The organism is Rathayibacter sp. VKM Ac-2879 (genome assembly GCF_015351245.1).
Classification (GTDB): Bacteria; Actinomycetota; Actinomycetes; order Actinomycetales; family Microbacteriaceae; genus Rathayibacter.
The window spans coordinates 54,207-280,249 of the sequence record NZ_JADKSO010000004.1 but is presented as its reverse complement, the minus strand read 5'-3'; the positions used below and the strand labels follow the sequence as shown (position 1 = coordinate 280,249).

The window sequence follows — 226,043 nt, the reverse complement described above, 5'->3', positions numbered from 1 at the left end:
GCCGGCTCCTCGCTCAGCCTCCGCCCTCCGATCTTCCTGATCGGGCCGATCTCGATCGGACGGGCGTCGACGGCTCGAAGGATCCCGCGGATGCTCTGCATCCGCCTCTGCCGGTCCGCGTCTCGCGGACACGGCTCGATTGCGCACACCCGGATCCGACTCCCGGACACTCGTCCCGGATCCGACCAGTCCAAGGATTCGTCATGACTCTCCTCCACGCCCGCCCCACCGTCTCCACGATCGAGACCCCCCGCCTCCAGGTCGCCGAGACCGCTCCCGTCCAGCCTCGTCTGCGCGCCGTCCCCCAGGGCACCGAAGCCCGCGGTTTCGCGCTCTACGTCGGAATCGACGAGGCGAAGGCGCGCGCGGCAGGTGTCGATCTCGGCCGCCTCGTCGAAGAGCTCAAGCGCGTCACCGCCCTGCTCGCTCCCGACGCCGAGACCTACGCCTCCGTCGCCCTCGCCCCCCAAGGCGCCGGCGGGCGCGACGTGGACGTCGTCCGCCTCGCCCTCCAGGACCCCGCCGCCGTCGCGCGCCGACGCGCTGAGGTCGAGCCCGACCTCGACCGCGCGCCGGGCGGAGTCGTCATCGATATCTCACGCAAGCGCGTCATCCTCGACGACGAGACGACCGCCCTGACCTACAAGGAGTTCGAGCTGCTGCAGTACCTGGTGCTGCGCGAGGGACGCACGATCGAGCGCGCCGAGCTGATCGCCTCCCTCTGGGGTGCCGCGGACGACGACGCACCGAACGAGCGCACCATCGACGTGCACGTGCGTCGCCTCCGCGCCAAGCTCGGCCGCTACGAGGACATCGTCCGCACCGTTCGCGGCGCCGGCTACCGCTTCGATCGCCACGCCGACGTCGCCATCCGCTACGCCTCGACTCCGAGCCCCGACCTGTTCTGAAGAGACGCATGCGGGGGCGGCCCTCGTCTCGCCGCTCTCAGCCTCTCGGAGTGGTCGAGCGGCCGCGGCCCCGAGCTGGGGGAGCCTCCGAACGGTGCCTGACCGCCGCACACCGGCGGAGAGCCTGGGCGTTGCCGCTCTGCGAGCCTCCATGCTCGCAGCAAGGAGACGCACCGTCGCGGCTCAGAGAGGTCACAGCAAACGAGAGGTTGCGCCGTTACCGGGTCGTTATATAGTTCAAGAGCGTCAACCGTTTGCTGTGGCGGAGAAGCGCGAGAAGTGATTGCAGGACACTCTGGTGCAAGGGAATGAAGGCCGGCCGCTCGCCTCAGCGGCCGGCCTTCTGTCGTTCCCGCCGAGGGCTCCCGACTCTCCCCATCGAGCGCAGCGCGAGGGCTCTCGCTGTGACCCCATATCCTGAGAGGGACGTGAGAAGGAGCAGTCGTGGGTTCGAGACGGGCGGTCGCCGCATGGGAGTCGCTGTTCCGCGCCCAAGTGCACGTGATCCGCGCGCTGAACAGCGAGTTCCCCTCCAAGGAGATCTCGCTCAACGAGTACGACGTGCTCTTCAACCTCACCCGGCAACCTGAACGCCGAGCGCGGCTGCGGGACCTCAACAAGCACGTCCTGCTCACTCAGCCCAGCGTCAGTCGCCTGATCGACCGCCTCGTCGCGCGCGGCCTCGTCACGAAGAACGAGGACCCGTCGGACGCCCGCGGCACCGTCATCGAGATCACCGACGAGGGCTACGCGATGTTCCGCCGAGTGGCGCTCAAGCACGTCGAGACCATCTCGGACAAGGTCGGCTCCGCGCTCGACGACGAGGAGCTGGACCAGCTGACCCTGCTGTGCGACAAGCTGCGCCACGGCGTCGCCTCGGTATGACGCGGCTCCGCTAGCACGGGCGGGCAGCTCCGACCAGCTCTTCGCAGGTGAGGGCGCACCGCGGATCATGGGAGACCATGAGCGACACCTCCCCCACCCTCGTCTGGCTCCGCGACGACCTTCGCCTCGCCGACAACCCCGCCTTGCGCGCGGCGATCGATCGAGGCGGGCCCGTGGCGGTCTGCTATCTGCTCGACGAGGAGTCCGACGGCATCCGCCCACTCGGCGGGGCCGCGCGCTGGTGGCTGCACGGGAGCCTGACGGCGCTGGGAGCCGACCTGGCCGAGCACGGCGTCCCGCTGATCCTCCGCCGCGGGCCGGCCGAAGCCGTCGTGCTCCAGCTCGCCGAGGACATCGGCGCCGGGTCCGTCCACTGGAATCGCCGCTACGGACAGGCCGAGCGCACCGTCGACACCGCCGTGAAGGAGGCGCTGCGCTCCGACGGCCGAGAGGCGACGAGCCACCAGGGCAGCCTCCTCTTCGAGCCGTGGACGGTCCAGACCGGCACCGGCGGACCGTACTCGGTGTACACGCCGTTTGCTCGAGCGTGCCACAGCCGCCCGGCACCGCGAGAGCCGTTGCCGCGCCCCCGCTCCCTCGACAGGCTGCCCGTGCGGGTCGCCTCCGATGATCTCGACGACTGGGGGCTGCTGCCCGCAGAGCCCGACTGGGCCGGAGGGCTGCGCGAACGATGGGAGCCGGGCGAGAAGGCGGCAGTGAAGCGACTGCGCGCGTTCCTCGCGGAGCAACTGGACGACTATGCGGACGGACGCGACCGTCCCGCCGAAGACGCGACGTCGAACCTGTCACCGCACCTGCGCTGGGGCGAGATCAGCCCGTTCCAGGTGTGGCACGCGGTCGAGCAGGCGCGGGCGCGGGGCGAACACCGCGGTGAAGGCAGCGAGCGCTTCATCTCGGAGCTGCTGTGGCGCGAGTTCTGCTACCACCTCCTCTTCCACTGGCCCTCTCTCGCGACGGCGAACTTCGACTCCCGCTTCGACTCCTTCCCCTGGGGGCATCCCGGCTCCGAGCGGATCGAGGCGTGGCACCGCGGCCACACGGGCTTCCCGCTCGTGGACGCGGGGATGCGCGAGCTGTGGCGCACCGGCTACATGCACAATCGCGTCCGCATGGTGACCGCGTCGTTCCTCATCAAGAACCTGCTCGTCGACTGGCGCGTGGGCGAGGAGTGGTTCTGGGACACGCTCGTCGACGCCGACCCGGCAAGCAATGCGGCCAACTGGCAGTGGGTGGCGGGGTCGGGTGCCGACGCCTCCCCCTTCTTCCGCGTGTTCAACCCGGTCACCCAGTCGAAGAAGTTCGATCCCGACGGCGACTACCTCCGAGCGAACGTGCCCGAACTCGCCGATATCGACGGCTCGGCGGTGCACGAGCCGTGGACGCTCGGCGGCACCCTCGACGCGACGGCGGCCGACTATCCGGAGCCGATCCTCGATCTGAAGGAGACGAGAGCCCTCGCGCTCGACGCCTTCGCGACGATCAAGGGCGCGCCCCGCGACATCTCGCGCCACTGACGGGACGACGGCGCCGCGAGGCCGCCTAGATATAGAGGGCCGGGTCGATCAGGAGGCCGGGATCGGCGAGCGCTTGCTCGGCGCTGACCCTGCTCCGCAGGTCACGGGCGGGGATGCCCACGAGGACCGCTCGGTCCGGTGCGTCAGCGACCACCACGGCGTTCGCTCCGACACTGACGTCCGAACCCAGGGTGATCGGTCCGAGGACGACGGCTCCGGCTCCGATGACGACGCGGTCGCCGATGGTCGGATGCCTTCGCTCGCGCCGAGCCGACTTCCCGCCCAGAGTGACCCCGTGATAGAAGAGGCAGTCGTCGCCCACGCGCGCGGTCTCGCCGATGACGACTCCCATGCCGTGATCGATGAAGAGCCGGCGGCCGATCGTGGCGCCGGGATGGATCTCGATCCCCGTCGCCGCGCGCGCCGCCTGGGTCAGGAGCCGTGCCGGAAGACGCAGGCCGCGCCTCCACCAGGCGTGCGCGATCCGATACGCCCACACGGCGTGCAACCCCGGGTAGGCCAAGACGACCTCCGCGGCGGTACGAGCCGCGGGATCGCGCTCGCGCGCCGTGCGGATGTCCTCGCGGAGCCGCGCGAGCAGGCCGGGGCGGGCACCGCGGTCTCGGTCGGACCGGGGCGCCGGAGGCGAACTCGTGCCGCTCAGCTGCGGAGGTCCTCGTAGAGGACGGTCGAGATGTAGCGCTCGCCGAAGTCGCAGACGATCGCGACGATGGTCTTGCCCGCGTTCTCGGGACGCTTGGCCACCTCGAGGGCGGCCCACATGATCGACCCGGAGGAGATGCCTCCGAGGATGCCCTCGCGAGCGGCCATCTCGCGGGCCACACGCACGGAGTCCTCGAGGGTGACGTCGATGATCTCGTCGTAGACGTCTCGGTCGAGGATCGCCGGCACGAAGTTGGCGCCGATGCCCTGGATCTTGTGCGGGCCGGCCGTGCCCTGGGTGAGGAGCGGGGAGTCGATCGGCTCGACGCCGATGACCTGCACGCCGGGCTTGCGCTGCTTCAGCACCTGGCCGACACCGGTGATGGTGCCGCCCGTGCCGATGCCGGCCACGAAGACGTCGACCTCGCCGTCGGTGTCCTCCCAGATCTCCTCCGCGGTCGTGCGGCGGTGCACCTCGGGGTTCGCGGCGTTCTCGAACTGGCGGGCCAGGATCGCGCCGGGCGTCTCGGCGACGATCGCCTGCGCCTTCTCGACCGCGCCGCGCATGCCCTCGCTGCCGGGCGTCAGAACGATCTCGGCGCCGTAGGCGCGCAGCAGCACGCGACGCTCGACCGACATCGTCTCCGGCATCGTCAACACGACCTTGTAGCCGCGCGCCGCGCCGACCATCGCGAGCGCGATGCCGGTGTTGCCGCTCGTGCCCTCGACGATGGTGCCGCCCGGCGGGAGCTCGCCCGAAGCCTCCGCCGCGTCGACGATCGCGACGCCGATACGGTCTTTGACGCTGTTGGCGGGGTTGTAGAACTCGAGCTTCGCGAGGACGCTCGCCTGAGCGGCACCCTCGAGACGGTGGATGCGGACGAGAGGGGTCCTGCCGACGAGCTCGGTCACGTCGTCGTGGATGCGTGCCATGGTGGGATCTTTTCTGCGGGGTGGACCGCCCGGGGCCCCGGGGCGGTGCGTGGAGAGAATGCATGAGGCGCTCCGCGGGAGCGACCCTCCCTAACGATACGGATGCTGGAGGGTCGCGGGTGCCGATCCACGGCGCTCTCTGAGAACCCCCGTGCCCGACCCCGAGCATTCCCCGCCAGCGGGCATCTCCGTCTCGCGACTGACCTCCTTCTCGGGGGCCGGTCACGTACCATCGACGCGGGGGTTCGCGCGAGTGTTCGCGAGGCGCCTCGCCACCGGCCCCCGAACGATCTCCGCGGTCCTGCACCGCGTCGAAAGGACGACCGCTCCATGGCTCTTCCCACCGCATCCCGCCGCCCCGTCCGGCCGCTCGGGATGTCGCTGCGGGCCATCGTGGGGTTCGTCGGGATGAGCGCGGTCGCGGGCGTCCTCATCACCGTGGGGGTGACCCCCGCGCTCGCGCTCACGGGACTCGCGACGACCAACACCATCGGCATGTTCCAGAACCTGCCCGGCTACCTCGACGTCGGCCAGCTCATGCAGCGCACCAACATCTACGCGGGCGACGGCGTGACCCTCCTCGCCTCCGTCTACGACCAGAACCGCGTGGAGGTCGGCTGGGACGACGTCGCGCAGTCGGCGAAGGACGCGGCCGTCGCCGGCGAGGACCCGCGCTTCTATCAGCACGGCGGGATCGATCTGCAGGGAACGTTGCGCGCGCTCGCGGTGACCCTCTCGGGCGGCGACCTCCAGGGCGGCTCCTCGATCACGCAGCAGTACGTCAAGAACGTGCTCGTGCAGAAGGCCGAGTCCATCACCGATGCAGGACAGCGTCAGGCCGCCTACGAGGAGGCCACGTCGCCCACTCCCGAGCGCAAGCTCAAAGAGATGCGCCTCGCGATCGGCCTCGAGAAGGAATACTCCAAGAACGACATCCTCCTCGGATACCTCAACATCGCCCTCTTCGGAGGCACCGTCTACGGCATCGAAGCCGCCGCGAACTACTACTTCGGCATCTCCGCCAGTCAGCTCTCGACCGCGCAGTCCGCCGCCCTGTTGGCGATCGTGAACAACCCCGAGAAGTTCCGCTTCGACACCCCGAACAACGAGGCGAACGGCGCCGCCAACGGTTACGCGCAGACGAAGGAGCGACGCGACTACATCCTCTCGGAAGAGCTCAAGCACGGTCAGATCGACCAGCCGACGTACGACGCGGCCATCGCCGAGGCGATCACGCCGAAGATCACCGAGCCTTCCACGGGATGCTCGACGGCCGGCAATGCCGCCTACTTCTGCGACTACGTGCTCAACGTGCTCCGCAACGACGCCGTGTTCGGGGCGACGGACGACGAGCGCTACCAGCGCATCCGCCAGGGCGGCTTCGACGTCGTGACGACCCTCGACCTCGACGTGCAGAGCACCTCGCAGACGTCGCTGAGCGCCTACGTGCCTGCGGTCGACCCGCGCTTCGAGGTCGGTGCCACCGCCGCAAGCGTGCAGGCCGGCACCGGTCGCGTGCTCTCGATGGTGCAGAACACGAAGTACAGCCAAGACGCCGACTTCCTCGCGGCCAACCCCGGCTACACCGCCGTCAACCTCAACGTCGACCGCAATATGGGAGGCGGCTCCGGTGTCCAGACGGGATCGACGTACAAGGTCTTCACCCTCGCCCGGTGGCTGATGTCGGGACACACCATCAACGAGTCCTTCGCCTCGCCGACCGCGGGCTTCCCCACGTATCCGCAGAAGTGCAACGTCGGAAACGACGGCATCTTCAGCGAGACGCCGCGCTTCGCGCCGCGCAACGACGATCCCTCCGAGGACGCGAGTTCGATGACGGCACTCTCGGCGACGACCGACTCGATCAACACCGGCTTCATGGGCATGGCTCACCAGCTCGATGTCTGCGACATCCGCACGACCGCCGAGTCCTTCGGGGTGCACACGGCCGTCGGCACCGAGCTCCAGAGCGGGCCCGCGAGCGTGCTGGGCACGAACACCATCGCGCCGCTCACCATCGCCGCCGCCTATGCCGGCATCGCGAACGACGGGACGACGTGCTCGCCGATCGTCATCGACAAGATCACCGACAGCTCCGGCAATGCGGTGCAGCCTCCTGCCTCGTCGTGCACGACCTCGGTCAGTGACGATGTCGCCCACGGCATGCAGTACGCGATGCAACGCGTGATGACGTCCGGAACGGCCTACGCATCGAACCCCCGCGACGGCATCGAACACATCGGCAAGACCGGAACGACGGATGACGCCGCCGACGTGTGGACCGCGGGCGCGAGCAAGTCGGTCGCTCTCGCCGTCTGGGTCGGCAGCATCAACGGGTTCGGGGACAACAAGCGCCAGAACCTCCGCACCGTGAGCCTCACCGGCGACTCGGGCACCGTCCTCGCCTCCAACTCCCGCCATGTGATCTTCAAGCCGATCATGACGGCCATCGACAAGAAGTACGGGGGCGACGACTTCACTGCGCCTCCGGCGACGATGCTCGCCTCGTCCCCCCGCCCGGCGACGATGACGACGGTTCCGGACGTCGCCGGCCAGAGCGTCGACGCTGCGACCGCGACCCTGACGGCGGCAGGTTTCAGCGTGGGCATCCAGGAGCAGGCCGACTCGGCGACGATCCCCCAGGGCTCCGTCGTCTCGACGACGCCGAGCGCGGGCAAGGACGTGCTGCGCGGTGCCGTGGTCCCCCTCCAGGTGAGCACGGGCAAGCCGCCGGTCAACATAGGGGACATCAACGACATCAACGGCGACCTGATCGAATAGAGGCGCGGCACGGCCGTGGCGCGCCTCGGCGGGGATGTCGCAGGCCTCGCCTAGTGTGCTGATGCACCGAGAGGATCCATCCTGAAGCGACCGAACGTCCCCGTGTTCCACCCCCGTCGAACCGTCCACGGGGCGATCGGTGCGCTGTTCGGTTTCGTGATCGTGAGTGTGATCGCGGGGCTCGTCACCGCCGTGGTCGTCGCACCCGCCGCCGCGCTCACCGGAGCGGCAACCTCGGGCACGATCTCGGCGTTCCAGTCGCTCCCCAGCTATCTCGAGGTCGGCAGTCTGATGCAGAAGACCGACGTGTACGCGGGCGATCCGGAGAACCCGACGCTGCTCGCCTCCTTCTACGACCAGAACCGCATCGAGGTGACGGCCGATCGCATTGCACACTCGGCGAAGGATGCGCTCGTCGCGAGCGAGGATCCGCGCTTCTACGAGCACGGAGGCATCGATCTGCAGGGAACGCTGCGCGCCATCGCGAGCACCTACCTCCTCGACCGCGACACCCAGGGCGGCTCGTCGATCACGCAGCAATACGTCAAGAACGTACTCGTGCAGAAGGCGGAGTCGATCAGCGACCAGACCGAACGCGACAAGGCCTATGCGGAGGCGACCGCGACGACTCCCGAGCGCAAGCTCAAAGAGATGCGCCTCGCGATCGGCCTCGAGAAGGAGTACTCCAAGGACGACATCCTCCTCGGATACCTCAACATCGCCCTCTTCGGAGGCACCGTCTACGGCATCGAAGCCGCCGCGCAGTACTACTACGGCATCTCGGCAGCCGAGCTCTCGGTCGGGCAATCGGCGGCTCTGCTGGCGATCGTGAACAACCCCGAGAAGTTCCGCTTCGACCGCCCCGACGACGAGGCGAACGGCGCCGCCAACGGCTACGCGCAAACCGCTGAGCGGCGCGACTACATCCTCGACCGCATGCTGGAGTACGGCAAGATCGACGCAGCCACCCACGATGCTGCTGTCGCGGCGCCGATCGCACCGCGGATCACGCCTCCCTCGACCGGCTGCCAGACGGCCGGCAACGCCGCCTACTTCTGCGACTACGTCACCCATGTGCTGCGCGACGATCCGGCGCTCGGAGCGACCGACGACGAGCGCTACGCGGCGATCAAGCGCGGGGGGCTCAAGGTCTACACGACCATCGACCTGGGGCTCCAGGCGCAGGCGCAGCAGCTGATGGACGCACAGGTCCCCTCCTCCGATCCCCGGTTCGATGTCGGCGCGACCGCCGTCGCCGTGCAGGCCGGCACCGGTCGGGTGCTGACGATGGTGCAGAACAAGCGTTACAGCCAAGACCCCGACGTCATCGCGAGCAGCCCCGAGTACTCCGCGATCAATCTCAACGTGGACGCGGACTCCGGCGGCGGCAACGGGTTCCAGACGGGCTCGGCCTACAAGGTGTTCACGCTCGCCGAATGGCTCGACCGCGGCCACACCCTGCTCGAGCAGTTCGACTCGAGACAGCAGAACTGGACAGGCTTCGCCGACAGTTGCAAGGGAACCTGGAACTACGACTCCTACAACCCCAAGAACGCCGGAGACGGCGGCTACACCGACACCCAGACCGCGCTGTACTCGACCGTGTACTCGCTCAACACCGGCTATACCGGCATGTCGCACCTGCTCGATCAGTGCGAGATCCGCAAGCAGGCCGAGGCTTTCGGCGTGCATCGCGCAGACGGCCAGCCGCTCGTGCAGTCGCCGGGCGCGGTGTTAGGGACGAACGAGCTCGCTCCCCTGACGATGGCTACCGCCTACGCCGGCATCGCCGACAACGGCATGACCTGCTCGCCGATCGCGATCACCGCGATCGTCGGAGTCGACGGCCGCGACATCGCGCCCGCGAAGTCCACCTGCACCCGCGCCGTGTCCACGAAGGTCGCGACCGCGATGCAGTACGCGATGTTGAAGGTGACCGCCGAGGGCACGGGAACGCCCGACGATCCGAAGAACGGCATCCAGCACATCACCAAGACCGGCACGACCGACAACTCGACCGACACCTGGGCGATCGGCGCCTCGAGCGCCACCTCGCTCGCGGTCTGGGTCGGCAGCATCTCGGCGAAGGACGACGCCTCGCGCGTCAACCTCGACTCGATCACCTTCGACAGCGGGTGGGCCCCGGATGCCCGCCACCGCATCTGGAAGCCGCTGATGACCGCGATCGACACGCGCTACGGAGGCTCCGACTTCTCTCCCCCCGACCCGGCGATGGTCGCGGCTCCGCAGAGCACCGTGCCCGACGTGACGGGGCGCAGCGCGGATGCGGCGACGCAGGCGCTCGTCGCGGCGGGTCTCTCGGCAGGGTCCGTCTCGCAGGTCGACTCGACCCAGCCCAAGGGGAGCGTGGCCGGCACTTCGCCCGCGGCCGGGTCGAGGGTCGACAAGGGGTCGGCGGTGCAGATTCAGCTGAGCACAGGAAACCAGCCGCCACCCGCTCCACCCTCCGGCTGACCGTTCCTGAGTAGCGCCGCCGAACGGGCGGCCCCGAAACGATAGGGAGGCGTGCCCGCGGGCGAGCGTCGCGCCTGAGCGAATGCGGAGTGCTCTTTCGCGCTCCGCACCCGGGGCCCAGGATAGAAACTGCGGCACCTCGCCGGGGCCGGTCGGAGCGGAGGAGCACAGTGGGCGACGCGGAGCCGTTCGACATCGACGATCGCAGGAGCCGGAACGGGAGCCTTCGTTTCTCGGTGCGCGAGTTCGAGGAGGCGCCACTGGATCGCGAGGCGATCGTCGCCTCCGCCTACCTGCGTGCAGTCGGACTCGCGGCGGTCGCCCGCACGCTGCCGCTGCTCGAAGCGCACCCCGACCAGCGGGTGCAGGAGTTCGCGAGGACGTGGTCCGAGGAGAGGCGGCGGATCGCGGAGGCCCTCGAGGCGGTGCTGGCCGCCTCGCCGCAGATCCGAGGAGTGGACGTCGCTCCGCTCTCACGGGCGCCCGGGCACGTCTGCCTGAGCGCCGCGATCCCCGGACCGATCGCCCTCGCGCTCGCGGTCGACGCACGGGTCGCGGCGCACGCCCACCGGCGCCTGGGCCGCCTCTCCCTGCACCCCGAGCTCGAGAGGCTCACCGAGACCATGTCGGCGCTGCTCGATAAGCACGCCGCGCTCTTCATCGAGCATGCCGCCGGCGGTCTCGGCCGCCCGCTGGGGCGGCGAGTCGTCGCGGCAGGCGTGCTCGCGCTCCTGCGCCTCCCGATCGGCGAGTCGGAGTTGCCCGACGAGTTGGCGAGGGAGGGGCGCGAACTGGTGTTCGGGCGCGATGACGGCGGCCTCGAGGGCATCGATGCAGGCGTGGTCTCGGGCTTCGCGCTCCCCTGCACGGCCGCCCGGCGGCTCGTCCATCCGTATCGGCCTGCCCGCCTTCGCGCCGCGCACCGGCTGGGCCGACTCGCGGCCGACACCGAGGCAGCAGTGCGCGGGCTGCTCGATCACGCGCGCCAGTGAGCGCACCCTCCTGTCGCCCGCCTGCGGTACGGTAACCGCTCGGGCGGGGAGGTGCACGTGGGTCGGAGGCTGCGCCGGGCGCGGCGGATCGCCGTCGGTCTCGTCGGCGCGCTCGTGCTCGCCGCCGCCGCAGGGGCTCCCGTGTACGTCTTCCCTCCCGTCGACCCCCTCCCTCCGCGTGCCGACGCCGTTCTCGTTCTCGGGCCGCCCACGCGGGCGCGCACCGAGCTCGGCCGCGAGCTGATCGCCGAGGGAGTGGCCGACACCCTCCTGATCTCGGTGTGGCCCTCGGCGGCCTCCGCGCCTCCCGGCACGAGCGCCATCGTCGCCTGCGACGAGCCGGGGATGCACGTGGTGTGCTTCTCGGCGGACCCGGAGACGACGCAGGGCGAGGCACGGGCCCTCGCCCGCTACGCGCGGGACAACCACTGGTCGAGCATCGTCGTGATCACCCAGACCCCTCACATCGTGCGGGCACGGGTGATCCTCGAACGCTGCTGGGGCGGACATCTCGCGATGATCTCGTCCGGGGAGCCGACCGCGTTCGGCGACTGGGCGTACGAGTACGCCTACCAGACGGGGGCGTTCGCGAAAGTCCTGGTCGACCAGCAGTGCTGAGGGCTCAGCCGAGCAGCTCGCGGACGTCCTCGGCGGTGATGCCTCCCGTGGCGGTCGCGCCGTCGTCGGACATGACGGCCGCGAACAACGCGGCCTTCGCCTCCTTGAGGGCCATGACCTTCTCTTCGATGGTGTCCTTGGCGACGAGTCGGTAGACGAGCACCGAACGGGTCTGACCGATGCGGTGGGCACGATCGACGGCCTGCGACTCGGTCGCGGGGTTCCACCAGGGGTCGAGCAGGATGCAGTAGTCGGCTTCGGTGAGATTGAGACCAAAACCGCCCGCCTTCAGCGAGATGAGGAACACTCCCGCCTCGCCCGACCGGAAACGCTCGATCACCTCGTCGCGCTTCTTCGTCGCCCCATCGAGATAGGCGTAGTCGACGCCCGCCGCGTCGAGCCGGGAGCGCACCCGCCCGAGGAACCGGGTGAACTGGCTGAAGACCAGGACACGATGCCCCTCCGCGAGCGCATCGCCCAACAGCTCGTCGAGCAGGTCGAGCTTGGTCGAGGGCACGTTCTCGTGCGCCTCGTCGACGAGGGCGGCGTCGAGGGCGACCTGACGCAGCACCGTCAAGGCACGGAAGATCGCGAAGCGGTTCTTGTCGAAGTCGCCGATCAAGCCCAGAACGCGCTGACGCTCACGCGCGAGGTAGGTGTCATACACCTTGCGCTGGCGCGGGCCTAGCTCGACCTCGAGCGTCTGCTCCTGCTTGGACGGCAGCTCGGTCGCCACCAGTTCCTTCGTGCGTCGCAGCATCAGGGGACGGATGCGGCGGCGGAGCTGGACGAGCTTCTCGGCGTCGGCCTCGCGCTCGATCGGCTTCTGGTAGAACTCGATGAAACCCGTGGGCGAGGGGAACAGGCCGGGCGCGACGATCGACAGCAGCGACCACAGCTCCATGACGTTGTTCTCCATCGGGGTTCCCGTGATGGCGAGCTTGAAGGGCACGTCGAGCCGACGCGTGAGCTGGTGGGTCGCCGACTGGCGGTTCTTGACGAACTGCGCCTCGTCGAGCAGCAGGCCCGACCAGCGGATGCCCGCATACGACTCGTAGTCGAGCCGGAAGAGCGCGTACGAGGTGATGACCAGCTCCCCCTCGCCGATCACGCTCGAGAGCGCGCGGCGCTTCTTCTTGGACGTCTCATCGACACCGACCACGCGCAGCCCCGGCGCGAACCGTTTGGCCTCGGCCACCCAGTTGGGCACCACACTCGTCGGCGCGACGACGAGGAAGGGGCGCGGGGAGGTGCCGGCCTCGCGGGCCTCGACGCGTTGCTCCTGCATCACTCGCGCGACGAGGGCGAGCGACTGCACGGTCTTGCCCAGACCCATGTCGTCGGCGAGGACGCCTCCGAGCCCGTTGTCGTAGAGGAACGACAGCCAGTCATAGCCGAGCTGCTGGTAAGGCCGCAGCTCGACCGCGAAGCCGTCGGGCAGTGCGCGCGACGCGAGCGCGCCCGTGGCCGTGAATCCGGAGAGGCCTTCGACCGCGCGACGCCACGCGGCCGCCTGCGCCTCGACGACACCGAGCTCGACCAGCTCATCCCAGAGCGACGACTGGAAGCGGCTGATCCGCAGGGTCTCTCCCGCGTCGTCCGAGAGCTCGCGGGCCTCGGCGATCAGCTCGCGGAGGCGCCCGAAACGCTGGTCGTCGAGCGCGAAGTAGACGCCGCTGGGGAGCACCATGTATTCGTCGCCGCGGGCGAGGGCGAGGAAGATCTCGGCGAGCGGGACCGCCTCGTCGTTGACGGTGACGGAGATCTCGAGGTTGAACCAGTCGCGGCTGTCCGGCTGGGCGACAGTCTGCACGGCGACGACGGGAGCGGTCACGGCCTCGCGGTAGTCGACCCGCTCGCCGAGCTCCTCGATCTCGACGGTGCCGAGCTCGCGGAGGCGCTCGAGCTCGCCCGAGAGGAAGGCGACGGTCTGCATGCCGCGCAGGTCGAACGTCGGTCGCAGGCGTCTGCTCGAGGGAGAGAGGAGGGCCGGCGTCGACTCCGCGTCGATGCCGGCTCCGCCGAGCGACTCGAGAAGACGCTGCTCGGCCTCGGGATCGCGGTAGCCGGCGTCCTCGCCCATCCGCAGCGGAAGGCGCTCGGCCTCGACGCCTCGGGCGCCCGGCACTGCATAGCGCCACCACCACGAGCCGCGAAGGCCTGCGCCGTCGGTGTGCTCGAGGGTGAGGCCGAGATGCGGCTCGGGCAGGGGCGGCGACTCGAACGAGCCGTCGAGCGAGACGATGTCGAAGAGGCGATGCAGCCGCTGGTAGTGCTCGGTGAGGAAGGCCGACTCCTCTTGCGCCGGGATGCGGATGGCCTCGCGGCTCCACAGGAAGGTGCGCGCGGAGGAGAGCAGCGGGGCCGCGAACGGGATCAGAGTGACCGTGCGGGCGCGGAGCTCGTCGCCTCCCTCCCAGGTGTAGAGGCCGACGGCCGGGTCGCCGATGAAGCCGAAATCCTCCGGCGCCGGGTGGTCGCCGATGGCGACGAGCGAGCGCAGCTCGAGACCCTCGGTGGTGCGGGCGACGTCGATGGAGGCGGTGGCCGTGGTATCGAGGATCTTGAGCGGGCTCTGCTCGCGATCGCCCATGACGAGACTCAGGCCCGCACGGACGGCTCCGTGCAGGGCGGCCCAGATCGCCTCACTGCGGCACTGGTCGAGGTAGAGCCAGGTGTCGGGCGAGTAGTAGCTGGAGGCGCTGTGCCCCGACAACAGCCCCTGCAGCTCGCGGATCACGTCGATCTGGCGCTCGTCGTAGTCGTGGCTGTAGTGCAGGTAGCCGAGATCGCGCCAGCTCGTGCCCGTGCGCACCCAGCGGTCTCGGTCTCCCATCCGCACCGGACGCACGCCCAGGCGGGGGCGCGGCTCGGGCGGGGGTCGGTAGCTGTTGTAGCGACCGGGCGGGCGACGCACGGGCTCGCCGGGCAGCAGCTCGAACTGGAGGCCCAGCGGGATGCCTGCGTGGGAGCGATCGGCTCCGGCGAGCAGCGGGGCGAGCGCGCTGCGCCACTCCGGGACCGCATCGACGGCGGCCTCTCCGGGGAAGGGCGCGCTCAGACCGCCTTCGCGCTCGCGGCGCAGGGCCTCGACGAGCACGGCGGCGACATGCTTGCACTCGTGCTTGACCGGGCAGCTGCAGGCGCCGCCGAGGAGGCTCCACCGGTCGCCCTCGTCGCGCAGCTGCACGCTGACGGCATAGGGGGAGCGCCCCGAGCCACGGACCTGGCCGAACAGGCGCGTGCGGCCACCGAACCACTGCAGCTCGCGCGCCCGGCCCTCGTCGGCGTAGGCCGTGCCCTTCTCGAACGCCGCGGACCCCACGAGCGCGCGGACGTCTGCCTCGGAGAAGCTCTCGTGTCCGGCCGCCCCGGGCGCGACGGAGGGGGGCACCTCGTCGACAGGGTTGCGGCGGGCCATGGACCTCACGCTCTCCGCGCTCCGAACGAGCGCATCCGTCTATTCAACCCGATTCCCGGCGCCCGGCGAGCCAGGGGTCGGGATCGGTGGACAACTCCCCCGCCTCGCTACGGTGGAGGGATGCCACGCCTGTCCGTGATCTCGGCGCACACCTCCCCGCTCGAGCAGCCGTCGACAGGCGATGCGGGAGGGATGAACGTCTACCTCGCGGCCGTGTTGCCCGAGCTCGCGGCGCTCGGCTGGGAGATCGAGGTGTTCACACGCGGCGAGGGTGTGCGCCCGCTCGCTCCCGGGGTGCGGGTGGTCGGCGTGCCGGTCGCGGCGGGCGACAAGTACGCGCTGGCCTCGGCGGCCCCGGACTTCGCGCGCGCCGCGGCCGGCGCCGACGTGGTGCACTCCCACTACTGGGTCTCCGGGCTCGCCGGGATGTTGACGGGGGCTCCTCACGTGCACTCGATGCATTCGAGCGCGCTCGCGAAGAACGCGCGGCTGGCGGCGGGCGACTCCCCCGAGCCGCAGGCACGGATCGACGCGGAGCGGGCCGTGCTCGCCGCCGCCGACGCGATCGTCGTGGCGGGCGCCTCCGAACGCGACGACCTCCTCGGCGACTACGGCGCCGAGCCCACACGGGTGAGCGTGGTGCCTCCTGGCGTCGAGGCCCTGTTCCGGCCGGGAGGCGACGCGCGCGCCAACGAGGTCGTGCTGGTCGGACGCCTCCAGCCGCTCAAGGGACAGCTCCTCGCCGTGCGGGCGCTCGCGGCCCTGCCGGCCGGCGCTCGACCGGTACTGCGGCTGGTCGGCGGGGCTGCGCCCGGGCGGGAGGCGTACCTCGACGAGGTGCGCTCCGCAGCGGCTCCCCTCGGAGATCGGGTGCTCCTGGACGGGCCGGCCGAGCGCGCGGTCGTGGCGGAACGCCTCCGGAGCGCGCGCGTGGCGATGGTGCCCTCGGCAGCCGAGACGTTCGGCCTGATCGCCCTGGAGGCGGCCGCCAGCGGCACCCCGGTGCTGGCGCGCCGGACGAGCGGACTGGTCGACGCGGTGCGCGAGGGAGTGAGCGGGACGCTGCTCGACTCCGACGATCCGACGGTGTGGGCGGAGGCGCTGCTCGCGCTGCTCGGCGACGAGGCTCGGCGGGAGCGACTCGGTCGCGGGGGCATCGAGTGGGCAGCGGCGCACAGCTGGGCGGAGGCCGCGCGACGGCTGGACGCGGTGTATCGGCGGGTGATCTCCGACGCCACCGGATAGCGGGCGGCCCCGCCTCAGTCGGCGATCGCCGGGGCTCCGGGATCGAGGTGGGCGCCGTGCGTCGAGCGGTACCAGGGCGCCAGGCGATCGGGCGAGACCGCGACCATCGCGGCTCCGGTGAAGCCCGCATCGTTGCCGAAACGGGCTGGCACGATCTCGGTGCCGATGTCGAGGAAGCGCGAGAACTCGTCGAACACGTCCGCCGCCGCGCCTCCGATCACGAACAGCTGCGGAGAGAGCAGCATCTCGAGGTGGCGGTAGTAGACGCTCAGCCGCCCCGCCCACTCCTCGAGCGTGATGCCCTCTCGACGCACCGCCGAGAAGCCGACGCGCGGCTCGAAGTCGGGTCCGTCGATGTGCACGTGCCCCAGCTCGGAGTTGGGGACGACGACTCCCTCATAGACGAGGGCCGTGCCGATGCCCGTGCCGAGCGTGGTCAGGAGGAGCAGGCCGTCGCGACCGCGCATCGCGCCGAACTCGCGCTCGGCGACTCCCGCCGCGTCGGCATCGTTGACGACGACGACGTCGACGTCGGTCGCCTCGGACAGCAGAGCCTGGGCATCGAGGCCGACCCAGCGCTGGGAGACGTGCGTGGTCTGCCGGACGACGCCGCCACGGACGATGCCGGGGAAGCCGACTCCGACCGGGGTACCCGCGATGGGCGATACATCGCGGACGATTCCGGCGATGGCCGCCGCGAAGTCCTCGGGCTCCTTTCCCCTCGGGTTGGCGACGGCGAGACGCCGCGCAGCACGCTCGCCCGTCGTGACGTCGACCAGGGAGGCCTTGATCGACGTCCCGCCGATGTCCACGCCCACGGCGAAGCGCGGAAGAAGGCCGTCCTGGGGCTGGGTCACGGATGCTCCGTCGGGGAAGTGATGGCGAGGTCGGGCCTCGGGCTCGCGGGAACGCGGTCGGCCCGCCGGATCCGGGATCCTGACGAGCCGACTGCGATTCTACGAGCCGGATAGGCGCGCGGGCGCGGTCAGGGGCGCCAGCACGTACTCGATCACCGGCTCGTAGAGATGGACGGCCACGCCGTCGTCGATCGGGACGACGACCTCGATCGAGCCCTGAGCCTCCGCCACGAACACCGCGGGGTCGTTGCAGTCGGCGAACGCGATCGTCGACAGGCCGCGGCGACCGGCGGCACCCGCCCAGCCGTGGTCGGCGACCACGAGGTCGGGGCGGACACCGAGCTCGTCGAGCCGATCGAGGAGGGCGTCCATCGGCTCCGGCGCATGGGTGTGCATGAGGCTGCCCCCGCGATACAGGCAGGTGACGCCTCCCGTGCACCAGAGGACCTGGTGCGGGTCGGCGAGCGGGATGCGGATGCCGTCGGGGGCGGCGAACGGCAGCGCGTTGAGGTCGAGGACCCGGGCACCCGCCTCCTTAGCCGCCCCGGCGAAGCGCCGGTAGACGTCCATCAGCGTGGCGGGGTGCGCGGTGGCGAAGAGGAGGAGGGCGCCCTCGCCTATCGCGGAGGTGAAGCGGTCGCGGTAGCGGCCAAGTCGCTCGACGGTGAGGCGCGCGTCGATACGGTCTTGACCGCGCTCGAAGGCGGGGTCGGTGCTGATGCCGACGCGGTCGCCCATCAGGGCGAGGAGGCTCTCGAAGGTCCAGTGCTCGGCGATGTCGACCCCGTAGAGGTGGGCCGGCTCGCGTGCGGCGAGACGACGGAGGTTGCCGAGGTTGCTCGCTCGCCCGGTGAGTACGGCGCCCGTGAGCAGGGTGCGGTCGAGGACGGCGGCGAGCTCGGAGTCGGACGGCGGCATGGGGGGCCTTCCTGGGGGCATCTTCTCAGGATAACGAGCGTCAGAGCATTGACGAGCGACAGTTAGCGATATATCTTTACTACATCGCCGACAGATCGCAGACAGTTCGCGACGGGCGACCAAAACGACAGGGATCCTCCCACGACAGAAAGCAGCACACCCATGAACCCCACGACCTTCTTCTCCGACGACCACGACTCCTCCTCCCCGCGCGAGCGCGGCGGACGCGGATATGGACACGATCACCGCCGCGGACCCGGCGGGCACGGCCGCGGCTTCGGCCCCGGTTTCGGCTTCGGCCCCGGCCTCGGCTTCGGTGGCCCCTTCGGCCGCGGGGGTGGACGCGCACGACGGGGCGACGTCCGCGCCGCCCTCCTCTCCCTCCTCGCCGAGACCTCCTCGAACGGCTATGGCCTCATCAAGGCCATCGCCGAGAAGACGAACGGCTCCTGGCGCCCCAGTCCCGGCTCCGTCTACCCCACCCTCCAGCAGCTGGTCGACGAGGGCCTCATCACCGCCGTCGGCGAAGGCCGCGGCACCGAGTACCAGCTGACCGACGCGGGCGGGACCTACGTCCGCGAGCACGCCGACGAGCTGGCGGCAGCGTGGGAGGCGACTCCCGGCGCGAGCGACGCCGACCGCGCGTTCATCGAGAACATCGGCAAGCTGATGGGCGTCGTGCAGCAGTTCCGCGGGGCGAGCGAGGCGCAGCGCGCCGCCGCCTCCGCGAAGCTCGAAGAGACGCGTCGCGCCCTCTACCTCATCCTCGCCGACTGACCGCCCGCCCGCGGGTGCCCCTCTCACGACACCCCGGGAGAGGGGCACCCGTCACGAGCGGCCGAGACGAAGGAGGCCCTCCGCGAGCGAGACGGCGGGCGACCAGCGCAGCTCCGCGCGAGTGCGCCGCTGGTCGAACCAGTGCGAGGTCGAGAGCTGCTCGGCGAGGAACCGCGTCATCGGGGGCTCATCGACTCCGGGGCGCACCGCCCAGACGCGCTCGACGAGAGAGCCGGCGAGCCGGGCCACCGACGCCGGCACCGACCAGCGCGGCGGCTCGACGCCGGAGGCGCGGCAGATGCCCGCGATCAGCTCGGCCACCGGACGCGGTTCGCCGTTCGTGACGACGTACGCGCGACCGTGCACCTCCTCCGCCCGGCCCAGAGCGGCGACGATCGCCGAAGCGGCATTGTCGACGTAGGTCGAGTCGATGAGGGCCTGCCCCTTCCCGAGGAGCGGGAGGCGGCCAGCCCGAGCGCGCTCCACGATGCGCGCGACGAGCTGAGTGTCTCCCGGACCCCACACCAAGTGCGGCCGTACTGCCACGACCGAGAAGCTCGGGGCGTCGGCGCCGAGTGCCAGCACTTCGGCGCGCGCCTTCGTACGCGCGTAGTCTCCGCGCGCCCGCCTCGGATCGGCCGGCTCGGCATCGGCGCCGACCAGGGACGAGCCCACGTGGGCGACAGAGGGCGAGGAGACCTGCACGAACCGGCGTACCCCCGCGCGCTCCGCGGCGGCGAGCAGACGACGCGTACCGTCGACGTTCACCCGGTCGAAGTCGGCGGGATCGCCCGCGAGCGACACCTTGGCGGCCAGGTGCACGACCGCGTCGGAGTCGGCGACCGCCTCCTCCACGGCCCGGGGGTCGGTGAGAGAGCCGCGAGCCTCCTCGACTCCCGTCACCCCCGAGGGGCGGCGTTGGAACGTGCGCACCTCGTGACCCTCGGCGACGAGCCCAGCCGCGACCGCGCCGCCGAGCAGCCCGCTCGCCCCTGTGACCAGCACTCTCACGGCGCGACCATCCGTCCGCCCGCGAGAACGCCCTCGGCCCAGGCGGAGAGGGCGGAGCGGTCGATCTTGGAGTTGTGCCGGATGTCCGTCGGCAGGATCGGCACCACGAGCACGGCGGCGACGGACGCACCCACCGCAGCGCGGACACCCTCGGCCAGCTCCTCGTCGGCGAGCGCCACGCGACGCGCACCCCTGCGCCGCTCGACGATCGCCACGAGCTGCGCGGCCCCGCGCGGTCCGACTCCGACGACGGCGGCACGGGCGACGGAGGCGACCCGCGCCTCGATCCGCTGCTCCGGCCCGACCGGCGTCACGACACCCTCGGCGGTCACGATGACGTGCGGGAGGCGCCCCTCCACCCACAGCCGGCCCTCGGAGTCGAGCCGACCCACGTCTCCCGTCCGATGCCAGCGCTCGCCCGGAGCGGCGCCCCGGCGCGCAGCGCGGTCGGTCAGCCAGAGGCGCTCGTAGTGGTCCTCGACGTGGGCGGCCGAGACGACGATCTCGCCGGTGACGCCGACGGTCTCGAGCGGCTGTTCGGCGGCCACACCGGAGGCGTCGAGCGCGGCGATGCGCACACGCACCCCCGCAGCCGGCACTCCGACGCACACTCCTCCGCGCGGATCGGAGTCGGCCGCGGCCTCGCGGATGCCCTCGAGCGAGGCGTCGGTGAGCAGCAGCGCCTCGGTCATGCCGTAGGGGGTGTGCGCGGAGGAGTGGGGCATCAGCGCCTGGGCCTGCGCGAGCAGGCCCTCCGACACGGGTGCGCCGGCCGAGAGGAAGGTCTCGACGCGGCCGAGTGCCCGGTGGTCGGCGTCGTCGAGTTCGCCGGCCGTGGCCACCACATTGGTGAGTGCCGCGGGCGAGAGGAACAGCACGGTCGCGTCGACCCGCTCGGCCGCCGCGGCGACTGCACGCGCGGTCAGGGTGCGCGGAGCGGTGACGTCCATGTCGGGAGTCGCGGAGCGTGCTCCGAGTGCCGGCCCGAGCAGCGCGAACGGTGCGAAGCCGGCGACGAGCCCCGTGTCAGGGCCGACGCCGTACTGGAGCGCGAGGACGTCGCGCACTCCCGCGAGCTGACGGTGCGTGTACACGACTCCCTTCGCCGGACCGGTCGACCCCGAGGTGAAGAGGATCGCGGCGATCGCCTCGGCTGCAGGAGGCGCACCGAGCGCCTCCGGATCGCGGTCGAGCTCCTCGCGGCCGATCTCGGCGATCTCGGCGATCGAGGCGTCGACCCGGAGAGCCGCGGCGGCGGCCCGCGGGAGGGTCTGGGTCGACAGCCGCTCCCCAGGCCAGCCGAGGGCTCGCGCGACCGTGAGTCCGGGCACGGCGCCGACGACGACATCCGGCCATGCACCGCGGACCGCCCGGGTGAGTCCCCGCAGCCCGAGCCCGGCGTCGGCGACCACCACGACAGCACCGATGCGCAGGCACGCATAGAGCAGCGCGGTCAGGTCGGCGCCGGGAGGGACGAGGAGCGAGACACGGTCGCCCGGGTCGACGCCACACGCGCGGAGCCCCGCTGCGAGCTCGCTGACCCGGCGCGAGAGGAGTCGCCACGACACGGTGCGCGGCGTGCCGCCTCCCGGGGGCGCCATCTCGACCAGGGCGACACCGGGGTCGTCAGCGCGAGCGTCCAGGTACCCCCACAGGGGCTCATAGGGCGACGGCTCGGCGGGCACCACGTGGAGACCCCGATCACGCAACGGCAGCACGCCCTCCGAGAGGTCGCCCAGCCAGGTGAGCACCGCCGCCGCATAGTCGACGTCTTCGGCGAGGAGATGCCCCGCGCCCTCGAAGCGGTGTACCTGCGCGTGCGGGAGGCGGTCGACGAGGTCGTCGAGGTAGCGGTCAGAGAAGATCGGGTCGAGCGGGCCCCAGAGCAGGAGCGCGGGGCAGGCGACGGAGGAGAGGCTGGAGGCGATCCTGTCGAGCTCCTCGTCGCTCGGGTGCCGACGGTCGACGGGGATGTCGGCGACGAAACCGCCCACGCCCCCACGACGCGCCGGCGAGCGGTAGGGCGCGCGATACCCCTCCTTCACCGAAGCGGGCAGCGGCGGGTGGCCGAGCGCGAGCGTGGTCTCGAGGAACGCGGGCGTCCCCACCGTGGAGGCGCCCAGGACTCCCGACGCGAGCGCGAGCCGCAACGGCGCCGGGATCGGGGCGCCGGGAGGCTGGCTGATCGCGGTGTTGAGCAGCATGACCCCGCGCAGCAGCTCGGGGTGGTCGACCGCCCAGCCGAGCGAGACGGCTCCGCCCCAGTCGTGGCCGAGCGTCACGACGTCGTGCAGCCCGAGCACCTCGGTGAGGTTCGAGAGCTCGTCGACGCGGTCGGCGACCGGATGCAGCGCCCCTGTGCGTTCGGAGAAGCCCATCTCGAGCTGATCGACGGCGACCACGCGCCAGGCGGGCTCTCCGCGACGCGCGGCGGCGAGCGTGGCGGAGGCGAGCGAGCGCCAGAGGTACGACCAGGTGGGGTTTCCGTGCACGCAGAGGATCGTGCCGACCGGCTCGACGCCGAGCGCCTCCCCGGTGTCGAGCAGGTGCCACCGGCGCGCCACACCGCGGGCGTCGGGGGCGTCGACCAGCCGCGACCAGGCGGGGTCGAGCCCGTCGAGCCCGGGCGGAGGCACGCGCGCCTCGTCGCGCGCGCCCAGGGCGGCGACGATCCGCTCGGCCGGATGCGGCTCCTGGGCCACGCTCACCAGGCGATCTCGAGCATCGCCGTGTTGATCCCCGAGCCCACTCCCATGAGCAGCACCCGATTGCCGGGCTTCAGGGTCTCGGCCTCCTGGGCCAGGGTGATCGGGATCGACGCGGGACCGACGTTGCCGAGGGTGGGATAGGTCGTGGGGACGCGCGAGCGGTCGAGGCCCACCGCCTTCACGAGCGCGTCCGTGTGCACATCCGACACCTGATGCATGATGTAGCGGTCCATCCCACCCCAGTTCCAGTCGCGGGTGGCCTCCTTCCAGGCCGAGAGCACGAGCTCCATCCCGCCCTTGAGCAGCGCCTTTGCGTCGGTGAACATGCCGTCGACGCTGCCGACGCAGAGCTCATTGAACTGCGTGGCCGCGCGGGTGATGCCTCCGAGGATCCGGTGCCCCTTGGGATGCTCGTCGGCCGGGCCGAGGATCGCGGCGGCGGCGCCGGAGCCGAGCGTGAGGCTCGCGAACTCGCTCATGAAGTCTTTGCGCTTCACCCCGTCGCGGCTAAGCCGCTCGATGGTGTTGGCCTGGATCTCGTCGGCGTCTTCGCCGTCGATGATCATTGCGTAGCGGATCTGACCGGAGTCGATGAGCTGCGCCGCGAGCGTGATCCCGTTGACGAAGCCGAGACAGGCGTTGGCGATGTCGAAGTTGATCGCCGACGACGGCAGTCCCAGCCCGTGGTGCAAGCGCACGGCGACCGAGGGCTCGAGATGCTTGCGGGTGACCGAGGTGTTGATGAGGAGCCCGATCTGGTCGGGCCGGATTCCCGCCTCGGCGAGGGCGCGCTTGCCCGCCTCGATCGCCGCTCCGTCGAAGCCCTGCTCGGCGCCCCAGTTGCGGCGCTCGTGCACCCCGGCGACCCGCTGGAGGAGCCCCGTGGGCAGTCGCAGTCGCTTCAGTGCCGGAGCCAGTCGCGCATCGATCTCGTCCGATGTCGTCACTCGCGGAGCCATCGTGGTGGCGACGGACAGCAATGCGACGTTGCGGTGCGTAGTCGTTGCGTTTCCGTCCAACGGAACTCCCTGTCGAGTTGTGATCCTGGCATGTGCCTCCGCAATTTTACGCTGTCACCCGCGGGTGGCTTCCTCGACACCGTCTGGACGCCTCCGGGACACCCGGTCTGCGCTCGCGGAGGGCCGATTCGTCCGAGATGACGGGGGTCGTGGCCGAGGCGCACAGCGGCGAGGCGGTGTCAACCCGCCGTAGCGGGGCGCCTTCACCCCGCTCGCCTCAGGTCCCCATCGCCCACGGCTCACGGTCCCCGCGGAGGCGGGCGGCGAGCGCCATCGCCTGCTCATCCGTGAGCGTGGCGACGTAATCGACGACTCCGCGCGCTCGCCCCAGCCGCCGGAGCGCAGCAGGGTCGGCGACGGGACGCCCTCGCTCGTCGGCCGGGAGCCAGTCGGGATGGTCGGCGCGCAACCGGAAGTAGCCGTCGGTCGCCAACTCGATGAGGTCGAGCAGCTTCTGGGGGGCGCGGGAGCCGTCGCGCGGATCCTCGAGCCACGCGTCGAGGTGGGTCACGAGCGTCTCGAGCACTTGCGACTGGCCGCGCTGATAGGTCGCGAAGTCGGGCCGGTCGATCACGAAGCGGGTGTGCACGAACTTCAGTACCGCCACGTCGTGCCAGGCATCGGGGAGCAGCGACAGGTGGCCCGAGCGCACGTTCGGGCGGGCGAGCAGCACGACCGAACGCTGCAGGCGGCCGATCCAGGAGGAGACGAACGCCTCGATCGCCCGCTCCGTCCGCGTCGACCCGTCGAAGGGCACGGCGAGCAGGCCCTCCACGAGCTCGGCCGAGACCCGCTCGACCGAGGCGCGGAAGTGCTCGTCGCTCGCTATCCACGGATCGCGGGCGACGAGCCTCCGCCGCAGCATCTCGAGCGAGTGGCCCGGTGCCCTGCCCCACAGCTCGTCGGCGTCGAGCGCGGCCAGCGTGTTCTGCTCGCGGAGGAACGCGCGGAACTCGACCGCGACCGCCGCCTGTTGCAGCACTCCCGCCCGGTAGAAGTCGTCGAGGTCGTGCAGTGAGTAGGCGATGTCGTCGGCGACGTCCATCACCGAGCACTCGAGCGTCTGCTGCCACGGCGCGATCGCCGTCACTCCGGCGCGGGCGTCGAGCAGGTCGTCGAGGTCGAGCGTGTACGCCGAGAACTTGGGCGGCGCGGTCTCCCACTGGCTCGCCGTCGAACCGCGCGGCAGCTCGGTGGGGTCGGCGGAGTCGATCTCGGGCCGGCACACACTGCGACCCCATGGGTACTTGAGCACGGCGGCGCGGGAGGCGGCGGTGAGGTTGAGGCCCACCTCCACGGTCTCGCAGACGTCGAGCTCCGAGAGGATGCGGAACGACTGCGCATTGCCCTCGAAGCCCTCGGCGAGGCCGAGGCGCTCGCGCGCCAGCCGGTCGAGCGCCTGCTCGCCGAGGTGCCCGAACGGAGGGTGCCCGAGGTCGTGTGCACTGGCCGCGGCCTGCACGACCACCGGGTCGCAGCCTCCGAGCCGCTCGACCAGCTCGCGCTGCGCCGGATCGGTGGTGGTGAGCTGCATGGCGATCGCGCGTGCGACGGCGGTGACCTTGATGGAGTGGGTGAGCCGGTTGTGTACGACCTGGCCGACTCCTGAGGGAGAGATGACCTGGGTCACGGCGGAGAGTCGAGCGAAGTAGGGCGAGAAACGGATGCGCTCGAGGTCGACGCGGTACTCGGGGAACTCCTCCCCCGTGGCGAAGCGATCGACGGGCTCGGGGATGCGCCGATCGCGGCGCCGGTCGTGCGGCGGTGTCTCGTGCCGGGGGGACGCCGACGTACCGGGGACTACCGCCTCGCTCATGGCCCCACCCTAATCAGGCCGCACGGACCCGGGACACCGCGGAGGGCACCGAGACACCCCGGCGGGCCCGGTGCTTCGGCGAGAGGCCGGCGTCTCGGGGAGGAGTCGTTCACTCCGTCGGCCGCTCCGCCCGCGGCCCGATCGCGATCAGCACGCCCACCGCGACGAGCGCGCCCAGCACGGAGGACGCGATGTCGAGCCACGAGAAGGTGGTGCCGACGACCAGGCGCAGGGGCGCCCAGAGCTCGACGAGTCGCCCCGCGACCCCGATGGCCTGGAGCTCCTCCATGGCAATCGACCACGCGAGCGCGACCCCCGCTGCCACGACGGGCGGAAGGCGTGGAGAGACGACGACGAGCACAAGGGCGACGAGCACGACGTAGAAGACGCCCCCCGCCACGTCGGCGAGCAGCCCGGTCAGCAGGAACCGCAGAGCGAGCCCGAGCAGCAACGCCGCTACGGCGGCGAGCGCGAAGGGGAGCCGGGCCCTCACCGGGTGTGCTCTCGATGCGCGCGCGCCAGCCGCTCGAGCGCGAGGCGGAAGGTGCGGTCGTCGGCCACACCCCAGCCGAGCGGGCCCGGGGAGGCGACGACGAGGGGCACGAGAACAGTGCGCGGGCTGCGGCGAGCGGCGAGCGCCTCCGCCGATGCTCGGGCGACGGCGGAGACGAGGCCGCCCCTCCGGGCGTGGGGTGGGGCGCCGCGCGGCGCCAGCACGGTGAGCACGACGGCCCGCACCCGACGGGCTCCGGAGGCGGTGGTGCCGACGCCGACCGCGGCGAGGCGCCTCCACTCGGTCACGAGCAGCGCATCGGCGCGCTCGGCCATGAGCTCGAGGCCCTCGCTGCCGACCGCGAGTACGGCGGCGGCGTCGGCGGCAGCGACGGAGGCAGGGGCCGCGATCCGCCGAAGCGCGCGGTCGAACTCCGGAGTGCGCAGGACCGCGAAGCCTCCGCTGATCGACGCGAGCTCGGCCAGGCGACGTCGACGTTCGGGAGCCGACTGGAGCACTCGCGAACGGACGGAGGCGGGGAGAGCGCGTGCGTGCAGCGGCGCGGTGAGGAGCGCAGCCGGCTCGAAGCGTGCCCGCGGGGGCAGGGGCGCCGGAGGGGCCGAGGGACCGCCCCGCGATGGCGTGGAGTCCATGTCCGTCCCCTTTCTCGTGCGCAGACTGCCGGGACCTGCCCGTCCCTTACTATCCTCGGGCCTTGTCGGTGTGCCTTGTCGACGGCGGGTCGGCGGACTAGGGTATGAGTACCCCCGGGGGGTATTATCTCGTCGGGGAACGTCGTCTAAGAGGAGGACCACATGACCACCAGGATCGACCTCGGGCTCACGGCGATCGGGGCGAACGGCTGCGGAGGCACCGGAGCCTGCGCCTGCGGCGGCCACAGCAGCGCGGGCCACAGCGCCGACCACGGGAGCGTCGCCTCCTCGTCGACACAGAGCTTCGGCGTCGCCGGGATGACCTGCGAGCACTGCGTCCGGAGCGTCACCGAAGAGCTCGCGGCCTACCCCGACGTCCACGGCGTCGACGTCTCGCTCGTGCCCGACGGCGTCTCGACCGTCACCGTCGGCTCCTCCCGACCGCTCAGCCGCGAGGAGATCGCCGCAGCCGTCGCCGACGCCGGCTACCGCCTCGCACCCCTCTCCTGAGATGGCCGCCGGCACGCCGCTCGAACTCGCGATCGGAGGCATGACCTGCGCCTCCTGCGTCGCCCGCGTCGAGCGCCGCCTCGACGCCCTCCCCGGCGTCGCCGCGACCGTCAACCTCGCCCTCGAACGAGCGACGCTCACCCTGCCTCCCGGCACGACCGCCGCCGACGCGATCGCCGCGGTCGAGGCGGCCGGCTACACGGCGACCGTGCCCGACGACTCCTCCTCGCCCGACGACTCCTCCGCGTCGGGAGGCACGCCGGAGCCCGGCGCCGACGAGCGCGAGCGCCGCGCCCTCCTCGTACGACTGCGGGCCTCCGCACTCCTGGCAGCCCCCGTCGTCGCACTGTCGATGCTGCCTGCGCTGCAGTTCGCGAACTGGCAGTGGCTGTGCCTGGCCCTCGCGTCTCCCGTCGCCGTCTGGGGTGCCCTCCCCTTCCACCGGAACGCCTGGAGGGCGTTCCGACACGGCTCCACCACCATGGACACCCTCATCAGCCTCGGCGTGAGCGCCGCCTTCCTCTGGTCGCTCTTCGCCCTCTTCCTCGGCGACGCGGGGCGGCCGGGGATGAGCATGCCGTTCGAGCTGCTCGGCACGCGGTCCGGTCATGACGAGATCTACCTCGAGGTCGCCGCCGCCGTGCCGGTGCTCGTGCTCACCGGCCGGTTCCTGGAGGCGCGGTCTAAACGCGACGCCGGTGCCGCGCTGCGTGCCCTGCTTCGGCTCGGTGCGAAGGAGGCGGTCCGGGTCTCCTCCGACGGCAGCGAGGAGCGAGTGCCGGCCGCGACCCTGATGGTCGGCGACCGACTCCGCGTCCGCCCCGGCGAGATCATCGCGGCAGACGGCACCGTGCTTGAGGGCGCGAGCGCGATCGACGCGAGCCTCCTCACGGGCGAGAGCGTTCCCGTCGAGGCACGGCCAGGCTCCACCGTGACGGGCGGGGCCCTCACCCTCGACGGCAGCCTCCTCGTGCGGGTCGACCGTGTCGGCTCGGCGACGACCCTCGCGCGGATGGGACGCCTCGTCTCGGAGGCGCAGGCCGGCAAGGCGCAGGTCCAGCGGCTCGCCGATCGCGTCTCGTCGGTGTTCGTGCCCGTCGTGGTCGCTCTCGCGCTGGCGACGCTCGTCGGCTGGCTGCTCGCGGGGGCCGACCTCGCCTCCGCGATCTCGCCCGCCGTGGCCGTCCTGGTCGTGGCGTGCCCCTGTGCGCTCGGGCTCGCGACTCCAACGGCCGTGCTCGTCGGCACAGGCCGGGGGGCACAGCTCGGCATCCTCATTCGCGGGCCGGAGGTGCTCGAGGCCAGCCGCACGATCGACACGATCGTCTTCGACAAGACCGGCACACTGACCACCGGCGCCTTCAAGGTGAGCGCGGCGAGCGGCGACGAGAGCCTGCGGCTGCTCGCGGCCGTCGAGCGCGAATCCGAGCACCCCCTCGCCGCCGCGATCGTGCGCGAGGCGCGCGAACGCGGGCTCGCGCTGCCCGAGACGAGCGGATTCCGTGCCAGCGCCGGCGACGGCGTGCGCGCCCACGTCGAGGGTCGGCTCGTGATCGCCGGCCGTCTGCGCTGGCTCGAGGAGCAGTGGGGGTTCGCGCCAGGGACCCTCTCCGAGGAGGCCCTGGCCGCCGCGCGCGACGGCGGCACCGTCGTCGGAGTCGGGTGGGACGGCGAGCTGCGCGGCTTCGCGGTACTCCGCGACCAGGTGCGGCCGGAAGCGGCGGACACCGTCGCCCGTCTGCAGCGACGCGGCCTGCGGACGCTGATCCTCACAGGCGACACTCTTCGCGCAGCTCGAGGTGTCGCCTCCGCGGTCGGCATCGACGAGGTCGTCGCCGAGGTGCTCCCGGAGGAGAAACTCGCCCTCGTGCAGCGGTTGCGGTCAGAGGGCCGAAGCGTCGCCCTCGTCGGCGACGGCGTGAACGATGCCGCCGCGCTCGCCGCCGCCGACCTCGGGATCGCGATGGGCGCGGGAGCCGACGCCGCGATCGAGGCGAGCGACATCACGCTCGTGGGAGACGACCTCGCCCGAGTGCCCGACGCTCTGCGTCTCGGCCGCCGGACGCTCGGTGTGATCCGCGGCAACCTGTTCTGGGCCTTCGCCTACAACGTCGCCGCGATCCCGCTGGCGATGGCCGGACTGCTCGGCCCGCTGGTTGCGGGAGCGGCGATGGCATTCTCGAGCGTGTTCGTCGTGCTCAACAGCCTCCGTCTCCGCTCGTTCCGCTGATGCCTCTGCTCCGCCTCGCCGACGACGGAACACCTCCGCGCGTGGAGGGACCCGTCCGCCTCCTCCTGCTCGCCGACACCCATCTGCCGAAGCGGGCGAAGGAGCTGCCCGCCGAGGTGTGGGCGGCGGTGGACGCCGCCGACGTGGTCGTCCATGCCGGCGACTGGGTGGACGAGGCGACACTCGACGCGCTCGAGTCGCGCGCCGCGCTGCTGCTCGGAGTGTGGGGCAACAACGATCCGGCGGGTGTGCGATCCCGCCTCCCCGAGGTCGCCCGCGCCTCGCTCGGCGGCCTCGACGTGCGGGTAGTGCACGAGACCGTGCCGGCGGCGCGACGGGAGGTGCGTGCCGACACCGCCTACCCGGGCGCTGACCTGCTCGTCTTCGGACACAGCCATATCCCGTGGGACACGGTCTCGCCCCGCGGCCTACGCCTCCTCAACCCGGGATCGCCAACCGACCGCCGACGCCAACCCGTCTGCACCGTCATCACCGCCGTCGCTGACCGCGGCGCGCTGCACGACGTGCGGCTCGTGCCGCTGCCGCCGCGGACACGACCCGTTCCGGGCGGGGGCGCAAGGGGGTCACACGATAAGAGCGTCGGCCTAAGCTCTCGGAGATGAGCAGCTCACATGACCACCCCGACTCCGCGCACCTGCGCCCGGAGGGTCTCGACGACGCCACCGTCGCGGCACTGGGCGCTCTCTCGGAGGCGCTCGAGACCATCGAGCACGCACGTGGCCTGCTCTACGGCTTCCATCGGCTGACCGGTGCCGCCGACCTCGCCCTCGGTCGGTCGGTCGGCGCCTTCCGCGAGGCCGGCCATGACGCCCTCGCCGACCGGCTCGAGACGGATCTCGTCGGACGCAACGCGCTCGAGGGCCGCTGGACTTTCCAGATCGTCGAGGAGTACGACGACGGCTACTACCGCGCGTTCCGCGATCACGAACGCGCAGCCCGCGAAGAGCTCGCCTCCGGCCGCCGACACGTGTTCGAGTCCGAGATGAAGGACGACCGCCGCACCCACGGTCGCCGTCACCACGAAGCCCGACCGGAGCCCGGATGAACGCCGTCATCCGGATGCCCGCGTCACCGTTGCGCGTGAAGGCCGTGACCCCCGGGCGGCGCACGACGCCTCCGGACGACGTGGAGACGGTGAAGCGCACGACACTCAGCATCGACGGCCGCCGGTTCCTTCTCGACGTCTCGCTCGATGCGAAGGAGCTCGAGCGACGCTTGGTCGAGGCAGTCCGCAACCGTGGCGACATGGTCAGCTTCATGATCGCCGGAGAACGCGAGGTCTGCGTGCTCGTCTCCCCCGGCGTGGCGGTCATCCTCGAGCACGAGGACGTCCCCGTCGAGGATCCGGAGCTCGAGGACGACCCGCTGCAGTACGACGACGTGGAATACCTCACCTAGGACGACGTGCGCGCCGGCCGGCACCCCTGCCTGGAGCGCCGCGTACGCGCGGTGCGGGCGCCACGGCGAAGAGCCCGTTCGCGAGGTCTGCGCTCAGGGGAGCAGCACCACTTTGCCTCCCGCGCGGCCCGACTCGACCAGGGCGAGCGCGGAGGCCGCCTCCCGCAGGGGGAAGGAGGCGCCGAGCGCCACCTCGAGCTCCCCGCGTCCAGCGCGGTCGAGCAGCGGCGCACGGGCGGCGTCGCGCAGGGCGGTTCCCGGGTCGGCACCGGCGCCGCTACCCAGCAGCAGGATCCCGCCGAGCCGGGTCGCAGAGGCGAAGCCTGCAATGGTCGCGATGCGCGATCGGTCCGTGACGAGCGCGACCGAGGCGTCGAGCGCCTCCGCCGTGCCGGCTGTGTCGAGCGCCGCGGCAACGCCCTCGGGAGCCGCGGATCGCACACGCTCCTCGAGCCCGGACCCGTAGTGCAGCGGCTCGCCGCCGAAGCGGCGGACGACGCCCTCGCCTCGGGTGCTGCACGTCCCGAGCACCCGTGCGCCGCGCGCCCGGGCGAGCTGGACGAGGAGCGAGCCGACGCCTCCGCTTGCCCCGTGCACGAGCACGGTCTCCCCCGCCGTCACCCGCGTCGCCTGGAGGAGGTGCTCGGCGGTCGTGCCGGCGAGCAGCAGCCCGGCCGCTGCCTCCCAGCTCAGGCCTTCGGGCTTGGGCAACACCGCGGAGGCTGGCGCCACGATCTCGGCCGCGTACCCTCCCGCGACGCGGAAGCCGACCACCTCGTCACCGACGTGGAGTACCGGTCGCACCCCGTCTCCGACCGCCGTGACGACGCCTGAGACCTCGCTCCCCGGCCGCACCGGACGTCGACGAAGGAGAAGTTCGCGACGGCGATGACGAGGGCCTCGCTCCCCGGCCGCACCGGACGTCGTCCGCGACCGAAGGCGCCGCGCAGGAGCTTCGCATCGGCCGGGTTCACTCCCGCGGCTCGCACCGCGATCCGCACCTGCCCGGGACCGGGCGCCCCCGGGTCGACGTCGACGGCGCGCAACGCCTCCGGACCGCCGAAGTCATCGGCCTGCATCGTCAGCGCCATTCCCGCCACCTCCGGCTCGTGACCCGCGGGCGTCTTCGATCCGCGGTCTCTGGCGGCGACGCTAGCAGCGCGTGCCGGCGGAAGGACGCGGGCGGGCGGGGCCTCTCCCGAGAACGAACGTTCCCGCAACGCCTAGCATGGAGGGATGACGTCCCGCCTCCTCGACGACCTCGCCGTGCGCACGGCGATCCTCGAGGCGGCCGACGGGCTCTACTACGAGCGGGGCATCCAAGCGGTGGGCATGGACGAGCTGCGCACGGCGGCCGGCGTGTCGCTCAAGCGGCTCTACTCGCAGTTCGCGAGCAAGGAGGCTGTGGTCGTCGCCGTCCTGCAGGGTCGGCACGAGCAGTGGACCCGCGGCGTGAGTGCGCGTGTCGCCGAAGCCTCGGAGGGGCGCGGCAAGCTGCTGGCGATCTACGACTTCCTCTTCGACTGGTTCTCCGAGGATTCGTTCCGCGGCTGCGGCTTCATCAACGCCTTCGGCGAGCTCGGTTCCTCGAATCCGGCGGTCGCGGCTCTGGCCCGCGAGCACAAGGAGTCGTTCCAGCGCTTTCTCGCGCTGCTCGCCGAGCAGGTCGGAGGCGGAGCCGAGCTCGCGGCGCAGCTCGCGCTCCTCGCCGAGGGCGCGCAGACGACTGCGGCCATCGCCGGCAGTCCGGAGGCGGCGCTCCAGGCCCGTCGTGCCGCCGAGATCCTCATCGACGCCGAGTCGCGAGGAGCCGGCGTAGCTCGGTCGCATTCCCCTACGCCGGATCGCCCAGCGGACTAGGTGTTCTGTCCAGGGACGTTGGTTGAGGTGTGACGATTCGCTGTAGTCGTTGAGACGGGGTGAGGATCTCCCGGTTGAGAGTGGAGCTGCTGCCGCTTCGACTCCTACCAGGAGGTCCTCATGTCCCACGCTCACGCCGCTCGCGAGACTGCTGGCGACTCGACGGCGCCCGCGGGCAGTACATCGTCTTAGACCAAGGACGCGAGGCCGTGGTCACCATCACCGCTGATGAGCCCGATCGCGACCACCGCCTTGCTGAGCTCGCCGCGGACGCTCTCCTCGAATAGCGATGACCCGCACAGCGATCCCCCTACGGGACGCGCGACCGCTCCCCCGCAGGAGCGGAAGATGTCAGGTACAGAGAGCTTCGATGCGCGCAGCGACCTCAGTCGGGGTGGGGAGGGCCAGCACGGAGGATCGAAGTTCTACCGCGCGGTCACGCGCCCCCGAGTCGACCCGGAATCCTCTTGCGGCGTCGGCGATGACCCCCGCTGTCGCTGCGTAGTGCACCCCGTGAAGTTGATGCTCGGCACCGACTCACTCTGGCCCGCCGAGGCGTCGCATCTTTCGCGCCCCGAAGGTCGGACCGAGGGAGAGTACTTCGACCTCATCGTCCGAGATCTGCACCTCCTCCTGACCCGGAACCCCGACCTCGAGGACAAGCGCTCGATGCTCGGCCTCCTCTCCGCCTGGGACGTCCCCGGTGCCAGCACGCACCGCGGACCTGCCCGGGTGAAGTAGGCGACTGGTGGGGAACCCGGTCCGCGTCTCCCAATCCGGCCGCCCTGCCGGCCCACGATTCTCTGAGGTGACACCAGCGCTCGGAACTGACCGGATGACCATCGGCTGACGGGACGGTATCGAGCTGAGCTATCGGGCACGGCAGACTGCTCCTGTGGAGATTCAGGACGCGCGTTCGGAACCGGTCGAGTTGCGTTCGGAGCGTTTGAGACTGCGCCCGTCGCGGATTGCCGACGCCGCATTCCACCGCCGGTTGTGGGAGGAGCGCGACGAGCGCGTCCCCGCACAGCGGCGTATCACCGCCGACGGTCACCCCACTGTTGCTGAGATGCAGATGTGGCTTCGCGGATACGAACAGACACCGGCACCGGGCTTGTTCGTCGTGGAGCAGCTGGCCACGGCGGGGCCGGTCGGGTACTGCGGGCTGGTCGAGAACAGTGTCGGCCACCCGGAGGAGCCGGAGCTGGCGTTCGAGTTCCTGCGGGAGTTCCGGGGTCGAGGCTTCGCCACCGAGGCATCGCGAGCATCGCGGCGTTCTCATCGCTGTTGGCGTTCGTCCGGGTATCCCCACCGACCGGATCAACCGACCACCGACTCGATCAGGACATGCGGATTCGTCCGTGCCGAACAAGAGCTGACCTGTCATCTGAGACCGGCGCTGAGCGGGTGGGGAGTTCGCGCCAGTTGTTGGAGACACGGTGCCACCCCTGGCCACCCTTCTTCCCTTCATCGAGCCTGTTGTCGCAGCCCCAGCCAGCCTGGGCGCCGGCTACCTCGCGATCGTGGGCGTTGCGGTCCTCATGGCGATTTTCGCGACCGGACCGCGGAGCGACAAAGCTCTCCGCGTGCTCGAGCTGCTTCTTCGCAGAGACGCTCCCCGGCCGAAGGAGTCCAAGCAACGCGAGCGCGCGAAGAAGTCGTCGCCGTGAACAGCAGAATCCTCGCCAGGATGGGCAGATGACTATTGCTGCATCCGGATGGGTTGTCTTCGGACAGCCCCCGCGGCGCGCAGCTCGGCCTCTTGCGCTGCCGGGGTCTGATCCCGCTTCGACACCCTGGCGTAGCGACGACGTTCGTCATGACTGTGCCTGGTGAGCGGCAGCGTCGCGCTCCCGGGCGGCAGCCATGATCCGCGGAATCCGCAGACTGGCGTACGCCAGGCCCGCAACGACAATCACCGTCGTGATGATCCGACCAGGCAGCCAGCCGGTGCCGTCGACCCAAAGCGAAGCAGTCCAGAAGGCCGCTCCCACTCCCATAATGCCGAGACCCCAAACGATCCGTCGCGCGGCGGCGAGAGTCTTTCCCATTCGGTCGGTCGTGCTGAACAGCACGACCGTGCCGACCACGATGAGCGCGACGGCGATACCGACGAAAACGTTGGGGAGAAGAGCGTCGTACATGGGATCTCTATACCGACACTTGGGCCGCGCCCTGACGTCGACGGTTCTCCGGGTGTCCTGCTGCACGACGACCAGGACAGCGCTACCGCTGAGCCTGGGTGAGTTCCTGATCGGCTTTGCTGAGGGCGCGGGCGACGGTCGACTTCCCGACGCTGAGCACCCCGGCGATGTGGTCGAGACTGCGGTTCTCGGCGCGCATCCGCTGCGCCTGAGTGATCTTCTCCGGCGTCATCTTCGACGGCCGGCCCCCGACCCTCCCCTGCGACTTCGCGTGTGCGAGGCCGCGCATCGTGTTCTCCCGGATCGTGTCGACGCGGAGCTGCGCGAACACGGCGACCATGCCGAACAGGGCGCGGCCCATCGGGGTAGTGGTGTCGATCATCGGTTCCGTCAGGCTCTTGATGTTCACCCCTCGGCGGTCGAGGTCGTGCAGCGTCTCGATGATGATCCGCTCCGACCCTCCGAGCCGGTCGAGGCGACGCACCAGGAGGGTGTCGCCCTCGTTGAGGTAGTCGAGGCAGGCGAGCCACTGAGGGCGGTCTGCGATGCGGCTCGACTCGCCGTGGTCGACGAACACACGCACGGCTCCCGCTGCGCGTAGCTCGGCCTCCTGAGCGGCAGGGTTCTGCTCACGCTTCGACACTCGGGCGTAACCGATGACATTCACTGAGCACTCCCCCGCACGCGCTCAGCCAAAGCATGCGATCGGCGGGTGTACTCTGCATCGTCGATCCGACCGGCGACAAAGTCGGTGAGGTTGGCTGCGTCGGCGCGGTTCGGTTCCCATCCCTCATGCCACGCCGCCGCGAGGGACTGCACGATGGACCAACGCTGCGTCTTGGTCAGGCCATCAAACAACTCCGGCCATCGCTGCTCGATATCGAATCGAGTGGTCATCGGATTAGTCACGCCCGCCCCGTCCTGTATCAGTTCTTCCCCTGTCGGGTCGCTGCGTTGAGGACCGTTCCGCAGCACGTGTGCCCGGCTGGGGTGTCGAACGCACGGCCGACTTCGCGCTCAGGGGGAAGCTGGCGCGCAGAGCCTCGGCTACCCCGTTGTCGCTCATTCGAGACGCCGAAGCGTCACGGCCTAAAGGGGTGATCGCCTTCCCCAAGACCGCGGCGAGCTGGTCATTTCGACCGGTGTCCTGGGAGTGGAACCGCGCCTGCACGAACTCGTCCCGCAACGGCGAGCCGGGAGCAAACTGGGCGGCGTCGATCCGGTAGCCGGCCTGCTCAGCGAGCTGGGAGAAGAACACGAACTGTGTGCGCGTGTTGCCCTCCCTCGCGAAATGGATGACGTTCAGCTCCCCCCAGCTCTCCGCGAGCTCGTCGACAAACTTCGCCTGCGTCAGCCCGCGCAGGTAGTCCTTGCCGGCGAGCTTGGCGTACTCGGCCTCCGCGGCCGCCGTCAGGTGAGGGCCGGCGCCGTAGTAGGCGTGCCCGTCCTTCGTCATGAACTGCCCCGCCGGAGCCACCCGTTCCTGACCGGCCCACTCGTAGACGTCCTGGAACACATACCCGTGGATCGCCTTCATGTGGTCGTAGTCGAACCGTCCGGGTAGCGGGTTCTCGCGCAGCTCCTGGATGCGCGTGTGCGCGAAGGCCTCCTCCAACGTGCGGAGCTTGTTCGGGTCGGGTTCGCCGTGCGGCTTGCCGGGAGCGGTGAACTTGTTCCTCAACACAGAAGTACCTGGGATGAAGTAGTCATCCCAGGTACGAAAAGTGGTGCCGCGCGGCATCAGCCCTGGACGTGGCGACGGATCGCAGCGCGCGCCTCATCCCCCGTCAGCTCATGGCGGGCGGCCTGCTCAACGATGGCGCGTAGCGCCGGGTCGGTGACCTCGTGGCCAGCCAGCGCGAGCGCTGCATCCGCGAACGCCAGACGGTCGGCAGCGGCGGCCTGTGCCGGCGGTGCGGCGATGAGTGTGCGGACCATGGTTGCCCCTCTCGTGACGTGCTTCGATTCTACCATTTATGGGCCGAAAACGGTCGAATTGGGTTTTGGACCATGGGTGGTTTTGGCACAGGGTTTCGGCACGGCGTGTCAACGTCGCCGCGGTGCCGTCGACAGTTGTGCCGGAATCGATCAGTTTCGAGCGATTGCGGAAACCTACAAGATGGGCCGGTGTCGCAGATGGTCGAGCACAGCGTCTATCGCGATTGTCGATTCCGGCATGTCCCGCTGCCGAGCGACGATCCGACGCGATCCGACGTCCGCAAGGTCGACCACTCGAATGCCCTCGTGTGGCATCACGGTCAAAACGAGTTGAGGGACGATGCTCGCAGACAGGCCGGCTGCGGCCAGGGCGATCGCGACGGGGTACTCGGTGCACTCGTGCTCGATGCGTAGCGCGGTTCCCTCTTGCCGTTCGAGGCGTTCGAGCGCGGCCCGTCCGGGTGATCCCGCGGGGTGGCCTGTCCAAGGGCGATCGAGCAAGTCGGTGAAGCTGGCCGGAGTCGTCCAGGCCGTTGGAATCACAACGCGGTAGGGATCATCGAGCACCACGGTTTCCGTGATGCCGTCGGCCGACGGCTGGGGGCCGTCTTGCTTGATGACAACTACGTCGAGGTCGCCGCTGCGTAGCCGGGAATCGAGCGTCGCCGTCTCGTCGCGGGTCTCTATCGCCTGCACATCGAACCCGGACGAACGGAGCGCGGCTGCTGCGGGTATCACGAGTGCTTGAAGGGCGGATGGAAAAGCGCCCACTCGGACCGTTCGCTGCTGCTGATCTGCGAGCTGCGCGATGTCGCGTCGAGCTGATCGGAGCTCGGCGGCAATTGCGTCGGCGCGTTTGGCCAGTCGCCTGCCGGCAGGAGTTAGGCGGACAGGTGCGTTCGCGCCTCGCGCCACGAGAGCCAGGCCGGTTTCCCGTTCGAGTTTGGAGAGCTGTTGCGACACCGCGGAGGAACTGACATGCAGCTCATCTGCTGCGGCGAGCACGCCCCCTGCATCCCGCACGGCACGCAACACCATCAATCGCGGCACATCGACGTCCATAAGCATCCCTTCACCGGTGCTTCACAAGAAGCGGATACCAGATAAGTCCTGATGAATGTCATTCTCCTGGAAACAGAGACACGGAGGACAGCGTGGAATTGCTGATCGGGATCATTGGATGGACGGGTACGATCCTGCTGCTGGCGGCATACGCCCTGCTGACCGCCCGCCGCCTCAGCGTTGGAGGCTGGGTTTACCAGACCATGAACCTCATCGGCGGCCTGGCGTTGATGCTCAACACCGCGTACTACTCAGCGTGGCCGTCGGCCGCGCTCAACCTGGTCTGGTTCGGAATCGGCCTCGTAGGACTCATCCAAAGCCGACGACGCCGCACGGAGTCACAGCCTCGCGCGTGACCTAACGGCCTGCCTCCCAAAACTCCGGTCCGAAACCGATCGTCCCGTAACTGGTTTCGATACGGCACCCCTTTGTGGGCCGCTCTTCCTCTGACCGCCCCGGCATGCCCCAGAAAAGATCGTTTGTGGTTGCTTCCGCGCGTGCGGCGGGCGTTAGGACAACTCTTGGTCGGTGTAGGTGCTAACCGTGAAGGTGCTCGGGGAGTCGATGAAGGCTGTAACGTCGGCAGCGAGGCGGTTGGGTTCTTCGCCGGCGAGCATGTGGCCGGCGTTGGCGTAGATCGTGAAGGTGGCGTCGGGGACGAGGTGCGCAATCTCCTCGCCGGCGGTCGGCGGGTTCAGGCCGTCGGCCCGGCCGGAGATGATCAGTGTTGGTGCCGTGATGGTGGGCAGCTCGGGCCGCAAATCGAAGCCGGCCAAGGACCGCTCAACGGCGGCTTGTTCGCCGGGGGTGAGAACGATCTGATTCGCGGCCGACGCCGACAGGATCTCGTCACGCCGTTCCTGGGACGTCGACGGCGACCACAGCGCGTCGGCCATGAGACTGGGGAGGTCTTCGGGCGCGACCGTACGAAGGTCGATGCCTTGCCGTTCCGCGTATGCGGCCACCGACGAGGTCTTGCCGTGCCCCTTTGGGACGACGAGGACGAGCCGGAAGGTTCGGGCCGGATCGAGGATCGTGGCCTGCGCGGCGACGTAGGACCCCATCGAGATCCCCACGATGGCCGACGACTCGTACCCGAGCGCCGCCGTAAGATCGTTCACCGCGCGTCCCTGATCCGCGAGGGTGAACAGCTCGGTCCGGGACGAACGCCCGTGCCCGATCATGTCGGGCGCGATAACTCGGAACCGTGCCGACAGGGCAGTGGCGAGCGAGGCCACCGACGTCGAATCACTGAACAGTCCGTGGATCAGGACAAGCGGTGGGGCCGCTGCGTCGCCGAACTCCTGGTAGAAGATCGATGAGCTTCCGGACGCGATGGTGGGCATGTGTCGATTCTCCTGGTGGGCAGTGTGCAGTGGTTGTGTAAGTGGGGCTCGGCCCGCGTTGGCGGGTCGAGCTGAATGGCGGTAGGCCGGGTCTCAGTCGACGAGCTCGTGGGCGAGGAGGCTTTCGGCAGTCTCGCGGATGGTGTCCTCGATGGGGCGGGCGTGCCAGCCGAGGAGCCGTTCCGCCTTGGCGCTGGTGGCGTCGAAGTCGCGGCCGAGCTGCGGGCGGAGCGCCTTCATCTGCGGGTTGAACAGGCTGAGGGCTCGGGCCACAGGGAGCGGCAGCTCGCGGGTGGGTGCTTTCGCGGCTCGTTCGCCGAGCTGCTGGTGCAGGATCCGCGCTACCTCGATGATGCGCAGGCTCTTGCCCGCCGAGGCGAGCCAACGCTGACCGGCGGCGGCAGGGTCGGTCATGGCGCGAAGGTGGAGGTCAGCGACGTCGCGGACGTCAACCCAGCTCGACCCGAACGGCGGGCATGCCGGCACGTCGCCATTCAGCATGTTGCGAATGATCCTGAGCGAGGGCGGGTCGTCGGGGCCGAGGACCGGGCCGATGACGGCCACCGGGTGCACGGCTGCGAGCTCGAGCGCGCCACCCTCTTCCTCGATGAACTTCCACGCGGCTCTCTCGGAGAGGGTCTTGGACTTCTGGTACGGGGCGATGTTCGCGTCGACGTTGGTCCAGTCCTCCTCCGTGTACGGCGCGGCCCGGCGGGGATGGCCGTAGCCCACCGCCCCGAATGCACTCGTCAGCACCACACGCTTCACGCCTGCGTCACGCGAGGCACGCAGCACGCGGAGGACGCCGTCGCGGGCGGCGGCGACCATCTCGTCCTCGGTCGCACCCGCGTTCCGCAGCGTCGGTGAGGCGACGTGGAGAACGAAGTCGCACCCGGCAACCGCGTCGGCCCATCCGGTGTCGATCTGCAGGTCGGTCGCGACGACCTCGAGGTGGTCGTCGGGGAAGTTCGTCGCGTCGTGGAGCTGCTTGCGGAGCGCCGGTTCGCGGGCGAGGTTGCGGACGGTGGTGCGGACGGTGTGGCCGGCCTCGAGCAGCTGGAGGACGCACCAGCTCGCGATGAATCCGGACCCGCCGGTGACGAGTACCTGTGCCATGTTGTGTCTCCTGAAATCGTGAAGAGTGCGCCGAAACGGCGAGCTGAAAATTTTCTGGGGTGCGGGCGGCGGGCGGCGATCACGCCGGAGCCAGGGAGAGCGCCGTTCCGGCGCGGGGTGGCCGCGCCGGAACGGATGCGGGGACTCGTTAGAGCTTCATGCCGGGGACACGGGCGCGAATGGCGTTCATCGTGGCCTCGTCGGAGACACCCTGCCAGTCGTAACGGGGCGTGTACGGGGCAGTTAGCGCCGTGACATCGCCGTCGGTGAGCTGCACATCGAGCGACGCGATCGCGTCATCGATCTGCTCCGTGGAACCGGCCCCGACGAGCGGTGCGGTGACGACCGGCTGAGCGTGCAGCCAGGCGAGGGCGATCGAGGCGCGGCTGACGCCGTGGCGCTCGGCCACCTGCCCGACGGCGTCGATGATCTGGTGGTTCGACTCTTCCTCGGCGGGCGAGTAGAGCATGTCGGCGTAGTCGCCGTCCGAGTCGGAGCGGGCCGTCGAGCGGGCGTTGTCCCAGCCGCGGGCCAGACGACCGCGAGCAAGCGGACTCCAAATGATCGTGCCCACACCCTCGTCTAGGGCGAGCGGGATCATCTCGCGCTCCTCCTCGCGGGCGAGGAGGTTGTAGTGGTCCTGCATGGACACGAACCGAGCCCACCCGTTGGTCTTCTGCAGGTGGAGCGCCTTCGCGAACTCCCACGCGAACATCGACGACGCCCCGAGGTAGCGAACCTTGCCGGCCTTCACGAGGTCGCTGAGCGCTTCGAGGGTCTCCTCGAGCGGTGTGGCGTGGTCGTTGCGGTGCACCTGGTACAGGTCGATGTAGTCGGTCCCGAGGCGCTCGAGGGAGTGGTCGACCTCGGTCATGATCGCTTTCCGCGACAGGCCCTTCCCGTTCGGGCCCGGGCGCATTGGGTGGCGCAGCTTCGTCGCGATCACGATGTCGTCGCGGTTCGCGTAGTCCTTGAGGGCCCGGCCGAGGATCTCCTCGCTCGACCCGTTGGAGTACATGTTCGCGGTGTCGAAGAAGTTGATCCCCGCGTCGAGGGCGTGCTTGATCAGCGGACGGGCCTCGTCTTCGTCCTTGGACCAGACGGGGTGGCCGCGGTCGGGCTCGCCGTAGGTCATCGCGCCGATGGCGATCGGTGACACGTCGAGGCCGGTAATGCCGAGTTTGGTGTATTCCATGGTGCTCCTCTGTAGGATGTGGAGAGTTCTCCATTAATCTAGTGGAGAGGTCTCCAGTTAGCAAGATGAGGTTCCCATGGTTCGTTCCGACGCCCGAGAGAATCGGGCACGCATCCTCGCCGCGGCACGCGAGGCGTTCGGTGAGGACGGTGCAACGTCGATGAACCAGGTCGCTCAACGCGCCGGCGTCGGCGCGGGCACCCTCTACCGCAACTATCCGACCCGCGAGGCTCTGGTCCTGGCCGTCTACCAGGACGAGGTGGCGCGGATCGTCGATACAGCGCCGACGCTCTTGGATGAGCTACCTCCGCGGGACGCGCTGCGCGCGTGGACGGTGGGGCTTGTTGAAGCGATGCGGAGAAAGCATGGGCTCGGCAATGCTCTGAGCCCTGGTGCTCATCAGGCGATCAACGAACAGACTTACGGTCCTGTGGTGGCGGCTATTGGGATGCTGCTCGACGCTGGGAAGGAGGCAGGAGCCATCCGCGCCGATGCGGAGCCCGGTGACTTCCTTCAACTCACCGGTGCGCTCTGGCGGGCGGCGCCCGGACCTGGGGATCGATCTTCGCACATGCTCGAGCTCATCCTCGATGGCCTTCGCGCTCAGTAGACCGGAAACGATCGTTTACGGGGTTACTTGGAAGCGGTCAGCGATGGACTGTGAACTGCGGCGCTGCGTGGCGGCCTTTTCGCGCCGTTCGGTGTCTCGACTATCGAGGGGCGGGGCAGTTGGGACGCTTGCAGCGGAGGATAGTAAGGCCCATGCGGGGGCGGTTCCGACCTGGCACCGACTAGGAAGAGTCAGGCTTGCTCGTTCTCGACAAGTGATGCTCTCCACTTCGTGTCGGCGTTGCGGAACTTCTCGTACCCTTTGACGGCCGCGACGATTGCGGGATCGTCATCCTTTTCGAGTGCTCGTACGACGTCATCGGGTAGTCGCATCTTTCCTGCCAGGTGCCAGCGGGCGAGAGACGATCCGGTGCGGGCGACGAGCCGATCGTGCTCGTCGTCCTCCGGCAGCCCATCCGACGGGGTGTCGAGGCGTTCGATCTGGAAGTGGAGGTGGGGTGGCTCCACAATCCTGCCGGGCTGGTAGGCGGGCCTGACGTTCAGTGAGACGCGTGCGGGTCCGCCGTGCCAGGTCACCCAGTCGGCCTCGAGGCCGGACCAGTCGGTCCACCGCGGATCCTCCCGTGCCCAGTCCGGCCAGCCGGGGTCCGCGCCGTGGCGCCGCAACCCTTCTTCGCGATCGAGACGTCGGGCGAGCTCCTGGCCGCAGGCGTAGACCACCTGGACGTCATCGTCAGAGAGGAAGACGGCCAGGCCTGGTGCGTGATCACTGGAGAACAGGGACCAGCCAGGTTGTCCCTCCCGCGACCACTGGCCCCCATTCACATTGCGAACCCACCCGGCCGCAGTGATCCCCGCGGACAGCGAGTCCACGTCCGACAGCAACTCCTCGGTCGCCGCCGCACGCGCCAGGAGCCGGACGGAATCGAGAACCGCGTCGCTTGTCATATCACCAGTCAGACAGCGCGCGACGTCGACGTCAAGAGAGGCTCGAGCGATGGTTAGCGTCATTTGGGAGCGCCCTTCCGCCTCTTGCGCGCGGGGAGTGGTCCAGGGACGATCACGAAGAGCTCCCCCGTCGTGCAGTCGAGGACATCGCAGATGGCGGTGAGCGTCGTGAAGCGGATCGCCTTGGCGTGGTCGTTCTTGAGGATCGAGAGATTTGCGATAGTAACTCCAACCCGCTCGCTGAGCTCGGTGAGGCTCATTCCGCGCTCGTCGAGCAGTTCCGTCAGCCGGCAATGCACATGACGGTCAGGAGCTCCTGCGGATGGCACTAAACGATCCCGTCGGCGTCGCGACGGAGCTTGCGAGCCACGGTGAGCGCGACGGCGACCAAGACGAGAGCCCCACCCGCGAGCAACGGAAGCGCAGCCAGCTCGTGCGCGACGTAGAGAGCCGTGTCGCCGCGACCGATCAGATCGGAAGGCGCTGGTGCCGGCAACGACTGCACGATGCGCTCAATCGCCCGCCCGCGCATTAGTGGCCCCGCGATCCCCGACGCCAGCGTGACCACCGCCGCCACGAACCAGGCGACGATCACTGACACGTCGAACGGACGCGTCCGCAACAGGCTGACGCAGAGGAGAACGAGGGCCGCACCACCGGTCAGAATTGACCCGAGTGACAGCAGCGCCGAACCCGTCAAGAACGCACTCGCATCCGCGGTGTCAGTGACGAACATCGTCACACCCGCGTAGCGTGCCCACTCCACATCAGGCCCGATGCTTCCCGGCGCGATAGTGGAGAGCGCTGGCACGGTGACCACCGCCCGACCGCTCATCGCCTCAACCAGGTGCCCGACGGCGAACACAGTGGCAACCGCAGCGCAGATGATGGTCACGGCTATCGCCGTGACCAGGGCAACACGGCCGGCTACGACATAGCTCTGTTGAACTTTCACGAACTCATCCGATCTGGTCTTTATTGAATATCAATAAAGACCAGACTATGCGTTCGGTAGCACAATCCGTCAAGGCGCTCAGTGCATCGCGTCTCGCATGTCCGCGGAACCCGGCCGCGTCGTGAACACGAAGCAGCGCGACAACCACGACAGTTATCTCCGCGATTCACAGCGATGGACCCGCCGCAAACGTGTGCCGTATCGAAACCTGTTTACGGGACGATCAGTTTCGGGCCAGAGTTTCGGGACGGTGGACGCGAGTCCCTCGGTGGGGGCGCGTGAATCCACGGTCCGCGACTTCAAGCGCGATCCTCGCCGGTCGGGTCATCTGCAAACAAGTCGAGTGCAGTCGCGATGTGTTGGTGGGCATTGGCAAGGGACGGCTCGCCATGGCCGTAACCCGCTGCCTCTGCGCCTGTTGCAGAGAGTGCGCGGAGGGATCGCACAGCCGAGTCGCGATCGGTGTTGAAGATACCCACAATGACATTGCCATTGAGTTCAGCAACGGCGTCACCGGTCAGGATTGCAGATGCTTCGGGCAGATAGACGGCAATGCTTCCTGGGGTATGTCCGGGCACCGCAATGATGCGTGCCCCGCCCGCGAAGTCGAGAACATCCCCATCACTCACGGTTCGGCTGACGTTGCAGGCTGGCCCATGGGGAGGCTCGGCTACCTCGCCTATTAGGGCGATCTCTTTGCTCGTGAGGGCTGCAATCGGGCCCCGCTGTGTTCCCTCGATGAAAGCCACGTCACCACGCCCTGCGATGACTTCAACGTCACCCCAGGCCGCTATCTCAGATGCCGACCCGGTGTGGTCATTATGGAAGTGGGTCAGGATGATTCGTCGCACGTCGCTCCGTGAGCGGACGACGGTGTGGAGTGCGGCTTCGATGTCGCGCGCGCTGGACGCCCACCCAGTGTCGATGAGCGTCACGCCGTCAGGTTCGTCCCAGATGTAGACGTTGAGCAGGTGAGCCGGACCTTCAAGACGCAGGAGGTACAGCGATGGTGCGATTTGTCGGAGATTCGGCGCGCTCATGCGGCAAGTTTATGAGGCCAGTCTGTCGCGGTGACCGGCGCGACGGGCATTCTTACCTGTGGGTGCCGGTTTTGTAGGTTCCCTCAATCGCTCGAAACTGATCGTTATCGGGCGGTCGGCTTGGTCGACGCCTCCGACCCTTTGCGGCGAGCTGCACGACAAACATCCCGACAATCATGGGGACGGCGAACAGGCCGGCCCCGAACGCCAGCCCGCCGATGACGACCCCTGCGTAGGCAGTGAGCCACGCAGCCTGCGCAGACGGCGAAGGTGAGCGGCACGAGCGACGGTCCTCCTAGTCGAGCATCTGACCGGGAATGTCGGCGACGACGAGGATGGCCAGCAGCTTGCGGGGAATGCGGGGGCTGATGCGCTAATCCTAGAGCGACGGTTTTCGACACACGGCGGGGTTCAACCTTCCTAGCCACGGCTAGATTTCACCTAGACACGCCTAGGTACCGGCGGGTAGGTTCACGCTTGAGCGGGATCTCCGCGTCATGGGGGCGGGGTCCGGTCGCGGACCCCCTACTGGGGAAAGAGCAGCGTGTGAAGAAGCATATGAAGGCGACTGTTGCCATTGGGCTGGCGTTGGCGGTAGTGGCGGGAGGTAGCCCGGTCTACGCCGCGTCTGCGAAACCGAATGTCACTGCGTCGAGCAACCCGCAAAAGATTCGGGCCACAAGAGTCACATTGCCTCTCGCGCACGCGGTGAAGCTGAAGGACGCGGTGTCGTTCGCGTCGGGACTGGGGACGCCTGTCGTCGCGTATAGCTTCGACAACGGGGATATCGAGGGCGAGTATTCGCCTTCTCCTGATCAGAGTGCTGACACCTACCTCGCAGGGTTCTCCGAGCGCTTCGGCACCCAGCCCGAGGTCACAGGAGTTGTGATCGAAATGCCCATCGAGCAGGCGCAGCAGCGGGCTCAGGCGCGTACCGCGGCGCTTGATCCTGGTGCGGTCGTATTCGATGCTCCCCTGGCTACTCCGTCTGCCCAGGTGCAGGACGTCGCTACTCCCCCAACCGATGCAGACAACGTCATGATGCGAGCCGCCGCTGGCGACTGGAGACCGAATGACGCAGAGGGCCAGATCACGAACCAGAACGGTCGTGCAGACATTCTGACGAGCTACTGGTGGCACAGCGGCAGCGTGCCGGCGCAGATGCCGAGCGGCTTCGGAGCCGAGTTCCAGATCGACCTCACGGACTCCTCACGCCCGTCCGACACGGCGTCCCGACCGAACTGTGGCACGGGATACAAGGAGAACATGTGGGCGGTGAACTACAACTGGAACTGGGCGCTTTACAAGCCGGACTACTCGGCAGCCAGCCACAGCACGGTCGGCGCGTACGCGGACATCAACGACCTGAGCGACCCCTGCAACCGCAACTCGATGGCGATCGGAATGCGATACCCGCAGAATATCCAGGCCGCTAACGGCAGTTACGGCGTGATCATCTGGCTGTCGGCCCCTCGAGGTACCAGGACGACCAGCATCGCCACCGGCGTCGTACAGGCGGTGTCAGACTCGTTCTGCACGTCAATCGCCGGGTCGGGAATGGCACTGACCGACTGCATGGGGGTCTACGCCGGCTCCTGGCCGATTTCCACCCCAATGACTCGAACGACCCTGAGTGCAAGCCGAAACTGGTCTGTTCCCGCGAAGTGCTGGCAGTCGCAGGGGAAGGGAACAGGCACCTTCACACAGCTGACTCCCTGCTAGATCGGTTTCAGAAAGACGAACGGCGAAGTGCCGGGGCAGGTCTTCACAGACTGCCCCGGCACTTCGCCGTTCGTCGCTGCGACGGATCATCTTCCTGGACAACCACAGGTGCCGGTGGGAGGGTTTGGTCATGTCCAAGCCCCGCACCAAGCTCGCTCGTGCAGCGCTGATTTCGAACGGGGTGGTGTGGTTCGGGCTGTCGCTGATGCTCTTCGCGATCGCGGGCGAGCAGACCTACGGCGCGTTCATGGGTGAATGGTTCAACGTGGTCGGGTGGGCGCTGATACTGGCCGTGGCCGTGAGCTTGGCCGTTGTCGGCGTGATCGAGAACCGCAACATCCGGGCGGGAAAGAAGTACCGGCAAAGGTGGCCGAGAGGATGACGACGCGCGCTCGGATCATCCTCGCGGTCTGGCTCCTGCTCCTGGCGGGTTTGTTCGCCTTGCCAGTAGCGGGTGGCTTGTACGAGGCTCGGACGATGGAAGGGTCCTGCCTGTCGGACATCGCTCAACCGTTGACGAGTCCTGACGACAGCGCGGATTGGGACGTCCGAGCGCGGATCAGCGCCTTCCCGCTCGGCCTTGAGTGCACGTTCACGAACGCGTCCGGCGCAGCGGTGGTGGTGGGCCCGGGCTGGCTTCTGACCATCTTCGCCGGGGTGGCGGGCCTTTTCGGGCTCGCCGCCGTCTCGACGCTGGTTTGGCGGTCGCGACGGCCGGCGGCCGCGGAGAGAAGTCTCGCTGGCGCTCTTCACGACCGCGGCTGAGCAGTTCCGGGGGGGTCGAAGGGGTTCTCCCCCTCGTTCGGACCGGCCCGTTTCGGGTCGGTCCGCACATGCTCTCAGAGCATGTAGAGGTGATGCCATGGAACCTGAGACGAAGTGGTACTGCATCGACGAACGCACCGAAGCCGGCGTTCAGCAGTTCCTCGTCACCGATCCTGACGGCTATCTCATCCGATTCCAAGCGTCAATCGGCCACCGACCGATCGCCCATGAGGAGACACACCCTAGGTGACGCGGACGCCTCAGGCCCGTCCGCCTCCGGGCGGCCCCACTGCGAGCAGCGCCGCGAACACCCCTGCCACGAGCGCGAGTACGAGCGCCCCGGCGAGTGCCGGTCGCGCGAGCGCCCAGCGGAGGAGGCGCTCGAGTGCACGGTCGTCGCGCGGGTCGGCGGTCGCCTCCCGTCGCCATGCGCCCTCGAGCAGGCCCCGGCGTTCGAAGCCGCGCTCGAGCGGGATCGTCGCGTACGGCAGCACGGCACTGACGAGCGCGAGCACCGTCGCCCCCGCCGACCAGCGCTGGTTGACCGCCAGGACCAGGGCTGCCGCGCCATAGGCGAGGAACGCGAAGCCGTGGATCGGTCCGGCGACGCTCACGGGCCCGCCGCCGACGCGGGCGACGTACGTGAGCAGCATGGCCGCGATGAGCAGGGTCCATGTGGCCGTCTCCACGACCGAGAGCAGGAGGAAGAGGCGGCGGGGGCTCACGGGATCGGCTCCGTTCGGGTCCGCGCTGTGCGGAGGGTCGGCGTCGGTCGAGGACAGAACGACTCTAGGGCAGCGTCGTGGGGGGAGCCTGGGACCGAACTGCGCTCCTCGGCGAGCGGGCAGGCGGGAGCGTGCTCAGCCCAGCCAGCCCGTGAGCGACAGCGCGCAGACCGCTCCGACGGCCGCAGCGGCGGTGAGGGCCATCGCGCCGTACAGTCCCGAGCGCGCGGGCTCCACAGAAGGCGCCTGTTCGAGAATGGCCCGCAACCCGCGGGCGACATCCTCTGCGGAGGGTCGTGCCGCGGGGTCGAGATCTGTCGTCGCCGCGAGCAGCTCGCGCCACCGCTCGGGCACCGTCGAGGGGATCACGGGCGCGTGATGCAGGCGTTGGAGCGAGATCTCGAGGGTCGTGCCCGTGTAGGCACGCTGCCCGGAGACCGCCTCGAGCAACACCAGACCGAGGGAGTAGACGTCCGATGCCGGCCCGACGGCTCCCGAGCCCAGGCTCTCAGGGCTGAGGTATGCGGCGGTGCCGACCAGCAGGTCGGAGCGGGTGAGCCGCGCGTCGTCGACCGAGCGGGCGATGCCGAAGTCGCTGAGCTTCGCCTCGTGCAGGAAGGCGCCCGCGGGTGTCGGCCGTGAGCGCACGAGTACGTTCTCGGGCTTGACATCGCGGTGCAGGATGTTCTGGGCGTGGAGGTGCGCGAGGGCGTCGGCGAGCTGGGCGCCGACCTCGGCGATCAGGCTCTCGTCCCCGGAGGAGAACCAGGCGGCGGCCGGATCGGCGCGATCGAAGTACTCCAGAGCGAGGTACGCGAGCTCACCCTCGCCCCAAGGCGGCGAGGATTCGGCGCCGGCACGGTCGATGACTCCCTGGTCGAGGATGTCGACGACGGAGGGGTGGCGGGAGTCGATGAGCAAGCGCACTTCGCGATCTCGTCGCGAACGCTCGTTCGGAGTGTCGGCGGGTGAACGGTAGACCTTGACCGCGACGGCCCGGGCAAGACGGATGTCGCGAGCACGGTAGACGGTGGAGCTGCCTCCTTCTCCTATCCGCTCGAGGAGGAGGTAGCGACCGTCGACGGTGGCGCCGAGGAGGGGGTCGACGCCCCCACTCTCGTTCTCCGGAGACGCTAGCGGTTCGAGCTGCTCGAGCACCGCGACCTCCGATTCGTCGTCCGCTGTGCGGCAGATAGCTAGTTCATCTGACTAGCTACCGTCTTCTTAGCGGTGTCTGGCGATCGGAGGCAAGGGTCTGGAGGGGGTTTGGCATCACTAGATCTTCTTGCTACACGATTGTCTAGACTGTCCGTCATGGACGAGGTCACGCAGAAGCTCTCCGGGGCCTTCTGGTACTCGGGAGAGGCGACCGAGCCGGGAGCCGTCGAAGTCCTCGCCTCGATGCGCGCCTTCCGCACGGCGGAGGCAGCGATGCGTCGCCGCACCCGCGGCTCGATGGGCATGGGCGAGAACGATCTGCTCGCCGTGCAGTTCCTCATGCGCCGTCAGCAGAAGGGCGAGCACGTCAGCCCGAAAGACCTGGCCGCCTACCTCGGCATCTCCTCCGCGTCGACGACCGTCCTCATCGATCGCTTGGTCAAGAGCGGACACGTCGTCCGCGAGCCGCACCCGAGCGATCGGCGTGCGATTCGCATCGTGGCCACTGCCGCCTCGCATCGGGAGGTGCGCGCGACTCTCGACGAGATGCATCGTCGGATGCTGGAGGCCGCCGAGCGCCTCAACCCCTCAGAGGCAGGCACCGTGATCCGCTTCCTCGACACGATGCGCGAGATCGTCGAGTTGCCTGCGGAGTCGAGCGATCCAGCACGCCTGTCCGACGCGGCGAGCGACACGGACTTCGACGCCGAGCGGCCGGACACGGCGCACGAGCGCCGTCGCGCCTGACCGAGACCTCGACGGCTCCGCGCGATCGGTCCTTTGGCGAGGGTCGCAATCGAATGAGCGATGTCTCGAAGTAACTAGCTTCTCTAGTAGAGAGTCAAACTAGCGATACAGTGGTGGCGTACCAGCGCACGCTCGATCGATCGGAGACCACCATGGGAAACATCCTGTACGGCACGCCGCCCGCCGCCATGGAGGTCGAGGATCGAGCCCTCGCCCACCTCCAGATCGTCATCGTCAACAAGTTCCGTCGTGACGAGCGTTTCCTGCTCACACTGGACGCCAGCCCGCAGGCGGGCACCGGCCGTCGCGGCGTCTGGATGCACCCCACGATCCCGATCCAGTTCGAGTTCAAGGGCAGCCGCCAGCCCACGATCAACCCCGAGTGGGTGGAGGCTCTCATGGAGCGCGCCAACAGCGGCGCCGGCCTGCGCATCGTCCCGGAGCCGACCGCAACGCAGGCCGTCCCCCTGCGCCGGGCCGAACCCGCCGCCTGACTCAGAGCGTCGCGTCGAGGGCGTCATGGGATGCGTCAGGCCCGATCCACGCGGCCGATCAGCCACTCCTCTAGATCTCGCCCGCAAGAGGTTGACAATTCGCGCCAGTTCCGGGTGAGTCGTAAGGTGAGCGCCCCTACACTTCGAGAGCGGCTGGGGGTCGTTTCGGCGGGCTCGACCCTCGCGCCGTACGCATGACCGATCGCCGAGGCCGGAGCAACTCCACGCCTCGGCGATCGGGCGCGTGACACTCCATCTCGACACGAGAGGCCCGCCACGCTCCAGGAGCCGGCGCCATGACGATCGAGACAACGAATCCCGCGGCATCCGGCGACCCCGCGCCAGGCCCGCCCAGCTCCCCGCTCGACTCCACGGCAGACTCCGTCCCACCCCTCGCCTCCGGCGATGTCTTCACCGCCGTCGTCGGCGACGCCGCCGAAGAGTGGCGCGTGGTCGCGGTTCTGGGCATCCGCGTGCTGGCCCAGCGCGTCTCGGGAGTAGGCGAACGCCGCAGCTTCACCCTCCGCTTCGTCCTGCACCGCATCGCGCTGGCCGCGGCGCGGGAGGCGGAGGAGCGCTCAGCGTAGTTCCTCGGGAGATGGCGGACGCCTCGTGCAGGAGGGGGACGCCGAGTCCGGCGCGGTCCGGAGGTCTTCACACCCACGTCCCCGGTCGGCACCGTCCCGAGGAACTACAGCCAAGCGCTCGCCAGAGCCCTCACAGGGCCGGCTCGGGTTGCACCGGACGGGCCACTCGCGCGAAGAGACGGTCGAAGACCACGCGGCGATCGAACTGCAGAGCGAAGGCGCGGGCAGCCTCCGAGCGCCGACGACGCTCCTCCTCGTCGAGCTCGAGCACCGCATGGTCGAGCAGCGCGGCGATCGCGTCCGGGTCCTCGACGGGCGTGATGAAAGCGTGCTCACCGATCGCCTCGCCGATGCCTCCCGTCAGCGTCGTGATGATGGGTCCCCCTCCCGCGAGCATCTTCTCTGCGAGCGCGATGCCGAAGGTCTCGACGAACTCGGGCCGGGGCTTGCTGGGCAGCACGAACGCCGAGCACCCCGCCATCAGGGCGGGCTTCTCGGAGTCGCCCACGTCGACGAGGAAACGGATGCGGTGCGCGAGCGGTGAGGCGGCAGCGACGCGGCGCAGCTCCGCCTCCTGAGGGCCCCGGCCCGCGATGATCAGATCGTGCTGCTCGTGGACTCGGCTGCGCTCATAGCCGGCGATGAGGTCCTCGACTCCCTTCGCCTCCGTGAGCCTGGAGAGGAAGAGCACATAGCCGCCAGGGCGCAGCCCGCGAGCACGGAGGATCGCATCGACGGCGGCGGGCTCGAGATCGAGATAGGCGTCGGCGTCGATCGCGGGGTAGGAGATGCCGACCCTCGCGCGCAGCTGGGGCGCGAAGCGGGTGCCATGCGTGGCGTCGACCCGCTCCGCCTCCTCGATGACGAGGGTGCGTGTGTACTCGGAGACGGCAACGCAGTGGTCCTGCGCGAGGTACGAGGAGAAGATGTGCGCGGCAGCACCCAGGCGCCCCTCCTCCACGGCCCGACGCACGACATTGGTGACATCGGAGCCGACCGCCTCGGCGATGGTCGTGACGTCGACAGGGAGGCCCGTGCTCCAGGCGGCACGCAGAGCATCCGTCACCACGAGGGTGTGCGGACTGAGATAGAGGGAGAGGCAGACGGTGGGCACCCCGTCGGTGAACAACTCGACGAGGCGGCCGGTCATGCCGGCCGTCCAGCGTCCGTCGGGCACCTTGTAGTCGCCGACGGGGCCGGGACGCTCGACCACGATGCCGTCGCTGTACGGCAGGACCGCGTCCTGCGGCTTGAGCGGGAGACCGGCTGCCTCCAGGCGGTCGATCGGCCACGTGACGATGCGCACCTCGTCGAAACCGCGCTCGAGAGCGGTCTCGGCGATATTGCGCGCCTCCACCGAGTGGCCGCAGATCACCGGATCGGCGCGGACGACGATCACGAGTCGGTTCTGCACCGTCTGGGCGTGCGTGCTCTGGTCCATGGGCTCCTCCTGATCGGCGAAAGGGGTAGTGGTCAGCGCCGGGGCGCTGGAAACGACGGCGGGCGGTGCTCGGGCCGGGTCGCCCACTCGGACGGCTCCGCGCCGAGGTGGACCGTCAGCTCGCCGCCACGATGCAGGACGGAGAGATCGAGGGAACTCGAGAGAAGCGGGACACCATCGAGCTCGGCCGCCTGCACGTACTGCACAGGGCCGCCGGGGACGGGCTCCACGAAGCCGGTCGTGCGGATCTCGAAGTCGGCCGTGCCCACGGCGACCGAAGCGCGCGCGAAGGCGGGAGCGTTGACGAGCACCACGCCCTGTCCCGCGACCGGGAACAGGCCCAGGCTCGCCCAGACGAACCATGAGCTGAGGCCTCCGGAGTCGTCGTTGCCCGGCAGACCGCCGCGACCCGTGCCGAAGCGCTGGTGCAGGACTCCGTGCACGATCTCCGCCGTGCGATCAGGGCGACCGGCGTAGTGGTACGCCCACGGCGCCTCCATGTCCGGCTCGTTGTTCAGCCCCTCGAAGCGCCCGAGCTCGGCGCCCGCGAGCATCTCGGCACGGTCGGGGCGCAGGCCCGGCTGAGTGACCGCCTCCGCCTCGTAGCCGAAGAAGGTGTCGAGTTGAGCGACGAACCCCTCCTCACCACCGCTCAGAGCGATACGCCCCGCCATGTCGTGCAGCAGGCGGAAGGAGTAGTTGTGTCGGGTGCCCTCGTAGTACGTGGAGTCCTTGAGCAGGCCCGAGCGCAGATCGAAGGCGTTGACCCACTGGGCCGCGCGCTGCTCCAGCTGCTCGGCGAGCTCTCGGTCGCCGACATGGCGGGCGACGACGGCGGTGCACCAGTAGCCGTGCGCCAGGTCGAGGGTATGGCTGATCGGATGCGCCTCGCCTGCCGCAAGGAACTCCTCGCCGTACATCCGCTTGAGATCCTCGGCCATGTGCACGAGCGCCGCGTCCCAGTCGATGCCGGGCAGACCGAGGCGGCAGAGATCGGCGAGGAAGGTGTGCGCGAGGGCGCTCCCCTGACGAGAGAACCGATCGCTTCCCTTCGCCATTCGATAGCCGATCGGGAAGTTGCCCTCCTCCTCGCAGATGGTGAGGAGGGCCGCGGCGATCTCGACGGCGCGCTCCGGTACGAGGGTGCTCAGGAGGGGCAGCTGCGTCCGGTAGATGTCCCACATCGTGCTGATATCGAAGACGAACGGGCCGTCGGAGGGCCAGAAAGGGCTCTCGGAGGGAGCCAGGCACGGCTTGATGAGCGAGTGGTAGAGAGCGGTGGAGAACACGGTCTCGCGCTCAGCGGAGGGGGTATCGACGGCGATCGTGCGCAGGCGTTTGCGCCAGGTCTTGCGGGTGCGGTCGCGTCTCTGGTCGAAGCCGCCCCCGGTCGGCGGGACGTCGCGGTGCAGGTTCTCGCGGGCACGCTCGGGTCCCCTCAGCGAGAAGCCCATTCGCAGCTCGACGGTCTGGCCCGCCACGCTCGGCCCGGCCCACATCAACCCGAACGGGCGGAGGGTCGTCGGACGGATGTGGTCGAAGTCGAGCCGGGTGCCGCCCGGCATCAGCCGGCGGTCGTACCAGAGCATCTGCCGCCACTGCAGCGCGTCGCACTCGAGATGCACCGCGAGCGGCGCACCCTCCATGACGACCTCTCCTGCGGCCACTCCGGGAGAGACCGAGTGCAGCTGCGCGCGGAGCGGGACGGTGGCACCGGATGCGATTGCGAGGCCGCCCATCGACAGATCGACGACGACGCGCGCGCTGCGATGCTCCGGGAACGTATAGCGGTGCACGGCCGAGGCCGGGCCCACCGTCAGCTCGGCACGCACCCCCGAGGAGAGGGTGGCTGCGTAGTAGCCGGGTTCGGCCACCTCGTCCTCAAGCGCCCACGACCGGCCCAGCTCGTCGAGCGGCTCCACCATCGGCGTGACTCGGAGATAGTTGTAGTACTTGCGGATCGCACCGGTGCCGGACTGCTGGAAATGGGTGAACCCGGAGGCGACCAGCCCGTCGTGCAGCGTCGGCGGCACGCCCTCGAGCGCGAGATCGTAGCGGCCGTAGCCCGTGGGGTAGGCGCCAGAGTAGGAACACGCAGAGACCATGCCCAGCGGGTACGTCGCTCCCGGATGCGTGTTGCCGATCTGGGGCTTGGGCGACCACCACGTCGCGGCGAGCCCGGTGGGCTCGGGGAGCGCGGTCGCCTCCGTGCCGAGGAACGGATCGACGTGCTCGATCATCCGCTCACCGCCGCCGCCATGCCGTGACGCTAGGCAGCGTGGGAAGACGCCGGGTGTCGCCCCGATGTCCGGCGGGCGACGGGCGGGCAAAGAGACGAGGAAGCCGGGAGTGCGGAGTAACGCGAGGTCATCGAGACGAGCGGCCTCGGGCAGGCGGGCTAGCGTCGGGGCGATGAGTGCAACGAGCGTCGACTATGAGGAACTGGCAGGGCGGTTCAGGCCGCTGTTCGCCGAGATCGCCGCGGGAGCCGCGGCCCGCGAGAGCGCGCGGGAGCTGCCCGCGGAACAGATCCGAGCGCTGGCCGACGCCGGGTTCGGCGCGGTGCGAGTGCCGGTCGAGGCGGGCGGCGCGGGGGCGAGCCTCCCGCAGCTGTTTCGGCTGCTGACCGAGTTGGCCGCGGCCGACTCGAACATCCCGCAGGCGTTGCGGGGGCACTTCGCGCTCGTCGAGGACCGCCTCCTCGCCACCGACGGCACGCGTGAGCGCTGGCTCCAGCGTTTCACCGCCGGCCAGCTCGGCGGCAACGCCTGGACCGAGGTCGGCGCCGTCGCAATCGGCGACGTGTTGACGAAGGTGACCCCCATCGAAGGCGATCCCTCGCGCTTCCACGTGAACGGCACCAAGTACTACTCGACCGGCAGTATCTTCGCCGACTGGATCGACGCCTTCGCCCAGCGCAGCGACACGGGGCAGAAGGTCATCGCGATCGTCGATGCCCGGCAGAGCGGAGTCGAGCACTCGGACGACTGGGACGGCTTCGGTCAGCGCGGGACCGGCTCGGGCACGAGCACCTTCAGGGACGCGGTGGTCGCCGCGGAGGACGTCATCGACTTCGAGACGCGCTTCCGCTACCAGACCGCGTTCTACCAGGCGGTGCTGCTCGCCGTGCTCGCCGGGTCGATCGCTGCGGGCGAGCGCGAGATCGCGGCCGAGGTGCGCGCTCGCACGCGCATCTTCTCGCACGGCAACGCCGACTCCTTCGCCGCCGACCCGCAGATCCTGCAGATCGTCGGCCAGGTCTCCGCCGCCGCCTACGCGGGCGCCGCGATCGTCGAGCGGGCGGCCCACTCCCTCCAGCGCGCCTACGACGCTGCGCTCGCCGACGATCTCGAGGAGGAGGAGCACCTCAACGATCTCGCGGAGCTCGAGACCGCGCAGGCGCAAATCATCCTGACGCAGCTCGCCACCCGCGCGACCTCCGATCTCTTCGACGCGCTCGGCGCCTCCGGGGTCAGCACGCGCAAGAACCTGGACCGGCACTGGCGTAACGCGCGCACGGCGGCAAGCCACAACCCGTGGGTGTTCAAGGCGCGGATCGTGGGAGATCACGCGGTGTCCGGGGCGCTGCCCCCGCGGGTCTGGGCGATCGGTGCGGGCCCGGCGAAACGGTAGCCACCGGGTCTGAAACGGCGAGAGGTCAACCCCCTCTTCCTGCCCGAATGGCGAGGAGTACGGTCGGCACACTGCACCGGAGACGAGTCGCTACGGGGGAATCGCGAACGTCTCTCTCCGTCTGCGCTCCCCTCGCGACGGAAGGCCGTTCAGTATGTCCCGACACCTCAGCCTTCACTACGGGGCCTCCTCTGGAGAGAAGAGGAGCGAGCCGACCCGACGGCCCCGCGGAGGTGTCGGGACTCGTTCTCGGCGCGTGGGCGTCGCGACGCTGCTGGGGTTCGCCGTCGTCTCCTCCACCCTGTCGGCGGCGCCGGCATCGGCTGCCGTCGACCGGACTGCCCCGAGCGTCACGATCACGGCGCCGGCGTCGGGGAGCCTCCTGTCGGGATCGACGACCCTCGTCGCCAGGGCGACGGACGATGTCGCGGTGACCCAGGTCGACTTCTGGTCGGGCTCGGTCGCGATCGGGACCGCGTCGCATCGAGCCGACGGCAGCTGGGGCCTTGCGGCCGACACCAGGGCATGGCGGGATGCGAGCTACTCGGTCTCGGCACGGGCACGGGACGCGGCGGGCAACATCGGCGCGAGCGCGTCCGTCCGGCTGACGGTGCGCAACGCGGGAGGGACTCCGACGGCAACACCGACACCGACACCGACACCGACACCGACACCGACCGTCACCCCCACCGCGCCGCCCGCGGTACCCGCGCCCCTCGCCGAGTGGGACTTCACCGAGAGCGCAGCCCCCTTCCGCAGCACCGCGGGAGATCTGCCCCTCGCGCAGGCCGGGCGCACCGCCGCGACGCGCACCGCGACCCCCTGGGGAACCGGGCTCGCGCTGACCGGGTCGAGCTACCTCCGCCTCCCCGCGGCCGAGACGGGCCGCCTCGCCATCGGCACCTCGGCGAACACCGTGACGGTGGCCGCATGGGTCTTCGCGACCGACCTCGACACCGGCTTCGTCGCCGGAGCCTGGCGGGAGGACGCCGGCGACCCCCAGCGCTCGTACGGCCTCTTCTACGACCTCGGCACCTACGGCGGCAAGGAGCGCACGAACTTCCACGTCTCGCACACCGGCGGGACGACGCCCGGATACCCCTACTCGCGCGACTACTCCGCCTCGGGCGACACCATCACGCGCGGCGCATGGCAGTTGCAGATCGGCACCTACGACGGAGCGCAGGCGATCTCGTACCTCGACGGCACCGCCACCGCCTACCCGCGGTACACCGACAAGCTCGGCAACAGCTACGCTAAGAACCCCTATCTGTTCTCGGCCGGCCTCAACCCCCGTCCCGGCGACTTCACCGTCGGAGGCGTCCAGCTCACCGACCGCGCCGGCAACTTCGCACGAGGCACTCTCGCGAAAGTGCGCGTGTGGGACCGCGCCCTCACCGTCTCCGAGGTGAAAGCCCTCTACGACTCCGAGAGCGTCATGCTGCACTAGCGTCACGACACCGTCCGGGCTGGGCGGGAGGCGCACGAGCGGGTAGCGTCGTCGGGTGCGATTCCCGAGGCGAGCCGGAACGCGAGGTGAGCGCCTCCCTCGCGATGTCGTGGTGCTGGGGGTCGTCGCCTTCTTCGTGATGCTCGGCTTCGGAGTGGTCGTCCCGGTCCTGCCGACCTACGTCCGCAGCTTCGGCGTCGACTTCACGGCCGTCGGCGCGGTCGTGGCGGCGTTCGCGCTCATGCGGCTGGTCACGAACCCGTTCGTCGGCCCCCTGGTCGACCGTCTCGGCGAGCGCGTCGTGCTCGCGACCGGCATCGGCATCGTCGCCGTCTCGAGCGCACTCGTCGGTGTCGCCAGCGACTACGGGCAGCTCTTGCTGCTGCGCGGGACCGGAGGCATCGGCTCAGCGATGTTCACCGTCTCGGCGATGACGCTCCTCCTGCGCACTGCCCCGGCCGAGCGACGAGGACGCTCGCTCGGCTTCTACCAGGGCGGCTTCCTGCTCGGCGGAATGGCCGGCCCTGCGGTCGGCGGAGTGTTGACCGCGATCTCGCTGACCGCACCGTTCTTCTTCTACGCGGGCACCCTCGCGATCGCCGGCCTCGTCGGGCTCATGCTCCTCGCGAAGCCCGAGCGCGGAGGCACGGCGAGCGCCGCGGCGAACGCGCGCACCCTCCGCGAGGTGGTGCGCGACCGCCGCTACCAGAGCGCGGTGCTCGCCAACTTCGCGCTCGGCTGGTCGGCGATGGGCGTACGTGCGACGCTCGTCCCCGTGCTGGTCGTCGAGGGACTCGGCGGGCAACCGGCGTGGACGGGAGTGGCCTTCGCCATCGCCGCCGTCGTCCAGACGATGGCGCTCGCGCCCGCCGGACGCTTCGTCGACACCGTCGGGCGGCGTCCGGCGCTGATCGGAGGCTTCGCGACCGCCGCGCTCGCGATGCTGGCGATGCCGTTCGTCTCGGAACTCTGGCTGCTCGTGGTGCTGCTGTGCGTGTACGGTGCGGCCGCCGCCTTCATGGGGACGGCCCCGGGCGCGCTCGTGGGCGATGCCTCCGGCGGGCGCGGGGGCACCCCGGTCGCGGTGTTCCAGGCGGCCTCCGACCTGGGCGGCGTCCTCGGGCCGCTGCTCGCGGGCGCTCTCGCCGACGCCGCCTCGCCCTCTGCCGCGTTCGCCTCCGCCTTCGCTCTGCTCGCCCTGACGGCACTCGCCGGTGTACGGCTGCCCCGACGCTGAACCCGGCCGCCGCGGCGTTCCCCTGCGGGGGTACGCCGATTAGGGTGGGTCGACATCCGAGCCCAACGGAAGGCTGCCCGCGTGGATCACGCCGATCGCCCCGCACCATCCCCCCTCGACGACGCAGCGAACGTCTCCGACCGCCGCATCGTCGTCACCCAGAGCGGAGGCGTCGCCGCCGTCGGAGTCGTCGGCGCCGTCATGCGTACCGAGGGCACGATCTACGGCACGGTGCTCGCGCTCACGCTGATCGCGGTCGGCTTCGACAAAGACACCGACCTCGACGTGCTGCTGTTCCTTCTGGGGTCGGTGAGTGTGTTCTGGGTCGCGCACCTGTACGCGGGCACACTCTCGCGCCTCCCCGAGGTCCAGCCCGACGGGAAGACGTTCCTCGCGGCACTGCGCGACACGGCCCGTCACTCGATCGGGATGCTCGCCGCCATGGTCGTGCCAGCGGCGTTCCTCGCCCTCGGGCCCCTCAACGTGCTCGACGAGTGGACGGCCTACTACCTCGCTCTCGCGTCGGGAGTCGTCATCCTCGCGGTGCTCGGCTACCTGATGTCGGCGCGGCGCGGGAGCCCGATCGGGCGACGCCTCCTGGGCACTCTGACGACGACGCTGCTCGGTTTCGTCGTGGTCTGGCTGAGCACGCTCGTGCACTGACTCCACGCGACCCTCCTGCGCGGCGTGGACGGCTCCTGCCAGGGTGGGACCATGACCTCCCAGACCTCCGCGCTCCGACCCTTCGGCCCGTCGGGCGCCGCCGTCACCCGGCTGACCCTCGGCACCTCCTGGCGGCCAGAACGCGTGGGCGGCCTGGACCGGGTGCCCGCCCTCGAGCGGGTGCTCGACTCCACGACCGGCGACCGCCCCGTGTCGGTCATCGACACGTCGAACGAGTACGCCGGGGGAACCAGCGAGCGCCTCATCGGCGATGCGCTGCGGGCACGAGGAGGGGTCCCGGAGGGGATCACGGTGGTCACCAAGCTCGACCGAGACCCGACGACGGGCAGCTACTCGGCCGAGCGGATGCGGCGCAGCCTCGACGAGAGCCGCGAGCGCCTCGGGATGGACGTGCTTCCGCTCCTGTACCTGCACGACCCTGAACGCATCTCGTACGACGAAGCGTTCGAGGAGGACGGCCCCGTCCGCGCGCTCGTGGCGATGAAGGAAGCGGGCGTCGCGCTCTCGATCGGCATCTCCGGCGGCCCCGCGCCGATGCTGCGGCACTACGTCAACACCGGGCTCTTCGATGCGGTGATCACCCACAATCGATTCACCCTGGTCGACCGCTCCTCCGAGGAGCTGATCGATGCGTCCGTCGCGCGCGGCATGGTCGTGGTGAACGCCGCCGTCTATGGCGGCGGCGCCCTCGCGCGCTGGCCGGAGCCGGTGACCTCCTACGCCTACGCGCCGGCAGCGGCAGCGATCGTCGACGCCGTGGCCGCGATGGGAGCGGCGTGCCAGCGCGCCGGAGTGCCGTTGGCCGCCGCGGCGCTGCAGTTCTCGACGCGCGATCCGCGCGTGACGACCACGGTGGTCGGCGCCACCTCGGCCGAGCACTACGACGCCTTCGTCGCCGACGACGCCCTCGAGCTCCCCGACGCGCTCGTCGAGGAGCTCGAGTCGCTCGTGCCGCCGAGCAGCGTCTGGCAGGACGCGCCCGGGACAGGCTGGCCGCGCTGACCCGGGCATAGTCGGGCGCCGCCTCCGGTTGACCTCTGCTGACCGCCCCTCGGCGGGCGACCCCCGCGCGCACCGACGTGTCGTGCGGGCGTGGCGGCCCGCTGAGGCGAACGACAGGAGTGACATGACCACGTCCGCCCTCTTCCAGCCGCTGACCCTCCGCTCGCGCACCGCGCGCAATCGGCTCTGGGCCGCGCCGATGTGCCAGTACTCCGTCGAGCAGCAGGACGGCGTGCCGGCGACGTGGCACCTCGTGCACCTCGGCTCGCTCGCTCGCGGAGGCGTGGGGGTCGTCATCGCGGAGGCGACGGCAGTCGTCCCCGAGGGACGCATCAGCCCGTGGGACACCGGACTGTGGACGGACGAGCAACGCGACGCCTGGGTGCCCATCGTCGACTTCGTGCACGCCCAGGGCGCGTTGGCGGGGGTGCAGCTCGCTCATGCGGGGCGCAAGGCGTCGACGTACCGAGAGTGGAGCGGCCGGGGTTCGGTGCCGCCGAGCGCGGGCGGCTGGGAGGCTGTCGCGCCCTCCGCTGTCGCCTTCGACGGCTATGCGACCCCGCGCGCGCTGGGCGCAGAGGAGCTGCCGAGCGTCGTGGAAGCGTTCCGCGCCTCCGCCCGCCGCGCCGTCGAGGCCGGCTTCGACGTGATCGAGATCCACGCCGCCCACGGCTACCTGCTGCACCAGTTCCTCTCGCCACTCTCGAACCACCGCGACGACGACTTCGGCGGGTCGCTCGAGAACCGCGCCCGCCTGCTCCTCGACGTCGTCCGGGCCGTCCGCGCCGAGATCGCCGATCTCCCCCTCCTCGTGCGCTTCTCGGCGACCGATTGGGCCAAGGGCGGCTGGACGCTCGAGGAGACGATCCAGGTGTCGGAGTGGGCGCGCGCGGAGGGAGTGGACCTCTTCGACGTCTCGACCGGCGGTCTCGTGGGAGGCACGAGCATCCCGGTCGCGCCGCTCTACCAGGTGCCGTTCGCCCGCGACCTCAAGCGCGCAACAGGGGCCCTCGTCGGCGCCGTCGGGCTGATCACCACGGCCGAGCAGGCCGAGGGTGTCGTCTCTGCGGGCGACGCCGACGTGGTGCTGCTCGCCCGCGAGCTGCTGCGCGACCCGAACGCGACAGTGAGGATGGCGCACGAACTCGGCGCTCCTGCCCACCTCGTTCCCCCGCAGTACGCGCGCGCCTGGCACTGACGGGGTAGGTGCCCCGTGAGGAGGCGGGCGGGCGCCCGCTCACGGGGAGCCTCTGCTCACGGGGCGTCCGTCCCCGAAGGATCAGGCCTCGACGTCTCCGCGCCAGGCTCCGTCGGGCGAACCCTGCTTCTCGATGTACTCCTTGAAGTTCTGGAGGTCCTTCTTCACGGCGTGGCTGCCGGCTCCGACTAGCGAGCCGACGGTCTCGAAGAAGCCTTTCGGCTCCCAGTCGAGCTGGACCGTGACGCGGGTCTCGCTGTCCGAGAGCTTGTGGAAGGTGACGACGCCGGCGTGGTCGGTCTCGCCTCCCGTGCTGGTCCAGGCGACGCGCTCGTCGGGGTGCTGCTCGGTGATGTTCGCTTCGAACTCACGCTCGACGGGGCCGACCTTCACCTTCCACACGGTGAGGGTGTCGGTGACCTGCTGGATCGACTCGACCTCGTCCAGGAAGCGCGGGAACTCCTCGAACTGGGTCCACTGGTTGTAGGCGACGGACACGGGGACGGTGACGTCGACGGTCTCGATGATCTGCGGCACGGTGGTGCTCCTTGCTGTCTCGCTCGGTGTGCGGCGGTCCGCTTCTGCGGTCGTCACGCTCGACGCTAGGCGTGCGTCACCGGGGAGCACAGCGGGTTGCGGCCTCCCCTGGACGTGGTACACGCGCGGAGGTGGAGACGTGGCCGCACCGCCGGGACGCTGCCCTCTCGGCCGAGACACCGCCGAGGGGCGGCGTCTCGGCCAGGACTCGCGTCAGCGGTCCTGAGGATCACCGCCGAGCTGGCCGATCGCGGGAAGGGGACCCCCGTCGTCGGCGCCCGTGCGTCGCCAGCGGGCGACCGCGTTGCCGAGGTGGTAGATGAGGAGGGCCGCGCCGGCGCCGAGGACGATGCCGCCGAGCTGGAAGCCTCCCGACACGAAGGAGAAGTTCGCGACGGCGATGACGAGGGCCACCGCGGCCGTGTACTGGTTGACCGGGCGCGAGAAGTCGACGCGGTTGTCGACCCAGATCTTGATGCCGATCACTCCGATGAGGCCGTAGAGCGCCGTCGTCGCGCCTCCGAGGACCCCGGCCGGGATCGAGTTGAACACCGCCCCGACCTTCGGCGAGAGGCTGAGCAGCACCGCGGTGATGCCGGCGACCCAGTAGGCGGCGGTGGAGTAGACGCGCGTCGCGGCCATGACCCCGATGTTCTCGCCATAGGTCGTGGTGCCCGAGCCGCCGAACGCGCCCGAGAGTGTCGTCGCCACGCCGTCGGCAATGAGGGCGCGACCGGTGTGGGCGTTCGCGGAGGCGTCGGTCATCGTCGCGACGCCGCGCACGTGTCCGACGTTCTCGGCCACGAGCACGAGCACGACGGGCAGGAACATCGCGATCCCGGACCACGTCGATCCGGTCGCGAAGTCGGGGAACGTGAACGGCGGCAGCCCCACCCAGGCCGCCTGGGTGACGGCGGTGTAGTCGATCTCGCCGCGCAGCAGCGCCACGACGTAGCCGATGAGGACGCCGAGGACGATCGAGACCCGTCCGAGGAAGCCCCGCAGGAACACGCTCGCGAGGATGACGGCGGCGAGCGTGATCGTCGCCGTGATCGGCGCCTTCTGGAAGCTCAAGTAGGCGGTGGGAGCCAGGTTGAAGCCGATCAGCGCCACGATGGCGCCGGCGACCACGGGAGGCATCAGCCGGTCGATCCACCCCAGACCCACGAGCTGCACCACGAAGCCGACCGCGGCGAGCAGCACGCCGACGGCGACGACTCCGGCGAGCGCCGAGCCCATGCCCCCTACCGCGGTCGCCGCGGTGACCGGTGCGATGAAGGCGAAGCTCGACCCGAGATAGCTGGGCAGCCTGTTGCGGGTGATCAGAAGGAACAGCAGCGTGCCGACACCCGAGAACAGAAGGGTCGTCGCGACCGGGAAACCGGTGAGCACCGGCACCAGGAACGTCGCGCCGAACATCGCGACGACGTGCTGGATGCCGATGGCCACGGTCGCGGGCCAGCTCAGCCGCTCGGAGGGGGCGACGACGACGCCGGGCTCGACGGTCCGGCCGTCGCCGTGCAGGGTCCAGATGGGCATGAGGCTCCTCGGCGGGAAAGGGAGGCTGTGGTCGAGGTTCACAGTAGCGAGCCGAGAGGCCCGCGAGCGCGCGGATCCCGGGCGGCGCATCGAGAGGACGTCCGGCACAGTCCCAGCTCGCCGCGCCGGGTCACGGCGTGCACGGGGGACGCGGAGGGGGGACCATGAGGGTCATGCCTGCACCTCTTGCCGACCCCGATCGGTTCGCCGCGCTCGCGTCCGCCGTCTCCGACCCGATCCGCCGCTACCTGTGGCGGCGCACGGACCCCGTGATCGCCGACGACGTGCTCGCGGCGACCCTCGACGTGCTGCGTCGTCAGGGAGCCCCCGGCCCTGAACCGATCACCGCTTCGCTCGCCGCCGCGCGCGGGCAGTTGCAGGAGGCGCGGAGGATGCAGCGCCGCCAGGTCATGCTCGCCCAGCCGGTCGCGGTCGTCGACCCACCTCGGCTGCCGCTCGCCGAGGACGCGGCGCGCGGGCTCGAGCGGGTGCGTCTGGCGCTCTCGCGCACGCCCGAGCCGGTGGCCGAGCCGCTGCGGCTCTGGGCGTGGGAGGGCTTGGCGCCGGACGGAATCGCCGCCGTGCTCGGGATCAGCGAGGAGGCGGCGGCGACTCGGCTCGAGCGCGGCCAGCGCAGCCTCGCCGAGGAGGCGGGGGCCGGGCTCGGCGGCTCGGGAGCGGACGAGGGTCTCCTGGCCGAGCTGCGCGACCTTCTCCGTGCGATCGATCCGGTCGCGGCGCTGCCCCCGCTCACCGCCGACGAGCTCGCCGCCCTGATCGCGGGCGAGCACGAGCGCGCGACGCTCCCTCGTCGGCGCTCGCCCTGGCTGATCGCGGGTGTCGGCGCGCTGAGCGCCGGCGCCGCCGCCTCCCTCTTGCTGCCCTTCGCCCTGGGAGTGGGGGTGGGCTCGTCGTCGGCGCTGCAACTGCCGGCCGTCGCGGGCGCCGCGTGCTCGCCCGTGTCCGCGTCCGTGCTCGCGCCGGCGCAGCTCGCCTTCCGCGCCGAGGTCCGCTCCATCGATGCCGGCACGGTGACCCTCCAGGTGCTCGACCGTTTCGTGGGCGACGTGGAGGACAGCGTCACGGTGCGGCAGACGCAGCAGCCGGCCGTGGACGGCGCTCCGATCGTGTTCGAGTCGGGCGTCGATTACCTCATTGCGGCGAATGACGACGTGATCGTGACCTGCGGGCTGAGCGGGCAGAGCTCGCCCGAGCTCATGCAGCTGTACCGCGAGGCGTTCGGGCCGCGCTGAGGCTCCGTCTCGCGGAGCGGCGGCCGCTCACTACCTCCGTCGTGCACGCGACCGAGCGGTTGCTCGGCGCGCAGGGCGGGCCACGGGCTGGGGTCTTCGTGGCCACGGTTTTCAGCGGGCGGAGGCGATCCTCGCCCGCGACGGGATGCTCACGATTCCCGCTCCGAGCACCAGCATCGCGATGGTCACCGCGGTGAGCGCCGGCCAGCCGCCTCCTTCGACGACGAGCCCGAGCAGCCAGCCGCCCACGCCCGAACCCGCGTAGAACGCGATCGTGTAGACGGCGCCCGCGTGGCCACGAAGCGCCGGAGCGGCTCGTGCCCCGGTCCAGGCCGCTCCCGTGGCATGCACCGCGAAGAAGCCCCCGGAGAAGACCACCAGCCCGCCGACGACCACGACGACCGAGGCAGCCAGCATGACGAGGAGGCCGACGATCATCGCCGCGACCCCGATGCGCATCACCAGACGCGGGCCGATCACGGGGCCCCACCGTCCGGCGAGCCGCGACGACACCGTGCCGGCGAGGTAGGTGGCGAAGAGGAGGGAGACGAGGGCCGGTGGAAGCGAGAACGGCGCGGCCTCGAGCCGGAACGCCAGGTAGTTGTACACGGCCACGAATCCGCCGACCGCGAGGAAGGTCTGCGCGGCCACCGCTACCAGTACCGGGTCGCGGAGGACGCCGGCGATTTTGACGCGCCATCCTCCCGCCTCCGCCTCGCCCCGTGCGCCGCCCCGTGGGGCGAGGAGCGCGAAGGCCAGGGCCGCGAGAGCGCACACGATCGTGACGACGAGCAGGGCGCCGCGCCAGCCCACGACGGAGGCGAGGGGTCCGGCGAGCAAGCGACCCGCGGCTCCGCCGAGCGTGGTCCCCGAGACGTACGCTGCGGCGGCGGCGGTCGCGGCGGCCCCGCTGACGCGGTCGTGGATGGCGGCGACCGCGAGCGCCGGCACCGCTCCGAGGGCCGCTCCGCTGAGGAACCGCAAGACGAGGAGCACCTCGAACGTGGGGGCCACGCAGGCGAGCAGCGCGAGCACGACGGAGGAGAGCACGGCGATCCGCATCGACTCGAGTCGGCCGATACGCTCGGCGATCGACGCCCAGGGGAGCACCATCAGTGCCAGGCCCAGGGTTGCCGCCGAGACGGTGAGCGCGGTGTCGGAGGGCGCGAGATGCCATTCGCGGGCGAGCTGCGGCAGCACGCTCTGGACGGCGTATAGCTCTGCGAAGGTCGCTAGCCCCGCGGCCAGCAGGGCGATCGTGAGTCGCTGCTGGCTGGGAGCACCCGTGTGCGGTCGGGTACTCATGGTCATGATGTCGACGGTAGGCCTGTCGAGATCGCATGACTAATGTCGAATCTGTGTGGTGATATACATTTTTTGCATGAATGACTTGTCCGCGCTGTTGAAACTGCTGCCCGTCCTCGCGGCGGTCGCCCAGACCGGAGGCGTGACGGCGGCGGCGGCAGAGCTCGGCATTCCGCAGCCGACCGCGAGCCGTTCGCTCGCCAGGCTGTCCGAGCTCGCGGGTGCTCCACTGGTGCGGCGGGAGGGGCGCGGTGTGGTGCTGACGGAGGCCGGTCTCCGCCTGGCCGAGTCTGCGCAGGAGGGTTTGGCCGTCATCACCGCGGGACTCGCGGAGGTGCGCCGAGCAGGCGCGATCGAAGACGGCCGGATCTCGATCGCCTTCCAAACGTTGCTTGGCGAGAGCTTCGTGCCCGACGTGATCCGACGCTTTCGGCAGCGCTGGCCGCGCGTCGGCTTCGGGCTGCGGCATGGTTCGCGTGCGCTCTGCTTGCAGGCGGTGGCCGACGGGGAGGCGGAGCTCGCGATCGTCGCAGATCCGCCGGGACTCACGGGCACCACGACGACTGCCCTCTACACGGAGCCGCTGCTGGCCGTTGTCCATTCCCGTCATCCGCTGGCGGCCCGTCGCTCGGTGAGCCTCGACGAACTGCGCGGCCTCGATCTGATCATGCTCTCGCCCGGCTATGGTCTGCACGAGTCGGCCCGTCGCCTGCTCAGCGTCGACGGGCATGATCCCGTCCCCGCCTTCGAGGTGGGCGACTACAGGGCCGCTCGCGGTCTTGCGGCGGCCGGGCTCGGCGTCACGATCCTCCCGCCGAGCCCGTCGTCGATCGACGACGGGGTGCGCGAGATTCCGATCGATGATCCGAGGGCGACCCGCGAGATCGGTGTGCTTGTCCGACCGACGGGCAACCCTGTGGTGCCGGAGTTCGTGCGCGCGCTGGGCGCCGCAGCCCGCGCACGTCCGGGTCGGTGACGGCGAACGGGTCGCGGGATGTGCTCGGAGCGGCACCAGGCCGTCCCCGCGCTTCGTGACGCGTCCGTCGGGCACACTTCTGTCGGGCACGGGACGTGGGGGCTCTTTGTGCGAGACGCTCGGGAAGGATCCACGAACCGCCGGTGCCACCCGCTCCCCGCCCCTGTCACCGAGGACGGACCCGGTCATGATCCTCCTCCGCGTCCCTTCCCCTCGCTGCTCAGCGAGAGGCGCAGTGGTGCTGGCTTCACCGTTCACGACCGCCCCGGACCGGACTCGACCCAGCGCTCGACGGCCGCCGGCGGAGGGGTGGTCGACAGTTCGCGAGGCCCGACGAGGAGACGAAGCCAACTGGGGCGCCGCGAACGCGCGAGCGCCCGTCGCCACCGCGGGTCCGTTCGGGAGCGCGTCACAGGATCGACCTCACGCAGCTCACCTCCGCAGCTCTCCTCGATGCGCAGGAGTGGGGGGCCCGTGCGATGCAGCCGACGCGCGGGCTCCCGCTCGGGGTGCCCGTGGCCGCGCCGTGTGCGGAGCTGTTGCTCGAACTGCTCGGGGTCGGCTGCCGACCAGGCGCTGACGCCGACCCGGCCGTCGGGCAGAAGGAACCGCTCGGTGATTCGAAGCAGGCGCTCATCGGGTGTGCTCATTGGTGGTGCCTTTCTGGGGAGGGAGGACCCCGGACCGTGGCGGCATGGTCCGGGGTCCGGGGGATCAGTCGGCCGAGGCCGGCGAACGCAGGCGCCTGCGGGCGAGGAAACCGCCGCCCGCGAGCAGCAGGAGTCCGGCTCCGAGCGCGAGGGGACCGACGACCGCTCCGGTCGAAGCGAGCACGGTCGCGACGACTCCGACCGGCGGGACCTCGACAACGGCACAGCTGGCCGTCGCATCATCGGCGCAAGCGTGGGCCACTACGGGCGGCGAGAAGCCGTCGGGCTGGTGATCGAGGCGCGCGCGGTTCGGGATCGCCCAGGCGTCCACTCCGTCCGCGACCTTGCCGGTGACGGTGAACGTCGTCGACTCACCAGGCTCGAGCGCGAGTGCCTCCACCGAGAGATCGCCCGATGCTGGACCGCCGTCGCGCGAGATCGTCACTCCCGACAGGTGCTCGAGCGCGGGCAGATCGGTGAGAGTGACGCCCTCGGCGGGGCGCTCGCCGATGTTCGCGACCACGATCGAGAAGCCGGCGGTGCCTCCGTGCGCGATCGATGCCGAGAGCGCCGTCTTTTCGATGGACAGGCGTCCCTCGATCGGTGGAACGGGGATCTCGGCACACGAGGAGGAGGCATCGTCGACGCACGCGTTCTCGATCGTCGGCGGATCGAAGCCGTCGGGCTGATCGGAGATCAGCGCACGGTTGGGGATCGTGAGCGCGTCATAACCCTCGGCGACCCGACCGCTCACATGGAGAGCCAGCTGCTCCCCCGCCGCGATGCGCAGCCTGGTGACGGGCTTGTCCGCTGGCTGGACGCCCCCTGCACCGTCATCGATCACGGCGTCGCTGAGGTGCTCGAGGCTCGGGATGTCCGTGACCACCACGTCCTCGGCGTCGACCGTCCCGGAATTGCCGACGACGATGTCGAAGCCGGCGGTGCCTCCGTGGACTGCGCTGGACTGCGACGCGGTCTTCTTCAACCAGAGCCGCCCCTCGCCGATGGTGTGGGGAACGGTGGCGCACGGGTTCGAGTCGGTCCCTGCCGTCGAGGCCGCGGGGACGAAGGGCGCCTCGGCGAGGCAGGCGGTGTTGACCAGGGCGCGGTCGCCCTTGCCGTGTACGAGCACGTCGAAGGTCAGTGCAGCTACCGTGCCGACGGGCAGGGTTCCTGCCTGCCAGCGCACGCGCCCCGTTGACGGCTCGACGGACGCGGACCCGTGGGTCGTTCGGATCGACTCGGCGTCGAGGTCGGCGTCGTCGAGCACGCCCTCGTCGAGGTAGTCGACCACCGACACGTCAGTGTCGTCTCCGGAGCCGTCTGAGGTGAGGGTGATGCGATACGGCACTCGCGTACCGGGCAGGAGTGGCGTGTCGGAGTCGACGCTCGACGTCTTCGCGAGGGTCACGTGCGGCGTCAGCGCATCGAGGCGGGCGAAGGCGACAGCCTCGTCCGAACCGAAGATCCAGTCGTCGATCGCCCGCAGATCCCCGTAGGAGCCGTGGACCGAGTCGTTCGTGTTCGGGCTCCTCCCCTGCCCGGAATCGTCGCCCTCCCAGCCGTGGACACCCGCCGCGGAGTCGGCACCGTCCGCTCCCGAGGCCGCCTCCGGGGTGCCGGAGTAACGCTCGGCACTCGAATCGGCGAAGAGGGAGTCGTCCCAGTGGATCGCGGTCGCCGTGCCGCCTGCCAGAGCATCCGTGAGGGCGATGCCACCCGCTGAGACCTCGGCGTCGACGCGCGTCACATGGAACTCGTTGGTCCGACCCAGCGTGGCGCGGAACGCCACGGACCCTTCGGCGATGTCGACTGCTTGGCCGCTCGCGTCACGCCCGTCCCAGTCGACCGAGAAGGGCCCCGCCTCGGCAACGATCGTCGAGAGATGCACGTCGCGAGCCCCGTCGTAGGAGCCGTCTCCCTCGACGTCGACATCGACCAAGACTGTCCCCGGTTGGGTGCCGAGGGTCCCCGTGAGCGTCCCCGCGTCGGAGCCGGTGGCGGCACGCCGGTAGGCCACTCCCTCGATCGTCGGCGCGCGGTACTCGGGCGCAATCGTCGGGGGGAGGTCTGCGGCGGGCGGATCGAGGAAGAGCTTGTAGGTCTGCAGCCCCTCGATATCCGAGCGCCCCGACGGCTGCAGGAACGTTGCGCCCACGCCGCCGCTCTCGCTCGAGGAAGGCATCGGCGCCGAAAGATAGGAGGGGTCCGACGACCCCACTCTCACGTTGCCCTTGTTCGTCGCCTGCAGAGTCGACGCGACACCGTCGTAGTCACGAAGCGCGAGGTCATAGCGGGCGCCTGTCTCGGTGATCGCGTGCAGAGTGAAGGAGGACTGGCGCTCCTCCGACGAGGCATACGACTCCCGGGCACCCGACTGGATGCCATAGGACGTCGACCACACCCTTCCGGAGAGCGCCGCACCCCGCGCATCGGCCACTCCGACGTCCCAGACCAGATTGACGGGTGCCATCACGTCGTCGTCGGTCACCGTGATCCGATGGACGCCCGTCTCACGCGCGATGAATGCGCCTCCCGCCGTGACGCTCGGCGGAGCTCCTCGCGGGAACACCTGGCTATCGAGGACGGCGCCGTCGGGACCGGTGATCGCGGCGGTCCCGCCTCCGCTCTCGCCCTCGCCGAGACCCGTGCCCGCTCGGAGCGGGTGGAGGTCGACGTTCAGCGTCTCTCCCGCACGGACATACGCCGAGATCGTCGTCACTCCCCCGTTGGTCGTCCCGCCGTGGAGCAGCGTGTTCTCGATGGTCGTGTGCACGGGTTCCTGCGCCGCCGCGACGGGCACGGCCGCCATGCCGCCTGCCAGCACCCCGCCCACCAGGCCACAGCCCAGCAGTGCGTGCGCTCGACGCCTCGCCCCCGACCGTTGCGTTCCACTCATCCGATGTCCTCTCGTCAGCCGCTCGGGCTCTCTGCGCCGGCGACGGTTCTCATCAGCCCCCACAGGACGAGAGTATTGCTCACCTCCTTCTGAGGGTGCGCGAGGCGCCGCTCCGGTGGAGAACGCGACGAATCGACGGCTGTGGAGGGAGCTCTACGGGACGATCCCGACGTTCCGTAGGCTCGATCCGTGACGACGCAGCAGATCAACGTACTCGTCGTCGGGGCGGGGCCCGTCGGCACGTTTCTCGGCGCCGTACTCGCGGCTCAGAGCCTCGCCGTCCAGGTCTGGGAGCGACGCACAGACAGCCCCGCCGGCTCCCGTGCCATCGGAATCCACCCGCCGTCCCTCGACGCCCTCGCCATCATCGGAGCGGCGGAGCCGGTCCTCGCCCAGGCCGCCCTCGTGCGCGAGGGAGTAGCACTCAGCCGTGGCCGCAGGCTCGGATCGCTCTCGTTCGCCGCCGCCTCCGCCACCCATCCCTATGTGGCGACCCTCGACCAGCACCGCACCGAGGCGATCCTCCGTGAGCGCCTGGCCGCCGCAGACCCCTGCGCCCTGCACTCGGGGACCTCGCTGATAGGGCTGCAGCCGCGCGATGACGTCGTCGAGGTGACGGGTACGCGACCCGGAGGCGCGCCGACGCAGCTCCGCGCCTCCTTCGTCATCGGAGCGGACGGCCCCCACAGCACCGTGCGCTCCCTCCTGGGCATCGCCAGCACCGGCCGCGACTACCCCGACCGCTACGCGATGGGCGACTTCGCCGATCCCGAGCACTCCAGCCTCCGCGCGAGTGCCCTCGTCGACGTGGGACCGGCCGGCGTCGTCGAAGCGTTCCCCCTTCCCGGTGGCCGTCGGCGCTACGTCGCCATCAGCGGTCGCGAGGGAGCGCTCAGGGCGCCGGGATGGCGGCCGGACGCCGCGATCGACCGCGACGCCGCCTCCGCGCTCGCCGCCGTCATCCGCGAGCGCACGGGCGCCCGCGTCGATCCCGCGAGCTGCACCATGCTGAGCGGTTTCGGCGCCCGACGTCGCGTGGCAGCCCGTAGCGGAGTCGGCCGCGTGGCGCTCATCGGCGACGCCGCACACGAGGTCAGCCCGATCGGCGGCCAGGGGATGAACCTCGGCTGGCTCGATGCCGCCGAACTCGCACCACTGCTCGTGGATGCCGTGCGGACAGGCGCCTCCGTCCCCTGGCGCACCTTCGCCCGTCGGCGCGTTCTCGTCGCCCGACGGGCCGCGCTCCAGGCGGAGGCGAACATGGCACTCGGCCGTCCCCTCGGTAGTCTCGGCCAGCGCGCTCGGGAGGCAGCGCTGTGCACGGCGCTCGCACTCCCCACCTCCGGCCTTCTCGCGCGCGCCTATTCGATGCGCTGGTCCTGACCGATCCTCGTGACGTGCTCGGCTTACGCGATCAGTCGAGCGCCAGCCAGCCCCAGCTCGACCACCAGCACGAGCGACGAGACGATGACGAGCCGGAACAACATCCGCGTCGGAGGTGCGGTCAGCACGAGACCGCCCCCCACCGCCGCGAGCAGCACGACGATCGCCGTGCCCGCGACCGCGAGGACCACCCCGGCACCCCGCACGGGATCGTCGCCGCTCACCTGCCCGAACAGCACGAGCGCCGCCGCGGCGACCAGAAAGCCGAAGGCCACGACTCCCGACACCCTCGGCCCGAGCCGATGGGGCAGCCCTCGTACGCCCGTGGCCGCGTCGTCGACGAGGTCGGGGAGGACATTGCTGAAGTGGATGGCGACGCCGAACACCGCACCGGTCGCGATCGCCCAGGATGCGGGAGTCGCGCCTCCGCCCGCCGAGACAGCGACGACGGGAAGGAGACCGAACGCGACGACGAACGGTGCCACCGACCATGCGGTGCGCTTGAGCCCCGCGTCATAGGCCCAGCCGGCCGCCACGAGGACGAGGTGAGCCACGGCCGACACCGGCCCGAGCAGGAGAGAGAGGACGACGGCGAGGGCAGCCGTGGCGACCGCTGCGTTGCGCACCTCACGCGCACCGATCAGCCCGAGCGCCACCGGTTTGTCGGAGCGGCCCACGGCACGATCGCGGTCCGCGTCGATCCAATCGTTCGCGAGCCCGATGGACAGCTGCCCCGCCAGGACCGCGAGCGCGACCAGGACGATCGCCCAGAGCGGCTTGCTCGCAGCGGTGGCCATGACCGTCGCCAGCACAGTCACCGTCGCCGTCGGGCCAGGGTGCGAGGAGGCGAGCAGGAGGCGCACCCGTGACGTCATCGGGCAAGCCTACGGTCCGAGGAATGGGCGTCCGTGCTGCATGGTTGCAGGGTGTGGCGTCGCGAGGGCGCTGTCGGAGGAGGATCGCGTGGACATCGTGCGCTGGCTGTTCGACGCGCAGATCGTCATCGGCAATCAGACGGTGCTCTGGCGCGAGGTCATCGGCAACGCGTTCGGGCTCGCGAGCGCCCTGGGTGGGATGCGGCGCAAAGTCTGGGCCTGGCCCGTCGGCCTCGTCGGCAATGTGCTGCTCTTCACCGTGTTCATGGGCGCCCTCTTCGACACCCCGAATCCGGTGAACCTCCTCGGTCAAGCGGGGCGGCAGGTGATGTTCATCGTCGTCAGCGTCTACGGCTGGTATCGCTGGACGCACCGCCCCGACGAGGCGACCACCATGATCGAGCCGCGGTGGGCCTCCTGGCGTACGCGTGGCCTGTTGGCGCTCGGCATGGTCGGCGGGACGGCGATCCTCACGCCGGTGTTCCGGGCGCTCGGCTCATACGAGCCGGTCTGGAGCGATGCCTGGATCTTCGTCGGCTCGGTGCTCGCGACGTATGGCATGGCGAAGGGCTGGGTCGAGTTCTGGCTGATCTGGGTCGCTGTCGACCTGGTCGGCGTGCCGCTGTTGTTCTCGGCCGGCTACTACGCCTCCGGTCTGATGTATGTGTTCTACGGAGCCTTCACCCTCGCCGGCTTCTTCGTCTGGCGGCGGGAGGGGCGCCGCCCGTCGAGCGCGGCGGTGACGGTCGGCTGAGCACGGCTGTCCTGGGTGTGCCTCACGGTCCTGGAGTGACGGTCTGCCGTGGACGGGGTCGGCAGCTCGTCAGGCAAGGCCGTGTTGATGGGCGAAGGCGACGAGTTGGAGGCGGGAAGCGAGGCCGAGCTTGCTGAGGATGCTCGAGATGTGGCTCTTGATGGTGGATTCACTGAGGTGGGCCTGCGCGGCGAGCTCCGCGATGCTTCTGCCTTGTGCGGCTGCGGCGAAGATCTCCCGTTCCTTCGCCGAAAGCACCGCGAGCACTTCAGGTGTGGACGTAGCGCTGGTGGAGATGTAGTCGCGCACGGGGGAGCGGTTGCCTGCGCCCGCGATGATGGTGCGGCCGGCGGCGACGGCCCGGATCGTTCCCAGGAGCAGTTCGGTGGAGGCGTCTTTCATCAGGAAGCCGGCGGCTCCGGCGGCGAGTGCTTCGGCGACTGCACTGTCGTGCTGGTGGGTGGTGAGGATGACGACGCGGGTGGTGTTGGTCGGGTTCTGGGTGAGGTGTCGTGTGGCGGATATCCCGTCGAGGACAGGCATCCGCACGTCGAGGAGGAGCACGTCCGGCCGCTCGCGGAGCGCGAGCGCAACCGCCGCCGACCCTTGGTAGGCAGCGCCGGCGAAGTCGAGGTCGGGCTCCGCGTCGATGAGCATCTGCAGGCCGGAGCAGAACAGGAGATGGTCGTCCGCGACTGCCACGCGGATCATGCGGTGACCTCGGTGACCTGCGCAGGCACAGAGGCGGTGACGACGAAGGCCGTGCCGTCCTGGGATTCCTCGGCGGTGAGCCACCCACCGGCGAGCTCCGCGCGTTCCTTCATTCCCGAGATGCCCATGCCCGATCCGATGGACAGGTCGCTGCCGGGGTGGCCCCGGGAGGCGATCTCGAGCAAGAGCGCCTTCGTGTCCCAGAGCAGGCGGACGAAGGCATTGGGCCGGTCACCACTGTGTCTGAGTGCGTTCGTGAGCGCTTCCTGCGTGATGCGGTAGACCGCGAGCTGCTGGCCGGCGGTGAGCGCGAGCCGTTCGCCCTCTTCGACGAAACCGACGGTGAGGCCGGCGGTACCGAAACGCTCGAGAAGCTGAGGAAGATTCTCCATCGTCGGTTGGTCGAGGCGGACGGCACTGGGGCCGATGGACTCGATGAGCATCCGTACCTCCACAAGAGACGAGCGGGCGACATCGGAAATCACTCCGAGCGAGATCTCCGCGCGACCGGGATCCACCTGAACGAGCTTGGCCGCGCCGTCGGCTTGAGCGAGGACGATCGAGAGAGATTGCGCCATGATGTCGTGCACGTCGCGGGCGATGCGGCTGCGTTCGGAGATGAGCGACAGCTCGCGTCCGGCCTCATCGAGGTTCCGCTCAAGAGCACGACGTTCGCGAAGCAGCTGCGTTCTTCCTCTCTTCAAGCGGTAGAGGTGGCCGACGGCCAGCCCAAGGACGACGACACCGCCAAGCGATCCGGCCACGATGGGACCTTCTGCCATCGAGAGGGCAATCGCACTGCTGGTGAGCAGCACAGACAGCACGGCACCGACGAGCGCTGGAGGACGCGTTCCGACGCGGAGGGCGGCATAGACGAGCCCGCTGACGAGAGGCCACGAGCCAGTGGGGTCGGCGTCGGCCAGGAGCAATGCCACCGTGGTCAGAGCGGCGGTGGCTCCGACGGCAATCCACGGCGTCTGAGCACTGGTGGCTATGACGAGGACGACCACGAGGATGACGGCACCTCTGAGCAGGCCCCCGTCACCGCCGATCCGACCGGCCTCGGCTGAGAACCAGAACCCGCCGAATGCCGCTGCGACGAGGACGTCGACCAGCGACAGTCCGGAGCGACGGGGAAACGTGGGCATGCCCTGACGCTAACCGGAACGAGCCCGGATCGACGGCCGACGGAGCGGCTTTCGTCCAAACGGACGAGAGAGCGTGGCTGTTCGGATGAAGCGTCCAAGCGATGACGCGCCTTGACTGATGACGGATCGCAACAAAAAGACATTCATGACCACTTCCCCTCTTCTCCCCGAACTAGGAAAGGTGACCACTATGAGGCACACGTGCTCCTCTGACTCGTCGGCGACCGCCACACACAGAGAGGAAGAGAAATGTTGTGGCGGTTCGGCGACGAGTTCCACTACGATGACCCATGCGAGCGGTCGCGAGATTCTGGGGAGAAGCCTGGACCGCCTCGTCAGCTTGGGGGGCTCCTTCCACGCTGCATTCCTGGGGAAAGCAGAACATCATGAAGAAGATCTTTATCAACGTCACCGCGGGGGCCGCTGCGATCGGACTGGCACTCGTCGGAGCGCAGGCAGCGAATGCCGCGACTCTCTACGACAACCAGAACTACGCGGGGAGCGCGTTCAGCGCGACCACCGCGGCGAACGTCGGCTCGCTGAACGACAAGGCGTCATCGCTGCAGAACGCCGGAACGCGCACCTATTTCGAGGACTCGGGCTACCTCGGGCGCAAGGTGGTGCTGAGCGGCAACTACAACTCGCTGCAGTCGATCTCCTCCAATTTGCACTTCGGGGAGACCTGGAACGACCGCATCAGCAGCTTCAACTAGCAGCCGCACGGGGACCCGGCCGCCCACGGCGCCGGGTCCTCGTCGCGTTGCTCGCGGTCGTTCCGCTGGCGCTGGCGGGGTGCTCTCAGAGTGCCGGCAGTGCACCCCTCACTCGCGATCCTTCCGCACACGCTCTGCTGGATCGGAGCTCAGGAGAGATCGTTCTTCCGCTGAGTGAGTACAGCTTCTTCGATTCCTCTTCGGCTATCGGCTTGGCGAACCATGCCGCTGATATCTCTGTGGCGCAGTGCATGAAAAAAGCGGGATTCGTCTATTCCGCGGCATCTGTCGAGGACACCAGCGTCTCGAAGGTCGGAGATCGCACCTACGGGATCTGGGATGAAGATCAGGCACGCCTCTACGGATACGGAGCAGCGCCTTCCGCGATCGATGCGGCCATCGACGCCGATAAAAAGGCAGGCGGCGCCCCGTGGGACGCCGCCTCTCTCACCTGCACGTCGCAATCAGATCCGGAAGTCGAGTCGCTGACACCTGGTAACGACGAGCTCACCGACTCTCTCGTGCCCCGCCTCCAGACGGAGGCATACAACGCGGCCTCCGCCGATCCCGCCTGGCAGGACGCTCGTGAGTCGTGGTGGCAGTGCCTGCGCGATGCCGGTCTTGAACCACGCACAGGGGCGAACGAATGGAGCTCGCGTCAGGGCAACGACCTCGCTGCCGCGACGGACAGTGCGTCCACGAATAAGGAGGAGGAGATCCGCGTCGCCTACACCGAGGCTCGCTGCAACAACGAGACCGGTCTGACTCAGACGCTGGGAGATCTCGAGGCCTCGTATCAGGCGCCGCTCGTCGCCGCCAACCAGGCAGCGCTGAACGACCTGAAGACGAAGAACCAGGAGCGCCTCGCCGCGCTGCGCGACTACATCGCGTCTCATGGTTGAGGGGAATCTGCGCAGACTCCGTCACCCCTGGCGCGTGGCGGTCTTTGGCGCCGTCCTCCTGATTGCGACGGCCGGCTCCTTCCTCGCGGGCCGGTTCATCCATCCTCCGGAGCGTGCTGCCCTTGCGGCCGCTCAGGAGGACGTGGCGGCCACGACGACAGTCCAGCGCCGCGTGGTCGACTCCCGGTCCTCTTACGCGGGAGAAGTGAAGGAGAGCCCTCTCATCTCCGTCACGGCGCGAGCGCTGCCGGACGTGCCCGTCGTCACCCGACAAGAGCTGACAGCTGGGGAGACCCTGGCCTCGGGCGACCTGGTCGCGGTGATCGCTGGAGCGCCCTACTTCGTGTTCACGGGACCTCTTCCGCTGTACCGCGATCTGCGCGCAGGTGATCGAGGTGACGACGTCGAGGCGCTGCAACACGCGCTGAACACGGCAGGCGCCGACATCGACGTGAGCGGCTGGATCGACTGGTCGACGACGAATGCTCTCGAGACCCTCTTTGAGGACGCCGGCTTCGCACTGCCGGAGGAGGTCGCACCCGACGGGAAGAAGACGACGACCATCCCCGCGGTACAACTGTTGGGGACCGCCACTGCGAGCGGCGCTCTCGTCTCTGCCGCCGAGGTCGGCACCACACTCGCGAGCGACACGCCCTTGATCACCGTCAGGACGGCCCCGAACTCGGTCACGTTCCGCGCCGACGCGGTCGCCTCCGCGCAGCTCACTCCCGACATCACACTCACCGCGCAGGCGGGAACCGCGACGTTCCCTGTCACAGTCACGTCGATCGGGGAGTTCACCGCGGGATCCAACGGACAGCTCCCCGGACGCGACGTCCTCCTGAGCTCCACCGATCCCGCCTTCCTCGCGCTTCCCCCAGGCGCATCGGTCACTGTGCTCTCCGCCGGCGCCGACGAGGAAGCCCTCGCGGTTCCCCTCACCGCGATCCGGCAGGACAACGAGGGCGACTACGTCAGCCGACGAGTCGTCACCGACGGGAAGACCTCCTCCGAGCGGGTCGCGGTCACGGTCGATCGCAGCGGAGGCGGATGGGCGGCGATCGAGGAAGGAGCCCTCGCTGAGGGAGACGTGGTGATGCTCTCATGACCACCAGTACCCCGCCGCTGTTGTCGCTGCGGAACATCACGAGAACGTTCGGTTCCACCTCCACCGGCGGCATCCGTGACATCTCCTTCGATATCTACCCGGGCGAGTTCGTCGCCATCGTCGGCACCTCCGGGGCCGGGAAGAGCACTCTGCTCAACATCCTCGGGCTGCTCGACCGCCCCACCGCTGGCGCTTTCTTCATCGATGGCATCGACACGGCCGGCTTGCCAGAGCGGCGCCGGAACCGTCTGCGGTCACATCGGTTCGGGTTCGTCTTTCAGTCCTCCTTCGTCCTCGGGCACGACAGCGTGATCGACAACGCCGCGCTGGGGCTGCGCATCCAAGGCGTCCCCCTCCGCGATCGCGGCACGGAGGCGAGGCGTGCACTTCAGTTGGTCGGCATCGACCATCGCGCCGCCACGGATGCGAGACTGCTCTCCGGCGGAGAGCGCCAACGACTCGCCATCGCGCGGGCGGTCGCAACCCGTCCAGAGGTGATCTTCGCCGACGAGCCCACCGGCAATCTCGACTCCGTCACCGGAGAGAACGTCCTTCAGCGCCTACTCATCCTCCATGCCACGGGAACCACGGTCATCCTGATCACCCACGATGCCGATCTGGCCGCTCGGGCGCACCGTCAGATCCGCATCACGGACGGCCGCGTCGTCTCTGACACCGGTTCGCGTCCCTCACGACCGACAGAACCAGCCGCACCCACCCGTCGGGTCATGGCGCGGCGGCGGCTCGACGAGAGCCTCGCGGACGACCTCGGCGAGGCCGTGACCTCCCTCTCTGCGCGCTATGTGCGGACAGGGTTGCTCACTGTCGCATTCACGCTAGGAGTCGGTGGCCTCATCGCTGCTCTCGGCGTCAGCGAGAGCGCCTCCGCTCAGGTGTCGCAGCGTCTCACTGCAGCGGCGCTCGACGAGGTGCGGATCACCGTCCCGGGCGGGGCGGACCTCCTCACCGGCGGTACGACACAGCTCGAGGACTGGATCGCCTCCGCTCGTGCCCTCCCCCACGTCGTCGATGTCGGCTACCTCGCGCAAGCTGGCGTCGAAGCCGCGCACATCCGGCATCTGAGCACTACCGAGGAGGAACCCACGGCGTCGCTCCAACTGATCAGCGCCGACCCCACCTACCTCCGGCTCGTCGGCGCGGTGCCTGACGGCCCTGACACTCGCGGGCTGCTCGCCACCTCTCCTGTCACTGGCATCGCCTTGCTCGGCACCGCCGCAGCGCGTGCTCTCGACACGTCCTCTCCAGGTCCGGGCGCTGCGATGTGGATCAACGATCGCCGCGTCTCCGTCGTCGGAACGCTCACGGCAGGGGCACGAGCTCCGGGAATCGACAACACGATCGTCGTGTCCCCCGACGTCCTCGCGAGCTCGCCAAGCGTGTCCGTGTCCCTCTTGGTGCGCACAGAACCCGGATATCCAGCCCCTCTCGCGGAAGCGCTGCCTCTGGCTATGGATCCCGGTAATCCCGGACGCTTCACCGTCGAGACCGTCGCCGACCTCCGGGCGTTGCGCTACGGCGTCTCCACCGATCTCGGCTCTCTCATCGGACTCATCTCAGCCGTCCTCCTCACCCTCGCCACAATCAGCGCCTCCACGACGATGTATCTCTCTGTCCACGCCCGCGCAGCGGAGATCGCGCTGCGCCGTGCGATCGGAGCGAGCCGCAACGACGTCGCACGTCTCTTCCTCTGCGAAGGCCTGATCATCGGCGTGATCGGAGGCATCACCGGCGCCGTCCTCGGCACCGTCACCACCGTCGTCGCCGCCTACGCGCAGGGCTGGACGGCCCTGCTACCCCCGAGCCTCACGCCTGTGAGCATCGCCCTCGGCGCGCTGACCGGAATTGTCAGCGCCATCGTTCCTGCTTGGGCTGCTGGCCGCCAAGAACCCGCGAACGCGATCAAGAACTGACCGGAGACGGCACACGCTTCTCACCCACCGCACCGGTGCGGGAGAAGAAGACGGCACCCGCCGCCGAGGTATCTGGGGAGAAGCCAGCGGCGGGTGCCGGACCATCGACGACGCACGAAGTACGCGGGGACGCCGTGGTCAACGGCGAGTGTTGCACAACCTCTCGCTCTCTGGCACAGGAGTGAAGACGCCAGGCCGTGAAGTCCTTGCCGTGCGCTCATGCGTGGTGGATGCTCCTCGGTCGGACGGCAGCTGGACGAGAGCCGCGGCGCGGTCTGTGACGCCGCGCCGCGGCAGGACCGCGGTTACGCCGCGGTGACGCTGACGCTCCAGGTGACACCGAATCGGTCGGTGAGCATGCCGAAGCCGGCGCTCCAGGCCGATGCGGTCAGCGGCTCGACGATCGTGGCGCCGATCGCAAGCGCATCCCAGTACCCCTGGAGCTCGTCGAGGGTGTCGGAGCCGATCGAGAGGAACAGGGCCTGATCGGTGATCGTGGTGTTGTTCTCTCGACGGGTCGAGCCGCCGCCGACGATGGAGCCTTCGGTGCGCCCGGGGATGTCATACCCCATCACGCGGAAGCCGTTCTCCGCAGCGACGAGACCGAACACGACCTTGTCGGCGCCGGGCATGTCCGCCGGCATGCCGAAGTCCGCGGAGGTGGTGATCACGATGTGGCCACCGAATACCGACTGGTAGAACTCGAGCGCTCGGCGCGCGTCGCCACGGAAGTTGAGGTGGGTGGTCGTCTGAATGGTCATCGCTGCTCCTTGAGGGTGTCTCGGCCGATCGGCTCGATGAGACGACCCTGCCTCCCATAGAGGTCAGTTTCTGTCCTCAATCGGATCTACCGTGAAGACATGACGACGACATCCCGGCTGCTGAACCTGTTGTCGCTCCTGCAAACCCGCCGAGACTGGCCGGGGTCGCTCCTGGCGTCCCGGTTGGACATCAGCGCCCGCACGGTTCGTCGTGACATCGACCGGCTACGGGAGATGGGCTACAGCATCCAGGCCACCAGGGGTCCGGTCGGCGGCTACCGTCTCGACGCCGGCAGCGAACTCCCACCGCTCCTGTTCGACGATGACCAGACCGTCGCGGTGGCCATCGCCCTCCAGGCAGCGCCCGCCTTCGGCGCTGGAGTCGAGGACGCTGCTGTCCGCGCCCTCGGTACGATCCGCCAAGTGATGCCATCCCGACTCCGGCATCGTCTCGACGCGCTCGAGGTGACCGCGGTCCGCCGCCCGGGAGACGCCCCACCGGACGACGTCTCACTCGACGTTCTCGTCACACTCGCACACGCCATCCGCGATCACGAAACCCTGCGCTTCGACTACCGCTCCCGTGACGCCGCAGGGGCCGATGACCAGCAATTCCTTCCGTCCCGCCGCGCGGAGCCGCATCACCTCGTCACGTCCCACGGGCGGTGGTATCTCGTCGCCTGGGATCTCGACCGCGACGACTGGCGCCTCTACGGCGTCGGCCGCGTCCACCCCCGCACGCCTCACGGGCCGCGATTCATCCCGCGCTCCGTGCCGGGCGGCAACGTCGACGAATTCGTCTCCGCCCGCTTCAAAGGCGCTACGACCAACGCGTGGCCCTGCCGCGGCATCGTCCTCCTGCATCTCCCGGCACGCGATGTTCTCCCCTTCGCCGGCGACGGGACGGTCACCAGCATCGACGAGCACACCTGCACCCTTGAATCAGGTTCCTGGTCCTGGGGAGCGCTCGCTGCCTCGTTCGGCAGGTTCGAGGTCGAGATGCAGGTCATCGGTCCACCCGAGCTCGCCTCCGCCTTCGCAACGCTCGCCGCGCGCTACGCGACAACGAGCACGAGCACCCCGCCTTCGGGCACGTAGCCGACGACCAGGCCCCGTCCGGGAGCCTCGCTGTGTTCGTCAGGCGCGGTTCACGACTGGTCGTTGACCATCGCGACCTTCCCCCACCGGGGGCGACGCTCGGCCGCATCGTGTGCTTCTGCGGCTTGCGAGAACGGATACGAGGCACGCACCGGCACGGTGATCGGCGCACTCCGGGTGAGCTCGGCGAGGATCTGCAACCCGTGATACCCGGAAGGCTCTCCGGCGAGGGCGCCGCGAGTGAACCGGACGCCATACTTCGCGGCGTCCCCATCCGCGATCGTGACCACACGGTCCGCACTGCCGGCCGCGGCGATCAGGGCGGGTAGCGCGCCGCCGCCGCGCGCATCGAGGGCAGCATCGACACGATCGACTCCCGCTCTTCGCAGGACACCATGCCAGTCCTCGCCGCTACGGACGGCCGTCACGCCCGGCAACGCCGCGACGACGTGCAAGGACTCTTCTCGTGCGGCGCCGAACACGCGCGCGCCACGTGCGACAGCGAGTTGCGCGGCGATCGAGCCGATGCCGCCCGCCGCGCCCTCCACGACGACGTTCGCGCCGGGGAAGACATCGAGCAGGTCAAGAGCGCGAGTGGCGGTCTCAACTGCCGATCCCGCGGCGCACGCTTCCTCCCACGACCAGGCCGAAGGCTTCTGGCCCCAGTGTGCCAGGACGGCGAACTCCGCCGCCGCACCGCCGAAGCGCGAGAGGGTCACCGTCCCGAAGACCTCGTCCCCGAGTTCCACGCCGGAGACACCTCGTCCTCTCTCGACGACCACACCGGCGGCGTCGATGCCGGTGACGTGCGGCACAGGCAACGATGCGGTGAGCGCTGACGTGCCGGCACGCAGGGACAGGTCAATGGGTGAGACCCCCGCCGCTCGCACCTGCACGAGGATGTCGCCGTCCGACACTGTGGGCATCGGCCGCTCTCCGAGGTGGAGCACGCTGGATGGTCCGGGCCGGTCGAACTGAACGGCGATCATGCGAGCTGCCTTCCCTTGGTGGTTGATGCAGTTACCGTAGGAGCACCTAGGAACATCGACTCCGGATCGAGCGGAAGTGGAACGGTCTCTGACCCAGATGACTCATACGCCGCGTGCCGACAAGGAACGGAACCGCATCCGGCTGACGGACGCTGCGACCCGTGCGCTCCAGCGAGACGGCTTGAACGTGTCGATGCGCGCCATCGCACGCGAGGCGAACGTGGGCATCGCGACCGCCTACCGACACTTCCCGACGAAGACCGACCTTCTCGAAGCAGTGGTCGCCGACGAGGTCGTGCGGTGCGCGTCCGCTGTCCGCGCCGCCGTGAACGAGCCTGACCCGTGGGTTGGTCTCGTTTCGGTCATCCACTGGTTCGCGGGGCGACAGATCGACCACCCGGGCTTGCTCCGCGTCGTGATGGACCTGTCGGGCAGCGACGGACCCTCCGCCCGGGCCCGCCGCGAGCACGCCGCTGCCCTCGATCGCCTCGTCATCGCGTCGCGGGCCAGCGGTGCCCTACGAGCGGACATCACGACCGAAGACATCCGCATAGGGATGATGGCGATGACAGTGTTCGAACGGGGGAGCATTCCTACCGGCAGCGCCGTCCGGGCGCTCGAGAGCATCGTCATCCGCGGCATCGCGACTGTCCCATAGTGGATGCCTCCGCGGGATGAACTGGCGCATCGCTTCGCCGACCTGGAGGCAGCGATCGAGTCCGCCGTGGAAGACGGTGGGCTCGTTCGACTCGATGGACGCGCGATGCGTACAGCGGACGACCTCTGGGAGCATTACGGCCACCATTTCTCCTTTCCGACCCCGGGCGAGAACCGGCCGGCCTTCCACGAGTACATCCGAGACCTGGCATGGTTTCAGGCGTTCTCATACCTCACGGTGATCGAGCACGCCACTTTCGTACTCGCCGGCGAACCGGCGGAACGCGCTACTTTCCGCCGGCTGCTGAGCCGTCACCGGGCAGAGCTGGGAGAACAGCCCGGTGAAGGCATTCCGATTCGACTCGGTGTTCCTTTTCGGTGCGCGCGACAATGCTCTGATCCCCTGACGGCCGTCAGCAGCCGAGCCACGCCCGTCACGTGCGTCGACCAGCGCGACACTATTCCCAGCCCGTTGCCGTCGCATCGAAGAGGAGAAACTTGACTGATACCCTCCTAGAACGAATCTGGCGCGTATGCGTCCAAAATCTGCCGTGCACCCGTCTGGCAGAACTCGGTCCAAAGCAAATCTACAGCGTCTAGTGTGGCGACGCCGGATTTACCAGCTGGGCTCGCATTTTGTCCAGTGACTACTCGCAACGCCTCCTGTACGGCATTTCGAACGTGATACGTTCCGACAATATTCTAAATTCCCCACGGATTCGAAGAGGAATCCGCTTCAGTTGCTTGCTCCCGAAACACCAGACACCGCACTGCCCATATGTCAATAAGGTGGGGAAGTGAGATGTCTCCTCTTCCATACTCCGTGTGACCTGTCGACCATTTTGCATATGGTGACAAATTGCTCAAAAGAATCTACTCCTCTTGTCGACGCAGAAAGATATTGGATGCGCGGGGTCGTCCTCGGTGGTTTTCACTTGAACGACGAATGCTACTGAACCGATACTTGAAACCAAGAATTACCAGGCGCGCGCCCGCGACACCTCATTGCCTTGACCAGATGCCTCACCCCGTCATCCTGGGTAAGCACACAAGGGCACACCAACGCCTCCGACGACCACTTGGGTGCACAGCATTGCGAATCTCGGAGCGCGCCGCCGAGGCACGTCGGACGTTGAACCGGCGTGTGACACCGCCGCCAGGTTGCCGACCGCCAGCGAGAACAGCGCGGCCATCACCATTGTGCACGGGCTCACGACCCGCAGTCGAAGAACGGCCTCTGGTCTCGCCCTTTTCGATCGACTCGCGAACTTTGCGGAAGGAGATCGCACCGACCATGAGTGAGAAACCTCAGAGAGCGATCCGGACAAACGAGAACGGCCCGCCGAAGCGGGCCGTTCTGCTCTGTCTCAACCAGAGTGCGCCCGGAGGGATTCGAACCCCCAACCTTCTGATCCGTAGTCAGATGCTCTATCCATTGAGCTACGGGCGCAGTGCATCGCGTGGCCGGGAGGCGCACGCAACGAGGTACGACTATACATGCCGCGAGTCGCCTCCGCGAATCGGCTGCGACCCTCCTGGAGGGCGCTACGGGACGGGCGAGCAGCCTCCCCGTAGCGTGGGGGCATGGAGGCTGCTGCGATCGAGCTCGTGCGCTTCGTCGTCTCGCCCCTGCACCGCTTCGAAGGGCGCCCGGCCGACGGTCCGATCCCGTTCGAGGGCAATGAGCAACCCGAGCGGATCGAGATCCGGGCGGGGCTCGGGATCGTTGGCGACCGCTATTTCGCGCAGCGCGCACACCGGACAGCTGCGGTCACGCTCTTCGCGCTCGAGTCGCTCGACCATGCGGCACATGAACTGGGTCGTGGTCCCTTCGATCCGGCAGACGTGCGCCGCAACATCGTGGCGCGCGGAGCCGACATCGATGCCCTCGCGGGCCGCACCTTCGCGCTCGAACAAGACGGCGAGCGGATCGAGTTCCAGGGCGGCCGTCCGGCGAACCCTTGCGCATGGATGGACGTCGCCCTCGCACCGGGTGCGTTCCGGGCCCTGCGCCGACGCGGAGGGGTGCGCTGCGCTCCGCTGACCACAGGCGTCCTCCACATCGGGCCGGCCCGCCTGATTCTCCACAGATCGGACGACATGCTGATCTGAGCCGATCCGCGAGTACCTAGGCTGGCACCCATCGATGCCCGCCACCCCCGGCGAGTCCCACGTCCACGCTTGAAGGAGGCCGCATGCTCCGTCCGAGCGACATCCTGCCGACGCTGCGCCGCGGACTCCGAGACATCGTGTCGACTGCGCGTTCCCGCCGACGCGACCCACGACGTCGATACCGCGCTACGGACGTCTCGGTCCAACGCGTGCACCACAACGGTGTCTGGGCGCGGGTCAGCACCGTCGGGCGCGACGGTGAGCGGACCTTCGTGTTGGTGCCGGGCATCGGAGTCGCGGCCACCTACTTCGAGCGGCTCGCTCCCGCGCTCAACGAATTCGGTCCAGTGCACGCCCTCGACCTGCCGGGATTCGGCGGCGTCCCGCACCCTGTCGGGACGCAGAAGATGGGGATCGGCGAGTACGCCGAGCTGGTGGGGGCGGTCATCGATGAGCTCGGCCTCGACGATCCGGTCGTCCTCGGCCACTCCATGGGCACCCAAGTCGTCGCCGAACTCGCTGCGCGGAGGCCCGACCTGACGACCATCGTCCTACTCGGTCCCGTCATGAATCGGCGCGAGCGGAGCGTCCCGGTCGCGGCGCTGCGGTTCGCACAGTCGAGCCTTCGCGAGCCTCCCAAGGTCGCCGTGCTCGCCGCCGCGGCCTACGTGCTCTGCGGCCCACGCTGGTTCTCCCGCGTCCTCCCCGCGATGATGCACTACCCGATCGAGCAGACAGTGCCGCTGATTCGCGCCTCGACGCTCGTGATCCGCGGCGAGTTCGACCGTCTCGTGCCGCGGGAATGGACGGAGGAGATCGCCGACGCGATCCCGCATGCGCGGGCGTGGGAGGTCCCCGGCGCCTCCCACTCCGTGATGCACGCCCACGCGGAGGAGGTCGCGCGCCTCTGCGTCGAGCACGCACGCGCCCCCCGACCTGACCCTGACGAGGCGGCCGTCCGGCGGTATCCCGACGCCGAGGTCGACCGTCCGGACGAGGACGACGCCTCCAGTCCCGATCCGATCGGCGCCCTTCGAGGCCGCCTCACCGAGCTCACCGGAATCCTCGTCGATGACGACTCGCTCATCGCCGAGGGCAAGACCCAGCATGCGGAGGCGAGCGACCCGGTGGCACTACGCGAGCAACCCTCCCTCCTCCACGACGACTCGTCCTAGCGCCGTTCAGGACTCCTCGCCGACGATCTCTTCGCGGATCCGCCGCAGATCCTCGGCGAGGGCCCCGAGCAGGATCCAGTGCTGCGGATGCGGCGTCACGATCACGAGGGGCGCCGTGAGCGCCGGCATCTCGTCGGTGATCGCCTCCGGCTCAGGGATCGCCACCGCCGATTGCACCAGCAGCCTGAGATCGTGCGCCGCGCGATGCAACTGCACCGCGATGTCGGCGATCGTCGGCTCGTCGATGAGCTCGGCGTCGTAGAGATCGTGGACCGTCCGCGTCATCCCGCGCACACGGGTGACGATCCGCCCCAGCCGGGGCATCACGGAGTCCAGGGCGCCGAGACGATCCCGGTGCGCGGAACGGCGCGGGTTCAGCCGCAGCGACTCCGCGCCGGTACCGATCGCCTCCTCGGCCTTGCGTTGCATGGTCTGCAACAGACGCGCATTGATCAACAGCTCGTCCAGGCGACGGCTGGGCACCGGCTCCTGCAGGGCGTCGGCCAGGTCATCGAGGGCCCCGGCGAGCTGCGCAGTGAGGTCGCCTACCGCGCGCTCCGCGGGCGCAAGAGCCACGGGAGGCACGATGAGGCCGTTCACGATCACGCCGATGAGCGCGCCCACCAGTGTCTCGAGGATCCGATCGGCCGCATAGTTGGGCGTCACCGAGCCCACGGAGAGCACGAACATCGCGCTGATCGGGATCTGCACGGCGGAGGCGGGCGTGAGCCGCACCGCCCAGCCCACCACGATCGCGGCCACGATCGCGAGGAGGACGATCGCGCTCTCGCTACCGAAGAGGGTGCCGATGATCGAGCCGACGACCACACCGATGATCACTCCGACGCTGCGCTCCAAGGCCTTCGAGAAAGACTGGTTCACGCTCGGCGCGACCACGAGCAGCGCCGCGATCGCCCCGAAGACCGGCAGCGTCCCGGGGAACACCAGCGCGGCGATGATCCAGGTCGTCACCGTAGCGACAGCCGTCTTCACGAGCTGCAGCAGCGGCGGCCTCGTCGCCACGGTGAAGCTCGAGGTCAGACGCATGGGTCCACGCTAGCGAGCAGCGGAACGCGTCACCGTTCGGCCGCACTCTCGATGCTCGCGAGCACGATCCGCAGCGCCCGGGTCGCCTCCTCGAGCTGACGCCTCGACGCGCCCGCAAGAAGGGCCTGCTCGACCGAGAGGACCTCCGGGAAGGCGCGGTCTATCAGCTCGACCCCGGTACCGCTCAGGCTGATGAGCGCACCGCGTCCGTCGGAGGGATTCGCCGAGCGCACGATCAGGCCCCGTCCCCTGAGGGCGTGCAGGCGCTTGGTGATCGCGGGTGCGGAGGCGAGTGCGACGGTACGCAGGCTTGTAGGCGAGAGCGGCGCCTCCGACCGCCGTAGCGCGGCCAGCACGTCGAACTCGCCGCGGGTGAGACCGTGCTCAAGGAGGCGCTCCTCGGTCGCGCGCACCACAAGGGCGGACGCGCGGATCAGCCGACCGACGACGTCGATGGCCGAGGTGTCGAGGGTGGGTCGCAAGGCCGACCAGCCGTCCCGGATCGCGTCAACGGCATCGCCGGCGAACTGTTTCATGTATACACTATAAGTAGTTTACCCGTGAAATACTTCTCCGGCCGGCGCTGCTCGGAAGCCGACCCGAGGACTCCATGCCCGCCTCTCCCACTCTCCGCTCCGCGCTGCCGCACCTCGATGAGCTCTTCGCCGTCGGCCCGCACGCCGGCGCCCATCGCGTCGCCGTCCGGGCGGGAGTGTCTATTGCCGTGCCTCTGGTGGTGCTCTGGGCGCTCGGCCGCACCGACCCCGCGCTCTACGCCGCCTTCGGCGCCTTCACCTCCCTCTACGGTCGGCAGCACACCCACCGCCCGCGACTGCGCCTCCAGTTCTCGGCAGCCGCTTGCCTCGTCGCGACGGTCACCCTCGGGACGACGGTTGCCCTCTCGCCTCAGCGCGACTGGCTCGTCATCCCGGTCGTCGCGCTCGTCGGCGCCGGCGCGACGTTCCTCAGCGACGCGCTGCACTGGCATCCGCCGGGGCCACTGTTCGCCGTGTTCGCCGTGACGGCATGTGCGTCGGTGCCCGCCGACCTCGGGCGCGTGCCGGTGGCGTTCGCCGTCGCCGCAGCCTCCGCCGGGTTCGCACTGTTGATCGGAGTGAGTGGTCTCGCGGCGCCGGGTGCTCGCCGCCTCCCGCCGACGCCGTGGCGAGCCTCGTTCGGAGCGTCAGCCGCTCGTCCGGCCACACGCGCGGCCATGGTTCGTTTCGCCGTCGTCGTGGTGGTCGCGGGCGCGATCCCGACAGCGACAGGCCTCGGCCATCCCTCCTGGGCCATGGTGTCGGCGGTTGCGGCGGTCTCGGGAGGCGACGCGGCCGCTCGTCTCGTCCGCGCCGGCCACCGGATTCTCGGCACCGTCGCCGGCGTCGCGATCGCGGCCGTCCTCTTGAGCCTGCCGCTCGCGCCGCTCGCCACGATCGCCGTCGTGGTGCTCTTGCAGATGGCCGCCGAACTGACGGTCGGGCGCAACTACGGAATCACGCTGGTGTTCGTGACTCCGCTGGCGATCCTCATGGTCGAGCTGGCGCACCGGACGAACGCGCTTGTGCTGCTGCGAGATCGCGGTCTCGAGACCGCAATCGGCGTGGCTGTCGGAGTCGTCGCAACGCTGACGGCGCACGTCGCGGCGGCGGCGCCTCGCCTCCCAGGACGTCACGGCACGCGATTCGGGGCGACGGCCGACGGCGACACAGCACGGCGGCGATGACCGCTGCCGACGGGCCAGCGATGGGCGGGACGGTCTGATCGCCGTCGCGGTGGCCGATGCGCCAGGACGACCGTGTGCCGGGAGCGACGAAAGGCCCTCTACTTCCGGGGAAGTAGAGGGCCTCACGGTGGCGGTACCGGTGGGATTTGAACCCACGGTGGACGCAAGCCCACACATGTTTTCGAGACATGCTCCTTCGGCCGCTCGGACACGGTACCGGGGTCGAGTGTAGACGACCGTCCGAGGTCGCGCCAATCGGCGGAGGCCACCCCGTCAGCTCGCAGAGAGGAGGAACGAGAGCACGCGGTCCCACTCGGACACGGCGAGCAAGTGCCCGCGGCCGGGCACGACCTCGAGGCGCGAATCGGGGAGCCGCGCCGCATACCACTCGCCGTGGACGCAACCCACGACCGCGTCCTCGGCGCCGTAAAGAAGGAGAGTCGGCGAGGCGACACCCTCCACGGCGAACCCCCATCCCTGCAGCATGTAGCCGACGATGTCGGCCGCCATGCCGACGGTGCCCTGCGCCGCCGCGCGCTGCAGCATGCGCTCGAGGCGCTCGCGGACTCCAGGGGCGTCGAGGACGGGCGCATCCACTTCGGAAGCGCCGAGCATCCCGAGCATCGTGGCCGCGTCAGGAGCCGGACCGAACGCACCCTCGAGGATCAGGGAGAGCGACCGCACGGCGGCATCGAGCGGCTCGGCGCGGAGGCGCTCGAGCATCGCCCTGTTGTCCTCTCCGACCCACGGCACCTCCTCGTCGGGAGCGGGCGTCGCGATCACGGCGACGCGGTCGACAAGGCCGGGGTAGTTGGCCGAGAGGGCGAGGGCGACACGGCCTCCCGCCGACCAGCCCGCGGCCCCGACGGAAGCAACCCCCGCGGTTGCGAGGTACTCGGCGATGTCGGCCGCCGCCTGCTCGGGATTCGCGCCAGCCCCGGCTCCCGCCGGGTCGACGCCGGTGAGGAGTGACGATGCACCGTATCCCGGGCGATCGAACGAGAGAATGCGTACCCCGTGCCGTGCCGTGGCCGCGGGGTCGGGATCGAGATCGGCGGAGCCCGGAGCGGGGTGGCAGAGCACGACGACGCGCTCCGCGCGCTCCGGACCCGACCAGCTCACGCCGAGGGAGCGGCCGGACTTGAGAAGGTGCACTGTCGACGCCATATGCCCAGTGTTCCGCAGAGCACCGACATCGGACGGTCGCCGCTCGGCGCGACGGGAGATCTCCACAGGGGCGGTCTCTCGTGATCTCTCCACAGACCGACGACACGCACCTCGAATGTCGGAGGTCGGCAGTACTGTCGAAGACACGTTCGAATGCTGCACCCGCAGAGCGCAGGATTCGCCCGACCGAGAGGACACCATGGCCGCATCGAAGACGCGCATCGCCGCCTACCGCTGCTCCGAGTGCGGCTGGACGACCGCCAAATGGGTCGGGAGGTGCGGCGAGTGCCAGCAGTGGGGAAGCGTCGTCGAGAACACCGAGCGCACTGGCCTCATGCGTGCCATGACACCTGTCGTGCCGTCGGCAGGCCGGGTCGCCCGACCGATCACGCAGATCCAGACGACGTCCGCCGCGCACCGCCCGACAGGAGTCGGCGAGCTCGACCGGGTGCTCGGAGGGGGCATCGTCGCGGGCGCGGTCGTCCTGCTCTCGGGCGAGCCCGGAGTGGGCAAGTCGACCCTCCTGCTCGAGGTCGCCTCTCGTGCTGCCGCCGAAGGTCAGCGCGTGCTCTACGTCAGTGCCGAAGAGTCGGCCGCCCAGGTGCGGATGCGCGCCGAACGCACGGGGGCGATGCACGACAGCCTCTATCTCGCGGCAGAGACCGATCTGGCCACGGTGCTCGGCCAGATCGACGAAGTCCGCCCCGATCTGTTGATCGTCGACTCCGTACAGACCGTAGCGAGCGACACGGTCGACGGCCTGCCGGGCGGTCCCAGTCAGGTCCGCGAAGTCGCCGCCACCCTGATCCGAGTCTGCAAAGAGCGGGCACTGCCGCTCGTGCTCGTCGGGCACGTGACGAAGGACGGCTCGATCGCCGGTCCGCGACTGCTCGAGCACCTCGTCGACGTGGTCTGCCACTTCGAAGGAGACCGCCAGACGGCTCTGCGCTTCGTGCGCTCGCTCAAGAACCGCTTCGGCCCCACCGACGAGGTCGGCTGCTTCGAGATGACCGCCGAGGGCATCGCCGAGATCCCCGATCCGAGCGGTCTGTTCCTCAGTCGCACGCGCTTCCCCACCCCGGGCATCTGTGTCACGGTCGCGATGGAGGGGCGCCGCGCGCTGCCCGTCGAGATCCAGGCGCTAGTCATCGCCAACGACGGCGAGCATCCCCGCCGCGTCACGAACGGTGTCGACCCCTCTCGGGTGGCCATGATCCTGGCCGTACTCGAACGACAAGCAGGCATCCCCCTACGCCGCTGCGACGTCTACGTCTCGACGGTCGGAGGCGTCAAGCTCTTCGAGCCCGCCGCCGACCTCGCCATCGCGGTCGCCATCGCCTCCGCCCACGCCTACACGCCGCTGCGCCCCGGCATCGCCGCTTTCGGCGAGATCAGTCTCTCGGGAGACATCCGTCCCGCCTCGGGCGCCAAACAACGAGCCGGAGAAGCAACGCGACTCGGCCACGCCTCCCACCTCGATTCCAGCGCATTCACACTGGCGAGCGCGATCACCCACGCGCTGGTTCCGGTTCCCGAGCGGATCCCCGCCGGCTGACGCCGACGCACCCACGAGTCGACCATGCACGCACCTAGGCTGGCGCCGTGACCAGCAGCGAAGGAGGCGCCGTCGAGCGGCGAGGCTTCTCGATACCCGTACTGCTCGACCAGGCGTTCTTCATCCTCGGAGGCGTCGCCGCCGTCCTTCTCGCGGTCGTCCTCGTCGACGACGGCCTCCGATCCGGTTGGGCACAGATCGGCTTCTACGTCGCCGTCTGGGTGCTCGTCGCCTACCTCGCACTCCCCCGACTGCACCGCATCCTCACCCGCCTCTACGTACCCGACTACTTCATCGGACGAGCACGGACGAGCGACGGTCTGCTCGGAGACCCCGTCAACCTCGCCCTGCACGGCAGCGACGCCCAGCTCGTGCACGCCATGACGAGCGCCGGATGGACGAGAGCCGACGAGGTGACGCTCCGCAGCAGCTGGCGCATCGTCGTCTCGACGCTGACCCGCCGCAGCTATCACGAGGCACCCGTCTCGCCGCTGTTCGTGTTCGGAAGACAGCAAGACGTCGCATTCCAGCAGGAAGTCGCCGGCAATCCGGCCAAGCGCCACCACGTCCGCTTCTGGCGATGTCCAGACGGCTGGCTACTGCCCGGCGGGTTCCCCGCCGAATGGGTCGCGGCGGGCACCTTCGACCGCAGCGTCGGGCTCTCGCTGTTCACGCTGCAGGTGACCCACAAGATCTCACCCGACACCGATCGGGAACGCGACCATATCGTCGCCACGCTCGTCGCCCGGCATCCCGAGGCCGTCATCGACGTCATCCGCGACTTCTCCACCGGCTACCACGCCCGCAACGGAGGCGGCGACTCCATCGTCACCGACGGCGACCTCCCAGTCGTCGACCTCCGCGCGGTCCCCATCGCCACCGCCACCGCCACCATCGAACCAGCGGCCTCGACCGAGCTCGCCGGACCAGGCACCCGCTCCACCCGTCCCCGTCGCCCCGCCACCACCCGCGTCGGAGCGCTCATGCTCGTCGCCCGCGCTCTGGCCTACGCCCTACAGACCGCCCTGCTGCTCACCGGCGTCGCCTCCCTCGACGACCTGACAGTGCTCGACGGCGGATCCAGCGACGGCACACCGACCGACGCCGACACGACACGCATCGTCGCCGCCGCCGTCCTCGGTGCGGCAATGCTCGTCTGGCTGGTCCTCGGGGCGCTCGTCCTCCGCGGATCCGCGACGGCACGACTCCTCGCCCTCTCCTCGAGCGTGCTCAGCACCCTCGCGGCATTCACCGCGGTCCTCCAGGGAGGTGCGGCGATCAGCCTGCAAACCAACCTAGGCAGCGTCGCCTTCGACATCCTCGTGCTCCTCGCCCTCTCGAGCCGCAGCTCCCGCGACTTCGCCGCCGCCCGGAGCCGCGACCGCCGATCACGACGGCGAAGAACGGGCCATGCCACCGGCTAGGACCAGGGCCGCGCTCGCTCCGGCCCAGCAGCTACACGCCTCCCCCACCGCCCCCACCGCCCCCACCGCCAGAGCTGCCGCCCCCGCCTGCACCACCACTCGACGAACTCGACGCCGAGCCCACGAAACTCGATGCCGACGACGAGAACGACGACACGCTCCCCACGAACGCGGCAGCACGAAAGCCGCTCGTACCCGAATACCAGAGCGGCGCCTCCCCCTCACGCTCATACACAACCGCCAACGCCTCCGCCCACTGCTTCTCGAGCCCGACCAGCACCGCCCAGGGCAACAGCCGCTCCGTCACCTCGACGACATCGACCGTTCCAGCCGCACGACGCTCCGCACCCCGCGGCGACTGCAACACGGCCAAACGATCGGCCTCCGCGAGCCGGATGTACAGCGTCAGTCCTCGCACGTGGTCGCGCAGCTCCGCGCCCGCCGCGGTCAGGGGCACCTTCGACACCAGGACGATCGACGCCGCGGCCATCGCGACCGCGACCGCGAGCAACACCCCCGGAAGCAGGCCGCCGAGCGACGACGAGACCACCACGACTCCGCCGACGAACGCCGCAGTAAACGCCAGCACAGCCACGACGACGAGCACCACCGACCCGACGACCGTCCCGGCTCGCCTCAGTCCAGCCTCCGTCGTCCTCTCACTCAGTCCATGCACGAAACCCGACACCGCCGCGCCGAACGCCCGATCGCGCCCCGACAGCTCGCGCACCGTTCCGGGCACTCGACCGAACGCCACGTCGAAGAAGCGGCGGTCATCGGAGGGAACGGTCCGCGGCCTGCCCGCACGCCGTGGAGCCGCCGCCGCCGGATCGAGCACGCGCAAGGCGAATGCGGGCTTCCTCCCACCCGCCGTCTCCTCGATCCGCACCAGTCCGCGCACAGCCGCGTCGAGAAACGCCGCCGTCGGCGCCTTCGCCGTCTTCCCCACCAACGCTGCCGAGAGGAACAGCCCCTGAGCCGGCGGCTCGTACTCCGCGATGACCGTCGGCCGACCGGGCGCGTCCCGCAGCACGGTCCTCCGCCGACGCACGGCGAGAACGAGCACGATCAGCAGCCCCGCGAGCCCGCCCAGCTGCACCCACGACCAGCCGGAGGCGAAGTACCGATCATCGCGCGGCGTGAAGGTCCCCGGGGCGAAGCCGATCGCCACCGTGACATTCTCACCACTCGCAAGAGACCCTCCCGAGGCGCTCACTCCCGAGGCATCCCGCCCGATCGAGCACGTGTCGGTCGACCCGGCCCGGCCGCGGTAGCAGCTCAAAGCTCCGGTCATCGCCTCCTCGAGGCCCTGCCCGAGCCTGACCCGAAGATCGAAACGGTCGAAAGGTTGGCTCCACGCCGTGCCGTTCGTGTCCCAAAAGAACTCGTCCTCGCCGCTGGCCGTACCTGCGGCGGGCAACGTCACGTTGTGCTGCGTGTAGGTGAAGACATAGCTCTGGCGGCCGTGCACGAACCCCTCCTCGGCGCTCGTCACGAGGAGGAACCCCCCGTCGGTCTCGGTGTCGACGGCGCGGGGCGTTCCGCCGCCGTCGGTGACGGAAACCAACCGGACATCGGTCGGATAACCCTGGAAATCGAGCGGAATCGCGCGCCGGATCCCGTGGTTCTGATCGCTCTGCGGGAACTCCGCGACGAACGTCTCGGTCGTCGTCAACAGCGACCGACCCTCGGCGTCCCGTTCGAGGACGAAGTCGGCCGAGTACTCGGAGAAGCGGAAGTCGTCCACGCCCACGCGCACGATTCCCGCCGCTCCTGCCGCCGCGGAGGCGCTCGCTCGCTCCAGCGCCGCCGCTTCGGGCGCAACGACGAGCAGCAGCACGAGGGCCATCAGCCCACCGGCAAGCCACCTCCTCGCCCTGCCTGCCACGGGAGGCACAGACAGGACCGAGCCGAGCATCCCCCACATGGGCGTCAGCGTACCGCCGAGCCGCTGCTCGCGCCTCCGCCGGGAGGCCTACTCGAGCAAGAACTGCGTCGTCGACCCCGACTCGATGCCACCGACCGACACCGACAGGTTGTAGGCCGCCCCGCCCGCCGTCACCGCCTCCCGGCCGCCCGAGCAGGTGTCGGGCGAGGAGCGGGTACGGTCCCAGGTGATCGAACTGCCCGTCACCGAACGGCCCGCCTGGAGCAGCACACGAAGGTCGGTCGCGCCCGTCTGGCAGTCGGCGGAGGACCAGATCTGATCGGATCCGCTGGTGATGCGGAACACCTGCTGGCTGGTGCCGGCGTTCATCACGCAGTCAGCGTTCGAGATGTTCGCGAGAGACAGCGACAGCTGCGGGTTGACCCCCGCCCCGTAGCTGGTCGCATCGGTCACGGCGGTCACCGAGACCGAGGCGGCGGTGCAGGGAGGGATCGCGGCGGGCGTCCCCGAGTCGGAGGCGCTCGGGTAGAGCGTCGGCAACGGCGATTCGGTGGGAGTCGGCGCTCCAGCGTCGGGTGTGCCGACGCCGGTCCACGGCCGCAGGACGAGCACGACCACGATCGCGACGACCGCGAGGACGACGAGCAGCAGGACGGCACGGCGGCGGCGGTACACCCCGGCGGGCAGGCGACGGGGAGGCGGGGTCACCGGCACAGGCTACGACGCTCCACCTGTCAGAGCGTCTTGAGCATACGGGTGTTGCCGAGAGTGTTCGGCTTCACGCGCGCGAGGTCGAGGAACTCCGCCACACCTTCGTCGGGGGAACGCAGCAGCTCCGCGTAGACGTCCGGGTCGACGACCTTCTCGCCGATGGGCGAGAAGCCGTGGCGCGCGAAAAAGTCGACCTCGAAGGTGAGGCAGAACAGCCGAGACAGGCCCAGCTCGCGCGCGTCGTTCTCGAGGCGCTCGAGGATGTGATGGCCGACTCCCTTGCCCAGCCACGGCGTCGCGACCGCGAGAGTGCGCACCTCCGCAATGTCGTCCCACATCACGTGCAACGCGCCGCACCCGATGCGGTTGCCCTCGCCGTCCTCAGCGACACGGAACTCCTGCACGGCGCCGTAGAGCACCACGCGGTCCTTGCCGAGCAGGATGCGCTCGTTGACGAGCGGTTCGCTCAGCTCCTGGATGAACGGGACATCGCTCGTGCGCGCCCGGCGCACCGGGTACTTCCAATCAGCCACTCCCCCACCCTATTCCGCGACGGAGGCACAGGGCGCGCCCCTAACGACGGCGTGCCCGCCTCTCCGCAAGGAGGGACGGGCACGTCGAGGAGGCGGAACGCTACGCCATCAGGTCGGGCGTCGCGGGGCCTGTCGTGGCGGCTCCCGCCGTCGCACCGGCGCTGATCGAGATCAGCCGCGGCGTCGTCGTGAAGACGAACGCCCCGCCGACGAAGTCCACATGGATGTGGTCTCCGGCCCCGAGCTCGCCGTGCAGGATCCGCTCGGACAGCTGGTCCTCGATCTCGCGCTGGATCGCGCGACGCAGAGGGCGGGCGCCGAGGGCCGGGTCGAACCCGACCTCGATCAGTCGCTCCTTGGCCGACTGCGTCAATTCGACCGTCATGTCGCGGTCGAGGAGACGATCGCCCAGGCGCGTGATGAACAGGTCGACGATCTGCAGCAGCTCCGGCTTCGACAGCTGCGGGAAGACGATGACGTCGTCCACGCGGTTGAGGAACTCGGGCTTGAAGTGCTTCTTGAGCTCCTCGTTGACTTTGCCGCGCATGCGGTCGTAGCCGGTGGCGTTGTCACCCTCGATCTGGAACCCGACGGGACCACCGGCGATGTCACGGGCACCGAGGTTGGTGGTCATGATGATGACGGTGTTCTTGAAGTCGACGACACGTCCCTGGCCGTCGGTGAGTCGACCCTCCTCCAGGATCTGGAGGAGGGAGTTGAAGATGTCCGGGTGGGCTTTCTCGATCTCGTCGAAGAGGACCACGCTGAACGGCTTGCGCCGCACCTTCTCGGTGAGCTGGCCGCCCTCCTCGAAGCCGACGAACCCGGGAGGGGCGCCGAACAGCCGCGAGACGGTGTGCTTCTCGCCGTACTCCGACATGTCGAGCGAGATCATCGCGTTCTCGTCGTCGAAGAGGAACTCGGCGAGCGCCTTGGCGAGCTCGGTCTTTCCGACGCCGGTGGGGCCGGCGAAGATGAACGAGCCGGAGGGGCGCTTGGGATCCTTGAGGCCGGCGCGGGTGCGGCGGATGGTGCGCGAGAGGGCCGCGATGGCCTCCTCCTGACCGATGACCCGCTGGTGCAGCGCCTTCTCCATGAAGACGAGTCGCGACGACTCCTCCTCGGTCAGCTTGAAGACCGGGATACCCGTCGCCTGCGCGAGCACCTCGGCGATCAGGCCCTCGTCGACCACGCCGGTGGCCTTGACGTCGCCCGACTTCCACTGCTTCTCGAGGCGGAGGCGCTCGCCGAGCAGCTGCTTCTCCTCGTCGCGGAGGGACGCGGCCTTCTCGAAGTCCTGGTCCTCGATAGCGGCCTCCTTCGCCGAGCGCACGACGGCGATGCGGTCGTCGAAGTCGCGCAGCTCCGGCGGCGCCGAGAGGATCGAGAGGCGCAGGCGGGCGCCGGCCTCGTCGATCAGATCGATCGCCTTGTCTGGCAGGAAGCGGTCGCTGATGTAACGGTCGGCGAGGTTAGCGGCCGACACGATCGCGCCGTCCGTGATGGACACCTTGTGGTGCGCCTCGTAGCGGTCGCGCAGACCCTTGAGGATGTTGATCGTGTGGGGCAGCGACGGCTCCGCGACCTGGATCGGCTGGAAGCGACGCTCGAGCGCCGCATCCTTCTCGAAGTGCTTGCGGTACTCGTCGAGCGTGGTCGCGCCGATGGTCTGCAGCTCGCCGCGGGCGAGCAGCGGCTTGAGGATGGAGGCGGCGTCGATCGCGCCCTCTGCGGCCCCTGCGCCGACGAGGGTGTGGATCTCGTCGATGAAGGTGATGATGTCGCCGCGGGTGCGGATCTCCTTCGTGACCTTCTTGAGGCGCTCCTCGAAGTCTCCGCGGTAGCGGGAGCCGGCGATGAGCGAGCCGAGGTCGAGGGTGTAGAGCTGCTTGTCCTTGAGCGTCTCGGGCACGTCGCCGCGCACGATCGCCTGGGCGAGGCCCTCGACGACGGCGGTCTTGCCGACGCCGGGCTCGCCGATGAGGACGGGGTTGTTCTTGGAGCGGCGCGAGAGGATCTGCATCACGCGCTCGATCTCCTTCTCGCGCCCGATGACCGGGTCGAGCTTGTTGTCGCGCGCCGCCTGCGTGAGGTTGCGCCCGAACTGGTCGAGGATCTGCGAGCCTCCCTGAGGCTGCTGCTGCTCACCGCCCACGGCGACCTGCTCCTTGCCCTGGTACCCCGAGAGCAGCTGGATGACCTGCTGGCGCACCCGGTTGAGGTCGGCGCCGAGCTTGACCAGCACCTGCGCCGCGACTCCCTCGCCCTCGCGGATGAGGCCGAGCAGGATGTGCTCGGTCCCGATGTAGTTGTGGCCGAGCTGGAGCGCCTCGCGGAGGGACAGCTCGAGGACCTTCTTCGCCCGAGGCGTGAAGGGGATGTGGCCGGTCGGCTGCTGCTGCCCCTGGCCGATGATGTCCTGCACCTGCTCGCGCACGGCGTCGAGCGAGATGCCGAGCGACTCGAGTGCCTTCGCGGCGACTCCCTCGCCCTCGTGGATCAGGCCGAGCAGGATGTGCTCCGTACCGATGTAGTTGTGATTGAGCATCTTGGCCTCTTCCTGGGCCAGGACGACGACGCGCCGTGCGCGATCGGTGAATCTCTCGAACATGCTGTCACTCCCTACAGAACCCGCAGGGGTGGGCTCCGATACGTCGACTGTAACCAGCGCTCGCCCGAGAGCGGAGGCCTGTTCGCCCTGGGCGTGAGCCTGATCCCGGGGGTGAGGCGACGGCGGCCCGGGCAGCGTTTCCATGCACAGGCATAGACTTTCGGGATGAGCAACCTGGAGGAGCATCCCGCCGAGCTCCCGGTCACCCCGGAGCCCCCTGCCGGTGGCCCCGTCGAGATCCTGGAGGCGCGCCTCGTGCCGCTCGGCGGCCCGCGGGCCATCGAAGTCCGCCGCACCCTCCCCCAGCGCTCGCGTTCGACGATCGGCGCCTGGTGCTTCGCCGATCACTACGGCCCCGTCCAGCTGGGCGAGAGGGCAGGCATGGATGTCCCGCCGCACCCGCACACCGGACTGCAGACCGTCAGCTGGCTGTTCGAGGGCGAGATCGAGCACCGCGACAGCGTGGGGAGCAGCTCGCTCGTCCGCCCCGGCGAGCTGAACCTGATGACCGCCGGGAACGGCATCTCGCACTCGGAGGTCTCGACGGGGGCGGCGCCCGTGCTGCATGGCGTGCAGCTCTGGGTCGCGCTGCCGGAGGAGGCGCGCACGACGGAGCCGTTCTTCGAGCACCACCACAGCGTGCGGGTCGAGCGCCCGGGACTCGTGGTGCACGTGTTCGTGGGCGGGATGCTCGGAGTCGCCGTGCCCGCGAGCGTGTTCACTCCTCTCGTCGCCGCGCAGATCGACCTGGGACCCGACGCGAGCGTCGAGCTGCCCCGCGAGCCGGGATGGGAGTACGGCGTCCTCGTCGACTCCGGGCCGATCGGCGTGCAGGGGGCGTGGGTGGAGCCTCCGCACCTCGCCTACCTCCCCCCGTCGGGCGACGCGCTCGCGCTGACCGCGGGTCCCGAGGGAGGGAGGGTCGTGCTCCTGGGCGGCGAGCCCTTCGGCGAGCAGCTCGTGATGTGGTGGAACTTCGTGGGGCGCAGCCACGACGACATCGCCGCTGCCCGCGAGCGCTGGCAGTCCGACGTGATCGACGGACGGGACTCGGACGGCCCCTTCGGAATCGTGCCGGGGTATCCCGGGAGGCCGTTGCCTGCTCCCGAGCTGCCCTCCGTGCGCCTCAGGCCGCGGGGACGCGTCTGACGCTCGCCACCTCCGTTGCGCCCGCGTACGCTCAGGAGGCCGGATCCGCCGTCGCGGACGCCGCCTCGTCCGCCTTCGTCGCCGCCTCAGCCCGGTCCGTCGCCTCCACCGTCTCGCGGAACGCCCTCCGCGGATCCTGCAGCGCGCCCATCGGTGACAGATCGCGGGGAGCGACCGCGTCGACCAGCCATCCCGTGATGACCCGCCACTTCCGATCGAGGCTGGGCATCGCCGCGCCGTGATAGGCGCGGTGCGCCAACCACGCAGGAAGCCCGCGCAGCGTCACCCCCTTGATCAGTCCGGCGCCCTTGCCCAGTCCGTACTCGGCGACGGTGCCCAGGGAGGCATGGCGATACTCCTCCACGACTCCGCCGGTCACCTCGGCGACGAGGTTGCGCGCGAGCAGCTTGGCCTGCCGCACCGCGTTCTGGGCGTTCGGCGGGTAGTAGGCAGGCTGCTTCACCGACGTGAGGTCGGGCACCTGGGCGCCGTCGCCCGCGGCCCAGGCGCCTCCGACGGGCTCGCCGTCGTCGCCGATGACCCGGAGGCACGCGTCGGCCCTCACATGGCCCTTCGGCCCCCGCGGCGCATCCGTCGCGTCGAGGATCGGATTCGGCTTCACGCCCGCCGTCCACACGATCGTCGCGGAGGGGATGCGCTCGCCGCTCGACAGCTCGACGACGCCGTCCTCGCACGAGGGCATCGTCGTCTTCAGGTGCACATGCACGCCGCGTTCGCGGAGCTGAGCGAGCGTCCAGGCCGAGAGCTCGGGGCCGACCTCGGGCGCGATGCGGTCGAGCGCCTCCACGAGGTGCCAGGTGACGTCGCCGACCGAGAGCGAGGGGTGGGCGGCGAGCGCACGGCGGCTCAGATCGAGCAGCTCGCTCAGCGCCTCCACGCCCGTGTACCCGCCGCCGATGACGACGAAGGTGAGAAGTCGCCGTCGTTCGCTCTGGTCCGTCGTGAGGGAGGCCCGGGCGACGTTCTCGAGAACGCGGTCGCGCAGGTGCGCCGCCTCCTCCACCGTCTTGAAGCCGATGCCGTGCTCGGCGAGGCCCGGGGTCGGGAAGGTGCGGGTGACCGCCCCGAGGGCGAACACGACCTGGTCGAACTCGAGCGTGCGAGACGATCCGTCGATCGCCGCCACGGTCGCGGTGCGCTCGGCCAGGCTGACGCCGGTGACGGCTCCACGGAGCACCCGGGTGTGCTTGAGCGCCGAGACGAGGGGCACGGTGACGTGGCGGGGCTGCACGTGCCCGCCGGCGACCTCGGGGAGGAGCGGCTGGTAGGTCATGAAGGGGTTCGGCTCGACGAGTGTCACGTCGATCGGCGCCTGCCGGCGTCGTCTCTCGAGCCCCCAGGCCGTGTACAGGCCGACGTAGCCGCCGCCGAGGATGAGGATGCGCGTCGTTCCGGATGCCGTCATGTCCAGTCCCTTCTCGAACTCGACACCGGACACGGCGGACCCGCGCGGTGCCGAGAGACGCTCCGACGCTACGCGCGGCGCCGAGAGGGGCACAGGGACTTGCGCGAGGGGCGCCGCCGCCCTCAGCCGGTGGCGCGCCCGTCGCCCCGCCGCCTGCGGCGGTACTCGCTCGGCGAGAGCCCCGTGTGCGCGGCGATCGCGCGCCGTAGCCGCTCGGGGGAGGAGAACCCCGAACGGTCGGCGATGTCGCGCAGCGGCAGCTCGCCTCCGCCCGGCGCGCGCACGAGACGGAGCGCCTCCTCGGTGCGCACGGCGATGATCAGGTCGCGGAGGGTCGTCCCGCGTTCCTCCGCGATCGCGCGTTGAAGTGTGCGCAGCCGCACTCCGCAGCGCAGGGCGACCCCGGGAGGGTCGAGCGCCGGGTCGGCGGCATCGGCGCGCACGACCTCCTCGGCCGCCTCGACCATCTCGCGCACGCCGACCTTCTCGGTAGAGGAGTCGTGGCCGTCGGCCCAGAGCAGGCGCGCGAGGCGCAGCACCATGCCGTGGAGATAGTCGGCCTGGGTGGGGTGCTCGATGTCGAGCTCGGCGAGGACGCCGTGCAGCAGGGCCAGGGCGGCGGCCGTCAACGAGCTCGCGGGCAGCGCGCGGGAGGCGCCGACTCGCACGGGATCCGGATCCGTCGCCTCCAGCCGTCGCGCGCGCTCGCTCGGCGAAGGGCGCGTGCAGAGAACGAGGAAGCGCACCGCCTGCTCGGCCTCCACGACGACGGGCTCGTCGGAGGAGAGCACGAGCCCTCCCCGAGCGACGGTCACGCGCTCGAGACCCGCTCGCATCGTCAGCGAGCCCGCGACCGGCAGCGCGAACGTCGACGCACCGCTCTCGAAGCCGGGCCCCGGCCAGCGCGTCGAGAACGGGGTCGACGAGACGAGCATCACGCGGACCCGCTCGATCGAGGCGATCTGCAGATCCATCCTGAAGCCGTGCACCTGCTCGATCGCGAGGTCGAGCGAGCGACGCACGGCCGAGACCCCTTCCGCGCCGCGGAGCCGGACGGCGCGGACTCCGGCGCCGAGCGGCACGCTGGCGGGATTCGTGAGCGTCGGACGAGGGATCACGGTGGCGGCTCCGATCGTGAACGCGAGCACCCCTCAGCACTCGCGCTCTCAGCCTACAAGAGCCGAGTTTCGCTCGTGGAGCCCCGAAAGGGTGCCGTCGCTGTCCACCCGGGGCGACCGAGTGCCGCGGTCACTGCGGCCGACTGCTCGATCGGGAAGAAGTGGCCGCCCTCGACGACCCGCAGGGCGAAGGAGTCGCTCGTGCAGGCCGACCAGCCCGCGCCCGCGGCCGGCGGGGCGAGGCGGTCGGACGTGCCGTGCCACGCCTCCAGCGGGACGGAAACGGCTGCGCCGTGCACCGGCCGGTGGCCGACGAGCAGCCGCAGATCGGCGCGCAGACCCGGGAGGAAGAGCCGTCGCAGGGGGTTCTCGGGCAGCGACGCGTCGACAGCGCCCATCGCGACCAGTGCGGACAGGAAGGCGTCATCCTCGAGATCGACGACGGGAGCGAAGGAGCGGCCCGTCTCGGAGCAGGGCGGACGGCTCCCCATCACGAGCAAGCGGTCGGGCAGCGGATCTCCCGCGGCCTCGAGGAGGCGGACGGCCTCGAAGGCGACGAGCGCGCCGAGGCTGTGGCCCGCCAGCATCCACCGGCCGCCCCTCGGTGCGGCGAACGCCAGCGCCTGTGCGGCAGTAAGGAGCGTCGCGCCAGGACCACGCGGGCGCGGCGGCATCCGCACGAACGCCCGGCCCTCGAGGTCGACGGACCAACGGCGACGGAACAGCGCAGACCCGCCCGCGGGCGGCGCCAGCAGGACGACAGGCAGGCCGGTCATCGCGCGGTCCGGGGCCCGACAGGCAAGGTGCTCGCGAGCGACCCGGCGAGGAGCGAGCTGCCGACGAGCAGCCCGCGATACCCGGCGCCGAGGAGCCGTTCGACGTCCTCGAGCGACTCGACTCCGCTCGCGCTGACAGGCAGGGGCGTGCCGGTGGCGACGACCCGGTCGACGAGCTCGAGGCTCCGCTCCAGACGGGCGCTCCCGCGTTCCTGGTCGCGGATGTCCTTGTTGTTCACCGCGATCACGCACGCGTGCGTGCAGGGCACCACAGCGACCTCCGCCGCCGAGACCACCTCGACGAAAGGGGTGAGCCCGATCTCGAGCGCGTGCTCGACGAGGGCCTCGAGGCTCTCGCGCCGGAGGAGCTGCGCGGTCACCAGCACCGCCGAGACTCCGGCCGCTGCGGCGCGATCCAGCTGCGCCCGCCTGGTGAAGAAGTCCTTCTGCAGGACGGGGCGGCTCGTGGAGCGCAGAACGTCCTCGAGCATCGCGGGGTCGCCGCCGAACCAGCGCCCGGTGACCACGGAGAGGCACGGCGCGCCGGCGTCCTCGTAGAGCCGGACGAGCTCGGCGGTAGTCCGGCCGGCGGTCAGATCGACTCCGGCGGCGGAGCGACGCTTGATCTCCATGATCAGACGCACCTCCGAGGCGAGGACGGCCGCGACGAACGGCGACACGCTCACGCGGGCACCGCGCGGCGCCCGAGCTGCGGGGCCCACGCGTCGACCAGGGCCGCCACGGCCACCGCATCGAGGGCGCCGTGGACGCCGCGCGCCGAGCCGTCGACGTCGATCCCCTGCCAGTGCTCGCTCGCAGCCAGGTCCGCGACGCGGTCGGCGTCGCGGGCGCCGAGGCCCCCCGCGACGAGGAACGGCCGGTCGAGCCGCTCCACCGCTCGTCGGAGCACACCGGCGTCGGCTCGGACCCCGGTGCTGCCGATCCTGCCGCCCGCGACGGTGTCGACCAGGTAGCCGTCAGCCCCCGCGCGTCCGTACGCGCCGAGGAACGGCGCCTCCAGGAGGACCCCGCCGTCGAGGTGCAGCACCTTCACGACGCGACAGGCGCGGCCGGAGTCGGCGAGCCTCCGACGCAGCTCGTCGACGACGGAGGGCCGCTGGAACGCGTGCAGCTGGATCCAGTCGGCCTCCAGCGCGGCAGCCGCGAGTGCGATCCCGTCGGCGTCGGAGGAGAAGGTGACCAGCGCTCGGCGGATCGGGGACCGGTCGCGCGCGACCGCGGCCAGCTGCGGCACTGAGAGGGAGCGGGGCGAGCCGGGCACCCCCCACCACACACCCGCGTCGGTCGCGCCGGCGGCCGCGAGCAGGCTCAGCTCGGCTGCGGCCACGACTCCGCACACTTTGACCACGCGCGCGCTCCTCAACGCAGGCCGATCATTGCCGCGACCCGGTTGTACTGGATCTCGTTCGTGCCTGAGTAGATGGGTCCGGCCACGGAGTCGCGCAGGTCGCGCTCGATCCCGTGCTCGGTCAGGTAGCCGCGACCGCCGAAGATCTGCAGCGCGTCGAGACTCGACTGCAGAGTGGCGCGGCTGGTCACGAGCTTGGCGATCGAGATCTCGGTGGTCGCCGAGACACCAGCGTCGAGGCGGTCGGCCGCCGCCTGCAGCCACATCCGAGCCGTGTCGGAGGCGATCCGCATGTCGACCACCTTGTGGGAGATCGCCTGGTTCGAGCCGATCGTCCGGCCGTACTGGACCCGTTCGCGGCACCACTGGACGACACGCGCCTCGCGGCGGACCATCTCGCCGACATTGACGGCGAAGGAGAACAGGATCTCGCGCTCCATCACGTGATCGAGCACGAGGAACCCGCCACCGACCCGGCCGACCACGCTCGAGGCCTGCAGCCGGCAACCCTCGAAGGAGAGCTCCGCGAGCGGACTGCCCGAGAGCCCGAGCGTCGGGAGACGGCGTCCGACGGTGAAGCCGGGGGTTCCCGCGGGCACGAGGAAGGCGGTGATGCCCAACGGCCCAGGCACCTCCGACGTCCGGGCGTAGACCACGTAGACGTCCGCGAGGCCGCCGTTCGTGACGAAGGTCTTCGCTCCGTCGAGGACGAATCCGTCGCCGTCGCGCACCGCGCGGGTCGCCATGCCCAGCGCGTCCGAGCCGCTTCCCTCCTCCGTGATGGCGTGCGCAGCCAAGAGCCGCCCGCCGACCACCTCCGGCAAGATGCTCCCGCGGTGCTCGGCCGAGCCGAAGCGTGAGAGGGCGACCGCGGTGCTGGCCATCGTGGTGACGGCCGCGAACGAGAGGCCCGCGTCGTGGTTGAGGCGGCCGAGCGCCTCCAGCAGCGGGAGGGACTCACGGTAGCTCAGGCCGGCCCCGCCGACGACCGGGTCGAAGGGGGCACCGAGGATCCCCGTCGTGCGGAGGCGGTCCCACCCCGCACGGTCGAAGACGGTCTCGTCGGCGGGGCGCGCATGTGAGGGGTCGAAGGCCGCCGCAAGGCGCTCCGCGATGAGGTCGGCGGTCGCGAGGGCTGGGGTGTCGAGGATCGTCATAGGAGCGTCCGCTCAGTACTGGGAGTAGCCGGACGGGTCGAGCCGGTGGCGCTCGGTGCCCGTGATCGGCGGGTTGAAGATCGAGACAAGGTGGAGGTCTTCGTCCTCGGAGGCCCGTAGTTCGTGCGGGTCATGCAGGTCGAGGGCGTAGAGGGTGCCGGGGACGATCTCGTGGACCGTCCCGTCGGCCTCCACGACGGAGCCCGAGCCGGAAAGGCAGTAGCACGCCTCGATGTGCCGGCGGTACTGCAGCCGCGAGCGGGTTCCCGCGGCGACGACGGTGTGGGCGACGGCGAAGCCGAGCCCGTCGGCCTCGTTGACGAGGCGGTCGCTCGTGCCGTTGCCCCATTCGACGGTGGGGACGTCGGTGCGCTTCCTAATCAGCATGGCTGCTTCCTTCCGAGATGCGGTGGGTAGTGCGGGGGTCAGCGGGTGGCCGGCAGGAGGCCGGTGAGGAACGAGCGAAACGCGGCGACGGGGCCGTCGCACCCGGATCGGAGGGCGCGGACGCCGGCCGTGCCGACGATGGCCGCGTCGACGCCGAGCCCGGCCAGCTGCCGGACGTCGTCGGCCGTGGCCACGCCGAACCCGACCGCGATCGGAGCCGAGGTGCTGCGACGCAGCTCGGCGACGGTCCCAGCGAGGGCGGCGAAGGAGTCGTCGGAGGGGGTCCCGCTGCGGCCGTAACGGGCGACGAGGTAGACGTAGGCGGTCGCGTCCCTCCCGGCGGCGGCGATCGTCTCGGGCGACGACGTGCCGTGGTAGCAGGTGGTCACCACCGGCAGCCCCACGCCGCCCGCCGCGGCGAGGTACTCCTGCCGCAGCACGGGCGGCAGGCCGTGCACGAGCACCGCGTCGGCGCCCGACGCCCGGACGTCCCGCAGGCTCGAAGCGAGGTCTCGACCGCGGAGGGAGTGGCTCCAGTCGACGAGGAGGGCGACGCGCAGGCGCTCGGTGCGCTCGCGGATCCGGGTGACCAGCCGCAGAGTGGCGGCGAGGTCGGTTCCGGCGGCGAGGGCCCGCTCGGCGCTCGCGCGGATCACCGGGCCGTCGGTCACCGAGTCGGGGAACGGGACCGCCAACTCGAGGCAGTCGACACCGGCCTCGTCCATCGCGATGGCGAGCTCGACGAGCTCGTCGTCGGCGGGGTCGCCCGCGTTCAGGAACAGTGCGAGACCGGTCGACCTGCTGCGCTCCGAGAAAAACGGACGGGCGGGGAGCAGCGTCCGCTCAGGCATGGAGGGCCGCCCCTTCCCGCGCCTCGGAGCGCAGACGCTCGAGGAGGCCCGCGGCCGCACCCGACTCCAGGCCCGACCGCACGCGGTCGACGGCGGCGGGCAGCTCCGACTCCACTCCGCCGGCGAGCAGGACGACCGCGGCGTTGAGAGTGATCGTCTCGGTGACCGCCGTACCGAGCCGGCCGGACAGAGCCCGCGAGAAGTGCTCGGCCGCCGCCTCCGGAGCGACCGCGCGCAGCTCGGCCATCGATCCGGAGCCGGAGACGAGGGAGCCGGGCTCGATCCGCTCGACCCGACCGTCGGGCCGCACGAGCCGGCTGGGGCTCACGCTGATCAGCTCGTCCGCACCGACCGCACTCGAGCAGATCCAGTGCGACCGCTCCGGTCGGGCACCGGCGAGAGCACGGAGGGTCCGCTCCCCCGCACGGTCCGACCGACCGACGACCACGGCGGAGACCGGGGTGCGGGAGAGGAACGGCCCGATGACGTTGAGGAGACCGCCGAACTCGCGCAGGCCGACCGGGACGATCCGGCGCGCCAGGCGCACCAGCTCGACCGGATGGGCGTGCCGTCCGGGGAAGGCGAGGCCGTCGCGACGGCGGTACCGCTCGCCCTGCTCGGCGTCCGCGTCGGCGCGCAGGCCGAGACGGCCGAGCAGATCGGTGGAGCCGAGCGAGGACGTGTAGGCCCGCGAGCCCGACTTCAGCACGCTGGCCCCAGCGGCGGCGGCGGCGAAGGCGGCGGCCGTCGAGAGGTTCATGGTGGAGGGGCCTCCGCCGATCCCGACGATGTCGACAGCGGGGACGGGAGCCGGCACCGCGGCCGGAGCGAGAGAGCGCACCAACGCGACGAGTGTCTCGTCGCGGGGCAGCGCGCGCGAGGCGGCGGTCAGCACGGCGACGAGCTCTCCGGGATCGCCGGCGCGGTCCTCGACGCGGGTCCAAAACGCGGTCCACTCCTCGAGCGGGACGCACCGCCCCTCGTCGAGGAGGCGGACGAGCCTCGAGGAGGTCATCGCCCGTCGGAGCGCGCGCGGGAGACGAAGCCGGCGATCGCGGTGAGGCTGCGGAAGTTCTCCGGGTCGAGGTCGGTGTCATCGACTCCGACCTCGAAGCGGCTCTCGATCCAGGCGATCAGCTTGAGGAGGCCGAGGCTGTCGATGACTCCGCTGTTCATCAGGTCGAGGTCGGTGCCGACCCGCTCGGGCGCGGTACCCGGGAGGAACTCCTCCACGAGGTAGACCCGCAGAGCCTGGACGACCTCGTCGGGGTCCAGGGCCGCCTCTGCGGCGGAGAGGGTGGGCGTGGTGGTGTCAGTGCTGCTCATGGTCGTCCCTTTCGAGATGGCCGCGCGCCTGGGAGAGCGCACGGGATCGGTCGGTCTTGCCGGTGATGGTCAGAGGGAAGGGGGCGTCGGTGACGTGGAACTCGCTCGGGGCGCTACCGCTCGCGAGACGCATCGCCGCGAAGGAGCGCAGCTCCAGCAGGTCGAGGTCGGACGGGAACGCGCGCTGCACGACCGCGGCCAGCCTGTGGCCGGCGATCGGGTCCGGCTCGGCCACGGCCACGGCGGCGCCGACGAGCGGATGTGTCTCGAGGATCCGCTCGATCTCCGCGAGATCGACAGCGAGGCCACGGATCTTGACGCGCCGGTCCAGGCGCCCGAGCAGCCGCGTCGGCTCGCCGGGCCGGCGGTCGACCAGGTCTCCGGTGCGGACGAAGACCCGCCCGTCACCGCCGTCGAGGGTGACGAAGCGCTCGGCGGACGCCGTCCGGTCGAGGTAGCCCTCCGCCTGGAACGGCGTGCTCACGAGGAGCTCGCCTGTTCCGTGGTCGGAGAGCGTGCCGTCCTCGGCGCGGACGCGGACCGCGACGCCGGGCAGCTCCATCCCGATCGGCAGGGCCCCGGTGCCCTCCTGTGCTCCGACCTCGTGAGCGAAGCTGTCGTTCGTCTCCGTCATGCCGTAGACGTTCAGCATCCGCGCTGCTGGGAAGAGGATGCGGAGCCCGCCGAGCAGGTCCGCGTCGACCCGGTCCCCGGTGAAGACGAGGGTCGAGACCGAGGGGAGGGTGCGCCCGTGCGCGGTGGCGCTCTCGAGCATGAGCCGGTAGAAGGTCGGCACCGCCTGCACGAGGTCGACCGCACCCTGCTCGATCAGGTCGAGCACGTGACCGCCGCGAACGGCGCGCTCCGGCGGCACCAGAACCGCCCGGCCACCCGAGGCGAGGGTCGCCCAGACCTCGAGCAGCGTCAGATCGAAGTTGAGCGGCGCGAGGTTGAGCACGGTGCTCGCAGACGAGAGCGAGAACTCGCTCCTCGCCCACGCACCGAAGCGCTCGACCGCGTCGAGCGGGATCGACACCACCTTGGGGACACCGGTGGTCCCCGACGTGGTGAGCAGGAGCCGGGGCGCGGCGGATCCGTCGCCGTGACGCCGGCCGCTGTGTCGGGGGACGGCGTGCGGCCGGACGGCGACGGGGCCGCCGGGGCGCGGGTCGACCAGGATCCGGATGTCCGCGGCGGCGACGACCGCGGCCGAGCGGTCCTCCGGCATCGTCGGCGCGAGCAGAAGGACGGAGCGGCGGGCGGCGAGGGCGCCGAGCGCGAACGCGACGGTCCGCGCTGTTTTGTGGGCGAGGACTGCGAGCACGTCGTCGTCGGGCAGGCTCGCGGCGAGCTCGTGGGCGAGGGTCGCGAGCTCGGAGTAGCTCAGGGTCTCGTCGCCGCACTGCAGCGCGACGGCGTCCGGACGCGATTCCGCGTGCCCGAGGATCGCCGCGACGAGCGGGGATGCGGCGGAGAGCCGGGTGGGCGCGAACCGCTCGGCGACCAGCCCGCTCACGCCCCGCTCCGCTCAAGCGCGGGCGCGATGCCGATCCAGGCCGCCTTGAGGGCGGGCCCCCCTGGAGTGCGCGCCCGCAGGACGAGCACGGACGGGTCTTCGGCGGGGACCACGTCGACGGCGAGCTCTGAGCCGCAGAGCACGGGCGCCGAGAAGCGGACGCCGACCGACCGGATGCGGGACAGGTCACCGTCCAGCACCGCGTCGGCCGCGACCTCGAGCGCGAGGGCGACGACGCTCATGCCGTGCGCGATCGGTCCGTCGAACCCGGCACCGCGCGCCGCACGGGCGTCGAGGTGGAGGGGGTTGTCGTCGCCCGAGACCCCGGCGTACAGAGCGCTGAACGCCGCCGAGACCGGGACCGTCGCCGACACGACAGGCGCACCGGCCCGAGGGCGGGCGGCAGGGGCGGGCACTCGCTGCCCGGCGCCGTCCAGGTGCGTCCGGAGAGCCTCAGGATCGACTCCGCCGAGGAGCACGGTCGAGACTCCGAAGGCGATCTCGTCGCCGGCCTCGGAGAGCAGGACGCTGTCGACGGTCACCACCGCGCCCCGGGCGTCGGAGCGGACCTCACGCAGACGACAGCGCACCGAGGTCGGCGCATCGCCGTCGAGCAGCTCGGGACGGAGAAGGCGCAGCTCCTGGCCGAGGTGGACGACGACGTCGATGTGGCCGGCGACAGCGCCGAGGTACTCGGTCAGCGCCGGGTGGAGGGCGAGGAACGCCGTGACCGGGTTCAGCGCGTCGGTGCGCGACGGCCTGCCGAGCGCGGAGCGGAGCAGACCGCGGAGCGCGGTAGCGGGCGATGCTGTGGGGATCGTCATCGTGGTCCTTTCGAGGGGTCGGTCGGCGGGGTGTGCTCAGGCCACGACGAGCGCTGCGTTGTGGCCGCCGAAACCGAACGACGTGCTCAGGGCGGGTGCGGGCCGGACCTCGCGGGGTACGCCGGCCACGACATCGAGGGCGATCGCGGGGTCCGTGCGGTCGTGGTTCGCGACCGGCGGCACCAGTCCGCGCCGCGCCGCGAGCATCGCGACCACCGCTTCCAGCGCCCCTGAGGCGCCGAGCAGGTGGCCGGTGACGCCCTTGACGGCCGTGACCGGAGGCACGTACCGGCCGAAGAGCCTCCCGAGCGCCCGCGCCTCGACGGCGTCGTTGAGACGGGTCGAGGTGCCGTGCGCGTTGACGTGGCCGATGTCGGCGGAGTCGATGCCCGCGTCGCGGAGCGCCGCGCTCATCACCCGCAACGCGCCGTCACCCTCGGGGTGCGGCATCGAGAGGTGGTGGGCGTCGGAGCCCGCCGCGTAGCCCAGCACCTCCCCGTGGATCCGGGCGCCGCGGGCCTTGGCGTCGGACTCGCGCTCGAGGACGACGAACGCAGCCCCCTCTCCCATCACGAAGCCATCGCGGTCGGCGTCGAAGGGCCGACTGGCGAGCGCTGGATCGCCCGAGCGGGTCGACAGAGCGCCGAGGCGGGCGAAAGCGGCGAGCGTCACCGGGCTGAGGGTCGCCTCGCACCCGCCGGCGATCACGAGATCGGTGCTGCCGGAGCGGAGCAGGGTGACGCCGGTGCCGATCGCGTCGGCACCGCTCGCGCAAGTCGTCGCCAGGGTCAGCGCGGGACCCGTGGAGCCCAGCGCCATCGAGACGGCGACCGCAGCCGCGTTGGGCATGGTGACGACGGGCATCAGCGGGCTGACCGCCTCCGTGCCGCGGGTCGCGTAGGCGATGCTCTCGGAGTCGCTCGTCGTGCGGCCGCCGACCGCATTGCCGACCACGATCGTCGTGCGCTGCGGATCGACGCGGGGCGCGCCCGCGTCGGCGACCGCATCCAGCGCGGCGGTGAGGCCGTAACGCGCGAACGGGTCGAGTCGACGCAGCTGCTTCTCGGAGGCTCCTTTCGGCGTGCGGCGGGCGTCGACCTGACAGCCGATCGACACGGGGTGCGCCGAGGCGTCGAACCGGTCGAGGGTGCGGGCCATCGACCGGCCGAGGAGCAGGGCGTCCCAGACCGCCTCGACGGTGTCGCCCGCGGGGGTGAGCAGACCGATGCCGGTGATGACGACACTCTCGCGCCCGGTCACGACCCACTCCCGGCGACCACGGTCTCCTGGCGCTCCGCCGCCGCGCGGAAGGCGGCGATGGCCGTGTCGATGTGAGCCGGCGAGTGCGCGGCGGTGATCGCGATGCGGAGGCGGGCGAGCCCGCTCGGCACCGCCGGCGTGACCACCGGCAGTCCCACGACCCCCTCCTCGCGGCAGGCCGTGGCGAAGTCGTAGGCCTGAAGGTCGGTGCCGATGATCAGCGGGACGATGGCGGTCACGCTGTCGCCGACGTTCGCGCCGGAGGCGGTCATCGCCGCACGGAACCGCTTCGACTCCGTCTGGATGCGGGTCACGCGCCACGGCTCCTCGCCCAGAACACGGACCGCCTCGAGGGCGGCCGCCGTCTGCGCCGGAGCCAGCGCCGCCGAGAACAGGAACGGCCGCGCGGCGTAGCGCAGGTGGTAGATCAGCTCGGGCGAGCCGGAGACCCAGCCGCCCATCGAGGGGATGCCCTTCGAGAGCGTGCCGAGCTTGACGTCCACACGCACGGTCCGGTCGAAGTGCTCCTCGATCCCGCGCCCCGTCGCGCCGATCACACCGAGAGCGTGTGCCTCGTCGACCATCAGCAGGGCGCCGTGGCGGTCGCAGACCTCGCGCAGCGCCGGCAGCGGCGCGATGTCGCCGTCCATCGAGTACACGCTGTCGACGACGACCAGGCGGATGCCTCCGGTCGGCGCTGCGAGGAGTCGCGCCTCCAGGTGCTCCGGGTCGTTGTGGCGGAAGCGGGTGACCGTCGCGCCGCTCAGCTGGCAGCCGTCGACGATGCTGGCGTGGTCGAGCTTGTCGACGAAGACGTGGTCGCCGGGGCCGCAGAGGGCGCCGATCGTGCCCACGTTCGCCGCGTAGCCCGAGCTGAACACGAGCGAGGCCTCGCGCTCGGTGAAACGTGCCACCTCGTCTTCGAGCTCCTGGTGCAGCGGAGTGCTGCCGGCGAGGGCGCGCACTCCGTGGGCGCCGGTGCCGTACGTGTCGACGGCCCTCGTGACGGCGGCGGCGAGGCGGGGGTCGCCGGCGAGGCCGAGGTAGCTGTAGCCCGACATCATCAGCAGGCGCTCGCCCTCGACGTCGACGAAGGGCGTCCCCGCGACCGGGACGTACGGCAGGAAGCTGTTGCGGCGGTGCGGGGTGGACTCGAGGGAGCCGACCCGGCGCCGAGTGGCGGCGAGTTTCGCGGCCAGAGCGGTCACCGAGGCGGTCGACAGCGCCGCCTCTGCCCCGTTCCCGACCGCGTCCTCCTGTGCCGGGCTGACGCTCGTGTCCGTCGCGGTGCCTGCAGTCATGGTCCTCGTCCTCCGTGCCGTCGATCAGTGACGAGGACGATGCAACGGGGTGCGCGCAAGACCGGCGCAACCGGGTCGCGAGCGCGAGGAGGCGCGGAGAGCTTGCACCCCCTGCGCGACGGCCGGCTCAGCCGGTGCGGTAGCCCTGCGGGCTCACGCCGTAGTGCTTCTTGAAGGCCGTGCTGAAGCTGAAGGGGCTGCCGTAGCCGACCCGCTCCGAGATGGCCGAGAGGGTCAGCTGCGGGTCGAGCAGCAGATCGGCGGCGAGGGCGAGACGCCACTGCGTGAGGTACGCCATCGGCGGCTGCCCGACGATCGCGTGGAACCGGCGGGCGAGGGAGGCGCGCGAGACGGCGACGCTGCCGGCGAGCGACTCGGTGGTCCAACTCCGCCCCGGGTTCTCGTGCAGCAGCATGAGCGCCTCCTTCACCACGGGATCGCGGTTCCCGCTCAACCAGTCGGGTCGCGCCTCTCGAGCGATCTCGGACCAGGAACGGACGGCCTGGATCAGCACCAGGTCGAGGAGGCGATCGAGGATCGTGCCCTGGGCGATGCCGTCGCGGGCCACCTCCTCGGCGAGCGCCGCCACCATGGGGTTGTCGTCGGCGCGTACCACGAAGGTGGGCGGCAGAGCGCCGAGGAGGATGCGCCCCACCTCCCCGGCGCTGCGGAACGTGCCGACCAGCAGCTGGTCCTCGCCGTCGACGTCGTTGCCCCAGGTGCGCACGCCGGTCGAGAGCTCGGTCGAGAGGTCGCGCCCATCGGGCCCGGAGCACGCCTGCCCCGTGCCGATGTGCACGGTCGGCGGCAACCCGAGCTCGGAGGCGAGCAGGTACGGGGCGTCGCCGCCCACGACGAACACGTCGCCACGGCGCAGCTGCACGGCGGGCGCGCTCTCGGGGACCACCCAGCTGTGTCCGCTGAGGACGGCGACGAGCGTGAGCGGGGCTCCGTCCGAGACGTCAATGGCCCACGGGGAGCTCATGACGACACGGAGGAGGAACGCGTTGCGGGCGCGAGGCCCGTCGAGGAAGTCGGAGAGTGGGTCCACAGCGGAGACGTTCTCGTATGAATCTGAGTGGATGCAGAATTCACGTGCAGGTCTTCGTCGGCTGGTATAGATGCGACCATCCGTTCGATGAGAAGGACTCTCATGCTCACGTCACGCCTGCTCTCCGGTGCCGCCGTCGTCACATCCGGCGTCACCGCCGCCGTATACACGTACTTCTCGGTCTCGGCCATGCCCGCGCTCGCCGCGTCTGCTCCCGCCGAGGGCCTGGCGCGGATGCAGGAGTTCAACCGCGGCGCCGAGCAGGCGCCGTTCATGCTCTGCTTCTTCGGTGCGGCGGCGCTGAGCGTCGCGACGCTCGTGCACCAGGCGCGCGCCCCCCGCGGCGAGCGTTCCGCCATCGCCGTCGCCGGCAGCTGTCTTTACCTTGCCGGGTTCGTGCTGACCGTGGTCTACCACGTGCCCCGCAATACGGCGATCGCGCAGCTCGACGCGTCCTCCGCAACCTCTGCCGCGCCCTGGGCGGCCCTCGCCTCGGAGTGGACCGCCGGCAACACGGTCCGGGCCATGCTCTCGAGCGCCGCGACCGCCTGCTTCGCCGCGGCTCTCCTCGCGCGTCGGGGAGTGCGCCGCTCGCGCCGGGTCCCCGCGGCGCGGTAGTGGCCGCCGAGACGGCCTCCCCCGCGAGCGGCGATACCGACGCAGCCCCTGCTCCGGCTCGCGTGCAGCTCCTCGGCGAGGTCGGCGCCGTCGCGGCCGACGGGACCTCGCGCCGCCTGAACAGCTCGCAGGCCCGCATCGCCGCGGCCAGACTCGTGCTCGAGCGGAGGCGTTCCGGTACCAGTCGTCGCGAGCTCGCCGAGACGATCTGGCCGGAGGCGCTCCCGGACACGTGGGCCTCCGCTCTGCGGAGCGTCGTCACGCGCGTGCGCCGCCTGGTCGAGGACCTCGGCCCCGGCGTGGCTCTCGAGTCGATCGGCGGTCGCTATCTCCTGCGCCTCCCCTCGACCGTGCACATCGATGTCGAGGAGGCGGTCGAGAGCGCCGCGCGCGCGGGGGATGCCCTCGGCGACGGCCGACCGGACGAGGCCAGGACGCTGGCGCGCGCGGCAGTCGAGGTGCTCGACGCCGGGTTCCTCCCGGATCACGACTCGGAGTGGGCCGACGGCGTGCGGCGCTACCTCGGCGACACTCTCGTGGAGGCCTACGACGTGCTCGCCCGCGCCGCCCTCGCGGTCGCGGACCCGCCGACCGCGCTCGTCGCCTCCCGGGCCCTGGTCGAGCGCGCTCCCCTGCGCGAGAGCGGCTACCGGACGCTCATGCAGGCGCAGGCCGACTCCGGCAACCACGGGGAGGCGCTGCTCACCTACGCGCGGCTGCGGACCATGCTCAGCGACGAGCTCGGCATCGACCCGTCCCCCGAGAGCGAGGAGCTCTACCACGGCCTCCTCTCCGCCGGAGACGACAGGCCGCTCCCGGCGTCGGAGCGCGGTGCCGCCTCGTCCCCACCCTCCCCCGCATCGTCGCCTCCCGACTCGGCACCGCCGCGCCGGGCCTTCGTGGGACGCGAGAGCGCGCTCGACGAGCTGCAGTCGGTCCGGGCGGAGGCGGCGCCCGGCCGACCGGCGATGGCCATCGTGACCGGCGAACTCGGCCTGGGGAAGACCAGCACGGTGGACGAGTTCGCCCACCGGGTGGTCGCCTCGGGCGGTCGGGCACTGACCTGCTTCGGACGCGGCGAGGAGGGCCGCTCGGCCGTCGGGCGGGCGCTGGGCGACCGACTGGCGTCGCTCCCGTCTGAGGTCAGGGAGGTCGTCGAGCCCGCGGCGGCAGCGAGGGAGGCCGCCCCGCTCGTCCGCGCGCTGCACGCCTACGCGCAGGGCGAGCCGCTACTGCTTGTCGTCGATGACCTCGATCAGGCCGACCCCGCGACGCTCGACGTCGTGCGGTCGCTGCTCCTCTCGCAGGCGGTCGCGGAGCAGGCACCGACCATCTGCGTCGTCGCCACGGCCGACTCCTCGCGCCTGGACTCCGGGACCCTGCGGATGCTGCACGACCTCGAGCGCGCCGGTACCGCGCGACGCATCGACCTGCCACGCTTCGACGTCGTCGACGCCCACGACTTCGTGTCGACGCTGCCCGCGGCCGCCCAGGAGGATGCCGAGCAGCTGGGCCGGCTTCTGACGGCGTCCGGTGGCAACCCGTACCTGTTGGCCCGACTCGTCGAAGCCGACCCCTCGCGCCCCGACCTCGTCTCGACGCTCGTCGGCGGCCTCCGCGACTACACGCGGATCAGGATGATCGGGCTGTGCCCCGCGGCGACCCGGTTCCTCCGCGCGGCAGCGGTCTCGGGGCCGGTGTTCGACGTGGAGGTCATCGGACGCGCCGTCGGACTCGACGGCGACGAGGCGGCCGCAGCGGTGGAGGAGCTGGTGCGGCACGAGCTGATCAGCCCGGACGAGCCCACCGTCTCCGCGGCGCCCGAGGCGCGCCGCCCGGAAGAGTACCGCTTCGTGCACGGCGCCGTCTGCGACGCCCTCTACGCCGACCTCGCCAAGACCGAGCGCGTCCGGATCCACCGCCGTCTCGCCGACGAGCTGCGGGAACAAGAGGAGCTCGCGGACTCGAGCGCGGGGCAGCGCCTGGTCGCCCTCTCGATCGCGGCTCCGCGCTTCGACAGCGCCTCGATCGAGGCGCTGTGGCGGGCCGCCGACCTGGCAGGAGCATCCGGAGACGTCGGCGAGGCCGTGCGCCTACGAAGCGATGCGCTCGAGCTCGTGCCCTTCGACGACGCCGACCTGCGCACCAGGGCCCTCGCGGCCCTCGGGACCGACGAGCTCCGGGCCGGAGCAGCAGGCGGGCGAGGCCACCTCCTCGAGGCCGCGCTGGTCGGGCTTCGGCGAGGAGACGTGGGCGTCGCCCTCTCGGCCGCCACCCGTTTGATCGAGGATCTCTCCGTCGATCCGGACGGGCGAGAGGACGCCCGGTCCACCGGCGAGCAGCTGCTGGAGCAGCTCGCGGGGATCGACTCGCGAGTCTTCGACGACGAGAACACCGCCCGGCCGCTCGGCCACTTCCTCGTCCGGCATCTCCGGGAGGGCGGCAGCGCGGGCGACCCAGCGCTGCTCGCTCGCGCCATCCGCGCCCACCGGGCGGCGGCCGACGAGCGCTGCCACCCGCTGGAGGGCGAGGAGCGCGTGGAGTTGGCGCGCGGGCTCGCCGTTCTCGCCTCGCGCGCCGGCGACCGCGATGCGGCCCTGCTCGCCGCCCACCACGGTCTCTCGGCGGCGATGATCCGACGCTGCCCTGAGGAGACGGCGGAGTTCGACGAGGCCTGGACGGCAGCGCTCGACGCCCACCCGGAATCCGAGCGGTTCGCTCACCTGACGGTCGAGCGCGGCCTGGTCCGCTCGACCGGGGGCAGGGCTGCCCTCGGGTCCGTGCCGCTCCCTGGGAGCCGCGAGCAGGGAGCTCTCGGCGGCGACCTGACCGGGCGGCAACGCCTCGTCGCCCGCTGGCTCGGCTTCCGCGATCCGGCGTCGTGGTCGGCCAGCGTCGCCGGCCCCAGCGGGGATCCTTCGACCGTCCCGGACGCCGACGCCGCGCTCGCCGACCTCCTCGCCGGGCGGCGCTCGGCCGCACGCTCGCGCTTGCGGATGCTGCTCACCCTCGGAGTGCCGCTGGCGCAAGACGACGCGACCCTGCACGACGCGGCAGCGCTCGCGATCGTGGCGGCCGAGGCCGGCGACCAGGACCTGATCGGCTCGATGCGGGAGCGGCTGCAACCCTTCGCCCTGGTGACGGCCGGGCACGGCTACCGCAGCGACGCGGGCCCGGTGGCCTTCCACCTCGCGCGGCTCGCGTCGGCCGCGGGCGATCTCGACGACGCCGAGCGCCTCTTCCTCTCGGGCCTCACCGCCGTCGCGCGCTCGCGGTCGCGGGTGTGGGTCGCCGCGCACCAGCTCGGCATCGCCGCGGTACTGGAGGCGCGCGGGACCGCGGGCGACCTGGTCGCCGCTGCGGCGTTCCGGCAGGAGGCGCGGCGAGTCGTCGACGTCTCGGTCGTGCGGCTGGACCGGTTCGAGACGGCGGGCGCGGCGCAGCGGCACTGACGGCGGCAGGGTCGGACCCTGCCGCCGTCAGTCAGGCGGTCAGCACGACCTGCTGCACCTCGTGGTCGCCGAGTCGGCGGCGCAGGCGATCGACGAACGCCGGCTCCTCGCCGATCGCGCCCAGCACGAGCCGGACGTCGGGCAACCGGCGGTCGCCGAGCACCCGCTCGATCAGCACGCGACTGAGCGGATCCAGCTCCTTCACCGCGGTGATGATCAAGGCGACGGGCCCGGCGGCGGCCACCGAGCGGAGGAGGCGGTCGAGCAGATCGAGCGTTTCGCGGCCGACCGGGCTCGCCCGGTGCGCCGCGGCGTCCTCGGCCTTCCTCGCCAGCCCGGAGCGGTGCGCGATCTCGGGCAGCGACCGCGAGACGGCGGCCCACTCGTGCGCCGACTCCCCCCTCGCGAGCGACGAGCCGCGATCCTCGGCGTACGCCGCCAGCAGCTCGACCACGGCCGACAGCAGCCGTCCCCCGTCCGCCCGCCCGTTCGAGCGCAGCACGTGGGCGCCGGCGGAGTGGGCGCCCAGGGCTGCCTGCGCGATGGCGACCTCGAGCGTTCCCTCGTCCTCGGCAACGAGCGAGGTGATCCGGGAGGCGGGACGGAGGCGGTCGACGGCGCGGGGACGCGCCGGAGCACCGTGCAGGCGTCGGCGGGCCCAATCGAGCCGCGAGCAGGAGGTGAGGCGACCGGCGACCTCGGTCGGCCGGATCTCGTAGACGATCGCCGCCCCGGCGTCCACTGGTCCGGCCGCGGGCTCGCGCCGCTCCCGACGCCCGCTGTCGACCAGATCGAGGCCGGCGCCCAGCAGGGGACCGGCGAGCAGGGCGACCTCCGCCGTCGCCAGGCACTCTCCCGGGCCGGCCGAGGCCAGCAGGGCGGAGACCCGTCCGGCGAGCATCTCGCCGCCCGTGCCGGGTCCGGCGGAGCCAGAGGCGATCGCGACGCTTCCGCCGCCTCCCGGCCGAGCATCGGAGCAGACCGCACCGACGGCGGTCAACGCATCGAACACGCTCGGGAACGCGCCGGTCAGCACGCTCGCACCTCCGCTGCCGCCCAGTCCGGGGCGGGAGCAGCCGCACTCCTCCCAGCGCACCCGCTGCCGGTCGGCCTCGGTGCGCGTCGGGCAGCTCATCGCGACCAACACGACCGCGGTGGACTGCTCGACGACCCCGAACACCGCGCCGACCGCCTCCTCGATCATCCCCCCTCTCCGTGTCACACCGATACGGGTGCCGGGGTCCAGACACCGGTCGCCGCGGCCTCGCGCGCGTAGTCGCGGAAGTCGCGCGGCTCTCGGCCGAGCGCCCGCTGGACGCCGTCGGTGAGGCTGGCGTTGCGGCCGTCGAGGATGATCGTGAACAGCTCGACGAAGTCCTGCGGCAGACCCTCGCGCTCGAGCATGGCGCCGTACTCCTCCGGCGTCACCGGGGCGTAGACGATCTCGCGACCGGTCGCGCGGCTGAGCTCCTCAGCGACCTCGGTGAAGCTGAGCAGGCGCGGACCGGACAGCTCGTAGACGACGCCGTCGTGGCCGTCCTCGGTCAGCGCAGCGACCACGACGTCGGCGATGTCCTCCGCATCGACGAACGGCTCCACCGCGTCGCCGGCCGGGATGGCGATGACGCCCTCGCGCACGGGCTCGAGGAAGAAGCTCTCGTCGAAGTTCTGGTTGAACCAGTTGCAGCGGACGATGGTCCAGCGTGCTCCCGCCTCCTGGAGGGCCTGCTCGCTCGCGAGCGCCCCCTCCTCGCCGCGCCCCGAGAGCAGCACGAGCCGCTCCACCCCGGCCGCCACGGCCAGGCGCGAGAAGTCGCCGATGAGGTCCGAGACGCCCGGGAACGCGAGGTCGGGGTAGTAGGTGACGTAGACGGCCTTCTGGCCCTCGACCGCGGCGGCCCACGTCGAGCGGTCGTCCCAGTCGAAGGCGGGGGTGCCGGAGCGCGAGCCGACCCGCACCTCGACGCCCTTCTCCGTGAGCCGGTCGACCACGCGTCGACCCGTCTTGCCTGTTCCACCGATGATCAGCATGGGGTTCTCCTTCGTCTGAGTGGCGCCGCGGGTGCGGCGGGGCGGTTCGCCCGGTCGGGACCGACCGGCTCCTTCCGTCCTTCCTCCATGCAAGCGGTCCTCCCCCGGCGGAGGAATGCGCACGCGGCTCAGACCCATACGCTGCCGTCTCCGGCTGCTGCCCGGATGCCCCGCGCACGCCGATGACCCCGAGCACCCGTCCGGGAGGAGCGGGCGCTCGGGGTCATCGGCGAAAGGCGGGTCAGGGAGTCGGCACCGCCGCGGGCCGCGCCGCTCGCCGAACCGCGAGGACCGCCTCCTGCACCGCGTGGGGCGCCTCGACGGGCAGCGCGTGCCCGCGGCCAGGCAGCAGCACCGGCCCCGCGAGCCCGGCTGCGGCCGCCGTGCGCCGGACCAGGGCGGGACTCGTCGTGCGGTCCTCGAGACCCGAAAGCACACCGATCGGGAGTCCGCGCGCCGCGACCGCGGCGAGGTGGCGGCGGCGGTCGATCCCGGAGGAGGCGTCGAAGAAGACCCGCCGGACCCTCGGCCGGGTCGCGGCGAAGGCGTCGGCCACGGCACGCCTCCCCGGGAAGGGGCGCGAGGGCCCCATCGTGCGCGAGAGGACCAGCTCGGCGCCGGCTCCCGTCCGCAGCACGCGGCCCAGGAATGTCCCGCCGACCAGCGCACGCTCGGCTCCGGGAAGCGGGTCAGACCGCACCGCGGTCGAGACGAGCACGAGGCCGGCCGCGACCGAGGGCCGGGCGGCTGCGGCATCGAGGGCGACAAGGCCTCCGCCCGAGTGCCCGGCCAGCACGACCGGTCCTCCGCCCGCAAGAGAGTCGATCACCGCGAGGGCGTCCTCGACGAGCGTGGGCAGGAGCTCCGTCGCCTCGGGGACGGGGAGAGCGGCCGAGCCGCCGTGGCCGCGCAGCTCGGGGCACAGGACGACCGACCCGCGCCGCGCGAGGCCGGCGGCCGTCTCCTCCCAGACGTCCGCCGAGCTCGCCCAGCCGTGCAGTAGGACGATGGGCACGGCGGTCGGCTCGGCGGGCGCGTGCCGCACGACCCGGATCGCCCCGCCTCCGCGCAGCGTGACGGAGTGCACGCCGCGCGAGACCTCTGCCGGCGACTCGTCAGCGAGGTGCGCCGCGAGCTGCTCGAACGCGAGGCCGACGCCGGCGGAGTGCTCCGCCCCCACGTCGACGACCCGGGCAAGAGCGCGCACCCAACCCGCCGCCTCCGCTTCGAACACCACCGCGAGCCGGGTCGCACGCCCCCCATCCAGCGGCGAGAGCTCGAATCGCCAGCCGCCGCGAAAACAGCCGTCGACGAAGTCCATCGCCAGCAGCTCCTCCGCGACCGCGACCCGCGTGACAGCCGTGAATGCGAGCACGGGGCCGCTGCCGTCGCGGCCCTTCGGTCTCACCTCGACCCTCAGGGCCGCACCGAGCATGTCGATCCGCCCGGCGAGCGGCACGAAGGTGTTGTTCGGCAGCCACCACCGGCCGCCGCCGCCGAGCTCGGCGAGGAGCGCGGCCCACACCTCGGCCGGAGCGGCGGGGAGGTCGACCTGGTCGCGGGTCGCCATCGCGGAGCGGCTCATCCGAAGAAACCCTGACCGGGAGTGAGAATGCGCGCTGGATCGTGCAGCGACTTCAGCCGGTTCAGGTTCGCGTAACCCGCAGGACCGAAGTGGCGCCGCCAGTCCGCAACGGTCATCCGCGGCACAGCACCGATGATGTAGCGCTTGCCCCCCAGCTGGACGAGGCGGTCGTAGAGCCGCCGGTTGCGCTCCAGCATCGCATCGATGCCGGTCTCGTCCGGCTCGGGGAACGCGAGCAGGTCGAAGAAGAAGGCGAGCCCGTCGCGCCCCCGCGGCACCGCGAAGAGAGGCGCGGTGATGACCCGCGGGTCCAGTGGCGAGAGCAGGCAGAAGCCGGCGCCCAGGTCGGCGGGGGTCAGGTCGGGGAGGATCTCGCCGACGAACCGCTCCACCTCGTGACTCGGGACGAGCAGGCTCAGCCACGGCTTGCGCTGCTCCCAGTAGCCGCCGTCGAGTAGCCCGGGAATGAGCGGCTCGAGGCGGAACGCCCAGTCGCGGTAGGGGAGCGCGAACTCGTCGCGGTCGGCGGCGACATCGCCGAAGCGGGCCACGAGGTCGTCGAGCGCGGGAGCCTCCTGGGTGGAGTGGTAGGTGCCCAGCTCCATCGCGAAGCGCCATCCGGTCCCGTCCGGGGTGCGGACGATCGAGCCGGACTGATGGTCGACGCGCTTGGCCTGCATCACCAGCGTCTGGTCCGCCAGGAAACGGCTGAGGTCGGTGTAGAAGTAGGTGCGGATGGTGGCCGTGGTCTCGGCGGGGACCAGGTCGAGCTCGACCTTCGTGATCACTCCCACCTGGCCGCCGCCCGCGCGGGCCGCATCGAACAGAGCGGAGTTTCGCCGCCGGGAGGCGGTGACGATCTCGCCCCGACCGGTCACGATCTCGAGCGAGCGGACGATGTCGGCCGAGAGCCCGACGCGCTGCACATTGCCGCCGATGCCGCCGACCGAGATCGTGCCCCCGATCGAGAGCTTGAGGTAGTCGGGGAGGGTGGGGACGGTGCTGCCGATGGCGAGCGCAGCCTCGACGACCTCCGCCCAGGTGGCTCCAGCACCGACGATCGCGCGGCGCGGCTCGATCGTCTCGATGCGGGCGAACGAGCGCAAGTCGATCTGCAGCCCGCCGTCGGTCTGAGCCTGCCCGTAGTTCGAGTGCGACTCGAGCACTCCAGGCTCGCCGCTCTGTCCGTTCACGGCGACCGGGATGCGGTGGCGGCGCGAGTAGTCGATCATCGCCACGACGTCGCGGGTCGAGCCGGCGTGGAGCACCGCCCACGGCCTGCTGGTGACGAAGCCGCCGAAATCGTGGTCGAAGCCGGAGGTCTGCGCGAGCTCCAGCGTGCCGTCCAGCCGCGGGAGGCGGTGACGGTCGCCCGTGCGCTCCTCCGTGGCCGCGGCGCCATCGGCGGTAAGCCAGCCGGAGGCGAGGCTCCAGGCGACGACGGCCGCGCCGGCGCCGAGGACGACGGCGCGCCGGGACGCGCCTGTGGACGGGGAATCGGGAGCGGGGGTGGTGGACTGCACGGTCATCGGTCGGCTTTCTGTGACGGCGTCAGCGCGCGAGCGGAGACGGAGGTGAGGAGGTAGTCGGAGGGTGAGAAGGTGCGGGTGAGGCGCTCGAAGCGGGTGGTGGTCGAGGGCCAGATCGAGGGGTTTCGGCCGGACGCGTCGGCGTACCAGCTCGCGCAGCCGCCGTCCTGCCAGACGGTGCCGTCGAAGCGGCGGCGGATCATCGCGTCGTGACGGTCCTGGACGTCGCGCCGCACCTCGAACGATCGGGCCCCGCGAGCGCGCAGCACCGCGAGGGCCGAGACGAGGTAGGCGAGCTGCGCCTCGATCATCACGGTCTGGGAGGAGTGGCCGAGCGCCGTGTTCGGGCCCATCAACAGGACGAGGTTGGGGAAGCCGGCAACGGTCGACCCGAGGTACGCGGATGCCCCGCCCGCCCAGTGCGACGCGAGAGTGCGCCCTTGCGTGTCGCGGATGAGGTGGGCCACGGGCCTGTCGACGGCCGAGAACCCGGTGGCGAAGATCAGCACGTCGATGTCGCGCTCGTCCTCGCCCGCGATGACCAGCGAGCCCTCGATCCGGCTCACCGCCGACGAGACCAGCTCTGTGTTGCCGCTCGTGAGCGCCGGGTAGTAGTCGTTCGAGAACAGCACGCGCTTGCAGCCGGCGACATAGTCGGGAGTGAGGGCGTCGCGGAGCGGACCGGCCGGCACCGACGCGTGCAGGTGCGCGAGGGCGTTCCCCTGCAGCGTCTTCCGCATCAGCTCGGGCTTCGAGAGCAGCGCCACCACGATCTCGCGGCCGTACTTGTTGAACAGGCGCCGGAAGCGCTGGTAGCCGGGGACACTCGTGCGCAGCCACCGCTGGAGCGCCGAGATCTTCTTGTCCGGCTTCGGCGCGACCCACGCGGGGGTGCGCTGGTAGACGGTCAGCTCGGCCACCTGCGGCTGGATGCTCGGCACGATCTGGATCGCGGAGGCACCGGTACCGACGACGGCGACGCTCTTGCCTGCGAGGTCGATCGAGGGATCCCACTGCGACGAGTGCACCGCTGTGCCCGCGAAGCCGTCCAGACCGGGGAGGGATGGGAGCGACGGCTCGCTGAGGTAGCCGGTGCCCAGCACGAGGACGTCCGCGGTCCAGTCGCCGCGCGAGGTGCGCACGAGCCAGTGCCCCGCCTCCTGGTCCCACTGCGCCTCCTCGAGTCGGTGTCCGAACCGGATGCGGTCGCGGATCCCTGAGCGGTCGGTCGTGCGGATCAGGTAGGCGAGGATCTCGTCGCGCGTGCCGAACGTTCGCTCCCACCCCGAGTACGGGGCGAATGAGTAGGAGTAGAGGAGCGACATGACGTCGCAGGCCGCGCCCGGGTAGGAGTTGTCCCGCCAGGTGCCGCCCACCTCCTCGGCCCGCTCGAAGACGAGGAAGTCGTCCTGGTCCTCCTGCGCGAGGCGGATCGCCGCGCCGAGGCCCGAGAACCCCGCCCCGATGATCGCGACGCGGATGTGCGGTGTGGCGTCCATGCCCTGTTCCTCCCTGCCCCGCCGGGGCGTCCGGCGCGTTCCGGGACGAGCCTGCGCCCGGGCCGCAAGGGCGCGGCAAGCGGAGGCGCCCGCGCGCGCTTGCGGGCCGTTTGCGGGCCTGGTCTGGACTGGCTCCGGCGACGCTCCCGGGCCGGTCGCCTCGAAGACCACCGATCCGTCGACCGCTCCGCTCCGCCGGAGGCGCTCGACCCGCGCAGAAGGACAGAACGATGATCCCCACCCTCGACGACCTGATCGAGCAGATGCAGTCCGTCTCCGGCGCCCCCGAGATCGACGCCGACACCCCGCTCACCGAGCTGTCCGACGTCGACTCGATGGACCTGATGGAGTGGCTGTACGGCTACCAGTCCGCGAACCCCGACTCGGGCGTCGACGCCGACGTCTTCGCGAACGAGGACGGCTCGCTGACCCTCCGGATCGTGCACGAGCGTCTCTCGCAGCGCGTCACCGCCGGCGCGGTCGGCTGATCGTGGCCCAGATCAGCATCTCGGGCTGGGGGATGGCCGTCCCCGAGCGCATCGTCACGAGCGCCGAGCGCGCCGAGACCTTCGGCGTCGACGAGAACTGGATCGTCAGCCGCTGCGGCATCCGATCCCGGCGATGGGTCGAGGACGGGCAGACGACGGCCTCGCTGGCGATCGACGCGGGCCGCGCCGCTCTGGAGCGCTCGGGGCTGACCGGCGCCGACATCGCGCACCTGCTGGTCGCGACGGCGACTCCCGAGCAGCCCTCCCCCGCGACCTCGGCGTTCGTCCACCACGCGCTCGGCATCGCCGGGAGCGCGCACGACGTCAACGCCGAGTGCTCGGGTTTCGTCTATGCCCTGATCACCGCGGCCGGCCTGATGAAGATGGACCCGCGGCCGATCCTCGTGATCGGCAGCGACACCCATTCGCTCACCACCGACCCCGCCGACCGCGACCTGGGCATCCTGGTCGGCGATGGCGCGGGTGCGGTCGTGCTGGTGCCCGGTGACGAGGACTGGATCCTCGGCTGGGATATGGGCGCCGACGGCAGCCGCACGAACAGCCTCAGGGTGCTCGCCGGCGGCAGCCGGATGCCCACGACCGAGCAGACGGTCAGGGACGGGCACCATTACGCCCGGATCAACGGCAACGAGATTTACCTGAACGCGGTGCGCCTCACTGTCGGCACGGTGCGGCGCACGCTCGAGTCGGCTGGAGTCGAGGTCGGCGACATCGACCTGGTCATCCCGCACCAGGCGAACATCCGCATCGTCAACTCCATCGCCCAGCACACGGGCATGGCCGAGGAGCAGCTGTTCACGAATCTTCAGCGCTACGGGAACACGGCGTCGGCGTCGATCCCGATCGCCCTGTTCGAGGCTCTGGAGGAGGGGCGGATCGCCGACGGCGACCTGGTGCTCCTCGCAGGCTTCGGCGCGGGGATGACCTGGGCCTCGCTCCTGCTCCGCTGGGGCGGGAAGGCGGTCGCGGCATGAGCGGCACGCCGTCCCGCGTCCGCGGCGAGCGCCCCGAGAGGCCCGTCGCCCTGGTCACCGGCGCCTCGGGCGGCCTCGGCCGCTCGATCGCGGTGCGCCTGGACGCTCTCGGCTTCCGCGTCGCCGTGCACTACAACTCGTCGGCGGAGGCGGCGGCCGAGACCGCAGCGCTGCTCGCCAACGAGTCCGTCGTCGTCGGCGGCGACGCCTCCTCCTGGAGCGACTCGTTCCGGCTGCACTCGGAGGTGGTGAACGCTCTCGGGCCCGTCGACGTGCTCGTGAACAACGGGGCCGTCCGCCACGACTCCCTCATGGCGATGCAGGATCCGCACCAGTGGCGGTCGGTGATCGACACCAACCTGATCGGCGCGTTCCACCTGGCCCGGCTCTGCCTCCCTCCGATGCTGACGCACCGCTGGGGCAGGATCGTCAACGTCGTCTCTCCGTCGGCCCTCGTGGCCACGCCGGGCCAGACCGCCTACTCCGCCTCGAAGGCGGGACTGATCGGGATGACCAGGACCCTCGCCGCCGAGTGCGCCGCCCGCGGCGTGACGGTGAATGCGCTCTCTCCCGGCTTCATGATCACCAGCATGACGGAGTCGCTCTCGGAGCAGGTGAAGGAGGGTATCCGCACGAAGTGTCCGATGCGCCGGTTCGGCACGACGGAGGAGGTTGCACAGGCGATCGGGTTCTTCATCGATACCGACTACATGACCGGCCAGGTCGTCAGCATCGACGGCGGCGTCTCTATCACCTGACCGATCGGTGCGCGGGGGCCGCGGCTCCCGCGCACCGGCTCCCGCACCCCCTCCCGGAAGGCCCCCGTGCCCCCCTCGCTCACTGTGCCGCTGCTGCTCGCCGCCCTCGTCGCGAACGGGCTGGCCGCCGGCTTCTTCTACGCCTTCTCCTGTGCCGTGATGCCCGGGCTCGCCCGCACCGACGATCGCACCTTCGTCGCGGCGATGACGGCGATCAACGCCGCCGTGCAGAACCCGCTCTTCGCCCTCGCGTTCTTCGGCAGCGGGCTCTCCTCGGCGGCGGCGCTCGTCGCCTCGCTCTCGACCGGAGGGGGCCTGGCCCCCTGGGCGATCGCCGGGTCGCTCGCCCTCGCGGTCCTCCAGTACGCGGTCACCTTCGGCCGGAACATCCCGCTCAATCTCCGGCTCGACCGCGAGGCCCATGGCCCGCTGGTCACCGCGCGCCGCGGCTTCGAGAGACCCTGGGCCGGCTGGAACGTGGTGCGGATGCTCGCGACCAGCGGCTCCCTCCTGCTGCTCGGTCTCGCCCTCCTGGCGCTGTGATCGCCGGACCGTCCCTGCTCGCCGGGCTCCTGCCCGCCGATGCGGTCGGCGTGGGCGGCGCGGCCGGCGGCATCGCCTCCCCGTGGCCCGGCGAGGAGCACCTCGTCGGGCCACGGATCGCCTCGTCCGGCTCCCGACACCAGTCCCTCGAGGCCCGCGCCTTCGCCCGGCGCGCCCTCGTCCTCCTCGGCGAGGAGCCCTGCGCCCTCCCCCGCTCGGCGAGCGGAGCACCGGTATGGCCCGCCGGCGTGGTGGGCGGCCTCACCCACACCGAGGGCTACCGCGCCGCAGTCGTCGCGCGCTCCCGCCTCCATCCGGGAATCGGCGTCGATGCAGAGCGGATGCGGCATCTCTCCGCCGACCTTGTCCGCACCTTCGCGCGCCCCCGTGAGCTCCAGCATCTCGATCGGCTCCGGGAGGCGGGCCACCCGCTCGCCTCCGCGCTGCCGCTCGCTCTCTTCGCGGCGAAGGAGGCGGCGTTCAAGGCGTGGTTCCCCGCCACCGGGATCTGGCTGGGCGTGACCTCGGCCGAGGTCTCCTTCCGCGGGACCTCGGCGTTCGAGGTCGTGCCGCTCGTGGAGGGCGGGCGGCCGGGGTTCCGTATTCGCGGCCGTTGGGCGCTTCGGGCGCGGCTCGTGCTCGCCGTCGCCCGGCTCGAGCGCTCCGCTACTGCAGCGCCGAGGTGAGTCGCGCGAGGTTGTCGAGCAGGGTCGAGCGGAGGGGCTGCTGCCGCCACTCTCGCAGGGTCAGCTCTCGCGAGTGCTCGCGGTAGTCCTGCTGCACCTGGCGCAGGTCCTCCACGAACTCCGATCCGCAGACCATCAGCGAGACCTCGAGATTGAGCGTGAACGAGCGCATGTCCATGTTGCTCGAGCCGATCACGGCGACATCGTCGTCGATCGTGAAGTGCTTCGCATGCAGGATCGTCGGCTTGCGGTACATCCAGATCCGCACGCCCGAGGTGAGGAGCGTCTCGTAGTAGGAGCGCTGCGCATGGTAGACGACGGCCTGGTCGCCGATCTCCGAGACGAAGAGCTCGACGTGCACGCCTCTCCGCGTGGCCGTGGTGATCGCGTACAGCATCGCCTCGTCGGGCACGAAGTAGGGGCTCGTGATGATGATCGACTTCTGCGCCGAGTAGAGCAGCGTCAGGAACAGCCGCAGGTTGTTCTCGCCCTCGAAGCCCGGGCCGCTGGGCACGACCTGGCAGTCGATCGTGTCGCGCTGCTGCAGCGCCTCCATCGGCTCCGACTCGCGCAGGAGCAGCTCATCCGTCTCGCTGTACCAGTCGGTGATGAAGATGGCGTTGATGCCCTGGACAACAGGTCCCTCCAGACGCACCATGAGGTCGTGCCAGTGCAGCCCGCGGCGGATGTTGCCGCGTTTGTTGTAGCTGGAGTCGACGACGTTCTGCGACCCCATGAAGGCGGCGTTGCCGTCGACGATGAGCAGCTTGCGGTGGTTCCGCAGGTCCGGTCGCTGGTACTGCCAGCGCCAGGGGCGCACCGGCAGCATGTACGACCACGACGCCCCGGCGCGCTCCATCCGGCGGAGGCGGCGGTACGTGCCGCTGTAGTAGCCGGGCACGCGGATGGACGCAATGTGGTCGAGCAGGATCCGCACCGTGACCCCTCGGGCGACGGCGCGGTCGAGGGCGTCGAAGAAGGGCGCGGTCGTCCGGTCGGAGGCGAGGATGTAGAACTCGCAGTGCACGTAGCGGCGCGCGCGATCGATCTCGGCGGCCATCGCACGGATCGTCTGCTCGTAGTCGCCCTGGAGGCGCGCGTCGTTCCCTCCGACGAGCGGCATGGCGCCGAGGTTGCGGTTGAGGGTGACGACCGATTCCAGCCAGAGCGGCCAGGGGTGGTCCTGCGCGACACGGTCGACTCCCTCGGTCGACTCGAGGATGAAGCGGTTGATCTCCTGCTGCTTGCGCCGACGCTTGCGCGGCAGACGGTAGCTGCCGATGAAGAGGAAGAGCAGGATGCCGACGTACGGGATCAGGAAGATCGCCATCAGCCAGGCGAGGCCGGTGGTCGGTCGTCGGTTGCGCGGGACGACGATCACGGCGACGACGCGCACGGCGAACTCGACGACGATCGCCGTCACCGCCAGGACCACCGACCAGTCCGGTCCGTTCACCTCGTCACCTCGGCGTTCTCTCGGCGAAGCACGGCGAGCCGCACCGCGGAGTCAGGAGGCGTCACGAGCGTCGGCTGCAGGCCCGCTCAGGAGGCGTCGCGCGGCGGGAGCCCGCGTCGCGCCCGCTCCTGCGCCTCGATGCGCTCGTACGCTCGGCGCTCGTTGCGGTCGGAGCGGAGCAGGGCACGCATGACGAACCAGAAGATGAGACCGACGGTGACGGTCGGCACGAGGGCCCACAGTCCCTGATTCCACAGCGTCCAGTCCATGCGTCGATCCTAGCCGCGGGCGGCGACGGGCCGCCGTGCGCCCGCGGTTACTGGCTCGCGATCGACTGGTTGAGGGCGGCGGCGTCGGAGTTCAGCCCCTGGAGCTCGCTGCGCAGCCCGTCGTAGCTCGCGATGTCGGCGTCGATCGCCTCACGCGCCGCCTCGAGGGCGCCGCTCTCGGCGAGCAGCTCGGCACGCTCCGAGTCGAACGCGCTCGAGGAGGAGAAGTCGCCGCTGTCGGCGCGCTCGTTGAAGTCGTCGATGCGGGCGTTCAAGGCGTCGAAGGCGGCGTTGTTGGCGCTGACGCGAGCGGTGATGTCGTTCCGCATCGCGTCGAGCCGGGCAACCAGATCGTCGATCCGCTTCTCGAGGTCGGTGAAGACCGCTTCGTAGGCGGCGTTCAGGCGGACCACGGCGGAACGGTCGGCGAAGTAGTCGGCGTAGTGCGCCTCCAGGCCCGGAGGCAGATCGGCGATCTCCGTGCCGAGGATCGAGTGCAGCTCGCTGACACGCTCGCCCAGGCCACCGGAGCGGTAGAGCTCGAGCCGCTCGGCGATCGGGGTGTCGGCGGGGAGCTCGGCGTACGCCTCCTCGAGCTGCCGGCCGAGGGCGCGCTGCTCGTCGGCGTCGAGGCGTGCCCACGCGGCGTGCAGCATCTCGTGGGCGGCGGTCACCTCGCGGATGCCGTCGAGATCGGGGTTCTCGACGTCCGAGATGTAGATGTCACGGCCGGTGTAGCAGCCCAGCACGATATCGTCCGAGGCGGCGTAGCCGCAGCGCTCGTTGAAACCCGCGGTCGGCTCGACGGAGGGGCTCGACGCGTAGTAGAGCGCGCGCCCCCTGGTCGACATGGCCGTGCGGTCGGCGAAGCCCGCGATCGTGGCGTCGGGCGCGAACGCCTCCGCCGCCGCACGATCGGCGACGGCGGTGCCGAGCTCGCTCGAGGTGCTGAACACCGACGTGGCGACCGCCGCGCCTGCCCCGAACTGCGCGAGCGTGAGCACGCCCGCGACCACCGTCGCCACGATGCTGGACCTGGTGACCATCACTCCCCCTCGGTTGACGACGACCGTGTCGGCTACTGCTTGACCAACGGGAACAGGATGGTCTCGCGGATCCCGAGGCCTGTGATCGCCATCAGCAGGCGGTCGATACCCATCCCCATCCCGCCGGTGGGCGGCATGCCGTGCTCGAGGGCGCGGAGGAAGTCCTCGTCGAGACGCATCGCCTCGTCGTCGCCCGCCGCCGCCTGGCGCGCCTGCTCGACGAAGCGCTCGCGCTGCACGACCGGGTCGACCAGCTCGGAGTAGCCCGTCGCGAGCTCGAAGCCGCGGACGTAGAGGTCCCACTTCTCGACGACTCCGGGGATGCTGCGGTGTGCGCGCACGAGCGGCGAGGTGTCGACGGGGAAGTCCATGACGAAGGTCGGGCGCGTGAGCGTCGCCTTCACGAAGTGCTCCCACAACTCCTCGACGTACTTGCCGTGCGTGGGCACGTGCACCTCGACGCCCTCGCGCGCCGCGAGCGTCGCGAGCTCGGCGAGCGGGGTCGACGGAGCGATCTCGACGCCTGCCGCGAGCGAGAGGCTCTCGAACATCGAGATCCGGTCCCACTCGCCCCCGAGGTCGAACTCGGTGCCGTCGGCCCACGTCACCACGTGCGAGCCGGCGACGGCCTGCGCCGCGTTCTGGATCAGCTCCTGGGTGAGGTCGGCGATCGAGCGGTAGTCGCCGTACGCCTGGTAGGCCTCGAGCATGGCGAACTCGGGCGAGTGGGTGGAGTCGGCGCCCTCGTTGCGGAAGTTGCGGTTGATCTCGAAGACCCGGTCGATGCCGCCGACCACCGCGCGCTTGAGGTACAGCTCGGGCGCGATGCGCAAGTACAGCTCGGTGTCGAACGCGTTCGAGTGCGTGGCGAAGGGGCGGGCGGAGGCGCCGCCGTGCATCACCTGCAGCATCGGCGTCTCGACCTCGAGGAAGCCGTGTGCCTCGAAGGTGCGGCGGAGCGAGGCGTTGACCGCGGCCCGGGTGACCACGGTCTCGCGGGCCTGCGGGCGCACGATGAGGTCGAGGTAGCGCTGGCGCATCCGGGTCTCGTCGCCGAGCTCGTTGTGCAGGGTCGGCAGCGGGAGGAGCGCCTTGGCGGCGATGGTCCAGGTCGAGACCCAGACGCTCAGCTCGCCGCGCTTGCTCGAGAGCACTTCGCCCTCGACGAAGAGGTGGTCGCCGAGGTCGACGAGCTCCTTCCACGCGGCCAGCGACTCCTCGCCGACCTCGCCGAGCGACACCATCGCCTGGATGCGCTCGCCGTCACCCGCCTGAAGGGTCGCGAAGCAGAGCTTGCCGGTGTTGCGCTGGAAGACGACGCGGCCGGCGAGGCCGACACGCTCGCCCGTGTGGACGTCGGGCTGGATGCCCTCGTGGCGCGCGCGGACCGCGGCGATCGTGTCGGTGACTCCGACGGCGACGGGGTAGGCGCCGGCTCCGAGGTCATCGCCCGCGAGGGCGAGCAGGCGCTCCCGCTTGGCCAGACGCACGGCCTTCTGCTCGGAGGCGTCGCGCTCGACGGCCTCGCGCTCGGCGGAGGCGCGCTGCTGCGCGGCGGCCGCCTGTTCGGTCGGGGGCACAGGGGTCTCGGAGGTGTCGACCATGTCGGCGCGGGTGCTTTCGGTTGGGGGCGGGTCAGGCGAGCGTGATCGGAGCGTTGTCGAGGAGGCGAGTGGAGCCGACGATCGCGGCCACGAGCACGAGGGCCGGGCCGCGGTGGTCGTCGGCGACCGGGAGGAACGTCGATGGGTCCACGACGACGAGGTAGTCCAGCCTAACGAGCGGTTCGCCCTCGGCGACGGCCCGGGCCGCGTCGAGGGCCGCTGCGGCTCCTTGCTCGGCGGCCTCGGTGGCGGCGGCGAGGAGACGCGGCAGCACGAGAGCTGCACGGCGCTGCTCCCCGTCGAGGTACCGGTTGCGGCTCGAGCGGGCGAGCCCGTCCTCCTCCCGCACTGTGCCGACGGCCTCGATCGCGGCGGGCAAGTCGAGGTCGCGGACCATGCGGCGCACGAGGAACAGCTGCTGCGAGTCCTTCTGCCCGAAGAGAGCGACGTCGGGATGCACGATGTTCAGAAGCTTCGCGACGACGGTGAGCATCCCGTCGAAGTGCCCGGGCCGGGCACTGCCCTCGTAGAGGGCGCCGATCTCGCCCGCGACGACGCGCGTGGAGGAGGGCCCGTCGGGGTACATCTCGGCGACTCCCGGCGCGAAGAGGTGGTCGACGCCCGCAGCCTCGAGGAGCGCGGTGTCGCCCGCGAGATCGCGCGGATAGCGGTCGAGGTCTTCGGTGGGGCCGAACTGCAGCGGATTCACGAAGATCGAGACGACGACGACGTCGGCGAGTTCGCGGGCCCGGGCGACGAGGGCGAGGTGACCGGCATGCAACGCTCCCATCGTCGGCACGAGGGCGATGCTCGCCCCGTCCCGGCGCGCCTCCTGAAGCCGCGTGCGGAGGTCGTCGATGCGCTCGATGGTGCTGATCACCCGTCGATGCTACCGGCGGGGGCGTGGCGCCTCCCCGCTGTGCGGCGAGATGCCGGGCCGTGTGCCGCGGCGCCGCGGCCGGCGCAGCGGCACCTCGGCTCAGCCGGCGCGGCGCAGCGCGTCGTCCACGGAGGAGCGCACCAGGCTCGAGAGGAAGAAACCCGGCTTCTCGACGCCGATTCCGGCCAGCAGACCCGCCGCCTGCTCGACGATCGCCGTCGAGAAGGCCGTCGCGGTCGACACAGCCTCGGCGTAGGCGGCGCGGTCGGACTCCGCTACCGTCACCGGCTCCCCGCCCATTTCGACGACGAGGGCCTGCGCGATGGGGAGCACGGGTCCCGGCGCGGACACGGCGAAGTAGGTCTCGGCGAGGCGCGCGAGATCGAGGCTCGTGCCGCTGAAAGCCATCGCCGGATGCACGGCGAGAGGAATGACTCCCGCGGCGAGCGCCGGCGCCAGCACACCGTAGCCGTGCTCGGGAGCGGTGTGCAGCACGAGCTGGCCCGGCTGCCATGCCCCCGTGGCGGCGAGGCCTGCGACGAGTGCGGCGATCTCGCCTCCTGGCACGGCCACGATGACGAGTTCGCTGCGCTCGACGAGGTCGGGGACGGCGAGGATCGGCACTCCGGGGAGGAGCACGTCGGCCCGCTCACGACCGGCCTCGCTCGTGGTCGCGACTCCCACGACGGCGTGCCCGGCGTTCGCGAGCGCGGCCCCGAGCACCGGGCCGACGGGGCCCGCTCCGACGACGCCCACACCCAGACGTCCGTCTCGACGCGACTCCGGCCGACGCGACGACCCCTGCTCAGACATACGGATCTCCTTCCGGCGCCGGCCACGCCTCCCGCGCCCGTCTCCCCCACCGATGGCTTGCGTCGCTCCCCGCCGCCCGCACTCCGGCCCCCGCGAGCCGGTCGAAGAACGCGAGCCCGTCGGTGACGCTCATCACGGGAATCGTCGGCACGACGGGCCCTGCCACGGTGTGCACGCGCGCGGAAGCGAGGCCGAGCATCCGCAGCAGCGGCCCCTGGTGCACCGCGATGCTCTGCATGCGCGCGAGCGGCACGACGACCACCTTCCGCCAGACGGCCCCGCTGCGCAGGACGACGACGTCCTCGGCGAGCCGATAGCCCGTGCGACGCCACGAGAACGGTCTCAACCCGATCGCCGAGAGCGGGGCGGAGGTGAAGCCCGGGGCGTCGCGGCGGCGCAACGCGTCTCCCACGGGCGTCGCCTCGGCACCCTCCCCCGTGCCCGGCAGCAGCAGTCGCAGCACCTTCTCGACGGCCGCGAGGTCGCCGACGGGCAGGAGCATGGTGTTCGGCTCGCCACTGGTGCCGCGAGCGGAGGCGTGGCCGGCTCGGTCGATCCTCACCTGCCACCAGCCGAAGGGCCGCCACAGGAGGGGCTGAGTGATCTCGACCGCGTGGATCCGGCCGGGCGGCAGGGTGTCGCTGCTCGTCGAGAGCACCCCGTAGCCGACCCGCACGCCGTCGGGAGTCGCCACGATCGAGTAGCGGAGTGAGCGCACGAAGTGCCGCACGTAGTAGCCCCCCGAGCCGAGCAGCCCGGGGAGGATGGCGAACAGCACAAAAGGCGAGCCGTAGACCGCGGCGAGGACCACCACGACGCTCGCGACGACCAGGAACAGCGTGAACCCGCTGAACACGAGCGAACCGAGCAACCGCCCTGCCGGGATCGTCACGACCGACTCTGGCGGCTCCACGTCGAGCGGCTCGGCGAGCTCTTCGAGGCGTTGCGCGAGGAACCCGCCCGCCCGCGCCTCTGCGGGCACCGCCTCCCGTTCGCGCACCCCGGAGGCAAGGCGCAGGATGTCGCGGCGCAGGGCGTCGACGAGGCGTGAACCCAGGTAGGAGAGCTGCACGGTGGCGTCCTGCCCCGCCACGCTGACCTCGAGCTTCGCCGCTCCGACCAGGCGCGCGACGAGCGGGCGCTGCACCGCGATGCCCTGGATGCGGTCGAGCCGTGCCCGACGGTTGGTGCGGAACAGCACACCGGAGCGCACCTCGACGAGCTCGTCCGTGACGCGGAAGCTGTGCATCCGCCACGACAGCCAGAAGGCGGCGAGCGCGACGGCGAGCCCGACCGCTACCGCGAGCGCCGCCCAGCCGAGCAGCCCTCGGCGCAGGAGCTCATCGACGGGGTCGCCGCTCTCGAAGCCCTCTGGGCCGGGGAGGAACAGCTCGATCAGTCGTTCGCGGAGGTTCGCCACCACGATCCCGAGGACGACCACCAGGCCGATCCCGCCCTTGAGCAGGGGAGTCGCGGGGTGCAGGCGGTGCCACTGGCCGTCCGCGAGGTCGGTCTCGGTCCCGCGGGCGATGGCCTCGGTCACAGTCCGGCCCGGCGCGACTCGGCGAGCGCGACCAGCCGGTCGCGCAGCTCCTCCGCATCGCCCTCGACGAGGCCCGGGATGCTCACACCCGTGGCCGCCGCCGCGGTCACGAAGCGCAGCTCGGCCAAGCCCAGGGCCCGGGCGAGCGGACCGCGGTTGACGTCGATGAGCTGCATGCGCCCGTAGGGCACCGAGACGAAACGCTGGAACATGATGCCGCGGCGGAACAGCAGGTCGTCTTCCCGCAGCTGGTACCCGTACGCGCGGGCGCGACGCGGCGCGACAATCAGGAGGGTCACCGCGAGCACCGCGGCGAGCACCAGCGCGATCCAGGCCCAGCGCACCCCGACGAGGAGCAGGACGGTCGGCACGGCCAGCAGCACGACGCTCGCGACCACCGCCGAGACGATCTCGACCGCGACGTAGCGCGGCGAGACCCGGCGCCAGTCCCCCGCCACGTCGAGACGGCCCCGTGCGCGTCGGCGTACGGGCGGTCGCGTGGCGTCGACGGGATGCTGCTCGCTCATGCGTGGTTCGCCTCGCCCAGCGCGTGATCGTCGTCGTCGCTCGGCGGGATCGTGCAGAGGTGCTCGGCGACCAGGCCCGCCACCATCAGGAGGAGGGAGCCCACGATCGTCGCGACGTCTTGCCATACGGAGCCGAGAGCAGGGATCGCGCGGCTCAGGAGGTACACCAGGATGCCTCCCGAGGCGCCGAGGAGGAGCGCGCCCACGTGGCTCGACGCCTTGGCGAGGATGACCACGCGCAAGGCGCGGAACGGGTCGATCGGCCGACGGACGGCGCCCGAGGTGGCGCGGTGGATCGGGATCGCGAAGCCGAGCACGAGCGCGGCGACGACGACGAGCGTCACCGGCACCGTCAGCGGAGGGACGAGCACGGGCCGGCCGGCCGCCGCGATGGCCAGGTCGAGGAGGAATCCGGCAGCGGCTCCGGCGAGGCCGAGGCCCAGCAGGGTGCTGAGGCGTGTGCGCTTCACGGGAGGCTGCTCTCGGTGTCGGGACGGTCCGGCGGGGAGTCGGCGTGCCGCCACGCTATCGTCTCGGGTCGGTCGCCGACCCGATCGCTCGCGCGCCGACGCAGGACGGCGATCGGCCCCGCGCCCGGGAGCACCCCGGCAGGCTCGACGTCGAGCCACGGCTCGAGCACGAATGCGCGCTCGGCGGCGCGCGGGTGCGGGAGGGTGAGCTGCGGATCGTCGCGCACGACGCCTCCGACCGCGATCAGGTCGATGTCGAGCGTGCGGTCGCCCCAGCGCTCCTCGCCCTCGCCACGGACGCGACCGCCCGCGAGCTCGATCGCCGCCGTCGCCGCGAGCAGCGCCTCCGGCTCGAGCGTCGTCGAGCCGACGACGACCGCGTTGAAGTAGGCGGGCGCTTCCTCGTCGACGCCGTCGAGCTTCCACGCGGGCGACTCGACGATCTTCGAGACCGCGTCGATGCGCAGGCCCGGGGTCGTCGCGAGCGCGCGGACCGCGTCGTTCAGATGCGCCAGGCGGTCACCCAGATTGCTGCCGAGCGCCAGGACGACGTGGCGCGCCGGACGCAGGCGCTGCTGCCGGGGCCTCACGCGCTGGCCCTCGTGATCTGCACGGCGACGTCCACGAAGGGGAGCGGGATGGGCGCGTCGGGCTTGTGCACGGTGATCCGCACCACGTCGGCAGCGGCGAAGCCGAGGGCCACTGTGGCGAGACGTTCGGCGAGCGTCTCGATGAGGTCGACCGGGTCGCGGGTCACGGCGTCGGCCAGTGCGATGGCGAGTTCGCCGTAGTGCACGGTCTCGGCGAGCGCGTCGCCCGCGGCGGCCGGGGCGGTGTCGAGCCAGACGGTGGCGTCGATCACGAAGTCCTGCCCGTTCTCCCGCTCGAAGTCGAAGACGCCGTGATGCGCGCGCACGCGCAGACCCGTCAGCGTGATCGAGTCGCGCAGGGCGAGAGCGGCGGGGTCCGGCACGGTCACGGGGTCTCCTCCTGGAGTCGGGCGGCGAGCGCGAGGGCCCGCGCGGACGAGCGGACATCGTGCACGCGGACGCCCCACGCGCCGCGCTCCGCGGCGACGAGGCTCAGCATCGCCGAGACCTCATCGCGCTCCGCCGCGGGAGCTCCAGCGGGAGCGAACGGGGCCAGGAATCGCTTGCGCGAGTGTCCGACGAGCAGGGGGAAGCCGAGGGAGGCGAGCGCGTCAAGGCGGGCGAGCAGGGCCCAGTCATGCTCCCCTGCCTTGGCGAAGCCGAGGCCGGGGTCGAGCAGGAGGCGATCGTCGCGGATGCCTGCCGCGCGGGCGGCGTCGACGCGCCGCTCGAGCTCGCTGCGCACCTCCGCGACCACGTCCCGGTAGGAGGCGAGCGCGTTCATGTCGGCGCTGTGGCCCCGCCAGTGCATCGCGATGTAGACGGCCCCGCGCTCGGCGACGAGCGGCAGCATCGCCGGGTCGGCGAGTCCGCCCGACACGTCGTTGACGACGACAGCCCCTGCGTCGAGCGCAGCCTCGGCCGTCGCCGCGCTCATCGTGTCGATGCTGACCCGCACACCCTGGGACGCGAGCGCCCGCACGACGGGCAGCACCCGGCCCTGCTCGGACGCGGTATCGACGCGCGCCGCCCCGGGGCGGGTCGACTCGCCGCCCACGTCGATGAGGTCGGCGCCGAAGGAGGCGGGGCCCTCGCCCACCGCGCGCGTCATCTCGAGGCCGTGCCGCACGGCATCATCGACCGAGAGCCAGCGGCCGCCGTCGCTGAACGAGTCCGGGGTGACGTTGAGGATCCCGAGGAGCGCGGCGCGACCGCTCGGCGTGAGGTCCGCGACGGAGGGGCTCACGTCACTCCCCTCGGATGGCGCCGATCAGCGCGATGATCTCGGCACGGGCGGCGGGCTCGGCCAGGGTGCCGCGGGCGGCGATCGTGACGGTCGAGCTGCCCCGCTGGCGCGGGCCGCGCATCCGGACGCAGCCGTGCTCCGCGTCGACGACGACGAGGACTCCCTCGGGAGCGAGCCCCTCGTCGAGCACGTCCGCGACCTGCTCGGTCAGCCGCTCCTGCAGTTGCGGGCGCGAGGCGACGGCCTCGACGACGCGCGGGAGGCGTCCGAGACCGACCACGCGCTCGCGCGGCCGGTAGGCGATGTGCGCGACGCCGACGAACGGCAGAAGGTGGTGCTCACAGACGGAGCGGAACGCGAGGTCTCGCACGATCACCGTCTGCTCGAGCGGTGCCGAGGCCTCGCCCTCGACGACGGCGAAGGTCTCGGCGAGGAGAGCCGCGGGGTCGACGTCGAAGTCGCCGAAGAACTCGACGTACGACTCCGCGAAACGCCGCGGAGTGTCGGCGAGGCCCTCGCGGCCCGGGTCCTCCCCGATGGCCGCGAGCAGCTCGACGACCGCCGCCTCGATGCGCGCCGTGTCGACAGGCACGAGCGCGCTACGCCGTCGCGGGGCGCGGGTTGATCAGCGGCGGACGCTTCGCCGCGACCTCGTCGACGCCGGCCGAGCTGACGCCTCCGTCGGTCACGCCGGAGTCGATCGGCGCCTTCGCCACCGGCACGGCGATAGGCGGGAGATCGGACAGCGGACGCTTGTCGCTCGAGAGCCACTGCGGACGCTCGTCGATCTTGCGCACGCCCGCGAAGATCTCGGCCAGCTGGTCGTGGTCGAGCGTCTCCTTCTCGAGCAGCTCGGTCGCGAGACGGTCGAGGATGTCGCGGTTGTCGTTGATGACCTGCCAGGCCTCGTCGTGGGCGTGCTCGATGAGCTGGCGGGTCTCGGCATCGACGCGCTCGGCGATCTGCTCGGAGTAGTCGCGCTGGTGCCCCATGTCACGGCCGAGGAACATCTCGCCCGACGACTGACCGAGCTTGACGGCTCCCACGTTGGAGGACATGCCGTAATCGGTGACCATCTTCCGGGCGATCGCCGTCGCCTTCTCGATGTCGTTCGAGGCTCCCGTCGTGGGGTCGTGGAACACGATCTCCTCGGCGACACGTCCGCCCATCGCGTAGGTCAGCTGGTCGAGCAGCTCGTTGCGGGTGGTCGAGTACTTGTCCTCGAGGGGCAGCACCATCGTGTAGCCGAGGGCTCGTCCGCGAGGGAGGATCGTCACCTTCGTCACCGGGTCGGTGTGACGCATCGCCGCCGCCGCGAGAGCATGCCCACCCTCGTGGTACGCGGTGATCAGCTTCTCCTTGTCGCGCATGACGCGCGTACGCCGCTGCGGACCGGCGATGACGCGGTCGATCGCCTCGTCGAGGGCACGGTTGTCGATGAGCTGGGCGTTCGAGCGCGCAGTGAGCAGTGCAGCCTCGTTGAGGACGTTGGCCAGGTCGGCACCGGTGAAGCCCGGGGTCTTGCGGGCGACGACCTCGAGGTCGACGCCTCCGGCGAGCGGTTTGCCGCGGCCGTGCACCTCGAGGATCTTCTTGCGGCCGAGCAGGTCGGGGGCGTCGACGCCGATCTGGCGGTCGAAGCGGCCCGGACGCAGCAGGGCAGGGTCGAGGATGTCGGGGCGGTTTGTCGCCGCGATCAGGATCACGTTGGTCTTGACGTCGAAGCCGTCCATCTCGACCAGGAGCTGGTTGAGGGTCTGCTCGCGCTCGTCGTGCCCGCCGCCCATTCCCGCGCCGCGGTGGCGCCCGACGGCATCGATCTCGTCGACGAAGATGATCGCGGGCGAGTTCTCCTTGGCCTGCTGGAACAGGTCACGTACGCGGCTCGCGCCGACGCCGACGAACATCTCGACGAAGTCCGAGCCGGAGATGGAGTAGAAGGGCACGCCGGCCTCGCCGGCGACGGCGCGGGCGAGGAGAGTCTTGCCCGTGCCGGGAGGGCCGTAGAGCAGGACGCCCTTGGGGATCCGGGCGCCGACCGCCTGGAACTTGGCCGGCTCCTTGAGGAACTCCTTGATCTCGTGCAGCTCCTCGATCGCCTCGTCGGCGCCGGCGACATCGCCGAACGAGACCTTGGGCGTCTCCTTCGAGACCAGCTTCGCCTTCGACTTGCCGAACTGCATGACGCGATTCCCGCCTCCTTGCATGCCCGAGAGCATCAGCCAGAAGAACGCGCCGATGAGGAGGATCGGGAGCAGGAAGCCGAGCGCCGACAAGAACCAGTTGGTCTGCGGGACCTCGTCGGTGTAGCCCTTGCTCGGGTTCGCCGCGTTCACCGCGTCGACGACCTCGGTGCCACGCGGCGACACGTAGTAGAACTGCACCTGCTTGCCGTTGTCGCCGTCGTCCTGCGAGAGCGTCAGGTCGACCCGCTGCTCGCCGTCGACGATCTTCGCCGACTCGACCTTGCCGTCCTTCAGGAGGTTGAGGCCCTCCTGCGTGCTGATCTGGCGGAAGCCGGACATGGTGATCAGCGAGGAGCCGATCCACACCGCGACGATCGCCAGGACGACGTAGAGGATGGGGCCTCGGAAGATGCGCTTGACGTTCATGAATGTTGCGGGTGCGACACCCGGCACCTTTCTGACGAGGAAATGTGAGAGTCAGGCTACCTCTCGCACTCTGGGCACCGGCCACGCGTTCGCCGTGGGCTGAGCCTGCGCCACCTCCGACCGTGCGGCCCTCTGGCGCGTTCCTTGACATCGAGAGGCACGCGCCCGCCGAAAACGGCCGTCACGCGGGGAGCAGCGGCTCCGGGTCGGGGAGGGCCGGGGCCAGGCCGCGGCGACGGCGGCGGCCCGCTGCCAGCACGGTCACCGCGAGAGCGCCGGCCAGCCAGAGCAGCAGCACGAGCACGGCGTGCGCGACGCCGATGCTGCCGCCCGCGATGAGCGAGCGGAACGCCTCCACCGTGCCGGTCAGCGGCAGCACCCCGTGGAGGGCCTGGAAGAAGGCGGGCGCCGTCTCGACCGGGTAGGTGCCCCCGGCCGAGGAAAGCTGCAGCACGATCATGAGCAACGCGAGGAAGCGGCCCGGGGCGTCCAGCAGAGCGATCAGCGCCTGGTTGACGGCCACGAACGTCAGGCTCGTGAGCACCGCGATGCCGATCAGCCCCGGCAGATTCGTCGCCTCGACGCCGACCCCGAAGCGGATCACGAGCGCCGCAAGCACGCCCTGCGCGACGGCCATCAACGCGCCGGGCAGGTAGCTTCGCAGCGCGATCACCCAGGCCGGGCGGCGCCCGGCCAGGAGGCGGGCGTTCAGCGGCGCGCTCATCAGGTAGAAGGCGAGCGCGCCGACCCAGAGCGCGAGCGCCATGAAGTAGGGGGCGAGGCCATAGCCGTACGACGGGACCCGGTTCAGCCTCTCGGCGTCGAGACCGACGGGGGCGGCGGCGACCGCGCTGAGAGCGGAGGCCTGCGCGGAGGTGTAGCTGGGTATCTGCTTCGCCCCGTCGGCGAGCGAGGCGCCCAGGGTCGACGAGCCCGAGCGGAGGGACTCGATCCCGCCGGCGAGGCGCTCCGAGCCGCTCTCGGCGGCGGCCGTCCCGGAGGAGGCGGAGGCTGCTCCGGCGGCGAGTGTGTCGGCGCCCGAGGCGAGGTCGGCCGTTCCGGAGGCGAGACGCGAGGCGCCGGAGTCCGCGTCGGCGATGCCGCCGGAGAGCGGGCCGACCCCGTCGACCAGCGCGTCGACTCCGCTAGAGAGGCCGGCGGCGCCGGCGTCGAGCGAGGAGGCGCCACTCGCCAGCGTCGTCGCGCCGGACGACAGCGCCTGCGCGCCTGTGTCGACCGCCGCCGCGCCGCTCGCGAGAGTGCCGGCTCCGTTCGAGAGCTCGGCGGCTCCGCCGGCCAGCTGCGCCGCGCCCGCGGCGAGCGCCGTGAGGCCGTGGTCGGAGTCGCCGACCAGGGCCTTCGTGCCCGCGTCGAGGGCGTGCGCCCCGTGGTCGGCGTCGGCCGCTCCGGTCGAGACGGCCGCCGCCGCCCTCTCGATCGCCGTCAACTCCGTCCGCCGCTCGGCATCGTTCATCGAGTCGTAGCGGGTCAGGAGGGAGGAGAGAGCGGAGTCGACTGCCGCCGAGCCGGCGGCGAGCGTGGGGGTCGCCGACGCGAGCGAGGCGCCTCCTGAGGCGAGCTGCCGAGCGGCCGTGAGCGCCTCCTCCGCGCCGCCCGACACCGTGCCTGCGCCCTTCGAGACCGCCGCAGCTCCCGTCGCCGCCGTGGTCGCGCCCGTACTGAGCGAGGAGGTTCCCGCGGCCAGGTCGGAGGCGCCCGAGGCGAGCCCCGCGGCACCGGAGTCGAGCTGCTGGGCACCCGCCGCGACTTTCTGCGCACCGCTCGCGAGCTCGTCCGCCTTCGCCGGCAGCTGCGAGGCGCCGTCGTCGAGCTTCTGCAATCCGGACGAGAGCGCCGCCGCGCCGCTCGCGGCCGAGTCGGCGCCCGCGCGCAGCGCATCGGCGCCGTCCGCGAGCCGAGCCGAGCCGTCCTGCAACTGCGTCAGCCCGACGACCAGCTCGGAGGAGCCGTCGGCCGCCCGTCCGGCCCCCTCGGCGAGCTGGCTCGCGCCGTCGGATGCCTGCTCGAGCTTCGCGTGCAGCTCGGTGAAGCCGAGGTAGATCGACGAGAGGTACTTCTCGCCCACCTTCTTCTCGACGGCCTGCGTGACCGAGGTGCCCACGGTGTTCGCGATCGAGCCGACGATGAGGTTGGCTCCGTCGTTCGTCTCGATCGAGAGCTTCGCGGTCGCGGCGGCGGACGGGTCGTCGCCTCCGATCGACGCGACATCGGCCGAGAAGTCAGCGGGCACGGTGAGCACGGCGTAGACCGCGCCGGAGGCGAGTTCGCTCGCCGCCTCGTCGGCCCCGGTCGTGTGCCACGCGAAGTTCGAGCCCGACGTGTTCGAGGTGAGCTCGTCGGCCAGGTCGTGCCCGAGAGCGAGCGCCGAACCGTCGGAAGCGGTCGCGCCGGTGTCCTCGTCGACGAGCGCCGCCGGGACGGTGTCGAGGTGGTGGGTCGGATCGAGGTTCGCCGAGGTCAGGAGGCCCGCGTAGATCAGCGGGATGAGGGCGATCGCCGCGAAGACGACGAGGAGACGGGGGTTCACACGGCGCAGGGCGCGGCGGAGGGGCGAGGTGGTCATGGTCCTTCTCGAGGAGGGGTGGAGGTCAGGAGTGCAAGGCGGCGAGGCGCTCCGAGGCGACTCCCGTGACGAGGAGCTCGGCGATGTCGCCGGCGGCCTCGGCGACCGAACGGCGGGCATCGCCTTCGAGCAGCCAGCCGACGACGAGCCAGGTCGTGCCGGCGGCGAGGAAGGTGGCGAAGCGCTCGACGCGCGCGCGATCGCCTCCGGCCGGCACGCGCGCGGCCAGTGGCGAGAAGGTGAGGAGACGCTGGGCGAGGAACGCGACGACCGCCTCCTGCACCGAGCGGGCGGTGCCTCCGCTGAACACCCGGCGGTAGAAGTCGGCGTGCACGCGGAGGCCCTCGAGCAGTCCGCGGACGACGTCCGGCACCGTTCCCTCCCAGTGCTCGTCCGGCGTGGGCGGGGCGACGGCCGCGAAGAGGGCGTGCATCCGCTCGATCGCGGCGGCTTCGATGAGTGACGGGACGTCGCCGAAATGTTGGTAGAAGGTCGGCCGGCTGACGCCTGCGGCGCCGCAGAGCTCGGTGATCGAGGGCTGCTCGTCGCCGGGGCGGTCGAGCGCGATCGTGATCGCCGCGAGCAGCGCGTCGCGCGAGCGGGCCTGTCGCGGATCGGTCACGTCGTCCTCGTCTCTCGGCGCTCGTCGCACCGCTTTTTTACGTTCGTCAGATAACTTACGTCCGTAAAGAAAGATCCGCAAGCGCTCAGCGGTCGAGAATCGTCGCAATCTCGGTGGTGTCGACCACCAGGGAGTCGGACGGCGTCAGGCCCGGGCTCCGCGGAGTCGGCACCGGAAGCCGCACGAGGAGCGCCCCCGGATCCACGCCGAAGCGTCCCGAGGTGGTCCGACCGATCGGATCCCCGTCGAGCTCGGCGAGCACCGCCTGGTCCAGCTCGAACGAGAACTCGCGGCCCGGCCACTGTCGCAACGAGGCGAGCCCGTTGCGGTTGCCCGTCGCCACGTCGAGCGCGAGCCCGAAGCGACGGCGCAACAGCACGAGCTCCAGGTCGCCGTCGTCGAGCACCGCCCCCGCGGCGAGTTCGATGTTGGCCACGACCGAGCTGCAATTACAGGCGAGCACCATGAGCGCGCGCGTCGGCGCCTCCGCGACCCCGTCGATCCGCAGCGAGACCTCGAAGCCCGACATGAACATCGCCGGAGCCGCGCCGGCAGCGAAGTAGGCGCCCCAGCCGACGCGCTTCTTCAGCTCGTCATCGGTCTTGTCCATGATCTCGGCGTCCAACCCCACGCCGCCCATCACCATGAAGATGCGCTCCTCGCCGTCGTCGAACGTCGCCGTCCCGACGTCGATCGCACGATCCTGGCCGAGCAGAGCGATCTCGACCGCGTCGGCGAGCGAGCCCAATGGCAGTCCGAGGTTGCGTGCCAGCAGGTTGCCCGTCCCGCTGGGCAGCAGGCCGTAGGGGACGGACGTGCCGCGCAGGACAGCGGCGACGGCGCGGACGGTGCCGTCGCCTCCCATCGCGCAGACGAGGTCGGGCTCCGCCTCGAGAGCGGCCCGTGCCGCCTCGACCCCGGAGTCGTGGGGGCTCGTCTCGAACCAGAGCGGCTCGTTCCACCCGTGGCGGCGCGCGAGGCGGGCGACCACGTCCTCCGCCGTCTGCACGTCGTCGAACTTGCTCGGGTTGACGACGACGGCGACGGTGCGTGGTGCGGGCTCGACTCTCACCCCCTCAGTCTGACGTGCTCCGGCACCGCTCCAGCGCCGCGGCCGCCTCGGTCGCCAGCACGGCTCCGAGCTCGGCTGAGAGAGTCGCGGGCAGGCGCGGAGGCGCATCCCAGCGCGGCCCTGCGAGCAGCAGTCCACGCCGCTCGCTCGTGCTCCAGAGCGTGTCGACGCTGCCCGAGACGAAGGCGCGGAGGCGTCCACTCACCTTCGGTTCGGTGTCGGCGTCGAGAGCGAGGTCGACGAGGTGGCGGTAGGCGATGCCTCCGAAGAGCGCACCATCGCCCGCGCCCTGCTCCACGAAGACCCCCTCGGGGGCGAGACGGTCGAGCAGGTCGAGCGCCGTGAGGGAGGCGTGGGCGACGAGACGCGGATCCGGACGGAGCCGGTGCAGCGCCAGTGCGGCGCCGATGTAGACGCCGTGGTTGTAACTGAAGGCCCAGTCGTCCCGCTCCGAGCCTCCCTCGCGGCCGATGCCGTCGGCGACGAAGCCGGAGGCGTCGTCGCGCAGCCGCACGTGCATCCAGTCGAACGCCGTGCGCGCGAGCTCCTCGCGCCCGTCGGGGCGGAGACGCTCGAGCCGCGCCCCGAGGATCGCGAACGGGCCGTTCGCGGGCGCGTTCTTGTAGTCGAGCTGGCGGCGGCGCCAGGCCAGACTCGCGCCGTGACGGACGTTCCAGCCGCGCTCGACGGCGAAGCGCCACAACCGGTCGGCACGATCGAGCCAGCGGCCGTCGCCCGTGGCCTCGCCGAGCCGCGCGAGCGCGCCTCCGAGCCACATCATGTCGTCGAAGTAGCCGTTGACCAGGCGGCCGCCGTTACGGAGGCGGATCGCGCGATGCACGCGCCGCGCCCGCTCGAGGTGCGCCTCGTCTCCCGTGCGCTCGAAGGCGTCCACCGCAGCGTCGATCGCGTGAGCGAGCCACCAGTAGTTGAACTCGAGATCGGCGCGCAGCGACGTCGGGTAGCTCATGTGGTAGCCCAGCACCGGGGCGGCGAAGAAGCGCTCGAGGCTCTCCTGGGCCGCGTCGGCGCGACTACTCGTAGACGTGGGGCGCAAGGATCGCGACATCGCGAAGATTGCGGTAGCGCTCGGCGTAGTCGAGTCCGTAGCCGATGACGAAGTCGTTGGGGATGTCGAAGCCCACGTAGGCGACGTCGACCTCGACCTTCGCCGCGCGGGGCTTGCGGAACAGCGCACAGATCTCGACCGACTCCGCGCCGCGACTGCGCAGGTTGCCCTGCAACCACGAGAGCGTCAGACCCGAGTCGATGATGTCCTCGACGATCAGCACCTTGCGGTCGGTGATGTCAGTGTCGAGGTCTTTCAAGATCCGCACGACGCCGGAGGACTTGGTGCTGCTGCCGTAGGAGGAGACGGCCATCCAGTCCATCACGACGTCGAGCTTGAGCTCGCGCGCGAGGTCGGCCATGACCATGACGGCACCGCGGAGGACGCCCACGATGAGCAGGTTCTCGCCCGCGTAGTCGCGCTCGATGGCGCGCGCCAGGTCGCGGATCCGTTCGTGGATCTGTGACTCGGTGTAGAGGACCTCGGTGATGTCGTCGGCGATGTCGGCTGCTTCCACCCGGCCACTCTACGGGGCATCCCCGCGCGGCCCCCCGCCTCCGCGAGATGCCACTTATGCGGTCCCGCGTCGGCGTGTCGCGCTCATAAGTGGCATCTCGCGGAGGGGGGGGAGGGGGTCAGCGGGACGGGGCGAAGACGAGCGTGCTGCCGGAGCGGGTCGCGACCACGCCGGGCAGGTCGACGCCCTTCTGCCCGTGCCAGTCCGTGACGAGAGCGGCGACCGCGAGGGTCTGGGCGCGCGAGAGGGCGACTCCGAACTCGTTCGAGACGACGAGACGGATGATGCGCTGCCGCAGCGCAGGCGGATCCGCCGCGAGCCCCCGCGCGTCCACCGTCACGTGCCCGTCGTCGTTCTGTCCCACGAGTTCGAGCGCCCACTCCAGCGCGAGCGCGTCGAGCGCGTCGCCGTCCTCGCGCAACTGCTCCGCGGTGCGGGCGAGCGCCTCCGCCACCCCCGGACCCAGCTCGGCCTCGAGCACCGGCAGCACCCGCGAACGCACCCGCACTCGCGAGTAGCGCGGGTCGTCGTTATGCGGGTCGTCCCACGGCTCAAGCCCCGCGTCGGAGCAGGCACGGCGGGTGGTCTCGCGACGCACGCCGAGCAGGGGCCGGCGCAACGGCCCGCTCACCGGCGCCATCCCGTGCAGGGAGGCGGCACCGGCGCCGCGGGCGAGTCCGAGCAGCACCGTCTCGGCCTGGTCGTCGAGGGTGTGGCCCAGGAGGATCGCGGCGGCTCCCGTGGCCGCGAGCGCGTCGTCGAAGGCGCGATAGCGCGCGGTGCGGGCCGCCGCCTCCGGTCCGCCCTCGCCCCGCACCGACACGACCTCCCGCAGGACGGGGGCGAGGCCCAGCGCGTGCGCCTGCTCGGCGGCACGGCGCGCCACCGCGGCCGACGCCTCCTGGAGCCCATGGTCGACGATCACCGCGCCTGCCCGCCGGCCTCCCCTCGGCGCCTCGAAGGCGACGGCGGAGGCGAGCGCGAGCGAGTCCGCTCCCCCGCTCAGCGCGACCAGCACCAGAGCCCCCGGACCGAGCCCGTCGAGGCTCGCGCGCACCGCGCGGCGCAGGTCGGCGAGGGCAGGAGTCAGGCGGGGGCGATCGGGCACATCAAGTAACGTTAGGCCAGCGATCCGGCCCGCGAGCGTGCGCATCCGCGCGCACCCGCGAGGCGGACCACCCCGCCGATGCGCCGCCCACGGCGCCACCGACTCAAGGAGCGAACATGGCCGCATACGACGTCGTCGTCGAGATCCCCAAGGGCAGCCGCAACAAGTACGAGGTCGACCACGAGACCGGACGCGTCTACCTCGACCGCGTGCTGTTCACCTCGTTCGTCTACCCGACCGACTACGGCTACTTCGAGAACACGCTCGGCCTCGACGGCGACCCCGTCGATGCGCTCGTCCTGCTCGAGTACCCGGTGTTCCCGGGCGTGGGAGTCTCGGTCCGCCCCGTCGGCGTGCTCAACATGAGCGACGAGGCCGGCTCGGACGCCAAGGTGATCGTGGTGCCTGCCAAGGATCCGCGCTGGAAGCACATCCAGGACATCGGCGACGTGCCCGAGCAGACGAAGAACGAGATCAAGCACTTCTTCGAGCGCTACAAAGACCTCGAGCCCGCCAAGTGGGTCAAGGTCGAGGCCTGGGGCGACGCGGCCGAGGCGGAGCAGATCGTGCAGGACGGCATCAAGAAGCTGGCCGAAGAGGGCCACTGAGCCACGGGGCGATCGCCCCTCCGCTCACGACAGAACCCGCCCGACCGAGTCGTCCTCGGTGGGCGGGTTCTGTGCGCTCGGGGCTTCAGGCGGACGGGGCTTCAGGCGCTCGGGCGTCCGACCATGCCGGTCGGCGAGCCCCAGACGTTCCACACACGCACGGGCTTGCCGTAGTCGGCAGCCTCCACGATCTGGCCGTTCCCGAGGTAGATCGCCACGTGGTAGTAGTCGCCGCCGCCTCCCCAGAAGATGAGGTCGCCGCGCTGGCGCTGGCTGTACGGGACCAGCTTGCCCTCGGCGGCCATCTGGTTGTACTGGTTCGTGGCGGAGTGCGTGCCGATGTAGATCCCGGCGGAGGCGTAGGACGCCTTGGTCAATCCCGAGCAGTCCCACTGGTCCGGTCCCATGCCGCCGAGAACGTACTCCTCGCCGAGCTGCGCCATCGCGTACGAGATCGCGGTCTCGACGGCGTTGCCCTGCGGCTGGGGATCCGGGTCGGGCTGGGACGTCACGGGCTGCGACGGCGACGGCTGAGACGGCGCCGGCTGCGACGGTGCCGACTCCGAGGGCGGCTGCACCGCCTGCGGAGGCGCGGCGGGCGCCGGCTGCGACGACGACTGGGCCGGCCGGGAGGCCGCCTCGGCCTGCGCGGCGGCGGCAGCAGCAGCTGCGACGTGCTGACGTTCCGCCTCCGCGGCGGCGGCCGCGGCGGCCTCGGCGGCTTGCCGCTTCTGCTCGCCCTCGAGGTAGGCGGTCTCGACCTCGACCGTCGAGTCCTTGAGCAGGGCGAGCTGGGCGATGAGCTCGGTCGACTTCGTCTCCTGCGCCGAGAGCGCGGACTGCGCAGAGGCGGCCGCGGCGTCGGCGTCGGCTCGGGCGGCATCCGCCGCGTCCGAGAGCTTCTGGTGCTCGACGACCGCGATGTCGGCCTGGTGGCCGAGCGATTCGGCGTTCTGCTTGTCGGCCAGCGCCTCGGAGTACACCCGCTGCGACTGCTCGGAGAGCTGTGACATCGCGCCGAGCTGGTAGAGCAGGTCGCCCGCGTCCTGGCCCTGGGCGACGAGGTTCATCGAGAGATCGCTTCCCGCGGCTCGCGAGAGGTGGGCCGCGAGCAGCCCCGCGCGCATCTTCGAGGTCTGCGCCTTCGCCGAGGCGGCGCCCGCCTGCGCCTCGAGGTCGGCGAGCTGCTGCGCGGCCGTGTCGAGCGCCTCCTTGGCCTGGCGCCACGCCTCGGCCTTCTTCATGGCGGTGATGCTCGCGTCGTCGACGGCCGTCTGGAGTCCCGCGATCAGGCTCGCGATCGAGTCGATCTCTGCCTGCTTGGTCGCCTCGTTGTTCTTGGCGTTCTGCACGTCGTCCCACGACGGGTACCGGGGGTCGTCGGCGGAGGCGGGGGCGATGCCGAGAGAGGCGGTCACCGCCGTCACCGCGAAGGCGGCCGAGACCGCGAGGGGGAGGCGGCCCTTCCAGGCGCGCTCGCGAGGGGCGGGGGTGAAGCTCTGGGCGGTCTTCTGCGGGTCAACCAAGAGTCACTCCTCGTGCGGCCATGAACGGTTGGGCGTCGACGGCGGCGCCGTTGACCCGGGTCTCGAAGTGGAGGTGGCAGCCGGTGGACGCCCCCGTGGTGCCGACGGCGGCGATCTGCTGGCCCGCCTCGACCTGCTCGCCCACGCTCACGTAGATGCCTCCGGCGACGATGTGCGCGTAGCCGGTGCTGATGCCCTGGCCGTGGTCGATGAGCACCCAGTTGCCGTAGGTGCCGTTGGGTCCGGCATAGACGACCGTTCCGCTGTGCGCGGCGAAGATCGGGATCCCGCAGCCGCCCGCGAGGTCGGTGCCGCGGTGGTAGGAGTTGGTCGAGCCGCCGCCGGTCGAGATGCTGTCGCGCGGTCCGAAGGTCCCGGTGATGCGTCCGGCGGCCGGGCGGACCCAGCCGGAGTCGCTGACGGCGGTGGAGCCTCCTCCACCCGACGGCGCGCTGGAGCCGCCTCCCGAGCTCGGACGCGCGGTCGCTGCGGCGGCCTGACGCTCGCGCTCGGCCTGGGCGGCGGCGGCGCGGGCTGCCGCCTCCTCGGCGAGCTTGCGCTGCCGCTCGGCCTCGCGGGCGGCCACGCCGGCCTGGTACTCGGTGACCGTCTTCGACTCGGTGTCACGGAGCGCGGCGAGCTGCTGCTCGAGGACGACGCTCTGCGCCTGCTGTTCGGCGAGAGCCGACTCCGATGCCTGCTGCGCCGAGCTCGCCTCGGCAAGCTTCGCCTGGGCGTCGACCCGGAGTCGCTCCCGCTCGCCCTGCGCGACCGTGGCCTGCTCGGCGAGCGAGGCGGCCGTGTTGCGCGCCGTGCTCGCCTGCTCGTAGATCGCGTTCGAGCGCTCCACGAGCTTGCTCATGCTGCCGATCCGCGAGAGCAGCTGATCGGCCTTGCCGTCGGCGCCGTCGAGGAAGATGTTGACCGACAGGTCGGTTCCCGTGCTGCGGTAGAGCTGAGCGGCGAGCAGGCCCGCCTGCTGCGAGGCGGCATCGGCCTTGGCGGCGCTGCCGCTTGCCTCCGTCCCCAGCTCGGTCGCGCGATCGGACGCCTCGTCGAAGGCCTGTTGTGCCGCGAAGTACTCGGCTCCGCGTTGCTGGGCGAGCTGCTGCGCGGCGGCGACCTCGCTCTGCAGGTTCTGGACGAGGGAGGTGATCTTCTCGACCTGATCGGCGGCCGCAGCGGTGTTGCCCTTGGCCGCCTCGACGTCGTCCCACGACGGATAGTCGACGGCGTGGGCCGGGGAGGCGACAAGCAGGCCCGCGAGGAGCGCGACGACGGCCGAGCCCAGGGCGGCACTCCGCAGACGCGCGAGCCGTGGCGCGCCGGAGGACCGGGCGGGACGCGGACGTCGCGGGGAGAGCAGCATGGGACCTCGGAGTGATAGGCGGGCCCTCTCCCGACGGCGCGCGGCAGGACCGTTGCACAGAGGAAGAGCGATTCTGACCCAGACTAGCCAAGCACCCCCCGTTCGCCTAGAGGCGGGTGCCACCCGGAGGGGTGACCCGGCCCGCGGACGCGTCGGTTTTGCATATCCGCGACCGTGTCCCTATGCTTGCGTGTCGGTAGTCATGAGGGGTCGGCCGCAGGTCGCCCCGCGAGCTCCCGGCCCCATCGTTTAGTGGCCTAGGACGCCGCCCTTTCACGGCGGTAGCACGGGTTCGAATCCCGTTGGGGTCACGGACGAGACGACCGAAACGGACCGGGCGGAGACGACCGGGACGGAACAATCGAATAGCCTCGAAGGCAGTATGCTGTTCTTCGCAACGAGGCCCTGTAGCGCAGTTGGTTAGCGTGCCGCCCTGTCACGGCGGAGGTCGCGGGTTCAAGTCCCGTCAGGGTCGCAGAGGGGCCCTTCCGAGAGGAAGGGCCTTCTTCACGAGACGAGCATCGTCTCACGCGACGTCTCGTCGCACGGCTCTGTAGCTCAGTTGGTAGAGCGCACGACTGAAAATCGTGAGGTCACGGGATCGACGCCCGTCGGAGCCACTGGCCCCTTTCTCAGGCTTCTACTGGGATCGGGGCCTTTTCTGTGCCGTCTTGAGTTACTCGTCAGCGTCCTGACCGCCGAGCGTGCCGTCGTCGTTCCACTTCATGACTCGTTCGACCTCGCCGACCACGAATGCGCCGCGCGGGAAGAACGCCTCGAAGTTGACCGGAATCGCTGACCGAAGCACCATGAACTTTTCCTACCTAGTCATCTAGACATGTTGTCCCGTGTCCGTCGGGGTCGACGAACGCCCTCCATCCTGACACTTGTCTAGACAGGCCGTCAAGCCTCAATAGTCTCCATTGAGGTCACAGGCCACGACCCAGCCCGAAATCCCTTGCTGGCGATCAATGGGCGGTCATCCGCATCCAGTCCGATCCGGGTCACGAGCAGATCCATGGGCTCCCCGTCGCGGCGAGAACGGACGGACACTACCCACTGCTTGGCACGCGCGACAGCGCCGGCAGCGCGCGCATGCGCGCCTTGGGCGGGGCCGGGCACGTACAAGGTGCTCTCCTCCCTTAGCAACGGGAAGGGGCGAATGGTGACACCGATAGCCGAAATCACCCCTGATTGGTTGCGGAGAGCGGCGACGGCCCAGGGATCATCGACGACGTCGACTTTGCCGCCGCCCTCGACGAGAACGCCGTAGATATGCTCCCGCCACTCCCCTTCGTTGGATGAGGCGGTCTGCGCCATCTGCACGGGCTTAGGAGTTGGGCCTCCCTCAACGAAGACCCCCCTCCCCTGCTCTGACCGGACAACGCCTTCGGCTTTCAAGACGCGTAGCGCCTCTCTGGCCGTCATCCTCGCCACGCCAAACCGAGCAACGAGCTGAGCCTCAGAAGGAAGCTTGGTTCCAACCTCGAGCTGGCGGACCGTGATGACTCTGCGCAACTCGTCTGCGATCTGCCGGTAAGCAGGAATGATCGCGCCCTTGAGCCGCCGAAGCTCATCGATCGGAAACTTACTCATCTAGACAGGATATGGCCCCGGCGCGACGAGCTGTGAGAACTTTCCCTACTCGTTCAAGGCCGGCCTCCGGCCGGCGGCGGCGCGTGGCCGGCGCAATGCGGTGCGTCCGGTCCTCGCCACGCTGCGGTCCGGACGCTCCTAGCGCGCCGCCCCTCACCAACGAGGCGGCCTCGCGTCACTCAATCGCGTCGTCGATCAACCCAAACGGCGGAACGGCACGATCCCCCGAGAATCGCACGACAATGCTGTTGGCTAGCTCGGGAGGCGGGGAATTGTCCACGAAGACGGCCTGAGCTCCGCTTCCGGCGCCAGAAAGCCACGACGCCACGTGTGCGTAGACGTTGTCTACGAGCTTGGCGTCAGCGAAATCAGCGTCTTCAGGACCCGCTCGGTGTCCGAGGTTCTTTTGCGGGCTATCGACAACCAAGAGTCCTGGGAGCAGGGCCCGCCTTTCCCAACTGATCTCCCAGAGGGCCATGGCCCAGGCAAGACTGATCAGCACAAGCCCACCGCTACTGGCTTTCGTGTAAACCGCGCCGCGGACATACGGTATCAGCTTGTCGTCGAGCCACGCTTCCCCCTTGAGCTTGGGGTAGCCAAAGTCAGTGAGAATGTTGGAGAAGCGCTCCGAAAGCGCTTTCTTCACTTCAGCGCGATCAGGCCTCGTGCTGAGTTCTCTCTGCTCACGTCGGAGACGCGTGACAGTACCCTGCCGCGCATCCCGCTGCCTTTCTGCCTCTTCGACTCGACCCCAAAAACGAACTCCAACCTCAGCACGAGCAACCTCAGATTCCGCTGCGTTGAGATCACGCATGAGTTGATCACGCGCCGCCAAGAACGGGGCCGGGAGTTCGGCTGCTCGGTTGAGCTCGGAGGCAATCTCCTGAACCGCCGCCTGCTCCGATATCGCCTGCGATTCGAACACCCTCAACTCCGACTCGAGCCGACCAAGGTACTCAGTCAATTCGTCGAGTCGCTGGGTAGTCGAACGCAGCTCTCTTCTCGACAGCACGGACCCCAACGCGACGACGGATTGATCCTCGGACCCACATAGGGAACAGTGCCCATGATTGAGGCTCACATCGCGTTCTAGCTTGGCCAGACAAGCTGGGCAAACCTCTATCCGCAAAGGGTCGAACACCTTCTCTGCCTCAGTGAGGAATGTCAGTTTTCGCTTGTCGTCCGCGTACTGCAGCGCAAGCGCGCGTAGGCGGTCGATGAGGCTCTCCCTCGAGCGAACTCGTTCCCAGGCCTCGGACTCGCTCTTCTGTTGACGAGTGAGACGATTGCGAAGATCTGACAAGCCATTCTGAGCAGCTGACTCGATCCGGTCGGTCCGACCGACCTCGGCCTTGAGGGCCTCCCGCACGGTCAAGGCATCTCCCAACACGATCGACGCCCCGGTGGGGCCAAGGGGATATTCCTTATCAACGACCGCGGTCAGCGCTCGGACAGTCGACTCGGCCTCCCGCAGCGCGTCCTCCGCTCGTCGAAGACGCTGGGTAGCCAGTCCGAGCTCTTCATCCGAGACCTGAAAAGCGAAGTCGATGGTTTGCTGGAGCTTGTAAGCGACAACGAGATTCCCGTTCTCTACCAGGAGGTTTTGACTATCCAATCGCGAGTTTTTATAGAAGATCAGCCGCGATAGATCTTTGAAGCTGAACGCATGGGAATCTGCGTTCGGATTGCCGGCGCTTGTGTTGAGTCGAGCGCCGGCTAGTCCAAGAGCATCCATGAGAAAGTATGAGAGCGAGTCTTCTGCACCGGGCTTGTCGAGCTGGTACCGCTCTTCAAGCGCGTCACCGATCAGTTCGATCGGCGCGTTCCATACCGACGCAAACTTGGACGGTGAGCCTACTGTCGTTCTCTGAATCGCGTATATCTCGCCGTTGAGGGAAACCTCGAGAACCGCGCTGGTGACGTTGTCCCGCATCTCTTCGTGGTCCGGGAAGTCGTCTCCTCCCAAGAGATACGCGACGTACTCGACGACACTCGTCTTGCCGGTCTGAGATGCTCCAGCAACGATCCCGATCGGGCGAACAGTGTCGTCCGCCAGGAAGCTGACCTCATAGGTTCGAGGGTTCGAGATGGTCCCGAACAGCCGCAGTCGGCGGATTCGCAGACCGGTGAGACTCTCGTCAATCATGAATCTCCAATTTCGGGACGGACAACGTCCTCGAACAGATCGAGCATCAGCCAATGGGTCCCCGCCCAACGTGCGCTGGCTTCACGCAGTGCTCGGTCTGACAGCTTGTTTAGACGGACAAGGACAATCTCCGCCGCCAACCGATATGCATCCGCGTAGGCCGTTTGAAGCTGCTGAGCGACGCCTTCGCCAGCGTCGGTAATCACGAACGCTTCCTCGCCGATGGCAATGAGTCTGCGGGCCACCAAGAAGGCCAGATCTGCTCGGATTCGCTCGCGACGGCTAACAAAACGATGCCCTAGCGATGCGTAGGAGAGTTGGCCACGCGTATAACCAACGAGCTCGAGCCTCAAAGCATCGCGCTGGTCGCCGACATCGTCTCCGGATAGGACTGCGAACGGATTCGCGGTGAAAAAGTCGTAGGTAGCCACCCGATCGGTCGTGTGCATTTGAACAGACAGCTGTGAGGCAACCGAAAAGCCCAAGAGCAGCTGGGCGGCGCGGAACGACACTTGACCGTCTAAATCATGAGTAGGTATCAGCGGAACTTCAAGACTCTCCACGCCGAATCACCTCCGCGACAATCTCGGGGCCAGAGGGTCCAGCGTGGTCTTTCGCGACTTGCCGCCAATGCAGCACCCAGCCGGCGCGAACATGCTCTACCAATCGGTGCGCTATGCCACGCCTGTGGGCCGGGCGAAGCGCGAGTTTCCCTGTTGGCGGCAGGGCACCGGCAGCTCCTACAACTGCATCGACCAACCCAGCCATCTGCCCACCTTCATTGGCTGATGTGCTGGCGAGATTGAATGCTGACTCCCACTCACCGTGAATGTCAAGTTCGATCTCGTTCAGCGCGCTCACCTCACCGGGAACAGCGCGCGCAGCCACGTCTCTAACCATCGCCTCCGCCGCGAAGAAATACCCCTTCGCCGCGTCGGTTTCGAGATGGCCAGCGAGGTTGAGCTGGCGGACGAACAGCGCTCCTTCCAGTGCACTCAGGTCACTCGCGACCTTCACCTCGATGGGATCCCCCGGCGTGATGATCTTGGGGAAGTACTGTTCGCGAACCCAGGACGCGTCGGGTCGCATAAGTTCCCGCCGCAGGCGCCCACCGTTCTTGAGCTCGATGACAATTCCCTCGTGTTTGCGGCGCTTTCCTGCCGCCCACGTGTCGAACCACTTCTGTTGGTCGGGCGGTAACACCGAGGGGACGCAGAGGGTCCATGCCGCGACGGTGAATGAGTTTTCTGCCGCCTTCTTCATTACTTCGTTGAAGGAAGCTCGAATTTGCCCTCGCTGCGTTTCACCCCAACCGAGAAAGAACTTCGACTGCCAGACGACCATCTGTCCGTTGAGCGCGCCCACATAGGTGTCGATCCCCCAGTCGCTCCCGGACGGCGCAGCGACTTCAGACGCCGCGGGTACCTGAACCGCGACGAGGTCGGTAACCAGCATCTGAAAACGCTCGCGGGCGCCAGCGAAGGTCTTACTGTCATCAAGAAATCGTTGAAAGAGCACGTCGGGCGCAGCCAACTCGTCCAATATGCCCCCGTATCAAGCAATCTGCGGCCGCCCCTGAGCAGCCCGGGCCCCTGTGCCCTTGGGACGAGACTAGCTAGTCGTAGACCCAGAACCCACGAGCGCTGTAACGCGCGCCGGGAACTCAGCCGGCTGCGTCACCGAAGGTCGTACAGAGATGTCGACTGGAGGTGCTCCCAACTCACCCGTCCAGCATCGCACCTCATCGGCACAGGGTTCCGGGCCGATCCCGGGCCGGGAACCCGGCTGAAACCACCGAGAACCAGCCACGACCAACGAGCACAACTTCCCCAGAATCACGCGGCAAACGAACACTCGTGAGCACCCACGGACCCGGCGCATACGACTGAAAATCGTGAGGTCACGGGATCGACGCCCGTCGGAGCCACTGGCCCCTTTCTCAGGCTTCTACTGGGATCGGGGCCTTTTCTGTGCCGTGGCAGAGCCCGGCGTGTCCACGACACCCGAGGGTGCCCCGCCTCTTCCCCCACCACGCCCGGGTCGGATGCGTAGGCTGGGCCGGCCATGCATGCCGCCTTCCCGCCGCCCGATCCCGCGTCGATCGCGCCCGACTCCGCGGCGCACGACCCCGCCGCCTGGCCGCCACCGACAGGCTCGCCCGTCGAGGGGCAGCCCGCGCCCTACTCCTCCCTCCTCTACCGGCCCGACCCGCGCATCAGGTGGGGCCTGCCGACCGCCGCGCTGGCACTCCTGGGGATCGTGCTGCCGCTCGCGATGCTGATCCTGCTTCTGAGCACGGGACTCCTCCCCTTCTCGCCGCCGATCGTGTTCGCCGGGGCGCTCGCGAGCTACCTCGTCGCGCTCGTGGCGCCCGTCGCCGCGTCGCGACTGCGCGGCCTCAGATCCCTGGCCGCCGACTTCGGCCTTCGGTTCCGCTGGATCGACCTCCCCCTCGGGCTGGCCCTCGGCCTCGGAGTCCGCGTGGTGATCTTCGCCGTCCTCACCGCCTTCTCGCCCTTCCTCGGAGGCGCACAGGGCAATCTCACGCTCGACCCCGATCCGCTGTGGTTCGTGCTCAGCTCGGTCGCGATCCCGGTGCTGGTCGCACCGGTGGTCGAGGAGATCCTCTGCCGCGGCGTCGTCATGCGCGCGGTCCGCAACCGGATGCTGCGCGACGCGACACCGCCGAGCCACGCCCGTCGCGTGGCGGCGGTCGTCGTCAGCATCCTCGCGTCGACCGCGGTGTTCGCCCTGCTGCACGGACACCAGATGGTGAACCCGGCCACGGTCATCACTCTCGGCGTGACCACGGTCGTCGCCGGACTCGCGCACGGCTGGATCGCGACCGCGACCGGGCGCCTCGGGGCGGCGATCGTCTCCCACGCGACGATCAACGCCTCCGCGGTGCTGCTCCTGGGCCTGGTGGCGCTGGCGGGCTGACCGAGCGCTCAGGCCTCGGCGGTGCGGGCAGTGTCCTGCCCGCGCACCTGGCGGTGCAGCCGTTCCATGTCGGAGTCGAGCGCGGCGGCGGTGCGGGCGGCGTCGGCGAGCCCGTCGAGCAGCTCCTGCGGCACCTGCCGGTCGTACTTGTAGTAGATCTTGTGCTCCAGACTCGCCCAGAAGTCCATCGCGATGGTGCGGAACTGCACCTCGACGCGCACGTCGACCGAGCCTCCCGAGAGGAACACCGGAATCTCGACGATCGCGTGCAGGCTCTTGTAGCCGTTCTCCTTCGGCTCGGCGATGTAGTCCTTCACCTCGATCACCGTCACGTCGGACTGCGAGGTCAGCAGCTCGAACACCCGGTAGACGTCCGAGACGAAACTGCACGTGATGCGCACGCCCGCGATGTCGGTGATCGCCTCGGCGATGCCCTCGAAGCTGGTGTCGCAGCCCTTGCGCTCGATCTTCGCGATCAGGCTGTCGGCCGACTTGAGCCGGCTCGTCACGTGCTCGATCGGGTTGTACTCCTGGAGCTCGCGGAACTCCTCCTGCAGGATCGACACCTTCGTGACGATCTCGTCCATGCCGAACTTGTACTGGAGCATGAACCGCGCGAAGTCGTCGCGCAGCGCACGGATCTCGGCGACCGTCGTGGCGTCGAGCGCCTCGGCGACAGCCTCCGTGAGCACGGGCGCGACGGGGGTTTCGGGGTCGGAGGGGCGGGCATTCACAGTCGCACACCCTACGCGCGAGCACCACGAGGCTCGATGGGAGTCCGCCGGACAGTGCCCCGGTCAGCCCAGCGCGCGCCGATAGAAGGTGATCCCGTGCAGCGGCACACCGCCGAAGTGCTCGAGCTGCGCCCGGGCGGCCGTGTCGCCGCGCCGTACCGACGGCACCCGGAGGCGGCGATATCCCCGCTGCACCAACCGCGCCTGGAGTTGACGGCCCAGCAGCCCGCCGACTCCGCGACCCTGCTCGGCCGGGTCGGTGCACTGCACCGCGAGGACCGCCTCCTGACGGAACCGCTCACGCGTCACCACCGCGCGCGCCTGATCGAACAGGCCCACCCGACCTCGTGTGCGCTGGAGGAACCGGGTCCAGTCGGGCAGCGCGAGGGCGAAGCCGACGACGCGACCGGTCGCGGTGTCGTGCGCCAGGCGCAGCAGCTCGGCGTCGAGGAACGCCGATGCTCCGATCGGCCCGAGCTCGCCCGCGGTGACCTCCACGGCGTAGGGCGAGGAGGCCCCCGCTCGGTTCAGCACGTCGAGCATCGCCGCCCGCGTCGCCTCGATGCGTGCCGGTGAGAGCCGCGAAGGTCGCAGGCCCGCCGCAGCCCATTCGGAGGCGGCGACCGGCCCGAGCGGATCTCCCGCCTCCCGGGGTAGCGTCTCGACGCTCCAGGTATCGCCCTCCCAGAGGCGCTCGAACCCCGCCGCCTCGTAGATCCCCGGGTAGCTCGCCGGGTTCCAGGCCGAGCCGAGGAAGCCGCGCTGCCCGAAGCCGCTGGTGACGACTCCGCCGCCCTCGCTCGGCAGCAGCGAGACGGGTCCGACGAGCTGCTCATGACCCCGAGACCGCTCCACGATCGCCTCGAACAGCGCTTCCGCCACAGCGTCGTCGGCGAACTCGGTCGCGCCGAAGAGGAGGCTGCGCGCACCGAGACGCGCATCGAGCCGCACATCCGTGTGCACCGTGGTGCGACCGACCACGCGACCGTTGCGGTCGCGCGCCAACAGCAGCTCGATCGGCGCCTGGCGCGAGCGCGTCCCCCGCCACCACGAGTGCAGAACCCGCTCGGGCGTCGGCACGGCCAGCGACCGCGGATGCAGGCGACCGGGCAGCAGCGCGAAATCGTCGAACTGGGCGCGCGAAGTCACTCTCTCGATCTGCACCTGACCCCCGGACACTCGCGCTCGACGCGGGTGGTGGGCGCCGTGGTGCTCAGCCTAGGAGGCGGGCGACACCTCCGGTCACGCGAGACGGCACGCGAGCGGCACCTTCTAGCCTGGACGGATGAGCACCGACGCACGCCCGCTGCGCTACTGCGCCTTCGTGATGAACACCGCCTCGCACATCCAGCACGGACTGTGGCGGCACCCCGCGGCGCGCCAGCACGAGTTCGACGAGGTGCAGCTGTGGATCGACCTGGCCCGCACGCTCGAGCGCGGACGGTTCGACGCCATGTTCTTCGCCGACGTCGCAGGACTCTACGGTCCCGCGGACGGCGACTGGGAGGTGAACGCGCGCGAGGGCCTACAGCTGCCCAGCAACGACCCGATGGTGCTGCTCTCGGCACTCGCGGTCAGCACCGAGCACCTCGGCTTTGCCTTCACGAGCTCGGTGCTCCAGGCGCACCCCTTCGACTTCGCGCGCAAGGTCTCGACCCTCGACCACCTCTCGAAGGGTCGGATCGGCTGGAACATCGTCACGAGTGCGCTCGACGGCGCCGCCCGCAACTTCGGCTACGACCGCCTCGAGGAGCACGACGAGCGCTACGCCTGGGCGCAGGAGTACCTCGACGTCGTCTACAAGCTGTGGGAGGGATCGTGGGACGACGGAGCGCTGCTGCGCGACAAGGACGGCGGGTTCGCCGACCCCGCACGCATCCACCGCATCGATCACGTCGGCACCCGCTACCGCGTGCAGGGACCGCACCTGTCCGCTCCGTCGCCGCAGCGCACGCCGGTGCTGTTCCAGGCCGGCTCCTCGCCCGCGGGCCGACGCTTCGCGGCGCGCAATGCAGAGGCACAGTTCGTGTTCTCGGGCTCGCCCGCGTCGACGCGGGCGCTCATCGACGACACGCGGCTCCTCGCCTCCGCGGCCGGGCGGGAGGAGGGGGCGCCCGCGTTCTTCCTCGGGCTCTCGTTCATCACGGGCGACACCGAGGAGGAGGCGCGCCGAGCCGAGCGCGAGATCGACGAATACCTCTCCTCCGACGCGTTCCTCGTGCACTCCAACCTCGGCTTCGACCCGACGACCGGCGAGAAGCTCGACCCCGACCTGCCGCTGTCGATGCTCGAGACGTCCGCCGGCCAGAGCCATCTGCAGTGGATCCGCGACGCCTCCCCCGACCGCGAGCCGACCGTGCGCGACCTGGCCCGACTCTCGGCGAAGCTGCGCGGGCGGGTGGTCGGCACTCCCGAGCAGATCGCCGACCACCTCGCCGACTGGCGCGACGCGGGGATCGAGGGGATCAACGTCGTCAACTGGATCCTCCCCGGCAGCTACGAGGAGTTCGTCGACCGGGTGATGCCGGTGCTGCGGGAGCGCGGCCTCGCGCAGAGCGAGTACACGGAGGGCACGCTGCGGCGCAAGCTGTTCGGGAGCGACGAACTGCCTCCGACACATCCCGGGCGGGCGTACCGCGGGGCGTTCTGACTGGCGACGGGCCGCAGCGACGAACCTTTGCGGTCGCTCCGTCGTTGCCGAACGTCGCCCTCGCGCGCGCCGGGCAGGACGAGGATGGGCGCATGATCGACATCGAGAGCTGGATCGCCGGCTACGAGAAGGCCTGGGCGACCGACGACGCCGCCGACGTGGCCGCCCTGTTCACCGAAGACGCCGAGTACTTCACCGCGCCCTACCGCGACGCGATCACTCCGCGCGACGCGATCGTCGCCTGGTGGCTCGCCGAGGAGGAGCCCGGCGAGCCCACCTTCGCCTGGGGCCTCGTCGCGCTCAGCGGTGAGACCGCCGTGGTCGAGGCGCGCACCGTCTACCCCGGCGACCGCACCTACCTGAACCTGTGGGTCATCCGCTTCGCTCCGGACGGGCGGGCACGCTCCTTCACGGAGTGGTTCATGGAGGAGCCGGGCGGGGCCAGCGACTAGCGCCGGGCACTCGCCCTCGACGTCAGAGCTGCGACGCCCCGAAGGTGTCGCAGCTCGTCGCGTCGCCCTCGAAACCGGCCGCGAACCAGCGCTGACGCTGCTCCGCCGACCCGTGCGTCCACCCCTCCGGGTCGACCGTGCCCGTCGCCTGCTGCTGGATGCGGTCGTCGCCGACGGCCGCCGCCGCGCTCAGTGCGTCCTGATACTCCCCCGCCGACACCGGCCGCAGGTAGGGCGTGCCCGTCTCGTCGGGCACCGTCGACGCGTCGCCGACCCAGGCCCCCGCGAAGCAGTCGGCCTGCAGCTCGAGACGCACAGAGTCGGAGTCGGGACCCGTCCCCGACCGCTCGGCCGCCTCCATCGCGCCGCTCAGGGTCTGGATGTGGTGACCCCACTCGTGGGCCAGGATGTACATCTGCGCGAGCGAGCCTCCGGAGGTGTCGAAGCGGGTACGCAACTCGTCGAAGAATGCCGTGTCGAGGTAGATCGTCCGGTCCGGCGGGCAGTAGAACGGTCCGACCGCGGCGGTCGCGCCTCCGCAGCCGGTCGACGTCTGCTCAGTGAAGAGAGTGACGCCCGCGGGAGCCGAGTAGCTCGCGCCGAGCGCCGCGGTCGCGGTACTCCAGTAGCGGTCGAGCGACTCCGCGGCACCCTCGAGACGGCAGTCGACCTGGGCATTCGCGTCGGCGCCGCTCTCGCAGGCGACCGCGGTGCTGGTGACCTGGTCGGGCGAGGTGCCGCCGCCTCCGACGAGGCCACCAAGGCTCGACAGGTCGACGCCGAGCAGCTGCGAGAGCAGAGCGAGAACGACGATGCCCACCACGCCTCCGCCGACCGCGACCCCGGTGGTGCGACCACGTCGACGGACTCTGCCGCCACTGAGCTGGGAGTCGTCGTTGAACGTCATGCCGGTCACGCTAGTGCGCGGCCTCCGAGCTCCGCCGGGGGTTGCGCGGCCGGTCCGTTCAGCCCCAGCGCGAATGGCTGGCCGAGCGGATGATCTCGAGAAGCGCCTCCCGCAGCGGACCGTGGTCGAGGGCGCCGGGGAACATGTCGACCTCGAGGCGATGCGCGCGCTGCCACGCCTCACCTCCGGCGGCCGTCAACGAGACGAGCTGCCGGCGGCGGTCGGAGGGGTCGCTGTGCCGCTCGACGTGTCCCTCGCGCTCGAGGCGCTCGATCGTGCGCGACATGGTCTGCACCTCGACGTGGGCGGCGGCGGCCAGCTCTTTCTGGGCGACGGGGCCGCCCTGCAGCAGATGCAGCACGATCAGCCCCGCGTGCGTGAGGCCGATCTCGGCGAGCGCCCCGAACCAGGCGTGCTCGACCATCCGGGACGCCGTCGAGAGCAGGCGGCCCGTGGGCCAGGCCTCCATCCCGGAGGGGTCGTCAGCGCGCATCTGATCAGGGTAGTGCGGGGGCCGGACAGAAGGCCGCGGTCAGCGGCCGCTCAGGAGGCGAAGCGGTCGGTCGCCTCGATCAGCGCGTCGAGGATCCCGGGCTCGTCGAAGGCGTGCCCCGCGTCGGGGATCAGCCGGAAGTCGGCCTCCGGCCACGCCCTATGCAGATCCCACGCGGTGAACGCGGGGGTGCACATGTCGTAACGACCCTGCACGATCACCGCGGGAATGTCGCGCAGCACGGCGGAGTCTCGGATCAGCTGCCCCTCCTCGAACCAGCCGTGGTGCACGAAGAAGTGGTTCTCGATCCGCGCGAAGGCGAGCGCGAACGCCGGGTCCGACCACTGCTCGATGAGGTCCGGCCTGCGCAGGAGCGTGATCGTCGACGCCTCCCACGTCGTCCACGCGACCCCGGCGGGGCCGTGCACCGAGGGGTCCGGGTCGTGCAGAAGACGGTAGTACGCCTCGATGAAGCTGCCCCGCTCCGATGCGGGCACGACGCTCGTGTACTCCTCCCACAGGTCGGGGTAGACCGCCGCCGCGCCGCCCTCGTAGAACCATTCGAGCTCGGCCCGCCGCAACGTGAAGATGCCGCGGAGGACGATCTCGGTGACCCGCTGCGGATGCGTCTCGCAGTAGGCGAGGGCGAGCGCCGAACCCCAGGAGCCGCCCAGGACGAGCCAGCGCTCGATGCCGAGGTGCTCGCGCAGTCTCTCGATGTCGGCGACGAGGTACCAGGTGGTGGTGGTGGAGAGGTCCGCCTCCGGCTCGCTCGCGTGCGGAGTGGAACGGCCGCACATCCGCTGGTCGAAGAGGATGATGCGGTACTTCTCAGGGTCGAAGAGCTGCCGGTGCACGGGCGAGGTTCCGGCGCCCGGTCCGCCATGCAGGAACACGACGGGTTTGCCGTCGGGATTGCCCGAGACCTCCCAGTAGAGCTGGTGGCCGTCGCCGACGTCGAGCATTCCGGAGTCGTACGGCTCGATCTCGGGGTACAGAGTGCGCATAGTCGGCACCCTACTGACCGCGAGCGCGACGGGCCGCGATTTCGCCCGGCCCGCCTCCTTCCGCGAGATGCCACTTATGTGCGCCTCCGTCGGCGTGTCGTGCGCACAAGTGGCATCTCGCGGGAGGGGTCAGCGCCGCTTCTCGGGGGTGGGGAGGGTGCCCGCGGCGCGCGCCGACTCGTACCAGGCGTGCGCCTCCTCCTGCCGCGCCGCCTCGGCGCCGCTCGCGATGGCAGCCCGCAGGTGCTCGGGACGGTAGCCGAACGCGGCAACGAGGTCGGCCGCGTGCGGGCGGAGGCGCGCGAGCAGCCGGTCGATGTACGAGGTCACCGCGAGGGCACGCTGCGCTGAGAGCCGCCCGTGGATCAGATACCAGTCGAGGTGCTTCTCGATCAGCTCGAGCCCGAACAGATCACGGAGCCACGTGAGCACGGTTCGCGTGCCCGCATCCTCGATCTCCGCGAGCGCCTCCGTGAACGCCTCCCACTGCAGCAGCTCGGCGTGCGCCCGCGCCGCCTCGATCAGTTCGCTCTGCTGGGCGTTGAACAGGCGCGCCGCCTCATCCGCTGGCAGCTTCGACGCGGGGCGGAGGCGCGTCGCGACGCCCGCGACCATCCCCTCGACCCGCGCGGTCAACAGCTCACGCTGCTCCTCACGCAGCTGACCCACCGAGCGAGCCGTCGAGCCACGGTCGGCGACCACCTGCGCGAGACGTCGCAGCCCCGAATGGTTGACCGTCGCCTCCGCGACCTGGGACGCCGCATAGCGCGCCAGCTCGCCCGGCTGCGCGTTCTTGAAGCGTCGACCCACATCGGTGAGCAGCCGCTTGGCGACGAGCTGCAGCAGCACCGTGTTGTCGCCTTCGAAGGTCACGTAGATGTCGAGGTCGGCGCGCAGCTGCGTGAGGCGGTTCTCGGCGAGGAAGCCGGCGCCTCCGCACGCCTCGCGAGCCTCCTGAAGAGTGTCGAGGGCATGCCAGGTCGAGAGCGCCTTGAAGGCCGCGGCGAGGGTCTCCAGATCCTGACGGGACTCCTCGGTGTCGTTCGCGCCCGAGAACACGTCGTCGAAGGCATGCAGCAGCTTCTCGTGGGCGAAGCCCGCCGCGTACGTGGTGGCCAGGCGCGGCAGCAGGCGACGCTGGTGGCGCTGGTAGTCGAGCAGCACCTCCTCGCGGTCGCCGCCTCCGGTGAACTGCCGACGCTGGTCGCCGTAGGTGATCGCGACCGTGAGCGCGATCTTCGAGGCGGCGACCGACGCGCCGTCGAGCGAGACGCGGCCCTGAACGAGCGTGCCGAGCATCGTGAAGAAGCGGCGGCCAGGGCTTGCGATCGGGGAGGAGTAGCTGCCGTCAGCCGCGACGTCGCCATAGCGGTTGAGCAGGTTCTCGCGAGGCACGCGCACGTGGTCGAAGTGCAGCCGGCCGTTGTCGATGCCGTTCAGGCCGCCCTTGAGCCCATCGTCCTCGCCTCCGACCCCGGGGAGGAACGCCCCGCCCTCGTCTCGGATCGGCACGTAGAGGGCGTGCACGCCGTGGTTGACGCCGCCCGTGATGAGCTGTGCGAAGACCACGGCGGCGCGACCATCGACCGCCGCGTTGCCGAGGTAGTCCTTCCAGGCGGCGCGGAACGGCGTGTTCAGCACGAAGTCGCCCGTCTCGGGGTCGAACGTGGCCGACGTCGCGATCGAGGCGACGTCGGAGCCGTGTCCGGTCTCGGTCATCGCGAAGGCACCCGGGATCTCGAGGCTCATGATCCCCGGCAGCCACCGCTCGTGGTGCGGGCGCGTACCCAAGTGCAGCACGGCAGCGCCGAAGAGCCCCCACTGCACGCCCGACTTGATCTGCAAGGACGGGTCGGCGGTGACCAGTTCCTCGAAGCCCGCGATGTTGCCGCCATGATCCGCGTCGCCCCCGAGATCGCGGGGGAATGCGCGGTGCACGCCGCCCTCGGCTGCGAGCGTGCGCATCTGCTGCGAGACGCGAGCACGGTGCTCGGCCATCGGGAGGCCGTCGATCCGGTGCAGCTCCGCGCGCGCGGTCAGCTCCCGCGAGGCGAGACGCTGCTCGCGCCAGGACCCGAGGAGCGTCTCTCCGAGCGCCGCGACGTCGACCGCGGGAGAGCCGTCCTCGTCGAGCCGGGCGTCGACCTCGCTGCCAAGGGAGTCCACGGGAGGCGTCGGCGAGATGGCGCCGCTGCGCGAGCGGCGGACGCGAGGGCGTCCCGTCGCTCTGTCCGCGGCATCGGCGGCGGAACGGGGGTGGGGAGCGGTGTCGACCATGGTGTTCCTGTCCCTTCGACCGTCTTCGGTGCGGGCCGCCCGCGGCGGGCCCAGGCCCGGGAGGGACCTGCAGCGGAGTCGGTGTGAGCACGGTACGTCGCCGGGCGCCGGGCCGGAAACGTTCCGTGGCCGGGCCACAAACGGCGGCAGAGAGAGGCGGCGACAGGTTGTCGGAACCGGCCAGGACGGCGCGTGACGACGTAACGTCAGCCAGGAGCGGGTCTCGCGCACGATCGTGGCTGAGAGGTCGTCGTGGCCGACGTTATGTCGCTCGGGACCGGCGGCCCCGCCTCCGCACCCACTCGAGCGCGCCCCACGGCTAGGCTCGCACGATGAGCGAGCCGCCGCTGCCTCCGCCCCCTCCGCCCCGCCGCGAGCCGAGAGGCTCGAACCAGGACGGCATCGCTCCGGACCGCTGGCCGCCGCCGGGCGGCGCGCTCGCCGAGCAGCCTGCGGGGACGCCTGCGCTCCCGTGGACCGCTGCCCGAGCGCGCCGTCCGCTTCGCGTGTGGGACCTGGTCCTCACCATCGTGCTGATCGCGGGCGCATTCGGGGTGACGCTCTTGCTGTCCTACTTCGGGCTCTTCCTCGCGATGGCCAGCGATGCCTGCGGGGGATCGAACCGGTGCAACGGTGCAACAGTGACCTCATCGGCGCCGGGCTGCTGGTCGCCGCGGGCGGCGTCTGGGTCCCTTTCCTGGGGGCGCTGATCGCCTCCATCGTGCTGCTCGTCCAGCGGCGGATCGCGTTCTGGGTTCCGATCGTCGGGCTGCTGCTGTCGGGCGGGTTCACCGTGGCGGGCGCGATGATGGCGTCGGCGGGCGCAGGGAGCTAGAGGCGGGCCGTCTCAAAACGGCGGCTGTGGCGAGAAGACGGCGGCCGGTTCCCGCGGAGAGGGTGCGCTCCTCGACGAGGAACGCTAGCGGAAGCGCCCCCGCCGCGTATGCGAGGTGGAGCACCGGGTCGGGAGCGGCCGGTGAACGCTCAGTAGGTCTCCCAGCCGGGCTCCCAGTCGGGCTCGTCGGGCGGAACCCACCCGTCTTCGACGGGGTCGGCCGCCGAGGGCGGCGCGCTGTCTGCGCCGAAGCTCGGGCGTACGGCGGGAGTGCGCTGCGGAGACGGGCGGGGAGCGGGCGGGCGGCGCGGCGCGGGCGCCTCCTCCCCCGGCTCGGGCGCGACGACCTCGGGAGTCTCGCCCGCGACGACCGCGAGCACGGCCGCGCCGTAGCTGAGGAGCTTCTTCTGGCCGACACCCCCGATGATGCTGAGCGCGTCCATCGTCGCCGGCTCGGCGGTCGCGATCTCGCGCAGGGTCGCATCGTTGAAGACGATGTAGGCGGGAACGGATTGTGCTCGCGCTTGCGCGGCACGCCACTCGCGCAAGCGCTCGAACAGCGGCTGCGCCTCACTCGGAAGCTCGGCGACGGTCGAGCGATTGGAACGGGAGGATCCGCTGGACCGGAGAGGGCGCTCGGGCTCCTTGCGGAGCTCGACGGTGCGTCCGCCGCTCAGCACCGAGGCCGACGCAGGAGTGATGACGAGGGTGCCGAAGCCGTCGTCGTTGACGCCGAGCAACCCCTGCGCGAGGAGCTGGCGGGCCACTCCCCGCCACTGGGTGTCGCTGAGGTCGGCGCCGATGCCCCAGGTGCTGAGCGCGTCGTGCTTGTGCTGCGTCGTGCGCGGAGTGCTCTTGCCGCGGAGGATGTCGATGATGTGGCCGGCACCGAACTGCTGGTTGCGCTCGCGCTTGAGACGCACCACCGTCGAGAGGAACTTCTGCGCAGCGACGGTGCCGTCCCACGAGGCGGGTGGCTCGAGGCAGGTGTCGCAGTTGCCGCAGGCCGTGCTCTGCTGTCCGAAGTACGCGAGCAGGTCGACCCGGCGGCACTGCACCGTCTCGCAGAGGGCGAGCATCGCGTCGAGGTGCGCCGACAGGCGACGGCGATGCGCGAGATCGCCCGGGGACTCGTCGATCATGCGGCGCTGCTGCACCACGTCGTTCAGTCCGTAGGCGAGCCAGGCCGTCGAGGGAAGCCCGTCGCGGCCCGCGCGGCCGGTCTCTTGGTAGTAGCCCTCGACCGACTTCGGCAGATCGATGTGGGCGACGAACCGCACGTCGGGCTTGTCGATGCCCATGCCGAAGGCGATGGTCGCGCAGACGATGACGCCCTCGTCGCGGAGGAAGCGCGACTGCGCGGCGGCGCGAACCCGGGCGTCGAGGCCGGCGTGGTAGGCGACCGCATCGAAACCGGCGGCGCGGAGTGCCTCGGCGGTCGCCTCCACGCTCTTGCGCGAGAGCGCGTAGACGATGCCGGCATCGTGCGCATGCTCGCGGCGCAGGAAGTCGATGAGCTGCTTGCGGGGTTCGACCTTGTCGACGATGCGGTACTGGATGTTGGGGCGGTCGAAGCTCGAGACGAAATGGCGCGCGGAGCCGAGGTGGAGGCGCGTGGTGATCTCGCGGTGCGTCGCCTCGGTCGCGGTCGCGGTGAGGGCGATGCGCGGCACGTCGGGCCAACGCTCGGCCAGCTCGCCGAGCGCGAGATAGTCGGGACGGAAGTCGTGGCCCCACTGGCTCACGCAGTGCGCCTCGTCGATGGCGAACAGCGCAACACGGCCTCGGGCGAGGAACTGCTTGGTGCCCTCGTTGCTGAGGCGCTCGGGGGCGACGTAGAGGAGGTCGAGCTCGCCGTCGAGGTAGGCGCGCTCGACGCGAGTGCGCTCGCCGGCGTCTTGGGTGGAGTTGAGGAACTCGGCACGGACGCCATTGGCACGCAGTGCGTCGACCTGGTCTTGCATGAGGGCGATCAAGGGCGACACGACGATGCCGGTGCCCGGGCGCACGATCGCGGGGATCTGATAGCAGAGAGACTTGCCGCCGCCGGTCGGCATGAGGACGACGGCGTCTCCTCCGTCGATGACCTGCTCGACGATGGCCTGCTGCTCGCCTCGAAACGACGCGTAGCCGAAGACCCTCTCGAGGATCTCTTGCGCTGGCGCCATGCCGGTGCCGACGCCGTTCGACGCAGAGTCGGGGGTGGGGGGCGTAGCCGCGTCGACGGGCCGATCGGTGATCGGAAGGGCGGTCGCGGTGGGGTCTGTCACCCGTGGAACTCTACCGGCCGGCTCCGGCGCGCCTCCCGGCACGAGCGCTTCTGTGGAGGGATCGGCGAGAAGGCGGCTGGGGAGGGAGTTCGGTGGTGACGGTCGCCGAGAAAGCGAGCCGCCCGCACCTGCGCCCTCCGTCACGGCACTGCGGCAGCATCGTCAGAGGCCTGTGACCGTCTTCACGTCGCCGTCCCAGAAAAGCGCACCCGCCAGCCCGGCGCGGAACGGCTCGCCGAGCAGGGCGGCGGCCTCGCCGAGGTGCTCGGCGCGCAGGCGGCGCGCGATGGTCACGTGCGGAGTCCACGCCTCCGGGAGCGACGTGAAGACCGCCCCGGGTACGAGCCGTATCGCGCGCGCGTGCAGCGCATCGAGGTCGGGCGAGCGCACGACTCCCCACGCGAGCACAAAACGGCCGCCGTGCGGGAAGAGCACGAGGGACGAGAGGTCGACGGAGGTGGGCAACGGCCCGAGCGCGCCGGGCGGAGGAGGCGTCAGGTCGCGGCCTGCGAGGAGTGTGAGGTGCGGGCGGTTGCTCTCGGAGCGGTGCAGGGCGAGGCTCGGGATGCCGGCCGCCCCGAGCGCCGCCCACTGCGCGCGGATCCGCGTCTCCGCCTCCGGATCGAAGAGAACGTCGACGCTGCGCATTCGCCATTGTCTCGCGCGTCGGCGCGAACGTCTTCGACAGCCGAGACGCCTCGGCCCCGTCACCCGATCGTCACGAGGGCCGCGAACAGCTCCGGAGCCCGACGGTCCACGATGCGCCCGCCCACCCGGATCCCGATCAGCGCGAACACCGACCCGAGCACGAGCGCCGCCACGAGGGCCAGCACACCCGGCATCGTCTCGCCACCGACGAGCGCCACCACGCCCAGGACGATCGACGGCAGCGAGAGCACCACGGTCGCCCCCATGCTGCCGACCATCACGACGCTCGAGATGATGCCCGAGCCCGGAGGCGTCTTGAGCGGGCTATCCCCCGGCGCCGGCACCGGGTACACCACCAGCGAGGAGGCGACGCTTGAGACGCCGAAGCCGCTCAGCACCAGCGCGAGCGACATCCCGAGAACCGCGGGCAACGCCTCCGGCCGCCCCAGATACAGGCACGTGCCGACAGCCACGACCAGAACGGCCGGGATGCCGATGAGCCCGGCAGCGAACACGCGTCCGGCGCGGTCCGCGGCACCCGTGACTCCCGAGCTGACGTGCGCCGCCCAGGCGGTGCCGTCGTAGGACACGTCGGCGCACAGAGTCACCCCGAAGATCACCCCCACGATGACGGAGGAGTAGAGGACCAGCGCGCCCTCGCCTCCCTGCACCGCGTCGTAGAAGAAAGCCACCGCCACGATCGCCGGGATGACGAGCAGACCGCGGCTGTAACGGGGGTCGCGCCACCAGTAGCCGAGGGCCCGTGCGGCGACCGCGCCGGTGGGGGTGGCGGGAAAGCGACCGAACAGCCCGATGCCGGGCGAACCGGAGGCTGCGCGCGAGGACGACGCGGCCGGCTCGTCCATCGCGTGGCGCAGCGCCCGCGCCCAGGCCCACACGAGCACGGCGAGGGTCGCGAGTCCGATCGCAAGGCGCGCGACGGCGGCGGCCCAGTCACCGGCGACCACGGAGCCTGGCACCGCCCAGATCGCCCCCAGCGGCGACCAGCCCAACGCGGAGGCGACCACCGGCAGCACGTCGAGTCCCTCCCGGATCACCCCCGTGAGGCCGATCGCGAGCGGCCCGAGCAGGATGAGCACGACCAGAACGACTCCGCCGATCACCTCGCGGTAGCGCCGACTCGAGCCGAGTCCGGTGGTCAGTGCGCCGATCAGGCGGGAGGCGACCACGCAGCTCGCCACGCCGATCACCGCCGAGACGAGCGCCGGCAGCACGCCGATCGGGTTGCTCCACCAGGCGGCCGCCGAGGCGAGCGCTCCGAGCAAGGTGACGACCCCGGGGATGCCTGCGACGCCCGCGACGGCCAGCCCGACGAGGAGGGTCCGCAGCGGGATCGGGAACGTCGCGAGGGTGGGCAGGTCGAGGCTCTGATCGGATCCGGACACGAAGATCGGCCCCAACACCCACCCGAGCAGCAGCGCGGAGCCGCCGAGCACGATCACCACGTTCGCGAACGCCGGGTCGGTCGCGCCGAGCACGAGGAGTCCCGTGACGACGAGTCCGAGGACCACGAGCGCGTAGAGCGCGCCGACGATCACGCCGATGAGCTGCCACACATTGCGCGTCAGCGAGTTACGCAGCAGCAGCAGCCGGAGCCTCAGGAGATGCGCAACCATGCCGGTCCCTCCTGATGGGTGCGCCCGCCGACCATCTCGACGAAACGCTCCTCGAGCGTGGAGCCCGCGCGCACCTCGTCGAGGGTTCCGGAGGCGAGCACGCGTCCGTCGGCGATGACAGCCACGCGGTCGCACATCCGCTCGACGAGGTCCATCGAGTGGGACGAGACGATGACCGTGCCGCCCGAGGCGACGAAGCCGACGAGGATGTCGCGGATGTTCGCCGCCGACACGGGGTCGACCGATTCGAAGGGTTCGTCGAGCACCAGGAGGCGCGGCGCGCGCACGAGAGCGCAGGCGAGCGCGATCTTCTTGGTCATGCCAGCGGAGTAGTCGACGACCAGGGTTCGGTCGGCCGGGTCGAGACCCAGGAGCGCGAGGAGGTCGTTGGCGCGTTCGACGACGGTCGGCCGCGGGAGATCGCAGAGCAGGCCGTAGTAGGTGATGAGCTGGAGGCCGGTGAGGCGGTCGAAGAGCTTCACGCCGTCGGCGAGGACTCCGATGAGCCGCTTGGCCTCGAGGGTGTCCTTCCAGACGTCGACGTCGTGGATGGTGACGACTCCGTCGTCGGGGCGCAGGAGCGCGGTCGCCATCGAGAGGGTGGTCGTCTTTCCTGCGCCGTTCGGACCGACGAGACCGAAGAACGAGCCGGCGGGCACATCGAGATCGATGCTCTTGACCGCCTCCTTGTCGCCGAAACGCTTACGCAGCCCGCGGATCCGGAGGGCGATCTCGCCCTGGCGTCCGGTGGCGTCGGGCGCAGCCCAGGCGGGCGCAGCAGCGGGCGGCGCCTGTTCAGAGGCGCCCCGCGGGGAGTCGGTGGGCGTCGTTCCGTCCATGTGTGTCCCTTCCGGGCCGCGGTGGGCGGCCGCTCCTCCCACCCTAAGGAGGGACAGGGGGAGGAGGCATCCCTCGCAGGGCGGAGACGCGCTCCTCGGCGTCGGCGGAGCGGAGTGCCGCCGCCAGGGCCGCGGCCGGGTGAAGCCGCTCAGCCGGGCGATCTCTTCGCGGTCGACCGAGGTGGGGGCGCCCCGAAGTACGGGGACGCCGGGGCGTCGCCGAACCTTCGGTCACCGGCCCGGTCACAGCGCACCCCGCCTACGCTGGCCCCATGCCCACCCTCCTGCTCGTCCGGCACGGCCGCACGACGGCCAACACGGCCGGGATCCTCGCCGGACGTACCGCCGGAGTACACCTCGACGAGGCAGGACGCGCGCAGGCCGCGCGCACCAGCGAGCGACTTGCCGCAGTGGACTTGACCTCCGTGGTATCGAGCCCACTCGAACGATGTCGCCAGACGACCCGCGCGATCCTCGATCGCCAGCCCCACTCCCCCGCCACCACCATCGAACACGGCATCACCGAATGCGACTACGGGCACTGGCAAGGCCGCTCCCTCCGCGAACTCGCGAAAGAACCGCTCTGGACAACAGTGCAAAACCACCCCTCGGCCGCCGTCTTCCCCGGAGGCGAAGGACTGGCAGCCATGCAGGCCCGCGCCGTCGCGGCGATCAGGAAACACGACGCGGCAGTGAGCGAGCAGCATGGGCCGCGCGCGGCGTGGGCCGCAGTCAGCCACGGGGACATCATCAAGGCGATCCTCGCCGACGCCCTCGGCATGCATCTCGACCTGTTCCAGCGGCTGAGCGTCGGGCCGGCGTCGGTGTCGATCATCCGCTACGGAGAGGACCGGCCCGAGGTCATTGCGATGAACACGGACGCGGGCGAGCTCGGCTGGTTGCGCGCGAGCGACACCACAGCCCGCCCGGTGAACGACAGCACGGTCGGAGGCGGTAGGGGCCACGAGTGATCGGGACCCCGGAGACGAGGAGGGACCCGCTCGTGGGGGGACGAGCGGATCCCCGTCTCGGGGGCCGGAGCGGCCGACGCCGTGGCGTCCGTGGAGGAAAGGTCATGGGGCCCGGAGGCGCACCGTCACGTCGGCGCGCCCCCGGGAGCAGGAGAGGCCGTGACGATCGCCGATGCCCGTGGGGAGTGCGGGAAGGGGAGACCGGTCGGCCAGCGCATCGACCACTGTGGAATCAGGCGTGACCTCCTCGTCGAGGTCTCGGACGCCGCCCGGTGGAGCGATTTTGTTCACGGTAACAGTGGTCCCGTGCAAGGTCAACGCTGTCGTGGCCCCCGAACCGCGTTGCCTCCCGACGAGGAGGCGGGCGGTGCCGCATGCCGACGCTCGAGCGCACGGAGTCCTCCGCCTCCCGAGCATCCCCTGCGCCGTACACGATCGCTCTGCCTGCACGCGAGCGACGGCTCGTAGACTGGACGGCATGCCTTCGATCGTCCACGGATTCGACTGGCCCGATCGCGTCGTCGTCGGCACGATCGGCTCACCCGGATCCCGCTCCTTCTATCTGCAGGCCAAAGCAGGCACCCGCGTCGTCAGCGTCGGGCTTGAGAAGCAGCAATCGGCGCTGCTCGCCGAGAAAATCGACGAGATCCTCGACCAGCTGATGACCTCGCAGGGCAATCCGGTGAGCGTGCCGGCGGGAACGCCTCCGGAGCTCGTCGACAACGACCCTCTCGACCAGCCCGTAGAGCCGGAGTTCCGCGTCGGAGGGATCAGCCTCGGCTGGGATCCGACGACCGCGCAGATCGTGATCGAGGCGTTCCCGCTCGACGAGGGCGACTCGGCGGAGGAGCCCGAGCCGGAGCCGACCGAGATGCTCCACGTGCGGATCCCGGTGGGCACCGCCCGCGCCTTCGCCAAGCGCACGCTCGAAGTGGTCGGCGCCGGCCGCCCGCTCTGCCCCCGCTGCGGCGACCCGATGGACCCCGACGGGCACGACTGCCCGCTCGCATGAGCCACGCGGCCGGGCTCGACGGCGAACTGGAGCTGACCGGTCGCATCGCGACCGCCTCGAACGCGACCTTCCTCGCACGCCTCGGCGACACGACGGTCGTCTACAAGCCGATCTCAGGCGAGAAGCCGCTCTGGGACTTTCCCGACGGGGTGTTGGCGGGGCGTGAGGCGGCCGCCTACCTCGCCTCTGAGGCGCTGGCCTGGAACGTCGTGCCGCGCACCTGGCTGCGCGACGGGCCGCTCGGGCCGGGCATGGTGCAACTCTGGCAGGACGTGGACCCCGAGCAGGACGCTGTCGACCTGGTGCTCGCCGGCGCGGTGCCCGAGGGCTGGCGGCACGTGCTCGACGGCAACGACGCCCAGAATCGCGACGTCTCGCTCGTGCACGAGGACTCCGCGGCGCTGCGGCGGATGGCGGTGTTCGACGTGGTGACGAACAACGCCGACCGCAAGGGCGGGCACGTGCTCGCGATGCCCGACGGGCACCGCTACGGCGTCGACCACGGGCTGACGTTCCACGCGGAGCACAAGCTGCGGACCGTGCTCTGGGGCTGGGTCGGCGAGCCGCTCACCGCGGACGAGCTGGCGGGGCTCACCTCCCTCCGTTCGCAGCTCGACGGAGGACTAGGGGCGATGCTCGGTGAGCTCCTCACCGAGGAGGAGGTGGCGGCGTTCGCGCGCCGCTGCGAGCGTCTGCGGGCACGCGGGCGCTTCCCGGGGCCGCTCGGCGACATGCCGGCGGTGCCGTGGCCGCTGTTCTGAGGCAATTCGACGCCGATGCCGTTCACAATCCAGGATGAACGCCTCGGGCGAAACGCAAACATGCGGAACCGCGCGGGCCTTCACGCCTTTCATCCTGAATTGTGAACAGAACCCCGACTCCGGACGGGTCAGAAGCTCCACCCGCGGCCGAACAGCTCCTCGCCGGGCGGCCGTCCCGCGCCTCCGCGGGCACCGAGATAAGACGAGACGACGGCGGCACCGAGCTGGTCCGCCTCCGGGTTCACCACCGAGCCGCCCACCCGGCGGGCGAGGGAGTCGATGAAGCGGGCAAGGCCCGGATCCTCCCCCAGCCGGAAGAACGTCGTATGCGCGCCGAGGCGGACGGAGGCGTCGAGCTCCCGGACCGAGACGGCAACGGTCACCGGATCAGGCGGGTAGTCGAAGAACACGTCGCCGTCCGGCTCGAGATGCGCGGTCGGCTCACCATCGGTGACGATCAGCAGCACCGGCTTCGCGTTCGGGTGCTTGCGGAAGTGGCGGTTGGCCAGCAGCAGCGCGTGATGCAGGTTGGTGCCCTTGTCCCATTCGGCATCGAGGCCGACGAGCTGCTCGACGTCCATCACCTCTGCGCGGCGTCCGAAAGCGATCAGCTGGAGGGCATCGCCACGAAACCGGCTCGAGATCAGGGTGTGCAGGGCGAGTGCGGTGCGCTTCATCGGCACCCACCGGCCGTCCATCGCCATCGAGAAGGAGGTGTCGACCAGCAGCGCGACGCAGGCCTGCGTCCGCGCCTCCGTCTCGTGCACCTCCACGTCGCCCATCTCGAGGCGAACCGGTCCGAGGCCCTCGGCCGCCCTGTGGGTGAGGGCGTTGGTGATGGTGCGGGCGACGTCCCAAGCCTCGGTGTCGCCGAACTCCCACGCACGCGTCGCTCCCGAGCGTTCGCCGGCGGCGCCCGAGCGGCGCACGTCGCGGGCGCCCCGGCGGCTCGACACGCTCTCGGCGATGTCGCGCAGCAGGGCCTTGCCGAGCTGCCTCATGGCCTTGGGGGTGAGGGTCATGCGGCCGTCGGAGCCGCGGCGCAGGGTGCCGGAGTCGCGCAATGCCCGCTCGAGCCGCTTCAGCGTCTGCGCGTCGACGGCGGCGTCGTCGCCGAGGCGGCGGGCGAGAAGATCGAGGTCGAGGTCATCGAGGCTCGAGCGCTCGGAGGGCTGAGCGAGCTGGTCGGCGAGAGCGTCGAGGTCGGCCAGCTCCTGGAACACCCCGGTGCCGTCACCGAGGCCGAGGCCCTGCTCGCCCTCCATCCGCTCGGAGCCGCCCCAGTCCTCTCCCGGACGCAGACCGCGAAGGGTGTCGTCGAGTCGGCCGAGCGAGCGCATCAGCTCGGGCGTGCCGAAGGCCTGCTGGGCGAGGGCGTCGAGCTCGTCGCGCTGCTCCTGCGTCAAGGAGTTGCGCAGCCACTGCGCCGCGGCGGCGCGGGCGGCCAGGGCGTCGACGAGCTCCTCGACCGACTCCGGCGCCTCGGGGAAGTGCTCGCCGTGGCGGCCCATGAAGTCGTCGAACTGCTCGGAGGTGTCCTCGCCTCGGGCATGTGCTTCGAGCAGCTCGTTCAGGTCGCGCAGCATCGCGTCGATCGCGGCGCGGTCGTCGTCGCTCGCGTTCTCGAGCGCCTGCTTCATGCCCTCGAAGCGCTGATCGAGCAGCTCGCGGCCCAGGAGCTCGCGGATCTTCTCGAAGTGGGCACGCGCCTCGGCACTCTGCCAGCGGTAGCCGCCGAGCGCCGAGACCGCGGCGGCCGGCGCGGCGGGGAGGCTGTCGAGCTGGATCTCGGCGAGCGCGCGCTCGCCGTCGTCGAGCTCGGTGTCGCGCGCGAGCTGCTTGCGCTCGGCGAGCACCGCCCAATCGAGCAGCTCACGGATCTCGCGGAGGGTTCCGTCGAGGTTGTTCCTCCGCGTCAGTTCGCGGCGGCGCGCGGCCACCCGCGCGGCGAGCTCGTCGAGTCCCTCGCGGTCACGGGTGCCCCGGCGCAGGAGCTCGCGCAGCGCGCGTTCGGGGAACGTGCCGGCCATGACGTCCTCGCCGATGGCGTCGAGTGCCTCCGACAGGTCGACCGGAGGCGCGAGCGGATCCGGTCCGCCCGCGTACTTCGCGTAGCGCGCGTCGCGTCCGAGCCTCCGATTGCCGCGGCGGGCGTCAGCCATAGACGGCCTCGCCTCCGCCCGTCTCCTTGCTCAGCCGGCGCGAGAGGTAGAGGCCCTCGAGGGCCAGCTCGATCGCTCCGGCGCGACGCCCCGGGGTGTCGGCCTGGAGGCGCTCGGCGAGATCGTCGTAGACCGTCGCCTCGCCCAGGATCGGCAGCCCTGCGAGGAACTCGCGCGCCGTCACCTGCTCGCCGGTCGTGATCATCGCTCCGTCCTCGACGGCCTCGACGAGCGGTCCGAGGTCGATGCCGCGCAGGTGGGCGCGCACCGTCTCGGCGATGGCCTGGCGGAGGAGGTGGTCGAGGATCTCGTCCTCGCGGCCCTCCTCGCCGGACTCGAACTCGACCTTGCCGCCGAGCACCTCGACCGCGGTCTCGAGGTCGATCGGCCGTGCGACGGCCTCCTCCTCTCCTCGCCGGGTCGCCCGGTGGAGGGCCGCCGCGGCGATGGTCTCCGCACCCGCGATGGCGAAGCGGGCGCTGACTCCGCTGCGCTGGTCGACCGCGCTCGACTCGCGCAGAGCCCGGGTGAAGCGGGCGAGGATCTCGATCAGCGCGTCGGGGACCGTCGCGACGAGATCGGCCTCTTGACGGATGACCGCGATCTCGTCCGCGAGCGCCGTCGGGTAGTGGGTGCGGATCTCGGCTCCGAACCGGTCTTTGAGCGGGGTGATGATGCGGCCGCGGTTGGTGTAGTCCTCGGGGTTCGCGCTCGCGACCACGAGGACGTCGAGCGGGAGACGGAGGACGTAGCCGCGGATCTGGATGTCCCGCTCCTCCATCACGTTGAGCATCGCGACCTGGATGCGTTCGGCGAGATCCGGCAGCTCGTTGATCGCGACGATGCCGCGATGGCTGCGCGGGATGAGGCCGAAGTGGATGGTCTCGGGGTCGCCGAGGCTGCGTCCCTCGGCGACCTTCATCGGGTCGACGTCGCCGATGAGGTCGGCGACGCTCGTGTCGGGAGTCGCGAGCTTCTCGACGTAGCGCTCCTCACGCGGGCGCCACGCGACAGGCAGCTCGTCGCCGAGCTCGGCCGCGCGGCGGCGGCTGACCGAGGTGATCGGCTCATACGGGTGCTCGCCCAGTTCCGAGCCCTCGATGACGGGCGTCCACTCGTCGAGCAGCCCCGCGAGGGTGCGGAGGAGGCGGGTCTTGCCCTGCCCGCGCTCGCCCAGCAGCACGATGTCGTGCCCGGCGAGCACGGCACGCTCGACCTGGGGGATGACGGTGTCCTCGAAACCGTGGAGTCCCGGCCAGGGGTCGCGTCCCTCGCGCAGCGCGGCGAGGAGGTTGTCGCGGATCTCGGTGCGGAGGCTTTTCTGCACATGCCCGGAGGCGCGGAGCTGGCCGAGGGTCTGGATCGTGGGGCGCATCACCCCGGCTACGGTACGCCGCGGGTCCGGGGAGTGGCGGCGGTGCGGCGAAGTGGGGAGGCGAGGCGGGCCTTCGTCAGGCCGGCGACGACACCTCGACGAGGAGCACGACGAGCTGCTCGGGATCGAGGACGGGCGCCTGCACGCCGACCGTCGCGAGGACGTGTCCGCTGAGGACGGTTCCGTCGACGGCCCAGCCCAGCGGCGACTGACCGGGTCCGCCCAGGGGCGAGCTGATCGGCGCGAGCCGAACGGAGTAGGCCCGGTGGGGGTCGAGGCCGGGGAACGTCACGCGGCCCGGCGGGTAGCTCTCGCCGGTGCGCAGCTGCGCATAGACGAACAGGGCCGACGAGCGGTCGACGGCGACGACTCCCGAGAGCGAGGCCGCATCGTCGGCGAGGTCGGCGCGCACCACGACTCCGGAGTGCAGCAGCGCGCGATGCTCGCGATGGAACGCGACCCACGCGGCGAGCTCCTCCTCGGCCGCCCGATCGAGGAGGGAGACGTCCCACTCGATGCCGAGGTGGCCGGTGAGCGCCGTGCCGGCGCGGAAGGCGAGCGAGTGCACGCGCTTCGTCGAGTGCGACCACGGGCCTCCGATGTGCTGCCCCATCAGCTCGGGCGGCACGACCACCTGGGTGTACGGCTGGATCGTCTGCCGTTCGAACGGATCGATGCAGTCGCTCGTCCAGATGCGGTCGGTTCGGGCGAGGATCCCTAGATCGACCCGGGCTCCTCCCGAGGCGCACGATTCGATCTCGAGCCCGGGGTGCCGGGCCCGCAGCTCGTCGAGGAGGCGATAGAGGGCTCGCACGTTCTCGTGCACGGCCGCGCGGCCCGTCGCGGGCGAGACGGCCTCGAGAAGGTCGCGGTTGTGGTCCCACTTGAGGTATGAGATCGGGTACTCGACCAGGAGGGCGTCGAGGGCGTCGCGCACGTGGTCGTAGGCGCCCTGCTGGGAGAGATCGAGCACCTGCTGCTGCCGGCCCGGGAGCGGGAGGTGCCCGGCCGGCCCGAGGATCCACTCCGGATGCTCGCGCGCCAGCCGAGAGTCGAGGCTGACCATCTCGGGCTCGACCCAGAGCCCGAACTGCAGGCCGAGACCGGTGACCGCGTCGATGAGCGGCGAGAGCCCCTGCGGCCAGACGGCACGGTCGACCCTCCAGTCGCCGAGGCCTGCAGTGTCGTCGCGCCGACCTTCGAACCAACCGTCGTCGAGCACGAAGCGCTCGACCCCGACGCGAGCCGCTCGCTCAGCCAGGGCGGTGAGGCGGGCGAGGTCGTGGTCGAAGTAGACGGCTTCCCAGGTGTTGAGGGTCACCGGCCGCGGCGTGGTCGGATGCCGCGGGCGGGCGCGGAGCGAGCGATGGAAGCGGCCCTGCAGGGCGGTGAGGCCGTCGCCCCAGGAGCCGTAGGCGACCGGAGTCTCGTATCCCTCGCCGTGTGCGAGCTCGACCTCCGCGGGTCGCAGCAGCTCCCCGGCCGCGACGAACGACACCCCCTCCGGCGTGCGCTGGGCACGGATCTCGGAGTTGCCGCTCCAGCCGAGATGCACCCCGTGGACGAGCCCACGCTCCCAGCCGAAGCCCGGAGTCCCAACGGCGACCAGGAGGGTCGCATCGGCGCCCGGGCGCCCCCGGCGGGTCGAGCGGGTGTGCTCGCCGATGGTGAGCGCGTGCCGTTGCGGGTGGCGCTCGCGGAGGTGGTGCCCGGTGGTGTCGAGGATCTCGCGGGCGGTCGTCGGCAGCGGGAAGCCGAGGTCGAGCCGCGCGAGGCGGAAGGGACGCTCGTCGAGGTTCTCGACCCGGGCGCGTTGGAGGAGGAGACCGGCGGAGTCGACCTCGAGGTCGACGGTGACCCTGAGCCGGGCGCCGGACGCGACGAGGTGCAGGGCGGAGCCGACGAGCTCCGCGGTCTCGACCGTGAAGCGCTCCGAGGCAGCCGTGCGCTCGTGCGTGCCCTCGAGCGTGGGGGCGTGCTGCCAGCCGTCCGCCTCCACTGCGACGAGGCCGAAGGGGGCGGGGGCGTCGAGGCCGCCGGAGACGCGCTGCGGGACGGCCGCGTCGGAGAGCGCCCGGAGTCCGGCGTCGGAGAGCTCGCCGAGGTCGGCGCCCCAGTGCACGATCGCGGGGAAGGTCGCGGGGCGCGCGTCGACGATGACGCTGGTGCCTCCTGCGCGGAGGTGGAAGACCCCGTGGTCGGTGCTGCGCTGCATGCATCCTTTCTACGGCAGGAGCGAGGGGCGCGGCGGCACTCGGACGCTCGGCGCCTTCTGGGGGCAGCGGTCCGCGTCCCGGGGCGTCCAGGATGGACGACGTCTCCTTCTCCCCGCCCCGGCGTCGCCGCCGGACGCACCCTCCCGTGGACTCCGTCATGCCGCTTGCCTCCCCCTCCCTCCCCTCGACCGAGGACACCACCGTCATCAAGCACGTCGTGCCCATCAGCGACGGCACGCAGATCACCCTGACGGTCGTGCCGCCCACCGGCCCCGACACCGGTCGCCACCTCTACGTGCTGCCCGCGATGGGCATCCGCTCCAGCTATTACCGCGCGCTCTCGCACAGGCTCGCGGCCCGCGGCTTCACGGTCGTGCTGACCGATCTCCGCGGCGAGGGCGAGGCCACTCCGCTCGCCAGCAGGCAGACGACCCACGGGTACGTCGAGATCGTCGAGCGCGACATCCCGGAGTCGCTCGCCCACCTCCGCACCGTGCTCGGCGCCCAGCAGATCTGGCTGCTCGGGCACAGCCTGGGCGGCCAGCTCGGGCTCATCGCCGACTCACGGACCCGATCCACGGGCGCGCCCGGGTTCGAGGGAGTCGTCCTGGTCGGCTCCGGCTCGTCGTGGCATCGAGCGCAGAACGGCTGGCGCGCGCCGCGCAACCGGATCGTCCCCGAGCTCTTCGTGCTCGTCTCCCGCCTCGTCGGCCACTTCCCGGGCGACCGGCTGGGCTTCGCGCATCGGCAGTCGACGCGACTGATGATCGACTGCGCACGCCAGAGCCGCACAGGCCGCTTCGCCGCTCCCGGAGCGGCCGAGGACTACGACGCGAGCCTCGCCTCCCTCGAACGTCGGGTGCTGGTCTTCGACATCGACGGCGACCGCCTCACCTCCCGGCGTGCCGTCGACCATCTCTGCGCGGCGATCCCGCGCGCGCGCATCACCCGACGCGACCACCCGATCGTCGGCCGGCCCCTCCGCGACCCGCACGTCGCCTGGGTGCGTCAAAGCCCGCAGCTGCCGGACGAGATCGCCGACTGGATCCTCGAACAGGGCTGACGGCCACACGCCGCTCGACGCACCGGCTTCAGCCGCCCGGCAGTCGCGGTGCCGCGGCGAGCAGCGCCCGCGTGTACTCGTCGCGCGGTGCCGCGAGGAGGGAGGCGGCCGGGCCGCTCTCGACCACGCGGCCGGCGCGCATCACCGCGATACGGTCGCTCAGGTGCGCGATGACGCCGAGGTCGTGCGAGATCACCAGCAGCGCCAGCCCGTGCTCGCGCTGCAAATCGTCGAGAAGGTCGAGGATCTGCGCCTGCACCGAGACGTCGAGCGCCGACACGGGCTCGTCGCAGATCAGCATGTCGGGGCGGGTCGCCAGCGCCCTGGCGATCGACACGCGTTGACGCTGCCCACCCGAGAGCGTCCGCGGCGAGCGCCGCTCCAGCTCGGGCCCGAGACCCACACTCGCGAGCAGCGCGGGCACGGAGGCTGCGCCCGCGTCGCGCAAGAGGCGCCCGACGCTCCAGCGCGGGTCGAACGACGAGAGGCTGTCCTGATAGACCGCGCCGATGCGGGGCCGCAGCGGGCGCCGCCGACGCTCGGACGCCTCCGACCACGGCTCTCCGAAGAGCTCGACGACCCCCTCGTCGGGGCGTCGCAACGCCAACAGGAGACGCGCGACCGTGCTCTTGCCGGAGCCCGACTCGCCCACGAGCCCCAGCGTCTCGCCACACCGCAGCTCCAGACCGACGTCATCGACAGCCGTGCGGGAGCCTCCGCCGGGCAGCGCGAAACGCGTCACGAGCCCGGACGCACGCAGCACCACCTCGCCGGGCTCGGCGGGAGGGCGCGCAGGCGCCGACGGATCCATCAGCCGCGACCCCCTCGGGCGCCCGGCGGGCACCGCGGCGACCAGCGCACGCGCCTGGGCGCTGCGAGGCGCGCGCAGCACCTGGGAGGCGGTCCCCTCCTCGACCACACGCCCGCCATCGAGGACGAGGATGCGATCGGCGAGGCCCGCGACCACCGCGAGATCGTGAGAGACGAGCAGCAGCGCCCGCCCGCGCGCCTTCTGCTCGGCGAAGAGCGCGAGCACCCGCGCCTGCACCGTCACGTCGAGAGCGGTCGTCGGCTCGTCGGCGACGAGCAAGGGAGGATCGAACGCGACCGCGGCGGCCACGAGGGCGCGCTGACGGAGGCCCCCCGACAGCTCCCCCGAGCGCTCACGACTGCGCTCGGCCGGCTCGGGCATGCCGACGCTCGCGAGGACCTCGACGGCGCGGCGAGCTCGCTCGGAAGCGGGCATGCGGCCGTGCAGGCGGAACACATCGCCGATCTCGCGGCCGATCGGGCGCAACGGGTCGAGCGAGAGCAGGGCATCCTGCGGGACGAAGCCGACCGCCGCGCCGCGCAGCCTCCGCAGGGTGCGCCCGCTCGCGCCGACCACGTCGACGTCCCCGACGCGGACACTGCCGGCCACCGTCCCTCCGCTGAGCCCGAGCAGCGCTCGCGCAAGGACGCTCTTGCCCGAGCCCGACTCGCCGACGATCGCCACGCATTCGCCCGGCTCGACGCGGAACGAGACTCCGTGCACGACCTCGACCCCGCCGAAGGCGACGCGGAGCCCCTCGACGACCGCCGCGCTCATCGCACTCCCCGCAGACGACCGCCGAGCACGGTCGTCGCGATCGTCGTGAGCACGATCGCGAGACCGGGGAACACCGTCAGCCACCATGCGCTCGCAAGGTAGGTGCGTCCGGCCGAGAGCATCGCACCCCACTCCGGAGCCGGCGGCTCCGCCCCCAGCCCCAGATAGCTCAGCGCCGACGCCCACACGATCGCCTGCCCGATGCCGAGGGTCGCGAGCACGACGAGCGGCGCGAAGGTGTTGGGCAGGACATGACGGAGCAGGATGCGCGCGGGCGAGTGACCGAGCACGCGCGCGGCCTCGACGTAGCCGGAGTCGCGGATTCCGAGGAGCTGGGTGCGCAGGATCCGTGCATACCCTGGCGCGGTCGACAGGCCGACGGCGACCGTCGCGGGAACGACTCCGGGGCCCGTCACGACGATGACGAGGAGCGCCAGCAGCAGCGCGGGGAAGGCGAAGAGCACCTCGAGCACGCGCGCGACGACACCGTCGACGAGCCGCCCGCCGAACGCAGCGACGACGCCGAGCACCGCGCCCAACAGCAGGCCGATCGCCGTCGCGCTCGCCCCGATCAGGAGGGAGGCGCCGGCACCGGCGATCATGCGGCTCATCACGTCGCGGCCCGACTCGTCCGTGCCGAGCAGGTGGGCTGCCGTGGGAGGCGAGAAGGCCTCGCGCGGCGCGACCGCGAGCGGATCGGCGGGCGCGAGCACGCCGGGCGCGACGGCCGCCACCAGCAGCAGCGCCACGAAGACGAGCGCGAGGACCTCGCCCACGCGCCTCCCACCTCCGCCCGGCGACCGGGCCGCGCGCAGCTCGAGCTCGCTCACGAGATCGCCGCCCGCCGCGGATCGATCAGGCGCGCCACCAGGTCGGTCGCCAAGGTCACGACGAGGTAGGCGAGGGCCGTGACCAGGACGACTCCCGTGACCACCGGGACGTCGCGCACGGTGACCGCGGCGAGCAGAGTCCGGCCGAGCCCCGGGCGGGCGAAGACGGTCTCGACCACCACCGCGCCGCCGATCAGATACCCGAACGCCCATCCCGAGAGCGACACCCCGGGCAGCACCGCATGTCGCAGTGCGTGGCGGAAGCGGACACCCGCCTCGCTCTCGCCGCGCGCCCTCGCAGCCAGCGCGAACGGCGACTCCAGCGCATCCAGGAGGGAGCGACGCATCACCTGCCCGAGGAACCCCGCGAGCGGGATCGCGAGAGTCAGCGTGGGCAGGACGAGCCCCGCAGGAGCGCCGGTGCTCACAGGAGGAAACCAGTGCAGCGCCGTCGCGAAGACAGCGACCAGCACGGTCGCGAGCCAGAAGTGCGGCAGCGCCGCGGCGGTCAGCTCGAGACCGGAGCCGAGCGCGGCGGCGAGCCGGCCGCCGCGGGTCGACCAGAGGGCGGTGGCAAGCGCGAGGATCCACGCGGCGGTGAGGGCGAGCGCCGCGAGGAGGAGGGTGCCGGGCAGCTGCTCCCCGAGCAGGCGAGCCACGGGGACGCGCAACGAGTAGGAGGTGCCGAGGTCGCCCGTCGCAAGGCGCCCGAGCTGCCCGACGTACTGCACCACGAGGGGCTGATCGAGGCCGTACTGCGCGCGGACCGTGGCGAGAGCCTCCGCGGACGCCTGCGAGCCGGGACCGCCGAGGATCGCCTGCGCCGGATCGCCGGGGACGAGGCGGATCAGGAAGAACACCGCGGTCGCGACCGCCCAGAGCACCACGAGGGCGCCTCCGAGGCGCAGCAGCACGCGACGGATCATGCGTCGGCTCCTCTCTCGGCGGACGCCCCGGCGTGAACGGCCGGCCCGCCCCGGCGCTCCGCGACCCAGATCGCGCTACACCCAGGCGTCAGCGAACCAGGGAGTCGACACCGTGTCGAGCGCCACGACCCCCTGCACGGCCGAGCGCAGCAGGTAGTGGTTCTGCTGGTCGTAGAGCGGCAGGATCCAATAGCCCTCGAGCACCGTCTTCTGCGCCTGCTGGTAGAGGGCGGCGCGGGCCGCCTCGTCGGTGGTGGCGCTCGCCTGGGCGAGGAGCGAGTCGAGTGCCGGATCGTTCACCTGCGCATGGTTCGCGAAGTAGCCGCTCGGCGCCGGGACGATCCCCGACGAGGAGTAGAGGATGCGCAACACGTCGGGGCCGACCTTCGTGTAGGGCGCGCTGACCAGTTCGTACTGGTTCGCCGCGAGCGCCGCGTACCAGCTCGACAGGTCGAGGAGGCTGATCTGCACGTCGAAACCGACCGTCTTCGCCGAGGCCTGGATCTGCTCGAACAGCGACTGCTCCGCGGGAATCGACTGATTGGTGCTGACCGGGAAACGGAGGGCGAGGGGAACGCCTCCCTTGTCGCGGACGCCGTCCCCGTCGGTGTCCGTCCAGCCGGCAGCGTCGAGGAGGCTCTCGGCCTTCGCGCGCTCGGCGCTCGACCCCGCATCCTCGAACAGCGACGGCTCGGACGAGGCCGTCGCCTCGCGGCTCGACAGCGGCGAGTAGGAACGCTGGGCCGTGCCGGCGAAGAGTGAGTCGATGGCGTCGTTGACGCCGACGGCGCGCACGAACGCCTCCCGGACCGACTCGTCGACGAAGGGACCCTGGCCGGAGTTGAGCTCGAGGCGGTTGACCGAACCGGGACGCGGGGCGTCGATCGCGACGAGGCCGGAGGCGCCAGCCGCGGCCTTCAGCGTGTCGGGTTGGGCGTTGTCGATCACGTCCACCTCGCCCGCTTGCAGAGCGGCGTACCGGGTGGCGGAATCGGGGAGGAACCGCCAGGTGATGCTCGCGAGGTGTGCGGGGCCCTCGTGGCCGTCGCCGGTCGGACCCGTCGACGCGTCATAGGCGTCGTTGCGGGTGAGGGTCACGTGATCCTGCTTGACCCACTCCGAGACGGTGAACGGGCCGGTGCCGACGGGCGCCTCGCAGTTCGCCTCCTCGCCGCGGGCGATGCCGGCGGGCGACTCGATCGCCGTCCACGGCTGGGCGAGCGACTCGAGCAGCGCGCTGTCGGGGGCGCTGAGGGTGAAGCGGGCGACGGTGGGTGACACGGCGGTGACGGAGACGACCTTCGCGACGGCGAGGTACCCGGTCGACGACTTGGTCGCCGGGTCCTGGAGGTGCGCGATGTTCGCCGCGACCGCCTCCGCGTCCAGAGCAGTGCCGTCGGTGAAAGCGACTCCCTCGCGCAGGGTGAAGTCATAGGTGAGCGCGTCGTCCGAGACCGTCCACGACGTCGCGAGCCACGGCGTGATGGTGCCGGCGGCGTCCCGCGAGACCAGCGACTCGAGCACTTGGGTGGCGAGCAGCGCCTGCGGGTAGTTGCCGCCGACGTGCGGGTCGAGGCAGGTGGGCTCGGCGTCTCCGGAGGCGTAGGTGAGGGTGCCGCCGTCGACGGGCGTGCGGGACGCGTCGGGCGCGGCGGCGGTACAGCCGCTGAGGAGGAGCGCGGCGGCGGCGAGGACGAGGAGGCGGGAGCGCAGCGGCATGACGGCTTTCGTGGAGGGGTCGGGAGGGCCGCGTTTCTTGGACGCGACCCTGAAAACGCTATCAGGATGCCGGACGCGGGCGGCGAGGTCGCGGAGATCCACTCCTCACGCCCTCCCGAATCAGGGCGGGCGGGCGCTTGAGGAGCGGTCTGCGGTTCACAATTCAGGATGAATGCTCGGTGGCGACCCCAACGACGCGGATCGGCGCGCGCCAGACGCACTTCATCCTGAATAGTGAACGGATCCTCGTCCGCCAGGCCCCGGTGCGCACGCCACACCGACGACACAAGTGGCATCTCGCGCAGGAGGCACTGCCGGGGCCGGGCGCTACGGTGACCCCATGCCCGAGAAACAGCCGACGATCCGCGATGTCGCGGAACGGGCGGGCGTCTCGTACCAGACGGTCTCGCGCGTGCTCAACGACAGCCCGCAACTGCGCCCCCGCACCCGGGAGCGAGTCCTCGCAGCGATCGACGCCCTCGGCTTCCGGCCCAGCGCAGCGGCGCGCGCGTTGGCGACCAGCCGCTCCGAGCTGATCGGCATCCTCGCCGCCGAGAGTCACAGCTTCTACGGGACGGCCACCGCGATGGCCGCGATCGAGCAGGCGGCGCGCGACGCCGGCTACCGCGTCCTCATCGTCAACGCAGCCCCCGACGCGGCGTCGCTCGCCGAAGGGCTCACGCATCTGCAGCGCGAGTCGGTGGAGGCCCTCGTCGTCGTGGCCCCGCAAGAACGCGCGCTGGACGCGATCGAGAGCCTCGCGATCGGAGTCCCCTTCGTGACGCTCGGGGCCGCGGGGCGCGGCGCCGATCCGCGGCTGCTGGTCGACCAGGCTGCCGGGGCGCGGCTCGCCGCCGACCACCTCCTCGCGCTCAGCCATACGCAGATCGCGCACCTCGCGGGACCGCAGCACTGGGTGGAGGCGCACGCGCGGCTCGACGGCTTCGCCGCGCGGATGAGCGAGGCCGGCCTCGAGCCGGCGCGCGTGATCGCGGGCGATTGGAGCGCGGAGTCGGGGTATCGGGCGGGGCAGCGTCTCCTCGACGAGGTGCCGGGCCTGACGGCCGTCTTCGCGGGCAACGACCAGATGGCGCTCGGTCTCCTGCACGCGTGCGGGGAGCGCGGGGTGCGGGTGCCGGCCGAGCTGAGCGTCGTCGGCTTCGACGATGTGCCGGAGGCGGCGCACTACTCGCCGCCGCTGACTACCGTGCGCCAGGACTTCGCCGAGGTCGGGCAGCGCACTGTCGGGGTCGTCCTGGCGGAACTGCGAGGGGAGCCGGCTGCGGTCGACAAACCGGTGCCTCCGGTGCTGGTGGAGCGGTGCTCGACGGGGCCGGCGCGGTAGTGGGTCACCCGGGGGGGCGCACCGTCGGGTGCCGGGCGGGGGCGTCGGTTGCTGAGGTCGAGGCGTTTCGCCTACGCTGACCCGGGGCTTTGTGAACGGTCACATCGCCCGAGCGAGGAGCATGATGGACCAGCGACGGCCCGCCCCCGCCGAGGCGATCACGAGCGGCGCGACGGCCCTCGGAATCGAACTCGGCTCCACCCGCATCAAGGCCTGCCTGGTCGACGCGAGCGATCCGTCGATCGTGCTCGCCGTGGGCAGCCACGAGTGGGAGAACCAGTTCGTCGACCGCCGCTGGACCTACTCCCTCGACGCGGTCCACGCCGGCCTGCAGGCCGCCTACGCCGACCTCGTCGCCGACGCGCAGACGCGTCACGGCGTCCACCTCACCTCCGTGGGCGCGATCGGAGTCTCGGCGATGATGCACGGCTACCTCGCGTTCGACGCGGCGGGCGAGCTGCTCGTGCCGTTCCGCACCTGGCGCAACACCAGCACCGGCCCCGCCTCGGCCGAGCTCACCGAGCTCCTCGGAGCCAACATCCCGCTGCGCTGGTCGCTCGCCCACCTGCACCAGGCGGTCCTCGACTCCGAGCCGCACGTCGAACGCATCGACTTCCTCACCACCCTCGCCGGCTACGTGCACTGGAAGCTCACCGGCGAGAAGGTGCTCGGAGTCGGCGACGCGTCGGGCATGGTCCCGACCGATCCCGCGACCCGCGACTACGACGAGACCGTGCTCGAGCGCTACGACGCCCGCATCGCCGGCACCCTGCCCCCGCTGCGCGAGCTGCTCCCCGCGGTCCTCCCGGCCGGCGCTGACGCCGGCAGCCTGACCGCCGAGGGCGCGCTGCTCCTCGACCCGAGCGGCTCCCTCCGCCCCGGCGCCCCCGCCGCCCCGCCCGAGGGCGACGCCGGCACCGGCATGGTCGCCACGAACTCCGTCGCCCCGCGCACGGGCAACGTCAGCGCCGGCACCAGCATCTTCGCGATGGTCGTGCTCGAGCGCCCCCTCGAGAGCGTGCACCACGAGCTCGACCTCGTGGCGACTCCCGCCGGCGACCTGGTGGCGATGGTGCACTGCAACAACGGGGCGAGCGAGCTGGCCGGGTGGGTCGGGCTCTTCTCGCGGTTCGCCGCCGCCTCGGGTGGCCCGTCGGACAGCGACGCCGTCTACGGCACCCTCTTCACGGAGGCGCTCGCGGGCGAGGCCGACGCGGGCGGCCTCCTCGCCTACAACCACCTCGCGGGCGAGCCGATCGCCGGCCTCGTCGAGGGGCGCCCGCTCGTCGTGCGCACCCCGGACTCTCGCCTGACGCTCGCCAACTTCATGCGCGCGCAGCTCTACGGGGTGTTCGGCACTCTCGCGCTCGGGATGCGTGTCCTCGCCCGCGAGGGCGTCACGATCGACGAGATGTTCGCGCACGGCGGCATGTTCCGCACGGCCGGAGTCGCGCAGCGCTTCCTCGCCGGGGCGCTCGACGCGCCCGTGTCGGTCGCCGAGACCGCCTCCGAGGGAGGCGCGTGGGGCATGGCCGTGCTCGCCGCCTTCCGCCTGCAGAGCGGAGTCGCCCTCGACGAGTACCTCACCGGGCAGGTCTTCGGCGAGAGCACGTTCGAGACGATCGCGCCCGACCCGTCCGACGTCGCCGGATTCTCGGCGTACCTCGAGCGCTACCGCACCGGACTCGCCGTCGAGCAGACGGCCGTCGACACCCTCACCGAGACCCCCCAGGGAGCAACCGCATGACTTTCGACCTCGCCATTGAGGAGGCAATCGCCCGCGTCCGCGAGGACGTCGCGCGCCTGCACTCCGAGCTGGTCCGCTACGGCCTCGTCATCTGGACGGGCGGCAACATCTCGGGCCGCGTGCCCGGTGCCGAGCTGTTCGTGATCAAGCCCAGCGGCGTCTCCTACGACGACCTCTCGCCCGAGAACATGATCCTCTGCGACCTCGACGGCGTCGTCGTCCCCGGAACGCCCGGTAGCGACCGCAGCCCCTCGAGCGACACCGCCGCCCACGCCTACGTGTACCGCGAGATGCCCGAGGTCGGCGGAGTCGTGCACACGCACTCCACCTACGCGACCGCCTGGGCCGCCCGCGCGGAGTCGATCCCCTGCGTCATCACCGCGATGGCCGACGAGTTCGGCGGCGAGATCCCCGTCGGCCCGTTCGCGATCATCGGAGATGACTCCATCGGCCGCGGCATCGTCGCGACCCTCGCCGGGCACCGCTCGCGAGCTGTCCTGATGCAGAACCACGGAGTCTTCACCATCGGCAAGGACGCGAAGGACGCCGTCAAGGCGGCCGTCATGACCGAGGACGTCGCCCGCACCGTGCACATCGCACGTCAGGGTGGCGATCTCGTCCCCCTCCCCCAGGAGTCGATCGACGCACTGTTCGACCGCTATCAGAACGTCTACGGACAGAACCCCACCGGAGCCCTCGCATGAGCGTCACCAGCACCCCTCGAAGCCGCAGCATCGTCCCCGACCTCGCCACCCGCACCGTCTGGTTCCTGACCGGCAGCCAGGACCTGTACGGCGAGGACACCCTCCGCCAGGTCGCGGAGCAGTCGCAGGCCGTCGTCGCGCAGCTCAACGAGTCGAGCTCGATCCCCGTCACCGTCGAGTGGAAGCCGGTGCTGAAGAGCTCCGACGCGATCCGCCGCACCATGATCGACGCGAACTCCGACGACTCCGTCGTGGGCGTCATCACCTGGATGCACACCTTCAGCCCCTCGAAGATGTGGATCCACGGCTTCGATGCGCTCGCGAAGCCGCTGCTGCACTTCCACACCCAGGCGAACGTCGCCCTGCCGTGGCAGGACATCGACTTCGACTTCATGAACCTCAACCAGGCCGCGCACGGCGACCGCGAGCACGGCTACATCCTCAGCCGGATGAGCGTGCCGCGGAAGACCGTCGTCGGGCACGCGAGCGACTCCCGCGTCACCGAGAAGATCGGCACGTGGTCGCGTGCCGCCGCCGGCTGGTCGGCCTCGCAGGGCATGAAGGTCGCGCGCTTCGGCGACAACATGCGCAACGTCGCCGTCACCGAGGGCGACAAGACCGAGGCCGAGATCCGTCTCGGCGTCAGCGTCAACACCTGGGGCGTCAACGAGCTGGTCGAGCGGGTCGACGCGGCGAGCGCCTCCGACATCGACGCGCTCGTCGCGGAGTACGTCGAGAGCTACGACGTGGTGCCGGAGCTGCTTCCCGGCGGCGAGCGCCACGAGTCGCTCCGCTACGGCGCGGCCGTCGAGATCGGTCTGCGCTCGTTCCTGGAGGAGGGCGGATTCGAGGCCTTCACCGACAGCTTCGAGGACCTCGGCGGGCTGCGTCAGCTCCCGGGCCTCGCCGTACAGCGTCTGATGGCCGACGGCTACGGCTTCGGTGGCGAGGGCGACTGGAAGACCGCGGTCCTCATCCGCATCGCCGCGGTGATGGGCGCGGGCCTCCCCGGTGGCACGAGCCTCATGGAGGACTACACGTACGACATGACGCCGGGCGAGGAGCTCATCCTCGGCGCGCACATGCTGGAGGTGTCGCCGTCGCTCTCCTCGAAGCGCGCGTCGCTCGAGATCCACCCGCTGGGCATCGGCGGCCGCGAGGACCCGGTGCGCCTGGTCTTCACTGCCGACGCCGGTCCCGCGGTCGTCGTCGCGTTGAGCGACGTGCGCGAGCGCTTCCGTCTCGTTGCGAATGCGGTGCAGAACGTCGAGCCGCCGCAGACGCTGCCGCATCTTCCGGTCGGCCGCGCCGTGTGGAAGCCCGCCCCGGACTTCACCACCAGTGCCTCCGCGTGGATCACGGCGGGTGCCGCGCACCACACGGTGATGACGAACCAGATCGGCATCGAGGCGTGGGAGGACTTCGCTCGCATCGCCGGCGTCGAGCTGCTCGTCATCGACGAGTCGACGACGCTGCGCGGCTTCGAGGCCGACATCCGCTCGAACGCGGCATACTACCGCCTCTCTCAGGGCCTGTAAGCCCTGCTCCGCGAACGGCCGGTCCCTGTGTGGGGCCGGCCGTTCGCGCTGTCCGGGCGCTCGTCGAGTAGTGCACAACCGACGCTGAGAGCGCCTGTCGCGCCGCACCGGGGCCCGATCCGCGCTCTCAGCGTCGGTTGTGCGGCCGTTCGCGCGGGTTCAGTCGCGCGACGTGGAGAAGGCCGCGTCGAACGCGTCGGCCGGAGGCATGATCGCGTTGAGCCTCCGCACGAACGCCAGGGCCTCGGGCGCGCCGTCGAGCCGGTCCATGCCGGCGTCCTCCCACTCGACGCTCGTCGGGCCGCTGTAGCCGATCGCGTTCAGGGCGCGGAAGACCGGCTCCCAGGGCACGGCGCCGTGGCCCGTCGAGACGAAGGTCCAGCCGCGGCGCGGGTTCGCCCAGGGCAGGTGCGAGCCGAGCACGCCGTTGCGTCCGTCGAGATGGGTCACCGACTCCTTCACATGGACGTGGAAGATGTGCTCGGCGAAGTCGAGGACGAACGCGACGCTGTCGAGCTGCTGCCAGACGAAGTGCGAGGGGTCGAAGTTGAAGCCGAAGGAGGCGCGGTGCCCGATCGCCTCGAGGGTGCTCTTCGCGGTCCAGTAGTCGTAGGCGATTTCGCCCGGGTGGACCTCGAGGGCGAAGCGCACGCCCACCTCCTCGAACACGTCGAGGATCGGGTTCCAGCGATCGGCGAAGTCGCGGTAGCCGGCGGCGATCCACTCCTCGGAGGCGGGCGGGAACATGGCCACTCCCTTCCAGATCGAGGAGCCGGAGAAGCCGTTGACCTGCGTCACGCCGAGGGCGGCGGCGAAGCGGGCGGTGTCCTTCAGATCGTCCGCGGCGCGTCGGCGCACGCCTTCGGGGTCGCCGTCGCCCCAGACCCGGTCGCTGAGGATGTCGCGGTGACGCTCGTCGATCGGATCGTCGCACACGGCCTGGCCGGTGAGGTGGTTGGAGATCGCGTGCACCGCCAGTCCGTGCCGCTCGAGGATGTCGCGCCGGCTCTGCACGTAGCGCGCGTCGTCCCAGCGGGAGACATCGATGTGGTCGCCCCAGCAGGCGATCTCGAGGCCGTCGTAGCCCCACTCGCCCGCGAGGCGTGCGACCTCCTCGAAGGGGAGGTCGGCCCACTGGCCCGTGAAGAGGGTGATCGGTCGCGGCATTGCGGTGTCCTCACTCGAGTCGTCGCCGCACGCTCCCTACGGCCGCAGGGACGGCGGAGGCGAAAGTCACCGCACGGTATCAGGAGCACCGGGAGGAGGGAACGGACGTCGGCCCGAGCGGCGGCGCAGAGCGGTGCGCCGCTCCACGAGGCGGCCGTGGCGTGGCGCGACCTCGACGGCGGGTGGCGCGCGCCTGGGCGGGCGGCTACTCCGGCAGCAGTCCCGCGCGGCGGTTCGCGAGCACCGGCAGGGTCCGACGCACGGCGACCGCCTCCTCCGGGTCGAGCTCGACGACGAGCATCGCGGGCTCGGCGCCGAGGCGGTGCAGGACGGAGCCGAGCGGGGAGACCACGAGGCTGTGTCCGATGCCCGTCGGCGCTGCCCCGGCAGACGCGCTCTCCCTCTCCTCCGCTCCCGCACGCAGATCGCCTCCCGCACGCCGATCGCCTCCCGTACGCGGATCGCCCTGGCCGACGGCGACCACGAAGCTCGTGCTGTCGATCGCGCGGGCGCGGGCGAGCAGCTCCCACTGCTCCGCCTTGCCCGGCCCGGCACCCCAGGAGGCGCAGACGACGCCGATCGTCGCGCCCCGCAGGGCAGTGGCGGTGAACAGCGCGGGGAACCGGATGTCGTAGCAGGTCGCGAAGCCGAGCACGGCGCCCGCGACGGTGAGGACGACCGGCTCGTCGCCTCCCTCGACCGTCTCGGACTCGGCGTAGCCGAAGGCGTCGAACAGGTGGATCTTGTCGTACGAGGTCACGCCATCGGGCCCGGCGAGGAGGAGGGTGTTGCGGACACGACCCTCGACCCCCGGGGTGAACATGCCGGCGACGACGGTGATGCCGTGCCTCGCGGCGGCAGCAGCGACGGCGGAGGCCCACGGCCCGTCGAGCGGTTCGGCGACGGCCGCGAGGTCGTGGCCGAAGGCGCACTGAGTCGCCTCCGGGAACACGACCAGGTCGGCGCGCTCGCCGGCCGCTCTGGCGATGCCCTCGAGCACCCTGTCGAGATTGCGCTGCGGATCGCCGGTACTGACGATCTGGGCGAGGGCGATGCGGATCATGGGTCTCCCTGGGACGGCGATGGGGGCGTGCCCCTGCCAGGGTCGCACGGCCGAGCCCGTGACCTCGCGGACTGGCCGCGGGAGAACGAGCCTGTTCACCCGCGCGGACCAGTGTCTGGTCAGAACCGCGCCGCCACCTCGAAGAGCACCTCGTCATCGCCCGCATACAGGCCCTCGGCACGGGGCCAGTGTGAGATCACGTCGGTGAAGCCGAGCTCCTCGGCTCGGCCGACCACGTCCTCGAAGCGGGCGACGCTCTCGAGCGAATAGTCGCCTCCGGAGTCGAGGGATAGGTAGCGGTCGAGGGAGCGAGGATCGCGGCCGGCCGCCTCGAGGGAGTCGTCGAGGCGCTGGGACGACTCCGCCAGCGCCGCCCACCACTGCGCGCTCGTGCGCCCCTCCGGGCCGGTCGTCACCCAGCCCTCCCCTCGCTCGGCCACCAGCGCGAGTCCCTTCGGACCGTTCGCGGCGAGCAGGAACGGCACGCGCGGGCGCTGCGCCGGCTCCCCCACCATGCGCGCGCCGCGCGCCGCGAACCATGTCCCGTCGACGTCGATGCCTCCCGAGCCCGGAGTCTCGTGCCGCAGCAGCACGTCGAGCGCACCGACGAACTCGACGTAGCGCTCGTGCCGTTCCCGCGCCGAGTACAGCCGCTGCCCGAGCACCGTCGCGTCGAAGCCGGTGCCTCCCGAGCCGATGCCGAGAAGGAGGCGGCCGCCCGCGATGTCGTCGAGCGTCGCGACCTCCTTCGCGAACGGCACCGGGTGGCGGAAGTTGGGCGAGGCGACGAAGGTGCCGAGACGGATCGTCTCGGTCACCGACGCTGCGGCGGTGAGGGTGGGGATGGTCGCGTGCCAGAGCTGGTCGGCGAGGGAGCGCCACGAGAGGTGGTCGTAGGTCCAGGCGTGGTCGAAGCCCAGTCCCTCGGCCGACTGCCACAGGCGTCGCGCGGTCGTCCAGGGCTGCTGGGGGAGGATGACGATGCCGTGCCGCATCGTCCGAGTGTAGGTCGGGCGCGCGCACTGCCAGGATGTGCGTCGTGTCGACTGCGCAGAACGACCGCCGCCTCGGAACGGTGGCCGAGGTCTTCGTGGTGTTCCTCCGCCTCGGCCTGACCTCGTTCGGTGGGCCGATCGCCCACCTCGGCTACTTCAGAGAGGCCTTCGTGGTGCGGAGGCGGTGGCTGGGCGAGGAGGCCTACGCCGACCTCGTCGCGCTCTGCCAGTTCTTGCCAGGGCCTGCATCGAGCCAGGTGGGGATGGCGATCGGCCTGCAGCGCGCCGGCGCCCGGGGCCTTGTCGCAGCGTGGTGCGGCTTCACCCTGCCGTCGGCGATCGCCCTCGCGGCGTTCTCCTCGGTGGTCGCGGTGAGCGGTGACCTCACGCACGAGGGCTGGCTGCTCGGACTCATGGCGGCGGCGGTGGCCGTCGTCGCGCAGGCGGTGCTCGGGATGGCCCGCACGCTTGCTCCCGATGCCCGGCGCGCGAGCATCGCTGCCGCCTCCGCGATCGCCGTTCTCCTGGTGCCGGGGGCCCTCGTCCAGCTCGCCGTGATCGTCGGCGCGGGCGTGGCCGGTCTGCTCTGGACGGAGCGTGCCGGGGTCGGTCGGGTCGACGCCGGTCGGTCGTCGGAGGCGGCAGGCCGGGACGACGAGACGGGCTTCGCCGTGCCCGTCCCCCGCGCTGCGGCCGTGGCCGCACTCGCGACGTTCGGGGTGCTGCTCGTCGCGCTCCCGACGATCGCGGTGCTCACCTCGAACGGGACCGCCCGACTGGTGGCCGATTTCTTCCGCACGGGCGCCCTCGTCTTCGGCGGCGGCCACGTGGTGCTGCCGCTGCTCGACGCGCAGACGGTCGGCACCGGGATGGTCGGGCAGGGCGAGTTCCTCGCGGGCTACGGCGCCGCGCAGGCGATGCCCGGGCCGCTGTTCACCTTCTCGGCTTACCTCGGCGCCCTCGACCGCGGCGGACCGGGCGGTGTGCTCGGCGCGGCTCTCGCCCTCGTCGCCGTCTTCCTCCCCTCGGCCCTCCTCGTCATCGGTGCGCTGCCGTTCTGGCAGACGCTGCGCACGCTGCCCGGGGCGAGGCGCGCGCTCGCCGGCGTGAACGCGGGAGTCGTCGGGCTCCTGGGCGCCGCGCTCTACGATCCCGTCTTCACCGAGGGCATCGGCTCGGGAGGCGCTCTGGCGCTCGCGATCGCCGCGTTCGTCGCTCTGCTGCGCTGGGCGGCGCCTCCGTGGGCCGTCGTGGTCGCCGCCGGGCTCATCGGCGCCCTCGCCCTCTGAGCGGCGCCCCGGCGGACGCCGCGCACCCCTCCAGCGAGTCGCACCCATTCGGGGGCCGAACTGGGCGCGAAACCCGTAGGCTCGAGTGCCGGGAGACGCGACCGCAATCCTGCAGAAGAGAAGGGGGCGACGTGCGAGTCGGCTTCCGTCAGGACGGTGAGCTCCGGGTTCTGGTCCGTGCCCGCCTGCGCCCCGTGATCGGCGCCGCGCTGAACACTCAGCGCTCACCCTCTCGCCTCTCGGCCACCCTCGCCATGCCCAGCGGACCGGGCCTCGTGCGCCCGTCGGCGCTGGCGCCGCCGTGGGAGGCGCCACTTCTCCACCTCATCCGCTCGGGGGCGCCCTCCACCCAGCTGCACGAGGCGGCGGGAGCCTCGCTCGAGGCCTCCCGGCTCGCCGCTGTCGTCGAGCTGGCGAGAGACACGCTCGGGACGCCGCGCCACGACCGGGCGCTGAAACTCGCGGGCGGGCTCGTGCGCCTGCGCTACGACCCGGCCACCGACCCGTTCCTCCGCCGCTACGGCATCGCGTTGACGGCACACCTTCCGCTGAGTGCCGGGCTCGACATCGACGTGCCCATGGACGCAACGGCTCTGCGCCTGATCTACGCCGAGCTCGCCTCCGGCACCGATGTCGCGGGCGCGATCGCCGCCGTCGAGGCGCTGGAACCCTCCACCCTCGCCGCCTCGACCCTCGCCGCGCTCTACTCCGCGCGCGGGCGGTGGAGCGACGTGGCACAGTTCGCGGCCCCGGTCACCAATGTCGACGCCGCCTCGGCCGCAGTCGTGATCCGCCGCGGTGTCGCGCTGCGCGAACTCGGGCTGATCGAGGGAGCACTGGAGGCGTTCGACCGGGTCGTCCGCCCCAACGTCACGACCGCTCGCCCCATCGAGCTCCGCGCCGAGGCGCTCTTCGAGCGGGCGAGCACGCACCTCGCCGACGGGAGACGGGGCTCGGCCCGCCGAGACCTCGAGCGGGTCCTCGCGCTGTATCCCGAGAGCACGGCGGCGCACGAACTGCTCGACGCCGCGATGCGCTGACCGAGCGCGCTCCGGCGGCGTCGCGCGCCGGAGCAGCGGCCGGCGGACGGTCCAGAGGTCAGGAGGAGGGGTCGGGGCGAGGGTCGCCGGACGTCGCGGCGAGCGCCTCCAACGACGCGGTCCAGCCGAAGAGAGGGCGGTCGAAGACGGCACCCACGACGGCTATCTGCGCCATCGACGCCACCCAGTCGGAGGCGGCGGGCTGCGGCAGGGTCAGCACCCGCCAGCCCTTGTCGCTCGTGAAGCCCAGATCGAGCGCGCCGGCTCGCGCCCGTTCGACCGACGTGAACACGAAGACCACGCGGTCCTCGCCGACGCGGCCGATGCAGGGAGTGGGGCCGTCGTCCGGCCCACGGACGAGGAAAGCCCACGCCGGCAGCTCCTGCGCTGCACTCAGCAGCGCCTGCTTCGCCGCGGCGTCCTGAGGATCCGTGCGCCACGCCTCGGCACACATGTCGACCCGGGTCATCGCATCCATGGCACCGCTCCCTCCGCGTCGTCCGCCGACGCGGTCACCCAGACTACCGTCGCCGGGCGGCGGGCCGCGCGGTCGCGACCCTCGCTCGGCTCAGGTCGTCAGAGCGACGGCCGGAGGTGTCCGCGCCGCCGAGAGGGCGGGGTACGAGCCGGCCACCACCCCGATCGCCACCGTCGCACCGATGCCCGCGGCGACGATCCCGAGGGGCACCACGAGCGGAGCTCCCGTCGTCGAGGCGAAGGCCGCCACCGCCGCCACACCGAGCGCCGCTCCGCCGAGACCGCCGAGGAGCGAGAGGAGGAAGGCCTCGACGAGGAACTGGAGCCGAATGTGCCCTCGCGTGGCTCCGAGCGCGCGCCGCAGGCCGATCTCACGTCGACGCTCAAGCACCGAGATCACCATGGTGTTCGCGATGCCGATGCCGCCGACGAGCAGCGCCACCGATCCCACTCCGAGCAGCAGCCCGCTGAGGGAGGCGTCGACGGCGACCTTCGCCTGCAGCACGTCGGAGGGACGGGACACGCCGACATTGCGGGGCTTGGCCGGGTCGATGGCCGCTGCGAGAGCGCTCTGCACGCCCACCACGGCGGAGTCCGCCGAGCGCTCGTAGACCGCCGTCGGATTCCCCGTCCAGTGCAGAAGGCTCTTCGCTGCGGGCCCGGGGACCAGCACGGCGGTGTCGAGCTCGGACGCGAGGGGCGAGGAGCCCAGGATCCCGAGGACGGTGAAGTTCGAGGACCCGATGTGGACCAGCGTCCCGGGTTCTCGGATGCCGAGAGCGTCCGCCGCCGTCGGACCCAGGACGGTCGTCGGCAGCTCGCCGGACGCGCCGTCGAACCAGCGTCCGCTCGCGAGTGGGGTCTCGGTCACCTCGAGCAGCCGCGGGTCGGCGACGGCGACCGACAGGCCGCGAGTCCTTCCCGGATCGACCAGCTCGTTGCGGTAGACGTGGTCCGGGAGTGTTGCGGTCGACGCCGCGGATTCGACGCCGTCGATCCGCAGCACCCGTTCGACCGCGTTGGGCGCCATCGGCACGGACGGCCCCATGATGCTCTTCGCCGGACCGGCCGTGAGGAGGTTCGTGCCGAGGTCGTGCAGTTGCCTCTCGAGCGCAGCCTGCGACGTCGAGGAGATGCCCACGACGGCGATCATGGCGGCGATGCCGATGGCGATGCCGAGCGCCGAGAGGACGGCGCGGAGGGGCCGCAGGCGCAGCCCGCCGCCTCCGATACGAAGGAGGTCAGCGGCGAGGAGGCGGGAGCGGGTCATGACGTCTCCTCCCCCGGTCGCCCGTCCGACTCGACGCGCCCATCGCGGATCGCGACGACGCGCGGGAAGCTGTCGGCGAGCGCCCGGTCGTGCGTGATCACGACGACGCTCGTGCCCTTCGCGTTCAGCTCGCGCAGCAGCAGCACGATCTCGGCGCCAGAGACGGAGTCGAGAGCACCGGTCGGCTCGTCGGCGAGGAGCAACGGGGCGTCCGAGACGAGGGCGCGGGCGATGGCCGTGCGCTGTTTCTCGCCTCCCGAGAGCTGGTTCGGGCGATGCCGCAGCCGATGCGACAGCCCCACCCTCGTCAGCGCGGCCTCGGCCGACGCCCGCCGCTCACGCTGGGCGGTGCCGGTGTAGAGGGCACCGTCGGCCACGTTGTCGAGCGCGGTCCGGCTCTCGTCGAGGTGGAACTGCTGGAAGACGAAGCCGATCGTCGAGGCGCGCAGACCCGAGAGCCGGCGGTCGCCGAGGGTGCTCACGTCGCTCCCGCGGAGCCGGACGCTGCCCGCCGTCGGCCGGTCGAGCAGACCCATGATGTTCAGGAGGCTGGACTTGCCCGATCCGCTCGGCCCGACGATGGCGACCAGTTCGCCCTGGTCGATGCGGAGGGAGACGTCGTCGACGGCGCGGACCGGCGGCGAGCCGTGGTCGCGGGTGACCTGGTGCAGCTCGAGCAGGCTCATTCCTTCGCCGCCCCGACAGTCATGCCCTCATGCACTCCGTCTCCCGAGACCTCGGCCAGGCCGTCCGCGACCAGGCCGAGCGTCACGGCGACACGGTGATGCTCACCGGAGTCATCGATCTCCTCCAGCTCGAAGCCGCCGCCCGGCCGCGCGAGCAGGGCGTCCACGGCGACCGTGAGCACGTTCTCGTGCCGCTCGCCCACGAACTGCACCTGCACCACCGCAGCCTGGAGCTGCCCGGCCGCGCCGGGATCGGCGAGGTCGATCTCGACGGGGAGGACCTGCTCGGGCGAGGAGCCGTCGCTCTCGCCACCGGAGCCGTTCGACGACGCGGCCTGCGCCTGACCCACCGAGGTGATGCTGCCGGGCGCCGTCGATCCGTCGGGCATCGTCACCGAGACGCTCGCGCCGACGACGGCGACGGTTTGCTCGGCCAACGGCAGCATGACCTCTACCGAGGGAGTGCGCGCCGTCAGGGTCAGCACCGTCGTCCCTGCGCCTACCGCCGCCTCCACCGGAAGGGGCGTGCTGCCGACTCTGACCGCGCTCGGCGCGACGGCGATGGCCGACTGGAGCACGACCCCCGTCTCCGGGACTCCGAGTGCCTTCTGCCAGGCGCGTACCGCCTGCGCCGTCGGCTCGAGGAACTCCTCGTCGGGCACTCGCGAGAAGTAGCCGAGCGCCGACAGGTTCTGCTCGAGCTGGAGCACATCGGGACCCTTCGCTCCGACGGAGAGGTCGCGCCAGACGGGGGAGGTGCCGATCAGCAGCGTGGTCGGGACCGTGTCGACCTCGTAGAGGGTGTCTCCGCGGTCGAGGGTCGCCCCCACCGCCGGAACCGCCGTCATGGTCCCTGTAGACCGGGAGAGGAGCGACTTGACGACGGGGTACTGCAGGGTGCCCTTCTGGGTACTCGTCTTCTCGACGGTCCCGATGCTGAGCTGGACGGTGCGTCCCACCGGGGCCGGTGTTGCCGCGCCATCGGGTGTCGTCGCCGACCACGGCGCCCAGATGACGACTCCGACGAGGGCGGCGAGAGCCAGAGCGGCACCGACGACGACAGCGCGGCGCGGCGCGCGCGCACGCTCGGGGGCCGTCACTGGTCGATGGCCGTGACGCAGGCCTCGGCATCCGACCGGAACGAGGGATTGTCGGTGGTCTCCTTCGGCATGTCCTGCGAGAACTGGCCGTCGGGGCCGAGATCGGGAATCTTGTAGCCCTTGCCCCGCACGCAGTCGATGAGTGCCTGATTCGCCACACGGATCGCCGCGTTCTCTTCTGCGGTGGGCTGGGGAGCCTCGCCGACCTCATCGGTGCAGGCCGTCTTTGCTGCCTCCTTCTGCGCGTCGGTGGGGTTCTCGCCCGAATGCTTGCTGAGGCAGTCGTTGAAGGAGGTCTCGTAGTCGGCCCGGCGCTTGTCAAACTGCTGGAGGGTCGCTACCGAGTCCTTGACGGCCGCGGTGGACGTGGACGCCGGCGTCGCCTCCCCTGCCGAGCAGCCGGTGAGCAGCACCGCGGCGAGGGTGATCGAGGCGGAGAACGCGGCGACGCGAGTCGCAGACGAACCAGTGCGCAAAGTCATGGGAATTCCTATCGTCCGTGGTGCGGGCCCGCCGGATACGGGCTCTCGGCGACGACGACCCTAGGAGCGGCCACCCTCGGAACGGCGCCGCAGCGACGGACGAACAGGGGCTTCGCGCCACCGCAGGGCACGGGAGGAGGGTTTTTCACTCCCGCGGATGACCCGTCCTCCACCGGGCGAGGTATGGCGGAACGGCGCGCGGCACCGGTGCCGACACTGGCTCCTTCCCGAGAGTGAGGTTAGGCTTACCTTCGCAACCACCCATGATCCGAAGGATTGCTGTGCCCTTCTCCCGCACCCCCCTCCGCCGTGCCGCCGCCGCCTCGCTCGGCATCGCCGCCCTGCTGCTCACCGCCTGCTCCGCGACCGGCGACGGCGCCCCCGGCGCGTCTGGCGCCTCCGCCACGGCGGGTTTCCCCGTCACCGTCGAGCACGCCTTCGGGAGCACCACCGTCGAGTCGGCCGACCGCGTCGTCGCGACCAGCTGGACCAACCAGGACGTGGCGCTCGCGCTCGGCGTGACCCCCGTCGGCTTCACGCGCGCCAGCTACGGCGACGAGGACGGCGACGGCCTGCTCGTCTGGACGAAGGAGGCGCTCGATGCCCGCGGCGCCGCGACTCCGACGCTCTTCGACGAGACCGACGGCGTGCCGTTCGAGGCCATCTCCGACCTCGCGCCCACCGTGATCCTGTCGGCCTACTCGGGCATCACCCAGCAGGACTACGACACGCTCAGCCAGATCGCCCCGACGGTCGCCTACCCCGGCCTGCCCTGGGGCACCACCTGGCAGGACTCGGCCAGACTCGACGGCGCGGCGCTCGGACTCGCCGACGAGGCCGCCGCCACCGTCGCCGAGGTCGAGGGAGACATCGCCCGAGCGGTCGCGCAGCACCCGACGCTCGCGGGCACGACCTTCGTGTACGGCTGGTTCGACCCGACCGACACGAGCACCTTCACCTACTACACCCCCAACGACGCGCGCGTGAAGTTCGTCGAAGACCTCGGTCTCGACGTCGCACCCAGCGTCACGGCGCTCTCGGGCGACTCGAAGGCCTTCAGCGGCACCGTCAGCGCCGAGAACGCCGACCAGCTCGACGCGGACGTGCTGATCGTCTACGGCGACGACACGACCCTCGCCACGATGCAGGCCGACCCGCTGCTCTCGAAGATCCCGGCGATCGCGCGCGGCTCGGTCTCCGTGCTCAGAGACGGCTCCTCCGTGGCGATGGCCACCTCCTCGCCCAACCTGCTGAGCATCCCGTGGGTGCTCGACGAGTACACCGCCGGCCTCGCCGCCGCCGCCGACAAGGTGTCGTGACCGCTGCCCTCTCCCGGAGGCGTCCCGGCCGCGCCCGCGGGCAGGGCCCCTCCGGGCGCATCGGGAGGCGGTTCCTCGCGCTCGCGGCCGTCCTCGCGGCGATCGCCGTGGCCTGCGTGCTCTCGCTCGTCTACGGATCGCGAGAGATCCCGCTCGACGAGATCTGGCCGGCGCTGACCGCGCCCGACACCTCCTCCATCGTCGATGCGGCCGTGCAGGGACGCGTCCCGCGGACGGTCCTGGCGCTGCTGGTCGGTGCCGCGCTCGCCCTCGCGGGAGCCGTCATGCAAGGGCTGACCCGCAATCCGCTCGCCGATCCGGGCATCCTCGGCCTCAACTCCGGCGCCTCTCTCGCGGTGGTGCTGGGGATCTCGACGGTCGGGGCGACGACGCTGCCGCAGTTCATCGGCCTGGCCTTCGTCGGCGCCGCGGTCGCGGGAGTGTTCGTCTATGGGATCGCGGCGCTCGGCCGCGGAGGAGCTACTCCGCTCACGCTCGCCCTCGCCGGAGCCGCGACCGCCGCCGTCCTCGTCTCGCTCACCAGCGCCGTCCTGCTCACCCAGGAGACGACGCTCAACCGCTTCCGCTTCTGGCAGGTGGGCGGAGTCGGCGGCGCCGAGGCGAGCAGCATCCTGCAGGTCCTGCCGGTCCTCGTGCTCGGAGGCGCGCTCGCGGTCGCCGGGGCGCGCGGCCTCGACGCCCTGGCGCTGGGCGATGAGCTGGCGACCGGTCTGGGCCGCCGCGTGGGGCGCATCCGCCTCGTTGCGGGCCTGGCCGCGGTGCTGCTGTGCGGAGGAGCGACCGCCATCGCCGGCCCCATCGGCTTCGTGGGCCTCGTCGTCCCGCATCTCGCGCGACGCCTCACCGGCCCCTCGCACGCGTGGCTGCTCCCCTCCTCCGCGCTGGTGGGGGCGCTGCTGCTCGTGGTCGCCGACGTGGTGGGCCGCGTGGTCGCGCGCCCGAGCGACATCGAGGTCGGCATCGTGACCGCTCTGATCGGAGCGCCGGTGCTCATCGCGATCGTGCGCCGCTCGAAAGTGCGCTCGCTGTGAGCGGTCGGACCCTCGAGCGCGCGGAGTCGGCGGGCACCCCGGCAGGCTCGGTCCTCGCCGGTCGGCGCCTGCGCCGTCGGCGCACGCTAATCGGCTGCTCGGTGCTGGCGGTGATCGCGGTGGCGCTCGTGGCCATCGCGCTGACGTTCGGCACCACGGTGTACTCGGTTCCGCAGGTGCTCCGGGTGATGGTCGGCGAGACCGTGCCGGGAGCCTCCTTCGCGGTGGGCACGCTACGGCTGCCGCGCACGCTGATCGCCGTGCTCGTCGGAGTCGGCTTCGGGATGGGCGGCGTGATCTTCCAGACGATGCTCCGCAACGCGCTCGCGAGCCCGGACATCATCGGCATCACCTCGGGCGCGAGCGCGGCGGCCGTGGTCGCGATCGCGTTCTTCGGCCTCTCGGGCGGCGCGGTCTCGGTCATCGCGGTGGCGGCCGGTCTCGCGGCAGCCCTTCTGATCGGCTGGCTCGGCGACGGCGGCGGGGCGGTCGGGGCGCGACTGATCCTGATCGGGATCGGCCTGGCCGCGATGTTCCAGAGCGTGATCGCCTACGTGCAGACACGTGCCGACGTCGAGGACGTGCAGGAGTCGCTGCGCTGGCTGACGGGCAGCCTCAACTCGGCCGCCTGGCCTGCCGTGCCTCCGCTCACGCTGGCGATGCTGGTGCTCGTCCCGGGCGCGCTCGTGCTCTCGGGGCGTCTGGGCGTGCTGCAACTGGGCGACGAGACGGCGACGGCGCTCGGGGTCGACGCGCGGCGCAGCCGACTCGCGTTGCTCGCGGTCGGCGTCGGACTGGTCGCGGTCGCGACCGCGGCGACCGGACCGATCGCGTTCGTCGCATTCGTCGCGGGGCCGATCGCGCGCAGGATCGTGCCGAGCGCGCGCTCGCTGCTGGTACCCTCCGCGCTGGTCGGGGTGGTGGTCGTGCTCGCTGCCGACCTCCTCGCCCAGCACGTCGTGGGGGCCGCGTTCGGCGGCGCCCGATTCCCGGTCGGAGTGGTCACCGGCGCCCTCGGCGCGCCTTTCCTGCTCTGGCTCCTCGCCCGCCAGAACCGCTCCGGAGGCTCGCTGTGACCGCTCCCCGCTCCCTGTCCGCCGAGTCGGTCACCCTCGCCTACGACAACCGGGTCGTCGTCGACCGGCTCTCGCTCACGGTGCCGACCGGCGCGATCAGCGTCATCGTCGGAGCGAACGCCTGCGGCAAGTCGACCCTCCTGCGCGCGATGGCCAGGCTGATTGTGCCGCGTGAGGGCGCGGTGCTCCTCGACGGGCGCGCGATCCACCGACTCCCGACACGGAAGGTCGCCCAGCAGGTGGGGCTGCTGCCGCAGACGCCGATCGCGCCCGAGGGGATCGCCGTGTCGGACCTCGTCGCGCGCGGTCGCTACCCGCACCGCGGGCTCTTCGGCCGGGGTGGCGCGGGAGGCGACGACGATGCGATCGTCGAGGACGCCTTGCGCGCGACCGGGACGCTCGAGCTCGCCGACCGCCCCGTCGACGAGCTCTCGGGCGGCCAGCGGCAACGGGTCTGGATCGCGCTCGCGCTCGCCCAACGCACCGACGTGCTGCTCCTCGACGAGCCCACCACCTACCTCGATGTCGCGCACCAGATCGAGGTGCTCGATCTGCTCACCGACCTCAACCGCTCGCGGGGGACGACGATCGTGATCGTGCTGCACGACCTGAACCTCGCGGCCCGGTACGCCGACCACCTGTTCGCCGTGCGCGCGGGAGCAGTGCACGCCTCCGGGACTCCGGCCGAGGTGGTGACGGCCGAGACCGTGCGCTCAGTGTTCGGGATGGAGTCGCGCGTGATCGAGGACCCGGTGTCGCGGACTCCGCTCGTGCTGCCGATCGGACGGCACCACTCGGGGTGAGGTCGGGCCGGCTCGAGCGACTCCGGAGTGGGCACAGCTGCCCAGTCACGCGCTCAGCGGGGCTCCGCGAGCGAGCCGCCCGCGCGCCACGGGCCGCCGATGCGCTCCTGGAGGAGCGGGCCGGAAGGGTCCGCGAGGCGGGCGAGCAGCGCCTCCACCCCGCGGCGGCCGAGCTCGTGACCCGGTGCCACCAGCAGCTCCAGCGCCGGATCCGCCAGGTCGGCCACGTCGGGGTCGGAGGCGAGCAGCACGATCGAGAGGTCGTCGGGGACACGCACGCCGCGGTGACGCAGCTCGTGCGCGAAGCCGACGGCCGCGCCGGCGTTGACGACGACCGCGGCCGTGACGGAGGCTGGGTCGAGCGAACCGGCAAGCGCACGGCCGCCCGCCGGCGACTCCTCGCACCGCACCAGCACCGCCTCGATGCCGAGCGTCGCGCAGGCGCGTTCGAAGGCCTGCTGGGTGCGCGCGTAGGGGCCGAAGTCGGCCGCGGCCTCGCGATCGGGGCCGAGCACCAGCGCGACGCGCGCGTGACCGAGCGTGGCCAGGCGATGCAACGCCTCCTCGACCATGCCCTCGAAGTCGATGTCGACCCAGTCGAGCGAGGAGGGATCGCGCGTGCGACCGATCAGCGCGAAGGGGGTGCCTGAGTCGCGGAGGATCGCGACGCGCTCGTCCTCGCTGGTCACCTGCATCAGCACGACCCCGTCGAGCAGTCCGTCGGCGCGCAGGTCGGCGAGGCGCTCCGAGCCGCCGACCGTCGGCCAGAGCACGATCGAGTAGCCCTGCTCGGCGGCCGCCTCCGCGGCCCCGAGGAGGAAGGACGTCGCCGTGGTGAGCGGCCGACTCGGGACGAGCGGGTAGACGACGGCGACGATGCCGGAGCGACGTCGCGCCAGCGCGCGGGCCAGAGCATGCGGGCGATAGCCGAGCTCCTGCATCGCGGCGCGGACCCGCTCCCGGGTCTCGGGCGAGACGGGCTTCGTGTCGTTCACGACGAAGGAGACCGTGGCGATCGACACCCCCGCGAGACGCGCGACATCCCTCATCGTGGCCACGGGGACTCCTCAGGCTGGGGCTGTTGACGCGAAGCAGGCGTCTCCCGCATCCTAGAGGCGCCCTCGGTAAAGCGGTTAACCACCCTCGCCTGCCGATGCAACTCCGTGTCCACCGTCGAAGAAGGATCCACCGTGACCACACCCCCCACCCCTCTCCGCGTCCTCGTCTGGGGCGAGAACCGCCACGAACAGATCGAGGAGAAGGTGCGCGCGATCTACCCCGACGGCATGCACACCACGATCGCCGCCGGCATCAGCGAGAACCTCGGCGAGCGCGCCTCCGTCTCGACCACCACCCTCGACGAGCCCGAGCACGGCCTCACCGAGAAGGTGCTCGCGGCGACCGACGTCCTCGTCTGGTGGGGACACATGGCGCACGCCGACGTCGCCGACGAGATCGTCGAGCGCGTGCAGCGCCACGTCCTCTCGGGCATGGGCCTCGTCGTCCTGCACTCCGGGCACTGGTCGAAGATCTTCGGAAAGCTCATGGGCACGACCTGCACCCTGCGCTGGCGCTCGGAGCAGGACCGCGAGCTGGTCTGGACCGTCGACCCCACGCATCCCATCGCGCAGGGCATCCCCCACCCCTTCATCATCCCTGAGCAGGAGATGTACGGAGAGTTCTTCGACGTGCCAGCCCCCGACGAGCTGATCTTCCTGTCGACCTTCTCGGGCGGCGAGGTATTCCGCTCGGGGATGACCTGGAAGCGCGGCAACGGGCGCATCTTCTTCTTCTCCCCTGGCGACCAGGACTACCCCGTCTACCACCACGAGGTCGTGCGCCGCGTGATCGCGAACGGCGTGGAGTGGGCACGCTCCTCACGGCCCGAACGAAGCCTCCCCGTGCTGCAGCGCTACGCGACCGAGGACTTCTACAACGGCCACGACTACGAAGGAGCGCTCGTCCGATGACCATCCGCATCGTCCAGGTGGGGGCGGGGGCGATGGGGCGCGCGTGGATCCGCACGCTCCGCGACTCCTCCGACGTCGAGCTCGTGGGGCTCGTCGACCTCGACGTCGAGCTCGCCGGGCGGGCCGCGGAGGAGGAAGGGGTCGCCCCGATCGCCGTCGGCACCTCCGTCGCCGAGGTGGCGGCGCGCTCGGGCGCGCACGCCGTGGTCAACGTGACCGTGCCGCAAGCGCACCTGCCGGTGAGCTCGGAGGCACTCTTCGCCGGCCTGCCCGTGCTCTCCGAGAAGCCGATCGCGCCGACCATCGCCGAGGCGCTGGTGCTCGCGGCGACGGCCGAAGCCTCCGGGCAGCTGCTGATGACGAGCCAGTCGCGTCGCTACTACGCCTCGATCGCGGCGTTCCGCGAGCAGATCGCGGGACTCGGGCAGCTGGGCACCGCCTCCGTGACCTTCGCGAAGGCGCCGCGCTTCGGCGGCTTCCGCGACGAGATGGCGCACGTGCTGCTGGTCGACATGGCGATCCACGCCTTCGACGCGGCGCGCTACCTGCTCGACAGCGACCCGGTGGCGGTCTACTGCGAGGAGTACAACCCGGGCTGGAGCTGGTACGCCGACGGCGCGGCCGCCTCGGCCGTGTTCGAGTTCGCCGACGGCGTGCGGTTCAGCTACACCGGCAGCTGGTGCGCCGACGGACTCGAGACCTCGTGGAACGGCGACTGGCGTGTGAACGGCGCCGGGGGCACCGCGCACTGGGACGGCGACGGAGCCCCGGAGTGGCAGGCCCGCGAGTCGGACGCGGTGCAGACCGCGTCGCTCGAGCGGGTTCCTGAGGAGATCGCGGGCTCGCTCGCCGAGTTCGTGCGGGCGCTGGGCTCGAAGGAGGTGCCCTCGGGCGAGGTGCACTCGAACGTGCGGAGCCTCGCGATGGTCGAAGCGGCGGTCCGCTCCTCCGAGACGGGCGCGCGGGTGCGCCTCGACGACGTGCTCGAGGAGGGGTACACGGAGGCGTTGCGGCTGGTGCGCGACGAGCGTGCGCGGGCGGCGCTCGGCTCCTGGGGGTCGGCGGGCGCCGGGCTCGCCACGCGGTGACGACGGCGCGTCGACTCGGCGGGCCGATCCCGCGCACGGCGAAGGCCCGGAGGAACACGTCCCCCGGGCCTTCGTCGTGCGGGATCAGCTGCCCGTAGGAGCCTCTTCGACATCGGGCGTCGCGCCCTCGGAGGGGGTTGCGGGAGCGTCGTCCGGCGGCGTCGGGCAGCCGGGAGCCGAGCCGTCAGCGGCCGGGAGGGGAGCGCCTGCCGGCGGCGGGCCGGGGTGGGCGCACGCGCCCGACAGGGGCGGAGTCGGAGCGGAACCGTCGGTCGCGGCGGGCGGCGCGGGTCGGGTGCCGTCAGCGGGAGGCGTCGGCGCGTCACTCGGCGGGGTCGGCGCGTCACTCGGCGGCGTGGGCGCCGAGCCGTCTTCCGGCGCAGCCGGAGGCGTCGGCGCGGAGCCGTCGCCGGGAGGAGCAGGCAGCGCCGCGGCATCGGGCCCGCCCGGTCCGCAGCGCGCCGGGCCGTGGGCGACGCTCCCGTCCGCCTCCGCCGGCAGCTGCTCGGAGGGAGTGCCGGACGGGGTCGGCGCGATCAGCGGAGTCGAGGTCGTGCCACCCGTCGGGGTCGACGCGAACGCCGCCGTCGAGCCGAGCGCGGCGAGTCCGAGCACTCCCGCGGCGATGCCGATCGCCCACGCTCGGGTCTTCGGCCGGCGCGGCCCGACGCTCGCGCCCTTCTGCTCAGGAGTGCCCTGCTGGGGCGTGGTCGAGTCGGTCATGGTCTCTCCTCGTTCCGGCCCGGTGCCGAGCCCGTTCGGGATCGGTTGCGGCCGGTTCCTCATCACCTTCAGAGCCGAATCTGAAGCGGCCCTTAAGAACAGTGCCTCCCCAGGCGACGCTGGGCACGCCCCGATCCGCCGGCTCTACGGTCGAGACCATGCCCTCCTCCGCCCGCGTGCTCCTCGTCGAGGACGACGACGCCATCCGTTCCTCCGTCGAGACAGCGCTGCGCAGCGAGCACTTCACCGTGCGCGCCCTGGTCAGCGGCGAGGATCTGGCGCGTGAGCTCGCCTCCTTCAGCCCCGATCTCGTGATCCTCGACTGGATGCTTCCCGGGCCCAGCGGCATCGTGCTGGCCGATCGGATCCGCCGCACGAGCGACGCCGCCGTCATCATGCTGACCGCCCGCGACGCTGTCGACGACCGCCTCCGCGGCTTCGACGAGGGAGTCGACGACTACGTGGTCAAGCCGTTCGTGCTCGCGGAGCTCGTCAAGCGCGTGAGTGCGGTGCTGCGGCGACGGGGACGCATCCCCTCGATCGTCGAGATCGGCGACCTCGTGGTCGATCCCGAGTCGGGACGGGCCTGGCGCGGCGCGGCGATCCTCGACCTCACCGCGACCGAGTTCCGGCTGCTCGCCTTCCTCGCCGAGCACCGAGGCCGCACCCTCACCAAGACCCAGATCCTCACCCAGGTCTGGGGCTACGACCACGTCGACCCGAACCTCGTCGAAGTGCACCTCAGCTCCCTCCGCAAGAAGATGGAGGCGCACGGCGCACGTCTCATCCACACCGTCCGCGGACTCGGCTACCGGGTGGAGGCGTGAGCGCCGGGCTGCGCACCGGCTCGCTGCGCCTGCGCACCGTCCTCGCCGTGCTCGGACTGCTCACGGTGCTGCTGATCGCGCTCGCGGCGACGGTGCAGACCGTGCTCGGCGAGCGCCTCCGCGCCCAGATCGAGGAGCGGCTGCAGGACCGCGCCTCCGCCGCAGCCGCCCTGGTCGGCACGCTCGACGACGACACGCTCGCCTCCCGACTGTCGGCGCAGGGAGTGTCGGTGCGCATCACGAGCCCCAGCGGCGACGCCGTGGTGGCGGGCCCGAGCCCCGACGAGTTGCGGCGCGGACCGTCCGCCGCCGATCAGCTCGGGGGACTGCCCGGACCTCCAGGCCCGGCGGGCACCACCGCGACACCGGCACCGAGAGCCTCCCCCGCCGCCACCGTCACCGTCGCATCGAGCTCGGTGTCGGGCGACGATCAGCTCATCACCCTCGAATCGACCCTCAGCGACGGCACCCAGCTCGTGCTCACGAGCGAGGCGAGCTCGGTGGGCAGCACCCTCGCGCAGCTCAACGGGATCCTGCTCGCCGCCTCCGCGGCGTTCCTCCTCCTGGCGGCCCTCGCGCTGATCGTCGTGGTGCGGGCGACCCTGCGTCCGCTCGACCGGATGACAGACGTGGCCCGCGACATCGCGCACGGGGACCGGGGCCGCCGGCTGCGCCCCTCCCGCCCCCGCACTGAGCTGGGACGCACGGCCGCCGCCTTCGACGAGATGCTCGACGACCTCGAGCAGGCCGAGCGGACCGCGCTCGCGGCGGAGCGGACGGCCCTCGCCGCGGAGGCGCGGATGCGCGCCTTCGTCTCTGATGCCGCACACGAGCTGCGCACCCCGGTCGCCGGGATCCAGGCGGCGGCCGACGCGCTCGTGCGTGCCGACGGCGCGGAAGAGGAGCGCGAGCGCCTCTCGGTGCACGTCGTCCGGGAGTCCTTGCGTGCGGGGCGGCTGATCCAGGACATGCTGCTGATGGCGCGGCTCGACGAGGGGATCGCGATCCAGGCGCAGCTGCTCGATCCGGCGGCGGTGGCCGCAGCGGCGATCGAGCGGCAGCTGCTCCAGCGACCGGCGCTCGCTATCGAGCTGCATCGCCCGGCAGAGACGGTGCTGGTGTGGAGCGACGCCGATCGGCTCGGTCAGGTGCTCGGCAACCTGCTCGAGAACGGCGCTCGGTTCGCCCGCTCGCGGATCGACGTGCAGATCGTGTCTGAGGACGGCTCCGTGTCGATCACCGTCGACGACGACGGTCCGGGCATCGCGGAGGCGGATCGGGAGCGGGTGTTCGACCGGCTGGTGCGCCTGGACGATGCTCGCAACCGTGCCGACGGCGGCTCGGGGCTCGGTTTGCCGATCGCCCGCGGGCTCGCCCGGGCATTCGGCGGCGATGTTGTAGCGCTCACGGGGCAGTCGGGGGCGAGTTTTCGGGTGACGCTGCCTCGGTGACCGCGCGCTGGGAGCACAACGTCAGCTGAGACGGCTGCTCGCGCACGATGGCGCATGAGAGGGCGTCTCAGCTGACGTTGTGCCGGGTCCGGCCTCGCCCACGAGCCCGAACACGCTTTCGTTGTTCCATGCAACAAACCCGAAGGGCACCCGGCAGAATGAAGCCATGACGCCACGGAGCAACTGGGCCGGCACCTACGAGTACCGAGCCTCCGCCATCATCGAGCCCGAGTCCGTCGAGGAGGTGCAGCGCCTCGTCCGCGAGAACGAGCGCGTCCGAGCGCTGGGCAGCCGCCACTCCTTCAACTCCCTGCCCGATACCCCGGGCGTGCTGCTACACCTCGGACGCCTCCCCTCCGACCCGGTGATCGACGCCGACGCCCGCACAATCACGGTCGGCGGCGCCACCCGCTATGGCGTCGTCGCCGCCGCCCTGCACGCGGCCGGCTCTGCCCTGCACAACATGGGCTCGCTCCCCCACATCTCGGTCGCGGGGGCGATCGCGACGGGCACGCACGGCTCCGGCGACCGCAACGCCAACCTCTCCTCCGCCGTCTCGGCGCTCGAACTCGTCACCGCCGACGGTTCGCTGCGCACGATCCGCCGAGGCGACCCGGGCTTCGAGGGTGTGGTCGTCGGGCTCGGCGCGTTCGGCATCGTCACGCGGGTGACCCTCGACATCCAGCCCACCTTCGACGTCCGTCAGGACGCGTTCGCCGAGCTGCCCTGGGACCGCGTGCTCGACGACTTCGACGCGATCACCTCCTCCGCCTACAGCGTCAGTCTGATGACGCACTGGTCGACGCCGACGGTCGAGCAGCTGTGGCTGAAGACCAAGGTCGAGAAGGGTGTCGTCGCCGAGGTCGACGCGACGCACCTGGGTGCGGTCGCCGCCTCGGCGAGCCTGTTCGCAGCGGCGGACGGCGGCGAGTCCAACCTCAACCCGTTCGGCGGAGTCGTCGGGCCGTGGTCGGAGCGCCTCCCGCACTTCCGGCTCGACCGCGAGCCGAGCGCGGGCGACGAGATCCAGAGCGAGTACATGGTGCCGCGCGAGAACGTCCGCGAGGCGATCGTGGCGATGCGTGCGATCGGCGAGCGGATCGACGACGTGCTGCTCATCACGGAGTTGCGCACGATGGCGGGCGACGAGCAGTGGCTCTCGCCGGCGCAGGGGCGCGACAGCGTCGGCGTGCACTTCACCTTCACGAGGGACCAGGCCGGCGTCGACGCCGTGCTGCCCGCGATCGAGGAGGCGCTGCTCCCGCTCGGCGCCCGGCCACACTGGGGCAAGCGATTCCTCGCCCGGGCGGCCGATATCGCTCCCCTCTACCCGCACCTCGACGAGTGGCGGGCGCTGCGCTCCGAGTGGGATCCGTCGGGGCGTTTCGCGAGCGATTTCCTCCGCGAGCGCCTCCTCGGCTGACCCCCCGCCCCCCCGCGAGATGCCACTTATGCGCACGACACGCCGGCGGAGGCGCTCATAAGTGGCATCTCGCGGAGGAGGCGTCAACGGGGTGTGCCCGGGCGCGGAGGCGACGTAGCGTGAACAGGCGACAAGGGAGGCGCGCCATGCCACGTCAGGAAGAGATCCCGTCGACGATCGAGCGCTCCGATGAGCACGCGCAAGCGCTGTGGTCGGCAGCACACGACTCCGCCGTCGACAGCTACGGGGAGGGCGAGCGCGCCCACCGGACCGCGTTCGCCGCGCTCAAGCACGAGTACGAGAAGGTCGGCGACCACTGGGAACGCAAGGCCGAGAGCGGTCCGTCCGACGAACGTGCAGCAGGGCACGGGCGCGACGGCAGAGGCGAGACCGCCGACGGAGTCGACACGAACGCCTCCAAAGCCCACCTGGTGGACCTCGCGAAACGCCTCGGGGTGCCGGGCCGCTCACGCATGACCAAAGCCGAGCTCGTGGAGGCGCTCCGGCGCGAGAACGCCCGCCGCACTCGCGCGGCCCGCTGATCCAGCTCGACGTCGATCGCTTCGGCCGCCGCTCAGCGCAGCGCGTCGCGGATCGCCGCGATGCCTAGCTCGACCTCGGCGAACGTCGTCGACAGCGGAGAGAAACCCAGCCGGATACCGTCCGGCCGCCGGAAGTCGGGAACGATGCCCTCGGCCTGCAGCCGCGGCACGAGAGCCGCGAACGACCCGTGCGCGATCGTGATGTGCGAGCCGCGAGAGGCAGGATCCCGCGGAGTCGCCACCCGTGCCCCGAGCGGCACCAGCCATTCGTCTACCAGCTCGAGCGCGAAGGCGGTCATCGCCTCGGACTTCGCGCGCACCGCGGGCATGCCCACCTCGGCGATCAACGCGATCATGTCCTGCATCGCAACCATGCCGGTGATCGGCGGCGTCCCGCTGAGGAAGCGACGCATCCCCGTGGCCGGACGATAGCCCGGACCCATCTCGAAGATGTCGGCGATCCCCATCCAGCCCTGCACCGGCTGGGCGAGCGAGTCCTGGTGCCGTCGGGCGACGTACGCCCACGCCGGTGCGCCGGGCCCGCCGTTCAGGTACTTGTACGAGCAGCCGACGGCGAGATCCGCCTCCCACGCGTCGAGGTGTAGGGGCACCGAGCCGACCGAGTGGGAGGCGTCCCACAGCACGAGGGCGCCCGCCGCGTGCGCCTGGGCGGTGATCGCGGCAGCGTCGGCGAGGTGTCCCGAGCGGTAGGCGACGTGGCTGAGCAGCACGAGCGCGGTGCGCTCGCCGAGCACCGGCTCGAGGTCGGCGGCGGTGACTCCGCTCTCGGGGTCGGAGGCGATCCAGCGCAGGGTGCTCCCCGTCTCGGCCGCGATCCCCTCGAGCACGTAGCGGTCGGTCGGGAAGTTGTCGGTGTCGACGACGATCTCGTCGCGGCCCGCGTCCGCCTGTCGCGCGATCGCGGCCCGAGCGAGCTTGTAGAGCAGCACGGTCGTCGAGTCCGCGACGACGGTCTGCCCAGGCGCCGCGCCGAGCGCCGCCGCGCCGAGCGCGTCGCCGAGGGCGAGCGGCAGCTCGAGCCAGCCCTCCTCCCAGCCGCGGATGAGACGGCCACCCCATTCCTCCTCCGCGAACCGCGCCAGCCGAGCGACGCTCGCCCGCAACGGCCTGCCGAGCGAGTTGCCATCGAGGTAGGCGCGCACCTCCGGCGTGCGGACGAACAGCTCGGCGTGGGCAGCGAGCGAATCCTGGGCGTCGAGCGGATGCATCCCCTCACCCTAGATCGCACCTGCGACACCGCCCCCTCGGGCTGTCGTACCGAAGCGCCCGGCCGGCACCGGCCGAGTCTTGTCCGGACTCGCTGAGAAACCACGAGGCGTTCTCACGGCAGGCTTCCCTACTCTTGCTCCGTGGATCTCGACACCCTGCTCAATATCGGCCTCGTCGTGCTGTTCGTGCTCATCGGAGGGGTGTTCGCCGGCACCGAGATGGCCATCGTGAGCCTCCGCGAGAGCCAAGTGCGCGCGATCGAGGCTCAGGGCGAGCGGGGGCGCCGCATCGCCGAGCTCGTCCGCAACCCCAACACGTTCCTCTCGGCGGTGCAGATCGGCGTCACCCTCGCCGGACTCTTCTCTTCCGCGTACGGCGCCTCGACGATCGCCCCCGACCTCGTGCCTCCGCTCGTCGGGCTCGGCCTGTCCAGCGGAGCGGCCTCGACGGTCGCCCTCATCGCGATGACCCTCGTGATCGCGTACCTCTCGCTCGTGCTGGGCGAGCTCGTGCCCAAGCGCCTGGCGATGCAGAAGTCGGTGGCCTTCACCAAGGTGCTCGCCCCGCCGCTCAACGCGCTCGCGCGCCTGATGCGTCCTGTGATCTGGTTGCTCTCGGTCTCGACCGACGCCGTGGTGCGCCTCCTCGGGGCCGACCCGCGCGAGAAGGGCGAGAGCGTCTCGGCCGACGAGGTCCGCGACATGATCTCGAGCAACACCGAGATCCACGAAGACAGCAGGCGACTGCTGACCGACGTCTTCCGCGCCGACGACCGGCGCGTCGCCGAGGTGATGCGTCCCCGGCCCGACGTGGACTTCCTCCGCGGCGAGCTGTCCGTCGCCGAGGGTTTCCGCGCGGTCCTCGGTCAGCCGCACTCGCGCTATCCGGTCGTCGGAGAGAACCGCGACGACGTGCTCGGCTTCGTGCACGTGCGCGATCTGATGGCGGCGTTCCCGGCGGCGGAGGAATCGGGCACGGCGAGTCTCGTCGCCGACATCACCCGTCCGATCCTCGCGGTCCCGGGCACCGCGAAGGTGCTCTCGGCGCTGCGCACCATGCGCCAGGACGGGCACCAGATCGCCGTCGTGATCGACGAGTACGGCGGCACCGACGGCATCATCACCCTCGAAGACCTGCTGGAGGAGCTGGTCGGCGAGATCTACGACGAGTACGACGGCGCGCGACAGGAGGTCGATGCGAAGGCCGCCGAGCAGCTGCACGACATCGACGGCGGGATGATCCTCGAAGACCTCGAGGAGCAGCTCGGCGTCGAGCTCCCCGAGGGGCCGTACGAGACGGTCGGCGGCTACGTGCTCGACCGGATCGGCCGCGTCGCGGTCGTCGGCGACTCCGTCGCGCTCGGCGATCGCGTGCTGCGGGTATCCGAGACCGACCGGTACCGCATCTCGCGTCTGACGCTCCTCCCCAACCCCGCCACCGTCGCCCCTGGCGACGGGCCCGACGCCGACGCGGGCTGACCCCGAGGTCTCAGGGGAGGCGCGTCTCGACCCAGCGCGTGGCAGGGAGCCCTCGTGCTCCGGGGCGCGCGAGCCAGAGCCCGCCGGCCGAGGGAGTCGCGGCGAGCTCCTCCTCCGAGAGGTCGCGGGAGGCCGAGGTGACCACCGCCACGTCGAGCGCGTCTCCCGCGAAGGCGATGCTCGTCGCGTGGGGCGCGGCGATCCGCAGCCCCTCTCCCTCGAGGAGGCGCCCCTCCGCGTCGTAGACCCGTACCGCGCCTCCGCCCCAGATCGCCACCCACACCCGCCCCTGGGCGTCGACCGTGAGGCCGTCCGCGAATACGCCCTCGTCGAGCTCGACGAACGGCTCGCGTGCGCCGTCGCCGCCGTCGAGGGCAGGACGGCGGTAGATCACCCCGGACTCGGTGTCGCAGGAGTAGAGCACGGTGCCGTCGGGCGAGAAGCCGAGCCCGTTCGAGAGGCTCAGGTCGTGATCGAGGACGGTGACGCCTCCGTCATGCTCGACGCGGAGCAGGAGGTCGTCGCCGAGCGGTTCGCCGAGCGTGAGCGATCCCACGATCAAGCGCCCGTGCGGGTCGATCGTGCCGTCGTTGAAGCGGTGCCCTTCGGGCAGGAGCTCGGAGCCGCGGGTGAGCGAGCCGTCGCGCTCGAGGATCGCGAGGGTCCTCGTGAGCGCGAGCAGCATCCGTCCGTCGCCCAGCGGGAACGCGCAGCCGAGCTGCTCGCCGACCTCGGTGCGCGCGATCGTGCCGAGGGTGGGCTCTGCGCCCGAGCCCAGCGGTGCCGAGAGCACGGCGCCTGCCTCGATGTCGACCCAGGTGAGGAGGCCCGTCATCCCGTCCCATACCGGGCCCTCGCCGAGGAGGTAACGGGGAGTGCCTGCCGGTGTCGCGTCGATCATCCCTCCACGCTAGCCACTGGCCTCCACTCGCACGTCCGGCGTCTGATACACCCGCGCCGAGTGCTCTCGCAAGGGGTGAATAGCCCGACGATATGAGGAGCGCTCCAGGTCTATGGTCGAGTCGCCGCGCCGGGACCGCATTCCTCCGCAACGACGCCGGGGCGACAGGAAGGTGAGCACTATGTCGACACCAACCGATTCGCGCGGCCCCCGGCAGGACGGTCCCGTACGCAGCCTCGTCCCCGCCAGGATCGACCGTCTCCCCTGGACCCGCTTCCACTGGTCGATCGTCGTCGGGCTCGGATTCTCCTGGGTCCTCGACGGTCTCGAGATCCAGATCGTCGCCTCCGCCGGCTTCGCGAAGGAGTTCGGGCTCTCGGCCTTCGAGGTCGGACTGCTCGGCACGATCTATCTCATCGGGCAGATCGCCGGAGCGCTGATCTTCGGGCGCCTCAGCGACAAGCTCGGCAGGCGCAAGCTCTTCATCCTGACGCTCGTGATCTACCTCGTCGCCAGCGGGCTCGCGGGACTCGCGCCGAACTACGTGTTCCTCGCCGTGTTCCGCTTCTTCGCGGGCATGGGCATCGGAGGCGAGTACGCGGCGATCAACTCGGCGATCGACGAGCTGATCCCGTCGAAGTATCGCGGCCGCGTCGACATCGCCATCAACGGCACGTACTGGGGAGGCGCCGCGCTCGGCTCGGCCGCGAACCTCTTCTTCCTCAACGACCAGATCTTCGCCGAGAACGTCGGCTGGCGCCTGGCCTTCTTCCTCGGCCCGATCCTCGGCCTCGCCATCATCTTCTTGCGCCGCCACATCCCCGAGAGCCCTCGCTGGCTGATGACGCACGGGCGGCAGGAGGAGGCGGAGCGCACGGTCGACGAGATCGAGCGCCGCGTCACGTCCGAGGGCGGCGTCCTCGAGCCGGTCGACGATGCGAAGGCGATCACGGTGAAGGCCACCGAGAGCATCCCGTTCAGCACCATCGCGCGCGTCCTGCTCCTTCAGTACCCGAAGCGGACCCTGGTCGGCGCGACGATGATGATCACGCAGTCGTTCCTCTACAACGCGATCTTCTTCACCTATGCGCTTGTGCTCGAGAACTTCTACGGGGTCGAGCAGAGCGCCGTCTCGTACTTCTTCTTCCCCTTCGCGCTCGGCAACCTGATCGGCCCGCTCGTGCTCGGCCACCTCTTCGACGTGTGGGGACGGCGGAAGATGATCTTCCTCACCTACGGGGTCTCGGGCGTGGTGCTCGCGCTCTCTGCTGTGCTGTTCAGCATGGACGTGCTGACGGCCACGACACAGACGATCCTCTGGTGCGTGTCGTTCTTCTTCGCGTCCGCCGGAGCCTCGAGCGCCTACCTGACGGTGAGCGAGATCTTCCCGCTCGAGCTGCGCAGCCAGGCGATCTCGTACTTCTTCACCCTCGGTCAGATCGCGGGAGCCGTCGCCCCGGCCCTGTACGGCGCGTTGATCGGCGATGGCAGCGACCGCGGCCCCCTCACCGTCGGCTACCTCGTCGGCGCCGCAGTCATGGTCCTCGGTGGCGTGGTCGCGCTGATCTTCGGCATCGACGCTGAGCGCCGCAGCCTCGAGAGCATCACCGAGCCGCTCTCGGTCGTGCGACCCGCCTCTGACGCCTGATCCCGATCCCGTCGCGAGATGCCACTTGTGAGCACGTCCACCGGCGTGTCGTGCTCACAAGTGGCATCTCGCGGCGGGGGCGGGATCGCGGACGAGTCACCCGACGTGGACGCCCGGACGGCGCTCGGGCCGCGGCTCCGCCCGCCGCAGCACCTCGCGGGTGACGGGCGCCACCTCCCCGGTGCCCGTCACCAGGAACCGGAACATATTCGCCATCGGTCCGCCCTCGGTCCATTCGAAGTAGACGTCAGGCTTCACCCCCGTGAGCTCGCGGATCTCGAGGAGCACGGAGGCGATCGTGTTCGGGATATTGCCGCTGGTCACCGTGAGCACTCGGAAGCCGTGACACACCACTCCCTGCACGTGCAGATCCTCCTCGAAGTCGGAGGAGTCGGTGGTGTGCACCTCGAGGAACAGCACCGGCCCACGCATGGGCAGATTGGCGTCACGCTGCTCCTCGGCGATCTTCGCGCGGTACTCCGCCTCCGAGCCGTCGTCGGGCTCGTTGGCGAGAATGCGGATCACGCCGTAGTCGTCGGCATCGCTCGTCACGAAATCGCGGGCCGCGTCATCGAAGGTCACCGAGGTCGCCCGAAGCTGGAAAGAACGGTGCACGCGAGAGACCAGCGAGACGACGAGGATCCCGAGGATGAAGACCGCCGCGATGCGCACGCCATCGGGCCGCTCCACGACGTTCACGATCGTCGTGTAGACGAAGACGAGCGCGATCAGCGCGAACCCGATCGCCCGCTTGCGCTGCTTCTTGCGCTTTGCCGAGAGGAAGACGGCGACCGACGCAGAGGTGATGAGCACCAGCACTCCGGTCGCGTAGGCGCCACCCTGTGCATCCACATCGGCGCGGAACAGGACCGTGATGACGAACGCGATGGCCGTGAACACCAGCACCAGCGGGCGCACGGCGGCCGCCCACTGCGGCGCCATCCCGTAGCGCGGCAGGTACCGGGGGACGATGTTGAGCAGCCCCGCCAAAGCGGAGGCACCCGCGAACCACAGGATGCAGATCGTCGCGATGTCATAGACCGTGCCGAAGCCCTCACCCAGGTACTCGTGCGCGAGATAGGCGAGCGCCCGCCCGTTCGCCTGGCCGCCTGGCTGGAACTCCGCTTGCGGAATCAGCAGCGTCGTGACAAAGCTCGAGGTGATGAGGAACGCCGACATCGTCACGGCCGCGGTGAGCAGCAGCCGCTTCGCCCCGCGGATGCGCCCGGCCGGCGCCGCGTCCGTGTCACCCGCCTCCCCGCGGATCTGCGGCATCACCGCGACGCCAGTCTCGAATCCCGAGAGCCCGAGAGCGAGCTTGGGGAACACGATCAGCGCGATCCCCACCATGATCAGCGGATTCCCGTGCTGGACCGTCAGCGCCGACCACCAGTCGCCGATCACCACCGGATTCTGCGCCACATGCCCGATGGCGACCGCGATCACGATGGCATTGAGCAGAAGGAACACGGCCACGAGCACCACGGCGATCGAGATCGCCTCGCGGAAGCCGCGCAGGAACACGATGCCCAGGAGCGCGATCAGACCCAGCGTGAGCGGAACCTCCGCCCCGTGGAACCATGCCGGCGCGAACGGGTTCTCGACCGCGTGCGCCGTGGCGTCGGCGGCCGAGAGGGTGATCGTGATCATGAAGTCGGTCGCGGCGAAGCCCAGCAGCACCAGGACGAACAGCTTGCCTCCCCACCACGGCAGCAGTCGCTCGAGCATCGCGATCGATCCCTCGCCGCGGAAGCTCTCGCGGGCGACCCGGCGATAGACGGGCAGCGCGCCGAGCAGCGTCAGCACCACGAGCACGATCGTGGCGAGCGGCGAGACGAGGCCGGCCGCGAGCGCCGCGATCGCGGGCTGATAGCCCAGGGTGGAGAAGTAGTCGACACCGGTCAGACACATCACGCGCCACCACGAGTGCGTCTTGGCCGAGGACGCGTGGGGGCCCGGATGGGCGCCCGAGTTGTCGCGGAGCCCCTCAAGAAGCCACGCCTTGACGCCTCCCGGACGGGCGGAGTCGAGGGGCGAGGGCTCGAGCGCGCCGGAGTCGGCGCGCGCAACGGAAGAGGTCACTGGACGTTTCTACTCGCCGGACGAGAAGTCGGCGAGCTGAATGTGCAGATCCTCACGGTTTCCTCACGGGTGATCCTCGCGGTGGCGCGGGGCCGGTCGGCTGTCAGTCGCGGCCCCTTCGGTTCGCAATCCAGGATGAAAGCGAGCGCCACCGCATATCTGCGCGAGGGTGGAGTCCTCGATCGGGCATTCATCCTGAGTTGTGAACGGCACCCCCTTACCATCGGGCCATGGCACTGCTGCACCGCGCGACCATCGTCCCCACCAAGCTCGAGCTCGTCGAGGCCTGGGCGCCTGACCAGCCCTGGTGCGACCGCGGAGGCTTCACGCAGCTCGGCGCATACCGCTTCGACGATCCGGCGGGCGAGGTCGGCATCGAGACCCTCCTCGTTCAGGCCGAAGGGCAAGCGCCCCGTCAACTGCCGCTGACGTACCGTGGCGCGCCGCTCGATGGGGCCGAGCAGTGGTTGATCGGCACGATGCACCACTCGGTGCTCGGCGAGCGATGGGTGTACGACGCAGCCGGCGATCCGGTCGGCGTTGCCGCCTTCGCCACAGCGATCCGCACCGGCGCCCAGCAGGCCGAGCTCTACACGGAGGCGGAGGGCGAGCGGGTGCGCCGCGACCCGACCGCGACCGTGCAGGGCAGTGGAGGGGCCTTTGAGCCCGTCCCGCCCCCGTCCTTCGTGCGGTCGTGGAGTGATGAACGCGTCACCGTGGTCGAGTGTGACGGCCTGACTCTCACCCTTACGCGCGTCCTCGACGACATGCCGCTCGCCGGTGCGCAGACGCTGATCGGCTGCTGGCCCGGAGGCTCGCCGACGCTCCTCGCCGCGCTCTCCTGACGGAGCTCCCCCCTCCCGCGAGATGCCACATATGCGCACGACACGCCGGCGGAGGCGATCACAAGTGGCATCTCGCGGCGCACGGGGCTGCGCGGCGACGGCGGTGGAGACACGGCGTGGGCGTCAGCGGAGGGAGGCGAGCACGGCCTCCAGCTCGTCGACGACGACATCGATCTCGTCAGCCGTCACCACGAGCGGCGGGGCCAGCCGGATGGTCGAGCCATGGGTGTCCTTCGCGAGGACGCCGCGTTCCAGCAGCGCCTCGCACACCGCGCGCCCCGACGCGAGCGTCGGGTCGATGTCGATGCCGGCCCACAGCCCGACGCCTCGCACGGCGACCACTCCCCGTCCGACGAGTGCCGCGAGTCGGGAGTGCAGCTGCTCACCGCGGGCGCGCGCCATCGCCTGATACTCGCCCGTGGCGAGCATCTCGACGACGGCGAGGCCGACGGCGGCCGCCAGCGGGTTGCCTCCGAACGTCGAGCCGTGCTGCCCCGGCTGCAGCACGCCGAGCACATCGGCGTTCGCGACGACCGCCGAGACCGGCACGATGCCTCCGCCGAGAGCTTTGCCCAGCAGATAGACGTCGGGGACCACCCCGACCAGATCGCAGGCGAAGGTCGCACCCGTGCGCCCGAGGCCCGACTGGATCTCGTCGGCGATGAAGAGGACGTTGTGGCGGGCGGTGATCTCGCGCACGGCAGGCAGGTAGCCGGCCGGCGGCACGACGATGCCCGCCTCCCCCTGGATGGGCTCGAGGAGGACCGCAACCGTGTCCTCGTCGATCGCGGCCTCCAGCGCTGCCGCGTCTCCGAACGGGACCGTGCGGAAGCCTGGCGTGAACGGGGCGAAGCCCTCGCGCGCCTCCGGGTCGTCGCTGAACGAGACGATCGTCGTCGTGCGGCCGTGGAAGTTTCCCGCCGCGACGATGATGGTGGCGCGACCCGGGGTCACCCCTTTGACGCGGTAGCCCCAGGCGCGGGCGACCTTGATGCCCGATTCCACGGCCTCCGCTCCGGTGTTCATGGGGAGCACCATGTCCTTGCCGGCGAGCGCGGCGAGGGCCGTGACGAAGGGTCCGAGCCGGTCGTTGTGGAATGCGCGGCTCGTGAGGGTGACGCGGTCGAGCTGTGCGCGCGCCGCCTCCAGCAGCACCGGGTGAGAGTGCCCGAAGTTGACGGCGGAGTAGGCGGCGAGGCAATCGAGGTAGCGCCGGCCGTCGACGTCGGTGACCCAGACGCCCTGGGCGGTCGCGGCGACGACCGGCAGCGGGTGGTAGTTGTGGGCGGCGTGCGCCTCTTCGGCCGCGATCAGGGAGCTGGTGGTCATGGTGTCCTCCTGAGGACGTGCGGCCCGTGCTGCGGGCTGAGGTGCGGGTACGGG

207 protein-coding genes, 5 tRNA genes and 1 pseudogene are annotated in these 226,043 nt (G+C 70.8%); 87 read left to right on the top strand and 126 right to left on the bottom strand.

The genetic code is table 11. The annotated features are described in order from the left end of the window. The first annotated feature begins 203 nt into the window (after window positions 1–203). The 3 genes from ITJ45_RS12155 to ITJ45_RS12145 all read left to right on the top strand — a co-directional run bounded on the left by ITJ45_RS12155 (window position 204) and on the right by ITJ45_RS12145 (window position 3,328). Window positions 204–908 (top strand): winged helix-turn-helix domain-containing protein, encoded by a 705-nt coding sequence (locus ITJ45_RS12155; RefSeq protein ID WP_194609987.1) that lies wholly within the window; start codon window positions 204–206, stop codon window positions 906–908. Between the two features lie 444 nt (window positions 909–1,352). After that, complete coding sequence (locus tag ITJ45_RS12150; protein WP_194609989.1) at window positions 1,353–1,793, top strand: MarR family winged helix-turn-helix transcriptional regulator; 441 nt, start codon at window positions 1,353–1,355, stop codon at window positions 1,791–1,793. Window positions 1,794–1,870: 77 nt separating this feature from the next. Further along, window positions 1,871–3,328 (top strand): cryptochrome/photolyase family protein, encoded by a 1,458-nt coding sequence (locus ITJ45_RS12145; protein ID WP_194609992.1) that lies wholly within the window; start codon window positions 1,871–1,873, stop codon window positions 3,326–3,328. A 25-nt stretch (window positions 3,329–3,353) separates the two neighbouring features. On the opposite strand, the gene epsC is transcribed toward ITJ45_RS12145, so the two are convergent. Both epsC and cysK read right to left on the bottom strand, forming a co-directional pair. After that, complete coding sequence (gene epsC, locus ITJ45_RS12140) at window positions 3,354–3,929, bottom strand: serine O-acetyltransferase EpsC (protein ID WP_194610479.1); 576 nt, start codon at window positions 3,927–3,929, stop codon at window positions 3,354–3,356. A 59-nt stretch (window positions 3,930–3,988) separates the two neighbouring features. After that, on the bottom strand, window positions 3,989–4,924 hold the full coding sequence (cysK, locus tag ITJ45_RS12135) for a cysteine synthase A (protein ID WP_194609994.1): 936 nt from the start codon (window positions 4,922–4,924) through the stop codon (window positions 3,989–3,991). Between the two features lie 330 nt (window positions 4,925–5,254). Here cysK and ITJ45_RS12130 point away from each other — a divergent pair, with 330 nt between their 5' ends. The 4 genes from ITJ45_RS12130 (at window position 5,255) to ITJ45_RS12115 (ending at window position 11,790) form a co-directional block, all read left to right on the top strand. Further along, a complete protein-coding gene (locus ITJ45_RS12130) occupies window positions 5,255–7,705 on the top strand; it encodes a transglycosylase domain-containing protein (RefSeq protein WP_194609996.1) in 2,451 nt (816 codons plus the stop codon). A gap of 102 nt (window positions 7,706–7,807) precedes the next feature. Next, window positions 7,808–10,180 carry a penicillin-binding protein gene (locus tag ITJ45_RS12125; RefSeq protein WP_194609998.1) on the top strand — a complete coding sequence of 791 codons (2,373 nt, stop codon included), beginning with the start codon at window positions 7,808–7,810 and terminating at the stop codon, window positions 10,178–10,180. Between the two features lie 170 nt (window positions 10,181–10,350). Further along, the gene (locus ITJ45_RS12120) at window positions 10,351–11,172 is read left to right on the top strand and encodes a hypothetical protein (RefSeq protein ID WP_194609999.1); all 822 of its coding nucleotides are present in this window, start codon (window positions 10,351–10,353) and stop codon (window positions 11,170–11,172) included. Window positions 11,173–11,229: 57 nt separating this feature from the next. Continuing rightward, window positions 11,230–11,790, top strand: coding sequence for a YdcF family protein (locus ITJ45_RS12115; protein WP_194610001.1), 561 nt, complete (start codon window positions 11,230–11,232; stop codon window positions 11,788–11,790). 4 nt (window positions 11,791–11,794) lie between these two features. On the opposite strand, the gene ITJ45_RS12110 is transcribed toward ITJ45_RS12115, so the two are convergent. Next, on the bottom strand, window positions 11,795–15,211 hold the full coding sequence (locus ITJ45_RS12110) for an SNF2-related protein (protein ID WP_194610003.1): 3,417 nt from the start codon (window positions 15,209–15,211) through the stop codon (window positions 11,795–11,797). 120 nt (window positions 15,212–15,331) lie between these two features. Between ITJ45_RS12110 and ITJ45_RS12105 the strand changes: the two genes are divergently transcribed. Next, window positions 15,332–16,456, top strand: a complete 1,125-nt coding sequence (locus ITJ45_RS12105) for a glycosyltransferase (protein ID WP_194610005.1) — start codon at window positions 15,332–15,334, stop codon at window positions 16,454–16,456. 14 nt (window positions 16,457–16,470) lie between these two features. Here the strand turns inward: ITJ45_RS12105 and ITJ45_RS12100 are convergent, their stop codons facing one another. Beyond that, window positions 16,471–17,313, bottom strand: coding sequence for an ROK family protein (locus ITJ45_RS12100; RefSeq protein ID WP_323742999.1), 843 nt, complete (start codon window positions 17,311–17,313; stop codon window positions 16,471–16,473). 99 nt (window positions 17,314–17,412) lie between these two features. Then, window positions 17,413–18,231 carry a phosphatase gene (locus ITJ45_RS12095; RefSeq protein WP_194610007.1) on the bottom strand — a complete coding sequence of 273 codons (819 nt, stop codon included), beginning with the start codon at window positions 18,229–18,231 and terminating at the stop codon, window positions 17,413–17,415. A 162-nt stretch (window positions 18,232–18,393) separates the two neighbouring features. Here ITJ45_RS12095 and ITJ45_RS12090 point away from each other — a divergent pair, with 162 nt between their 5' ends. Continuing rightward, window positions 18,394–19,008, top strand: coding sequence for a PadR family transcriptional regulator (locus ITJ45_RS12090; RefSeq protein ID WP_194610009.1), 615 nt, complete (start codon window positions 18,394–18,396; stop codon window positions 19,006–19,008). Between the two features lie 51 nt (window positions 19,009–19,059). Here ITJ45_RS12090 and ITJ45_RS12085 read toward each other — a convergent pair whose 3' ends face one another. The 6 genes from ITJ45_RS12085 to ITJ45_RS12060 form a co-directional block, all read right to left on the bottom strand. Next, window positions 19,060–20,019, bottom strand: coding sequence for an NAD-dependent epimerase/dehydratase family protein (locus tag ITJ45_RS12085; RefSeq protein WP_194610011.1), 960 nt, complete (start codon window positions 20,017–20,019; stop codon window positions 19,060–19,062). After that, the gene (locus ITJ45_RS12080) at window positions 20,016–22,721 is read right to left on the bottom strand and encodes an alpha/beta fold hydrolase (protein WP_416365300.1); all 2,706 of its coding nucleotides are present in this window, start codon (window positions 22,719–22,721) and stop codon (window positions 20,016–20,018) included. Before ITJ45_RS12080 ends, ITJ45_RS12085 begins: the two co-directional genes overlap by 4 nt. Before the next feature lie 2 nt (window positions 22,722–22,723). Then, window positions 22,724–23,746 carry a 3-oxoacyl-ACP synthase III gene (locus tag ITJ45_RS12075; RefSeq protein WP_194610013.1) on the bottom strand — a complete coding sequence of 341 codons (1,023 nt, stop codon included), beginning with the start codon at window positions 23,744–23,746 and terminating at the stop codon, window positions 22,724–22,726. A 217-nt stretch (window positions 23,747–23,963) separates the two neighbouring features. Then, a complete protein-coding gene (locus ITJ45_RS12070) occupies window positions 23,964–25,562 on the bottom strand; it encodes a deoxyguanosinetriphosphate triphosphohydrolase family protein (RefSeq protein WP_194610015.1) in 1,599 nt (532 codons plus the stop codon). Window positions 25,563–25,671: 109 nt separating this feature from the next. After that, window positions 25,672–26,055: a DUF2809 domain-containing protein gene (locus tag ITJ45_RS12065; protein WP_194610017.1), complete on the bottom strand. Its 384-nt coding sequence runs from the start codon at window positions 26,053–26,055 to the stop codon at window positions 25,672–25,674. Next, entirely contained in the window at window positions 26,052–26,708 is a 657-nt protein-coding gene (locus ITJ45_RS12060; RefSeq protein ID WP_194610019.1) for a hypothetical protein, read from the bottom strand. Before ITJ45_RS12060 ends, ITJ45_RS12065 begins: the two co-directional genes overlap by 4 nt. A gap of 162 nt (window positions 26,709–26,870) precedes the next feature. Between ITJ45_RS12060 and ITJ45_RS12055 the strand changes: the two genes are divergently transcribed. From ITJ45_RS12055 to ITJ45_RS12035, 5 genes are read left to right on the top strand one after another with little or no spacing between them, the layout of a single operon-like run. After that, a complete protein-coding gene (locus ITJ45_RS12055) occupies window positions 26,871–27,218 on the top strand; it encodes a heavy-metal-associated domain-containing protein (protein ID WP_194610021.1) in 348 nt (115 codons plus the stop codon). 1 nt (window position 27,219) lies between these two features. Continuing rightward, window positions 27,220–29,448 (top strand): heavy metal translocating P-type ATPase, encoded by a 2,229-nt coding sequence (locus ITJ45_RS12050; protein WP_194610023.1) that lies wholly within the window; start codon window positions 27,220–27,222, stop codon window positions 29,446–29,448. Continuing rightward, window positions 29,448–30,071: a metallophosphoesterase family protein gene (locus tag ITJ45_RS12045; protein WP_194610025.1), complete on the top strand. Its 624-nt coding sequence runs from the start codon at window positions 29,448–29,450 to the stop codon at window positions 30,069–30,071. Before ITJ45_RS12050 ends, ITJ45_RS12045 begins: the two co-directional genes overlap by 1 nt. Then, window positions 30,068–30,514, top strand: coding sequence for a hypothetical protein (locus tag ITJ45_RS12040; protein WP_194610027.1), 447 nt, complete (start codon window positions 30,068–30,070; stop codon window positions 30,512–30,514). The genes ITJ45_RS12045 and ITJ45_RS12040 overlap by 4 nt, the downstream gene beginning before the upstream one ends. Continuing rightward, a complete protein-coding gene (locus ITJ45_RS12035) occupies window positions 30,511–30,867 on the top strand; it encodes a hypothetical protein (protein ID WP_194610029.1) in 357 nt (118 codons plus the stop codon). The genes ITJ45_RS12040 and ITJ45_RS12035 overlap by 4 nt, the downstream gene beginning before the upstream one ends. Before the next feature lie 93 nt (window positions 30,868–30,960). Here ITJ45_RS12035 and ITJ45_RS14105 read toward each other — a convergent pair whose 3' ends face one another. Then, on the bottom strand, window positions 30,961–31,722 hold the full coding sequence (locus ITJ45_RS14105; protein WP_416365298.1) for an NADP-dependent oxidoreductase: 762 nt from the start codon (window positions 31,720–31,722) through the stop codon (window positions 30,961–30,963). Between the two features lie 381 nt (window positions 31,723–32,103). Here ITJ45_RS14105 and ITJ45_RS12025 point away from each other — a divergent pair, with 381 nt between their 5' ends. The 4 genes and pseudogenes from ITJ45_RS12025 to ITJ45_RS14100 all read left to right on the top strand — a co-directional run bounded on the left by ITJ45_RS12025 (window position 32,104) and on the right by ITJ45_RS14100 (window position 34,397). After that, a complete protein-coding gene (locus tag ITJ45_RS12025) occupies window positions 32,104–32,727 on the top strand; it encodes a TetR/AcrR family transcriptional regulator (RefSeq protein WP_194610031.1) in 624 nt (207 codons plus the stop codon). A gap of 513 nt (window positions 32,728–33,240) precedes the next feature. Further along, a complete protein-coding gene (locus ITJ45_RS12020; protein ID WP_194610033.1) occupies window positions 33,241–33,468 on the top strand; it encodes a hypothetical protein in 228 nt (75 codons plus the stop codon). A 154-nt stretch (window positions 33,469–33,622) separates the two neighbouring features. Next, a pseudogene (locus ITJ45_RS14465) lies at window positions 33,623–33,937 on the top strand (GNAT family N-acetyltransferase); the annotation flags it as partial. Window positions 33,938–34,166: 229 nt separating this feature from the next. Then, window positions 34,167–34,397: a hypothetical protein gene (locus ITJ45_RS14100; protein ID WP_228493876.1), complete on the top strand. Its 231-nt coding sequence runs from the start codon at window positions 34,167–34,169 to the stop codon at window positions 34,395–34,397. A 147-nt stretch (window positions 34,398–34,544) separates the two neighbouring features. On the opposite strand, the gene ITJ45_RS12010 is transcribed toward ITJ45_RS14100, so the two are convergent. The 6 genes from ITJ45_RS12010 to ITJ45_RS11985 all read right to left on the bottom strand — a co-directional run bounded on the left by ITJ45_RS12010 (window position 34,545) and on the right by ITJ45_RS11985 (window position 37,871). After that, entirely contained in the window at window positions 34,545–34,871 is a 327-nt protein-coding gene (locus ITJ45_RS12010; protein ID WP_194610037.1) for a hypothetical protein, read from the bottom strand. A gap of 82 nt (window positions 34,872–34,953) precedes the next feature. Beyond that, on the bottom strand, window positions 34,954–35,538 hold the full coding sequence (locus ITJ45_RS12005; RefSeq protein WP_194610039.1) for a recombinase family protein: 585 nt from the start codon (window positions 35,536–35,538) through the stop codon (window positions 34,954–34,956). Next, a complete protein-coding gene (locus ITJ45_RS12000; protein WP_194610041.1) occupies window positions 35,535–35,768 on the bottom strand; it encodes a hypothetical protein in 234 nt (77 codons plus the stop codon). Before ITJ45_RS12000 ends, ITJ45_RS12005 begins: the two co-directional genes overlap by 4 nt. 4 nt (window positions 35,769–35,772) lie before the next feature. Beyond that, window positions 35,773–36,555: a Fic/DOC family protein gene (locus ITJ45_RS11995; protein WP_323743001.1), complete on the bottom strand. Its 783-nt coding sequence runs from the start codon at window positions 36,553–36,555 to the stop codon at window positions 35,773–35,775. A gap of 56 nt (window positions 36,556–36,611) precedes the next feature. Beyond that, the gene (locus tag ITJ45_RS11990; RefSeq protein WP_194610045.1) at window positions 36,612–36,809 is read right to left on the bottom strand and encodes a hypothetical protein; all 198 of its coding nucleotides are present in this window, start codon (window positions 36,807–36,809) and stop codon (window positions 36,612–36,614) included. A 174-nt stretch (window positions 36,810–36,983) separates the two neighbouring features. Continuing rightward, window positions 36,984–37,871 (bottom strand): LysR family transcriptional regulator, encoded by an 888-nt coding sequence (locus ITJ45_RS11985; protein WP_194610047.1) that lies wholly within the window; start codon window positions 37,869–37,871, stop codon window positions 36,984–36,986. A gap of 92 nt (window positions 37,872–37,963) precedes the next feature. Between ITJ45_RS11985 and ITJ45_RS11980 the strand changes: the two genes are divergently transcribed. Then, complete coding sequence (locus tag ITJ45_RS11980; protein ID WP_194610049.1) at window positions 37,964–38,227, top strand: CBU_0592 family membrane protein; 264 nt, start codon at window positions 37,964–37,966, stop codon at window positions 38,225–38,227. Window positions 38,228–38,380: 153 nt separating this feature from the next. Here ITJ45_RS11980 and ITJ45_RS11975 read toward each other — a convergent pair whose 3' ends face one another. The 3 genes from ITJ45_RS11975 to ITJ45_RS11965 all read right to left on the bottom strand — a co-directional run bounded on the left by ITJ45_RS11975 (window position 38,381) and on the right by ITJ45_RS11965 (window position 41,528). Beyond that, complete coding sequence (locus ITJ45_RS11975) at window positions 38,381–39,217, bottom strand: alpha/beta fold hydrolase (protein ID WP_194610051.1); 837 nt, start codon at window positions 39,215–39,217, stop codon at window positions 38,381–38,383. A 93-nt stretch (window positions 39,218–39,310) separates the two neighbouring features. Next, window positions 39,311–40,333, bottom strand: coding sequence for an SDR family oxidoreductase (locus ITJ45_RS11970; protein WP_194610053.1), 1,023 nt, complete (start codon window positions 40,331–40,333; stop codon window positions 39,311–39,313). 148 nt (window positions 40,334–40,481) lie between these two features. Next, window positions 40,482–41,528, bottom strand: coding sequence for an aldo/keto reductase (locus ITJ45_RS11965; protein ID WP_194610054.1), 1,047 nt, complete (start codon window positions 41,526–41,528; stop codon window positions 40,482–40,484). A 76-nt stretch (window positions 41,529–41,604) separates the two neighbouring features. On the opposite strand from ITJ45_RS11965, the gene ITJ45_RS11960 reads away from it, so the two are divergent. After that, on the top strand, window positions 41,605–42,138 hold the full coding sequence (locus ITJ45_RS11960) for a TetR/AcrR family transcriptional regulator (RefSeq protein ID WP_194610056.1): 534 nt from the start codon (window positions 41,605–41,607) through the stop codon (window positions 42,136–42,138). 191 nt (window positions 42,139–42,329) lie between these two features. Here ITJ45_RS11960 and ITJ45_RS11955 read toward each other — a convergent pair whose 3' ends face one another. The 4 genes from ITJ45_RS11955 to ITJ45_RS11940 all read right to left on the bottom strand — a co-directional run bounded on the left by ITJ45_RS11955 (window position 42,330) and on the right by ITJ45_RS11940 (window position 45,041). After that, on the bottom strand, window positions 42,330–43,046 hold the full coding sequence (locus tag ITJ45_RS11955) for a hypothetical protein (RefSeq protein ID WP_194610058.1): 717 nt from the start codon (window positions 43,044–43,046) through the stop codon (window positions 42,330–42,332). A gap of 59 nt (window positions 43,047–43,105) precedes the next feature. Beyond that, window positions 43,106–43,375, bottom strand: coding sequence for a helix-turn-helix transcriptional regulator (locus tag ITJ45_RS11950; protein WP_323743002.1), 270 nt, complete (start codon window positions 43,373–43,375; stop codon window positions 43,106–43,108). Then, entirely contained in the window at window positions 43,375–44,001 is a 627-nt protein-coding gene (locus tag ITJ45_RS11945) for a hypothetical protein (protein ID WP_194610062.1), read from the bottom strand. Before ITJ45_RS11945 ends, ITJ45_RS11950 begins: the two co-directional genes overlap by 1 nt. Window positions 44,002–44,300: 299 nt before the next feature. Continuing rightward, a complete protein-coding gene (locus tag ITJ45_RS11940) occupies window positions 44,301–45,041 on the bottom strand; it encodes an MBL fold metallo-hydrolase (RefSeq protein WP_194610064.1) in 741 nt (246 codons plus the stop codon). A 558-nt stretch (window positions 45,042–45,599) separates the two neighbouring features. Between ITJ45_RS11940 and ITJ45_RS11935 the strand changes: the two genes are divergently transcribed. From ITJ45_RS11935 to ITJ45_RS11925, 3 genes are all read left to right on the top strand, one after another. Next, complete coding sequence (locus ITJ45_RS11935) at window positions 45,600–46,763, top strand: hypothetical protein (protein ID WP_194610066.1); 1,164 nt, start codon at window positions 45,600–45,602, stop codon at window positions 46,761–46,763. A gap of 130 nt (window positions 46,764–46,893) precedes the next feature. Beyond that, entirely contained in the window at window positions 46,894–47,145 is a 252-nt protein-coding gene (locus tag ITJ45_RS11930; protein WP_194610068.1) for a hypothetical protein, read from the top strand. Next, a complete protein-coding gene (locus ITJ45_RS11925; RefSeq protein WP_194610070.1) occupies window positions 47,142–47,528 on the top strand; it encodes a hypothetical protein in 387 nt (128 codons plus the stop codon). Before ITJ45_RS11930 ends, ITJ45_RS11925 begins: the two co-directional genes overlap by 4 nt. 260 nt (window positions 47,529–47,788) lie before the next feature. Here ITJ45_RS11925 and ITJ45_RS11920 read toward each other — a convergent pair whose 3' ends face one another. Continuing rightward, a complete protein-coding gene (locus ITJ45_RS11920) occupies window positions 47,789–48,253 on the bottom strand; it encodes a DUF3817 domain-containing protein (protein ID WP_194610072.1) in 465 nt (154 codons plus the stop codon). 135 nt (window positions 48,254–48,388) lie between these two features. Next, on the bottom strand, window positions 48,389–49,411 hold the full coding sequence (locus tag ITJ45_RS11915) for a serine/threonine-protein kinase (protein WP_194610074.1): 1,023 nt from the start codon (window positions 49,409–49,411) through the stop codon (window positions 48,389–48,391). A 156-nt stretch (window positions 49,412–49,567) separates the two neighbouring features. On the opposite strand from ITJ45_RS11915, the gene ITJ45_RS11910 reads away from it, so the two are divergent. The 3 genes from ITJ45_RS11910 (at window position 49,568) to ITJ45_RS11900 (ending at window position 51,239) form a co-directional block, all read left to right on the top strand. Then, window positions 49,568–50,158 (top strand): MarR family winged helix-turn-helix transcriptional regulator, encoded by a 591-nt coding sequence (locus ITJ45_RS11910; RefSeq protein WP_194610076.1) that lies wholly within the window; start codon window positions 49,568–49,570, stop codon window positions 50,156–50,158. 152 nt (window positions 50,159–50,310) lie between these two features. After that, on the top strand, window positions 50,311–50,652 hold the full coding sequence (locus tag ITJ45_RS11905; protein WP_194610078.1) for an ATP-dependent DNA ligase: 342 nt from the start codon (window positions 50,311–50,313) through the stop codon (window positions 50,650–50,652). Between the two features lie 296 nt (window positions 50,653–50,948). Beyond that, window positions 50,949–51,239, top strand: coding sequence for a hypothetical protein (locus ITJ45_RS11900; protein ID WP_194610080.1), 291 nt, complete (start codon window positions 50,949–50,951; stop codon window positions 51,237–51,239). A gap of 130 nt (window positions 51,240–51,369) precedes the next feature. On the opposite strand, the gene ITJ45_RS11895 is transcribed toward ITJ45_RS11900, so the two are convergent. Together ITJ45_RS11895 and ITJ45_RS11890 are read right to left on the bottom strand one after the other, a co-directional pair. Then, complete coding sequence (locus ITJ45_RS11895; RefSeq protein WP_194610082.1) at window positions 51,370–52,680, bottom strand: glycosyltransferase; 1,311 nt, start codon at window positions 52,678–52,680, stop codon at window positions 51,370–51,372. A gap of 32 nt (window positions 52,681–52,712) precedes the next feature. Then, window positions 52,713–54,920 carry a glycoside hydrolase domain-containing protein gene (locus ITJ45_RS11890; RefSeq protein ID WP_194610084.1) on the bottom strand — a complete coding sequence of 736 codons (2,208 nt, stop codon included), beginning with the start codon at window positions 54,918–54,920 and terminating at the stop codon, window positions 52,713–52,715. Window positions 54,921–55,092: 172 nt separating this feature from the next. On the opposite strand from ITJ45_RS11890, the gene ITJ45_RS11885 reads away from it, so the two are divergent. The 6 genes from ITJ45_RS11885 (at window position 55,093) to ITJ45_RS11860 (ending at window position 61,884) form a co-directional block, all read left to right on the top strand. Then, the gene (locus ITJ45_RS11885; protein WP_194610085.1) at window positions 55,093–56,313 is read left to right on the top strand and encodes an acyl-CoA dehydrogenase family protein; all 1,221 of its coding nucleotides are present in this window, start codon (window positions 55,093–55,095) and stop codon (window positions 56,311–56,313) included. Between the two features lie 256 nt (window positions 56,314–56,569). Further along, the gene (locus ITJ45_RS11880) at window positions 56,570–57,763 is read left to right on the top strand and encodes an Ig-like domain-containing protein (protein ID WP_194610087.1); all 1,194 of its coding nucleotides are present in this window, start codon (window positions 56,570–56,572) and stop codon (window positions 57,761–57,763) included. A gap of 55 nt (window positions 57,764–57,818) precedes the next feature. After that, window positions 57,819–59,000, top strand: a complete 1,182-nt coding sequence (locus ITJ45_RS11875; RefSeq protein WP_323743003.1) for an MFS transporter — start codon at window positions 57,819–57,821, stop codon at window positions 58,998–59,000. 81 nt (window positions 59,001–59,081) lie between these two features. Beyond that, window positions 59,082–59,663, top strand: a complete 582-nt coding sequence (locus tag ITJ45_RS11870; protein ID WP_194610089.1) for a hypothetical protein — start codon at window positions 59,082–59,084, stop codon at window positions 59,661–59,663. A 51-nt stretch (window positions 59,664–59,714) separates the two neighbouring features. Then, the gene (locus ITJ45_RS11865; RefSeq protein WP_194610091.1) at window positions 59,715–60,686 is read left to right on the top strand and encodes an aldo/keto reductase; all 972 of its coding nucleotides are present in this window, start codon (window positions 59,715–59,717) and stop codon (window positions 60,684–60,686) included. A 124-nt stretch (window positions 60,687–60,810) separates the two neighbouring features. Beyond that, complete coding sequence (locus ITJ45_RS11860; protein WP_194610093.1) at window positions 60,811–61,884, top strand: NADH:flavin oxidoreductase/NADH oxidase; 1,074 nt, start codon at window positions 60,811–60,813, stop codon at window positions 61,882–61,884. Between the two features lie 81 nt (window positions 61,885–61,965). On the opposite strand, the gene ITJ45_RS11855 is transcribed toward ITJ45_RS11860, so the two are convergent. Then, the gene (locus ITJ45_RS11855) at window positions 61,966–62,421 is read right to left on the bottom strand and encodes an SRPBCC family protein (protein WP_194610095.1); all 456 of its coding nucleotides are present in this window, start codon (window positions 62,419–62,421) and stop codon (window positions 61,966–61,968) included. Window positions 62,422–62,634: 213 nt separating this feature from the next. Further along, window positions 62,635–63,960 (bottom strand): uracil-xanthine permease family protein, encoded by a 1,326-nt coding sequence (locus tag ITJ45_RS11850; protein ID WP_194610097.1) that lies wholly within the window; start codon window positions 63,958–63,960, stop codon window positions 62,635–62,637. A gap of 173 nt (window positions 63,961–64,133) precedes the next feature. On the opposite strand from ITJ45_RS11850, the gene ITJ45_RS11845 reads away from it, so the two are divergent. Then, window positions 64,134–65,213 carry a sigma-70 family RNA polymerase sigma factor gene (locus tag ITJ45_RS11845; RefSeq protein WP_194610099.1) on the top strand — a complete coding sequence of 360 codons (1,080 nt, stop codon included), beginning with the start codon at window positions 64,134–64,136 and terminating at the stop codon, window positions 65,211–65,213. Between the two features lie 111 nt (window positions 65,214–65,324). Here ITJ45_RS11845 and ITJ45_RS11840 read toward each other — a convergent pair whose 3' ends face one another. Next, complete coding sequence (locus ITJ45_RS11840) at window positions 65,325–66,524, bottom strand: MFS transporter (RefSeq protein WP_194610101.1); 1,200 nt, start codon at window positions 66,522–66,524, stop codon at window positions 65,325–65,327. Between the two features lie 70 nt (window positions 66,525–66,594). Here ITJ45_RS11840 and ITJ45_RS11835 point away from each other — a divergent pair, with 70 nt between their 5' ends. Beyond that, a complete protein-coding gene (locus ITJ45_RS11835) occupies window positions 66,595–67,494 on the top strand; it encodes a LysR family transcriptional regulator (protein WP_194610103.1) in 900 nt (299 codons plus the stop codon). Window positions 67,495–67,748: 254 nt separating this feature from the next. On the opposite strand, the gene ITJ45_RS11830 is transcribed toward ITJ45_RS11835, so the two are convergent. Next, window positions 67,749–68,144, bottom strand: a complete 396-nt coding sequence (locus tag ITJ45_RS11830; RefSeq protein ID WP_194610104.1) for a hypothetical protein — start codon at window positions 68,142–68,144, stop codon at window positions 67,749–67,751. Window positions 68,145–68,208: 64 nt separating this feature from the next. Next, window positions 68,209–71,043: a DUF11 domain-containing protein gene (locus ITJ45_RS11825; protein ID WP_194610106.1), complete on the bottom strand. Its 2,835-nt coding sequence runs from the start codon at window positions 71,041–71,043 to the stop codon at window positions 68,209–68,211. 189 nt (window positions 71,044–71,232) lie between these two features. Here ITJ45_RS11825 and ITJ45_RS11820 point away from each other — a divergent pair, with 189 nt between their 5' ends. Then, the gene (locus ITJ45_RS11820) at window positions 71,233–72,426 is read left to right on the top strand and encodes an FAD-dependent oxidoreductase (RefSeq protein WP_194610109.1); all 1,194 of its coding nucleotides are present in this window, start codon (window positions 71,233–71,235) and stop codon (window positions 72,424–72,426) included. Between the two features lie 23 nt (window positions 72,427–72,449). Here ITJ45_RS11820 and ITJ45_RS11815 read toward each other — a convergent pair whose 3' ends face one another. Further along, window positions 72,450–73,301 (bottom strand): UbiA family prenyltransferase, encoded by an 852-nt coding sequence (locus ITJ45_RS11815; protein ID WP_194610111.1) that lies wholly within the window; start codon window positions 73,299–73,301, stop codon window positions 72,450–72,452. Between the two features lie 88 nt (window positions 73,302–73,389). On the opposite strand from ITJ45_RS11815, the gene pnuC reads away from it, so the two are divergent. After that, window positions 73,390–74,055 (top strand): nicotinamide riboside transporter PnuC, encoded by a 666-nt coding sequence (pnuC, locus tag ITJ45_RS11810; protein ID WP_194610113.1) that lies wholly within the window; start codon window positions 73,390–73,392, stop codon window positions 74,053–74,055. A 69-nt stretch (window positions 74,056–74,124) separates the two neighbouring features. On the opposite strand, the gene ITJ45_RS11805 is transcribed toward pnuC, so the two are convergent. Together ITJ45_RS11805 and ITJ45_RS11800 are read right to left on the bottom strand one after the other, a co-directional pair. Further along, window positions 74,125–74,766: a response regulator transcription factor gene (locus ITJ45_RS11805; protein WP_194610115.1), complete on the bottom strand. Its 642-nt coding sequence runs from the start codon at window positions 74,764–74,766 to the stop codon at window positions 74,125–74,127. Beyond that, window positions 74,763–75,914: a sensor histidine kinase gene (locus ITJ45_RS11800; protein ID WP_194610117.1), complete on the bottom strand. Its 1,152-nt coding sequence runs from the start codon at window positions 75,912–75,914 to the stop codon at window positions 74,763–74,765. Before ITJ45_RS11800 ends, ITJ45_RS11805 begins: the two co-directional genes overlap by 4 nt. A gap of 386 nt (window positions 75,915–76,300) precedes the next feature. On the opposite strand from ITJ45_RS11800, the gene ITJ45_RS11795 reads away from it, so the two are divergent. Genes ITJ45_RS11795 through ITJ45_RS11780 form a run of 4 tightly spaced genes read left to right on the top strand, consistent with a single transcriptional unit; the run spans window position 76,301 to window position 80,568 of the window. Next, window positions 76,301–76,627 (top strand): peptidase inhibitor family I36 protein, encoded by a 327-nt coding sequence (locus ITJ45_RS11795; protein WP_194610119.1) that lies wholly within the window; start codon window positions 76,301–76,303, stop codon window positions 76,625–76,627. Window positions 76,628–76,674: 47 nt separating this feature from the next. Continuing rightward, window positions 76,675–77,529: a hypothetical protein gene (locus ITJ45_RS11790; RefSeq protein ID WP_194610121.1), complete on the top strand. Its 855-nt coding sequence runs from the start codon at window positions 76,675–76,677 to the stop codon at window positions 77,527–77,529. 34 nt (window positions 77,530–77,563) lie between these two features. Then, window positions 77,564–78,637 (top strand): hypothetical protein, encoded by a 1,074-nt coding sequence (locus ITJ45_RS11785; protein ID WP_194630455.1) that lies wholly within the window; start codon window positions 77,564–77,566, stop codon window positions 78,635–78,637. Continuing rightward, window positions 78,634–80,568, top strand: a complete 1,935-nt coding sequence (locus tag ITJ45_RS11780) for an ABC transporter ATP-binding protein/permease (RefSeq protein ID WP_194610125.1) — start codon at window positions 78,634–78,636, stop codon at window positions 80,566–80,568. The genes ITJ45_RS11785 and ITJ45_RS11780 overlap by 4 nt, the downstream gene beginning before the upstream one ends. A gap of 305 nt (window positions 80,569–80,873) precedes the next feature. On the opposite strand, the gene ITJ45_RS11775 is transcribed toward ITJ45_RS11780, so the two are convergent. After that, window positions 80,874–81,329, bottom strand: coding sequence for a VOC family protein (locus ITJ45_RS11775; protein WP_194610127.1), 456 nt, complete (start codon window positions 81,327–81,329; stop codon window positions 80,874–80,876). Between the two features lie 99 nt (window positions 81,330–81,428). Between ITJ45_RS11775 and ITJ45_RS11770 the strand changes: the two genes are divergently transcribed. Beyond that, the gene (locus ITJ45_RS11770) at window positions 81,429–82,427 is read left to right on the top strand and encodes a helix-turn-helix transcriptional regulator (RefSeq protein ID WP_194610129.1); all 999 of its coding nucleotides are present in this window, start codon (window positions 81,429–81,431) and stop codon (window positions 82,425–82,427) included. A 50-nt stretch (window positions 82,428–82,477) separates the two neighbouring features. Here the strand turns inward: ITJ45_RS11770 and ITJ45_RS11765 are convergent, their stop codons facing one another. Then, a complete protein-coding gene (locus tag ITJ45_RS11765) occupies window positions 82,478–83,416 on the bottom strand; it encodes an NADP-dependent oxidoreductase (RefSeq protein ID WP_194610131.1) in 939 nt (312 codons plus the stop codon). A gap of 97 nt (window positions 83,417–83,513) precedes the next feature. On the opposite strand from ITJ45_RS11765, the gene ITJ45_RS11760 reads away from it, so the two are divergent. Together ITJ45_RS11760 and ITJ45_RS11755 are read left to right on the top strand one after the other, a co-directional pair. Beyond that, window positions 83,514–84,074 carry a TetR/AcrR family transcriptional regulator gene (locus ITJ45_RS11760; protein WP_194610133.1) on the top strand — a complete coding sequence of 187 codons (561 nt, stop codon included), beginning with the start codon at window positions 83,514–83,516 and terminating at the stop codon, window positions 84,072–84,074. A gap of 3 nt (window positions 84,075–84,077) precedes the next feature. Beyond that, complete coding sequence (locus ITJ45_RS11755) at window positions 84,078–84,575, top strand: barstar family protein (protein WP_194610135.1); 498 nt, start codon at window positions 84,078–84,080, stop codon at window positions 84,573–84,575. Window positions 84,576–85,450: 875 nt separating this feature from the next. On the opposite strand, the gene ITJ45_RS11750 is transcribed toward ITJ45_RS11755, so the two are convergent. Further along, a tRNA-Arg gene (locus ITJ45_RS11750) sits at window positions 85,451–85,523 on the bottom strand. Window positions 85,524–85,657: 134 nt separating this feature from the next. Here ITJ45_RS11750 and ITJ45_RS11745 point away from each other — a divergent pair. Both ITJ45_RS11745 and ITJ45_RS11740 read left to right on the top strand, forming a co-directional pair. Beyond that, window positions 85,658–86,185 (top strand): MOSC domain-containing protein, encoded by a 528-nt coding sequence (locus ITJ45_RS11745; protein ID WP_194610137.1) that lies wholly within the window; start codon window positions 85,658–85,660, stop codon window positions 86,183–86,185. 83 nt (window positions 86,186–86,268) lie between these two features. Continuing rightward, window positions 86,269–87,360: an alpha/beta fold hydrolase gene (locus tag ITJ45_RS11740; protein WP_194610139.1), complete on the top strand. Its 1,092-nt coding sequence runs from the start codon at window positions 86,269–86,271 to the stop codon at window positions 87,358–87,360. 6 nt (window positions 87,361–87,366) lie between these two features. Here the strand turns inward: ITJ45_RS11740 and ITJ45_RS11735 are convergent, their stop codons facing one another. Together ITJ45_RS11735 and ITJ45_RS11730 are read right to left on the bottom strand one after the other, a co-directional pair. After that, window positions 87,367–88,407 (bottom strand): FUSC family protein, encoded by a 1,041-nt coding sequence (locus tag ITJ45_RS11735; protein ID WP_194610141.1) that lies wholly within the window; start codon window positions 88,405–88,407, stop codon window positions 87,367–87,369. Between the two features lie 29 nt (window positions 88,408–88,436). Further along, window positions 88,437–88,943 (bottom strand): MarR family winged helix-turn-helix transcriptional regulator, encoded by a 507-nt coding sequence (locus tag ITJ45_RS11730; RefSeq protein WP_194610143.1) that lies wholly within the window; start codon window positions 88,941–88,943, stop codon window positions 88,437–88,439. A gap of 74 nt (window positions 88,944–89,017) precedes the next feature. On the opposite strand from ITJ45_RS11730, the gene ITJ45_RS11725 reads away from it, so the two are divergent. Then, window positions 89,018–90,130, top strand: coding sequence for an FUSC family protein (locus tag ITJ45_RS11725; protein ID WP_194610146.1), 1,113 nt, complete (start codon window positions 89,018–89,020; stop codon window positions 90,128–90,130). Window positions 90,131–90,258: 128 nt separating this feature from the next. Here the strand turns inward: ITJ45_RS11725 and ITJ45_RS11720 are convergent. Next, window positions 90,259–90,348, bottom strand: a tRNA-Ser gene (locus ITJ45_RS11720). A gap of 55 nt (window positions 90,349–90,403) precedes the next feature. After that, complete coding sequence (locus ITJ45_RS11715; protein ID WP_194610148.1) at window positions 90,404–91,297, bottom strand: alpha/beta fold hydrolase; 894 nt, start codon at window positions 91,295–91,297, stop codon at window positions 90,404–90,406. A gap of 199 nt (window positions 91,298–91,496) precedes the next feature. Between ITJ45_RS11715 and radA the strand changes: the two genes are divergently transcribed. Together radA and ITJ45_RS14230 are read left to right on the top strand one after the other, a co-directional pair. Then, window positions 91,497–92,852: a DNA repair protein RadA gene (gene radA / locus ITJ45_RS11710; RefSeq protein WP_194610150.1), complete on the top strand. Its 1,356-nt coding sequence runs from the start codon at window positions 91,497–91,499 to the stop codon at window positions 92,850–92,852. A gap of 47 nt (window positions 92,853–92,899) precedes the next feature. After that, window positions 92,900–94,276 carry an LssY C-terminal domain-containing protein gene (locus ITJ45_RS14230; protein WP_194610152.1) on the top strand — a complete coding sequence of 459 codons (1,377 nt, stop codon included), beginning with the start codon at window positions 92,900–92,902 and terminating at the stop codon, window positions 94,274–94,276. A gap of 31 nt (window positions 94,277–94,307) precedes the next feature. Here ITJ45_RS14230 and ITJ45_RS11700 read toward each other — a convergent pair whose 3' ends face one another. From ITJ45_RS11700 to ITJ45_RS11685, 4 genes are all read right to left on the bottom strand, one after another. Beyond that, complete coding sequence (locus ITJ45_RS11700; protein ID WP_194610154.1) at window positions 94,308–96,125, bottom strand: DUF2207 family protein; 1,818 nt, start codon at window positions 96,123–96,125, stop codon at window positions 94,308–94,310. 126 nt (window positions 96,126–96,251) lie between these two features. Beyond that, window positions 96,252–96,872: a hypothetical protein gene (locus ITJ45_RS11695; protein WP_323743005.1), complete on the bottom strand. Its 621-nt coding sequence runs from the start codon at window positions 96,870–96,872 to the stop codon at window positions 96,252–96,254. 26 nt (window positions 96,873–96,898) lie between these two features. Next, complete coding sequence (locus ITJ45_RS11690; protein ID WP_194610158.1) at window positions 96,899–97,408, bottom strand: amino-acid N-acetyltransferase; 510 nt, start codon at window positions 97,406–97,408, stop codon at window positions 96,899–96,901. Between the two features lie 100 nt (window positions 97,409–97,508). After that, on the bottom strand, window positions 97,509–100,019 hold the full coding sequence (locus tag ITJ45_RS11685) for an ATP-dependent Clp protease ATP-binding subunit (RefSeq protein WP_194610160.1): 2,511 nt from the start codon (window positions 100,017–100,019) through the stop codon (window positions 97,509–97,511). Window positions 100,020–100,184: 165 nt separating this feature from the next. Between ITJ45_RS11685 and ITJ45_RS11680 the strand changes: the two genes are divergently transcribed. Continuing rightward, the gene (locus ITJ45_RS11680; RefSeq protein WP_194610162.1) at window positions 100,185–101,168 is read left to right on the top strand and encodes a pirin family protein; all 984 of its coding nucleotides are present in this window, start codon (window positions 100,185–100,187) and stop codon (window positions 101,166–101,168) included. A gap of 31 nt (window positions 101,169–101,199) precedes the next feature. Here ITJ45_RS11680 and ITJ45_RS11675 read toward each other — a convergent pair whose 3' ends face one another. The 15 genes from ITJ45_RS11675 to ITJ45_RS14345 all read right to left on the bottom strand — a co-directional run bounded on the left by ITJ45_RS11675 (window position 101,200) and on the right by ITJ45_RS14345 (window position 115,530). Next, window positions 101,200–102,594, bottom strand: a complete 1,395-nt coding sequence (locus ITJ45_RS11675) for an NAD(P)/FAD-dependent oxidoreductase (RefSeq protein ID WP_194610163.1) — start codon at window positions 102,592–102,594, stop codon at window positions 101,200–101,202. Window positions 102,595–102,716: 122 nt separating this feature from the next. Then, a complete protein-coding gene (locus ITJ45_RS14350) occupies window positions 102,717–103,742 on the bottom strand; it encodes a helix-turn-helix transcriptional regulator (protein ID WP_194610166.1) in 1,026 nt (341 codons plus the stop codon). A gap of 23 nt (window positions 103,743–103,765) precedes the next feature. Then, entirely contained in the window at window positions 103,766–104,488 is a 723-nt protein-coding gene (locus ITJ45_RS11665) for a thioesterase II family protein (protein ID WP_194610168.1), read from the bottom strand. Then, complete coding sequence (locus ITJ45_RS11660; RefSeq protein WP_323743008.1) at window positions 104,485–105,174, bottom strand: hypothetical protein; 690 nt, start codon at window positions 105,172–105,174, stop codon at window positions 104,485–104,487. Before ITJ45_RS11660 ends, ITJ45_RS11665 begins: the two co-directional genes overlap by 4 nt. Then, window positions 105,171–105,857, bottom strand: coding sequence for an N-(5'-phosphoribosyl)anthranilate isomerase (locus tag ITJ45_RS11655; RefSeq protein ID WP_194610170.1), 687 nt, complete (start codon window positions 105,855–105,857; stop codon window positions 105,171–105,173). The genes ITJ45_RS11660 and ITJ45_RS11655 overlap by 4 nt, the downstream gene beginning before the upstream one ends. An 11-nt stretch (window positions 105,858–105,868) precedes the next feature. Then, window positions 105,869–107,014 (bottom strand): acyl-CoA dehydrogenase family protein, encoded by a 1,146-nt coding sequence (locus ITJ45_RS11650; protein ID WP_194610172.1) that lies wholly within the window; start codon window positions 107,012–107,014, stop codon window positions 105,869–105,871. A gap of 12 nt (window positions 107,015–107,026) precedes the next feature. Beyond that, window positions 107,027–107,401: an ectoine synthase gene (locus ITJ45_RS11645; protein WP_194610173.1), complete on the bottom strand. Its 375-nt coding sequence runs from the start codon at window positions 107,399–107,401 to the stop codon at window positions 107,027–107,029. A gap of 38 nt (window positions 107,402–107,439) precedes the next feature. Beyond that, on the bottom strand, window positions 107,440–108,252 hold the full coding sequence (trpA, locus tag ITJ45_RS11640; RefSeq protein WP_194610175.1) for a tryptophan synthase subunit alpha: 813 nt from the start codon (window positions 108,250–108,252) through the stop codon (window positions 107,440–107,442). After that, window positions 108,245–109,267: a hypothetical protein gene (locus tag ITJ45_RS11635; protein WP_194610177.1), complete on the bottom strand. Its 1,023-nt coding sequence runs from the start codon at window positions 109,265–109,267 to the stop codon at window positions 108,245–108,247. Before ITJ45_RS11635 ends, trpA begins: the two co-directional genes overlap by 8 nt. Then, window positions 109,264–109,578 carry an acyl carrier protein gene (locus tag ITJ45_RS11630; RefSeq protein ID WP_194610179.1) on the bottom strand — a complete coding sequence of 105 codons (315 nt, stop codon included), beginning with the start codon at window positions 109,576–109,578 and terminating at the stop codon, window positions 109,264–109,266. Before ITJ45_RS11630 ends, ITJ45_RS11635 begins: the two co-directional genes overlap by 4 nt. Further along, a complete protein-coding gene (locus tag ITJ45_RS11625) occupies window positions 109,565–111,094 on the bottom strand; it encodes an AMP-binding protein (protein WP_194610181.1) in 1,530 nt (509 codons plus the stop codon). Before ITJ45_RS11625 ends, ITJ45_RS11630 begins: the two co-directional genes overlap by 14 nt. Beyond that, the gene (locus ITJ45_RS11620; RefSeq protein ID WP_228493880.1) at window positions 111,091–111,918 is read right to left on the bottom strand and encodes a MaoC family dehydratase; all 828 of its coding nucleotides are present in this window, start codon (window positions 111,916–111,918) and stop codon (window positions 111,091–111,093) included. The genes ITJ45_RS11625 and ITJ45_RS11620 overlap by 4 nt, the downstream gene beginning before the upstream one ends. Before the next feature lie 36 nt (window positions 111,919–111,954). Next, the gene (locus ITJ45_RS11615) at window positions 111,955–113,178 is read right to left on the bottom strand and encodes a beta-ketoacyl-[acyl-carrier-protein] synthase family protein (protein WP_194610183.1); all 1,224 of its coding nucleotides are present in this window, start codon (window positions 113,176–113,178) and stop codon (window positions 111,955–111,957) included. Continuing rightward, on the bottom strand, window positions 113,175–114,479 hold the full coding sequence (locus tag ITJ45_RS11610) for an aminotransferase class I/II-fold pyridoxal phosphate-dependent enzyme (RefSeq protein WP_194610185.1): 1,305 nt from the start codon (window positions 114,477–114,479) through the stop codon (window positions 113,175–113,177). The genes ITJ45_RS11615 and ITJ45_RS11610 overlap by 4 nt, the downstream gene beginning before the upstream one ends. 127 nt (window positions 114,480–114,606) lie before the next feature. Further along, entirely contained in the window at window positions 114,607–115,530 is a 924-nt protein-coding gene (locus ITJ45_RS14345) for an AraC family transcriptional regulator (RefSeq protein ID WP_194610187.1), read from the bottom strand. A gap of 102 nt (window positions 115,531–115,632) precedes the next feature. Here ITJ45_RS14345 and ITJ45_RS11600 point away from each other — a divergent pair, with 102 nt between their 5' ends. Both ITJ45_RS11600 and ITJ45_RS11595 read left to right on the top strand, forming a co-directional pair. After that, window positions 115,633–116,148: a DUF1772 domain-containing protein gene (locus ITJ45_RS11600; protein WP_194610189.1), complete on the top strand. Its 516-nt coding sequence runs from the start codon at window positions 115,633–115,635 to the stop codon at window positions 116,146–116,148. Continuing rightward, window positions 116,148–119,600 carry a BTAD domain-containing putative transcriptional regulator gene (locus ITJ45_RS11595; protein ID WP_194610191.1) on the top strand — a complete coding sequence of 1,151 codons (3,453 nt, stop codon included), beginning with the start codon at window positions 116,148–116,150 and terminating at the stop codon, window positions 119,598–119,600. The genes ITJ45_RS11600 and ITJ45_RS11595 overlap by 1 nt, the downstream gene beginning before the upstream one ends. A gap of 31 nt (window positions 119,601–119,631) precedes the next feature. Here the strand turns inward: ITJ45_RS11595 and ITJ45_RS11590 are convergent, their stop codons facing one another. From ITJ45_RS11590 to ITJ45_RS11570, 5 genes are all read right to left on the bottom strand, one after another. Then, a complete protein-coding gene (locus tag ITJ45_RS11590; RefSeq protein WP_194610193.1) occupies window positions 119,632–120,804 on the bottom strand; it encodes a hypothetical protein in 1,173 nt (390 codons plus the stop codon). Between the two features lie 14 nt (window positions 120,805–120,818). After that, window positions 120,819–121,631 carry an NAD(P)H-binding protein gene (locus ITJ45_RS11585; RefSeq protein WP_194610195.1) on the bottom strand — a complete coding sequence of 271 codons (813 nt, stop codon included), beginning with the start codon at window positions 121,629–121,631 and terminating at the stop codon, window positions 120,819–120,821. A 241-nt stretch (window positions 121,632–121,872) separates the two neighbouring features. Continuing rightward, entirely contained in the window at window positions 121,873–123,216 is a 1,344-nt protein-coding gene (locus tag ITJ45_RS11580) for an alpha/beta fold hydrolase (protein ID WP_194610197.1), read from the bottom strand. Further along, on the bottom strand, window positions 123,213–124,745 hold the full coding sequence (locus ITJ45_RS11575) for an FAD-binding protein (protein ID WP_194610199.1): 1,533 nt from the start codon (window positions 124,743–124,745) through the stop codon (window positions 123,213–123,215). Before ITJ45_RS11575 ends, ITJ45_RS11580 begins: the two co-directional genes overlap by 4 nt. After that, on the bottom strand, window positions 124,742–126,244 hold the full coding sequence (locus ITJ45_RS11570; RefSeq protein ID WP_194610201.1) for a flavin-containing monooxygenase: 1,503 nt from the start codon (window positions 126,242–126,244) through the stop codon (window positions 124,742–124,744). The genes ITJ45_RS11575 and ITJ45_RS11570 overlap by 4 nt, the downstream gene beginning before the upstream one ends. Before the next feature lie 230 nt (window positions 126,245–126,474). On the opposite strand from ITJ45_RS11570, the gene ITJ45_RS11565 reads away from it, so the two are divergent. The 5 genes from ITJ45_RS11565 to ITJ45_RS14215 all read left to right on the top strand — a co-directional run bounded on the left by ITJ45_RS11565 (window position 126,475) and on the right by ITJ45_RS14215 (window position 129,714). Next, entirely contained in the window at window positions 126,475–126,732 is a 258-nt protein-coding gene (locus ITJ45_RS11565; RefSeq protein ID WP_194610202.1) for a hypothetical protein, read from the top strand. Window positions 126,733–126,734: 2 nt separating this feature from the next. Beyond that, complete coding sequence (locus ITJ45_RS11560) at window positions 126,735–127,727, top strand: 3-oxoacyl-ACP synthase III family protein (protein WP_194610204.1); 993 nt, start codon at window positions 126,735–126,737, stop codon at window positions 127,725–127,727. Continuing rightward, the gene (locus ITJ45_RS11555; RefSeq protein WP_194610206.1) at window positions 127,724–128,485 is read left to right on the top strand and encodes an SDR family NAD(P)-dependent oxidoreductase; all 762 of its coding nucleotides are present in this window, start codon (window positions 127,724–127,726) and stop codon (window positions 128,483–128,485) included. The genes ITJ45_RS11560 and ITJ45_RS11555 overlap by 4 nt, the downstream gene beginning before the upstream one ends. Window positions 128,486–128,551: 66 nt before the next feature. After that, on the top strand, window positions 128,552–129,028 hold the full coding sequence (locus tag ITJ45_RS11550; protein ID WP_323743011.1) for a DUF1772 domain-containing protein: 477 nt from the start codon (window positions 128,552–128,554) through the stop codon (window positions 129,026–129,028). Beyond that, entirely contained in the window at window positions 129,025–129,714 is a 690-nt protein-coding gene (locus ITJ45_RS14215) for a 4'-phosphopantetheinyl transferase family protein (protein ID WP_194610208.1), read from the top strand. The genes ITJ45_RS11550 and ITJ45_RS14215 overlap by 4 nt, the downstream gene beginning before the upstream one ends. Here ITJ45_RS14215 and cls read toward each other — a convergent pair. From cls to tilS, 20 genes are all read right to left on the bottom strand, one after another. Then, window positions 129,695–131,170, bottom strand: a complete 1,476-nt coding sequence (gene cls / locus ITJ45_RS11540; protein ID WP_194610210.1) for a cardiolipin synthase — start codon at window positions 131,168–131,170, stop codon at window positions 129,695–129,697. The two genes, ITJ45_RS14215 and cls, sit on opposite strands and share 20 nt — an antisense overlap. Before the next feature lie 86 nt (window positions 131,171–131,256). Continuing rightward, entirely contained in the window at window positions 131,257–131,439 is a 183-nt protein-coding gene (locus ITJ45_RS11535) for a hypothetical protein (protein ID WP_194610212.1), read from the bottom strand. Between the two features lie 47 nt (window positions 131,440–131,486). Then, window positions 131,487–132,485 (bottom strand): hypothetical protein, encoded by a 999-nt coding sequence (locus tag ITJ45_RS11530; RefSeq protein ID WP_194610213.1) that lies wholly within the window; start codon window positions 132,483–132,485, stop codon window positions 131,487–131,489. Window positions 132,486–132,517: 32 nt separating this feature from the next. Continuing rightward, window positions 132,518–134,089, bottom strand: coding sequence for a lysine--tRNA ligase (lysS, locus tag ITJ45_RS11525; RefSeq protein WP_194610215.1), 1,572 nt, complete (start codon window positions 134,087–134,089; stop codon window positions 132,518–132,520). A gap of 31 nt (window positions 134,090–134,120) precedes the next feature. Next, window positions 134,121–134,969 (bottom strand): pantoate--beta-alanine ligase, encoded by an 849-nt coding sequence (gene panC / locus ITJ45_RS11520; RefSeq protein ID WP_194610218.1) that lies wholly within the window; start codon window positions 134,967–134,969, stop codon window positions 134,121–134,123. 99 nt (window positions 134,970–135,068) lie between these two features. Then, entirely contained in the window at window positions 135,069–135,782 is a 714-nt protein-coding gene (locus ITJ45_RS11515; RefSeq protein ID WP_194610220.1) for a DUF2520 domain-containing protein, read from the bottom strand. Then, window positions 135,775–137,325: a PH domain-containing protein gene (locus ITJ45_RS11510; RefSeq protein WP_194610222.1), complete on the bottom strand. Its 1,551-nt coding sequence runs from the start codon at window positions 137,323–137,325 to the stop codon at window positions 135,775–135,777. The genes ITJ45_RS11515 and ITJ45_RS11510 overlap by 8 nt, the downstream gene beginning before the upstream one ends. Continuing rightward, complete coding sequence (locus ITJ45_RS11505; RefSeq protein ID WP_194610224.1) at window positions 137,322–137,852, bottom strand: PH domain-containing protein; 531 nt, start codon at window positions 137,850–137,852, stop codon at window positions 137,322–137,324. The genes ITJ45_RS11510 and ITJ45_RS11505 overlap by 4 nt, the downstream gene beginning before the upstream one ends. Then, on the bottom strand, window positions 137,849–138,322 hold the full coding sequence (locus tag ITJ45_RS11500; RefSeq protein WP_194610227.1) for a DUF3180 domain-containing protein: 474 nt from the start codon (window positions 138,320–138,322) through the stop codon (window positions 137,849–137,851). The genes ITJ45_RS11505 and ITJ45_RS11500 overlap by 4 nt, the downstream gene beginning before the upstream one ends. After that, window positions 138,319–138,912 (bottom strand): 2-amino-4-hydroxy-6-hydroxymethyldihydropteridine diphosphokinase, encoded by a 594-nt coding sequence (gene folK, locus ITJ45_RS11495; RefSeq protein WP_194610229.1) that lies wholly within the window; start codon window positions 138,910–138,912, stop codon window positions 138,319–138,321. The genes ITJ45_RS11500 and folK overlap by 4 nt, the downstream gene beginning before the upstream one ends. Then, complete coding sequence (gene folB / locus ITJ45_RS11490) at window positions 138,909–139,301, bottom strand: dihydroneopterin aldolase (protein WP_323743012.1); 393 nt, start codon at window positions 139,299–139,301, stop codon at window positions 138,909–138,911. The genes folK and folB overlap by 4 nt, the downstream gene beginning before the upstream one ends. Next, window positions 139,298–140,158 carry a dihydropteroate synthase gene (gene folP, locus ITJ45_RS11485; protein WP_194610231.1) on the bottom strand — a complete coding sequence of 287 codons (861 nt, stop codon included), beginning with the start codon at window positions 140,156–140,158 and terminating at the stop codon, window positions 139,298–139,300. Before folP ends, folB begins: the two co-directional genes overlap by 4 nt. A gap of 1 nt (window position 140,159) precedes the next feature. Beyond that, window positions 140,160–140,750, bottom strand: a complete 591-nt coding sequence (gene folE / locus ITJ45_RS11480; RefSeq protein WP_194610233.1) for a GTP cyclohydrolase I — start codon at window positions 140,748–140,750, stop codon at window positions 140,160–140,162. Window positions 140,751–140,757: 7 nt separating this feature from the next. Further along, a complete protein-coding gene (gene ftsH / locus ITJ45_RS11475; protein WP_194610235.1) occupies window positions 140,758–142,770 on the bottom strand; it encodes an ATP-dependent zinc metalloprotease FtsH in 2,013 nt (670 codons plus the stop codon). A 181-nt stretch (window positions 142,771–142,951) separates the two neighbouring features. Next, window positions 142,952–145,354 (bottom strand): YhgE/Pip family protein, encoded by a 2,403-nt coding sequence (locus ITJ45_RS11470; RefSeq protein ID WP_194610237.1) that lies wholly within the window; start codon window positions 145,352–145,354, stop codon window positions 142,952–142,954. A gap of 25 nt (window positions 145,355–145,379) precedes the next feature. Then, window positions 145,380–145,976 carry a TetR/AcrR family transcriptional regulator gene (locus tag ITJ45_RS11465; RefSeq protein ID WP_194610239.1) on the bottom strand — a complete coding sequence of 199 codons (597 nt, stop codon included), beginning with the start codon at window positions 145,974–145,976 and terminating at the stop codon, window positions 145,380–145,382. 85 nt (window positions 145,977–146,061) lie between these two features. After that, window positions 146,062–147,048, bottom strand: a complete 987-nt coding sequence (locus ITJ45_RS11460) for a diacylglycerol/lipid kinase family protein (protein ID WP_194610241.1) — start codon at window positions 147,046–147,048, stop codon at window positions 146,062–146,064. A 4-nt stretch (window positions 147,049–147,052) separates the two neighbouring features. Next, on the bottom strand, window positions 147,053–148,105 hold the full coding sequence (locus ITJ45_RS11455; RefSeq protein WP_194610243.1) for a glycoside hydrolase family 76 protein: 1,053 nt from the start codon (window positions 148,103–148,105) through the stop codon (window positions 147,053–147,055). After that, window positions 148,083–148,634, bottom strand: a complete 552-nt coding sequence (hpt, locus tag ITJ45_RS11450) for a hypoxanthine phosphoribosyltransferase (protein ID WP_194610245.1) — start codon at window positions 148,632–148,634, stop codon at window positions 148,083–148,085. The genes ITJ45_RS11455 and hpt overlap by 23 nt, the downstream gene beginning before the upstream one ends. 118 nt (window positions 148,635–148,752) lie before the next feature. After that, window positions 148,753–149,742: a tRNA lysidine(34) synthetase TilS gene (tilS, locus tag ITJ45_RS11445; protein WP_416365297.1), complete on the bottom strand. Its 990-nt coding sequence runs from the start codon at window positions 149,740–149,742 to the stop codon at window positions 148,753–148,755. 116 nt (window positions 149,743–149,858) lie between these two features. On the opposite strand from tilS, the gene ITJ45_RS11440 reads away from it, so the two are divergent. After that, a complete protein-coding gene (locus tag ITJ45_RS11440; protein ID WP_194610249.1) occupies window positions 149,859–150,350 on the top strand; it encodes an inorganic diphosphatase in 492 nt (163 codons plus the stop codon). 101 nt (window positions 150,351–150,451) lie between these two features. On the opposite strand, the gene ITJ45_RS11435 is transcribed toward ITJ45_RS11440, so the two are convergent. Beyond that, on the bottom strand, window positions 150,452–151,876 hold the full coding sequence (locus ITJ45_RS11435) for an NlpC/P60 family protein (protein ID WP_228493882.1): 1,425 nt from the start codon (window positions 151,874–151,876) through the stop codon (window positions 150,452–150,454). Beyond that, window positions 151,869–153,245, bottom strand: coding sequence for a M23 family metallopeptidase (locus ITJ45_RS11430; RefSeq protein WP_194610251.1), 1,377 nt, complete (start codon window positions 153,243–153,245; stop codon window positions 151,869–151,871). The genes ITJ45_RS11435 and ITJ45_RS11430 overlap by 8 nt, the downstream gene beginning before the upstream one ends. A gap of 238 nt (window positions 153,246–153,483) precedes the next feature. Between ITJ45_RS11430 and ITJ45_RS11425 the strand changes: the two genes are divergently transcribed. The 3 genes from ITJ45_RS11425 to ITJ45_RS11415 all read left to right on the top strand — a co-directional run bounded on the left by ITJ45_RS11425 (window position 153,484) and on the right by ITJ45_RS11415 (window position 153,865). Beyond that, window positions 153,484–153,556, top strand: a tRNA-Glu gene (locus ITJ45_RS11425). 90 nt (window positions 153,557–153,646) lie between these two features. Further along, window positions 153,647–153,720: transfer RNA gene (locus ITJ45_RS11420), tRNA-Asp, on the top strand. Window positions 153,721–153,792: 72 nt separating this feature from the next. Further along, window positions 153,793–153,865, top strand: a tRNA-Phe gene (locus tag ITJ45_RS11415). A 56-nt stretch (window positions 153,866–153,921) separates the two neighbouring features. On the opposite strand, the gene ITJ45_RS14210 is transcribed toward ITJ45_RS11415, so the two are convergent. The 5 genes from ITJ45_RS14210 to ITJ45_RS11395 all read right to left on the bottom strand — a co-directional run bounded on the left by ITJ45_RS14210 (window position 153,922) and on the right by ITJ45_RS11395 (window position 158,520). Next, window positions 153,922–154,056: a hypothetical protein gene (locus ITJ45_RS14210; RefSeq protein ID WP_267238163.1), complete on the bottom strand. Its 135-nt coding sequence runs from the start codon at window positions 154,054–154,056 to the stop codon at window positions 153,922–153,924. Between the two features lie 92 nt (window positions 154,057–154,148). Next, the gene (locus tag ITJ45_RS11410; protein WP_194610253.1) at window positions 154,149–154,841 is read right to left on the bottom strand and encodes a GntR family transcriptional regulator; all 693 of its coding nucleotides are present in this window, start codon (window positions 154,839–154,841) and stop codon (window positions 154,149–154,151) included. Window positions 154,842–155,016: 175 nt separating this feature from the next. Next, window positions 155,017–156,987 (bottom strand): hypothetical protein, encoded by a 1,971-nt coding sequence (locus ITJ45_RS11405; protein WP_194610255.1) that lies wholly within the window; start codon window positions 156,985–156,987, stop codon window positions 155,017–155,019. Beyond that, window positions 156,984–157,550 (bottom strand): ABC-three component system middle component 2, encoded by a 567-nt coding sequence (locus ITJ45_RS11400; protein WP_194610257.1) that lies wholly within the window; start codon window positions 157,548–157,550, stop codon window positions 156,984–156,986. The genes ITJ45_RS11405 and ITJ45_RS11400 overlap by 4 nt, the downstream gene beginning before the upstream one ends. Further along, on the bottom strand, window positions 157,537–158,520 hold the full coding sequence (locus ITJ45_RS11395) for a hypothetical protein (RefSeq protein ID WP_194610259.1): 984 nt from the start codon (window positions 158,518–158,520) through the stop codon (window positions 157,537–157,539). Before ITJ45_RS11395 ends, ITJ45_RS11400 begins: the two co-directional genes overlap by 14 nt. Before the next feature lie 531 nt (window positions 158,521–159,051). Between ITJ45_RS11395 and ITJ45_RS11390 the strand changes: the two genes are divergently transcribed. Further along, the gene (locus ITJ45_RS11390) at window positions 159,052–159,927 is read left to right on the top strand and encodes a CPBP family intramembrane glutamic endopeptidase (protein ID WP_194610261.1); all 876 of its coding nucleotides are present in this window, start codon (window positions 159,052–159,054) and stop codon (window positions 159,925–159,927) included. 8 nt (window positions 159,928–159,935) lie between these two features. Here ITJ45_RS11390 and ITJ45_RS11385 read toward each other — a convergent pair whose 3' ends face one another. Both ITJ45_RS11385 and ITJ45_RS11380 read right to left on the bottom strand, forming a co-directional pair. Next, complete coding sequence (locus tag ITJ45_RS11385; RefSeq protein ID WP_416365296.1) at window positions 159,936–160,661, bottom strand: GTP pyrophosphokinase; 726 nt, start codon at window positions 160,659–160,661, stop codon at window positions 159,936–159,938. 63 nt (window positions 160,662–160,724) lie between these two features. Next, on the bottom strand, window positions 160,725–161,810 hold the full coding sequence (locus ITJ45_RS11380) for a hypothetical protein (RefSeq protein WP_323743013.1): 1,086 nt from the start codon (window positions 161,808–161,810) through the stop codon (window positions 160,725–160,727). 136 nt (window positions 161,811–161,946) lie between these two features. Between ITJ45_RS11380 and ITJ45_RS11375 the strand changes: the two genes are divergently transcribed. Together ITJ45_RS11375 and ITJ45_RS11370 are read left to right on the top strand one after the other, a co-directional pair. Continuing rightward, window positions 161,947–163,311, top strand: a complete 1,365-nt coding sequence (locus ITJ45_RS11375; RefSeq protein ID WP_194610266.1) for an LLM class flavin-dependent oxidoreductase — start codon at window positions 161,947–161,949, stop codon at window positions 163,309–163,311. Window positions 163,312–163,403: 92 nt separating this feature from the next. Next, the gene (locus tag ITJ45_RS11370) at window positions 163,404–163,763 is read left to right on the top strand and encodes a nuclear transport factor 2 family protein (RefSeq protein ID WP_194610268.1); all 360 of its coding nucleotides are present in this window, start codon (window positions 163,404–163,406) and stop codon (window positions 163,761–163,763) included. A 22-nt stretch (window positions 163,764–163,785) separates the two neighbouring features. On the opposite strand, the gene ITJ45_RS11365 is transcribed toward ITJ45_RS11370, so the two are convergent. The 4 genes from ITJ45_RS11365 to ITJ45_RS11350 all read right to left on the bottom strand — a co-directional run bounded on the left by ITJ45_RS11365 (window position 163,786) and on the right by ITJ45_RS11350 (window position 168,447). Then, window positions 163,786–164,670 carry a neutral zinc metallopeptidase gene (locus ITJ45_RS11365; RefSeq protein WP_194610269.1) on the bottom strand — a complete coding sequence of 295 codons (885 nt, stop codon included), beginning with the start codon at window positions 164,668–164,670 and terminating at the stop codon, window positions 163,786–163,788. Window positions 164,671–164,728: 58 nt separating this feature from the next. Further along, window positions 164,729–165,163 carry a MarR family winged helix-turn-helix transcriptional regulator gene (locus tag ITJ45_RS11360; protein WP_194610271.1) on the bottom strand — a complete coding sequence of 145 codons (435 nt, stop codon included), beginning with the start codon at window positions 165,161–165,163 and terminating at the stop codon, window positions 164,729–164,731. Window positions 165,164–165,213: 50 nt separating this feature from the next. Then, entirely contained in the window at window positions 165,214–166,170 is a 957-nt protein-coding gene (pip, locus tag ITJ45_RS11355) for a prolyl aminopeptidase (protein ID WP_194610274.1), read from the bottom strand. A 129-nt stretch (window positions 166,171–166,299) separates the two neighbouring features. Next, on the bottom strand, window positions 166,300–168,447 hold the full coding sequence (locus ITJ45_RS11350; protein WP_194610276.1) for an acyl-CoA dehydrogenase: 2,148 nt from the start codon (window positions 168,445–168,447) through the stop codon (window positions 166,300–166,302). 625 nt (window positions 168,448–169,072) lie between these two features. On the opposite strand from ITJ45_RS11350, the gene ITJ45_RS11345 reads away from it, so the two are divergent. Then, window positions 169,073–169,282, top strand: coding sequence for a hypothetical protein (locus tag ITJ45_RS11345; protein WP_194610278.1), 210 nt, complete (start codon window positions 169,073–169,075; stop codon window positions 169,280–169,282). Window positions 169,283–169,431: 149 nt separating this feature from the next. On the opposite strand, the gene recQ is transcribed toward ITJ45_RS11345, so the two are convergent. The 4 genes from recQ to ITJ45_RS11325 all read right to left on the bottom strand — a co-directional run bounded on the left by recQ (window position 169,432) and on the right by ITJ45_RS11325 (window position 174,676). Beyond that, a complete protein-coding gene (gene recQ / locus ITJ45_RS11340; protein WP_194610499.1) occupies window positions 169,432–171,450 on the bottom strand; it encodes a DNA helicase RecQ in 2,019 nt (672 codons plus the stop codon). A gap of 264 nt (window positions 171,451–171,714) precedes the next feature. Continuing rightward, entirely contained in the window at window positions 171,715–172,200 is a 486-nt protein-coding gene (locus tag ITJ45_RS11335; protein WP_194610280.1) for a 2'-5' RNA ligase family protein, read from the bottom strand. A 59-nt stretch (window positions 172,201–172,259) separates the two neighbouring features. Then, entirely contained in the window at window positions 172,260–173,837 is a 1,578-nt protein-coding gene (locus ITJ45_RS11330; protein ID WP_194610282.1) for a transporter, read from the bottom strand. Continuing rightward, window positions 173,819–174,676: an ABC transporter ATP-binding protein gene (locus tag ITJ45_RS11325; RefSeq protein WP_194610284.1), complete on the bottom strand. Its 858-nt coding sequence runs from the start codon at window positions 174,674–174,676 to the stop codon at window positions 173,819–173,821. The genes ITJ45_RS11330 and ITJ45_RS11325 overlap by 19 nt, the downstream gene beginning before the upstream one ends. A 272-nt stretch (window positions 174,677–174,948) precedes the next feature. Between ITJ45_RS11325 and ITJ45_RS11320 the strand changes: the two genes are divergently transcribed. The 3 genes from ITJ45_RS11320 (at window position 174,949) to ITJ45_RS11310 (ending at window position 177,420) form a co-directional block, all read left to right on the top strand. Next, complete coding sequence (locus ITJ45_RS11320) at window positions 174,949–175,647, top strand: MSMEG_4193 family putative phosphomutase (RefSeq protein WP_194610286.1); 699 nt, start codon at window positions 174,949–174,951, stop codon at window positions 175,645–175,647. A gap of 478 nt (window positions 175,648–176,125) precedes the next feature. Then, window positions 176,126–176,659 carry a DUF3090 domain-containing protein gene (locus ITJ45_RS11315; protein WP_194610288.1) on the top strand — a complete coding sequence of 178 codons (534 nt, stop codon included), beginning with the start codon at window positions 176,126–176,128 and terminating at the stop codon, window positions 176,657–176,659. Next, complete coding sequence (locus ITJ45_RS11310; RefSeq protein ID WP_194610290.1) at window positions 176,656–177,420, top strand: SCO1664 family protein; 765 nt, start codon at window positions 176,656–176,658, stop codon at window positions 177,418–177,420. The genes ITJ45_RS11315 and ITJ45_RS11310 overlap by 4 nt, the downstream gene beginning before the upstream one ends. Window positions 177,421–177,548: 128 nt before the next feature. On the opposite strand, the gene ITJ45_RS11305 is transcribed toward ITJ45_RS11310, so the two are convergent. From ITJ45_RS11305 to ITJ45_RS11295, 3 genes are all read right to left on the bottom strand, one after another. Further along, the gene (locus ITJ45_RS11305) at window positions 177,549–179,582 is read right to left on the bottom strand and encodes a vWA domain-containing protein (RefSeq protein WP_194610292.1); all 2,034 of its coding nucleotides are present in this window, start codon (window positions 179,580–179,582) and stop codon (window positions 177,549–177,551) included. Beyond that, window positions 179,575–180,957 carry a magnesium chelatase gene (locus ITJ45_RS11300; protein ID WP_194610501.1) on the bottom strand — a complete coding sequence of 461 codons (1,383 nt, stop codon included), beginning with the start codon at window positions 180,955–180,957 and terminating at the stop codon, window positions 179,575–179,577. Before ITJ45_RS11300 ends, ITJ45_RS11305 begins: the two co-directional genes overlap by 8 nt. Window positions 180,958–181,033: 76 nt before the next feature. Next, window positions 181,034–183,172 carry an alpha-galactosidase gene (locus tag ITJ45_RS11295; RefSeq protein WP_194610295.1) on the bottom strand — a complete coding sequence of 713 codons (2,139 nt, stop codon included), beginning with the start codon at window positions 183,170–183,172 and terminating at the stop codon, window positions 181,034–181,036. 158 nt (window positions 183,173–183,330) lie between these two features. Between ITJ45_RS11295 and ITJ45_RS11290 the strand changes: the two genes are divergently transcribed. Next, window positions 183,331–184,236, top strand: coding sequence for an alpha/beta fold hydrolase (locus ITJ45_RS11290; RefSeq protein WP_194610297.1), 906 nt, complete (start codon window positions 183,331–183,333; stop codon window positions 184,234–184,236). Between the two features lie 28 nt (window positions 184,237–184,264). On the opposite strand, the gene ITJ45_RS11285 is transcribed toward ITJ45_RS11290, so the two are convergent. The 4 genes from ITJ45_RS11285 to ITJ45_RS11270 all read right to left on the bottom strand — a co-directional run bounded on the left by ITJ45_RS11285 (window position 184,265) and on the right by ITJ45_RS11270 (window position 189,299). After that, a complete protein-coding gene (locus ITJ45_RS11285) occupies window positions 184,265–185,824 on the bottom strand; it encodes an ATP-binding cassette domain-containing protein (protein WP_194610299.1) in 1,560 nt (519 codons plus the stop codon). Continuing rightward, on the bottom strand, window positions 185,821–186,600 hold the full coding sequence (locus ITJ45_RS11280) for an ABC transporter permease (RefSeq protein WP_323743016.1): 780 nt from the start codon (window positions 186,598–186,600) through the stop codon (window positions 185,821–185,823). The genes ITJ45_RS11285 and ITJ45_RS11280 overlap by 4 nt, the downstream gene beginning before the upstream one ends. A 50-nt stretch (window positions 186,601–186,650) precedes the next feature. Beyond that, window positions 186,651–187,580 (bottom strand): ABC transporter permease, encoded by a 930-nt coding sequence (locus ITJ45_RS11275; RefSeq protein WP_194610303.1) that lies wholly within the window; start codon window positions 187,578–187,580, stop codon window positions 186,651–186,653. A 75-nt stretch (window positions 187,581–187,655) separates the two neighbouring features. After that, complete coding sequence (locus ITJ45_RS11270) at window positions 187,656–189,299, bottom strand: ABC transporter substrate-binding protein (RefSeq protein WP_194610503.1); 1,644 nt, start codon at window positions 189,297–189,299, stop codon at window positions 187,656–187,658. Between the two features lie 340 nt (window positions 189,300–189,639). On the opposite strand from ITJ45_RS11270, the gene ITJ45_RS11265 reads away from it, so the two are divergent. The 4 genes from ITJ45_RS11265 to araA all read left to right on the top strand — a co-directional run bounded on the left by ITJ45_RS11265 (window position 189,640) and on the right by araA (window position 194,633). Continuing rightward, window positions 189,640–190,644: a LacI family DNA-binding transcriptional regulator gene (locus ITJ45_RS11265; protein WP_194610305.1), complete on the top strand. Its 1,005-nt coding sequence runs from the start codon at window positions 189,640–189,642 to the stop codon at window positions 190,642–190,644. A 124-nt stretch (window positions 190,645–190,768) separates the two neighbouring features. Then, window positions 190,769–192,391 (top strand): xylulokinase, encoded by a 1,623-nt coding sequence (locus tag ITJ45_RS11260; protein WP_194610504.1) that lies wholly within the window; start codon window positions 190,769–190,771, stop codon window positions 192,389–192,391. Further along, the gene (locus tag ITJ45_RS11255; protein ID WP_194610307.1) at window positions 192,388–193,095 is read left to right on the top strand and encodes an L-ribulose-5-phosphate 4-epimerase; all 708 of its coding nucleotides are present in this window, start codon (window positions 192,388–192,390) and stop codon (window positions 193,093–193,095) included. Before ITJ45_RS11260 ends, ITJ45_RS11255 begins: the two co-directional genes overlap by 4 nt. Continuing rightward, window positions 193,092–194,633 carry an L-arabinose isomerase gene (araA, locus tag ITJ45_RS11250; protein ID WP_194610309.1) on the top strand — a complete coding sequence of 514 codons (1,542 nt, stop codon included), beginning with the start codon at window positions 193,092–193,094 and terminating at the stop codon, window positions 194,631–194,633. The genes ITJ45_RS11255 and araA overlap by 4 nt, the downstream gene beginning before the upstream one ends. A gap of 159 nt (window positions 194,634–194,792) precedes the next feature. On the opposite strand, the gene ITJ45_RS11245 is transcribed toward araA, so the two are convergent. The 3 genes from ITJ45_RS11245 to ITJ45_RS11235 form a co-directional block, all read right to left on the bottom strand. Beyond that, window positions 194,793–195,800, bottom strand: coding sequence for a sugar phosphate isomerase/epimerase family protein (locus ITJ45_RS11245; RefSeq protein ID WP_194610311.1), 1,008 nt, complete (start codon window positions 195,798–195,800; stop codon window positions 194,793–194,795). A gap of 205 nt (window positions 195,801–196,005) precedes the next feature. Next, window positions 196,006–196,860: a carbon-nitrogen hydrolase family protein gene (locus ITJ45_RS11240; RefSeq protein WP_194610507.1), complete on the bottom strand. Its 855-nt coding sequence runs from the start codon at window positions 196,858–196,860 to the stop codon at window positions 196,006–196,008. 122 nt (window positions 196,861–196,982) lie between these two features. Further along, complete coding sequence (locus tag ITJ45_RS11235) at window positions 196,983–197,858, bottom strand: LLM class flavin-dependent oxidoreductase (protein WP_194610313.1); 876 nt, start codon at window positions 197,856–197,858, stop codon at window positions 196,983–196,985. A gap of 44 nt (window positions 197,859–197,902) precedes the next feature. Between ITJ45_RS11235 and chrA the strand changes: the two genes are divergently transcribed. Next, a complete protein-coding gene (gene chrA, locus ITJ45_RS11230; RefSeq protein WP_323743017.1) occupies window positions 197,903–199,147 on the top strand; it encodes a chromate efflux transporter in 1,245 nt (414 codons plus the stop codon). A gap of 131 nt (window positions 199,148–199,278) precedes the next feature. Beyond that, window positions 199,279–200,187, top strand: coding sequence for a tetratricopeptide repeat protein (locus tag ITJ45_RS11225; RefSeq protein WP_194610317.1), 909 nt, complete (start codon window positions 199,279–199,281; stop codon window positions 200,185–200,187). Window positions 200,188–200,245: 58 nt separating this feature from the next. On the opposite strand, the gene ITJ45_RS11220 is transcribed toward ITJ45_RS11225, so the two are convergent. From ITJ45_RS11220 to ITJ45_RS11200, 5 genes are all read right to left on the bottom strand, one after another. Beyond that, the gene (locus ITJ45_RS11220; protein WP_194610319.1) at window positions 200,246–200,665 is read right to left on the bottom strand and encodes a hypothetical protein; all 420 of its coding nucleotides are present in this window, start codon (window positions 200,663–200,665) and stop codon (window positions 200,246–200,248) included. Between the two features lie 90 nt (window positions 200,666–200,755). Continuing rightward, window positions 200,756–201,934, bottom strand: coding sequence for an ABC transporter permease (locus tag ITJ45_RS11215; RefSeq protein WP_194610321.1), 1,179 nt, complete (start codon window positions 201,932–201,934; stop codon window positions 200,756–200,758). Then, complete coding sequence (locus tag ITJ45_RS11210) at window positions 201,931–202,620, bottom strand: ABC transporter ATP-binding protein (protein ID WP_194610323.1); 690 nt, start codon at window positions 202,618–202,620, stop codon at window positions 201,931–201,933. The genes ITJ45_RS11215 and ITJ45_RS11210 overlap by 4 nt, the downstream gene beginning before the upstream one ends. Further along, the gene (locus tag ITJ45_RS11205; RefSeq protein WP_194610325.1) at window positions 202,617–203,720 is read right to left on the bottom strand and encodes a peptidoglycan-binding protein; all 1,104 of its coding nucleotides are present in this window, start codon (window positions 203,718–203,720) and stop codon (window positions 202,617–202,619) included. Before ITJ45_RS11205 ends, ITJ45_RS11210 begins: the two co-directional genes overlap by 4 nt. Continuing rightward, window positions 203,717–204,202 (bottom strand): hypothetical protein, encoded by a 486-nt coding sequence (locus ITJ45_RS11200; protein WP_194610327.1) that lies wholly within the window; start codon window positions 204,200–204,202, stop codon window positions 203,717–203,719. The genes ITJ45_RS11205 and ITJ45_RS11200 overlap by 4 nt, the downstream gene beginning before the upstream one ends. 281 nt (window positions 204,203–204,483) lie before the next feature. Between ITJ45_RS11200 and ITJ45_RS11195 the strand changes: the two genes are divergently transcribed. The 4 genes from ITJ45_RS11195 to ITJ45_RS11180 are packed head-to-tail and all read left to right on the top strand — an operon-like array spanning window position 204,484 to window position 208,452. Then, the gene (locus tag ITJ45_RS11195) at window positions 204,484–205,521 is read left to right on the top strand and encodes an iron-siderophore ABC transporter substrate-binding protein (protein WP_323743019.1); all 1,038 of its coding nucleotides are present in this window, start codon (window positions 204,484–204,486) and stop codon (window positions 205,519–205,521) included. Further along, complete coding sequence (locus ITJ45_RS11190; RefSeq protein WP_194610330.1) at window positions 205,518–206,573, top strand: FecCD family ABC transporter permease; 1,056 nt, start codon at window positions 205,518–205,520, stop codon at window positions 206,571–206,573. The genes ITJ45_RS11195 and ITJ45_RS11190 overlap by 4 nt, the downstream gene beginning before the upstream one ends. Further along, window positions 206,570–207,649 carry a FecCD family ABC transporter permease gene (locus ITJ45_RS11185; protein WP_194610332.1) on the top strand — a complete coding sequence of 360 codons (1,080 nt, stop codon included), beginning with the start codon at window positions 206,570–206,572 and terminating at the stop codon, window positions 207,647–207,649. The genes ITJ45_RS11190 and ITJ45_RS11185 overlap by 4 nt, the downstream gene beginning before the upstream one ends. Then, entirely contained in the window at window positions 207,646–208,452 is an 807-nt protein-coding gene (locus ITJ45_RS11180) for an ABC transporter ATP-binding protein (RefSeq protein ID WP_194610334.1), read from the top strand. Before ITJ45_RS11185 ends, ITJ45_RS11180 begins: the two co-directional genes overlap by 4 nt. A gap of 53 nt (window positions 208,453–208,505) precedes the next feature. Here the strand turns inward: ITJ45_RS11180 and ITJ45_RS11175 are convergent, their stop codons facing one another. Then, on the bottom strand, window positions 208,506–209,501 hold the full coding sequence (locus ITJ45_RS11175; RefSeq protein WP_228493928.1) for a LacI family DNA-binding transcriptional regulator: 996 nt from the start codon (window positions 209,499–209,501) through the stop codon (window positions 208,506–208,508). A 141-nt stretch (window positions 209,502–209,642) separates the two neighbouring features. Between ITJ45_RS11175 and ITJ45_RS11170 the strand changes: the two genes are divergently transcribed. Together ITJ45_RS11170 and ITJ45_RS11165 are read left to right on the top strand one after the other, a co-directional pair. After that, window positions 209,643–210,422, top strand: coding sequence for a ThuA domain-containing protein (locus tag ITJ45_RS11170; RefSeq protein WP_194610338.1), 780 nt, complete (start codon window positions 209,643–209,645; stop codon window positions 210,420–210,422). Further along, entirely contained in the window at window positions 210,419–211,510 is a 1,092-nt protein-coding gene (locus tag ITJ45_RS11165; protein WP_194610339.1) for a Gfo/Idh/MocA family protein, read from the top strand. The genes ITJ45_RS11170 and ITJ45_RS11165 overlap by 4 nt, the downstream gene beginning before the upstream one ends. 84 nt (window positions 211,511–211,594) lie before the next feature. On the opposite strand, the gene ITJ45_RS11160 is transcribed toward ITJ45_RS11165, so the two are convergent. Further along, entirely contained in the window at window positions 211,595–212,233 is a 639-nt protein-coding gene (locus ITJ45_RS11160) for a hypothetical protein (protein ID WP_194610341.1), read from the bottom strand. Window positions 212,234–212,391: 158 nt separating this feature from the next. Between ITJ45_RS11160 and ITJ45_RS11155 the strand changes: the two genes are divergently transcribed. The 4 genes from ITJ45_RS11155 (at window position 212,392) to ITJ45_RS11140 (ending at window position 216,476) form a co-directional block, all read left to right on the top strand. Beyond that, a complete protein-coding gene (locus ITJ45_RS11155) occupies window positions 212,392–213,060 on the top strand; it encodes a response regulator transcription factor (RefSeq protein ID WP_194610343.1) in 669 nt (222 codons plus the stop codon). After that, window positions 213,057–214,511, top strand: a complete 1,455-nt coding sequence (locus tag ITJ45_RS11150) for an ATP-binding protein (RefSeq protein ID WP_194610345.1) — start codon at window positions 213,057–213,059, stop codon at window positions 214,509–214,511. The genes ITJ45_RS11155 and ITJ45_RS11150 overlap by 4 nt, the downstream gene beginning before the upstream one ends. Before the next feature lie 166 nt (window positions 214,512–214,677). Beyond that, window positions 214,678–215,934 carry a D-arabinono-1,4-lactone oxidase gene (locus ITJ45_RS11145; RefSeq protein ID WP_194610347.1) on the top strand — a complete coding sequence of 419 codons (1,257 nt, stop codon included), beginning with the start codon at window positions 214,678–214,680 and terminating at the stop codon, window positions 215,932–215,934. A gap of 146 nt (window positions 215,935–216,080) precedes the next feature. Then, a complete protein-coding gene (locus ITJ45_RS11140) occupies window positions 216,081–216,476 on the top strand; it encodes a ChaB family protein (RefSeq protein WP_194610348.1) in 396 nt (131 codons plus the stop codon). A 32-nt stretch (window positions 216,477–216,508) separates the two neighbouring features. Here ITJ45_RS11140 and ITJ45_RS11135 read toward each other — a convergent pair whose 3' ends face one another. Continuing rightward, complete coding sequence (locus tag ITJ45_RS11135) at window positions 216,509–217,705, bottom strand: kynureninase (protein WP_194610350.1); 1,197 nt, start codon at window positions 217,703–217,705, stop codon at window positions 216,509–216,511. A 141-nt stretch (window positions 217,706–217,846) separates the two neighbouring features. Between ITJ45_RS11135 and ITJ45_RS11130 the strand changes: the two genes are divergently transcribed. Then, a complete protein-coding gene (locus tag ITJ45_RS11130; RefSeq protein ID WP_194610352.1) occupies window positions 217,847–219,184 on the top strand; it encodes a hemolysin family protein in 1,338 nt (445 codons plus the stop codon). Window positions 219,185–219,194: 10 nt separating this feature from the next. Here ITJ45_RS11130 and ITJ45_RS11125 read toward each other — a convergent pair whose 3' ends face one another. Further along, entirely contained in the window at window positions 219,195–220,085 is an 891-nt protein-coding gene (locus ITJ45_RS11125; protein WP_194610354.1) for an SMP-30/gluconolactonase/LRE family protein, read from the bottom strand. 181 nt (window positions 220,086–220,266) lie between these two features. On the opposite strand from ITJ45_RS11125, the gene ITJ45_RS11120 reads away from it, so the two are divergent. After that, window positions 220,267–221,733: an MFS transporter gene (locus tag ITJ45_RS11120; protein ID WP_194610356.1), complete on the top strand. Its 1,467-nt coding sequence runs from the start codon at window positions 220,267–220,269 to the stop codon at window positions 221,731–221,733. 96 nt (window positions 221,734–221,829) lie between these two features. Here the strand turns inward: ITJ45_RS11120 and ITJ45_RS11115 are convergent, their stop codons facing one another. Continuing rightward, entirely contained in the window at window positions 221,830–223,815 is a 1,986-nt protein-coding gene (locus ITJ45_RS11115; protein WP_194610358.1) for an amino acid permease, read from the bottom strand. Window positions 223,816–224,045: 230 nt separating this feature from the next. On the opposite strand from ITJ45_RS11115, the gene ITJ45_RS11110 reads away from it, so the two are divergent. Beyond that, a complete protein-coding gene (locus ITJ45_RS11110; RefSeq protein WP_194610359.1) occupies window positions 224,046–224,660 on the top strand; it encodes a CG0192-related protein in 615 nt (204 codons plus the stop codon). A 123-nt stretch (window positions 224,661–224,783) separates the two neighbouring features. Here ITJ45_RS11110 and rocD read toward each other — a convergent pair whose 3' ends face one another. Then, the gene (gene rocD, locus ITJ45_RS11105) at window positions 224,784–225,989 is read right to left on the bottom strand and encodes an ornithine--oxo-acid transaminase (protein ID WP_194610362.1); all 1,206 of its coding nucleotides are present in this window, start codon (window positions 225,987–225,989) and stop codon (window positions 224,784–224,786) included. Window positions 225,990–226,043 lie beyond the last annotated feature (54 nt).

Bases quoted from the DNA above. Each gene is read 5' to 3' on its own strand.
- ITJ45_RS12000 (WP_194610041.1), bottom strand. From the start codon at position 35,768: ATGACCACTCGATTCGATATCGAGCAGCGATGGCCGGAGTTGTTTGAT.
- ITJ45_RS11805 (WP_194610115.1), bottom strand. From the start codon at position 74,766: ATGATCCGCGTGGCAGTCGCGGACGACCATCTCCTGTTCTGCTCCGGC.
- ITJ45_RS11975 (WP_194610051.1), bottom strand. From the start codon at position 39,217: ATGCCCACCATCGCGTCCGGAAGCTCATCGATCTTCTACCAGGAGTTC.
- ITJ45_RS12040 (WP_194610027.1), top strand. From the start codon at position 30,068: ATGAGCAGCTCACATGACCACCCCGACTCCGCGCACCTGCGCCCGGAG.
- ITJ45_RS11300 (WP_194610501.1), bottom strand. From the start codon at position 180,957: ATGCGCCCCACGATCCAGACCCTCGGCCAGCTCCGCGCCTCCGGGCAT.
- ITJ45_RS11800 (WP_194610117.1), bottom strand. From the start codon at position 75,914: ATGCCCACGTTTCCCCGTCGCTCCGGACTGTCGCTGGTCGACGTCCTC.
- ITJ45_RS11275 (WP_194610303.1), bottom strand. From the start codon at position 187,580: ATGATCCGTCGCGTGCTGCTGCGCCTCGGAGGCGCCCTCGTGGTGCTC.
- ITJ45_RS11610 (WP_194610185.1), bottom strand. From the start codon at position 114,479: ATGACTGCAGGCACCGCGACGGACACGAGCGTCAGCCCGGCACAGGAG.
- ITJ45_RS11350 (WP_194610276.1), bottom strand. From the start codon at position 168,447: ATGGTCGACACCGCTCCCCACCCCCGTTCCGCCGCCGATGCCGCGGAC.
- ITJ45_RS12145 (WP_194609992.1), top strand. From the start codon at position 1,871: ATGAGCGACACCTCCCCCACCCTCGTCTGGCTCCGCGACGACCTTCGC.
- ITJ45_RS11330 (WP_194610282.1), bottom strand. From the start codon at position 173,837: ATGGTTGCGCATCTCCTGAGGCTCCGGCTGCTGCTGCTGCGTAACTCG.
- ITJ45_RS11515 (WP_194610220.1), bottom strand. From the start codon at position 135,782: ATGTCTGAGCAGGGGTCGTCGCGTCGGCCGGAGTCGCGTCGAGACGGA.
- ITJ45_RS11270 (WP_194610503.1), bottom strand. From the start codon at position 189,299: ATGCCGCTGCGCTCCCGCCTCCTCGTCCTCGCCGCCGCCGCGCTCCTC.
- ITJ45_RS11940 (WP_194610064.1), bottom strand. From the start codon at position 45,041: ATGAGCGCGCCGAATCTCCGACAAATCGCACCATCGCTGTACCTCCTG.
- ITJ45_RS11905 (WP_194610078.1), top strand. From the start codon at position 50,311: ATGGGAAACATCCTGTACGGCACGCCGCCCGCCGCCATGGAGGTCGAG.
- ITJ45_RS11715 (WP_194610148.1), bottom strand. From the start codon at position 91,297: ATGGCGTCGACAGTGCACCTTCTCAAGTCCGGCCGCTCCCTCGGCGTG.
- ITJ45_RS11210 (WP_194610323.1), bottom strand. From the start codon at position 202,620: ATGAGCCTGCTCGAGCTGCACCAGGTCACCCGCGACCACGGCTCGCCG.
- ITJ45_RS12050 (WP_194610023.1), top strand. From the start codon at position 27,220: ATGGCCGCCGGCACGCCGCTCGAACTCGCGATCGGAGGCATGACCTGC.
- ITJ45_RS11740 (WP_194610139.1), top strand. From the start codon at position 86,269: ATGCTCCGTCCGAGCGACATCCTGCCGACGCTGCGCCGCGGACTCCGA.
- ITJ45_RS11755 (WP_194610135.1), top strand. From the start codon at position 84,078: ATGCCTCCGCGGGATGAACTGGCGCATCGCTTCGCCGACCTGGAGGCA.
- ITJ45_RS11555 (WP_194610206.1), top strand. From the start codon at position 127,724: ATGAGCGGCACGCCGTCCCGCGTCCGCGGCGAGCGCCCCGAGAGGCCC.
- ITJ45_RS14210 (WP_267238163.1), bottom strand. From the start codon at position 154,056: ATGGTGCTTCGGTCAGCGATTCCGGTCAACTTCGAGGCGTTCTTCCCG.
- ITJ45_RS11745 (WP_194610137.1), top strand. From the start codon at position 85,658: ATGGAGGCTGCTGCGATCGAGCTCGTGCGCTTCGTCGTCTCGCCCCTG.
- ITJ45_RS12090 (WP_194610009.1), top strand. From the start codon at position 18,394: ATGAACCCCACGACCTTCTTCTCCGACGACCACGACTCCTCCTCCCCG.
- ITJ45_RS11585 (WP_194610195.1), bottom strand. From the start codon at position 121,631: ATGCTGATCATCGGTGGAACAGGCAAGACGGGTCGACGCGTGGTCGAC.
- ITJ45_RS11760 (WP_194610133.1), top strand. From the start codon at position 83,514: ATGACTCATACGCCGCGTGCCGACAAGGAACGGAACCGCATCCGGCTG.
- ITJ45_RS11830 (WP_194610104.1), bottom strand. From the start codon at position 68,144: ATGAGCACACCCGATGAGCGCCTGCTTCGAATCACCGAGCGGTTCCTT.
- ITJ45_RS11530 (WP_194610213.1), bottom strand. From the start codon at position 132,485: ATGGTCACCAGGTCCAGCATCGTGGCGACGGTGGTCGCGGGCGTGCTC.
- ITJ45_RS11360 (WP_194610271.1), bottom strand. From the start codon at position 165,163: ATGCGCGCTGACGACCCCTCCGGGATGGAGGCCTGGCCCACGGGCCGC.
- recQ (WP_194610499.1), bottom strand. From the start codon at position 171,450: ATGGCGCCAGCGCAAGAGATCCTCGAGAGGGTCTTCGGCTACGCGTCG.
- ITJ45_RS11955 (WP_194610058.1), bottom strand. From the start codon at position 43,046: ATGACAAGCGACGCGGTTCTCGATTCCGTCCGGCTCCTGGCGCGTGCG.
- ITJ45_RS11335 (WP_194610280.1), bottom strand. From the start codon at position 172,200: ATGCGCAGCGTCGACGTTCTCTTCGATCCGGAGGCGGAGACGCGGATC.
- ITJ45_RS11165 (WP_194610339.1), top strand. From the start codon at position 210,419: ATGACCATCCGCATCGTCCAGGTGGGGGCGGGGGCGATGGGGCGCGCG.
- lysS (WP_194610215.1), bottom strand. From the start codon at position 134,089: ATGGTCGACACCTCCGAGACCCCTGTGCCCCCGACCGAACAGGCGGCC.
- ITJ45_RS11700 (WP_194610154.1), bottom strand. From the start codon at position 96,125: ATGGCCCTCGTGCTGCTGCTCGTCGTTGCGCCCGAAGCGGCGGCGCTG.
- ITJ45_RS11285 (WP_194610299.1), bottom strand. From the start codon at position 185,824: ATGAGCGCGGCGGTCGTCGAGGGGCTCCGCGTCGCCTTCGGCGGGGTC.
- cysK (WP_194609994.1), bottom strand. From the start codon at position 4,924: ATGGCACGCATCCACGACGACGTGACCGAGCTCGTCGGCAGGACCCCT.
- ITJ45_RS11815 (WP_194610111.1), bottom strand. From the start codon at position 73,301: ATGACGTCACGGGTGCGCCTCCTGCTCGCCTCCTCGCACCCTGGCCCG.
- ITJ45_RS11155 (WP_194610343.1), top strand. From the start codon at position 212,392: ATGCCCTCCTCCGCCCGCGTGCTCCTCGTCGAGGACGACGACGCCATC.
- ITJ45_RS11590 (WP_194610193.1), bottom strand. From the start codon at position 120,804: ATGATCGAGGAGGCGGTCGGCGCGGTGTTCGGGGTCGTCGAGCAGTCC.
- ITJ45_RS11215 (WP_194610321.1), bottom strand. From the start codon at position 201,934: ATGACCCGCTCCCGCCTCCTCGCCGCTGACCTCCTTCGTATCGGAGGC.
- ITJ45_RS11390 (WP_194610261.1), top strand. From the start codon at position 159,052: ATGCATGCCGCCTTCCCGCCGCCCGATCCCGCGTCGATCGCGCCCGAC.
- ITJ45_RS11835 (WP_194610103.1), top strand. From the start codon at position 66,595: ATGAATGACTTGTCCGCGCTGTTGAAACTGCTGCCCGTCCTCGCGGCG.
- ITJ45_RS12105 (WP_194610005.1), top strand. From the start codon at position 15,332: ATGCCACGCCTGTCCGTGATCTCGGCGCACACCTCCCCGCTCGAGCAG.
- ITJ45_RS11885 (WP_194610085.1), top strand. From the start codon at position 55,093: ATGAGTGCAACGAGCGTCGACTATGAGGAACTGGCAGGGCGGTTCAGG.
- ITJ45_RS11845 (WP_194610099.1), top strand. From the start codon at position 64,134: ATGCCTGCACCTCTTGCCGACCCCGATCGGTTCGCCGCGCTCGCGTCC.
- ITJ45_RS11680 (WP_194610162.1), top strand. From the start codon at position 100,185: ATGAGCAACCTGGAGGAGCATCCCGCCGAGCTCCCGGTCACCCCGGAG.
- ITJ45_RS11650 (WP_194610172.1), bottom strand. From the start codon at position 107,014: ATGACGATCCTCGACACCCCAGCCCTCGCGACCGCCGACCTCATCGCG.
- ITJ45_RS11735 (WP_194610141.1), bottom strand. From the start codon at position 88,407: ATGCGTCTGACCTCGAGCTTCACCGTGGCGACGAGGCCGCCGCTGCTG.
- rocD (WP_194610362.1), bottom strand. From the start codon at position 225,989: ATGACCACCAGCTCCCTGATCGCGGCCGAAGAGGCGCACGCCGCCCAC.
- ITJ45_RS11235 (WP_194610313.1), bottom strand. From the start codon at position 197,858: ATGCGGCACGGCATCGTCATCCTCCCCCAGCAGCCCTGGACGACCGCG.
- ITJ45_RS11260 (WP_194610504.1), top strand. From the start codon at position 190,769: ATGGACCAGCGACGGCCCGCCCCCGCCGAGGCGATCACGAGCGGCGCG.
- ITJ45_RS11470 (WP_194610237.1), bottom strand. From the start codon at position 145,354: ATGACCACCTCGCCCCTCCGCCGCGCCCTGCGCCGTGTGAACCCCCGT.
- ITJ45_RS12070 (WP_194610015.1), bottom strand. From the start codon at position 25,562: ATGAGCGAGGCGGTAGTCCCCGGTACGTCGGCGTCCCCCCGGCACGAG.
- ITJ45_RS11860 (WP_194610093.1), top strand. From the start codon at position 60,811: ATGACCACGTCCGCCCTCTTCCAGCCGCTGACCCTCCGCTCGCGCACC.
- ITJ45_RS11930 (WP_194610068.1), top strand. From the start codon at position 46,894: ATGTCCAAGCCCCGCACCAAGCTCGCTCGTGCAGCGCTGATTTCGAAC.
- ITJ45_RS11970 (WP_194610053.1), bottom strand. From the start codon at position 40,333: ATGGCACAGGTACTCGTCACCGGCGGGTCCGGATTCATCGCGAGCTGG.
- ITJ45_RS11290 (WP_194610297.1), top strand. From the start codon at position 183,331: ATGCCGCTTGCCTCCCCCTCCCTCCCCTCGACCGAGGACACCACCGTC.
- ITJ45_RS11125 (WP_194610354.1), bottom strand. From the start codon at position 220,085: ATGATCGACGCGACACCGGCAGGCACTCCCCGTTACCTCCTCGGCGAG.
- ITJ45_RS11430 (WP_194610251.1), bottom strand. From the start codon at position 153,245: ATGCTGCTCTCCCCGCGACGTCCGCGTCCCGCCCGGTCCTCCGGCGCG.
- ITJ45_RS11850 (WP_194610097.1), bottom strand. From the start codon at position 63,960: ATGCCCATCTGGACCCTGCACGGCGACGGCCGGACCGTCGAGCCCGGC.
- ITJ45_RS11175 (WP_228493928.1), bottom strand. From the start codon at position 209,501: ATGAGGGATGTCGCGCGTCTCGCGGGGGTGTCGATCGCCACGGTCTCC.
- ITJ45_RS11295 (WP_194610295.1), bottom strand. From the start codon at position 183,172: ATGCAGCGCAGCACCGACCACGGGGTCTTCCACCTCCGCGCAGGAGGC.
- ITJ45_RS11365 (WP_194610269.1), bottom strand. From the start codon at position 164,670: ATGACGTTCAACGACGACTCCCAGCTCAGTGGCGGCAGAGTCCGTCGA.
- ITJ45_RS11375 (WP_194610266.1), top strand. From the start codon at position 161,947: ATGAGCACCGACGCACGCCCGCTGCGCTACTGCGCCTTCGTGATGAAC.
- ITJ45_RS12010 (WP_194610037.1), bottom strand. From the start codon at position 34,871: ATGTACGACGCTCTTCTCCCCAACGTTTTCGTCGGTATCGCCGTCGCG.
- ITJ45_RS11985 (WP_194610047.1), bottom strand. From the start codon at position 37,871: ATGGACGTCGATGTGCCGCGATTGATGGTGTTGCGTGCCGTGCGGGAT.
- ITJ45_RS11765 (WP_194610131.1), bottom strand. From the start codon at position 83,416: ATGATCGCCGTTCAGTTCGACCGGCCCGGACCATCCAGCGTGCTCCAC.
- ITJ45_RS12155 (WP_194609987.1), top strand. From the start codon at position 204: ATGACTCTCCTCCACGCCCGCCCCACCGTCTCCACGATCGAGACCCCC.
- ITJ45_RS11505 (WP_194610224.1), bottom strand. From the start codon at position 137,852: ATGAGCGAGCAGCATCCCGTCGACGCCACGCGACCGCCCGTACGCCGA.
- ITJ45_RS11620 (WP_228493880.1), bottom strand. From the start codon at position 111,918: ATGACGATCCCCACAGCATCGCCCGCTACCGCGCTCCGCGGTCTGCTC.
- pip (WP_194610274.1), bottom strand. From the start codon at position 166,170: ATGCGCACTCTGTACCCCGAGATCGAGCCGTACGACTCCGGAATGCTC.
- ITJ45_RS11635 (WP_194610177.1), bottom strand. From the start codon at position 109,267: ATGACCTCCTCGAGGCTCGTCCGCCTCCTCGACGAGGGGCGGTGCGTC.
- ITJ45_RS11730 (WP_194610143.1), bottom strand. From the start codon at position 88,943: ATGAAACAGTTCGCCGGCGATGCCGTTGACGCGATCCGGGACGGCTGG.
- ITJ45_RS11600 (WP_194610189.1), top strand. From the start codon at position 115,633: ATGCTCACGTCACGCCTGCTCTCCGGTGCCGCCGTCGTCACATCCGGC.
- ITJ45_RS11910 (WP_194610076.1), top strand. From the start codon at position 49,568: ATGGACGAGGTCACGCAGAAGCTCTCCGGGGCCTTCTGGTACTCGGGA.
- ITJ45_RS11685 (WP_194610160.1), bottom strand. From the start codon at position 100,019: ATGTTCGAGAGATTCACCGATCGCGCACGGCGCGTCGTCGTCCTGGCC.
- ITJ45_RS11255 (WP_194610307.1), top strand. From the start codon at position 192,388: ATGACTTTCGACCTCGCCATTGAGGAGGCAATCGCCCGCGTCCGCGAG.
- ITJ45_RS11570 (WP_194610201.1), bottom strand. From the start codon at position 126,244: ATGGACGCCACACCGCACATCCGCGTCGCGATCATCGGGGCGGGGTTC.
- ITJ45_RS11245 (WP_194610311.1), bottom strand. From the start codon at position 195,800: ATGCCGCGACCGATCACCCTCTTCACGGGCCAGTGGGCCGACCTCCCC.
- ITJ45_RS11310 (WP_194610290.1), top strand. From the start codon at position 176,656: ATGAGCCACGCGGCCGGGCTCGACGGCGAACTGGAGCTGACCGGTCGC.
- ITJ45_RS11865 (WP_194610091.1), top strand. From the start codon at position 59,715: ATGACCTCCCAGACCTCCGCGCTCCGACCCTTCGGCCCGTCGGGCGCC.
- ITJ45_RS12025 (WP_194610031.1), top strand. From the start codon at position 32,104: ATGACGTCCCGCCTCCTCGACGACCTCGCCGTGCGCACGGCGATCCTC.
- ITJ45_RS11160 (WP_194610341.1), bottom strand. From the start codon at position 212,233: ATGACCGACTCGACCACGCCCCAGCAGGGCACTCCTGAGCAGAAGGGC.
- ITJ45_RS11325 (WP_194610284.1), bottom strand. From the start codon at position 174,676: ATGGACGGAACGACGCCCACCGACTCCCCGCGGGGCGCCTCTGAACAG.
- ITJ45_RS11925 (WP_194610070.1), top strand. From the start codon at position 47,142: ATGACGACGCGCGCTCGGATCATCCTCGCGGTCTGGCTCCTGCTCCTG.
- ITJ45_RS11320 (WP_194610286.1), top strand. From the start codon at position 174,949: ATGCCCACCCTCCTGCTCGTCCGGCACGGCCGCACGACGGCCAACACG.
- ITJ45_RS11110 (WP_194610359.1), top strand. From the start codon at position 224,046: ATGGCACTGCTGCACCGCGCGACCATCGTCCCCACCAAGCTCGAGCTC.
- ITJ45_RS11405 (WP_194610255.1), bottom strand. From the start codon at position 156,987: ATGATTGACGAGAGTCTCACCGGTCTGCGAATCCGCCGACTGCGGCTG.
- ITJ45_RS11890 (WP_194610084.1), bottom strand. From the start codon at position 54,920: ATGATCGAGCACGTCGATCCGTTCCTCGGCACGGAGGCGACCGCGCTC.
- ITJ45_RS11795 (WP_194610119.1), top strand. From the start codon at position 76,301: ATGAAGAAGATCTTTATCAACGTCACCGCGGGGGCCGCTGCGATCGGA.
- ITJ45_RS11645 (WP_194610173.1), bottom strand. From the start codon at position 107,401: ATGCTGATTAGGAAGCGCACCGACGTCCCCACCGTCGAATGGGGCAAC.
- ITJ45_RS11565 (WP_194610202.1), top strand. From the start codon at position 126,475: ATGATCCCCACCCTCGACGACCTGATCGAGCAGATGCAGTCCGTCTCC.
- ITJ45_RS11315 (WP_194610288.1), top strand. From the start codon at position 176,126: ATGCCTTCGATCGTCCACGGATTCGACTGGCCCGATCGCGTCGTCGTC.
- ITJ45_RS11140 (WP_194610348.1), top strand. From the start codon at position 216,081: ATGCCACGTCAGGAAGAGATCCCGTCGACGATCGAGCGCTCCGATGAG.
- ITJ45_RS11825 (WP_194610106.1), bottom strand. From the start codon at position 71,043: ATGAGTGGAACGCAACGGTCGGGGGCGAGGCGTCGAGCGCACGCACTG.
- ITJ45_RS11120 (WP_194610356.1), top strand. From the start codon at position 220,267: ATGTCGACACCAACCGATTCGCGCGGCCCCCGGCAGGACGGTCCCGTA.
- ITJ45_RS11935 (WP_194610066.1), top strand. From the start codon at position 45,600: ATGAAGGCGACTGTTGCCATTGGGCTGGCGTTGGCGGTAGTGGCGGGA.
- ITJ45_RS11900 (WP_194610080.1), top strand. From the start codon at position 50,949: ATGACGATCGAGACAACGAATCCCGCGGCATCCGGCGACCCCGCGCCA.
- ftsH (WP_194610235.1), bottom strand. From the start codon at position 142,770: ATGAACGTCAAGCGCATCTTCCGAGGCCCCATCCTCTACGTCGTCCTG.
- ITJ45_RS11580 (WP_194610197.1), bottom strand. From the start codon at position 123,216: ATGAGCCGCTCCGCGATGGCGACCCGCGACCAGGTCGACCTCCCCGCC.
- trpA (WP_194610175.1), bottom strand. From the start codon at position 108,252: ATGCCTGAGCGGACGCTGCTCCCCGCCCGTCCGTTTTTCTCGGAGCGC.
- ITJ45_RS12060 (WP_194610019.1), bottom strand. From the start codon at position 26,708: ATGGACTCCACGCCATCGCGGGGCGGTCCCTCGGCCCCTCCGGCGCCC.
- ITJ45_RS12110 (WP_194610003.1), bottom strand. From the start codon at position 15,211: ATGGCCCGCCGCAACCCTGTCGACGAGGTGCCCCCCTCCGTCGCGCCC.
- ITJ45_RS11535 (WP_194610212.1), bottom strand. From the start codon at position 131,439: ATGGACTGGACGCTGTGGAATCAGGGACTGTGGGCCCTCGTGCCGACC.
- ITJ45_RS12095 (WP_194610007.1), bottom strand. From the start codon at position 18,231: ATGCCGCCGTCCGACTCCGAGCTCGCCGCCGTCCTCGACCGCACCCTG.
- ITJ45_RS11725 (WP_194610146.1), top strand. From the start codon at position 89,018: ATGCCCGCCTCTCCCACTCTCCGCTCCGCGCTGCCGCACCTCGATGAG.
- ITJ45_RS11305 (WP_194610292.1), bottom strand. From the start codon at position 179,582: ATGGCTGACGCCCGCCGCGGCAATCGGAGGCTCGGACGCGACGCGCGC.
- ITJ45_RS11370 (WP_194610268.1), top strand. From the start codon at position 163,404: ATGATCGACATCGAGAGCTGGATCGCCGGCTACGAGAAGGCCTGGGCG.
- ITJ45_RS12055 (WP_194610021.1), top strand. From the start codon at position 26,871: ATGACCACCAGGATCGACCTCGGGCTCACGGCGATCGGGGCGAACGGC.
- araA (WP_194610309.1), top strand. From the start codon at position 193,092: ATGAGCGTCACCAGCACCCCTCGAAGCCGCAGCATCGTCCCCGACCTC.
- radA (WP_194610150.1), top strand. From the start codon at position 91,497: ATGGCCGCATCGAAGACGCGCATCGCCGCCTACCGCTGCTCCGAGTGC.
- ITJ45_RS11965 (WP_194610054.1), bottom strand. From the start codon at position 41,528: ATGGAATACACCAAACTCGGCATTACCGGCCTCGACGTGTCACCGATC.
- ITJ45_RS12035 (WP_194610029.1), top strand. From the start codon at position 30,511: ATGAACGCCGTCATCCGGATGCCCGCGTCACCGTTGCGCGTGAAGGCC.
- ITJ45_RS11440 (WP_194610249.1), top strand. From the start codon at position 149,859: ATGGCCGCATACGACGTCGTCGTCGAGATCCCCAAGGGCAGCCGCAAC.
- ITJ45_RS11265 (WP_194610305.1), top strand. From the start codon at position 189,640: ATGCCCGAGAAACAGCCGACGATCCGCGATGTCGCGGAACGGGCGGGC.
- ITJ45_RS11630 (WP_194610179.1), bottom strand. From the start codon at position 109,578: ATGAGCAGCACTGACACCACCACGCCCACCCTCTCCGCCGCAGAGGCG.
- ITJ45_RS11775 (WP_194610127.1), bottom strand. From the start codon at position 81,329: ATGACCATTCAGACGACCACCCACCTCAACTTCCGTGGCGACGCGCGC.
- ITJ45_RS12045 (WP_194610025.1), top strand. From the start codon at position 29,448: ATGCCTCTGCTCCGCCTCGCCGACGACGGAACACCTCCGCGCGTGGAG.
- ITJ45_RS12130 (WP_194609996.1), top strand. From the start codon at position 5,255: ATGGCTCTTCCCACCGCATCCCGCCGCCCCGTCCGGCCGCTCGGGATG.
- ITJ45_RS11770 (WP_194610129.1), top strand. From the start codon at position 81,429: ATGACGACGACATCCCGGCTGCTGAACCTGTTGTCGCTCCTGCAAACC.
- ITJ45_RS11575 (WP_194610199.1), bottom strand. From the start codon at position 124,745: ATGACCGTGCAGTCCACCACCCCCGCTCCCGATTCCCCGTCCACAGGC.
- ITJ45_RS11675 (WP_194610163.1), bottom strand. From the start codon at position 102,594: ATGACGGCATCCGGAACGACGCGCATCCTCATCCTCGGCGGCGGCTAC.
- ITJ45_RS11145 (WP_194610347.1), top strand. From the start codon at position 214,678: ATGACGCCACGGAGCAACTGGGCCGGCACCTACGAGTACCGAGCCTCC.
- ITJ45_RS11990 (WP_194610045.1), bottom strand. From the start codon at position 36,809: ATGGTCCGCACACTCATCGCCGCACCGCCGGCACAGGCCGCCGCTGCC.
- ITJ45_RS11780 (WP_194610125.1), top strand. From the start codon at position 78,634: ATGACCACCAGTACCCCGCCGCTGTTGTCGCTGCGGAACATCACGAGA.
- ITJ45_RS11840 (WP_194610101.1), bottom strand. From the start codon at position 66,524: ATGACCATGAGTACCCGACCGCACACGGGTGCTCCCAGCCAGCAGCGA.
- ITJ45_RS11410 (WP_194610253.1), bottom strand. From the start codon at position 154,841: ATGAGTAAGTTTCCGATCGATGAGCTTCGGCGGCTCAAGGGCGCGATC.
- ITJ45_RS11895 (WP_194610082.1), bottom strand. From the start codon at position 52,680: ATGGACCAGAGCACGCACGCCCAGACGGTGCAGAACCGACTCGTGATC.
- ITJ45_RS11665 (WP_194610168.1), bottom strand. From the start codon at position 104,488: ATGACCGGCCTGCCTGTCGTCCTGCTGGCGCCGCCCGCGGGCGGGTCT.
- ITJ45_RS11220 (WP_194610319.1), bottom strand. From the start codon at position 200,665: ATGGATGCGATGACCCGGGTCGACATGTGTGCCGAGGCGTGGCGCACG.
- ITJ45_RS11200 (WP_194610327.1), bottom strand. From the start codon at position 204,202: ATGACTTTGCGCACTGGTTCGTCTGCGACTCGCGTCGCCGCGTTCTCC.
- ITJ45_RS11135 (WP_194610350.1), bottom strand. From the start codon at position 217,705: ATGCATCCGCTCGACGCCCAGGATTCGCTCGCTGCCCACGCCGAGCTG.
- ITJ45_RS11960 (WP_194610056.1), top strand. From the start codon at position 41,605: ATGGTTCGTTCCGACGCCCGAGAGAATCGGGCACGCATCCTCGCCGCG.